This is a genomic window from Salinibacterium sp. NG22 (assembly GCF_015864925.1).
In the GTDB taxonomy this organism is placed as follows: Bacteria; Actinomycetota; Actinomycetes; order Actinomycetales; family Microbacteriaceae; genus Rhodoglobus.
The window spans coordinates 742,385-968,425 of the sequence record NZ_JADYWG010000001.1 but is presented as its reverse complement, the minus strand read 5'-3'; the positions used below and the strand labels follow the sequence as shown (position 1 = coordinate 968,425).

The 226,041-nt window shown below is 61.3% G+C and carries 215 protein-coding genes and 3 tRNA genes (2 of these 218 only partly in view); 137 read left to right on the top strand and 81 right to left on the bottom strand.

Translation table 11 applies throughout. The features are described from left to right. The 3 genes in view from I6E81_RS04720 to I6E81_RS04710 are tightly spaced (each overlapping or abutting the next) and all read left to right on the top strand, a layout consistent with a single transcriptional unit that may run on beyond the window. A protein-coding gene (locus I6E81_RS04720) for a response regulator (RefSeq protein WP_197106218.1) crosses the window boundary here: on the top strand, window positions 1-272 show its 3' portion. The gene continues 439 nt to the left of window position 1, outside the view; the window shows 272 of its 711 coding nt (coding positions 440-711); the start codon falls outside the window, past its left edge; the stop codon is at window positions 270-272. After that, a complete protein-coding gene (locus I6E81_RS04715) occupies window positions 262-1,551 on the top strand; it encodes a sensor histidine kinase (protein ID WP_197106217.1) in 1,290 nt (429 codons plus the stop codon). Before I6E81_RS04720 ends, I6E81_RS04715 begins: the two co-directional genes overlap by 11 nt. Further along, window positions 1,548-2,597, top strand: a complete 1,050-nt coding sequence (locus I6E81_RS04710) for a hypothetical protein (protein ID WP_307783816.1) — start codon at window positions 1,548-1,550, stop codon at window positions 2,595-2,597. Before I6E81_RS04715 ends, I6E81_RS04710 begins: the two co-directional genes overlap by 4 nt. A 488-nt stretch (window positions 2,598-3,085) precedes the next feature. Here the strand turns inward: I6E81_RS04710 and I6E81_RS14300 are convergent, their stop codons facing one another. Together I6E81_RS14300 and I6E81_RS04700 are read right to left on the bottom strand one after the other, a co-directional pair. Continuing rightward, window positions 3,086-3,322, bottom strand: coding sequence for an acyl-CoA carboxylase subunit epsilon (locus tag I6E81_RS14300; RefSeq protein WP_197106216.1), 237 nt, complete (start codon window positions 3,320-3,322; stop codon window positions 3,086-3,088). Next, on the bottom strand, window positions 3,319-4,890 hold the full coding sequence (locus I6E81_RS04700) for an acyl-CoA carboxylase subunit beta (RefSeq protein WP_197107163.1): 1,572 nt from the start codon (window positions 4,888-4,890) through the stop codon (window positions 3,319-3,321). The genes I6E81_RS14300 and I6E81_RS04700 overlap by 4 nt, the downstream gene beginning before the upstream one ends. A 59-nt stretch (window positions 4,891-4,949) precedes the next feature. On the opposite strand from I6E81_RS04700, the gene I6E81_RS04695 reads away from it, so the two are divergent. From I6E81_RS04695 to I6E81_RS04685, 3 genes are all read left to right on the top strand, one after another. Further along, a complete protein-coding gene (locus I6E81_RS04695; protein ID WP_197106215.1) occupies window positions 4,950-5,819 on the top strand; it encodes a biotin--[acetyl-CoA-carboxylase] ligase in 870 nt (289 codons plus the stop codon). A 3-nt stretch (window positions 5,820-5,822) separates the two neighbouring features. Next, window positions 5,823-6,362 carry a PH domain-containing protein gene (locus I6E81_RS04690; protein WP_197106214.1) on the top strand — a complete coding sequence of 180 codons (540 nt, stop codon included), beginning with the start codon at window positions 5,823-5,825 and terminating at the stop codon, window positions 6,360-6,362. 84 nt (window positions 6,363-6,446) lie between these two features. Then, complete coding sequence (locus tag I6E81_RS04685) at window positions 6,447-7,748, top strand: UDP-glucose/GDP-mannose dehydrogenase family protein (RefSeq protein ID WP_197106213.1); 1,302 nt, start codon at window positions 6,447-6,449, stop codon at window positions 7,746-7,748. Here the strand turns inward: I6E81_RS04685 and I6E81_RS04680 are convergent. Next, entirely contained in the window at window positions 7,647-8,264 is a 618-nt protein-coding gene (locus I6E81_RS04680; protein WP_197106212.1) for a GtrA family protein, read from the bottom strand. The genes I6E81_RS04685 and I6E81_RS04680 overlap by 102 nt on opposite strands. Before the next feature lie 103 nt (window positions 8,265-8,367). Here I6E81_RS04680 and I6E81_RS04675 point away from each other — a divergent pair, with 103 nt between their 5' ends. Genes I6E81_RS04675 through I6E81_RS04665 form a run of 3 tightly spaced genes read left to right on the top strand, consistent with a single transcriptional unit; the run spans window position 8,368 to window position 11,353 of the window. Next, on the top strand, window positions 8,368-9,486 hold the full coding sequence (locus I6E81_RS04675; protein WP_197106211.1) for a 5-(carboxyamino)imidazole ribonucleotide synthase: 1,119 nt from the start codon (window positions 8,368-8,370) through the stop codon (window positions 9,484-9,486). Between the two features lie 8 nt (window positions 9,487-9,494). Beyond that, window positions 9,495-9,998: a 5-(carboxyamino)imidazole ribonucleotide mutase gene (gene purE, locus I6E81_RS04670; RefSeq protein ID WP_197106210.1), complete on the top strand. Its 504-nt coding sequence runs from the start codon at window positions 9,495-9,497 to the stop codon at window positions 9,996-9,998. Then, a complete protein-coding gene (locus tag I6E81_RS04665) occupies window positions 9,995-11,353 on the top strand; it encodes an LCP family protein (RefSeq protein WP_307783817.1) in 1,359 nt (452 codons plus the stop codon). Before purE ends, I6E81_RS04665 begins: the two co-directional genes overlap by 4 nt. 35 nt (window positions 11,354-11,388) lie before the next feature. Here I6E81_RS04665 and I6E81_RS04660 read toward each other — a convergent pair whose 3' ends face one another. The 5 genes from I6E81_RS04660 to I6E81_RS04640 are packed head-to-tail and all read right to left on the bottom strand — an operon-like array spanning window position 11,389 to window position 16,343. Beyond that, a complete protein-coding gene (locus I6E81_RS04660) occupies window positions 11,389-12,519 on the bottom strand; it encodes a glycosyltransferase family 1 protein (protein ID WP_197106209.1) in 1,131 nt (376 codons plus the stop codon). Further along, window positions 12,516-13,370 carry a dTDP-4-dehydrorhamnose reductase gene (gene rfbD, locus I6E81_RS04655; protein ID WP_197106208.1) on the bottom strand — a complete coding sequence of 285 codons (855 nt, stop codon included), beginning with the start codon at window positions 13,368-13,370 and terminating at the stop codon, window positions 12,516-12,518. Before rfbD ends, I6E81_RS04660 begins: the two co-directional genes overlap by 4 nt. Then, the gene (rfbB, locus tag I6E81_RS04650; protein ID WP_197106207.1) at window positions 13,367-14,350 is read right to left on the bottom strand and encodes a dTDP-glucose 4,6-dehydratase; all 984 of its coding nucleotides are present in this window, start codon (window positions 14,348-14,350) and stop codon (window positions 13,367-13,369) included. The genes rfbD and rfbB overlap by 4 nt, the downstream gene beginning before the upstream one ends. After that, window positions 14,347-15,360 (bottom strand): NAD(P)-dependent oxidoreductase, encoded by a 1,014-nt coding sequence (locus I6E81_RS04645; RefSeq protein ID WP_197106206.1) that lies wholly within the window; start codon window positions 15,358-15,360, stop codon window positions 14,347-14,349. The genes rfbB and I6E81_RS04645 overlap by 4 nt, the downstream gene beginning before the upstream one ends. Before the next feature lie 35 nt (window positions 15,361-15,395). Beyond that, window positions 15,396-16,343 (bottom strand): glycosyltransferase family 2 protein, encoded by a 948-nt coding sequence (locus tag I6E81_RS04640; protein WP_197106205.1) that lies wholly within the window; start codon window positions 16,341-16,343, stop codon window positions 15,396-15,398. Window positions 16,344-16,409: 66 nt separating this feature from the next. On the opposite strand from I6E81_RS04640, the gene I6E81_RS04635 reads away from it, so the two are divergent. From I6E81_RS04635 to I6E81_RS04600, 8 genes are all read left to right on the top strand, one after another. Next, window positions 16,410-17,402, top strand: coding sequence for a glycosyltransferase family 2 protein (locus I6E81_RS04635; protein ID WP_197106204.1), 993 nt, complete (start codon window positions 16,410-16,412; stop codon window positions 17,400-17,402). 53 nt (window positions 17,403-17,455) lie between these two features. Next, a complete protein-coding gene (locus I6E81_RS04630; RefSeq protein ID WP_197106203.1) occupies window positions 17,456-18,067 on the top strand; it encodes a dTDP-4-dehydrorhamnose 3,5-epimerase family protein in 612 nt (203 codons plus the stop codon). After that, entirely contained in the window at window positions 18,067-18,936 is an 870-nt protein-coding gene (gene rfbA / locus I6E81_RS04625) for a glucose-1-phosphate thymidylyltransferase RfbA (protein ID WP_197106202.1), read from the top strand. Before I6E81_RS04630 ends, rfbA begins: the two co-directional genes overlap by 1 nt. Next, window positions 18,933-20,288, top strand: a complete 1,356-nt coding sequence (locus I6E81_RS04620; protein ID WP_197106201.1) for a glycosyltransferase family 4 protein — start codon at window positions 18,933-18,935, stop codon at window positions 20,286-20,288. The genes rfbA and I6E81_RS04620 overlap by 4 nt, the downstream gene beginning before the upstream one ends. A gap of 47 nt (window positions 20,289-20,335) precedes the next feature. Then, complete coding sequence (locus I6E81_RS04615) at window positions 20,336-21,856, top strand: DUF2142 domain-containing protein (RefSeq protein WP_231603863.1); 1,521 nt, start codon at window positions 20,336-20,338, stop codon at window positions 21,854-21,856. Between the two features lie 14 nt (window positions 21,857-21,870). Beyond that, complete coding sequence (locus I6E81_RS04610) at window positions 21,871-23,535, top strand: DUF2142 domain-containing protein (protein ID WP_197106200.1); 1,665 nt, start codon at window positions 21,871-21,873, stop codon at window positions 23,533-23,535. After that, window positions 23,532-24,716 carry a glycosyltransferase gene (locus I6E81_RS04605; protein WP_197106199.1) on the top strand — a complete coding sequence of 395 codons (1,185 nt, stop codon included), beginning with the start codon at window positions 23,532-23,534 and terminating at the stop codon, window positions 24,714-24,716. The genes I6E81_RS04610 and I6E81_RS04605 overlap by 4 nt, the downstream gene beginning before the upstream one ends. 94 nt (window positions 24,717-24,810) lie before the next feature. After that, a complete protein-coding gene (locus I6E81_RS04600; RefSeq protein WP_197106198.1) occupies window positions 24,811-26,079 on the top strand; it encodes a nucleotide sugar dehydrogenase in 1,269 nt (422 codons plus the stop codon). 30 nt (window positions 26,080-26,109) lie between these two features. Here I6E81_RS04600 and I6E81_RS04595 read toward each other — a convergent pair whose 3' ends face one another. Next, window positions 26,110-27,888, bottom strand: a complete 1,779-nt coding sequence (locus tag I6E81_RS04595) for an ABC transporter ATP-binding protein (protein WP_197106197.1) — start codon at window positions 27,886-27,888, stop codon at window positions 26,110-26,112. A gap of 210 nt (window positions 27,889-28,098) precedes the next feature. On the opposite strand from I6E81_RS04595, the gene I6E81_RS04590 reads away from it, so the two are divergent. From I6E81_RS04590 to I6E81_RS04580, 3 genes are all read left to right on the top strand, one after another. Then, entirely contained in the window at window positions 28,099-28,764 is a 666-nt protein-coding gene (locus I6E81_RS04590; protein ID WP_197106196.1) for a glycosyltransferase family 2 protein, read from the top strand. A gap of 4 nt (window positions 28,765-28,768) precedes the next feature. Next, on the top strand, window positions 28,769-29,134 hold the full coding sequence (locus I6E81_RS04585; RefSeq protein ID WP_197106195.1) for a DUF2304 domain-containing protein: 366 nt from the start codon (window positions 28,769-28,771) through the stop codon (window positions 29,132-29,134). Window positions 29,135-29,524: 390 nt separating this feature from the next. Continuing rightward, on the top strand, window positions 29,525-31,747 hold the full coding sequence (locus I6E81_RS04580; RefSeq protein ID WP_197106194.1) for an LGFP repeat-containing protein: 2,223 nt from the start codon (window positions 29,525-29,527) through the stop codon (window positions 31,745-31,747). A gap of 80 nt (window positions 31,748-31,827) precedes the next feature. Here the strand turns inward: I6E81_RS04580 and I6E81_RS04575 are convergent, their stop codons facing one another. Together I6E81_RS04575 and I6E81_RS04570 are read right to left on the bottom strand one after the other, a co-directional pair. Beyond that, the gene (locus I6E81_RS04575; protein ID WP_197106193.1) at window positions 31,828-33,315 is read right to left on the bottom strand and encodes a hypothetical protein; all 1,488 of its coding nucleotides are present in this window, start codon (window positions 33,313-33,315) and stop codon (window positions 31,828-31,830) included. Then, window positions 33,312-33,869 carry a hypothetical protein gene (locus I6E81_RS04570; RefSeq protein WP_197106192.1) on the bottom strand — a complete coding sequence of 186 codons (558 nt, stop codon included), beginning with the start codon at window positions 33,867-33,869 and terminating at the stop codon, window positions 33,312-33,314. Before I6E81_RS04570 ends, I6E81_RS04575 begins: the two co-directional genes overlap by 4 nt. Window positions 33,870-34,096: 227 nt before the next feature. Between I6E81_RS04570 and I6E81_RS04565 the strand changes: the two genes are divergently transcribed. Then, a complete protein-coding gene (locus I6E81_RS04565) occupies window positions 34,097-35,161 on the top strand; it encodes a glycosyltransferase family 1 protein (RefSeq protein ID WP_307783819.1) in 1,065 nt (354 codons plus the stop codon). Window positions 35,162-35,168: 7 nt separating this feature from the next. On the opposite strand, the gene I6E81_RS04560 is transcribed toward I6E81_RS04565, so the two are convergent. Next, on the bottom strand, window positions 35,169-36,251 hold the full coding sequence (locus I6E81_RS04560) for a glycosyltransferase family A protein (protein WP_197106190.1): 1,083 nt from the start codon (window positions 36,249-36,251) through the stop codon (window positions 35,169-35,171). A 119-nt stretch (window positions 36,252-36,370) separates the two neighbouring features. Here I6E81_RS04560 and I6E81_RS04555 point away from each other — a divergent pair, with 119 nt between their 5' ends. The 3 genes from I6E81_RS04555 to I6E81_RS14595 all read left to right on the top strand — a co-directional run bounded on the left by I6E81_RS04555 (window position 36,371) and on the right by I6E81_RS14595 (window position 40,802). Beyond that, window positions 36,371-37,498, top strand: coding sequence for a glycosyltransferase (locus I6E81_RS04555; protein ID WP_197106189.1), 1,128 nt, complete (start codon window positions 36,371-36,373; stop codon window positions 37,496-37,498). A gap of 78 nt (window positions 37,499-37,576) precedes the next feature. After that, window positions 37,577-38,557 (top strand): UDP-glucose 4-epimerase GalE, encoded by a 981-nt coding sequence (galE, locus tag I6E81_RS04550; protein WP_197106188.1) that lies wholly within the window; start codon window positions 37,577-37,579, stop codon window positions 38,555-38,557. A 214-nt stretch (window positions 38,558-38,771) separates the two neighbouring features. Continuing rightward, entirely contained in the window at window positions 38,772-40,802 is a 2,031-nt protein-coding gene (locus I6E81_RS14595) for an acyltransferase family protein (protein WP_197106187.1), read from the top strand. 45 nt (window positions 40,803-40,847) lie between these two features. Here the strand turns inward: I6E81_RS14595 and I6E81_RS04540 are convergent, their stop codons facing one another. Genes I6E81_RS04540 through I6E81_RS04530 form a run of 3 tightly spaced genes read right to left on the bottom strand, consistent with a single transcriptional unit; the run spans window position 40,848 to window position 44,668 of the window. Beyond that, window positions 40,848-42,149, bottom strand: coding sequence for an O-antigen ligase family protein (locus I6E81_RS04540; protein WP_197106186.1), 1,302 nt, complete (start codon window positions 42,147-42,149; stop codon window positions 40,848-40,850). Then, window positions 42,146-43,474, bottom strand: a complete 1,329-nt coding sequence (locus I6E81_RS04535; RefSeq protein ID WP_197106185.1) for an O-antigen ligase — start codon at window positions 43,472-43,474, stop codon at window positions 42,146-42,148. Before I6E81_RS04535 ends, I6E81_RS04540 begins: the two co-directional genes overlap by 4 nt. A 9-nt stretch (window positions 43,475-43,483) precedes the next feature. Next, window positions 43,484-44,668: an acyl-CoA dehydrogenase family protein gene (locus I6E81_RS04530; RefSeq protein ID WP_197106184.1), complete on the bottom strand. Its 1,185-nt coding sequence runs from the start codon at window positions 44,666-44,668 to the stop codon at window positions 43,484-43,486. 108 nt (window positions 44,669-44,776) lie between these two features. On the opposite strand from I6E81_RS04530, the gene manA reads away from it, so the two are divergent. The 7 genes from manA to I6E81_RS04495 all read left to right on the top strand — a co-directional run bounded on the left by manA (window position 44,777) and on the right by I6E81_RS04495 (window position 54,250). Then, window positions 44,777-45,961 (top strand): mannose-6-phosphate isomerase, class I, encoded by a 1,185-nt coding sequence (manA, locus tag I6E81_RS04525; protein ID WP_197106183.1) that lies wholly within the window; start codon window positions 44,777-44,779, stop codon window positions 45,959-45,961. Window positions 45,962-45,971: 10 nt separating this feature from the next. Continuing rightward, window positions 45,972-47,240: a polysaccharide biosynthesis protein gene (locus I6E81_RS04520; RefSeq protein ID WP_197106182.1), complete on the top strand. Its 1,269-nt coding sequence runs from the start codon at window positions 45,972-45,974 to the stop codon at window positions 47,238-47,240. 114 nt (window positions 47,241-47,354) lie between these two features. Further along, window positions 47,355-48,344, top strand: a complete 990-nt coding sequence (locus tag I6E81_RS04515; protein ID WP_197106181.1) for a GDP-mannose 4,6-dehydratase — start codon at window positions 47,355-47,357, stop codon at window positions 48,342-48,344. Then, on the top strand, window positions 48,341-49,288 hold the full coding sequence (locus I6E81_RS04510) for a GDP-mannose 4,6-dehydratase (protein ID WP_197106180.1): 948 nt from the start codon (window positions 48,341-48,343) through the stop codon (window positions 49,286-49,288). The genes I6E81_RS04515 and I6E81_RS04510 overlap by 4 nt, the downstream gene beginning before the upstream one ends. Before the next feature lie 140 nt (window positions 49,289-49,428). Then, window positions 49,429-49,755 (top strand): WhiB family transcriptional regulator, encoded by a 327-nt coding sequence (locus I6E81_RS04505; RefSeq protein WP_197107160.1) that lies wholly within the window; start codon window positions 49,429-49,431, stop codon window positions 49,753-49,755. Window positions 49,756-49,859: 104 nt separating this feature from the next. Continuing rightward, entirely contained in the window at window positions 49,860-52,670 is a 2,811-nt protein-coding gene (locus I6E81_RS04500) for a glycosyltransferase family 2 protein (RefSeq protein ID WP_197106179.1), read from the top strand. Continuing rightward, window positions 52,667-54,250 (top strand): DUF5719 family protein, encoded by a 1,584-nt coding sequence (locus I6E81_RS04495; protein ID WP_197106178.1) that lies wholly within the window; start codon window positions 52,667-52,669, stop codon window positions 54,248-54,250. The genes I6E81_RS04500 and I6E81_RS04495 overlap by 4 nt, the downstream gene beginning before the upstream one ends. A gap of 3 nt (window positions 54,251-54,253) precedes the next feature. Here the strand turns inward: I6E81_RS04495 and I6E81_RS04490 are convergent, their stop codons facing one another. Further along, window positions 54,254-54,697, bottom strand: coding sequence for a metallopeptidase family protein (locus tag I6E81_RS04490; RefSeq protein WP_197106177.1), 444 nt, complete (start codon window positions 54,695-54,697; stop codon window positions 54,254-54,256). A gap of 63 nt (window positions 54,698-54,760) precedes the next feature. Here I6E81_RS04490 and I6E81_RS04485 point away from each other — a divergent pair, with 63 nt between their 5' ends. Both I6E81_RS04485 and I6E81_RS04480 read left to right on the top strand, forming a co-directional pair. Further along, window positions 54,761-54,976: a DUF3499 family protein gene (locus tag I6E81_RS04485; protein ID WP_197106176.1), complete on the top strand. Its 216-nt coding sequence runs from the start codon at window positions 54,761-54,763 to the stop codon at window positions 54,974-54,976. Continuing rightward, window positions 54,963-56,387 carry a phosphomannomutase/phosphoglucomutase gene (locus tag I6E81_RS04480; protein ID WP_197106175.1) on the top strand — a complete coding sequence of 475 codons (1,425 nt, stop codon included), beginning with the start codon at window positions 54,963-54,965 and terminating at the stop codon, window positions 56,385-56,387. Before I6E81_RS04485 ends, I6E81_RS04480 begins: the two co-directional genes overlap by 14 nt. On the opposite strand, the gene I6E81_RS04475 is transcribed toward I6E81_RS04480, so the two are convergent. Further along, window positions 56,384-57,244 carry an RDD family protein gene (locus I6E81_RS04475; RefSeq protein ID WP_197106174.1) on the bottom strand — a complete coding sequence of 287 codons (861 nt, stop codon included), beginning with the start codon at window positions 57,242-57,244 and terminating at the stop codon, window positions 56,384-56,386. The genes I6E81_RS04480 and I6E81_RS04475 overlap by 4 nt on opposite strands. 16 nt (window positions 57,245-57,260) lie before the next feature. Between I6E81_RS04475 and I6E81_RS04470 the strand changes: the two genes are divergently transcribed. Next, window positions 57,261-58,256, top strand: a complete 996-nt coding sequence (locus tag I6E81_RS04470) for a stage II sporulation protein M (RefSeq protein WP_197107159.1) — start codon at window positions 57,261-57,263, stop codon at window positions 58,254-58,256. Window positions 58,257-58,379: 123 nt separating this feature from the next. Here the strand turns inward: I6E81_RS04470 and I6E81_RS04465 are convergent, their stop codons facing one another. From I6E81_RS04465 to I6E81_RS04445, 5 genes are read right to left on the bottom strand one after another with little or no spacing between them, the layout of a single operon-like run. Then, complete coding sequence (locus I6E81_RS04465) at window positions 58,380-59,672, bottom strand: DUF58 domain-containing protein (protein ID WP_197106173.1); 1,293 nt, start codon at window positions 59,670-59,672, stop codon at window positions 58,380-58,382. A gap of 2 nt (window positions 59,673-59,674) precedes the next feature. Further along, window positions 59,675-60,631: a MoxR family ATPase gene (locus I6E81_RS04460; RefSeq protein ID WP_197106172.1), complete on the bottom strand. Its 957-nt coding sequence runs from the start codon at window positions 60,629-60,631 to the stop codon at window positions 59,675-59,677. Between the two features lie 43 nt (window positions 60,632-60,674). Next, window positions 60,675-61,874: a DUF4350 domain-containing protein gene (locus I6E81_RS04455; protein WP_231603861.1), complete on the bottom strand. Its 1,200-nt coding sequence runs from the start codon at window positions 61,872-61,874 to the stop codon at window positions 60,675-60,677. Further along, the gene (locus I6E81_RS04450) at window positions 61,871-62,569 is read right to left on the bottom strand and encodes a DUF4129 domain-containing protein (RefSeq protein WP_197106171.1); all 699 of its coding nucleotides are present in this window, start codon (window positions 62,567-62,569) and stop codon (window positions 61,871-61,873) included. Before I6E81_RS04450 ends, I6E81_RS04455 begins: the two co-directional genes overlap by 4 nt. Then, window positions 62,566-63,792, bottom strand: a complete 1,227-nt coding sequence (locus tag I6E81_RS04445) for a hypothetical protein (protein WP_307784100.1) — start codon at window positions 63,790-63,792, stop codon at window positions 62,566-62,568. Before I6E81_RS04445 ends, I6E81_RS04450 begins: the two co-directional genes overlap by 4 nt. Window positions 63,793-63,912: 120 nt before the next feature. On the opposite strand from I6E81_RS04445, the gene mtrA reads away from it, so the two are divergent. The 6 genes from mtrA (at window position 63,913) to secA (ending at window position 72,422) form a co-directional block, all read left to right on the top strand. Next, window positions 63,913-64,593, top strand: coding sequence for an MtrAB system response regulator MtrA (gene mtrA, locus I6E81_RS04440; RefSeq protein ID WP_197106170.1), 681 nt, complete (start codon window positions 63,913-63,915; stop codon window positions 64,591-64,593). Between the two features lie 5 nt (window positions 64,594-64,598). Then, on the top strand, window positions 64,599-66,212 hold the full coding sequence (gene mtrB, locus I6E81_RS04435) for an MtrAB system histidine kinase MtrB (protein ID WP_197106169.1): 1,614 nt from the start codon (window positions 64,599-64,601) through the stop codon (window positions 66,210-66,212). Beyond that, window positions 66,205-67,881, top strand: a complete 1,677-nt coding sequence (locus tag I6E81_RS04430) for an LpqB family beta-propeller domain-containing protein (protein WP_197106168.1) — start codon at window positions 66,205-66,207, stop codon at window positions 67,879-67,881. Before mtrB ends, I6E81_RS04430 begins: the two co-directional genes overlap by 8 nt. A 63-nt stretch (window positions 67,882-67,944) precedes the next feature. After that, the gene (locus I6E81_RS04425) at window positions 67,945-68,715 is read left to right on the top strand and encodes a ComF family protein (RefSeq protein ID WP_197106167.1); all 771 of its coding nucleotides are present in this window, start codon (window positions 67,945-67,947) and stop codon (window positions 68,713-68,715) included. A 45-nt stretch (window positions 68,716-68,760) separates the two neighbouring features. Further along, window positions 68,761-69,459, top strand: coding sequence for a ribosome-associated translation inhibitor RaiA (gene raiA, locus I6E81_RS04420; protein ID WP_197106166.1), 699 nt, complete (start codon window positions 68,761-68,763; stop codon window positions 69,457-69,459). 161 nt (window positions 69,460-69,620) lie between these two features. After that, on the top strand, window positions 69,621-72,422 hold the full coding sequence (gene secA, locus I6E81_RS04415) for a preprotein translocase subunit SecA (protein ID WP_197106165.1): 2,802 nt from the start codon (window positions 69,621-69,623) through the stop codon (window positions 72,420-72,422). A 100-nt stretch (window positions 72,423-72,522) separates the two neighbouring features. Here secA and I6E81_RS04410 read toward each other — a convergent pair whose 3' ends face one another. Further along, a complete protein-coding gene (locus tag I6E81_RS04410; protein ID WP_197106164.1) occupies window positions 72,523-73,011 on the bottom strand; it encodes an Rv3235 family protein in 489 nt (162 codons plus the stop codon). A 150-nt stretch (window positions 73,012-73,161) separates the two neighbouring features. Between I6E81_RS04410 and I6E81_RS04405 the strand changes: the two genes are divergently transcribed. Beyond that, window positions 73,162-73,761: a hypothetical protein gene (locus I6E81_RS04405; protein WP_197106163.1), complete on the top strand. Its 600-nt coding sequence runs from the start codon at window positions 73,162-73,164 to the stop codon at window positions 73,759-73,761. A gap of 6 nt (window positions 73,762-73,767) precedes the next feature. On the opposite strand, the gene I6E81_RS04400 is transcribed toward I6E81_RS04405, so the two are convergent. After that, window positions 73,768-74,049 carry a helix-turn-helix domain-containing protein gene (locus I6E81_RS04400; RefSeq protein ID WP_100388489.1) on the bottom strand — a complete coding sequence of 94 codons (282 nt, stop codon included), beginning with the start codon at window positions 74,047-74,049 and terminating at the stop codon, window positions 73,768-73,770. Between the two features lie 119 nt (window positions 74,050-74,168). On the opposite strand from I6E81_RS04400, the gene I6E81_RS04395 reads away from it, so the two are divergent. From I6E81_RS04395 to I6E81_RS04385, 3 genes are read left to right on the top strand one after another with little or no spacing between them, the layout of a single operon-like run. Then, window positions 74,169-74,816 (top strand): SAF domain-containing protein, encoded by a 648-nt coding sequence (locus I6E81_RS04395; protein WP_231603860.1) that lies wholly within the window; start codon window positions 74,169-74,171, stop codon window positions 74,814-74,816. Window position 74,817: 1 nt separating this feature from the next. Beyond that, the gene (locus tag I6E81_RS04390; protein ID WP_197106162.1) at window positions 74,818-76,050 is read left to right on the top strand and encodes a regulator; all 1,233 of its coding nucleotides are present in this window, start codon (window positions 74,818-74,820) and stop codon (window positions 76,048-76,050) included. 9 nt (window positions 76,051-76,059) lie between these two features. Further along, window positions 76,060-77,559, top strand: a complete 1,500-nt coding sequence (locus tag I6E81_RS04385) for a sensor histidine kinase (protein ID WP_197106161.1) — start codon at window positions 76,060-76,062, stop codon at window positions 77,557-77,559. 136 nt (window positions 77,560-77,695) lie between these two features. On the opposite strand, the gene I6E81_RS04380 is transcribed toward I6E81_RS04385, so the two are convergent. Continuing rightward, window positions 77,696-77,944: a WhiB family transcriptional regulator gene (locus tag I6E81_RS04380; RefSeq protein WP_009772809.1), complete on the bottom strand. Its 249-nt coding sequence runs from the start codon at window positions 77,942-77,944 to the stop codon at window positions 77,696-77,698. A 184-nt stretch (window positions 77,945-78,128) separates the two neighbouring features. On the opposite strand from I6E81_RS04380, the gene I6E81_RS04375 reads away from it, so the two are divergent. Continuing rightward, window positions 78,129-78,548 carry a DUF3087 family protein gene (locus tag I6E81_RS04375; protein WP_197106160.1) on the top strand — a complete coding sequence of 140 codons (420 nt, stop codon included), beginning with the start codon at window positions 78,129-78,131 and terminating at the stop codon, window positions 78,546-78,548. On the opposite strand, the gene bcp is transcribed toward I6E81_RS04375, so the two are convergent. Further along, window positions 78,545-79,024: a thioredoxin-dependent thiol peroxidase gene (bcp, locus tag I6E81_RS04370; RefSeq protein WP_197106159.1), complete on the bottom strand. Its 480-nt coding sequence runs from the start codon at window positions 79,022-79,024 to the stop codon at window positions 78,545-78,547. The two genes, I6E81_RS04375 and bcp, sit on opposite strands and share 4 nt — an antisense overlap. Before the next feature lie 71 nt (window positions 79,025-79,095). On the opposite strand from bcp, the gene I6E81_RS04365 reads away from it, so the two are divergent. Next, window positions 79,096-79,168 (top strand) — tRNA-Lys (locus I6E81_RS04365). Between the two features lie 597 nt (window positions 79,169-79,765). Beyond that, a complete protein-coding gene (locus I6E81_RS04360) occupies window positions 79,766-81,547 on the top strand; it encodes an acid shock protein (protein WP_197106158.1) in 1,782 nt (593 codons plus the stop codon). A gap of 38 nt (window positions 81,548-81,585) precedes the next feature. Here the strand turns inward: I6E81_RS04360 and I6E81_RS04355 are convergent, their stop codons facing one another. Then, on the bottom strand, window positions 81,586-82,236 hold the full coding sequence (locus I6E81_RS04355; protein WP_231603859.1) for a M23 family metallopeptidase: 651 nt from the start codon (window positions 82,234-82,236) through the stop codon (window positions 81,586-81,588). Window positions 82,237-82,524: 288 nt separating this feature from the next. On the opposite strand from I6E81_RS04355, the gene I6E81_RS04350 reads away from it, so the two are divergent. Then, window positions 82,525-83,274: a gamma-glutamyl-gamma-aminobutyrate hydrolase family protein gene (locus I6E81_RS04350; protein ID WP_197106157.1), complete on the top strand. Its 750-nt coding sequence runs from the start codon at window positions 82,525-82,527 to the stop codon at window positions 83,272-83,274. A gap of 83 nt (window positions 83,275-83,357) precedes the next feature. On the opposite strand, the gene I6E81_RS04345 is transcribed toward I6E81_RS04350, so the two are convergent. After that, window positions 83,358-83,549, bottom strand: a complete 192-nt coding sequence (locus I6E81_RS04345) for a hypothetical protein (protein ID WP_197106156.1) — start codon at window positions 83,547-83,549, stop codon at window positions 83,358-83,360. 160 nt (window positions 83,550-83,709) lie between these two features. Between I6E81_RS04345 and I6E81_RS04340 the strand changes: the two genes are divergently transcribed. The 3 genes from I6E81_RS04340 to I6E81_RS04330 all read left to right on the top strand — a co-directional run bounded on the left by I6E81_RS04340 (window position 83,710) and on the right by I6E81_RS04330 (window position 88,977). Continuing rightward, window positions 83,710-84,264 carry a TetR/AcrR family transcriptional regulator gene (locus tag I6E81_RS04340; RefSeq protein WP_197106155.1) on the top strand — a complete coding sequence of 185 codons (555 nt, stop codon included), beginning with the start codon at window positions 83,710-83,712 and terminating at the stop codon, window positions 84,262-84,264. 73 nt (window positions 84,265-84,337) lie between these two features. After that, window positions 84,338-87,241 carry an MMPL family transporter gene (locus tag I6E81_RS04335; RefSeq protein WP_197106154.1) on the top strand — a complete coding sequence of 968 codons (2,904 nt, stop codon included), beginning with the start codon at window positions 84,338-84,340 and terminating at the stop codon, window positions 87,239-87,241. Between the two features lie 20 nt (window positions 87,242-87,261). Next, window positions 87,262-88,977, top strand: a complete 1,716-nt coding sequence (locus tag I6E81_RS04330; RefSeq protein WP_231603858.1) for a YhgE/Pip family protein — start codon at window positions 87,262-87,264, stop codon at window positions 88,975-88,977. Between the two features lie 31 nt (window positions 88,978-89,008). Here I6E81_RS04330 and I6E81_RS04325 read toward each other — a convergent pair whose 3' ends face one another. Continuing rightward, complete coding sequence (locus I6E81_RS04325) at window positions 89,009-89,170, bottom strand: hypothetical protein (RefSeq protein ID WP_197106152.1); 162 nt, start codon at window positions 89,168-89,170, stop codon at window positions 89,009-89,011. 148 nt (window positions 89,171-89,318) lie between these two features. Between I6E81_RS04325 and otsA the strand changes: the two genes are divergently transcribed. From otsA to ilvC, 6 genes are read left to right on the top strand one after another with little or no spacing between them, the layout of a single operon-like run. After that, window positions 89,319-90,833 (top strand): alpha,alpha-trehalose-phosphate synthase (UDP-forming), encoded by a 1,515-nt coding sequence (gene otsA, locus I6E81_RS04320; RefSeq protein WP_197106151.1) that lies wholly within the window; start codon window positions 89,319-89,321, stop codon window positions 90,831-90,833. Further along, entirely contained in the window at window positions 90,830-91,627 is a 798-nt protein-coding gene (gene otsB / locus I6E81_RS04315) for a trehalose-phosphatase (RefSeq protein WP_307783823.1), read from the top strand. Before otsA ends, otsB begins: the two co-directional genes overlap by 4 nt. A 27-nt stretch (window positions 91,628-91,654) precedes the next feature. Beyond that, on the top strand, window positions 91,655-93,358 hold the full coding sequence (ilvD, locus tag I6E81_RS04310; protein ID WP_197106149.1) for a dihydroxy-acid dehydratase: 1,704 nt from the start codon (window positions 91,655-91,657) through the stop codon (window positions 93,356-93,358). Window positions 93,359-93,392: 34 nt separating this feature from the next. Then, the gene (locus I6E81_RS04305) at window positions 93,393-95,177 is read left to right on the top strand and encodes an acetolactate synthase large subunit (RefSeq protein ID WP_197106148.1); all 1,785 of its coding nucleotides are present in this window, start codon (window positions 93,393-93,395) and stop codon (window positions 95,175-95,177) included. A 4-nt stretch (window positions 95,178-95,181) separates the two neighbouring features. After that, the gene (gene ilvN / locus I6E81_RS04300; protein ID WP_197106147.1) at window positions 95,182-95,688 is read left to right on the top strand and encodes an acetolactate synthase small subunit; all 507 of its coding nucleotides are present in this window, start codon (window positions 95,182-95,184) and stop codon (window positions 95,686-95,688) included. A 29-nt stretch (window positions 95,689-95,717) separates the two neighbouring features. Beyond that, the gene (gene ilvC, locus I6E81_RS04295; protein WP_197106146.1) at window positions 95,718-96,743 is read left to right on the top strand and encodes a ketol-acid reductoisomerase; all 1,026 of its coding nucleotides are present in this window, start codon (window positions 95,718-95,720) and stop codon (window positions 96,741-96,743) included. Window positions 96,744-96,850: 107 nt separating this feature from the next. On the opposite strand, the gene I6E81_RS04290 is transcribed toward ilvC, so the two are convergent. After that, a complete protein-coding gene (locus tag I6E81_RS04290; protein ID WP_197106145.1) occupies window positions 96,851-97,615 on the bottom strand; it encodes a DUF1353 domain-containing protein in 765 nt (254 codons plus the stop codon). 46 nt (window positions 97,616-97,661) lie between these two features. Here I6E81_RS04290 and I6E81_RS04285 point away from each other — a divergent pair, with 46 nt between their 5' ends. Further along, window positions 97,662-98,384, top strand: coding sequence for a Pr6Pr family membrane protein (locus I6E81_RS04285; protein ID WP_197106144.1), 723 nt, complete (start codon window positions 97,662-97,664; stop codon window positions 98,382-98,384). Window positions 98,385-98,393: 9 nt separating this feature from the next. Here I6E81_RS04285 and I6E81_RS04280 read toward each other — a convergent pair whose 3' ends face one another. The 3 genes from I6E81_RS04280 to I6E81_RS04270 form a co-directional block, all read right to left on the bottom strand. Then, window positions 98,394-99,182 (bottom strand): HesA/MoeB/ThiF family protein, encoded by a 789-nt coding sequence (locus I6E81_RS04280; protein WP_197106143.1) that lies wholly within the window; start codon window positions 99,180-99,182, stop codon window positions 98,394-98,396. 178 nt (window positions 99,183-99,360) lie between these two features. Next, the gene (locus tag I6E81_RS04275; RefSeq protein ID WP_197106142.1) at window positions 99,361-99,882 is read right to left on the bottom strand and encodes an META domain-containing protein; all 522 of its coding nucleotides are present in this window, start codon (window positions 99,880-99,882) and stop codon (window positions 99,361-99,363) included. 62 nt (window positions 99,883-99,944) lie between these two features. Beyond that, window positions 99,945-100,334, bottom strand: a complete 390-nt coding sequence (locus I6E81_RS04270; RefSeq protein WP_197106141.1) for a DoxX family membrane protein — start codon at window positions 100,332-100,334, stop codon at window positions 99,945-99,947. A 135-nt stretch (window positions 100,335-100,469) separates the two neighbouring features. Here I6E81_RS04270 and serA point away from each other — a divergent pair, with 135 nt between their 5' ends. Then, window positions 100,470-102,062, top strand: a complete 1,593-nt coding sequence (serA, locus tag I6E81_RS04265) for a phosphoglycerate dehydrogenase (protein WP_197106140.1) — start codon at window positions 100,470-100,472, stop codon at window positions 102,060-102,062. Between the two features lie 93 nt (window positions 102,063-102,155). Here the strand turns inward: serA and I6E81_RS04260 are convergent, their stop codons facing one another. After that, the gene (locus I6E81_RS04260) at window positions 102,156-102,413 is read right to left on the bottom strand and encodes a DUF6458 family protein (protein WP_197106139.1); all 258 of its coding nucleotides are present in this window, start codon (window positions 102,411-102,413) and stop codon (window positions 102,156-102,158) included. 133 nt (window positions 102,414-102,546) lie between these two features. Here I6E81_RS04260 and I6E81_RS04255 point away from each other — a divergent pair, with 133 nt between their 5' ends. From I6E81_RS04255 to I6E81_RS04235, 5 genes are read left to right on the top strand one after another with little or no spacing between them, the layout of a single operon-like run. Further along, window positions 102,547-103,593, top strand: coding sequence for a 3-isopropylmalate dehydrogenase (locus I6E81_RS04255; RefSeq protein ID WP_197106138.1), 1,047 nt, complete (start codon window positions 102,547-102,549; stop codon window positions 103,591-103,593). Between the two features lie 39 nt (window positions 103,594-103,632). Next, the gene (locus tag I6E81_RS04250; protein WP_197106137.1) at window positions 103,633-104,739 is read left to right on the top strand and encodes a branched-chain amino acid aminotransferase; all 1,107 of its coding nucleotides are present in this window, start codon (window positions 103,633-103,635) and stop codon (window positions 104,737-104,739) included. Beyond that, complete coding sequence (locus I6E81_RS04245; protein WP_197106136.1) at window positions 104,736-105,506, top strand: fumarylacetoacetate hydrolase family protein; 771 nt, start codon at window positions 104,736-104,738, stop codon at window positions 105,504-105,506. The genes I6E81_RS04250 and I6E81_RS04245 overlap by 4 nt, the downstream gene beginning before the upstream one ends. 45 nt (window positions 105,507-105,551) lie before the next feature. Then, on the top strand, window positions 105,552-107,051 hold the full coding sequence (gene gltX, locus I6E81_RS04240) for a glutamate--tRNA ligase (RefSeq protein WP_197106135.1): 1,500 nt from the start codon (window positions 105,552-105,554) through the stop codon (window positions 107,049-107,051). Next, window positions 107,048-108,001: an NAD(P)/FAD-dependent oxidoreductase gene (locus I6E81_RS04235; RefSeq protein WP_197106134.1), complete on the top strand. Its 954-nt coding sequence runs from the start codon at window positions 107,048-107,050 to the stop codon at window positions 107,999-108,001. Before gltX ends, I6E81_RS04235 begins: the two co-directional genes overlap by 4 nt. Before the next feature lie 3 nt (window positions 108,002-108,004). Here I6E81_RS04235 and I6E81_RS04230 read toward each other — a convergent pair whose 3' ends face one another. Both I6E81_RS04230 and I6E81_RS04225 read right to left on the bottom strand, forming a co-directional pair. Further along, a complete protein-coding gene (locus I6E81_RS04230) occupies window positions 108,005-108,442 on the bottom strand; it encodes a hypothetical protein (protein ID WP_197106133.1) in 438 nt (145 codons plus the stop codon). Continuing rightward, entirely contained in the window at window positions 108,439-108,990 is a 552-nt protein-coding gene (locus I6E81_RS04225) for a PadR family transcriptional regulator (protein WP_197106132.1), read from the bottom strand. Before I6E81_RS04225 ends, I6E81_RS04230 begins: the two co-directional genes overlap by 4 nt. Window positions 108,991-109,092: 102 nt before the next feature. Here I6E81_RS04225 and I6E81_RS04220 point away from each other — a divergent pair. The 3 genes from I6E81_RS04220 (at window position 109,093) to I6E81_RS04210 (ending at window position 112,141) form a co-directional block, all read left to right on the top strand. Beyond that, window positions 109,093-109,164, top strand: a tRNA-Gln gene (locus I6E81_RS04220). Window positions 109,165-109,473: 309 nt separating this feature from the next. After that, window positions 109,474-111,081, top strand: coding sequence for an ATP-dependent endonuclease (locus I6E81_RS04215; RefSeq protein WP_197106131.1), 1,608 nt, complete (start codon window positions 109,474-109,476; stop codon window positions 111,079-111,081). Then, window positions 111,059-112,141: a UvrD-helicase domain-containing protein gene (locus I6E81_RS04210; RefSeq protein WP_197106130.1), complete on the top strand. Its 1,083-nt coding sequence runs from the start codon at window positions 111,059-111,061 to the stop codon at window positions 112,139-112,141. Before I6E81_RS04215 ends, I6E81_RS04210 begins: the two co-directional genes overlap by 23 nt. A 44-nt stretch (window positions 112,142-112,185) precedes the next feature. On the opposite strand, the gene I6E81_RS04205 is transcribed toward I6E81_RS04210, so the two are convergent. After that, window positions 112,186-112,641 carry an SRPBCC family protein gene (locus I6E81_RS04205; protein ID WP_197106129.1) on the bottom strand — a complete coding sequence of 152 codons (456 nt, stop codon included), beginning with the start codon at window positions 112,639-112,641 and terminating at the stop codon, window positions 112,186-112,188. 296 nt (window positions 112,642-112,937) lie between these two features. Here I6E81_RS04205 and I6E81_RS04200 point away from each other — a divergent pair, with 296 nt between their 5' ends. From I6E81_RS04200 to I6E81_RS04190, 3 genes are all read left to right on the top strand, one after another. Next, window positions 112,938-113,246, top strand: a complete 309-nt coding sequence (locus tag I6E81_RS04200; protein WP_197106128.1) for a hypothetical protein — start codon at window positions 112,938-112,940, stop codon at window positions 113,244-113,246. Between the two features lie 77 nt (window positions 113,247-113,323). Next, a complete protein-coding gene (locus I6E81_RS04195) occupies window positions 113,324-113,800 on the top strand; it encodes a MarR family winged helix-turn-helix transcriptional regulator (RefSeq protein WP_197106127.1) in 477 nt (158 codons plus the stop codon). Beyond that, window positions 113,797-115,086, top strand: coding sequence for an MFS transporter (locus tag I6E81_RS04190; protein WP_231603857.1), 1,290 nt, complete (start codon window positions 113,797-113,799; stop codon window positions 115,084-115,086). The genes I6E81_RS04195 and I6E81_RS04190 overlap by 4 nt, the downstream gene beginning before the upstream one ends. Before the next feature lie 143 nt (window positions 115,087-115,229). On the opposite strand, the gene I6E81_RS04185 is transcribed toward I6E81_RS04190, so the two are convergent. Genes I6E81_RS04185 through I6E81_RS04175 form a run of 3 tightly spaced genes read right to left on the bottom strand, consistent with a single transcriptional unit; the run spans window position 115,230 to window position 118,321 of the window. Beyond that, window positions 115,230-116,738 carry a tripartite tricarboxylate transporter permease gene (locus tag I6E81_RS04185; RefSeq protein WP_197106126.1) on the bottom strand — a complete coding sequence of 503 codons (1,509 nt, stop codon included), beginning with the start codon at window positions 116,736-116,738 and terminating at the stop codon, window positions 115,230-115,232. 3 nt (window positions 116,739-116,741) lie between these two features. Beyond that, window positions 116,742-117,251 carry a tripartite tricarboxylate transporter TctB family protein gene (locus tag I6E81_RS04180; protein WP_197106125.1) on the bottom strand — a complete coding sequence of 170 codons (510 nt, stop codon included), beginning with the start codon at window positions 117,249-117,251 and terminating at the stop codon, window positions 116,742-116,744. Then, window positions 117,248-118,321, bottom strand: a complete 1,074-nt coding sequence (locus I6E81_RS04175; protein ID WP_197106124.1) for a tripartite tricarboxylate transporter substrate binding protein — start codon at window positions 118,319-118,321, stop codon at window positions 117,248-117,250. The genes I6E81_RS04180 and I6E81_RS04175 overlap by 4 nt, the downstream gene beginning before the upstream one ends. A 147-nt stretch (window positions 118,322-118,468) precedes the next feature. Between I6E81_RS04175 and I6E81_RS04170 the strand changes: the two genes are divergently transcribed. Both I6E81_RS04170 and I6E81_RS04165 read left to right on the top strand, forming a co-directional pair. Further along, window positions 118,469-119,281, top strand: a complete 813-nt coding sequence (locus tag I6E81_RS04170; RefSeq protein WP_197106123.1) for an IclR family transcriptional regulator — start codon at window positions 118,469-118,471, stop codon at window positions 119,279-119,281. Between the two features lie 89 nt (window positions 119,282-119,370). Next, window positions 119,371-120,132: a ribonuclease activity regulator RraA gene (locus tag I6E81_RS04165; RefSeq protein WP_197106122.1), complete on the top strand. Its 762-nt coding sequence runs from the start codon at window positions 119,371-119,373 to the stop codon at window positions 120,130-120,132. Between the two features lie 11 nt (window positions 120,133-120,143). On the opposite strand, the gene I6E81_RS04160 is transcribed toward I6E81_RS04165, so the two are convergent. Beyond that, window positions 120,144-120,830, bottom strand: a complete 687-nt coding sequence (locus tag I6E81_RS04160; RefSeq protein WP_197106121.1) for a GntR family transcriptional regulator — start codon at window positions 120,828-120,830, stop codon at window positions 120,144-120,146. Between the two features lie 98 nt (window positions 120,831-120,928). On the opposite strand from I6E81_RS04160, the gene I6E81_RS04155 reads away from it, so the two are divergent. Together I6E81_RS04155 and I6E81_RS04150 are read left to right on the top strand one after the other, a co-directional pair. After that, window positions 120,929-122,464 (top strand): aldehyde dehydrogenase (NADP(+)), encoded by a 1,536-nt coding sequence (locus I6E81_RS04155; RefSeq protein ID WP_197106120.1) that lies wholly within the window; start codon window positions 120,929-120,931, stop codon window positions 122,462-122,464. A gap of 81 nt (window positions 122,465-122,545) precedes the next feature. Further along, a complete protein-coding gene (locus I6E81_RS04150; protein ID WP_197106119.1) occupies window positions 122,546-123,310 on the top strand; it encodes an SDR family NAD(P)-dependent oxidoreductase in 765 nt (254 codons plus the stop codon). A 30-nt stretch (window positions 123,311-123,340) separates the two neighbouring features. Here the strand turns inward: I6E81_RS04150 and I6E81_RS04145 are convergent, their stop codons facing one another. From I6E81_RS04145 to I6E81_RS04135, 3 genes are all read right to left on the bottom strand, one after another. Continuing rightward, a complete protein-coding gene (locus I6E81_RS04145) occupies window positions 123,341-124,993 on the bottom strand; it encodes a DUF5671 domain-containing protein (protein ID WP_197106118.1) in 1,653 nt (550 codons plus the stop codon). After that, window positions 124,990-125,448: a hypothetical protein gene (locus I6E81_RS04140; protein ID WP_197106117.1), complete on the bottom strand. Its 459-nt coding sequence runs from the start codon at window positions 125,446-125,448 to the stop codon at window positions 124,990-124,992. Before I6E81_RS04140 ends, I6E81_RS04145 begins: the two co-directional genes overlap by 4 nt. A gap of 109 nt (window positions 125,449-125,557) precedes the next feature. Next, window positions 125,558-127,252 (bottom strand): sodium:proton antiporter, encoded by a 1,695-nt coding sequence (locus I6E81_RS04135; protein ID WP_197106116.1) that lies wholly within the window; start codon window positions 127,250-127,252, stop codon window positions 125,558-125,560. Between the two features lie 150 nt (window positions 127,253-127,402). Here I6E81_RS04135 and I6E81_RS04130 point away from each other — a divergent pair, with 150 nt between their 5' ends. From I6E81_RS04130 to I6E81_RS04115, 4 genes are all read left to right on the top strand, one after another. Next, window positions 127,403-128,578, top strand: a complete 1,176-nt coding sequence (locus I6E81_RS04130; protein ID WP_197106115.1) for an ABC transporter substrate-binding protein — start codon at window positions 127,403-127,405, stop codon at window positions 128,576-128,578. Window positions 128,579-128,661: 83 nt separating this feature from the next. Next, window positions 128,662-129,537 carry a branched-chain amino acid ABC transporter permease gene (locus I6E81_RS04125; protein WP_197106114.1) on the top strand — a complete coding sequence of 292 codons (876 nt, stop codon included), beginning with the start codon at window positions 128,662-128,664 and terminating at the stop codon, window positions 129,535-129,537. 2 nt (window positions 129,538-129,539) lie between these two features. After that, window positions 129,540-131,345, top strand: a complete 1,806-nt coding sequence (locus I6E81_RS04120) for a branched-chain amino acid ABC transporter ATP-binding protein/permease (RefSeq protein ID WP_307784099.1) — start codon at window positions 129,540-129,542, stop codon at window positions 131,343-131,345. Then, on the top strand, window positions 131,342-132,058 hold the full coding sequence (locus I6E81_RS04115; RefSeq protein WP_197106113.1) for an ABC transporter ATP-binding protein: 717 nt from the start codon (window positions 131,342-131,344) through the stop codon (window positions 132,056-132,058). The genes I6E81_RS04120 and I6E81_RS04115 overlap by 4 nt, the downstream gene beginning before the upstream one ends. A gap of 102 nt (window positions 132,059-132,160) precedes the next feature. On the opposite strand, the gene I6E81_RS04110 is transcribed toward I6E81_RS04115, so the two are convergent. The 3 genes from I6E81_RS04110 to I6E81_RS04100 form a co-directional block, all read right to left on the bottom strand. After that, window positions 132,161-133,855, bottom strand: coding sequence for an MDR family MFS transporter (locus tag I6E81_RS04110; protein ID WP_197106112.1), 1,695 nt, complete (start codon window positions 133,853-133,855; stop codon window positions 132,161-132,163). Further along, a complete protein-coding gene (locus I6E81_RS04105; protein WP_197106111.1) occupies window positions 133,852-134,478 on the bottom strand; it encodes a TetR/AcrR family transcriptional regulator in 627 nt (208 codons plus the stop codon). The genes I6E81_RS04110 and I6E81_RS04105 overlap by 4 nt, the downstream gene beginning before the upstream one ends. A gap of 74 nt (window positions 134,479-134,552) precedes the next feature. Continuing rightward, window positions 134,553-135,188: an MBL fold metallo-hydrolase gene (locus I6E81_RS04100; RefSeq protein WP_197106110.1), complete on the bottom strand. Its 636-nt coding sequence runs from the start codon at window positions 135,186-135,188 to the stop codon at window positions 134,553-134,555. 56 nt (window positions 135,189-135,244) lie between these two features. Between I6E81_RS04100 and I6E81_RS04095 the strand changes: the two genes are divergently transcribed. Further along, the gene (locus I6E81_RS04095; protein ID WP_197106109.1) at window positions 135,245-136,177 is read left to right on the top strand and encodes a diacylglycerol kinase family protein; all 933 of its coding nucleotides are present in this window, start codon (window positions 135,245-135,247) and stop codon (window positions 136,175-136,177) included. A 21-nt stretch (window positions 136,178-136,198) separates the two neighbouring features. Here the strand turns inward: I6E81_RS04095 and I6E81_RS04090 are convergent, their stop codons facing one another. After that, window positions 136,199-136,666: a hypothetical protein gene (locus I6E81_RS04090; RefSeq protein WP_197106108.1), complete on the bottom strand. Its 468-nt coding sequence runs from the start codon at window positions 136,664-136,666 to the stop codon at window positions 136,199-136,201. A gap of 79 nt (window positions 136,667-136,745) precedes the next feature. Between I6E81_RS04090 and I6E81_RS04085 the strand changes: the two genes are divergently transcribed. Continuing rightward, a tRNA-Glu gene (locus tag I6E81_RS04085) sits at window positions 136,746-136,818 on the top strand. A gap of 434 nt (window positions 136,819-137,252) precedes the next feature. Here I6E81_RS04085 and I6E81_RS04080 read toward each other — a convergent pair. Continuing rightward, the gene (locus I6E81_RS04080) at window positions 137,253-138,074 is read right to left on the bottom strand and encodes an alpha/beta fold hydrolase (protein ID WP_197106107.1); all 822 of its coding nucleotides are present in this window, start codon (window positions 138,072-138,074) and stop codon (window positions 137,253-137,255) included. Window positions 138,075-138,224: 150 nt separating this feature from the next. Here I6E81_RS04080 and I6E81_RS04075 point away from each other — a divergent pair, with 150 nt between their 5' ends. Both I6E81_RS04075 and I6E81_RS04070 read left to right on the top strand, forming a co-directional pair. Then, the gene (locus I6E81_RS04075) at window positions 138,225-139,085 is read left to right on the top strand and encodes a helix-turn-helix domain-containing protein (protein WP_197106106.1); all 861 of its coding nucleotides are present in this window, start codon (window positions 138,225-138,227) and stop codon (window positions 139,083-139,085) included. 65 nt (window positions 139,086-139,150) lie between these two features. Beyond that, on the top strand, window positions 139,151-139,714 hold the full coding sequence (locus tag I6E81_RS04070) for a hypothetical protein (RefSeq protein WP_197106105.1): 564 nt from the start codon (window positions 139,151-139,153) through the stop codon (window positions 139,712-139,714). Window positions 139,715-139,736: 22 nt separating this feature from the next. Here I6E81_RS04070 and I6E81_RS04065 read toward each other — a convergent pair whose 3' ends face one another. Beyond that, window positions 139,737-140,606, bottom strand: coding sequence for a helix-turn-helix transcriptional regulator (locus I6E81_RS04065; RefSeq protein WP_197106104.1), 870 nt, complete (start codon window positions 140,604-140,606; stop codon window positions 139,737-139,739). 160 nt (window positions 140,607-140,766) lie between these two features. Here I6E81_RS04065 and I6E81_RS04060 point away from each other — a divergent pair, with 160 nt between their 5' ends. Continuing rightward, window positions 140,767-142,011, top strand: a complete 1,245-nt coding sequence (locus tag I6E81_RS04060) for an acyl-CoA dehydrogenase family protein (RefSeq protein WP_231603856.1) — start codon at window positions 140,767-140,769, stop codon at window positions 142,009-142,011. Window positions 142,012-142,034: 23 nt separating this feature from the next. Here I6E81_RS04060 and I6E81_RS04055 read toward each other — a convergent pair whose 3' ends face one another. The 3 genes from I6E81_RS04055 to I6E81_RS04045 all read right to left on the bottom strand — a co-directional run bounded on the left by I6E81_RS04055 (window position 142,035) and on the right by I6E81_RS04045 (window position 145,113). After that, window positions 142,035-142,700 carry a thioredoxin domain-containing protein gene (locus I6E81_RS04055; RefSeq protein ID WP_197106103.1) on the bottom strand — a complete coding sequence of 222 codons (666 nt, stop codon included), beginning with the start codon at window positions 142,698-142,700 and terminating at the stop codon, window positions 142,035-142,037. Continuing rightward, window positions 142,697-144,484, bottom strand: a complete 1,788-nt coding sequence (locus I6E81_RS04050) for a cation-translocating P-type ATPase (RefSeq protein ID WP_231603963.1) — start codon at window positions 144,482-144,484, stop codon at window positions 142,697-142,699. Before I6E81_RS04050 ends, I6E81_RS04055 begins: the two co-directional genes overlap by 4 nt. A gap of 245 nt (window positions 144,485-144,729) precedes the next feature. After that, entirely contained in the window at window positions 144,730-145,113 is a 384-nt protein-coding gene (locus tag I6E81_RS04045; protein ID WP_197106101.1) for a helix-turn-helix transcriptional regulator, read from the bottom strand. Between the two features lie 183 nt (window positions 145,114-145,296). Between I6E81_RS04045 and I6E81_RS04040 the strand changes: the two genes are divergently transcribed. After that, window positions 145,297-146,352 carry a TerC family protein gene (locus I6E81_RS04040; RefSeq protein WP_197106100.1) on the top strand — a complete coding sequence of 352 codons (1,056 nt, stop codon included), beginning with the start codon at window positions 145,297-145,299 and terminating at the stop codon, window positions 146,350-146,352. Window positions 146,353-146,442: 90 nt separating this feature from the next. On the opposite strand, the gene I6E81_RS04035 is transcribed toward I6E81_RS04040, so the two are convergent. Beyond that, window positions 146,443-147,531 (bottom strand): Glu/Leu/Phe/Val dehydrogenase family protein, encoded by a 1,089-nt coding sequence (locus tag I6E81_RS04035; protein WP_197106099.1) that lies wholly within the window; start codon window positions 147,529-147,531, stop codon window positions 146,443-146,445. 210 nt (window positions 147,532-147,741) lie between these two features. On the opposite strand from I6E81_RS04035, the gene I6E81_RS04030 reads away from it, so the two are divergent. From I6E81_RS04030 to I6E81_RS04000, 7 genes are all read left to right on the top strand, one after another. Beyond that, complete coding sequence (locus I6E81_RS04030) at window positions 147,742-148,170, top strand: DUF3592 domain-containing protein (RefSeq protein ID WP_197106098.1); 429 nt, start codon at window positions 147,742-147,744, stop codon at window positions 148,168-148,170. Window positions 148,171-148,271: 101 nt separating this feature from the next. Then, window positions 148,272-149,732, top strand: coding sequence for a 3-isopropylmalate dehydratase large subunit (gene leuC, locus I6E81_RS04025; protein WP_197106097.1), 1,461 nt, complete (start codon window positions 148,272-148,274; stop codon window positions 149,730-149,732). Further along, window positions 149,732-150,328, top strand: coding sequence for a 3-isopropylmalate dehydratase small subunit (leuD, locus tag I6E81_RS04020; RefSeq protein ID WP_197106096.1), 597 nt, complete (start codon window positions 149,732-149,734; stop codon window positions 150,326-150,328). Before leuC ends, leuD begins: the two co-directional genes overlap by 1 nt. 8 nt (window positions 150,329-150,336) lie before the next feature. Beyond that, window positions 150,337-151,704 carry a UDP-N-acetylglucosamine 1-carboxyvinyltransferase gene (gene murA / locus I6E81_RS04015; RefSeq protein ID WP_197107152.1) on the top strand — a complete coding sequence of 456 codons (1,368 nt, stop codon included), beginning with the start codon at window positions 150,337-150,339 and terminating at the stop codon, window positions 151,702-151,704. 7 nt (window positions 151,705-151,711) lie between these two features. Beyond that, a complete protein-coding gene (locus I6E81_RS04010; RefSeq protein WP_307783828.1) occupies window positions 151,712-152,482 on the top strand; it encodes a lysophospholipid acyltransferase family protein in 771 nt (256 codons plus the stop codon). A gap of 1 nt (window position 152,483) precedes the next feature. Beyond that, window positions 152,484-153,515 (top strand): NAD(P)H-dependent glycerol-3-phosphate dehydrogenase, encoded by a 1,032-nt coding sequence (locus I6E81_RS04005; RefSeq protein WP_197106094.1) that lies wholly within the window; start codon window positions 152,484-152,486, stop codon window positions 153,513-153,515. 3 nt (window positions 153,516-153,518) lie between these two features. Then, on the top strand, window positions 153,519-154,619 hold the full coding sequence (locus tag I6E81_RS04000; RefSeq protein ID WP_197106093.1) for a D-alanine--D-alanine ligase family protein: 1,101 nt from the start codon (window positions 153,519-153,521) through the stop codon (window positions 154,617-154,619). A 6-nt stretch (window positions 154,620-154,625) separates the two neighbouring features. Here I6E81_RS04000 and I6E81_RS03995 read toward each other — a convergent pair whose 3' ends face one another. After that, complete coding sequence (locus I6E81_RS03995; protein WP_197106092.1) at window positions 154,626-155,177, bottom strand: DUF3515 family protein; 552 nt, start codon at window positions 155,175-155,177, stop codon at window positions 154,626-154,628. Window positions 155,178-155,200: 23 nt separating this feature from the next. On the opposite strand from I6E81_RS03995, the gene thiL reads away from it, so the two are divergent. Further along, entirely contained in the window at window positions 155,201-156,193 is a 993-nt protein-coding gene (gene thiL / locus I6E81_RS03990; RefSeq protein ID WP_197106091.1) for a thiamine-phosphate kinase, read from the top strand. A gap of 19 nt (window positions 156,194-156,212) precedes the next feature. On the opposite strand, the gene rsmD is transcribed toward thiL, so the two are convergent. Next, a complete protein-coding gene (rsmD, locus tag I6E81_RS03985) occupies window positions 156,213-156,785 on the bottom strand; it encodes a 16S rRNA (guanine(966)-N(2))-methyltransferase RsmD (RefSeq protein ID WP_197106090.1) in 573 nt (190 codons plus the stop codon). 172 nt (window positions 156,786-156,957) lie between these two features. Here rsmD and I6E81_RS03980 point away from each other — a divergent pair, with 172 nt between their 5' ends. The 3 genes from I6E81_RS03980 to fgd all read left to right on the top strand — a co-directional run bounded on the left by I6E81_RS03980 (window position 156,958) and on the right by fgd (window position 160,694). After that, window positions 156,958-159,072 carry an ATP-dependent DNA helicase RecG gene (locus tag I6E81_RS03980; RefSeq protein ID WP_231603961.1) on the top strand — a complete coding sequence of 705 codons (2,115 nt, stop codon included), beginning with the start codon at window positions 156,958-156,960 and terminating at the stop codon, window positions 159,070-159,072. A 98-nt stretch (window positions 159,073-159,170) separates the two neighbouring features. Next, complete coding sequence (gene coaD, locus I6E81_RS03975; RefSeq protein WP_197106088.1) at window positions 159,171-159,659, top strand: pantetheine-phosphate adenylyltransferase; 489 nt, start codon at window positions 159,171-159,173, stop codon at window positions 159,657-159,659. Between the two features lie 18 nt (window positions 159,660-159,677). After that, entirely contained in the window at window positions 159,678-160,694 is a 1,017-nt protein-coding gene (gene fgd, locus I6E81_RS03970) for a glucose-6-phosphate dehydrogenase (coenzyme-F420) (RefSeq protein ID WP_197106087.1), read from the top strand. A gap of 79 nt (window positions 160,695-160,773) precedes the next feature. Here the strand turns inward: fgd and I6E81_RS03965 are convergent, their stop codons facing one another. Together I6E81_RS03965 and I6E81_RS03960 are read right to left on the bottom strand one after the other, a co-directional pair. Continuing rightward, window positions 160,774-161,052, bottom strand: a complete 279-nt coding sequence (locus I6E81_RS03965) for a hypothetical protein (protein WP_197106086.1) — start codon at window positions 161,050-161,052, stop codon at window positions 160,774-160,776. Window positions 161,053-161,441: 389 nt separating this feature from the next. After that, window positions 161,442-162,230 carry an alpha/beta fold hydrolase gene (locus tag I6E81_RS03960; protein WP_306790138.1) on the bottom strand — a complete coding sequence of 263 codons (789 nt, stop codon included), beginning with the start codon at window positions 162,228-162,230 and terminating at the stop codon, window positions 161,442-161,444. A gap of 109 nt (window positions 162,231-162,339) precedes the next feature. On the opposite strand from I6E81_RS03960, the gene I6E81_RS03955 reads away from it, so the two are divergent. Genes I6E81_RS03955 through I6E81_RS03930 form a run of 6 tightly spaced genes read left to right on the top strand, consistent with a single transcriptional unit; the run spans window position 162,340 to window position 169,229 of the window. After that, window positions 162,340-163,353 (top strand): TIGR03557 family F420-dependent LLM class oxidoreductase, encoded by a 1,014-nt coding sequence (locus I6E81_RS03955; protein ID WP_197106085.1) that lies wholly within the window; start codon window positions 162,340-162,342, stop codon window positions 163,351-163,353. A gap of 38 nt (window positions 163,354-163,391) precedes the next feature. Continuing rightward, complete coding sequence (gene cofE / locus I6E81_RS03950; protein ID WP_197106084.1) at window positions 163,392-164,180, top strand: coenzyme F420-0:L-glutamate ligase; 789 nt, start codon at window positions 163,392-163,394, stop codon at window positions 164,178-164,180. A gap of 39 nt (window positions 164,181-164,219) precedes the next feature. After that, the gene (locus I6E81_RS03945) at window positions 164,220-164,579 is read left to right on the top strand and encodes a PLDc N-terminal domain-containing protein (RefSeq protein WP_197106083.1); all 360 of its coding nucleotides are present in this window, start codon (window positions 164,220-164,222) and stop codon (window positions 164,577-164,579) included. Between the two features lie 26 nt (window positions 164,580-164,605). Further along, window positions 164,606-165,601 carry a MoxR family ATPase gene (locus tag I6E81_RS03940; protein WP_197106082.1) on the top strand — a complete coding sequence of 332 codons (996 nt, stop codon included), beginning with the start codon at window positions 164,606-164,608 and terminating at the stop codon, window positions 165,599-165,601. Between the two features lie 9 nt (window positions 165,602-165,610). Continuing rightward, window positions 165,611-166,981 (top strand): DUF58 domain-containing protein, encoded by a 1,371-nt coding sequence (locus tag I6E81_RS03935; RefSeq protein WP_197106081.1) that lies wholly within the window; start codon window positions 165,611-165,613, stop codon window positions 166,979-166,981. Then, a complete protein-coding gene (locus I6E81_RS03930) occupies window positions 166,968-169,229 on the top strand; it encodes a DUF3488 and transglutaminase-like domain-containing protein (protein ID WP_197106080.1) in 2,262 nt (753 codons plus the stop codon). Before I6E81_RS03935 ends, I6E81_RS03930 begins: the two co-directional genes overlap by 14 nt. Before the next feature lie 52 nt (window positions 169,230-169,281). On the opposite strand, the gene I6E81_RS03925 is transcribed toward I6E81_RS03930, so the two are convergent. From I6E81_RS03925 to I6E81_RS03915, 3 genes are read right to left on the bottom strand one after another with little or no spacing between them, the layout of a single operon-like run. After that, entirely contained in the window at window positions 169,282-170,067 is a 786-nt protein-coding gene (locus I6E81_RS03925; protein WP_197106079.1) for an ABC transporter ATP-binding protein, read from the bottom strand. Continuing rightward, on the bottom strand, window positions 170,064-171,074 hold the full coding sequence (locus tag I6E81_RS03920; protein ID WP_197106078.1) for a putative F420-0 ABC transporter permease subunit: 1,011 nt from the start codon (window positions 171,072-171,074) through the stop codon (window positions 170,064-170,066). Before I6E81_RS03920 ends, I6E81_RS03925 begins: the two co-directional genes overlap by 4 nt. Further along, window positions 171,067-172,071 carry a putative F420-0 ABC transporter substrate-binding protein gene (locus I6E81_RS03915; RefSeq protein ID WP_197106077.1) on the bottom strand — a complete coding sequence of 335 codons (1,005 nt, stop codon included), beginning with the start codon at window positions 172,069-172,071 and terminating at the stop codon, window positions 171,067-171,069. Before I6E81_RS03915 ends, I6E81_RS03920 begins: the two co-directional genes overlap by 8 nt. Window positions 172,072-172,335: 264 nt before the next feature. On the opposite strand from I6E81_RS03915, the gene I6E81_RS03910 reads away from it, so the two are divergent. Genes I6E81_RS03910 through mutM form a run of 4 tightly spaced genes read left to right on the top strand, consistent with a single transcriptional unit; the run spans window position 172,336 to window position 174,761 of the window. Then, on the top strand, window positions 172,336-172,923 hold the full coding sequence (locus I6E81_RS03910) for a YceD family protein (protein ID WP_307783833.1): 588 nt from the start codon (window positions 172,336-172,338) through the stop codon (window positions 172,921-172,923). Between the two features lie 2 nt (window positions 172,924-172,925). Then, entirely contained in the window at window positions 172,926-173,129 is a 204-nt protein-coding gene (gene rpmF / locus I6E81_RS03905) for a 50S ribosomal protein L32 (RefSeq protein WP_009772721.1), read from the top strand. Between the two features lie 25 nt (window positions 173,130-173,154). After that, on the top strand, window positions 173,155-173,856 hold the full coding sequence (gene rnc / locus I6E81_RS03900) for a ribonuclease III (protein ID WP_197106075.1): 702 nt from the start codon (window positions 173,155-173,157) through the stop codon (window positions 173,854-173,856). 5 nt (window positions 173,857-173,861) lie between these two features. Continuing rightward, window positions 173,862-174,761, top strand: a complete 900-nt coding sequence (gene mutM, locus I6E81_RS03895; protein WP_197106074.1) for a bifunctional DNA-formamidopyrimidine glycosylase/DNA-(apurinic or apyrimidinic site) lyase — start codon at window positions 173,862-173,864, stop codon at window positions 174,759-174,761. Here the strand turns inward: mutM and I6E81_RS03890 are convergent. Continuing rightward, window positions 174,758-175,828, bottom strand: coding sequence for a GNAT family N-acetyltransferase (locus I6E81_RS03890; protein WP_197106073.1), 1,071 nt, complete (start codon window positions 175,826-175,828; stop codon window positions 174,758-174,760). The two genes, mutM and I6E81_RS03890, sit on opposite strands and share 4 nt — an antisense overlap. A gap of 242 nt (window positions 175,829-176,070) precedes the next feature. Here I6E81_RS03890 and smc point away from each other — a divergent pair, with 242 nt between their 5' ends. Next, window positions 176,071-179,703, top strand: coding sequence for a chromosome segregation protein SMC (gene smc, locus I6E81_RS03885; RefSeq protein ID WP_197106072.1), 3,633 nt, complete (start codon window positions 176,071-176,073; stop codon window positions 179,701-179,703). A 36-nt stretch (window positions 179,704-179,739) separates the two neighbouring features. On the opposite strand, the gene I6E81_RS03880 is transcribed toward smc, so the two are convergent. The 7 genes from I6E81_RS03880 to I6E81_RS03850 all read right to left on the bottom strand — a co-directional run bounded on the left by I6E81_RS03880 (window position 179,740) and on the right by I6E81_RS03850 (window position 186,648). Then, window positions 179,740-180,306, bottom strand: coding sequence for a histidine phosphatase family protein (locus I6E81_RS03880; protein ID WP_197106071.1), 567 nt, complete (start codon window positions 180,304-180,306; stop codon window positions 179,740-179,742). Window positions 180,307-180,348: 42 nt separating this feature from the next. Then, complete coding sequence (locus tag I6E81_RS03875; RefSeq protein ID WP_197106070.1) at window positions 180,349-181,455, bottom strand: ABC transporter ATP-binding protein; 1,107 nt, start codon at window positions 181,453-181,455, stop codon at window positions 180,349-180,351. An 11-nt stretch (window positions 181,456-181,466) separates the two neighbouring features. After that, window positions 181,467-183,182 carry an iron ABC transporter permease gene (locus I6E81_RS03870; protein WP_197106069.1) on the bottom strand — a complete coding sequence of 572 codons (1,716 nt, stop codon included), beginning with the start codon at window positions 183,180-183,182 and terminating at the stop codon, window positions 181,467-181,469. Further along, a complete protein-coding gene (locus tag I6E81_RS03865) occupies window positions 183,166-184,188 on the bottom strand; it encodes an ABC transporter substrate-binding protein (protein ID WP_197106068.1) in 1,023 nt (340 codons plus the stop codon). Before I6E81_RS03865 ends, I6E81_RS03870 begins: the two co-directional genes overlap by 17 nt. A 10-nt stretch (window positions 184,189-184,198) precedes the next feature. Beyond that, entirely contained in the window at window positions 184,199-184,999 is an 801-nt protein-coding gene (locus I6E81_RS03860) for a metallophosphoesterase (protein ID WP_197106067.1), read from the bottom strand. Further along, window positions 184,992-185,672 carry a tyrosine-protein phosphatase gene (locus I6E81_RS03855; RefSeq protein WP_197106066.1) on the bottom strand — a complete coding sequence of 227 codons (681 nt, stop codon included), beginning with the start codon at window positions 185,670-185,672 and terminating at the stop codon, window positions 184,992-184,994. Before I6E81_RS03855 ends, I6E81_RS03860 begins: the two co-directional genes overlap by 8 nt. A 124-nt stretch (window positions 185,673-185,796) precedes the next feature. After that, window positions 185,797-186,648, bottom strand: coding sequence for a MurR/RpiR family transcriptional regulator (locus tag I6E81_RS03850; protein WP_197106065.1), 852 nt, complete (start codon window positions 186,646-186,648; stop codon window positions 185,797-185,799). Window positions 186,649-186,749: 101 nt separating this feature from the next. On the opposite strand from I6E81_RS03850, the gene ftsY reads away from it, so the two are divergent. Beyond that, the gene (gene ftsY / locus I6E81_RS03845; RefSeq protein ID WP_197106064.1) at window positions 186,750-187,619 is read left to right on the top strand and encodes a signal recognition particle-docking protein FtsY; all 870 of its coding nucleotides are present in this window, start codon (window positions 186,750-186,752) and stop codon (window positions 187,617-187,619) included. Window positions 187,620-187,678: 59 nt separating this feature from the next. Here ftsY and I6E81_RS03840 read toward each other — a convergent pair whose 3' ends face one another. Continuing rightward, window positions 187,679-188,200, bottom strand: coding sequence for a gamma carbonic anhydrase family protein (locus tag I6E81_RS03840; protein WP_197106063.1), 522 nt, complete (start codon window positions 188,198-188,200; stop codon window positions 187,679-187,681). A gap of 50 nt (window positions 188,201-188,250) precedes the next feature. Further along, window positions 188,251-189,132 (bottom strand): LLM class flavin-dependent oxidoreductase, encoded by an 882-nt coding sequence (locus I6E81_RS03835; RefSeq protein ID WP_197106062.1) that lies wholly within the window; start codon window positions 189,130-189,132, stop codon window positions 188,251-188,253. A gap of 77 nt (window positions 189,133-189,209) precedes the next feature. Between I6E81_RS03835 and ffh the strand changes: the two genes are divergently transcribed. The 7 genes from ffh (at window position 189,210) to I6E81_RS03800 (ending at window position 194,541) form a co-directional block, all read left to right on the top strand. Next, a complete protein-coding gene (ffh, locus tag I6E81_RS03830) occupies window positions 189,210-190,778 on the top strand; it encodes a signal recognition particle protein (protein ID WP_197106061.1) in 1,569 nt (522 codons plus the stop codon). 80 nt (window positions 190,779-190,858) lie between these two features. Continuing rightward, entirely contained in the window at window positions 190,859-191,641 is a 783-nt protein-coding gene (locus I6E81_RS03825; protein WP_197106060.1) for an LLM class F420-dependent oxidoreductase, read from the top strand. Between the two features lie 194 nt (window positions 191,642-191,835). Continuing rightward, window positions 191,836-192,285 (top strand): 30S ribosomal protein S16, encoded by a 450-nt coding sequence (gene rpsP, locus I6E81_RS03820; RefSeq protein WP_197106059.1) that lies wholly within the window; start codon window positions 191,836-191,838, stop codon window positions 192,283-192,285. 3 nt (window positions 192,286-192,288) lie between these two features. Then, window positions 192,289-192,525: an RNA-binding protein gene (locus I6E81_RS03815; RefSeq protein WP_010203243.1), complete on the top strand. Its 237-nt coding sequence runs from the start codon at window positions 192,289-192,291 to the stop codon at window positions 192,523-192,525. A gap of 48 nt (window positions 192,526-192,573) precedes the next feature. Beyond that, window positions 192,574-193,182, top strand: coding sequence for a ribosome maturation factor RimM (gene rimM / locus I6E81_RS03810; protein WP_197106058.1), 609 nt, complete (start codon window positions 192,574-192,576; stop codon window positions 193,180-193,182). Between the two features lie 16 nt (window positions 193,183-193,198). Beyond that, window positions 193,199-193,885: a tRNA (guanosine(37)-N1)-methyltransferase TrmD gene (gene trmD / locus I6E81_RS03805; RefSeq protein ID WP_197107150.1), complete on the top strand. Its 687-nt coding sequence runs from the start codon at window positions 193,199-193,201 to the stop codon at window positions 193,883-193,885. A 44-nt stretch (window positions 193,886-193,929) separates the two neighbouring features. Beyond that, window positions 193,930-194,541, top strand: coding sequence for a hypothetical protein (locus tag I6E81_RS03800; protein ID WP_197106057.1), 612 nt, complete (start codon window positions 193,930-193,932; stop codon window positions 194,539-194,541). Between the two features lie 69 nt (window positions 194,542-194,610). On the opposite strand, the gene map is transcribed toward I6E81_RS03800, so the two are convergent. Next, the gene (map, locus tag I6E81_RS03795) at window positions 194,611-195,378 is read right to left on the bottom strand and encodes a type I methionyl aminopeptidase (RefSeq protein ID WP_197106056.1); all 768 of its coding nucleotides are present in this window, start codon (window positions 195,376-195,378) and stop codon (window positions 194,611-194,613) included. Next, the gene (locus tag I6E81_RS03790) at window positions 195,375-196,040 is read right to left on the bottom strand and encodes a TetR/AcrR family transcriptional regulator (RefSeq protein ID WP_231599661.1); all 666 of its coding nucleotides are present in this window, start codon (window positions 196,038-196,040) and stop codon (window positions 195,375-195,377) included. The genes map and I6E81_RS03790 overlap by 4 nt, the downstream gene beginning before the upstream one ends. Before the next feature lie 31 nt (window positions 196,041-196,071). On the opposite strand from I6E81_RS03790, the gene I6E81_RS03785 reads away from it, so the two are divergent. The 5 genes from I6E81_RS03785 to I6E81_RS03765 all read left to right on the top strand — a co-directional run bounded on the left by I6E81_RS03785 (window position 196,072) and on the right by I6E81_RS03765 (window position 198,842). Further along, complete coding sequence (locus I6E81_RS03785) at window positions 196,072-196,557, top strand: MFS transporter (protein ID WP_197106055.1); 486 nt, start codon at window positions 196,072-196,074, stop codon at window positions 196,555-196,557. A gap of 130 nt (window positions 196,558-196,687) precedes the next feature. Further along, window positions 196,688-197,035 carry a 50S ribosomal protein L19 gene (gene rplS / locus I6E81_RS03780; RefSeq protein WP_129071803.1) on the top strand — a complete coding sequence of 116 codons (348 nt, stop codon included), beginning with the start codon at window positions 196,688-196,690 and terminating at the stop codon, window positions 197,033-197,035. A gap of 66 nt (window positions 197,036-197,101) precedes the next feature. After that, the gene (lepB, locus tag I6E81_RS03775; RefSeq protein ID WP_197106054.1) at window positions 197,102-197,857 is read left to right on the top strand and encodes a signal peptidase I; all 756 of its coding nucleotides are present in this window, start codon (window positions 197,102-197,104) and stop codon (window positions 197,855-197,857) included. Window positions 197,858-197,860: 3 nt separating this feature from the next. Further along, on the top strand, window positions 197,861-198,496 hold the full coding sequence (locus I6E81_RS03770) for a ribonuclease HII (RefSeq protein WP_197106053.1): 636 nt from the start codon (window positions 197,861-197,863) through the stop codon (window positions 198,494-198,496). A 22-nt stretch (window positions 198,497-198,518) separates the two neighbouring features. Further along, window positions 198,519-198,842, top strand: a complete 324-nt coding sequence (locus I6E81_RS03765) for a DUF2469 domain-containing protein (protein WP_009772690.1) — start codon at window positions 198,519-198,521, stop codon at window positions 198,840-198,842. 72 nt (window positions 198,843-198,914) lie between these two features. Here I6E81_RS03765 and I6E81_RS03760 read toward each other — a convergent pair whose 3' ends face one another. Then, window positions 198,915-201,827 carry an FAD-binding and (Fe-S)-binding domain-containing protein gene (locus I6E81_RS03760; protein ID WP_197106052.1) on the bottom strand — a complete coding sequence of 971 codons (2,913 nt, stop codon included), beginning with the start codon at window positions 201,825-201,827 and terminating at the stop codon, window positions 198,915-198,917. Between the two features lie 28 nt (window positions 201,828-201,855). On the opposite strand from I6E81_RS03760, the gene I6E81_RS03755 reads away from it, so the two are divergent. From I6E81_RS03755 to dprA, 5 genes are all read left to right on the top strand, one after another. After that, window positions 201,856-202,476: a LysE/ArgO family amino acid transporter gene (locus I6E81_RS03755; RefSeq protein WP_197106051.1), complete on the top strand. Its 621-nt coding sequence runs from the start codon at window positions 201,856-201,858 to the stop codon at window positions 202,474-202,476. 106 nt (window positions 202,477-202,582) lie between these two features. Then, a complete protein-coding gene (locus I6E81_RS03750) occupies window positions 202,583-203,071 on the top strand; it encodes a hypothetical protein (RefSeq protein WP_197106050.1) in 489 nt (162 codons plus the stop codon). 95 nt (window positions 203,072-203,166) lie between these two features. Next, window positions 203,167-203,523 carry a YraN family protein gene (locus tag I6E81_RS03745; protein ID WP_197106049.1) on the top strand — a complete coding sequence of 119 codons (357 nt, stop codon included), beginning with the start codon at window positions 203,167-203,169 and terminating at the stop codon, window positions 203,521-203,523. After that, window positions 203,520-205,052, top strand: a complete 1,533-nt coding sequence (locus I6E81_RS03740; RefSeq protein ID WP_197106048.1) for a YifB family Mg chelatase-like AAA ATPase — start codon at window positions 203,520-203,522, stop codon at window positions 205,050-205,052. The genes I6E81_RS03745 and I6E81_RS03740 overlap by 4 nt, the downstream gene beginning before the upstream one ends. Before the next feature lie 2 nt (window positions 205,053-205,054). Then, window positions 205,055-206,335 carry a DNA-processing protein DprA gene (gene dprA / locus I6E81_RS03735; protein ID WP_231603956.1) on the top strand — a complete coding sequence of 427 codons (1,281 nt, stop codon included), beginning with the start codon at window positions 205,055-205,057 and terminating at the stop codon, window positions 206,333-206,335. Window positions 206,336-206,375: 40 nt separating this feature from the next. Here dprA and I6E81_RS03730 read toward each other — a convergent pair whose 3' ends face one another. The 4 genes from I6E81_RS03730 to I6E81_RS03715 form a co-directional block, all read right to left on the bottom strand. Then, on the bottom strand, window positions 206,376-206,960 hold the full coding sequence (locus I6E81_RS03730; RefSeq protein WP_197106046.1) for a uridine kinase: 585 nt from the start codon (window positions 206,958-206,960) through the stop codon (window positions 206,376-206,378). 130 nt (window positions 206,961-207,090) lie between these two features. Continuing rightward, entirely contained in the window at window positions 207,091-207,927 is an 837-nt protein-coding gene (locus I6E81_RS03725; protein WP_197106045.1) for an alpha/beta fold hydrolase, read from the bottom strand. A gap of 14 nt (window positions 207,928-207,941) precedes the next feature. Continuing rightward, window positions 207,942-208,754, bottom strand: coding sequence for an alpha/beta fold hydrolase (locus I6E81_RS03720; protein ID WP_197106044.1), 813 nt, complete (start codon window positions 208,752-208,754; stop codon window positions 207,942-207,944). 2 nt (window positions 208,755-208,756) lie between these two features. Next, window positions 208,757-209,875: an alcohol dehydrogenase catalytic domain-containing protein gene (locus tag I6E81_RS03715; RefSeq protein ID WP_197106043.1), complete on the bottom strand. Its 1,119-nt coding sequence runs from the start codon at window positions 209,873-209,875 to the stop codon at window positions 208,757-208,759. A 95-nt stretch (window positions 209,876-209,970) separates the two neighbouring features. Here I6E81_RS03715 and I6E81_RS03710 point away from each other — a divergent pair, with 95 nt between their 5' ends. The 4 genes from I6E81_RS03710 to I6E81_RS03695 all read left to right on the top strand — a co-directional run bounded on the left by I6E81_RS03710 (window position 209,971) and on the right by I6E81_RS03695 (window position 215,640). Then, window positions 209,971-211,545, top strand: coding sequence for a helix-turn-helix domain-containing protein (locus tag I6E81_RS03710; RefSeq protein WP_197106042.1), 1,575 nt, complete (start codon window positions 209,971-209,973; stop codon window positions 211,543-211,545). A gap of 311 nt (window positions 211,546-211,856) precedes the next feature. Beyond that, the gene (gene putP, locus I6E81_RS03705) at window positions 211,857-213,377 is read left to right on the top strand and encodes a sodium/proline symporter PutP (RefSeq protein ID WP_197106041.1); all 1,521 of its coding nucleotides are present in this window, start codon (window positions 211,857-211,859) and stop codon (window positions 213,375-213,377) included. A 385-nt stretch (window positions 213,378-213,762) separates the two neighbouring features. Further along, entirely contained in the window at window positions 213,763-214,692 is a 930-nt protein-coding gene (locus I6E81_RS03700) for a phosphodiesterase (RefSeq protein ID WP_197106040.1), read from the top strand. A 75-nt stretch (window positions 214,693-214,767) separates the two neighbouring features. Then, window positions 214,768-215,640 carry an NADPH-dependent oxidoreductase gene (locus I6E81_RS03695; RefSeq protein ID WP_197106039.1) on the top strand — a complete coding sequence of 291 codons (873 nt, stop codon included), beginning with the start codon at window positions 214,768-214,770 and terminating at the stop codon, window positions 215,638-215,640. Here I6E81_RS03695 and I6E81_RS03690 read toward each other — a convergent pair. Further along, window positions 215,637-216,449, bottom strand: a complete 813-nt coding sequence (locus I6E81_RS03690; protein ID WP_197106038.1) for an SDR family oxidoreductase — start codon at window positions 216,447-216,449, stop codon at window positions 215,637-215,639. The genes I6E81_RS03695 and I6E81_RS03690 overlap by 4 nt on opposite strands. A gap of 38 nt (window positions 216,450-216,487) precedes the next feature. On the opposite strand from I6E81_RS03690, the gene I6E81_RS03685 reads away from it, so the two are divergent. Beyond that, window positions 216,488-217,414, top strand: a complete 927-nt coding sequence (locus I6E81_RS03685) for a tyrosine recombinase XerC (protein ID WP_197106037.1) — start codon at window positions 216,488-216,490, stop codon at window positions 217,412-217,414. A 62-nt stretch (window positions 217,415-217,476) separates the two neighbouring features. On the opposite strand, the gene I6E81_RS03680 is transcribed toward I6E81_RS03685, so the two are convergent. Continuing rightward, complete coding sequence (locus tag I6E81_RS03680; protein ID WP_197106036.1) at window positions 217,477-218,055, bottom strand: MarR family winged helix-turn-helix transcriptional regulator; 579 nt, start codon at window positions 218,053-218,055, stop codon at window positions 217,477-217,479. A gap of 77 nt (window positions 218,056-218,132) precedes the next feature. On the opposite strand from I6E81_RS03680, the gene I6E81_RS03675 reads away from it, so the two are divergent. Further along, on the top strand, window positions 218,133-220,304 hold the full coding sequence (locus tag I6E81_RS03675; protein ID WP_231603854.1) for an MMPL family transporter: 2,172 nt from the start codon (window positions 218,133-218,135) through the stop codon (window positions 220,302-220,304). Window positions 220,305-220,366: 62 nt separating this feature from the next. Here the strand turns inward: I6E81_RS03675 and I6E81_RS03670 are convergent, their stop codons facing one another. Beyond that, window positions 220,367-220,858 carry a M23 family metallopeptidase gene (locus I6E81_RS03670; RefSeq protein ID WP_197106035.1) on the bottom strand — a complete coding sequence of 164 codons (492 nt, stop codon included), beginning with the start codon at window positions 220,856-220,858 and terminating at the stop codon, window positions 220,367-220,369. Window positions 220,859-221,179: 321 nt separating this feature from the next. Here I6E81_RS03670 and rpsB point away from each other — a divergent pair, with 321 nt between their 5' ends. From rpsB to I6E81_RS03635, 7 genes are all read left to right on the top strand, one after another. Then, window positions 221,180-222,142, top strand: a complete 963-nt coding sequence (gene rpsB, locus I6E81_RS03665) for a 30S ribosomal protein S2 (RefSeq protein ID WP_197106034.1) — start codon at window positions 221,180-221,182, stop codon at window positions 222,140-222,142. An 11-nt stretch (window positions 222,143-222,153) separates the two neighbouring features. Continuing rightward, entirely contained in the window at window positions 222,154-222,981 is an 828-nt protein-coding gene (gene tsf / locus I6E81_RS03660) for a translation elongation factor Ts (protein WP_197106033.1), read from the top strand. A 167-nt stretch (window positions 222,982-223,148) separates the two neighbouring features. Beyond that, complete coding sequence (pyrH, locus tag I6E81_RS03655; protein WP_197106032.1) at window positions 223,149-223,862, top strand: UMP kinase; 714 nt, start codon at window positions 223,149-223,151, stop codon at window positions 223,860-223,862. A gap of 108 nt (window positions 223,863-223,970) precedes the next feature. Continuing rightward, window positions 223,971-224,522: a ribosome recycling factor gene (frr, locus tag I6E81_RS03650; RefSeq protein WP_197106031.1), complete on the top strand. Its 552-nt coding sequence runs from the start codon at window positions 223,971-223,973 to the stop codon at window positions 224,520-224,522. Window positions 224,523-224,596: 74 nt separating this feature from the next. Further along, complete coding sequence (locus tag I6E81_RS03645; RefSeq protein WP_231603853.1) at window positions 224,597-225,400, top strand: phosphatidate cytidylyltransferase; 804 nt, start codon at window positions 224,597-224,599, stop codon at window positions 225,398-225,400. A 14-nt stretch (window positions 225,401-225,414) separates the two neighbouring features. After that, window positions 225,415-225,966 (top strand): DivIVA domain-containing protein, encoded by a 552-nt coding sequence (locus I6E81_RS03640; protein ID WP_197106029.1) that lies wholly within the window; start codon window positions 225,415-225,417, stop codon window positions 225,964-225,966. A 43-nt stretch (window positions 225,967-226,009) separates the two neighbouring features. Then, window positions 226,010-226,041: the 5' end (the start) of a lytic transglycosylase domain-containing protein gene (locus I6E81_RS03635; RefSeq protein ID WP_231599665.1), read on the top strand. It continues 616 nt past the right edge of the window; only the first 32 of its 648 coding nucleotides appear in the window; its start codon is at window positions 226,010-226,012; its stop codon lies off the right edge, out of view.

Below are 226,041 nucleotides of genomic sequence, written 5' to 3'. Positions count from 1 at the left end.
CCGCTATTGACGCCGACCGCGACTTCTCCAAAGCACAACTCGGTCGCCGCGAGCGTGAAATCCTGCACCTCTACGCCTCGGGACTGCCGCTCAAGCTCGCAGCCCAGCAGCTCGGCATCGGTTACTCAACCGCTCGCGAATACCTTGACCGCATTCGTGTCAAGTACGTCGAGGTCGGACGCCCAGCGCCCACCAAGGTAGACCTATTGCGCCGCGCAGTCGAAGACGGCATCCTGCCGGGACTCGATTCTGAAGGCGGCGATGGCCACTAGCCTGGCGGTGGCGCGACCCGCGCCGACGGCAAAGCAGCCGCGAAACCCGATCAGCCGCAAACAGGTTGAGCGGGTTATTTCGCGTTCCGTGGCCGTTATTGGTCTGGTCTTTGGCGCCCAAACGCTGCCGTGGCTACTGGCCCAAGCGAGCGAAGCCCAGCCGTGGTGGTTGCTGATTTTTGTTCCGGCGTTGTTCGGAATGCTCATCGTGGTTGTCATTGCCTCGTTTGCCAACAAAGCAGTGCGTGCGGCGCACGGTACGTTCGCCGTGATCTACTTTCTTGCTCTGCTGAGTTGGCCGTTCACGGTGATCCCTGGCGTGGAAGTCTTCAGCGGAATCCATTGGCTCAACTACCTCATCACGGTAGCGACGGCCATGGCAGCAATTTCGTTCAGCCGAGTGCTCGCTACGATCTACCTCTTTGCTGCGCCGTTGGTGTACCTCATCGTGCGCATTCTCCCAGTGGGCGGTGGGGCGCCGTGGCAACTTGCAGTGCTCGAAACGTTCTACGCCCTCATTCTCGGCAGCGCGATCATGATCATCGTCACGATGCTTCGGCAGGCAGCATCCAACGTCGATAGTGCGCAAGCGACGGCGCTATCGCGGTACGGCAATGCTGTGCGCCAGCACGCTACTGAAGTGGAACGCGTGCAGGTGGACTCAATCGTTCACGACAGTGTGCTCACGACGCTCATCTCAGCGGCTCGCGCCTACACGCCCGAAGCTGAGCGGCTCGCGGCAGTCATGGCCGGCAATGCAATTGGCCATTTGCGTGAAGCCGCGGCAACGTCGCCCGACGACATCTCAACCGTGCAGGCCACTGATCTTGCACAACGGGTCGTCACCTCGGCAGAGTTGCTCGCCTCTAATTTCACGTGCGCCGTTCGCAGCGTTGGCGCTCGCTCGCTCCCTGTGGTCGCGGCAGAAGCGGTTCACTCCGCTGCCGTGCAGGCAATGATGAACAGCATCCAGCACGCGGGCGGCTCTGACATTCAGCGCAGTGTCGAGGTGCGCGGTCTTGAAGGTAACGGCATCGAAGTTCTTGTCACCGATACCGGGGCGGGCTTCGATCTGGACTACGTGCCCCAAGAACGTCTCGGGGTGCGGGTATCGATTGTGGAACGAGTGGCGAACGCCGGTGGTCGAACGGCTATTGCCTCGGTTCCCGGCGCGGGAACACAAATCTGCATCCAGTGGCCGCACGGCAATCGCAGTGACGAAGTGAACACTGAAAGCGTGCGCACGATCGAGAACGACGCCCAGGGGGATGAGCTGTGAACATCGGAGTTCCTCGCTACCTGATCGTCGGCATGGCGGCGCTCTTCTCGGCGTACCACATCGTTTTGGCGAACTACACGATCGATATCCCTGACACACCCGGTCCGATCTACGTTGCCATGGTTCTTTACGGTGTGGCTACGATCGTCAGCCTGTTGCCGTGGGGCCCCGTGCGGATGCCGATCTGGATGGCGACCTTCAACTTCGCCACCGTCGTCGCGATCTCGCTGCTCGTCGCTAATGAGCTCGACTTCACTCGCGAGGGTGGCACCGGTTACGCAACGTGGTACGTCGCCGCGAGCGGAACCCTGTTGACGATCACGTCGACCCGTGGGCGCCACACCTTTGCCTGGTTAGGCATCGGGTTCCTCGTGGCACACACGTTTAGCCTTGGCCCCGTTGGGCCAGCTGGTCTCTTCAGCTTGGGCATCATTGGAAGCGCGTCCTGGGTTGCTGTCTCGCACGTGCTCTCGAGTGGACTGGCGAAGGCATCCAAGGATGCTCAGCGGTTCGTTCTCGCTGAGCAGGAAGCGACCGACTGGCAAGCGGCGCAAGATGCCCACGTGCACGAACGGCAATTCCGGCTCGAGCAGACCGGAATGATGGCGCTCGACATGCTCGAACGAATTCGGGAAACCGACGGTGATTTGTCGGAAGCCGAACGCCGCGAGTGCCTCAACCTTGAGGGAGCCATCCGCGATGAGATTCGCGGTCGCAAACTCCTGAACGATGCCGTTCGTGACCAAGTCATGATCGCTCGTCGCCGTGGAGCCACGGTGACCCTGCTCGATGAGGGCGGTATCGACGACCTGTCAGATGAGGACCTCGATCGGGTGCTCAACCGCCTCGCGCAAGCGATCCAATCGACGAGCGCAGACAAGGTGATTGCGCGCACCGTTCCTGAGGGATCGGATGTCGCGATTACGGTGGTGGGGCTGCACAGCGCCGGCGATGGCGAATCAAGCGCTCTCGGTCTGGATTCACTCGAAGAGGATGTCGTCGACATCTGGCTCGAGATCCCGCGCGTCGACAGCATCAGCGTCTAGCGGCACTGGTCGCGCCCTCTGCGGGTGGCGGGCTGAGCGCGTTGTCGTGTGTTCAAACGCGGTTCTAACGCCGGAGAGCCCCGCTGAAGGCTGTGCGTGGTGCGTGGTGCTGGCGGTGGGCCGACTGGTTAAAGGCGGAAGGACCGGAGTGGCTATAAGAAGCACTTCTCCGGTCCTTCGCTAGAACCCGGATCAGGACGATAACCCGAATACCGTCCTGATCCGCCCCCAAAGAATTGGCCCGCTTACCCTAGTCGGCCAATCTTTGGCGGTGTAACTCCTATGGAGATCCACCTAGCAGTTAATATTCTGCATCATGCAAACAACTAACAAAGTCGGTTTTTAGGGGGACTCTCGGGGGACAATTCGTCAATTCAGGTGACAAAGTGGCCCTAATTTACAGTTTTCGACGAAATCCGCACCCCGCGAACGGGGTACGACTACGAAACCACATGTTTTCGTCAAAAGGCGGTGCAAAAGCGCCGTCGCTAGCGGCGAGCGCTCGCCTTCCATGCCCCAGGACCGGGAGTGAGCGGTTGCCGAATCGGCCGTTGGCTGCGGGCCCATGCCGTGATCGGGGCCGTCTCATCGGCTCCTGCAAGCTCCGCGGATTCGAGCAGGGCGGCACGAACGACCGCCGTAACCGCTGCGGCCTCCTCTGGCGTGACGTTGCGCGAGACGATGCGGATGTCGGCCGGCTCGTCCTGCGTGTGCTTGCCGGTCACAGCGGAATGTTTCCGTGCTTCTTGGGCGGCATGCTCGCGCGTTTGGTGCGCAGTGCGCGTAGTGCCTTGACGACCTGCACGCGAGTGGCAGCGGGTTCGATGACTCCATCGAGCTCTCCGCGCTCGGCCGCGAGGAACGGGCTAGCAACGTTGTAGGTGTATTCGTTGGCCAAGCGAGTGCGCACGGCTGCGACATCCTCACCAGCAGCCTCCGCAGCCTTGATCTCACCGCGGTACAGGATGTTGACGGCGCCCTGGCCGCCCATGACGGCGATCTCAGCGGTCGGCCATGCGTAGTTGAGGTCGGCGCCCAATTGCTTGGAGCCCATGACGATGTAGGCCCCGCCGTACGCCTTGCGAGTGATGACGGTGACGAGAGGCACTGTTGCTTCGGCGTAGGCGTAGAGGAGCTTGGCGCCACGGCGAATAACGCCGGTCCACTCCTGGTCGGTGCCCGGCAGGTAGCCGGGAACGTCGACGAGCGTGAGGATCGGGATGCTGAACGCGTCGCAGAAACGCACGAAGCGCGAAGCCTTCTCGCCAGCCTCGATATTGAGGGTTCCGGCCATCGCCTGCGGCTGGTTGGCAACGATGCCCACCGAGCGACCTTCAACGCGACCGAAACCGACCACGATGTTGGGGGCGAACAGCGGCTGGGTTTCCAGGAAGTCCCCGTTATCGACAATGTGCTCAATGATCGTCTTCACGTCATAGGGCTGGTTGGGGCTGTCGGGAATGATCGAGTTGAGTTTGCGGTCCTCATCTGTGATCTCGAGCTCAACTTCACTCTCGTAGATGGGAGCATCCGACATGTTGTTGTCGGGCAGGAAGCCGACGAGGGTGCGGGCGTAGTCGAGGGCATCCTCTTCATCGCTCGCCAGGTAGTGGGCAACGCCCGACACCTTGTTGTGGGTGAGCGCGCCGCCGAGCTCTTCCATGCCGACGTCTTCACCCGTAACGGTCTTGATGACGTCGGGGCCGGTCACAAACATTTGGCTGGTCTTGTCGACCATGATCACAAAGTCGGTGAGCGCGGGGGAATACACGGCGCCACCGGCGGCCGGGCCCATGATGATCGAGATCTGGGGGATGACACCCGAAGCCTGAGTGTTGCGGCGGAAAATCTCGCCGTACTTGCCGAGAGCAACAACACCCTCCTGGATGCGAGCTCCACCGGAGTCGAGCATGCCGATGATCGGAACGCCGGTCTTCATGGCGTGATCCATGACCTTGATGATCTTTTCGCCGGCAACCTCACCGAGCGAACCACCGAAGATCGTGAAGTCTTGGGCATACACGGCAACTTGGCGGCCGTGAATGGTGCCGACACCCGTGACGACAGCGTCACCGTATGGACGCTTCTTTTCCATGCCGAACGCGTGGGTGCGGTGGCGAACGAACTCGTCGAGTTCCACGAACGAGCCGTGATCGAGCAACTGCTCGATGCGCTCGCGGGCGGTCATCTTGCCCTTAGCGTGCTGCTTTTCGATGGCCGCATCACCGCTGGCGGTCACGGCCTCGTGATAGCGGTTCTTAAGATCGGCGATCCGGCCGGCGGTCGTGAACATGTCTGGAGTCGAGTTGTCTTCGGTCACTGTGTCACTTTACCCACCCATCCACCGCTTGTGTGGTTGGCGGAACCCACAAGTTTCAGGCCGGTTTCATTGAGGAAACACTAGAGACGGCATCCGCAGGGGCTTCGGCGCTCTACGCTGAAGCGATGCACTTGCCATTGAGTACCGCCGTTCTGCCGCTGCTTGAGCATGTTGATGAAATCGGCTCGACCAACCAAGAACTCTTGGCGCGCGCCACCCGGGGCGAGACTGAACACCTTTCGGCTCTCGTGACCACCAATCAGACGGCCGGTCGCGGACGCCTGGGGCGAGAATGGGTGGCCCCTCCGGGGAAAACATTCGCCGTTTCAGTGCTGGTGGCGCCCGAGAATGCGCCCATTGAAGCACTGTCCTGGATGCCCCTCATCGGCGGGCTGGCGATGGCCCGCGCCGTGCGCAGCTTCGTCACCGACCGCGAGGTGACCCTCAAATGGCCCAATGACGTGCAGATCGAGGGTCTGAAAGTGTCGGGGTTGCTCTCGGAACTCGTGGCGGGCGGCACCGGAGTGATCGTGGGAGCGGGACTGAATCTCACCATCGAGCGCGACGAGCTGCCGACATCCGTCTCCACTTCTCTTGTGTTGGAAGGCGCCGAGCCCAGCCTCGATGAGGCGCTGAGTCGCTACTTGGCCGAACTCGCCCAACTTGTCGAACAATTTATTACTGCTGGACTCGATCCGGTACGAAGCGGTGTCGCGGATGCCGTGCGGGCCGAGTGCGGAACTATCGGTCGTAGAGTGCGTGTGGAGTTGCCCGGCGGCGCCCGAATCTTTGGAACGGCCGAAACCGTCGACGATCAGGGCCGACTCGTGGTTAAGGATGATGCGAACGGGCTGCTGCAGCACGTCGCGGCAGGTGACGTCACTCACCTGCGGTATGAATGATCTATGCCGAATGAGATGAGCGTTCAGCGCGAGGCTATTGTTGCCCGCGTTCGCTCTCACGCGCGTGCACTGACGTTCCCCGGCATCATTTTTGTGGCGACGGCGGGTACTCTCGGCTATTTCTTCGGCAGTTTCCCGGAGGATTGGCAGAATCTGGCCCTGCTCACCGCTGGGCTGCTCCTCATTGTCGTGGCGTGGTTCTTGCCCTTCTTCGGCTGGCTTGCCCGCAACTACACGATCACGACGCGGCGCGTGGTGCTCTCGAGCGGAGTCTTTGTGCGCATCCGGCAAGAGCTCTTGCACAGTCGTGGCTACGACGTCACCGTGCGTCAGTCCTGGATTCAGCGGATGTTCGGCAGCGGTGATCTGCTCATCAACGCCGGTCACGATCACCCCGTCGTGCTGCGCGACATTCCCTCTGTCGCGCTCACGCAAGCAGCCCTGCACGACCTTATGGAGAACAACCAAAACGTGGTTTCGCTGCGTCGGCAACGGGAAGAATCGCAGCCGTCTGACGAGACCGCCGTGTGGGGAACCCGCTAAAACGCAGCCTTTGCGGCGACGTTAGCGCGGCATCCTCGTGAGCAAGTTACTCGGCGTCAACTCTCATCAGATAGGCTGCCCGGCGTGAAGATTTCTGTAATCGGTTGTGGGTATTTGGGCGCCGTTCACGCGGCATCGATGGCAAAGCTTGGTCATGAGGTTGTCGGTATCGACATTGATGCGGCAAAAGTCGCGTCGCTGTCGCAAGGACTAGCTCCTTTCTATGAACCCGGATTGCCGGAGTTGCTGAGCGAGACCGTTGCTGCTGGCTCGCTCGAGTTCTCAACGGAGATGTCTCGCGCTGGTGATGCGCTCGTACATTTTATTGCGGTGGGAACGCCACAGAAGGCTGACTCCAACGCGGCCGATCTACGTTTCGTCGATGCAGCCTTTGAAGCATTGCTGCCGTTCATCGGTCCGGGTCACGTTGTTGTGGGCAAATCGACTGTTCCCGTGGGCACCGCCCAGCGACTGGCCGATCTGGTTGAAGCCACCGGCGCACGCCTCGCCTGGAATCCAGAGTTCTTGCGTGAAGGCTTCGCCGTCCAAGACACGATTGCACCCGATCGACTCGTTTACGGCGTTCGTGACGGCGACGAAGCGACGGCGAATGTTCTTGATGAGGCATATTCCTCCATTCTGGAACGCGACACTCCCCGAATCGTGACCGACTTTGCAACAGCGGAACTCGTCAAAGTGGCCGCCAATGCATTCCTCGCCACCAAGATTTCGTTCATCAACGCGATGGCTGAAGTGGCCGAAGTCGTGGGCGCCGATGTCACTCAGCTCGCTGACGCCATCGGGCACGACCAGCGCATCGGCCGTCGTTTCTTGAACGCCGGCCTCGGTTTCGGCGGTGGCTGCCTGCCTAAGGACATCCGTGCTTTCATGGCGCGTGCGTCAGAGCTCGGTGCTGGCGAGGCCCTCAGCTTTTTGGGCGAGGTCGACGCGATCAATCTTCGCCGCCGCGAACGCATGGTCGATCTGTGCCGCGAAGTGCTCGGCGGAACCATCAAGGGCGCACGAGTCGCCGTCTTGGGGCTCGCCTTCAAACCGGATTCCGATGACGTGCGTGATTCGCCCGCGCTCGATGTTGCAGCCAAGCTCGCGGAGCTGGGTGCTCACGTGCGGGCCACTGACCCTCAAGCAATCGAAACCTCGCGTCGAGTACGTCCCGGTCTTGACTACGTCGAGACCGTGGAAGAAGCGGCGAAGGATGCCGATGTCGTTCTCGTACTCACCGAATGGCCCGAGTACCGTGCCATTGATCCGAGCACGCTTGACTCAATCGTTTCGGTGCGCGCGATCCTCGATGGGCGAAACTGCCTGGACCCGGTGCAGTGGCGAGCGGCCGGCTGGACCTACCGCGCGCTCGGTCGTCCCTAGCGCGGCGTCTGCCGCGGCATCCACTGCGATGTGAGCGGCATGGGTTGCGGCTCGTGCTGACTGCGCGGCGGCGTGCTCGGCAGCAAGAACACCGCGGCTGGGGCTGAATACCCACCAGCGGTAGAGCGCAAAACGGAATACCGCACCGAGAGCGAGACCGACGACGTTGGTCGCGATGTTGTCGGCGAGCAACGATGTGAAGCCGAGCACGTAGTGCGACACCCACAGGCACAGCAGGCCGATTCCCATTCCGGCGACGCTCACTACCGCGAACTCAGCACCTTCGCGCGTGGCGCCGGTGCGGCCGGTCGTGGCGAATGTCCAGCGACGGTTACCGATCCAGTTCGCGCCGATGGCGAGAGTGGTGGAAATCACTTTGGCGACCACAGGGCCTTCGTGCAGCACATCAGGTGAGAGAATTGTGAGCCGCAACAGATTGAATACTGCGACATCGATCACAAGCCCACCGAGGCCCACTACGCCGAAACGTAGAAACTGGCCGAGCAGCTTTCGCATGTGATCTCTCCAGTAGACAAGAATGGGGCAGGGCGGTTGGAAGTCTAACGCGCCAACCTAAGCCCGAAACTGGGCATCATCTTAGATAGTGCAGGAGTCTTGAATGCGACCTATCGTCGGCGTCATTGGCGGAGGCCAGTTGGCCAGAATGATGATCCCGCGTGCCATCGAGCTCGGTTTCGAGCTGCGCGTACTGGCAGAGACCGAAGGAATGTCGGCCTCCCTCGCCGCCACAGCGGTCGGCGATTACACGGATGCCGCCACGGTTCTTGAGTTTGCCCGCGACGTTGATGTGATCACCTTCGACCACGAGCACGTGCCTCAGGATGTGCTTGCTGCTCTCGTGGAGGCTGGCGTTGCCGTGCACCCGGGGCCCGCTCCGCTCGCTGTCGCTCAAGACAAGATTCTGATGCGCCAGGAGCTGACGCGCTTGGGGTTGCCGGTTCCGGTCTGGGCCAGTGTCTCGAACGCTGCCGAGCTCGACACTTTTATTGCCGATAACGGTGGTCGCGTCATCGTGAAGACACCGCGTGGCGGATACGACGGCAAGGGCGTCCGCATCGTGGCCGCAGCCTCCGAGGTGGCTGACTGGTTCGAGGCGGGCAACCCGCTGCTGGCCGAAGAACTTGTCTCGTTCACTCGCGAGCTTGCCCAACTGGCTGCTCGAAGCCCCAGCGGAGAAGTAGCGCTCTGGCCTCTCGTGGAGTCGATCCAACTCGATGGCGTCTGTGCCGAAGTGATTGCACCGGCTCCCCGAGCACAAGCGTCCCTCTCCGAAGCCGCCGCCGCCATTGCTCGCGCGGTCGCTGAGAAACTTGGCGTCACGGGTGTGCTTGCCGTGGAGCTCTTCGAAACGACCGACGGTGAATTGCTCATCAACGAACTCGCAATGCGCCCGCATAACAGTGGACACTGGACGATGGATGGCGCGATCACGAGCCAATTCGAACAGCACGTGCGTGCCGTGCTCGATCTTCCTCTCGGCGCGACAGCCGCGCGCTCACCGTGGACGGTCATGATCAACGTTCTCGGCGGCCCCACTTCGGGCACTATCGCCGAGCGTTACCCGCTCGCTCTCGCCAACCAACCGACAGCAAAGTTCCACGAATACGGCAAAGCGCCGCGCCCCGGCCGCAAGGTGGGGCACGTAAATGTGAGCGGCGACGACCTCGACGACGTCATGTACCGAGCGCGTGCCGCAGCAGCATTTCTGAAGGATTGAGACCTAGCATGGGTTCCGTGACTCAACCGCAAGTAGCTGTCGTAATGGGATCAGACTCCGACTGGAAGGTCATGGTCGACGCTTCGGCGGCGCTCAAAGACTTCGGGATCGAGCACGAGGTCAGTGTCGTTTCGGCGCACCGCAGTGCTGAGAAGATGATTGCGTTCGGCAAAGAGGCTGCTAGTCGCGGCATCCGGGTGATTATTGCCGGTGCTGGTGGGGCAGCTCATCTTCCGGGCATGCTCGCTTCGGTCACGACGTTGCCGGTGATTGGTGTTCCTGTTCCGCTGTCGCGTCTCGATGGCATGGATTCGCTGTTGTCGATTGTGCAAATGCCTGCCGGTATTCCGGTGGCCACGGTGTCCATTGGTGGAGCGCGCAATGCGGGCATCCTCGCCGCTCGCATTCTTGGTTCAGGCGATGCCGAACTCACGACGAAGCTTGCGGACTACGCTGCCGGGCTTGAAGCCATGGTGGCTGAGAAAAACGCTGCATTGAACGCGAGCCTGTGAGCGCAACAAGTTCCCTTCGTCAGCCCGCCGATCGCTCAGCGGCCACGATGACGAAGCGCGCGTGGTGGTTGCTCGGGCTCAACATTCTCATTCCCGGTTCGGCCCAATTGTTGGCCGGAAACCGCAAACTTGGGCGCTTTGGTGTCGTCGCCAGCTTGATCTTTGTGTTGCTGGTAGTGGTGGGGCTTGTGCTCTCGGTAGCGTCACCGGGCACGCTTTTCACGATCGGCAGCAGCACGATCGGTCTCTGGGCGATTGCTCTGGTCCTCGTCTTTTATGCCGTGTTGTGGATCGTGCTGACTCTCAACGCGTGGAGTATTTCTGGACTTGGTCGCGCGACGCCGAGTGGTCGCGCGATCGTTGCCGCCTTCAGCGCGCTCGTGCTCGTCGCCATCGCCGGGACCGCAGGCTACGGCGCCTATGTTGCGACCACGGCGAGCACTTTCTTGAGTGATGTCTTCGTCGCAGCGCCGACCAAAGAACCCATCGATGGGCGCTACAACATTCTCTTGCTCGGCGGAGACGCCGGAGCAGACCGCGACGGGCTTCGACCTGACAGCATCACCCTCGCGAGCATCGACGCCGAAACCGGCGAAGCGGTACTGATCGGTTTGCCCCGCAACATGGAACGCACCCCGTTCGTTGAGGGGTCGCCGCTGGCGGCTAAGTATCCAGACGGCTACGGAGTCTACGGCTGCGACGTCGACGTGTGTCTGTTGAATTCGGTCTACACCGAGGTTGAACTCAACACCCCTGAGTTATATCCGGATGCCGTAGCGAACGGCAGCACGCCCGGAATCGAAGCAATGCGAGACGCTGTCGAAGGCATCACCGGTCTCAGCATCCAGTACTACGCCCTCATCGATATGCAGGGCTTCTCAGACCTCATCGATTCACTTGGCGGAGTCACGATCAATGTCGAAGAGGCCGTGCCGATTCATGCGGATGCGGAATTCACGATCGTTGCCGAATGGATCCCCGCTGGCGTGCAAGTCATGGACGGCTATCACGCCCTCTGGTACGCCCGCTCGCGCCACGACACCACCGATTACGACCGGATGGAACGCCAGCGTCAGTTGCAGCAGGCAGTCGTCGAGCAGTTCACGCCGTCGAATGTGCTCACCAAGTTCCAGGCCATCGCGTCGGCGAGTTCGCAGGTCGTCACGACCGATATCCCGCAGGGAAGTCTGGGCTACTTTGTGAACCTGGCCTCTAAGACGCGCTCGCTGCCGATCGGTTCGCTCGAGTTGGTTCCTGCCAACGACATCGACCCCGAATACCCCGACTTCGAGTACGTGCGCGAACTCGTTGCCGGTGTCACCACCTCGAGCGTGCCTGAGGAAGGCACCGAGTAGCGAGCGCTACTCAGCGGCGTCGTGTTGTGCGGCCCTTAGAGGTCAGCGTGGAGCTGCCAGACCTTCTCGGCTGACATGCGCCAGCTGAAGGCCCGCGCGCGGTCCTGGCCGGCGTAGAACAAGCGCTCAGCGAAGGGGGCATCGTTGAGCACTCGGTTGATTCCCTCGGCGAGAGCTTCGGGGTATCCCTCGGCTGGTTCGCGCTCGATAACCACTCCCGCATCGGCGGCGAGTTCGAGCAGAGCGGGCGCATCGGAATGTACGACAGGGATGCCGAACGAGAGTGCTTCAAGCACGGGCATGCCGAAGCCGACATCGAGATTGGGGTAAACGAAGGCCGCGGCGTGGTCGAAAATCACCGAAAGATCGTCGTTGCTCACGGTTCCCATGCCACGAACACGTTCGGGGCTGATCTTTTCGGCGGCGAGAAACTCGGCGATGCTTTCGTCATCGGGCTCAGGGCCCACCAGGAGCAGCACAACGTCTTCATCGATTTCTCGGAGGCCCCGGATGAGGTGGTCGATTCCGCGGTGCGGGTCGAGGCCACCGATCGCCAGCAAGAATCGCTGCGGGAGGTCGAGTTCGTTGGCGCGTTCGTCGATGTTCTCGGGAATGCGCAGGCTTGCGCTTGCTGCACCGCTGATGACGCGCACGCGGTCACCAAAGTTGGCAATTCCTTCGAGTTGCTGCGCGACGGTGTGGCTGGGCACCACGATCGCGTCGGCATACTTTTCTGCGCGCTTGAGCATCGCGCGGGCCCACCCGGCTTGCCTGCTGCCGAGAGATTCGGGACGCGTCCAGGCGACAACGTCATGCACGGTGACGGCGATTTGTTCGCCACGGTTAAGGCGGTCGTGGCGGCGTAACGGAGCCATCAGGCTGGGGGCATGCAGCATCCCGTGGCCGGGAATCTTCGTGAAACCGTGATGCCACGACGCGCGCAGCTCTCGGCGACTGAGGGCACTCTTGTGCAGTTTCGCCAGATTGGGGAGGCGGTCAGCGATGAGGTCATACTCGGTCTCGGTCGACGCTGAGACGAACGCTTCAACCGTGCAGTTGGCGGGGGCGACGTTGATGAGTTCTCGAGTCAACTCTTCGGTGTACCGGGCAACACTGCCGGGGGTCGGCGAGAGCATCTCATCGATGATGACGCGGAGAGTGGTCATTCGGCAGTCAACGCTCCTGATTCAAAGGCGGCTTTAAGGGCCTGCTTCCAATCACGCATCGGCTCGATCCCCGCATCGAGCCATGCATGGTGACTCAAAACAGAGAAGCCCGGTCGCGGAGCAGGCCGCGTGAAAGCTGAACTGTCGGTCGGCTTGACCCTATCAGGATCGAGCCCAGCACAGACGAATACGGCTTGAGCAAGATCGAACCAGCTAGCGCGGCCCGAGTTGGTGCCGTGGAAGATGCCAGCGGGCGTGCCAGCGTCGACGAGAGTAACAAGTTGAGCGGCGAGATCGCCCGTCCACGTGGGTTGGCCGTGCTGATCGTTGACTACCTCAAGAGTGTCGCGGTCAGCGGCCAGCTTCAGCATGGTGCGCGGAAAGCTGGAGCCGTTCTTGCCATACAGCCATGCCGTGCGCACGATTGCCGTGCGACCAGGGTTGTGCTCGAGTGCGAGCAACTCGCCGGCCGCCTTCGTGCGACCGTACGCCGATACCGGATGCCTAACCGCGTCTTCGGCGTAGGGCTCAGTAGCCGTGCCGTCGAACACGTAATCCGTGGAGAGCTGCACGAGGCGTGCTCCGTGCGTTGCCGCGGCGAGGGCAAGATTGTGGGGGCCGACAGCGTTGACGAGGTGAGCGTTCTCTTCGTCAGTTTCAGCGTCATCCACCCGGGTGTATGCGGACGCGTTGATGATGACATCGAAACCGCCCAGTACATCGAGGGCTGCGGCAGCATCGGTGATGTCGAGTTCGGCTCGCGTGAATCCGGTTGCATCGTGCTGCGCGAGAGCGAGCATGAGGTCGGTGCCGAGCATTCCGCCCGCACCGACAACAGCAACTCGGGTCACAACGCAGCCTTTTCCTTGAGGGGTTCCCACCACTGGCGGTTATCCCGGTACCACTGCACAACGTCAGCGAGGCCCTGTTCGAACGGCACTTGGGGTGCGTAGCCGAGCTCTGACTGGATCTTGGAAATATCGACGCTGTAGCGCAGATCGTGGCCGAGGCGGTCCTCAACGCGATCAACCGACGACCAGTCAGTGCCGGTGTGGTCGAGCATCATCTGAGTGAGCTCCTTATTGGTGAGCTCAGTGCCGCCGCCAATGTTGTAAATTTCACCTGCGCGGCCGCCAGTGACGACGAGCGCGATGCCGCGGCAGTGGTCGTCGACGTGCAGCCAGTCACGGATGTTGTTGCCCTCACCGTAGAGAGGCACGTGCTTGCCGTCGATCAAGTTTGTGACGAACAGCGGGATCAACTTTTCAGGGAAGTGATACGGGCCGTAGTTGTTCGAGCACCGTGTGATCGACACGTTGAGACCGTGCGTGCGGTAGTAGCTGCGCGCCAACAAATCGCTGCCCGCTTTCGACGCGGAATACGGGGAGTTGGGCTCGAGCGGCTGGAGTTCATCCCAGGAACCTTCGGCAATCGAGCCGTAGACCTCATCCGTCGACACATGAACGAATCGAGGCGTCTTCGCGCGGAGTGCAGCGTCGAGCAGGCGTTGGGTGCCGAGAACGTTGGTCTCGACGAATGCGCTCGCATCGCGCACCGAGCGGTCAACGTGAGACTCGGCAGCGAAGTGAACGATCGCGTCGATGTCGCCGAGAAGAGTGTCAAGAAGGTCGGCATCACGGATGTCGCCCTCGACGAAGCTGAAGCGAGGGGAATCGGCGACAGGAGCAAGATTTTCTAGGTTGCCGGAATAGGTGAGGGCATCGAGCACCACAACATCGGCGCCAGCGAGCCCGGGGTACTCATCCTGAAGGGTGCGGCGAACAAAGTTCGAGCCAATGAATCCGGCGCCGCCGGTCACGAGAAGCTTCATGAAGGGTTCCTGTCGTTTGAGGGCGTGGAGCCAGTGGTGGATGCCGAAGCGCCCCTGTGGGGAAACTCCGACGCGAGCGTGCGCTTGAGCGCATCTTGCAAGGAGTACGTCGCCGTATAGCCAGAGCTGCGCAACCGATCGGTGTTCACCGTGGTGTCGGCCGCAAACTTACGAATACGCACCGCACTGATCGGAAATGTGCGTCGGGTGATCTTAGCCGCAGCATCGAAGACATAGCCTGCAGCTATCCCCAAGGGCAGTGGCAAGCGCAGACCGCTCGCGGCGTGAACGTCCATTTCGTCGCGCAGGATCGAGATGAGTTCCTTGGTCGAGAGGTCGGGCTTGTCAGCAAAGTTGCGGATCTCGATGCCGGTCGGCGCCTCAAGGCGGCTCGCGATGTACCCAACGATGTTGCCGACATACGACATCGACTTCTTGTTGTCGCCCTTGCCGACCATGATGAAACGGCCAGACGAAACCTGCTTAGCGAGGTTGTACACGTTGCCACGGTTGCCTTCGCCGAAAACAACGGAGGGGCGCACGATCGCCAAGGAGCGTGCGGCATCCGCGTTCGCCCAAGTGCTGAACACACCTTCGGCGGCCAACTTGGAACGGCCGTATTCGTTGAACGGTTCCGGCACAGAATCTTCGGCTGCATCATTCTTATCGAGGCCATATAGCGCAACGGTGCTCGTGAAAACGATGCGCTGGATGCCATTAGCTTCCGCGGCAGCGACGAGGGCGTGCGCGCCTCCGACGTTCACCTCGGTGTAGAGGCTCAGCGGGGAGACATCGTCACGGTGTTCGGCGGCGAGGTTGATGATTGCATCGTGACCGACACTGGCTGCCGTGAGTTCATCCGCCGAGCGAACGTCGCCCGTGACGGACTGTTCAGGAAAACGCGCAGATACCAGGCGGTCGAAGTTCGTGAATTGGTGCCCTTGCTCGTGCAAGGTTTCGAGCAGGCGAGTGCCGATAAAGCCACTACCGCCGACGACGAGAATCTTCATATTGTTGCTTTCTCTCTTTGCGACAGATTGTTTGTTCACCAGACACCCGAGCTGATCAACAGCGCAATTATCCACTGATCTCTTGGGCGTCGCCTGAGTTGGGACGCGCGGCGTGCCAGAGCATAGCGGGCTCGCAGGTTTGTTTTTTCGACCAGCTCACTCATCCGTTCGAGTTCTGGGCGATGAGCGTCGTCAGCTACGCGGAGGGCGATGCTCGCCAAAAGCCGCGCTTGACCGCGGTGCCACTGCTCGCGCACGAGTGCTAGACGAGAGAATGCGGAACGCGCACCGACGTTGGCGCCCATGACGTTGGCGTCGTGCTGGCGATACTCCACGGTTGGCACCGCATCGATGTGCCAGATCCAGCCCTTGGCTCGGGCCACAACGTAGAGCAACCAGTCGTGATACTGCGGCAGCGGGCCCGCGCCAGCAATGTCGGCAGCATCGAGCAGCTCACGCGTCACGGTAATGAGGCGGTTCGACATCAGAAATGTGGAGCCGGGGCCGGGGCTTTCGAGGAGGTAGTCGAAACGGCGCTGCGGAAAGTCCTTCTTAACAAGGCTACGTTCGCCCTCGGCCGTAAACGACGTGACGTTCGACGAGACTCCATCGGCACCCAACTCTTGGCTCAGGCGCACGTGGGTCGCAAGCTTCGTAGGAACCCAAATGTCATCTTGATCGCAGAATGCGTAGAACTCGCGGTCGGCGGGGGCCAGCTGTACGAGGCGGTAGAAGTTCGCGGCGGCACTGCCCGACGCGCCGTCACTCGGGATGACGGTCAGGCGCGGATCGGACGCGGCGCGTTCAGCGAGCCACTCGGCGGTGCCATCCGTTGAGGCGTCATCGCGGGCGAATACTTCGACCTCGACACCCTGTTGTGCGAGCACACTATCGAGCTGCTCGGGAAGCCAGCGACGACCATTGTGGGTCGCCAGCAGTACTGCGACGCGGGGGAGCACCCCTGGGGTGAGATCGGCAGGCATAACTCACCAATGATAGTTGGCTTGGCGCTGCGCGCTACTGCAGGCGGCGCACCTTAAGCTGGAGCAATGAGCGCGCCTGAGCCAACCCCCAGCATCTCGGTGGCCCTGTGCACCCACAACGGCGCCGCTTATATCGAAGAACAACTCGTCAGCATCCTGGAACAACAGCCAGCGCCGAAGCAACTTGTTGTGTCGGATGACGCCTCAAGCGACGACACAATTGCTCGTGTTCGACACACTGCAGCCCGCTATCCCGCTGTGCAGCTCGTGGTCTTCGAGAACACTCCGCCGCTGGGAGTGACTAAGAACTTTGAGCAGGCGATTCGGGCGTGCACCGGGGATCTCATTGCGTTGAGTGATCAGGATGATGCTTGGCACACTGGTCGGCTTGCGCTCTTTGCCGCTGAGTTTGCGGCGCATCCGGCCGTGTCTCTGATCCACAGTGATGCACGTCTCGTCGATGGGGGGCGAGCCCCGCTCGGGCACACACTGTCGGGAGCGCTCGGAGTGAGCGGTGGCGAAGTGGCGAGCATCCATTCTGGTGACGCATTTTCGGTCTTGCTGCGGCGAAATCTCGTGACGGGCGCCTGCACCGTTTTTCGTCGAAGTCTCGTGGAATTTGCAGCACCCTTCCCGCCGTCGTGGGTGCACGACGAATGGCTCGGCATTATTGCGGCAGCCGTCGCCTCGACAGACTTCATTGAGCAGCCCACTATCGACTACCGGCAACACGGCGCTAACCAAATTGGCGCGACCAAGTTGACGCTGTCGGGAAAGTTCGGGCGCATGATGGAGCCCCGTCGCGACCGCAATGCTCGTCTCGAGACCAACATGACTGTTCTCGTCGATCGCTTACAACGCCTTGGAACGCGGGTGAGCGACGACAAAGTCAATCAGGCGATAGCCAAGCTCAAGCACGAGCGGATGCGCAATTCGCTGCCCGAGGGCCGCCTGCGCCGCATTCCTTCCGTGGCCCGAGCCTTCGCTGCTGGTCAGTATGGCCGCTATTCGCGTGGCCCGCTCGACGCCGTGCGTGACATTCTTCAACCCGTCGACTAACTCTCTGAGCATCCTGAACCGCTCGCCAAGCCTCGCCGGGTAGGATTCTTGGTGTGCAAATACGTGAACTCTCGGTGCCTGATTCCTACGAAATCACCCCTAAGCAATTCGCTGACGATCGCGGCGTTTTCTTGGAGTGGTACCGCTTCGACAAGCTTGAAGAGGTAGTGGGGCACCCGCTCGACCTTCGACAGGCCAATACTTCAGTCTCTCAGCGCGGCGTTGTGCGGGGCATCCACTATGCGGATGTACCTCCCGGGCAAGGCAAGTACGTCACGGTCACGCACGGCCGCGGCATCGATTTCGTCGTCGATATCCGCGAAGGATCGCCCACCTTTGGTCAGTGGGACTCGGTCATTCTTGACACCGTCGACCGTCGTGCCGTTTATGTCGCTGAGGGTCTTGGCCACGCGTTTATTGCGCTCACTGACGATGCCACTCTCACCTACCTCGTGAGCGACGTGTACAAGCCAGGAGCCGAACACGACATCAACGTGCTCGATCCGGAGATCGGCTTGGTCTTCCCTCCCGAGCTCGGTGACCTCGTTCTCTCACCCAAAGACAAAACTGCGCCCACCCTTGCCGAACGCCTCGCCGATGGCTCGCTGCCGTCGTACGCTGCCGTCAAGGAGTACTACGAGGCGAACCGAAAGGAACGCAACTAATGCGCGGAATCATTCTGGCCGGTGGCAGCGGAACGCGCCTCTGGCCCATTACCAAGGGCATCTCCAAGCAGCTCATGCCCATTTACGACAAGCCAATGGTTTACTACCCCTTGTCGACCTTGATGAGTGCGGGCATCCGCGAAATCTTGATCATTACGACTCCGGATGACCAAGCCCAGTTCCAGCGCCTCTTGGGCGATGGCAGTGAGCTCGGCATCGAATTATCCTACGCCGTGCAGCCGTCGCCAGACGGGCTCGCGCAGGCATTCATCATTGGTGAAGAGTTCATCGGCGACGAAAAAGTTGCCCTCGTTCTTGGCGACAACATCTTCCACGGCATGGGGCTCGGTTCGAACCTTCGCCAGCACAACGACATCGACGGTTCGCTGATCTTCGCGTACCACGTGCGTAATCCGCGGGCCTATGGCGTTGTCGAGTTCGACGAGAACTTCATCGCGCAGTCAATTGAAGAGAAGCCGCTTGAGCCCAAGAGCAACTACGCGGTTCCTGGCCTGTATTTCTACGACAATTCGGTTATTGAGATCGCCAAGTCGATCACGCCGAGCGCGCGTGGAGAACTCGAAATCTCGACCATCAACGAGCACTACCTCAACCGCGGTCAGCTGCAGGTCAACGTTCTCGACCGTGGTACCGCGTGGCTCGATACGGGAACGTTCGAGTCGATGGTTCAGGCCACCGAGTTCGTGCGCGTGATTGAAGACCGTCAGGGTTACAAGATCGGCTGCATCGAAGAGATCGCGTGGCGCGCCGGCTGGATTTCGGATGACCAGCTCGCCGCCCTCGCTGCGCCCCTCGTTAAGAGCGGCTACGGCGTCTACCTCGAAGGACTGTTGGCGGCGGCGAAGTGACTCGTGTTCTGATCATCACGGGCGACCCGATTGGTCCCCGGATGGCCGGCCCCGCAATTCGCTCGTGGAATATGGCGCTCGCGCTCGCCGACGCCGGCAACCAGGTCACGCTCATGACCACGACCAAGCTGCAGCCGGTGGATGCTCCCTTCGAGCTCACGCTCGTCACGCCGGGGGAGAACGACGCCTTTGCGAAGCTCGAGCAGTGGTGCGACGTAGTGGTCTTCCAAGGCCACGCCATGCGCCAGTTCGAAGTGCTGCGCACGACAGACAAGATCACGGTCGTCGATATCTACGACCCGATGCACCTTGAGATGCTGGAGCAAGGCCGCGAACTTGCGCGGGCCACGTGGGAGCTTCGCGTCACGACCGCTACCGAGGTGCTCAACGAGCAGCTCGCCCTCGGCGACTTCTTCATGTGTGCCTCGGAACGGCAGCGACTGTTCTACTTTGGCCAGATGGCAGCGCTCGGTCGTCTCAGTCCCACCACGTACGAAAACGACCCGCACCTCGAGGGGCTCCTCAGCGTTGTGCCATTCGGGCTCGAAGGCACGCCTCCCGCCCACGAGCGCGACACCCTCAAGGGTGTTCTGCCGGGCATCAACCCCGACGACAAGCTCATGATCTGGGGCGGCGGCGTCTACAGCTGGTTCGACCCCAAGACTCTGATCCGCGCCGTGGCGAAGCTGGCCGAAACGCGCAACACAGCCAAGCTCTACTTTCTCGGCACCCGGCATCCGGGAGTCGACCAGATGGGCATCGTGCGCGAATCACACAATCTGGCGAGCGAACTCGGCGCACTCGACACCTCGGTGTTCTTCAACGAGGAGTGGGTCGACTATGCCGACCGCCAGAATTATCTGACCGAAGCGGATGCCGGCGTCAGTACCCACATGTCGCATATTGAGACCACGTTCTCGTTCCGCACCCGCATCCTGGACTATCTCTGGGCTGGCCTGCCTATGGTGGTTACCGAGGGCGACAGCTTTGCTGACCTCATCGAGACCGAGGGCCTTGGCCTTACCGTTCCCGCCCGGGACGTGGATGCTCTCGCCGCAGCCCTCGACCGGGTGCTGTACGACGACGCCTTCATCGCCGAGTGCAAGCGCAACGTCGCGCGCGTTCGTGAAGACTTCTACTGGAAGCGCACCCTTGAGCCTTTGGTGAATTTTGTGGCGAACCCGCAGCACGCCGCAGACCACGCCGAAACGCGTCGTCGTGGGGTTGCACTCGGGGGCAAGGTTCGCAAGCCCTACGGCCTGCGGCACGACCTCCGGATGGCGTGGCATCACTTGCGCCATACCGGCGTGAAAGCGACGGTAGACAAAGCTGTCGCACGATTGCGACGCTAATTGCCGTTCACAGCAGACTCCGGGTTTTCACGCGTTAGCTTTGTGCCATGTTGACTGGTCTGCGTTCCGTGTTCTCGCGCCCAGAACGTCGTCTCGGGATGATCATTGCGCCGCTATTGGTGTTCGCCGCACTCGCGGCATGGGCGTTGTCATCGCCGGTCGGCGCAAGCCCCGACGACGATTTTCATCTGACGAGCATTTGGTGCGCAACAGGAGATTCGCAGTATTGCGCGGAGACTGATGACGCTGGCGCGCGACTAGTCCCGCCCGCTGTCGCGAGGCCCGCGTGCTTCGCGTATGACCCCGAAAAGAGTGCTGGCTGCCAGAACAGCATCGACTTCACGGAGGGGCCGACCACCGAAACTGTCCGCGGAAATTTTGCCGGTGGCTACCCAGTTGTCTACTACGGCGCCATGAGCTTGTTTGTCGGGCCCGATGTGCACGCCTCTGTATTCGTGATGCGAGTCGTCAACATCGCGCTGTTCGTCGGTATTGGGGTCATCCTTTATTTAGCGTTGCCTACCAACCGTCGGCAGATTCTTGTCTGGCAGTGGGCGCTCACCACCGTGCCTCTTGGACTCTTTGTACTTTCCTCTAACAACCCGAGTTCATGGGCGCTCATGGGTGTGGGCTATGGGTGGTTAGCGCTGCTCGGTTTCTACGAGTCGTGGGGGGTCAAGCGGATCGTGCTTGGTGCGCTGTTCCTGCTTGGTGCGGTGATGGCGTCCGGCTCACGCAGCGATGCCACTGTTCTTTTCTGCCTCGCGGTCTTTGCAGCAGTACTTCTCGCGATGAACAAAACGCGACGATTCTTGTGGTCCTCGTTCCTTCCCGTCGCGGGTTTCATCATTTGTGCGCTGTTGTTCCGGGCATCTCGATCGTCCGAAGCGGTGACCAGCGGTGTGCAAGATCAGCTCAGTTTTGGCGTTATCGTTCGCCGCGTCGCTCTAAATCTCACGGAAGTCCCCTCGATCTGGACTGGCATTTATGGGCAGTCGTGGGGGCTCGGATGGCTAGATACCTCAATGCCCGCCGTGGTGTGGGTCAGTTCGCTCTCTGCCGTCATCGGTGTCGGTTTCGTCGCGGCGCGCGCTAATTCAGTGCGAAAGAGCTTCGTGCTCGTGATTGGCGCTACAGCCCTCGCGATGATCCCGGTCACTTTGCTCGTTCTTGCGGGTAAAGATGTGGGCGACGACTACCAGCCGCGCTATTTGCTCCCCCTTGTCATTGTCTTTGTCGGCGCGCTCTTCTTCACCTCGGGCACCCAGCTCCTGCGCCTGTCACGAGCGCAGACGTGGATGGTCGTTGTCGCTCTTTCTGGAGCGCAATTCGTTTCGTTGTACCTCAACACCCGCCGCTACGTGACCGGTATTGATGCGCTCAGCCCTGACCTCGATGCAGGCAGGGAATGGTGGTGGAACCTCATCATCACCCCCAATGTCGTGTGGATCGTGGGATCGCTGTGCTTTGCAGCAGCGCTGGCGATTCTCCTCCCGGCGCATCGCGCCACCGCAGAGGTGGGGGAGCGAGACCTCTCGCCTGATACCACCACTGCTCGCGCACTCTGAGATAGCCTGTACGGATGGCACCCGGACGCTTCGAACCTATTGTCGCGTCCGCGCGTACCAATCCGCTGCGGCGGTTCCGGCTTATTGCCTTAGCACCCGTGTTGGCTCTCCTCGCGCTTTCGGCGTGGGCTTTTGCATCGCCGATGGGCGCAGCTCCCGATGACGATTACCATCTGGTGAGCATTTGGTGTTCAACGGATAACCCGGCGTACTGCCAGCCGGGGGCGACTGAGTCAGCCCGACTCGTGCCACAAGCGCTCCTGAGCTCGCCGTGCTACGCCTTTTTTAGTGAGGAAAGCGCCGCCTGTCAGGACCGGATCGACTTCGGCTCAACCTCGTTAGTGGAGACGGACCGCGGAAACTTTGAGGGTGAATATCCGCCGCTTTACTATTCCGTCATGAGCGTATTCGTGGGCGATGACACCATGTTCTCGGTTATGGCGATGCGTCTTTTCAATGTTTTCTTGTTCGTTGCCTTGACCGCGGCGCTTTATATGCTGCTCCCCGTCAGGCGTCGGCCTGTGCTGGTGTGGGGCTGGCTCGTGACAACGATGCCGCTTGGCGTCTTTCTGCTCGCATCGAATAACCCAAGCGGTTGGGCTGTCGCCGGCGTCGGATCAGCGTGGTTGGCACTGCTCAGTTATTACGAGGCAGAGAGCCGCGTGGCTCGTGCCGCTTCTGCGGTACTCGTGGTCATCTCGGTTCTTATGGCGGCAGGTTCCCGCGGTGATTCTGCTTTGTACGTGGTTGGTGCGCTCGGCGTTGCAATCATCCTTGTATTTGAGAACACTCGTCGTTTTTGGCTGCTCTCGCTACTTCCCGTTGCAATGGGCGTTGTTGCTGGAGTGTTTTTCTTGTCTGCCAGGCAGACTTCAGCCGGAATCAACGGTTTTGCCGGAGCAGAAGCTGGGCCAGCGGCGGCACAAGCGGCAACGGCGGCAGACAGCTTGGCGGGTTTCGGATTGCTAGCGTACAACCTTCTCAACGTGCCTTCTTTATGGATCGGCGCTTTCGGCGGGTGGGATCTCGGCTGGCTAGATACTCCGATTCCCGCTTCGGTGGTGTTTTTCGGGATTGCTGCCTTCGTGGCGGTGGGCTTTGCCGGCCTCGGGGTGCTGAACTGGCGTAAAGCATTCGTGGTTGCGAGCGTCGGCTTCGTGCTCTGGATTCTTCCGACTTACGTGCTCACTCAGGGCGGGGACAAAGTGGGGGAACAGGTGCAGCCTCGCTACATCCTGCCGCTCATCGTGTTGATGGGTGGTCTGCTTGTGGTGCAAGCTGGCCGAAAGAGCGTCGCGCTCGGACGGGTGCAGACCGTCGCAGTCGTCGTTGCGCTAAGTGCCGCCAACCTCGTCGCGCTTCACATGAACATGCGGCGCTACGTCACGGGCAACGATGTTCCCGGATGGAACCTTGACGCTGGCGCCGAGTGGTTCTGGCCAGGAGCTCCAGCGCCCATGGTGGTGTGGGTGGTGGGATCATTAGCATTTGCGGGCATGGTTGTCATTCTGGCAAGGGAAATCTATATCGCACCGTTGGTGGCAAATAAGAATGCCACCGGCGCAACTGCAGCTACAGACGCGGGTGCGGGTGCGGGTGCGGATTCCGGTGCACCTAGAGATGCAGAAGCAAGCGCAGCCCTGCTTGCTGCTTCCGGCGTTACTCACGTACCCGCGTGAGTCCTCAGACAATGGACTCTCTTGCCGGCAAACGCGTCGCGGTCGTCAGCCGGATTTACGTTCCTGAACCCGCCGCGGCCTCGTACCGTTTACGCGCGCTGGTTGCTGAATTGGTGGCCAATGGCGCTGCCGTAGATGTGCTGACCACGAACCCTCCCGCAGGGTTCGATGATGCTGACACGCCAGCACGGGGCGCGCGAGTGCGACGTATGTGGGTGCTAAGAGACCGGGCAGGGTACGTGCGTGGCTACCTGCAGTACTTGAGCTTTGACCTGCCCGTGTTCTTTCGTTTGCTGTTTATCGAGAAGCCACACCTTGTCATCGTTGAACCGCCGCCAACTACAGGATGGTTCACCCGAATTGTGTGTGGGATCCGAGGCATTCCATATCTGTACTACGCGGCGGATATTTGGTCAGATGCTGTGGGGAGCGCGGGCTATCCGCGTCATATTGCAGCGATTCTTCGCAACGTGGAACGTTGGGCGATGAGCGGCGCTGCCGCAGTCGTGTCTGTTTCGGTCGAGTTCACAGCGCGCATCCGAGAACAATTTCCTCGGGCGACAGTAACCACGGTTGGCAATGGCGTAGACACAACGATGTTCAGCCCGGTGGGGGAGAAGATCACCCTCGACGTTCCCTATCTGCTGTACGCGGGTACGGCCTCTGAAGTCCATGGTGCGCAGATCTTCTTTGACGCCTTCGAAGAGGTTCTCAAGACCCGGCCGGATTCAAAGCTCGTCTTTATCGGCCAAGGGTCAGATTTCGCATCGCTTGCTGAGCGCAGCAAGTCCTTGCCCGTCGGGGCTGTGGAGCTCCGACCCCGGATGAGCCCCGAAGAAGTCGCAGCTTGGATTCGGGGCGCTGTCGCGACGCTCGCGAGCGTTCATCCAGAGGGCTACGCTCGCGCTTTCGCCACCAAAATGTACGCCTCAGTAGCGTGCGGTGCGCCCGTAATCTACGCGGGAACAGGCCCTGGGGCCGACTTCGCGGCTCAAGAGGGGATTGGGCATGCTGTCGCGTATGACAAAGATGCGATCGCAGCAGTAATGCTCTCGGTCCTCAACGTCGAGGAGCCACAGACGAATCGTGCTGCCCGCTCGGAGTGGGCTGCTAACAACATCTCTCTGCGTGCGGTCGCTTCGCGGATCGTCAGTGAAGCCTGGCGAATCTTGACCCGATAAGTGCGGCTCCGGGTGAACTCGAAACCGGCACAAGGGGAGGTAGTGTTGTAGGGATTCAGATGAGTCACCTGATTGAAAAGAGAGTTGCGCGCGGATGCCAGACATCGTCAAAACAGTCGCAGTAGTCGGTCAAGGCTATGTCGGTCTACCAGTCGCGATGCGGGCTGTTGAGCAGGGCTATCGCGTTATCGGAATCGACCTTGACGAACGTCGGGTCGAAGGTTTGCGATCCGGTATATCTTTCGTCGAAGACGTCTCTGACGCTGACCTCGCCCGCGCGATCGCTTCCGGCAGCTACACACCGACGACGGACTACGCTGACGTCGTCGGATTCGATTTCGCTGTTATTGCGGTGCCGACTCCTCTGCGTGAAAGCGTGCCGGACCTGAGCTTCATTGAGAGCTCCGGCGTTGCGTTGGCAGAGCGCATGAAGCCCGGAGCGACAGTCATTCTCGAGTCGACAACCTACCCAGGAACCACTGAAGAGCTTCTCGTGCCGATCTTGGAGTCCGGGTCGGGCCTCACTGCCGGTAGCGATTTCTACGTAGGGTACAGCCCGGAACGTATTGACCCGGGTAACCAGCAGTGGGGCTTCGTTACCACTCCCAAAATCGTGTCGGGAATCAACCCCGAGTCACTTGAGAAGGTTCAAGCGTTCTACGATTCGCTCGTCGACACGACTGTTCCTGTCCCCACTCCTAAAGAGGCAGAACTTGCGAAGCTTTTGGAGAACACCTTCCGCCACGTGAATATCGCATTGGTCAACGAACTCGCGATTTTCGCTCATCAGCTCGGCGTCAACGTGTGGGAGTCGATTGATGCAGCGAACACTAAGCCTTTCGGCTTTATGAAGTTCACGCCGGGCCCCGGCGTCGGCGGACATTGCTTGCCCGTAGACCCCAGCTACCTCTCGTGGCAGGTCAGAAGGAAGCTTGGTCAGAATTTCCGATTCGTTGAGCTGGCTAACGACGTTAACGACAACATGCCGCAGTACGTGACGCAGCGTGTCATGCACCTCCTCAACGCGTCTAGCCGCGCGTTGCGAGGCTCCAAGATCTTGCTTGTCGGAATGGCGTACAAGAAGAACTCCGGCGACATTCGTGAGTCCCCGTCGCTGCGACTTCTTGAGCTCCTCCACGACGAGGGCGCAGAAGTCTTTGCCGTCGACGATCACGTCGAAGCCCACCGCTGGCCTGCAAACGTAACGAAGGTATCTCTCACCGCAGAGACGATAGCCGGGATGGACATCGCGGTCTTGCTGACTGACCACGACACTCTAGAGCTCGAGCTATTGAACACTGCAGATGTTCCGGTGTTGGACACCCGTAATCGACTCAACGGACCGAAGGTCGAGATCCTCTAGTCTTTCCCTCGGAGAACGGCGAGCAGACTGCTAAGCGAGACCAGCCAAGCCTGCTTGCCGTGCGAACTCGGGCACTTTAGCCACGAGTTCGGAGAAGGTTCCCTGGGCGACAACTTTGCCATTCGACATGAAGAGGATCTGGTCTGCATGTTGGATCGTGGACAGTCTGTGCGCGACGGTGATGACGGTTTTCTCGCCGTGGAGGGCTTTGATCGCGTCGGTCACTGCGGCTTCTGTCGCAGTATCGAGGGCGCTTGTCGCTTCGTCGAGAACCAAAACGCGGGGATCCGCGTAGAGTGCGCGAGCAATTCCTAGGCGCTGCCGCTGTCCGCCCGAGAGCGCAAGGCCCCGTTCACCGATAACACCATTAATGCCGTCTTCGCGCTTATCCACGATGTCCAAGAGTTGCGCTTGTGCGAGTGCGGATCGCACGCGTTCCTCGTCGAAGTCATCGCCCCACGTGAGTGCAACGTTCTGCGCAATGCTGGAATCGAATAGGGCGACCTCCTGCGGCACGTAGCTGACTTGCTGTCGCCACGATTCCGTCAGCTTGTTCAGGTCCACCTGATCGATGGCCAGCCGTCCGCCAGTAGGTTCGATGAGGCCCAAAATCAGGTCGACGACGGTTGATTTCCCGGCTCCCGACGAACCGACCAACGCAACCGTGCTACCAAACGGAATGGTGAATGACACATCACTTATCGCATCGCCCTGATCGGCGGCATACCTAAAGCTCACGTTCTCAAAGCTCAGCGCACTCGATGGCTCGGGAAGCGTTAAGGTTTCGCGCCCGACGCGGTATTTGACCGAACTTTCAGCGCTCCGAATTTCGGCGAGCACGGCGCTTGCGTGGGGCATGTTCGCCGTGACTTGAGACACGACCGCTTGGAACCTGACGACCGAAGGCGCCATGCGGAAGCCAGCGAGTCCGAAAAGCGCTACCGCGGTTATTGCTTCTGTGACTCCGCCTGTGGCATATCCCGCAATCCCCACGAGCACGAAACCGCCCACGATCCCGGATTCGAGTACATAGCGAGGCACCTGGCCGAGGAACTGAATGTTGGAACGCGCGCGCGTCGAATGCACTCGATTGGAGCGGACGACGTCTGCGACTTCGTGTGACTTCCCGCGAAGCGTGACTTCCTTGAGCGCGCCGATCATCTCGGTAATGAGCCGAGAGCTTCGGAGCGTGTACTTAAGGTTGACGCGGCCAGCCTCACGCGCACGTTTCGCGACCCAGAAGTACAGGATCGCTCCTAGGAGACCGAGGTACCCCAGTGCGATGGCAGCAACCAGCGGCTGAACTACGGCGAGCACTACGACAATAGTGAGGAAGCTAAGAGCTTCTCCGAAAAGTGTGGAAAAGGGGAGCAGGAAGCCCGACACCGTCACGCCAACGCTGCCGTCAGTCAGCCGGACCACGTCTGCGGAGTTTCGCTTGAGTCGCTCGACCCACGGGGCGTCGATGTAGCTCGCGAAGAGTCGCGAACCAATGTCAAGTTCGTATTTTGCGAACCGCCGAGTGGCCCCCCACAAAAGGGCGACAGCAAGAATGCCCTTCGCAACGATCATGAGACACACGAGCCCCAGCATGAGCAGAAGGCCCAGCTCTCCGACCTCGCCAAGCACAGGAAGCGAAAGTGTGGTTCCAGACAGGATGGGGGAGATGACGAGAGCAAGCAATCCGAGTGCCAACGCATCGAGGATCGAGAGCAAGCCCAGAGTTACCGAATACACGATGAGGTAGCGCCGCGCTCCGGCGGGCAAAATGGAGAGCACCTCGTTGACGAGGGCAATTGCAGACTTCATCTATTTCTCCAGGTCGAGGCCGAATCCTACCGAAGTCTACGTGGTCTTTGATGGGGCCCGATTGAGCGGGAACCACGACAGAGACTTCTCGGTGCCGGGGTGATTCAACGCCCGGCGGGATCCACCCACCGGCGTCAGAGCCGTATTGTGAAAGCTCTATATCAGCGCGACTGATCATCGGAAAGTTCATGCGTATGGGAGACTGAGCATATGGGAAGAACTTGGGTCATTATCCCTATGTATAACGAGGGTGCGGTCATCGGCGAGGTGGTCGCCGAAGTGCGGAGAACGTTTCCGTACGTGGTGTGCGTAGACGACGGGTCGAGCGACGACTCTGCGGAGTTCGCGCGCGCTGCCGGAGCTATTGTGGTCGAGCATCCGATCAACCTCGGCCAGGGCGCCTCGTTGCAAACAGGCTTTGACTACGCCCTCTCCGACCCGGCCATGACCGAAGTCGTTACGTTCGACGCAGACGGTCAACATCAAGTGGCGGATGCCGCGGGCATGGTGGAGAAGCTCCATGCGAATAACTTGGATGCCGTCATCGGCTCACGATTCCTTGATGACCGTACAAAGGTCAGCCGCTCTAAACGCATCGTGTTACGCACTGCGGCGTGGTACACGCGAGTGACAACGAATATGGCTCTTACTGATGCGCATAATGGCCTCCGGGTGCTTAGCCGCACTGTGCTGGAGAATATTCACATCACTCAGAACCGGATGGCCCATGCCTCCGAGCTTGTAGATCTCATCGGCGGTCTCAAAATTCAGTGGTCTGAGTATCCCACTCATATTGTCTACACCGACTACTCAAAAGCCAAAGGCCAGTCCCTTCTCAACTCTGTCAACATTCTCGTTGAACTGATCTTTAGGTGAGCTCATGACCGTTATTTTTCAGACCATCGTCGTTTCGATTGTCATCGTCATCGCGGTAGTGATGATGCGCAATGGGGGAGCGCGGCATCAAGCGGTTCGTCGCATCCTCATGATGCTCTTCGTCGTCGCTGCCGCTTCGTCAGTATTCTTCCCTCAGATTTGGACGACGATGGCGAAATTGGTGGGGATCGGCCGGGGTGCTGACCTGCTGCTTTACCTCACGGTTCTTTTCTTCTTGGGGCTCGTGATGAGCACCTACCGGCGTTTTCGCCAGATGGATACTCAGATCACTGAGCTGGCTCGACAGCTGGCATTGAGTCAACAGCCGAAACCCGAGGAACTAGATTCGGGAGCCAATCACTCCGCTTAGGACCTTGCGGAATCGAGAATTGCACTCTTTCTGGGGGTGCGCCGTCGCGCATTTAAATGTTGTTCTGCTGCGGTTTTTGGGGGGAGTGAATTACCCTTGGTGCAGTACGTGCAAATTTAGGGGGCTCGAATGCGCTACAGGAGCATAAGAACGTCGGTTTCAGTCTTTCGTGGATTGGCCGTCACGGTCTTGGCGTCGCTGCTGTTCACTGTTGGCGCTACGAATGCAGTACCGGCCTCAGCACAAGCCCCTGTCGAGTCAGCACAATCTGCCGTGTCGCAACTGGCTGATTCTTCAGTGGTGCAATCGAGCCTATTTCAAGCTAATTCTGGAAGTAACTTTGACCCGGGTTACATCATTAGCGATGCCTATTTCTATAAATCGGGTGACATGTCTCAGTCTCAAATCCAGGCCTTCCTCGATTCGATGCTGGACTCCTGTGACAACTCAAACTGCCTGACGATTAAGCGCACCACCACTTTTTCGCGCGATGCGGATCGCACGGTGTGCGGGCCTTACGCGGGGGCGAGCAACGAGCGGACCTCGGCCATTATCTATAAGGTGCAACAAGCCTGTGGCATTAGTGCCAAAGTTCTGCTCGTGATGCTGCAGAAAGAACAAGGGTTGCTCACGAACGATGAACCGAGTGATTCGCGCCTGGCTCGTGCGATGGGCTACGGCTGCCCCGACAACGTTGGCGGAGTATGCGACGCCGAGTACTACGGCTTGTACAACCAGCTGTACAACGCGGCGTGGCAGCTCAAGCGCTACAGCACTCCGACTGCGTGGGGCTACTACCAGCCCGGAGTGAAGTCGATTCTCTATCACCCCAATACCGCGTGCGGTTCAAAGTCAGTAAACATTCAGAACAACGCGACTGCGGCGTTGTACAACTACACCCCGTACGTCCCCAACGCGGCCGCTCTGGCTAATCTTGGCGGCTATGGTGACTCGTGCTCGTCCTATGGGAATCGCAACTTCTGGGACTACTTCACGGCATGGTTCGGTTCTACCACTGGGGCTCCCGTCTACACGGTCGACGACCCAGACATCGCTGCGTATTACGAGACTCGAACCACCGCGTTGGGTTCGCCCACTTCGACAACCAGCACGTACGAGACTGTAAATGGCGATGGCGCTGTCCAGCACTTCGCTAAGGCCCACGTCTATTCCAGTGACGCCGGTGTATTTACGGTTAACCTCGCGTTCCGAGATGAATCCGTCGCGCAAGGTGGCATCAGGGGAATTCTCGGCTGGCCTATCGGGGAACAATTGTGTGTTTCCGGTAGCTGTTCGCAGCAATTCCAAAACGGCGCCTTGTATCAGGCCTCGTCGAGCACAGCGGTCTACTCGATTCTGGACTCAGCGATCGTCGATTACTACGATGCGCAGCCCACTGCGCTCGGGTGGCCGGCCGCGGACACTGTGTTCTATGACACCGTCAATGGCAGTGGTCTTGTGCAGCGGTTCAACTACGCCCAGGTTTACTCAAGTGATGCGGGCGTGTTCGCGCTGAGTAAGGCCTTCCGTGACGCTTCGGTTGCTCAGGGTGGCATTAACGGAGTCATGGGCTGGCCCGCGGCTGAAATGGTCTGCGTTTCGGGTAGCTGTTCTCAACAGTTCCAACACGGTGCCTTGTACCAAGCCTCATCGAGTTCGGCTGTCTACGCGATCACGGATTCCGCGATCTCGGCGTACTACAGCACACGTATCGCCACTCTGGGCAAACCCACTCTCGATACCCGCTCCTACGAGACGGTGAACGGTAGCGGAACTGTCCAGCGGTTCGAGAATGCTCAGGTGTATTCGACTGATGCAGGGGTGTTCTCGCTGAGCAAGGCCTTCCGCGATGGATCGGTTGCTCAGGGTGGCATCAATGGTGCTCTTGGGTGGCCTGTTGCTGAGATGGTCTGTGAATCGGGTAGCTGCTCGCAGGAGTTCCAACACGGCGCCCTGTATCAGGGCTCGTCGAATTCGGCTGTCTATGCGATTTCAGATTCGACTATCGCTGACTACTACGGTGCTCGCATTTCAGAACTGGGGCTGCCGACGCTTGATACTCGTTTCTATGAGACGGTGAATGGCAGTGGAGCTGTTCAGCGCTTTGAGGATGCTCAGGTGTACTCGAGCTCCGCTGGCACGTTTGCTCTTAATTGGGATTTCCGCGGGGGATCGGTTGCTCAAGGTGGCATCAATGGTGCTCTTGGGTGGCCTGTTGCTGAGATGGTCTGTGAATCGGGTAGCTGCTCGCAGGAGTTCCAACACGGCGCCCTGTATCAGGGCTCGTCGAATTCGGCTGTCTATGCGATTTCAGATTCGACTATCGCTGACTACTACGGTGCTCGCATTTCAGAACTGGGGCTGCCGACGCTTGATACTCGTTTCTATGAGACGGTGAATGGCAGTGGAGCTGTTCAGCGCTTTGAGGATGCTCAGGTGTACTCGAGCTCCGCTGGAGTATTTACGCTCAACTGGGATTTCCGGGCGGAGTCAGTTGCTCAGGGTGGCATCAATGGTGCTCTTGGGTGGCCTGTTGCTGAGATGGTCTGTGAATCGGGTACCTGCTCGCAGGTATTCCAACACGGCACAATCTCACTGCCCGCGGCACCGTAGTGGAGTTCTGCTGAGTCCTCAGTCGGAGAACCCCGCCGCGAAAGCTGTCGCGAAGACTGTGCGATTTCTGTGACGAAGTACTAAATGACTGATGGGTTTGCCTGCGCGGAAATGTCGGGGGCGACGCGGCGCTCATCGAGTGAATCGCTCGCCACCAAGCGTCGACGCCCCATTCCGATCGCGATGATCAGGTAGAAAACTGCAAGGGGAAGCAACTGGATCCACATTCGGTTGAGCGAATCTCCCGCGCCGACGCGATACGCAGCCTCGCGCAGGTAAGCGAGCAGGAACGCCACGGGAATGAAAGTGACGATCGGGAATCGCATCATCTCGCCCCTGGGCAGTTTTGCGAAGAGTGCAACCGCGACGACGATCCCCAGCAGGAGTAGAGAGTATCCCCACGAGCCTGCTCCGAGCACCGCGTTGTCCACGGTCGCACGCAGGCTGTCGATCAGCACATCGGGCTGCCTCATTGCGAGGATGGCGAGTGCAACCCAGAGCAGAGCCTGTGCGGAGACGAGGAAGATGCTGCGCTTGCGGGTGAGGAGCTTCAACCGCAAAAGTGGGACTCCGCCAAGCGCTGCGATGCCTAAGGCGAGCAGCCCGAGAACAGACACCGGCACTCGCGAATCTCCGGCCACGTACATTATCGCTACGAATGACTGCCAAGCAATCGTCGAGATCCCGAACAAGCCCAAGAGTAGCGAGCGTTCACGCACCGAGAACTCTTGATTCAGAAGCACGGGGAGAAGAGCGAGCGCAACTGCTATCGGCGCTTCAGCACGAATCACCGATAGCGCGACTATGGACAGCGCCATGAGCGTAATGAGAGCAGCGCGGTTTACCTCAGTCTTCGTCGCAATGAGCCATCCGCAGCCGACTAGGACCACTATTAGCATCCCGAACAAGAGATGTCCGTTGACATAGAACGCGTTGAACACGTAGCGATTTACCGTCACGAGCGCCAACAAACACGACACGATGACGACTGCGGCAATCCGGTGATCGATCCGCGGTGCGAGTGCCACCCAGGCCAGCCACACGATAACGGCAATAGTGAGGCCAGCGATCAACGGCGTGATGGCGGGAAGGTAGTGTTCGCCGCCGAGGTTCGCAGCGGCATGCAACAGGGGAACCCCAATAAGTCTTTTGGGGAGTAGGTCAAGGGAGGCGGCATCCAGATGATGGTTTGCAATGAGCGATGCATTCACCAGATACTCAAAGCTATCTTTTGACCACGCGACGAGTCTGGCCTGACGAAAGAGAGCGACTGCCGCAACGACGCCGAGAACTGTTGCCACGCTTGGGATGATCCGCACGCCAACATCCGCGCCGCGAAGCGCTTGCCACGCCACCGCTGCGAGGGGGAGCCCGGCGGTAAGCGAGATCGTCACTACGGGGCTTGTCGTAATGGGAGTAAACACTTGCAGCATTCCGACAACGAGATACAGCGAGATTCCGGCCACTGACCCCACAATGGGCAGTGCCCAACCGCGGATTCCAGTGATGCGCATGAGGGCGCTGCCCCCCACCACCATGGAGAGTACTGTCACAACCTCGATAATCATCCGACCTCCTCCATAGACGGCAGTATGCAGGTTTCAGTCGCCGAGAGGAGCGGCGTGAACGCTTCCTGGTCGAAGGCCACCACAAATACTCGAGGCGCGTCGGGATCTGTAGTCTCATCGCACTCCCGAGTAATGATCTGCCACGGGATGTTGTAGGTGTCTCCAAAGCTTCCGTTGCCGCTTGCCGCGACGAGAGTGCTTTCGAGCGTTTCGTCGGCGAACGGGTTCGCGTTGCTCAGTTCTGCGGCTTCCACGCGGGAGGCCTCTCCAAGGCTCAAGGCGTAGTTGCGCATCTCTGGAAGTGTGAAACCGTTCGACTCCTCCAGCAGGAGATGAGCCCCCGGTGCGATTCCTGACAGTTCCAGATAGAACTGGTACTCCCGCGCAATTTCTCCGGTGCCCACTCCGAGCTGCATGATGTCGGAGGTGGCCTTCCGGTCGAGCGCACGGTAGCGTCCCGACGTTTCACTGTCGATCGCGGAAAACTGCACAATGTTCACCACTGCGATGATCAGAACGATGCTGATGAGCGCCAAGCGCGACTTGTGAACCACTCGAACAGTGTAGACGCAACGGTGTCATTGAGACGGGCGCGCGACGGGCGGATGCGCTTGCCTCTCGAGGGCGGCGCTGAGACGTGATGACAACCCCGCCCGTATACTTGCCTCGGAAACCACTCGGCTGTCGTACACACAGCCACGGCCCGTAACGAAGAGAGCACATGAGTTCGCGTCCCAGCCTTTTGATCATCTCGTTTTCCACGCTAATTTCAGATCCGCGGGTGACGAAGCAGATCGAGATCTTCAAGGACCGCTACGATCTGTACACCTGCGGCATGGGTCCGGCGCCAGAAGGTGTCGTCGAACACTTCGAAATTCCGTTCGGAATCCGTGCCTGGGTTAACGATCGATTCGCCATGATCGCCCGAAGCTACAAGCGGGCCTACTGGAATCTGCCTGCAGTGCGGCTCGTTAGCGAAATCCTGCCCGTCGGTAAGTTCGACGCTGTCTTTGCCAACGATATTGAGGCAGTCCCAGTCGCCCTTTCGCTCGGAGCGAAGAAGGGCGTGCACGCCGATCTTCACGAGTACTTCCCTGAACTCAAAACTAACAACTGGCAGTGGCGAATCTTTGTGGCTCCGTACATGATGTGGCTGTGCAAGACCTACGTGCCCCAGACCACCTCTCGAACGGCGGCGTCGTCAGGTTTTGCGCGCCGCTACCAAGAGGACCTCGGAATTGACTTCGGCACGGTGACCAATGCCGCTCCCTTTGCCGATCTGCAGCCCACCCCAGTTGGCGACGTCATCCGCATCATCTGCACGACTGCCGGTGCTCGTGCACGCCGCATCGAGCTCATCGTCGAAGCGATGCGTGACGCGCCGCCGCATATTGAGTTGGACCTGATCGTCATGCCCAATGAGCCTGATTATGTTGCGAGCTTGAAAAAACTTGGCGCAGACATTCCGCAGCTAAAATTCCGTGAACCGGTTGCGTACACCGAGCTCGTCAACACCGTGGCCGAGTACGACGTTGCGCTGTCCTTCATTCCTCCCACGAACGCTAGCAAGGCCCTCGCGCTTCCCAATAAGTTCTTTGAGGCGATTCAAGCTCGCGTGGGTGTCATCATCGGCCCAGGCCCCGAAATGACACCTCTTATCGAGCGCTACGGCGTAGGCGAAAGCACTGATGACTATTCAGTGGAGTCGCTGCGGAAGACGCTTCATGGGCTCGACAAGCAGCGAGTTGAAGCATGGAAACAAGCGGCGCACCGCGCGGCTCCTGAACTGTCCTCAGAAGAACAAGTGAAAATCTGGTTCGACGCCGTTCACGACATTCTGGGCTGAACGCGCGTCAGTGGAGCACTGTTGCGATCATGTAGCGCAACGGTGCGTCGGGCGCGAAGAAGCTCCGCAAGTCATGGGTCAGCACCGTCGCGGGGCGTCCAAATGCTCGTCTTTTTGCCATGAGCGTTGATAGTTCTGGAGCATCGGACGACGTGCTAACGATGGACCGACATAGTTGAACATCGGCAATGGATAGCGACTTCAGGTATCCGGGGGCGACGTTGTGGAGTAGGCGGATAAATTCTGCTGCAGCTTCCTTCGACTCGGCAGACCACAAGCGAGTATGGAGCCGTCGGTCGACGCCGCCGAAGAGCTGCAGGCGAACGAACTTAACTGCGATTGCGCGACGCGAAGTCACAGGAAGCGCTGCAAACCACGGCGAGGCTAGCAGATCACGGGTAGCTTTAAGTTCGCCGGCGAGTGGTTGCATTTGTGTGGTGACGCGTGTTTCGGCGTCGCCTCCCACGATGTAGCCGGGGCCTCCACGGGCGAACCGTACCGCGTTGCTTCCAAACCACAGCATGAGCGCAAAGATTTGATCTGACCCGTTTCGCACGCCGCTCCCAAACTCAATGCCTAGCCGTTCGATCGCCGCTCGGCGAATGAGGCCAAGCGGTGCCGTGCGATAGCTCACGCGATCACGAACAGCATCGAGATTGCCCCTCCGGAATCGTCGAACGGGCGGGGTGCGAATGGTCTTTCCCGTGTCGTGGCGTTCTGGAGGGATGACGGCATCAAGAGCATGTTTGTCTGCGAGGGCTACCCACGCCGCTAGGGCGTGAGGGTCCAGCGTGTCATCCGAGTCGACGAACGAGATGTATCGGGCTGTGGATTGCGATAGTGCAAGCGCTCGAGGGCCGGCGGGGCTGGGGAGGTTGTCGTGGCACTCAATCAGGCGCACAATCTCGCGCAATTCTGGAGTCAGATTGGCGGCAATATCAGCTGCGGAGATGTTGTGACACGCAACCGTGATCTGAAGTTCTGTCCCGGGTGTAAGTCCCGATGCCAGCAGTGATTCGAGAGTGCGTTCAAGCGGCCGTTTCGAATCGTGGATGGGAATAATGACATCGACGATCGGGGCAGAATTCACTTCGTCACTTTAGCAGCAGGCTCGCGTGACTCGAAGAAGCACGTGCTGCGGGACTGGTTCGAATGACCCGGCTACTATGTGGAAGGTTGAGTACTGGCAAGGGATGGGAGGACGGACGAATGAGAGTTGCACTGACTACAAACGTCCTAGCTGTCCCGCCGACGTATTTCGTCGTCAGCCATGCTCAGTTGCTTGCTGATCGACACCACTTCGAAGCCTTCTCATTGCTGGCGGATGTGCGCGACCCGTCCGTCACTCTGCCCGTTCACGATTTTGCCCCGTTTGCGCAACTGGATCCCACGCGACGCCTATACCTCGCACCGTTCGCTGGATCTGCGATGGCGAAAGGGCTCATTCAGTACCGGCCTGACCTCATCCATCAGCACTTTGCGACGTGGTCTGGGCCCGCAATCCGTGCAGCTGGCACTCTCGATGTGCCATTGCTCACGACGCTCCACGGGTACGACGTGAGGGCCCTAGCTCGTCCGACACGCAGTGCAATGAATGTGTGGCATCGCCGAAATGTGCGCGCGATTCAGAAGGTGAGCGATCGCGTTCTGAGCGTGAGCAAGTATCTCGCGGATGAAGCCATCGCGGTCGGCTTCGCTCCTGAACGCCTAGAAGTTCACTACCAGGGCATCGATACCGCGTTTTTTACGCCCGCTAGCGACGACGCTCCCGCGATCGAGGCGCCGCTGATTAGCTTTGTAGGGGCGCTGAGCTCGCACAAAGGCCCGCTCGATCTCGTCAGGGCGTCAATTTCCCTCATCGCTACCCATGATCACCGACTGCGCCTGATCGGGGCAGGACCGCAGGAAGGCATCCTCCGGGAGCTAGCCGACCAGCACCCGCACATAGAACTTCTAGGGCGCGTGCCTAAGGCTGTGGTTCGTGACACTCTGCGGGCTTCTCGGGCAATGGTGCTGCCGTCGCAAGAATCTCAGGGGGGACGCGAAGCTGCCGGCCTTGTTCTTTTGGAATCTCAAGCGTGCGGCACGCCGGTCATCGCCTACAACAGCGGTGGAATCTCCGAGATGATGGATGCTGGAACGACGGGAACGCTAGTGCCGGAGCGTGACGTTGAGGGGCTCACCATCGCGGTACGCGAAATGCTGCAGATGAGCAACGGCGAGCGCGCTCGGCTAGGGGCTGCTGCGCGGGATTTCGTCGTAAAAAAACGCAGCCTGACCCATAGTGCTGCCGAGCTCGAGCAGCACTATTCAGAGGCGCTGCGAACCCGATTGTGACGTGACGACGCTGTCGTGCAGTCTCCGTGAGGCAAAGCACACGACAGCGATCGCGAATCGCTCTCCTAGACTGTCATTATGAGAGTTTTGGTCACCGGCGGTGCAGGCTACATCGGGGCACACACGTCCCGACTATTGGCTCAACGGGGTGACTTTGTTCTCGTGATCGACGATCTTGTTACCGGAAATCGAGAGCGAATCCCTGGGCTTCCCGTGGTGCAATTCGATATTGCCAGCGGTTCTGCCTCACAGCTCGCGGATCTCATGCGTGAGCACCGTATCGAAGCCGTTATTCACTTCGCTGGGCAAAAGCAGGTTGCCGAATCTGTGGCGAAACCGGCGTGGTATTACGAACAGAACGTGGGGAGCGTTGCGCAACTGCTGTTGGCGATGGAGTCTGCCGGCGTCGCGAAACTTGTGTTTTCTTCGTCTGCTGCCGTCTATGGAGACGCTTCGGGGGCAATCGGCGAAAGCGCGCCCACGACGCCCATCAATCCGTATGGCGCCACGAAACTTGTCGGTGAGCAATTGATTACCGCCTCGGCGCAGGCGTGGCCTCTGCGGGCTGCAAGCCTGAGGTATTTCAACGTCGGCGGGGCAGGGGCGCCGGAGTTGGGCGACACCCAAGCTCTCAACCTGATTCCGATCTGTTTTGAGCAGATAGCTGCGGGCAAGCCGCCACCTATATTCGGTAATGATTACGACACTGCGGACGGCACGTGCATTCGAGATTACGTTCATGTGAGTGATGTGGCAGATGCACACCTCGCGGTGCTTGACGCGTTGCCGCAGGCCCCAGGGAACACTGTGCTCAATATCGGTACCGGTGTTGGCACGTCCGTGCGTGCAATAGTTGACGCGATTCTGGCTGTGAGCGGTAGCGATTTGCCCGTCGAGGTTCTTGATCGTCGTGCCGGCGACCCCGCCGCAGTTGTAGGAGTCGTCGATGGCATTCACCAGCTGACTGGCTGGCGCGCACGCTACGGGGTAACTGACATTGTGGAATCAGCGTGGCAGTCACGGCAGTACTTTTCCGCGCAGTCCCATGAGGAAAGCTAAGCCGCTACGGACCCCATGCTGTGAATCTGTCTTCACCGACAGTGGCATGCAGAAACCAAAGTTCGCAAATGACTACACTTTAGGTGCGGGCTCGGTCCCTATCGGCGGCGAAGTTAACGTGGCGTGTGGGCTGTCGCTTCGCGCGACCTGAGGCGCGGCCTCATTCCCACGCGGGCCGCTGTCTTGAGTCCCCACGTGTTAACCGGAGGCGAAAGTGGCACGAACGGATTCAGTCAAACGGGCGACGCCTCCGTTTGTGCGCGCAGGGTTCCGAGCGGATATTCACGGATTGCGCGCGCTCGCCGTTCTTGTTGTTCTGGTCTATCACGCAGGTTTGCCGCTCTCGGGAGGGTTCGTCGGAGTCGACGTCTTCTTCGTCATTTCCGGATTTTTGATTACGAATCATTTATTGAGCGAGCTCGCCAGGTCGTCGAGGGTGCGCTTCGCTGACTTTTACGTGCGTCGTGCCCGGAGAATCCTTCCCGCCTCGCTAACGGTCGCAGCGGCGACTGTTGTACTAGCTTTCATCGTTCTCCCTTCGGAACTCGTCAAGTCCGCAGCAAAAGACGCAGTCGCAACGGTCTTCTATGTGCCGAACTTTCTGTTTGCGGTGCGGGGGACCGACTACTTGGCCGAGACTGCAGCGTCGCCTTTTCAGCATTACTGGTCGCTCGGCGTCGAGGAACAGTTTTACTTGCTGTGGCCGCTTGTCTTGCTTGGCTTATGGAAGCTCGCCAAGTCAGCCTCGGCGCGAGTCGCGCTTGTGGCAAGCATCGTCGTCGCATCATTGCTGACGAGTGCCTTCTTAGTCGAAACGAGTGGCCCCTGGGCGTATTTTTCCCCGGCATCGCGCGCCTGGGAACTGGGGGTCGGTGCGCTAGTCGCGCTCGCGTTCAGTCGCATCACGCTTCTTCCCCGCGCCATCTCCGCGGTCATCGCGTGGCTCGGCATTGTAGCGATCGTGCTTGCCGCGATTCTCTACGGGGATACGACGCCGTTTCCGGGCTTCGCCGCGTTATTGCCTGTGCTCGGCGCCGCTGGAGTGATCGCTTTCGGTGGTAAGGCAGGCGATGCCGGACCGCTTCGGCTTTTGCGGTTGAAACCGTTCCAGTTCCTCGGAACTATCTCATATTCGTTGTATCTGGTGCACTGGCCACTCATCGTTTTTGTCGATTACTTAGGCTGGGTGCCTTCCGAGGCGAACGCCATGGCTAAGGTGTTGGTTGCTCTCGTGTCCGTCCCGATCGCGTGGCTGATTTATCGCTTTGTAGAGCGACCGTTTATTCGTTCGGACTCGCGACGAGCACGGACACCGCGGCGCACGGTTACGTGGGGTATCGCGGCGTCAACCACCGTTGCAGTCATGGCGCTGTCTGCTTTTGTGCTCGTCGATTCAAGGCCAACGGATGCCGGACGTGAAGCAGCTGCGATAGTGGAACCTAGCCTGTATCCAAGTTTCACTAGCTACGTACCATCTAACCTCGAACCCTCGTTGGCTAATGCGAGTGAGAGCATTCCGGTGCTCTATGTGGACGGCTGTCACCTCAGGTCAGCCGAGCAAACTGAGAATCCTGAATGCAAGTTCGGAGATTTATCAGCGACCCGCACGATTGCGCTCTTCGGCGACTCGCATGCTGCCCAGTGGTTTCCAGCTCTGGAGCAAGAGGCGAGCGAGCAGTCGTTCGCTTTGTATTCTTTCACCAAGTCCTCGTGCCCTTCCGTTGCGGTGAAAGTGACACGCTACAACGTGCGAGATGACGCATGCGAACAGTGGCGCACGAACATGACCGACAGGCTCAATGAAATCAAGCCTGAACTCGTTGTGATCTCAAACCTCTCTAACTACACCGCGCTGGACGGCGACCCGGTAACTACCGCCGCGTGGAAAAGGGGCTATTCAGAGCTACGTGCCGCGCTGGATCCGTCGATCGAGCTCGCGGTTATTGCGGACACACCCCATTTTGACGAAACGCCGACGCTGTGTCTCGAGGTCCATCTCGAAAGTGCAGAGGAATGTGCTTCTCCCCGGACTCAGGCAATTTACGGACCCTTTGCCGCGGCAGACGCGGAGGCGAGCGCCGCATTGGGCGCAACATTCGTCGACCTGACGGACTACTTCTGCGACGCCGATTCGTGCGGAGTCATTATTGGCTCAACTCTCGTCTACCGCGATTCACACCACGTCACTGTCGAATATTCGACCACGCTGTCAGCAGCGTTGTGGGAGTCGCTCCCGTTGTCGTGAGTGCGCTGCGATAGTTGGCAGCGCACAAGCGCTCGCGCAGCGCTCCTAGACCCCCGACTGAGGCTTGGTGTCGAGGGCGTTTCGCCAGCTGAGCTCACGGGCTGCTTTGACACAGCACACGACGAAGGTGAGCCAACCGAACTCGATCAGCAGCGAGCTCTCTGCGAAGGCGCTCACGATCAGCGCAAGCAGTACAAGAGCCGGCCAAGCAAAGACAATGCTGCGCCGGCGCGAGGCAAGCAACCACGAGCGCATAAAAGCCAGACCGAGGAGTCCTAAGAAGATCAGGAATCCCACGAGGCCGAGCTGGAACCACACGTCGAGATACGCGTTGTGGGCAGAGTCGGGAACACGCCCACCGAAGTTGCCGAACGCGGTGAACGGCGCAAGCTCGTCATTCCACGGACCGATCCAACCCCAGCCTTCGAGGCGGTGGACTTCTCCGAGATCCCAGAGCTGTCGCCAGACCCGCAGTCGGTAGGTCAGGTCGCCACTGGCATCGAAGGACGCGACGATGGCAACTCGCGAGACCCAGCTGATAATCGCAACGGTCGCCACGAATCCGATGAGCACAATTTGCCAGTAGCGGCGACGCCCGGATGGAACGCGACGGAGGGCGTAGAGCGCTGCGCTCGCCGCGAGGATGACGAGGGCGACCCCGAAAGCGAGGGGCGATTGTGAGAGCAACAAAACGACGCTCGCGAGAACGAGGGAGCCGATCGCGAAGCCGCGTTGCAAGGATTTGGTTCGCAATTCTGTCGCGAACGTAATGAGAGCAATCACGGCAATGATGCCGAGTTGGTTACGCGCTCCAAAGATTCCTTGGATGGGGTCGGTAGTCCCCAGATTTCCGGCAATCGAGAGAGCGTTGAGGGAGGTGTCAAATACGAGCCCGGTCAGGATCTCAAGCCCGATGGAGACCACGAGGACAAACCTCAGGACATCGCCAAACGCCCGAACGATCTGGATCGTGTCCCGTACCAAGGCGATGTAGATGCCGAGCACAGTGAAGATGAGCATGTAACTCACCGCACCGACCGACTCAAGTGTGTACTGACTCCAGAAGACAGACAGCCAGGCCCAGACGGTGAACGCCATGAGCGAGATAGGAACGAGCGCGCGCCAACCGATATTGCGCCATTGGGCGGCAAGAGACGTGGCAACAAGGACAACGAGGCTCAGCACGATAGCGAGGAGCCCCGCATTTCCAGCGGTCTGGCGAAGAGCGAAGGCACACAGGGCGGTTCCCACGCTCGCGGTGGCGAGTACTGAGGAGACGCGGGGGGATCCGAGGATGGCGGCACCGGTGTCGATGGCCACTCGATAGCGCGGGGGAGGCTGAATCATGATGAGCGCACCATCCAATCGGGCCGTTTGGTCTTGACCGCAATAATCACCAGCAGTGCGAGAGCATACTCGCCGATGAGCCTGCTTTCGGGGATGCTCTGCACGACAAGCGCCACCATCACGAGAATGGGCAAAAGCGATAGCGGCGAGTAAGGCTCAACGCCAGCGGCCACCTTCTGGGGCGGGTCGATCGCGGTGAACCACGCCCGCACCAGGGTTGAGGCCACAAATACGGCGAACACAACGACTCCGACGATCCCGAGTTGTAGCCACACATCAAGCCAGGTGTCGTGCGCTTGAAGCTGCACGACTCCGTTGCGGATGACGCGGTCCTTGAACGGTTCGACCCACGGCATCCAGAAACTGATCCAGCCCCACCCGAAGGCCGGACGCTGCTGGGCGAGCCCAATGACGGTCTGCCAAATTTCGGCACGCCCAGTGAGGTCGCTGCTCTTGCCGAGCAACCCGAAAATAGTGTCACGGAGGGCGAATGCGGTTGCCGCTGCGGCAACGGCGAGCGCAACGAAGCCAACCGCGGTGCGGTGTCGGGCGCGTTCGGTGCGGCGACGGCGGATGATGAGAAGTCCGAGAGCGGTGAGGGTGACGGCTGCCAGCGCCACGGTTACGGTCGCCGAGCGGGTGAAGAACAGGGTGAGCGCCGCGAGGGCGATCCACGTTATCGACCAGCGTTTGCTGACACTGCCGGTTGCCCATTGGATCGAGAAGGCAATAACGCCGAGCAGTGCCAAGAATCCCAGATGGTTGGCGTTGCCGACGATGCCTTGGATGCGCCCAGAGTCGAAGGTCTCAAACAGTTCGTTGCGCGACCAGTAGAGCATCTTGGGGATGGTGTCGTAGCCGGGCACTGCCACCGCTGGCTGGGCTGTCCACGGCAGGATAGGGCCTCGGACGATCGTCGCAATGATGAGCTCGAACAGCAGCGAGAGTGCAATCAGGATGCGCAGCACGCGGGCGAGCCCGTCGAGCAGTTCTTGCCAGCTGAAACTGATGGCGAGCGTGAGTGCCCCCAGCACGGTCATCCAGGTCGTTGCGAGGCCGAGTGCTGTCGCTGCCGGGTATTGCGACCACGCCAGTGACACTGTGGCGAGCGCCATGAAGACGACGAAGGGGTAGGGCAGTCCGCCGATGCTCCAGCGGTGCCGAGACTGAACCAGAATCACGACAGACGTGACAACGATTCCGGCCGCGGCAGCGCCCCAGACAACCCAACCCACCGAGTATCGCCAGGCGTCTCCACCAAAGAGAATCAGTAGCGACAGCGTGAGAAACCAGGTGCGCGCCCGTGGGTGCTCAATCAGTCGCATGACGCAAGATTAGACGAATGCTGCCTTACCTGTGATGGCGCGACCCACGATGAGCGTGTTCATCTCGCGAGTTCCCTCGTACGAGTAGATCGCTTCTGCGTCCGCAAAGTGGCGCATAACTCCGTAGTCGAGAACGATTCCGTTGCCGCCGAGCACTTCGCGGCACCACGCGACGGTCTCGCGCATGCGGCTTGCTGTGTATTCCTTGGCAAGGGCGGCGTGCTCATCCTTCTGGGTGCCCTCATCGAGCATTTCGGAGACGCGAGTAACCATGCCAATGGATGCGGTGATGTTGCCGAGGCTCTTGGCGAGGTGTTCTTGAACGAGTTGGTGGCTGCTGATGGTCTTGCCGAATTGGATGCGCTCGCCCGTGTATTTGACGGCGGCTTCGTAGGCGCCGATGGAGTTTCCGACCGCAGCCCACGCCACTTCGGCGCGAGTGAGGCGCAGCACGGCTGCGGTGTCGCGGAACGAGGTGGAATTCTGCAGACGGTTGCTCTCCGGCACGATGACGTCTTCGAGCACGATGTCGGCATTCTGTACGATGCGCAGTGCTTGCTTGTTTTCGATGCGGGTGGCCGAATAGCCAGGGGTGCTCGTGGGAACGATGAAGCCCTTGACCTGATTGTCGGCTTCGTCGCGTGCCCAGATGATGGTGACGTCGCTGATGGAGCCGTTGCCGATCCAGCGCTTGGCGCCGTTGATGATCCAATTGTCGCCTTCGCGCTTGGCGACGGTCTGGAGGCCCTGGGCGGTGTCAGAACCCGAGAGGGGCTCGGTCAGGCCGAAAGCACCAAGCAGTTCGCCTGAAGCAAACTTGGGCAGCCACTCATCGCGCTGTTCTTGCGAACCAGCAACACCAATGGATCCCATGACGAGACCGTTTTGCATGCCAACGAGGGTGGCGGCGCTGGCGTCGACACGAGCGAGCTCTAGCGCCACCCAGCCACGGAAGACGGCTGAGTTGGGGAACTGCTGGGTTTCGGCCCAGGGGAGTCCGAAGAGTCCGAGGTCAGCGAGTCCCTTGACGACAACGTCGCGGTCGAAGAACTCCGCTTTAGCCCACAGGTCGTTGGCAATCGGGCGCACCTCTTTGTCGAGAAATGCGCGCAACTTCAGGATGGTGTCTTTCTCCTGATCGGTCAGCGCATTCTCGTAGCCGTAGAAGTCGCTGCTGAGGGTCTCAAATGACATAGTCGTCGCTCCATTGCTTATCGAAATCACTGCGATCCTAAAGCGTGAGTACACGTCGCTTCTAGACGGTTGGTACTTTGGGCTAAGGCTTCGAGAAGAGTGGACTGAATGTTTGTAGGCATCACTAATACGCCCCGTGATTACGCGTGGGGCTCCGCTGGCGAAATCTCTGCGCTTCTGGGCACGGAACCGACGGGAAAGCCTGAAGCTGAGCTCTGGCTTGGTGCGCATCCGGGGAGTCCCAGCGTCATCCTCGACCCGACTCTTGCCGGCGGCGCCCGTGATCTGAACGAGTGGATCCAGTGCGATGGTGCGCGAGTTGTGGGCGCGGGAGTCGAACGGCTTCCCTTCCTGTTGAAGGTGCTTGCCGCCGGTGCGCCCCTCTCCCTTCAAGCTCACCCCACTCCCGAGCAGGCTGCGGAGGGCTTCGCGCGTGAAAACGCAGCGGGCATTCCGTTGACCGCGCCGTACCGCAACTACAAAGACGCGTCCGCTAAGCCTGAACTCATCGTTGCGGTGAGCGACACGTTTGAGGCGCTGTGCGGTTTTCGATCCATGGGCGACACCCGAGCATCCATCGAGCGCCTTGCTGAATTGGATGCCGCCAGCAGCGCCCCGCGCCCGGCCCTGTTCGCCGAGTGGTTGGCTTTCGCTCGCACCGACGCCGACCTGCGTGCGATGTTCGAGTGGCTCATTTCGGCCGCAGCCCCAGTGCCGGAGCTCGTGCAGTGCGTCACGGCGCTCGCCGAAGCCGACCATGCCAGTGATGAGTTCGCCCTCGTGCGCACGCTTGCCGGCTACTACGCTGGCGACCCCGGCGTGCTCATTTCGCTGATGCTCAACCATGTGACGCTCGCCAAGGGTGAGGCGCTGTTTTTGCCTGCGGGCAACATCCATGCCTATTTGCGCGGCCTGGGCATTGAGCTCATGGCATCGTCAGACAACGTGATGCGTGGAGGGCTCACTCCGAAGCACGTAGACGTTCCTGAGCTGTTGCGCGTTCTGGATTTCTCGGCGAGCCCTGTGCCGTATCTCGCGCCCGAACCCGTCGGGGCAACAGCTCGAGTGTTCCGGCCACCCGTGCGAGACTTCCAACTGCTCGAAGTGACTGAAGATGCGTCGCTCGAGCTGCACAGCGCGGCGATCGTGTTGTGCACGGCGGGGCAATTCGTTGTCGGCGGCAGCGATCACTCGACGTCGCTCTCACGCGGCGAATCAATTTTTGTGTCCGGCGACGAGAGCACGCTCACAGTGCGGGGCGCCGGTCAGTTGTTTGTGGCGGCAACGCAATAGTGTTGCTCTCATGACCGCACGAGGAGGCTTCGCTAAACGCATCCTCGGTTTTGCTGGCCTGCCGTTTCTGTCGCTGATCACGCCCTTCCTGTTTCTGCCGATCTTGGCGAGGGTTGCGGGTGCTGATGCGTGGCTCGCCATCGCGGTGGGGCAATCGAGCGGTGGATTCTTTGCGCTCATTGTTGCGCTGGGCTTCAACACGGTTGGCCCGCCGCTGATTGCGTTGGCTGCTCCGAGCATCCGTCCCCGCATTTTGGTGACGAGTTTGCATGCCCGCGTGCTGGTGTGGCTGCCGAGTGCGGTGCTGGCTGCGGTAATCGCCGCGCTGGTGTCGCCGAGTGACTACCGGGTGGATGCCGCGGTGATGGCGATCGCGATGACCCTCACGGGGCTCTCGAGCGCGTGGTTCATGATCGGTCTTGGCCGCGCGAGCCTGATTGCGATTTACGAGATCTCTCCGCGCATTGTCGCGACAATCATTGCCGCCGTCGTGGTGCTGAATGCGGGGGATGTGCTCTGGTATCCGGTGCTGCTCGTGGCAGCCTCTCTGGTGAGCGTCGTCTTGTTTGCCCTGCGCACAGCCGGGGTGGCCGAACTCGTTCGCCGCGATGGACACGAGGTGCGCGAAGTGTTTCGCGCGAACCGTTCGGCGGTGACCACCGAGGTTGCCGGTGGCGCCTACAACTCGCTGGCCGTGACCTTTGTCGGAGCGACAGCGGCGAGTGCTCAAGCAGCCGCGTACGTCTCGGGAGACAAGCTTTATCGCATCGGCCAATACTCGGTATCTGCGCTGGGTAATGCACTTCAAGGCTGGGTCGTCGAGGAAGGCAATGCCGAATTCGGGCAGCGCATCCGCCGCTCCTTCGTCGTGCACGCCAGCCTCGGCCTGACCGGACTTGTCATGTTCTCCCTGCTCGGTCCGTGGCTGTCTGAGCTGCTCTTTGGCGCCGAAGTGGCGATCAACGAAGCGACGGCGTTCGGGCTCGGTGTTGCCACCCTCGGAATTGCGCTCGGCACAACGCTTGGTCGCATCACCCTCGTGGGAATGGGCGCGCGGCGCCAGTTCATGCTCAGCGTGCTGCTGGCTGCCACCGTGGGTGTCCCGTCCATTCTGTTGCTCAGTGCCGCCTACGGGGCTGCTGGAGGCGCGTGGGGGCTCGCAATTGGCGAGACTGTCTCGGTGTGCACGCAAGCGCTGTTCGTCTGGCGGTTGCGCGTCAAGGCCGGCGCGTTCATTGTGGCGACGACGAAGCCGGATGCTGCGCCCACCGAGCTCTAGGCCACACGGTCATCCCCGACCTCTGCACGACCGTTCAAGTTCCAGTAGCGTTACTTCGGCCGACGTGTTGGTTCGGAACCTAGGCAGAACCGACCGCAAGCAAGAGAGATCACTATGAAGCGCGCATTCATTACCGGAATCACCGGCCAAGACGGGCTGTACCTTGCCGAGCTATTGCTCTCGAAGGGCTACACAGTTTTCGGCCTCATGAGAGGCCAGAACAACCCGAAACGCGAAATGCTCGAGCGAGTGATTCCGGATGTCGAAATTCTTACGGGAGACCTCACCGACCTGTCGAGCCTCATGCGCGCCATGAGCGTTGCACAGCCCGACGAGTTCTACAATCTCGGCGCGATTTCCTTCGTCGCCTACTCGTGGGAAAACGCGCACCTCACCAGCGAAGTCACCGGCATGGGCGTGCTGAACGCCCTCGAAGCGGTGCGACTGCACACTGCCGCTACCGGCCAAGAGGTTCGGTTCTACCAGGCATCCAGCTCTGAAATGTTCGGCAAGGTGCAAACCGTTCCGCAAGACGAAGACACGCTGCTCTGGCCGCGCTCGCCGTATGGCGTTGCCAAGGTCTACGGCCACTACATGACCATCAACTATCGCGAGTCGTACGGCATGCACGCCTCGTCTGGCGTGCTGTTCAACCACGAATCCCCGCGCCGCGGCCCGGAGTTTGTGACCCGCAAAGTTACCCGCGCCGTAGCGCGAATCTCGCTCGGGCTCCAAGACACTCTCACTCTCGGCAATATCGATGCTCAGCGCGACTGGGGTTTTGCCGGTGACTACGTCGAAGCAATGTGGCTGATGCTGCAGCAGGATGAAGCAGACGACTACGTCATCTCGACGGGGGAGACCCAGAGCATCCGCGTGCTCCTCGATTTCGCGTTCGCCGCGGTGGGAATCGACGACTGGACAAACTACGTCACCTTCGACGAGCGCTTCATGCGCCCCGCAGAAGTTGACTTGCTGGTGGGAGACTCCTCGAAGGCGAAGGAGAAGCTCGGGTGGGAACCGCGAGTCAAATTCCCCGAGCTCGTCGCGATGATGGTCGAAGCCGACCTCGCTGAACAGAAAGCGCTCGCCGGTCTCGCATGACTCGTGCACTGATCACCGGAGTCACAGGCCAAGACGGTTCGTATCTGGCTGAGCTTCTGCTCGCGCAGGGCTATGAGGTGCACGGTGTCACCCGCGATGCCGGTGAACTGGTGACACCGGGAGTCGTCGCCCACGAGCTCGACCTCGCCGCGGATAGTGCAATCGGTGAACTCATCGAAGAACTGCAGCCGAACGAGATTTACAATCTGGCGGCGCTGAGCTCCGTGTACCAGTCGTGGCAAAATCCGACCCTCACCGCGCGGCTGAACGGCGCGGTCGTGGCAGAAATGCTCGCAGCGGTCAAGAAGATTCACGACCGCGGCGACGCCGACATCCGCTTCGTTCAAGCCTCGAGCGCAGAGATCTTTGGCGCGCCAACCGTCTCTCCCCAGAACGAGAGCACCCCAGTGCGCCCCACAAGCCCCTACGGCGCCGCTAAGGCCTATGCTCACGGACTCGTCGGCGCGTACCGCACAGCGGGCGTTGCAGCCTCTTCTGTGATTCTCTACAACCACGAGTCGCCGCGTCGCCCCGAAACGTTCGTGACCCGCAAGATCACCGCGGCCGCTGCGCGGATTTCTCGGGGGCTGCAAGACACTCTCGAACTCGGAAATCTGGATGCCCGCCGCGATTGGGGCTGGGCACCCGACTACGCGGATGCGCTCGTTCGAGCAGCGCAGCATCCACAAGCCGACGATTTTGTGATTGCGACGGGAGTTTCTCACTCCGTGCGGGATTTCGTGGCCGCTGCATTTGGACGGGCGGGCGTCGACGACTGGTCTGAGCGCCTCACGGTCTCCGATTCTTTGCTGCGCACGGGGGATGCCGCCCTACAACTGGGGGATGCGAGCAAGGCTCAGCAGATTCTAGGTTGGTCTCCGCAGGTTAAGTTTGATGAAATTGTAGGAGCGATGGTCGATCACGATCTCGCTTTGCTGAGTTAATTTAAGTCACGGCGCGCCATAACCCTTAACTCGTAGTCGAGGCAATTATGATCTGCGACTTGACTCTCGCGAACTACACCGGTGTAATTATGTAACGCGATTTGATGCGAAGCATTAAAGGCGGAGGGGAGAAAGACCAGATGGGCAACAGCGGATACCGCGCGGGAGTTCCGGACGACTGGTTTGTTGACCCCGTACGACTTGGGGTTCCCGGAGTTCGTCAACCTCTCGCCGATGAAGACGGCAATGCGCTGTCCTGGCAAACAGACTCCCTCTGCGCACAAACAGACCCCGAAGCGTTCTTCCCCGAAAAGGGCGGGTCAACTCGTGACGCAAAGAAGATTTGTTCCTCGTGTGAAGTTCGCAGCCAGTGCCTCGAATACGCTCTCGAAAACGATGAGCGTTTCGGAATCTGGGGCGGTCTCTCTGAGCGCGAGCGTCGCAAGCTCCGCAAGCGCGCGAGCTAGTTGTCCGAGCGGAGCCATAACCCCGAATTGGGGCGGCTCTCAGACTCGCGGCTCTGCAGCGCGTCGAGTGCAAAACTGCGCTAGCGGCACATAGTCTCAAACAAATGCAGCCGAGAGTCACCGCAGTACTAGTCGCCCGAAACGGTGCGAAGTATTTGCCACGAACACTTGCCGCGATCGCGGCCCAATCTCGACGACCCGATTCGGTCATCGTGGTTGATGCTGAGTCCAGTGATGAGTCGCTGGCTCTCATGGCAGACTCCGCCCCGGCGCAGATCGCGGACGCTCACGCGCACAAGACTTTTGGTGGCGCGATCGGCGCTGCGCTCTACACTGCTGCTCCTCAGGCCACAGAAAACGAGTGGTTGTGGTTGCTCGCGCACGACAGTGCGCCAGATCCGAATGCGTTGCGTGCACTGTTGGGAGCGGTCGAAATTGCGCCATCGGTTGCAGTCGCTGGCCCCAAATTGGTGCGCTGGGATGATCCCGCCGTTATCTCGAACTTCGGCGAAACGCTGACGCCTCTTGGGCGATCTGTCGGTCTTGTCAATGACGAACTCGACCAGGCCCAACATGATGTGCAAACGGACGCGATGGGCGTGGCCGGCGCTGGCATGCTTGTGCGTCGCCAAGTGTGGACGGCGCTCGGCGGCTTTGACCCGAAACTTACCTCGGTGGATGCGGCACTCGACTTCTGTATTCGTGCCCGTTTGGCTGGCCACCGTGTCGTTGCTGTCGCGGATGCTCGCGTCGCAAGCTCTGGTGGCCCGGAACTATTCGGCAAGCGCACGATCTCGGCGGCGGCTCATAACCGCGTGCAACGTTTTGCGCAGCTTCACCGTCGACTCGTATACGCGCCCGCTGTCGCGGTGCCGTTGCACTGGCTGACGCTCTTGCCCCTCGCGATCTTGCGGTCGCTCGGTCATCTCATCGCAAAACGTCCCACGGCAATCGCGGGTGAATATGCCGCAGCCTTCGCCGCGATCTTCGACGGCGGCGTTGTTGCAGCCCGCCGCAACCTCCGACGCAACAAAAAGGTGGGGTTTGCGGCCGTTGACCCGCTACGGATGTCGTGGGCAGAGTTGCGCGAAATGCGGGCCCATGAACGTCACGGAGCGGCGCCCGATGCCGCGTTCGAAGTTGAGCGACCCAAGTTCTTTGGAAATGGCGGCGCCTGGGTCGTGTTGCTGGCTGGCATCCTCGGCATGATCAGCTTTTCCCGCTTTGTGGATGCTCACGCCCTCATCGGTGGCGGACTCCTGCCACTCTCGACAACCGTTTCTGAACTCTGGGCTCATGTCGGCTACGGCTGGAACGATCTTGCCCAGCAGGTAGTAGCGGCGGATCCGTTCGCCGCCGTTCTCGCAGCCGTGGGGTCGCTCACGTTCTGGAATCCCTCGTTCAGCATCGTGATGCTGTATCTCTTGGCCTTGCCGCTGGCGGCGCTGGCGGCGTGGTTGTGTGCGGCAGCCATTTCGGAACGCACCTGGGCGCCAACCCTCGCTGCCGTTGCGTGGACGGTCGCTCCGAGCTTCTTGGTCGCTCTCGGCGAGGGGCAACTAGGCGCTGTTCTTGCTCACATTCTGCTGCCGTGGCTGATTCTCACCGCGTTGCGCGCTGCCCATAACTGGGCGATGGCCGCACTGGCCGCTCTGCTCTTTGCCGTAATCACGGCCTCGGCGCCGAGCCTGATTCCCGCTCTCGTGATCGGGCTCGTAGCGTGGATTGTGCTTCGCCCCAAGTCGACTCATCGTCTGATCTGGATTGTTCTTCCCGCCGCTGCGCTGTTTGCGCCGCTCGTGATTCAACAGTGGGGTCGCGGCGCCCTTCTCGCCATTTTTGCCGACCCCGGACTGCCGGTAGCCCGCGTTGCCTCAAGCGGCTGGCAGTTGGCGATCGGCAGCGTCGTTCCCGGAACCAACGGGTGGAGCGAACTCCTTGCGACCCTCGGTCTCAACGATCGCTATGGCCCGCTCCTCGTAGCGCTACTGCTGGCACCATTCGCGGCCCTCGCCCTCATGAGCCTCTTTGTTCCCGGCACACGCCGCGCTGTTCCCGCTCTCGCACTCGCTCTGTTGGGCTTCGCAACCGCCGTCGCCGCGACGCACCTGACGGTGAGTGCTTCCGGCGAATCCGAAGTCACCGTGTGGGCCGGTGCCGGTCTTAGCCTGTACTGGCTCGGTCTCAGCGGCGCCGTGATCGTCGCGATCGATAGTCTTGGCCGTCATGCCGCCCTGCCAGCAGTGGTCGCCCTCGTCGGCATCCTCGGAATTTCTGCCGCACCGCTGTGGTCGCTCGCCTCGGGCAACGTGCCCGTCACGACGAGCAATGGGCGACTGCTTCCCGCATTTGTCGCAGCAGAGTCAACACAGCGCGACGGACTCGGCACCCTGCAACTCACGGTGACCTCAGACTCCACTATCGCGGTCGATCTGCACCGCGGCCGCGGCTCAGGACTCGACGAGCAATCGACGCTCGCCGCAACAAGCACCGATCTTTCGGACGCCGAACTCGTCAACGCAACGCTCGCCGGCAACATTGCCTCACGCAGCGGCTACGCGATTGCGAACGAACTGAACGACCTTCAGGTCGCGTTTATCGTACTTACACCGGCAACTGATCCGGAGACCTCCGAAACACGTCAGCGCATCATCGAAGCCCTCGATGGCAACAGCCTCTTGAACCCCATTGGCGATACTGCCCAGGGCTACCTCTGGCACTACCCCGAACTGCGCGAAGCCGAAATTCCCGTCGGCGCAAGCAACACGGAAACTCGCTGGGGACAGATTGTGCTCGCCGGGCAGGCCACTGTCTTCGGTCTGACGCTTCTGCTCGCCATTCCGACAACTCGTCGCCGCCGTCTCAAAGCGGCCAAAGCGGAGAGCGCCGTCACCGTGATTGAGGCGAACCAATGATCGACAACGAACTCACCCCCGACGAAGCCGCCGCGCTGCCCGACCAGCCCACTGGCGAAGAATTTGATGATGACCACGAACTCACGGGAGCTCCTGAGCCAGAATCGAGCGCAAAACGGCCGGTCTCGGCGAAAGCCGCTGCTGCCGTCGGCGCGCGAGTCGTCGTCGGAGTACTCGGTATCGGAATTGCCGCCGCTGCGGTGCTCGGTTCGAGCTTTCTCGATCTTCCCTCGTACACAGCGACACCGCCAAGCGAGCTCGTTGTTCCGGTGCCCACAGCGCAGCAGCTGACGTGCCCCGGGCCACTCTTGCGGCTCTCGGACGAATCAGGAGCAGCGGCATCCGCCGTATTCACTCTCGGGCAAGCCCTCACACGTTTCTCGTCGAGCACGGGAACTGTTGAACAGTCCAGCATTTCCGCCTCGGATGCCCAAGCCGGTGAAGCCGTCGCGGAACCGTTGGTGTTGAGTGCTGCCCCTGACTCGCAATCTCCCGACTCGCTCGTGCGACTGAGCGGCGCGCAATCGCAATACGTGAACATCGGTGACTACGTTGGCTTCGCGGCTGCTGGCTGCCGTGCTGTCGGCGGCGATAGTTGGCTCGTTGGCGGTTCGACAACCACGGGGCGCACGACACTGATTTCGCTGACGAACCCCACCGAAGTTGCCTCGACAGTCACCCTCGATATCTTCGACGAGCGGGGGATCGTGTCAGCGGCCGGAACCACCGGAATCGTGGTCCCGCCCAATGGACAACGCGTCTTGTCGCTTGCCGGGTTTGCGCCGGGCATTTCTTCTCCCGTCGTGCACGTGACGAGCACTGGTGGCCAGATCACGGCAGAACTGCAGCAGTCAATCGTGCGCGGGCTCGATGCTGGCGGTGTCGAGATCGTGGGCGCAAGCCAACCGTCATCTCGCTCGGTCGTAATTCCCGCGATGGTAGTGACCAGCCTCGAAGCCATTCAGGCTTTGCGCGGCACCGCAACCGAAACGGATGACGTGATTGCGGCGATCCGGGTGTTCGTGCCCGGTGAGGCACCGGCGACCATCACCACAACGCTGACACCGACGGATGCCGAGCGTGACCCTATTGAGTTCACTCTCGACCTGAGCGCTGGTGTTGTCACCGACATCCCGATCGAAGAACTCGCCACCGGAACCTACGCAGTTCAGATCGAATCGGACGAGCCCATCGTTGCCGCCGCCCGCACGACCTCCGCCGTAATCAGCGCGAGCGAAAAGATTTCGGCGACAGACTTTGCCTGGTTTACCTCGAGCCCGGCGCTCAGCGGTGACACCCAGTTCACGGTTGCTCCGGGGCTGGATGCCACCGTCAACGTGACTAATGCCGGCGAGACTGCAGTTGATGTTGCTCTCACCGCCGACGCGGGTTTCAACGAGGAGTACACGATCGAGGCGGGCACCAGCGTAAGCGTGCCGGTGTCGAGCGGACGAACGTTCACGCTCACCCAGAGTGGGCCGGTCTATGTGAGTGTTACGCAGGCGGAGAACGGCTTCATCGCGGCGTATTCGATTGACCCGCAGACGCCAGGTTCTTCACCGCTGACGGTCTTTCCCTAGCGGTTAGAAATTGCGGAACCGCTCCGGAGCGAGTTCCCACGGTTCTTTGCCAATGTATTCGGCGACGGCCTGAAAAACACAACTTTCGATGAGCATCCGCTTATGGAGTTCGTCATCGCGGTGCAGCCTGGCCATGCGTTCGATGGGCAAGCGGTAGAGGATGATGCGCTTCTCATCGGGCAGGGCAGTCCAGCGCACGATCTTGCTGCCTTCGGGGCTGCTGCCGGGCATGAGCCCGAGCTCGAAGCGGGCATTAGCTAGCTCGTCTGGCCACATTTCTTTCAAGTACTGTGCGGCAGAAGCAACCGTGAGTTCAAAGTTGCCGTTGCGGCTGCTCAGCAGCGGAAGGTGCGGACCAGTAACGGCGGAGCGGATGCCGCGACCATGACGGTCGCGCCAGTTGCCCCGCACAGAGCGCGTCGACGCTCGCTTCGATGATCTAGCCACGTGCTCATTGTACGACCGCCAGTTGCCCATCTGTGGGCGCAGAGTCGTAGGCTAGGGCTCACAATGATCCAGCGCCCGTGCAGCAAGGTCGCCTGCAACTCCGAAGCAGTCGCCACTCTCACCTATGTCTATGCCGACTCGATGGCCGTTTTAGGGCCGCTGAGCTACAGCGCAGAACCGCACACCTACGATTTGTGCGACCGCCATGCTGAACGACTGTCCGTGCCTCAGGGTTGGCAGGTCGTTCGCCATGTAGTTTTGGGGCATGAGCAAAGCTAACCCCATCGATCTTGCACCGTTTATCAAGGCGTACGACGTTCGTGGCTTGGTAGGTTCGCAGCTCACCGACGACGTTGTTGAAGCGCTCGGCGCTGCTTTCGCTGACGAAGTGGATGCCGCCGGCCACGAGATCATCGTCGGCCACGATATGCGCGACTCCTCTCCGGGATTCGCTGCAGCCTTTTCGGCGGGCGCGCGCGCTCGCGGCGCCAACGTTGTTCTCATCGGGCTTTGCTCGACAGATGAAACCTATTTCGCTTCCGGTTCGCTCAATGCTCCGGCCGCCATGTTTACGGCCAGCCACAATCCGGCGACGTACAACGGCATTAAGTTCAGCAGAGCCGGTGCACAAGGAATCAGTTTCGCGACCGGTCTGAAGTCGATTCGTGACCGTGCCCAGCAGTACCTCGCAACGGGGATCGACGCGGTTTCCGCGGTCGGCGCCCAGCGAGAGCTCGATGTGCTTGGCGACTACGCCAGCTACTTGCGTGAACTCGTTGATCTCAACGGCATCCGCCCCATTCGCGTCGTAGTAGATGCCGGTAACGGCATGGGAGGCATGACAGTTCCGGCTGTGCTCTCGACCGCTGCCGGTTTGCCGGCGCTGCCCATCGAGATCATCCCGATGTATTTCGAACTCGACGGCACCTTCCCGAACCATGAAGCCAACCCGCTTGAGCCCGCCAACATCGTTGACCTGCAAAAAGCGGTGCTCGAACACGGTGCGGATCTCGGGCTCGCGTTCGATGGCGACGCCGACCGTTGCTTCGTGGTCGACGAGCGCGGAAATCCCATGAGCCCCAGTGCTGTTGCCGCGGTCGTGGCCCTGCGGGAAATTCAACGGGTGCGCGCACTGCAGCCGGAGGGCGACATCCGGGTTATCCACAATCTGATCACTTCGCGCATCGTCGCAGAAACGATCGAAGCCGCTGGGGCGATCCCGGTGCGCACCCATGTTGGCCATTCGCTCATCAAGGACCAGATGGCGGCGACCGGCGCGATCTTTGGCGGCGAACACTCGGCGCACTACTACTTCCGCGATTTTTGGGGCGCCGATAACGGGATGCTCGCCGCGATGCACTTGCTTGCCGAGTTCGGTTCGCAGCAGGAGCCCCTCTCGGTGCTCTCCGATCGCTATTCGCCCTATGCGGCGAGCGGCGAAATCAATTCGGTGGTGGACGACGTTCCGGCAGCCACTGCTCGCATCCGTGAGGCCTTCGAGGGCGAGGCAGAGTTCGACGATCTTGATGGCCTCACCGTCACCGGCACCACGGTGGCGGGCGAACCCTTCTGGTGGTTCAACGTGCGTCCTTCGAACACTGAGCCATTGCTGCGACTCAACGCCGAAGCCGGCGATCAGGCAACGCTAGAGATCGTTCGCGATCGCGCGCTTGCGTTGATTCGCGCTTAGCCGCGGTCGCTTGGAAAGCCGCGCGGAACACCCGTCAGCGCGGGGGAGAGGGCGGCAAGCCGTGCCTTCTCGCTGGCAAGCGCGACAGTCTCGCGCTCTCGCCGCACAGCGCTAACGGCGCTGAGCAGCACTTCTGGCTCCACGGCGGGTAGCGGCGACACGTAGGCGGAGGCCTCGTGCGCAAGGTTCAGGGCGTGCTGGTGGCGCGTCATCGGCGTATAGCCGGGCGCGGCGACCAGAAAGTGCGAGATGCGCCGGGCCAGAGCATCCGGCATCTTGGCAACATCGGCGGTGCGAGCCCAATCAGCCAACTGGCCGGGCAGCTGCACCACGGGGTTCGAGAACTTCGATACGCGTTCGTACTGGGCGTAGGTGCCCGCGACAAGGTCGCCGAGGCGCTGTGCGCGAGTGTTGAGCAGCGCCACGATGGCGGCCAAGCCACCCGCGGTCATGAAGATTTCGAGCACACCGATCAGGGCGCGGATGAAGGCATGGCGAAAGCCGATCGCGCCGCCATCGTTGCGAACGATGCGGGCTCCGATCGCAAGCTTGCCGAGGGACTTGCCGCGGCTGAGTGTTTCGACGGCGGTGGGGATGACCACGAGGCAGATCACGGTCGCGCTGACGGTAAGCGCCGTGGCGATTGCTTGGTCGAGACCGGCAGCGGTCGCGAAGGCGAATGCGCCGATCAGGAGGCCAATGAGAGCGGCCGCGTAGACCAGAAAATCGATCATGGTGCCGGCCGCACGCAAGACAAAACTGGTCGAATGCAGCTCCAACGCAACAGCTTCACCGGTGATGAGCTCATCGGGTTCGTCACCATACGCAAATGTGTTGGTCGTTTGTGGGCTCGGCATGACATCATTTAAGCAGATGGATCTCGACTCTTACTCAGCCGCGCACCGCGAAGAATGGGATCGCCTTGCCGATTTGGGCAAGCAACGACGACTTTCCGGCACTGATGTCGACGAATTGATCGATCTTTACCAGTCCGGCGCCACTCAGCTGTCAGCGATGAAGACGAGTTCGGGCCAGTCTGCGCAGGCTGATCGACTCTCGCTCACCCTCAGTCGGGCGCGTCTGCGATTCACCGGGGCCTCGGCAAACCTGCTCAGTCAGCTCCCACAATTCTTTGTTGTTCAACTTCCGGCGGCGCTCTACCGGGTGCGCTGGATGTCGCTCATCCTCGCCGCCGCAACCTTCCTTGTTGGTTTCCTTTTCGCGTGGTGGGCAATTTCAAACCCGCAGGTTCTTGCGAACTTCGGAACGTCGGCAGAGCGTGAAGCTCTCGCTCAAGATGACTTCGTCGGGTACTACTCCGAATACTCCGGCGGATCGTTCACCGGGTTCGTCTGGACCAACAACGCGTGGATTGCCGCACAATCTGTCGCGTTTGGAATCATCGGCCTCTACGTTCCCTACCTGCTGTTCAACACGGCCCAGCAGCTGGGATTCACCGCGGCAATCATGAACGAGTTCGATCGCCTCGACGTGTTCTTTCTCTACATCGCTCCGCACGGCCAGCTTGAGCTCTACGCCATCTTCGTGGCAGGCGCGACCGGAATGATGATCTTCTGGTCGTGGGTCGCCCCAGGGGCACGCACGCGGGCTCAGTCGCTTGCTCACGCTGGTCGCTCGCTCTTCACGATCGTCGTCGGGCTCATCCTTGCGCTGCTCGTGTCCGGAGTGATCGAGGGCTATGTCACGCGCCAGGACTGGCCGTGGCCCATCAAGATCGGCATCGGCACTGTCGCGCTCGCCGGATTCTTGGCATACCAGTGGATCCTCGGTGGGCGCAGCGCTCGCGCCGGCAACACGGGAGACCTCAGCGAGTTCGACGCGGGGGCTACCCACATCGTCGCCAACTAACGCCCAGCCGCACTGACGCCCAGCAGCACTAACGCCTAGCCGCGCTGACGCCCAGCCGCGCTGTGGCAGCACTGGCGCAGCACAGAGGAGCTCGTAGAGAGGCTCTGCCGTGGTCTCGTGCCGCTACAGCTTTCCGGCGGCCTTGAGCGCGATGTAGTGGTCGGCAAGAGCCAGTGGCAGTTCACTGGGGCGTCTCGAGACGACGGATGCTCCGAGCTGGTTGATCGCGGCGGCAACTCGCGACTGATCGAGGAGAGCGCGCTCGGCAGCCCCGGCGAGATAGACGGCGTCGCGCGTGGACCGGTCGAGCGTGGCATCCGCAATGGATGGATCGGTGACGGAAGCCACCACAACAGTGTGTTTCGCGGTGAGCTGGGGGAGCATGGCGAGCAGCCCGAGGCTTCCGCCCGGCGATTCGGCTGTTGTGGCGAGAACGACGAGCGCGCGTTGGGTGGTGGCCTGACGCACGAGGCCCGGCACCGAGTTCCAATCCATCTCAATGAGTTCCGGCTGCACCGGCGCCATGCTGTTGACCATTTTCGAGAGCAGGTCGGGGCCGCTTGCGCCCTGCACTCGTGCGCGAACGCGGCGGTCGTAGATCATGAAGTCGACGTGATCGCCGGCACTCGAAGCGAGAGCGGCGAGCAGCAACGCTGATTCGAACGCGGTGTCGATGCGGGGCTCGTCTTCGATTCGTGCGGCTGAGGTGCGACCGCTGTCGACGACGATGACAACGCGGCGATCACGTTCGGGGCGCCACGTGCGCACCACAAGTTCAGAACGGCGGGCGGTGGCACGCCAATCGATGGAGCGAACGTCGTCGCCGCGCACGTAGTCGCGCAGGCTGTCGAATTCGGTGCCTTGACCACGGATCATGACGCTCGTTGCGCCATCGAGTTCTCGCAAGCGAGCGAGCCGTGATGGCAAGTGCTTGCGAGAGTTAAACGGGGGAAGCACGGTGAAAGAACTCGGCACGCTCACCGTAGTTTGACGCGCAATCAGTCGCAGCGGGCCGTACGACCGCACCGTGACGTGCACGGCTTCGCGGGTTCCTCGCCGCACGGGCGTGAGCACGGTGCTGAGTTCCCGACGTTCGCGCGACGGCACCGTCAGAGGTACCCGGTTGGTGTGAGCACCGGCGGACGGTTGCCAGCCGTCGCGCACGACGGCGCGCAGTCGGCGGCGGGTCGGGTTGGTGATGCGCAGGGTTGAGCTCGTGGTTTCGCCGAGGCGCACCCGGTCGGGCGCGATGCGTTCGAAACGCAGCGACCGCACCGACACCGCCAGCAGCAAATCGATGGCACCGACGACGATGACGAAAAGCAGCCACAGCGTGAGTACAAAGGGCTCGCCAGTCAGGACGATCGGCACAATGCCGAGCGCCAGTAGAGCGACGAACCATCCAGAAAGCGCCATCGTTAGATCGGAACCTGCACTTGCTGCACGATCGATCGCAAAATCACGTCAGACGAAACGCCTTCAAGCTCGGCCTCTGGACGGAGCTGGATGCGGTGGCGAAGCACCGGCAACACCATGCTCTGGATGTGGTCGGGCGTGATCGCGTCGGCGCCGGTGAGCCACGCCCAGGCCTTGGCTGCCGAGATGAGCGCGATTGCACCACGAGGGCTGACCCCGAGCTTCACGGAGGGGCTCTGGCGAGTGGCGCGAGCGAGGTCGACGGCGTAGGCAATCACGTCGGGGCTTGCGCCGACTTTTGCTACGGCATCCTGAGCGGCGGCGAGCATGGTCGCATCGAGCACGGGGGTTACTCCGGCGGCGGCGAGATCGCGCGGGTTGAAGCCGGCAGCGTGGCGCGTGAGCACTTCGATTTCAGTGTCACGTTCCGGCAGATCGAGCACGAGCTTCAGCAGAAAGCGGTCGAGCTGAGCTTCGGGCAGCGTGTAGGTGCCTTCGTATTCGATGGGGTTCATCGTGGCCGCGACCATGAAAGGTACGGGCAACTTGAGTGTCTTTCCATCGACCGAGACTTGGCGTTCTTCCATCGCTTCAAGCAACGATGACTGAGTCTTCGGGGGTGTGCGGTTGATCTCATCCGCGAGCAAAATGTTGGTGAAGACGGGGCCTTCGCGAAACTCGAACTCGCCAGCCTTGGCGTCGTAGACGAGCGAACCGGTGACGTCACCTGGCATGAGGTCTGGGGTGAACTGCACGCGCTTGGTGTCGAGCTGCAGTGCGCGGCTGAGGGTGCGCACGAGAAGGGTCTTGGCAACGCCGGGAACACCTTCGAGCAGCACGTGGCCGCCCGTGAGCAGCGCAATGGTGAGGCCGGTGACGGCCGCATCCTGACCAACGACGGCCTTGCCTACTTCAGTGCGGAGTTGAGTGAATGCGTGCCGCAGTTGCTCGTCAGTCATATCTCGATTCTTCTCTATCTCTGGCTCGGTGGGGCTGAGGTTGTTAGGCGGGGCGGATGACGGCGTGCACTCGATCTTCGAGAGCAAGCAATTCATCGGAAAGCGTGATCAGTTCGTGGTCGGAGGTCGGCTCGCGATCGATGAGCAACTGTCGCAACGGCTCAATCGGCTGACCGACCAGTGGCGAAATCCGGTTGATGACATCGTCGATGGATGCTGTGGTCGGCATACCGCACAGTACGGCGATGCGGCGAATGGTTCCAATGCGCAGCGAATCGAGGGTGTGGAGTCTCGCTGTGGAGCGCTCATAGAGCCGCGCCCGCCCCTGCATCGTTTCGCTTGAGCGCACGGTCACGGGCAGTTTTTCGATCACGAGCGGGCCGAATCTGCGACCACGCCAGAGTGCGCCAGCCAGAAGTGTCAGCATCGTAAGCCAGACACCGGGCAAGACCCACCCGGGGGCGAGTTCAGCGGGCGTCTTGGCGTCACCGGAGTTGGCGAGGTCGAGGAAGCTTGGCGTGTACCAGACGAGCGTTTCGTGCTCGCCGAGGAGCCGCAGAGCGAAGGCCGCGTTGTCGGCTGCCGTGATATCGCCATTGCTGAGCGCATCAGTGGCGCCAAGAATCCGAAGTTCAGTATCGCCACGGTCGAGCACGATCAGCCCGTAGCCATCGTCGTCGTTTCCGTAGCAGGCCGTGATATCGGCGCTCGGCTCGATCACGCGGTAATTGCTGGGGCCGGCGGTGATATCGGGGGCCTTCGCGACGAGAGGTGCTGAACAGGATGCCGAAACAGCATCCGAATTTTGGCCGGCGTGGGCGACTTCTGGTGCCACTCGCAGAAGTTCGGTGAGGGTCGGATCGGCGAACACGACGGTCGCCGCGAGTCCGGTTGCCGCGGCAACCTGGTCTTCGCTGAGGTACGCCTCAAAGTTAGTGAAGAACAGCGAGCTGTCGTCGGAGGTGTCGAGCGCCGCGCGAGTGTCATCGAGCGTCGTCGTAACCACGACGTCGACGCCCTGATCGCGCAATACTTCGGCGAGCGCCTGCGTTCCTGCTTCATAGGCACTGGTGGGGTCGAGCGGTGGGCCTTCGACTGCTGTCCCGGCGAGATTGAGACTCGCGATCGCGACGAGAACCACGAGAATCGAGCCGGCAACCCAGTAGAGGGCGCGCTTGGCTGTGGTGCCGACGCGGGGGGTGAGCACCGTTGTTTCTATCGCGGTTGCTTGTGTGGCGCTCACAGGGTTGCCTCGGCAAGATCAGGTTTGGCCGCACGCACGCGTGCTTCCAGCGTGCGCAGTTCGTCGTACTGTTCTCGCGTTGCTGGTTTGCGCATGTAGCGCACGAGGTCGAAGACGTCGGCACTGTGGCCTAGCTCGCGGGCGAGCTCGGGCAGCGCGCGACTAGCGCGGCTGGCGAAGCCGTGACCGGTGGTGCCTGGCGTCATGCTCACGAGAGTGCGTTCCGAGAGCCCGCGGGCGATCGAACGGAACATGTCAGCGATCGCTTCAGCAAAGTCTTCGCGCGCAGCAGCTTGCTCTGCGGATGCCCGCAATTGGGCCGCCGTGCGGTAGTCGGCCTCACCGAAGATGCCCTCTTCGTGGCGGCTCTTGCGGTTGAGTCGGGGGAGTCCGTAGACCACGATCGCAGCAATAATGGCGATCGCGACAAGAGCCAGCAGCACGATCAACACGATGGTCGGGATGCCCGTTCCTTCACCGATGGTGAGGCTCGCTAGCCAATCGCTAAACGCCTTCGAAACTCGGTCGAAGAGTGTGGGGCGGGCTGCCTGATACGGAGCTTTCGAAAGCTCGTCGATCAACCAATTCGTGGCCTGCTCCGAGTCGGGATCGACCGGAACCTCGCCAGAAACCGCGCGCGCCGAGCTGGATGACAGCAAGGCGGGCACGGTGACCGAGAGCGTCGCTAGCGTCATGAAGCCGTGTAAGGAGACGCGTCAGGTGCGCGTCGAGGCGAGCTGTCGAGGGTGAGGTACGGGTCGGGCACCGAGAAGTCACCAGCGTTCCGAGCCTCGACGAAACGAGTGAGTTCCAGGTCGAACCCTTCTTTTCGCATCCGCATGTCGATGTACAACAGGGCGGGGGCTGCTGATTGGATGACGATCGTGACGGCGCTGATCACGATTGAAACGACGATCGTCACGATGTAGAGCGCGATGAAAGCGACAACGCCGGCATCTTCGTCGCCGGTTGGATTGAGGAGGCCAACGCCGAGACCGCCGATGAAGCTCAGCGGGGCGGTAACCACACTCGACACCGTGTTCACGATGACCATGATGAGCAGCAAGATGCCGAAGGTGCGCCAGAAGCTTCCCTTGACAAGCGACCATGAGCGACGAATCGCTTGGCCGAGCGGCAAGCGCTCGATCATGAGCGCACTCGGAACGAACGCGAAGAAGGTACCGAGCCAGGCTGCGAGGAAGACACTCGCGGCGATGCCGAACAGCGTCACGAGCACTCCAATGACGATGCCAGCCGTGTCACCCCACGTGAACAGCAGCACGGCAATGCCAGCGATGAGAGCGATTCCGATAATGGCGGCGGCAGCAACAAGGGCTGACCAGCCAACGAGAGCCCAAATTCGGCCCTTCGCGGCTGCCCACAGCCCGCGCAGGCGCAGTCGTTCACCGACAGCGCCGCGTGCCACCTCGAGCGAGACGATTCCCTGAAGGAGTGCGCCGCCGATCAGGGAGAGTACGACGGCAAAGAGTGCCGACAAAATTGTTCCGGCGGTGGCGCCAGCTTCGATGGCAGCGGCATCCGCATCGCTCGCGCTGAGCGTGCGTTCGACGCCGGCAAAGGTCACGACGCCCACGAGTACGAGCGAAGCGATCATGACGATGCTCATGATCAGCAGGGCGAACCCAAATGTGGGGCGGGGGTTGCGGCGCAGCACCATGAGCGATGCCGAAAGAATGGCGCCGAGTCCCAGGGGGGCCAAGGGGATAAGCCCGGGCTTGGGTGGTGGGGTCCACGAGGGAGCTGGAGCACCATACTGGGGCGCTCCCGGCGCGCCGTGAGGGGCCCCGGATGTCGTTCCCGGTGCGTACGCCGCAGACGGGGCAGGGGGTGCAAGCGGCTGGGAACCGTCGACAGGGTTACTGCTATCTGGCGATTGCCACGGACTGTTATCGCTCACGTCTCATCCTCGAATGTTGAACTGCATCTATTCAATCTCACTCATGTTTTCACACTCGACTACTCTTATGCGAAAGCTTCTCACTCTGTTAGCCCGAGAGCTAGAAAGTATCGAGGACACGTGAACCCGCGAATTCTTGTAGTCGATGACGACACTGCCCTGGCAGAAATGATCGGAATCGTTCTACGCACTGAAGGTTATGAACCATTTTTCTGCCAAGACGGCGCCCTAGCGTACGACGCCTTCAAGTCAGCAGCGCCCGATTTAGTGCTGCTTGACCTGATGCTGCCCGGAATGGACGGCATCGAAATTTGTGCCCGCATCCGTGAAGAATCTGGCGTGCCGATCATCATGCTCACGGCCAAGAGCGACACGGCGGATGTCGTGAAGGGGCTCGAGAGCGGTGCCGACGACTATGTCGTCAAACCTTTCAACCCCAAAGAGCTCGTTGCGCGGGTGCGCACCCGGTTGCGCCCAGCCAGCGACGCTGCCACCGGCACGCTGACCGTCGGCGACCTTGAGCTGGATGTCACGGGCCACGAGGTTCGCCGCGGCGACACCAAGATCAACCTGACGCCGCTCGAATTTGAGCTCCTGTTGGCGCTTGCGATGAAGCCTGAGCAGGTCTTCACTCGCGAGATGCTGTTGGAGCAAGTGTGGGGCTACCACTACAAGGCAGACACCCGGCTCGTGAATGTTCACGTGCAGCGGTTGCGCGCCAAGGTTGAAGAAGATCCTGACAACCCGAAGATCGTGATGACGGTTCGCGGGGTTGGCTACCGCGCCGGCGCCAGCGCCTAACTTTCATGCTCGAATTCGACTGGCGCGGCTGGATGCAGCGTATTGCTGCTCTGTGGCGCTCGTCGCTTCAAGTGCGCACTGTGGCGATCACAGTGTTGCTGTCGTCGGTCGTTGTCGCGGTGATCGCGGGCTATATGTCGCTCAGCGTTGGCGCGAATCTTTTTGATGCGAGTCGGGATCAGCTGACGCGCACGTCTTCGAATGCGACGCTTGCGGGTCAGCAGGTGTTCGATGCCGCTGATGAAGACCTGGGCCTTGAAGATCTCGATGACATGATGCGGGATGTTGCTGGCGTGATTGAGAGCGTCGCCTCGAGCACGGGTGGCACGAGTTACGCGATCTTGCGCACGCCTGGTCAAGACGGCCCGCGGGTTCCCGCTGACGTGCAGACTCAGGGGTTGTCGTCGGAGTCACTTATTTCTCAAGAGCTCCGCGACGTGGTGGCGGAATCCACCGAGCAGCGCACCTACTGGCAGTCGGTGGCACTCGAGCAGTCCGAAGATGGGGCCGTGCATCCTGGCCTCATCGTGGGGTCGACCCTCGACATTCGGGGCACGCAGTACGAGCTCTATCTGGTGTACGACATCCAAGACACTCAAGACACTCTCGTTGTGGTGCAGCAAACGCTTGGGCTTGGTGGCTTTGCCCTCTTGGCGCTCATCGGCATTGTCACGTTCGTCGTGGTGCGCCTTGTAGTCGGGCCAGTGAAGCTGGCGGCTGAGACCAGCCAACGCCTTGCCGCCGGTGAACTTGAAGTGCGCATTCCGGTTCAGGGCAACGATGTCATCGCAACGTTGGCGCGTTCGTTCAACGGAATGGCCACGAGCATGCAGCAGCAGATCACCCGGCTGGCTGCTCTCTCGCAGGTGCAGCAACGCTTTGTGTCGGATGTCTCGCACGAGCTTCGTACGCCGCTCACGACTATCCGGCTCGCCGGCGACGTTCTTTACGACCAGCGTGAGTCGTTCCCACCCGCAACGGCCCGCACGGCTGAACTGCTTCACACTCAAGTGGAACGATTCGAGTTGCTGCTCGCCGACCTGCTCGAAATGAGTCGTTACGACGCAGGTGCCGTCGATATGGAAACCGAGCCGACCAACCTCGTGCGTCTCGTCGAAGACGCCATCGAGAGCCTCACGTCGCTGGCGGCAAGCAAGGGTTCCGAACTGCGACTTGTGGCACCCGGTGGCTACTTTGAAGCGGATGTCGACCCGCGTCGCATCCGTCGTATCCTTCAGAATCTGCTCAGTAACGCCATCGACCACGGCGATGGATTGCCGATTGTGGTGTGGATTGACAGCGACCAAGACGCGGTCGCTATTGCGGTGCGTGATTATGGCGTCGGCATGAGTCAGGGAGCGCTTGAGCGAGTGTTCGACCGCTTTTGGCGCGCCGACCCTTCGCGCCAGCGCACCACAGGCGGCACCGGTCTCGGCCTTGCCATTGCCCTTGAAGATGCTGCACTTCACGGTGGCTGGTTGGAAGTGTGGTCGGATGGGGACAACGGCTCGTGCTTCCGCTTGACCATTCCGAGAGCTCGCGGTTCTGAGTTGCGCTCGTCGCCTCTTGAACTGCCGCCGAATGATGACGTACCGAGTTTGGAGGGACCACATGCCTAAGGTCTCTCTCGCCTACCTCGCCCTTCTGGCTGCCGTTTCGGTGGCGCTCACGGGCTGTGTGGGCGTTCCGCTCTCGAGCGACGTCCAGTCGGGGCCGCTCATCGATGAACAAGACGATACTCAGTACGAAATTGTGGCATCGGGCCCCGTTGCGGGCTCCACCCAAGAACAAATTCTTACCGACTTCATGAGCGCCGTGCGGTCGCCATCGCGTGACTATTCGGTGGCTCGCGAGTTCCTCACGAGTTCGATGAACGAGACGTGGGCTCCCGCGGCAAGCGCAACTGTCCGCGAGCGTGACAAGCTGCCGACAATCGCTCCGGCGCTCGAGGGTGATTCGCTCACCTACTCGTTCTCCGCGCAAGCAGTGATCGATGAGCGGGGGGTGTATTCCGAGCTGCGGTCTCCCGTCTCGCAAACCCTCGCGTTCGAGTTCGAGCAGGTGGCTGGCGAGTGGCGGATTTCTAGCGCTCCACCGGGCATCGTGCTCTCCGACCGTGGTTTCGAAGTGAGTTTCGAAGAACAGGTTTTGTACTATTTCGATCCCAGTTTCGCCTACTTGATTCCGGATGTTCGTTGGTTCGCTGTGCGGCAGTCCTCCCAATCGCGTGCCATCCAGGCGCTGTTGGCTGCAGATTCTGCCTGGGTGCAGCAGGGCGTGCTGCTGACGGCGTTCCCGCCATCCACAACGCTCGGCGCTACCAGCAGCCTGACCTCGGGGCGGGCCGTCGTCGACCTGAGTTCCGAAGCGCTCGCCGCGAACACTGTTGCTCGCGAGCGTATGCAGCAGCAATTGTCGGCCACGCTGCACACGCCCATTGTGGTGTTGACGGTCGACGGTCGCGATCTCCAGAGCACCAGCTCAGGGCAGAGTGCTGCTGTGATTGAGCCGGGTTCTGCAGGGCCGCTCGTGGTGGGAACCGGCAGCGAGTTCGGGTTCAGCACGAGCGATGGACTCAGCGAAATCAACGAACTGAGCGCATTTGTGGTCGAGGCAGGCGCGACAACCGCGGCGCTGTCGGCCGACCGGCTTTCTGTGACCTATCGGGCTGCCGACGGAGGTGCCTACTTTGCAACGGTGGGAGTCGCTCCGCGACTGATTGACGAACGGCCCGGCTTGGTTGCGCCGTCGCTTGATCCGTTCCGATTCGTGTGGTCAGCGCAAGAGGCCAGTGCGACGTCGCTCTCCACGTTCGAGGTCGACGGCACCGAGCATCCGCTGCAAACGACGCTGCCTGCGGATTCCACAATCGTGTCGCTGGATGTCTCGCGTGACGGTGCGCGACTGCTCGTGTATCTCTCCACGCCGTCTGGGCCGCAGTTGCTGGTGTACGGAATCGTGCGCCAGCAGGGCAATGTGCCCGTGCAACTCGTGGAGCCGGTATCGCTGCCGGTTCGCGCCGGGGAAGCCGTTGACGCCGCCTGGGTCGGTTCCAGCACGGTCGCGACGCTCTCGGGAACCGCTGACTCGACCGAGGTGACTGCCTACGAAATTGGTGGTCCTTCTCGTGAACTCGGCGATGTTGACGGGGCGACGCAGCTGGTCAGCACGGGAGCGAACACTGATGGGCTGCGAGTGCTGGCCGACGGCGAAGTATGGCGGCCGCAAGGCAGCCAGGCGTGGGTGCTCGCGGGGCTCGACGCCTCCTTCATGGCGTCGCAGCAGTAACAGCTATCCACTGATCACCCGCGATCGTCGTCGTGGGGTGACGCCTCCGGGCACGCTCGACTCATGACGCCTTCCGAGCAGCCTCCCGACCAACCTTCCGGCGGTCGTGAGCCCATCGGGTGGAGTGTGCTGGTGCGCGAGGCACTGCGCGACGCTCTCGCACTCATCCTTCCCGTGGAGTGTGCCGGATGCCAACGCCCCGACCGAGCGCTGTGCGACGAATGCGCGCGCAGTCTCGTCTCGCACACGAGCATCCACTCGACACCGCAGCACCTGCGCGTGTACGCCGCGCTGAGGTACGAGGATCGTGTTCGGCGGGTTCTCCTCGCCTTCAAGAACCATCACCGCACCGACCTTGCGCGACCGCTCTCCGTTGCCCTTCTCTCGGCCCTCAGGCGCGCGCTCAGCGAGTCAACGGCGCCCGGGGGAGCATCGGGCCCTATCGAGATCATTGCGGTCCCCAGCAGCAAGACGGCGATGCGCACGCGGGGCTACCATCCCGTCGGGCTCGTGCTGAAAACCGCCGGCGTCCGCCACGCCCGGGCGCTTCGCGTCGCTCAAAAAACTCGAAGCCAGAAAATGCTGAGCGCCGAGGAGCGCGCCGTCAACGTGAAAGGGGCGTTCATTTCGGTGCGTTCGCTCGCCGGCAGCCGCGTAATCATTGTGGATGACGTGCTCACCACAGGAGCGACCCTCGACGAAGCCGCGAGAGCGATTTCAGCCGCGGGCGGAACAGTTATCGCGGCCGCAACCATGGGGTTCACTCCAAGAACTCTGGCGGTTCGTGACATTGCCAGCGGCGAGGGCTACGGTATGGAAAAGGGCGCGAAATAGAAGCTGCCTCACGGGGCAGCCGCGCATTATGGCTAGGAGGTCGCCGTGGAAATCACCGTCAACGGACGAAATGTAGGAGTCACGGATCGTTTCCGTGAGTACGCGATCGAAAAGTCTGAGAAGGTTTCTCACTTGGCCGAGAAGGCAATCGCCTTCGAAGTCAAGGTAACCCGACACCACGAAACCAAAGGTTCCAGTGGAGACGACCGCGTTGAGTTGACGTTGATTGGACCAGGTCCGCTTGTTCGAGCGGAAGCTGCTGGTTCAGATAAGTATGTTGCTTTCGATTTGGCTATGGCCAAGCTCGTCGAGCGAATCCGCCAGTCGAAGGATCGCAAAAAGATTCACCGCGGAAACCACCGCCCCACTTCACTTCGTGAAGCGAGTGCTGGCGGTTTTGCGGTTGTTGATATCACCCCCGCAAGTCCCGACGTGATCGAGAAGGTCGCTACCGGAGCGATTCCTATTCAGGGGGAAGAGGCGGAACCAGGGGACGAGGACTACTCGCCCGTAGTTATTCGCCGCAAGGTGTTCCCGTCCAGCCACATGACGGTGGAGGAAGCTCTCGATCACATGGAATTGGTCGGCCACGACTTCTTCCTGTTCGTCGATAGCCAGACCGATCGTCCGAGTGTGGTCTACCGCCGCAAGGGCTGGGATTACGGCGTTATTGCTCTCGAAGAAGAGGCAGAAGACGCAGTTCCCAGCGGCCGCTCGCGCAAGCGCAAGGTCGCTAACGGCTAAGTACACCAAGTTTTTGGCTTGGAGTTGATACGATTACGAACCGGTAACGCGGCTGTGCGCTGATCGCACACACCGCGTTACCGTGACGTAAGCGTCTAAAAGACTGCGCTTCGTCGAGCAGTGCCAGCGTCGGACCCGTCCGACAAGAATGGGAGTATTCGGTGGCGAATGTTTTAGAACGCGCTCTTCGCGTAGGTGAGGGTCGACTTCTTCGACGCTTGAAAGGCTACGCGGCGGCCGTTAACCATCTCGAGGATGACTTCAACACCCTCACTGATGATGAGTTGAAGAACGAGACTGTAGAACTGCGCGAACGCTATGCCGGTGGAGAGTCGCTCGACGACTTGCTCCCCGAGGCTTTCGCTGCGGTCCGCGAAGCGGCAAAGCGCACTCTGGGCATGCGTCACTTCGACGTTCAGCTCATGGGTGGTGCAGCACTGCACTTGGGCAACATTGCTGAGATGAAGACCGGTGAGGGCAAGACCCTCGTGGCAACGCTCGCTGCCTACCTCAACGCCATCGCGGCGCAGGGTGTGCACGTCATCACGGTCAACGACTACTTGGCCAGCTACCAATCTGAACTTATGGGCCGCGTTTTCCGCGCCCTCGGCATGACAACTGGATGTATCGTCTCCGGTCAAGCGCCTCCTGAGCGTCGCGAACAGTACGCGGCTGACATCACGTATGGAACCAACAATGAGTTTGGCTTCGACTACCTGCGCGACAACATGGCGTGGCAGGCGAGCGACATGGTTCAGCGCGGGCACTATTTCGCTGTCGTTGACGAGGTCGACTCGATCCTCATCGACGAGGCACGTACCCCGCTCATCATCTCGGGTCCGTCGTCGGGGGAGGCGAACCGGTGGTTCACCGAGTTTGCGAACCTCTCCAAGAAGCTCATCCCTGAAGTTGACTTTGAGGTCGACGAGAAGAAGCGCACCGTTGGTGTGCTCGAGCCCGGTATCGAAAAGGTCGAGGACTACCTCGGCATCGACAACCTGTACGAATCGGCGAACACTCCGCTGATTTCGTTCTTGAACAACTCGATCAAGGCTCGTGCGCTGTTCAAGAAAGACAAGGACTACGTCGTCATGAACGGCGAAGTGCTGATCGTTGATGAGCACACCGGCCGTATTCTTCAGGGCCGTCGGTACAACGAAGGTATTCACCAGGCGATTGAGGCCAAAGAGGGCGTTGCGGTTAAGGCCGAGAACCAGACTCTTGCGACCGTCACTCTGCAGAACTACTTCCGTTTGTATAACAAGCTGTCGGGCATGACCGGTACCGCCGAGACTGAGGCGGCAGAGTTCATGTCGACCTACAAGCTTGGCGTGGTCGCTATCCCCACTAACCGTCCGATGCAGCGCATCGACCAGTCCGACCTGATTTACAAGAACGAGCAGTCCAAGTTCGAGCAGGTTGTCGCTGATATCGCTAAGCGCCACGAGCAGGGTCAGCCGGTTCTGGTGGGTACGACAAGTGTTGAGAAGAGCGAACTGCTCTCGCGCATGCTCGCCAAGAAGGGCGTCAAGCACGAGGTGCTGAACGCTAAGAACCACGCTCGCGAAGCAGCAATCGTTGCTCAAGCGGGTCGTCTCGGCTCTGTCACCGTCGCCACAAACATGGCTGGTCGAGGCACCGACGTCATGCTCGGCGGAAACGCCGAGTTCTTGGCCGTCGCTGAGATGAATGCTCGTGGCCTTAACCCCTCGGAAACTCCTGACGAGTACGAAGCCGCCTGGGATGACGTCTTCGCTGAGGTCAAGTCGGGTGTCGAAAAGGAAGCTAAGAAGGTCATCGATGTTGGTGGGCTTTACGTGCTTGGCACCGAGCGCCACGAATCTCGTCGTATCGACAACCAGCTGCGCGGTCGTTCCGGTCGTCAGGGCGACCCGGGCGAGAGCCGTTTCTACCTGTCGTTGCAAGACGACCTCATGCGCTTGTTCAACAGTGGTGCCGCTGAGGCGCTCATGGGGCGTTCGTCGGTTCCCGACGATCTCGCTATTGAGTCCAAGGTCGTCAGCCGCGCCATCCGCAGCGCGCAGTCGCAGGTTGAATCTCGTAACGCGGAGATCCGCAAGAACGTTCTCAAGTACGACGATGTTCTCAACCGTCAGCGTGAAGCAATTTACAGCGACCGCCGTCACATCCTCGAGGGCGATGATCTGAAGGACCGCGTTCAGCGCTTCCTGAAAGACGTCGTGACTGAGGTTGTTGACGTTCACACTGCCGAGGGCCACTCCGAGGAGTGGGACTTCGATGCGCTGTGGGTCGAGCTCAAGACGATGTACCCGGTCGGTATCACTGTCGACGAGGTGCTCACCGAGGGCGGTGCGCGCGGCAAACTGACGAGCGCGTTCGTCGCCAAGGAAGTTCACTCGGATGCCGTTATCGCTTACGAGCGTCGCGAACAGCAACTGGGCGAGACCGCCATGCGCGAGCTTGAGCGTCGTGTTGTCCTCAGCGTGATTGACCGCCGCTGGCGCGATCACCTCTACGAGATGGACTACCTGAAAGACGGTATTGGTCTGCGGGCTATGGCTCAGCGTGACCCGCTCGTCGAGTACCAGCGTGAAGGTTTCGCTCTCTTCCAGAGCATGATGGGTCAGATTCGCGAAGAAACCGTTGGCTTCCTCTTCAACCTTGATGTCGAAGTCAATGGCGGCGGCGAAGCGACTACGGTTCAGGCGCGTGGTTTGGATGCCCCGGCTGCACCGGCAACTCAACTCAGCTATTCGGCGCCAAGCGCTGATGCGTCGGGTGAGGTTGAGGTTCGCAACGATCGCGGCCAGGTTGAGCGCGCGGCAACGGCTCAGGCGCAGCAGTCGAAGGTTGCTCCTCAGCAGCAGGCGCAGCCCCAAGGCAACGATCGTGGCGCGTTCGGTCAGCGTCCCGAGGGCGCTGCCCCGGAGGCTCCGTTGAACCGTTCCCAGCGCCGAGCGCAGGAGAAGCGTAAGAAGTAGTGAGATCTCACGCCGGCGATTGAACGCCGGCTGCACACAACGAATGCCCCACTCGAGTTTCGAGTGGGGCATTCGTTGTGTGCGCTGTAGGGGTGTGAAACTACAGCACGTTGATGGCGGTCGCTCGCCAGCGCTTGTCGAGGCCTTCGAGGCGCACGGCGACAGCGCGGGTGCGGGCGCGACCGCGCACGATAACGACGGCTTCGATAGCGCCATCGCGGGGCTCACACAGCCTGATTGAGCCCATGCTGAAGCTGGGGCGAGTGACGGGCTGGCCTTTGGCTCGACGGGCGCGTGCGGAGAGCACGGTGCGCTTGAGCAGATGGCGGTAGACGTCGTCGGTGACCCACCGAGCAATCTGTTCTAGGTCGCGTGCGCCGGCGAGTACTTCGATCACGCAGCGAGTGAGGTTCTCGACGAGGGGAGCGGGGTCAGGCAGCTCGGCGCTCAGAGTGGGCTGGTGGCCAAAGAACTCGTCGGGAACGAAGCGAGGCCGGATGACCTTCGACGGAAGGGTTCCAGTGCGCTGGCGCGCCTGTCGGGGTATTTCCACACTCGGTAAGGAGGCGGGAAGGGGCTCGGTACTCATGATCTCCCGGGTAAAAGGTCAAGACGGCGATGTTTACCCCCATAAGGGGGTAGACCACACTTAAGCAGGAAGTAGACCAGTTGTCTATGACCAATCTTCAATTGTGGATAACAATTTGGAGCCGAGAGCCACCGTCAGTACCGTCAACGCATGCGCTGGGACAACCTCTTTGACGACCTCGAGAGCCAGCTCGAGCGCGAAATCACCGCCGATGACCTTGAGATCGATGCAGAAGAGGAACGGTTGCGGTTGGGCCGGCTCAGCATCCGCGACCGCATTGTGGCGCTGCACACCCGCAGCACTTCCGAGTCCCCGCTGACTCTTTCGGTGCTTTTGATCACCGGCACGCGCGTGATCCTTCGCCCCGTCATCATTGGTCGAGATTGGATGTCGGCTGACCTCGTCGACGACAGCGGCCGTCCTGGTCAGTGCATCGTTCCTTTCGCGGCGTTAGCCGGCATTTCGATGGGGGCGGCTCACATCACGCCGAGCCTCGCGACCACGCCTTCCAACGGACATCCGAGTCTCTCGCAGCGGTTGAGCCTCAGCTATGTATTGCGGGATCTGTGTCGGAGACGCCGGGCTGTTTCGCTTGTACTGGTTGCGGGGGAAGTGCACGGCACGATTGACCGCGTTGGCCGTGACCATCTGGATGTTGCGGTGCACGAGCGTGGGGCGGTGCGCCGCGAGACTGCGGTATCGGAGTACCGCTTGGTGCCGTTCACGAGCGTCGTACTCGTTCGGCCGTAACTTTCGTTAGCGCGTGCGTTGCTCGCCGAAGTTGACTTCGGTGACCGTGGCGATGTCGGACTGGTTCCACAGACTCATGCGACGAGTCTCTTCGTAGAGGGCTTCAATGTATGACTCAAGAACGGAGTTCTCGATGCGCCATTGCCCCTTGCTGCCCACTTTGATCGCGGGTAGTTCGCCGGAACGCACGAGTTCAAGAACCTCATGCGGAGAGACGCTGAGCACTTCGGCAGTGTCGGCCAGGGTGAGAAATCGCCCGAGGCCCTCTGCTGGGTTGATCGCGTTCATGCATCGATTATGCGGCCATGAAGCTGGGAATGGGGTTGATGTGGATAACTATCGCGCCACTTCCGGGCGGTAACGAACCATGGTGCCATGATCAAGACCCGACGTGGAGAGTGCGCGCTATGAGCCGTCGCTCCGGCAGAACTCAGTCCCAAGCGCGTGCGCGAGCGTTCGCTCTCGACCCGCGGTTAGCGATCGGTGTCGTGCTCGTCGTGGCCTCCGTGGCTGGTGTCGTTGCGATCGTTGCGGCGGCTGACGATTCCACTGAGGTCTACGCCGCAGCGTCGTCGTTGACGCCGGGTGATCGAGTCATGAGCTCCGATCTGGTGATCCGCAGCGTCAAGCTCAACGAAGCGACCAGCCACTACATCGCTCGGGGAGAGCTGCCGGCTGAAGGCTTTATTGCGACCAGGCCAATTGAGGCAGGGGAGCTGGTGCCCACATCCTCGCTTGGCAGTCATGATGGGCTCTCGCTGACCTCGGTTGTGGTGTCCCCTCAGGGAGGCTTAGCCACCTCGGTGACCACGGGAGCGGCGGTCGACGTCTGGGCCAGCGCTGAGGCGGAAGAGGGCGGCTATGGTGCCCCAGGCGTCATTATCGCGGGAGCCGTCGTCGTGCGCTTGGTCGAGGATGATTCGCTCGTGTCGTCGGCTCAGGGGAGTGCCATTGAGTTGCTGGTGCCGCGCTCGCGTGTAGCCCGCTTGCTTGAGGCGATGGCCAACGGCGATGTTCTGTCGGTCATCCCGGCGAACTTGCCCGCGGAGGGCTGAGATGACCGCGTTCGCTCTCGCAATGCCCGTGAATCTTGAGGATCAGTTCGCGTTCGAGGTCGGGCATCATGGTCACGAGATTGTGCTGCGCGCGGTGAGTGCGCCCGAGCTCGCCTCACGAGTGGCCGGCGCCCACGCTGATATCGCGCTTGTCGCGGCAGAAGCGCGGTACCTCACCGATCGACTTATTGCGTCCTGCGATCAGAGCGGGGTGCGCCTCGTCGCGATCGCCAGTAGCGAGCGTGAACAGCGCTACGCGAGCGACCTCGGGCTCTACGACATCGTGGATGCTGCCGAGGGGTGGGCGGGGCTCGATGCTCTGCTCTCTCAGTCCCCATGGGGTTCAGAGTCTCCGCCTCGCGAGCGCAGCGCGCTCGGGCAAGTGATCGCGGTGTGGGGCCCCGGCGGGGCTCCCGGCCGAACATCCATTGCTATTTCCGTTGCAGCCGAGCTGGCAGCGCTCGGGTACAGCGTGGCGCTCGCCGATGTGGACACTCACGGGGCATCGGTGGCTCCGGCGCTCGGCATGCTCGATGAAGCCCCGGGCTTTGCGGCAGCTTGTCGGTTGGCAGGCACCGAGACTCTCACCACCGAAGAGCTGGGGCGTATCGGGCAGCGGTATGAGTCGCCGCTCGGGGCTTTTTGGGTACTCACGGGCATCGGGCGACCGAGCCGTTGGCCCGAGCTCTCCTCGGAGCGGGTGGGAACCACGATCGCCCAGTGCCGCCAATGGGTCGATTACACCGTGCTCGATACGAGTTCCAGTTTGGAGAATGACGAAGAAATTACCAGCGACCTTTTCGCCCCGCGTCGCAATGCTGCGGCGGTCACGGCGGTGCGTGCGGCAGATCACGTCATTGCGGTCGGCTCAGCAGATCCCGTGGGCCTGTCGCGGTTTTTGCGCGCCCATGTCGATCTTCTTGAGACCGTGACTACCCGCAGCGTGAGCGTCGTCATGAACAAGGTTCGCGTGAGCGCCAGTGGCATGAATCCGCACGGCCAGGTCACCCAAACCCTCTCGCGATTCGGAGGTATCGAGCATCCAATACTGGTTCCTCACGACCTCTCGGGCTTCGATGGGGCCGTGCTCAGCGGCAAGACTCTGGTGGATGCGGCACCGCGATCGCCAGCGCGTGCCGCGATCCGTGACCTCGTGACATCGAGACTCGTGCCCGAGGAGACGGAGTCAGTTCCCCCACGGTCATTGTTCAGCAGGATGGTGGCGCGCAGGTAACCTGTAGGAGTGTCGACTCTCAGTGATCTAGTCCAAGAGCAGGGCCATTCGAGCGAAGCAGATATCGAATGGCTGCACATGCTTGTCGGCGACTGGCAGCTTCTTGCCGATCTTGCGTTCGCGGATATCGTGCTCTGGGTGCCCAGCGACGATGACCAGTTCGTCGCTGTTGCCCACGCTCGCCCCAGCAGTTCAGCCACGCTTTTCTACCGTGACTTCGTTGGTCAGAAGATCAAACCGGAGTGGCATGCGCAGGTCACCGAGGCCTTCGAGACCGCTCGCATCGTCGATACCGCAGCCCCCGCGTGGTACGAAGAGACCCCAACCCGCGTGCGCGCGGTGCCCGTCATGCGTCGGCTCACGGCCACGGGCAACGAGACAACGGCAACGCCGATTGCTGTCATCACGCGGCACACAAATTTGGGCGACGCTCGCACGCCCTCACGTCAAGAGCTCACCTTCAACGGATGTGCGAACGACCTTTTTGCGATGATTGCGGCAGGTGACTTTCCCGATATGGGCGCTCCGGCGGCACCGCGTCGAGGCGCTCCCCGCGCATCCGATGGTCTGATCCGTTTGGATGTCGACGGTCTCGTGACATTTGCAAGCCCCAATGCGCTCTCAGCGTTCAACCGCATCGGTTTCTCTGGGGAGCTTGAGGCGGAATCGCTCGCCGAAGTAACGACCACTTTGATCGCAGGCCAGCCCGAAGTGGATGAGTCGCTTCCGCTGGTCGTGACCGGTCGAGCTCCGTGGCGTACCGACATCGAAGCGCGAGGAGTCACGGTGTCGTTGCGGACGATCCCGATTCGCGACCGCGGTGAACGCGTTGGCGCCATCGTGTTGTGCCGCGATGTGACAGAGGTTCGTCACCAAGAGCGTGAACTCATCACGAAGGATGCGACGATCCGGGAGATTCACCACCGGGTGAAGAACAACCTGCAGACGGTCGCATCCCTGCTGCGCATTCAGGCGCGTCGAACCCACAGCGAAGTTGCGCGCGAAGCGCTTGGCCAAGCTATGCGCCGGGTAGCGGCAATCGCCGTGGTACACGACACCCTGTCGGAGGGGCTCAACCAGAACGTTGACTTCGACGTCGTGTTCCACCGGGTATTGAAGCTCATCGCCGAAGTCGCATCGAGTCACAACACGACAGTGCACCCAACATCCGTGGGAAGTTTCGGAGCTCTCCCGAGCGAGTACGCGACACCGTTGGCGCTCGCGCTTACCGAGCTCGTCACCAATGCCGTCGAACATGGTCTAGCCGGTCGGGCTGATGGAACGGTCGAAATTGATGCTCGACGCACGGCAGACAAGCTCACCGTGCAGGTGCGCGACAACGGTGTGGGGCTGGCCGAAGGGCGCGTCGGTGAAGGCCTCGGCACCCAGATTGTGCGCACGCTCATTCAGGGAGAGCTCAGCGGAACCATCGACTGGCACACGATCGTGGGCAGTGGCACGGAAGTGACGATCGACATCCCGCTGACCTGGCTGACGCGCGCCAAGTAGGGCAGAAAATCGCCGACTAAAGCGGTGCCCAGCCGAGCGAGGCGGCGGCCTACTCAGGCGCGACGAATAGCGCAGATCATAATCTGCAGAGTTGGTCGCGTCGGTAGGCCTCACGGCCTGCGGCGAAGAGTGTTGCTTAGGAAGCGCGGCGTGCGCGTGCGGCGCGACGCTTGAGAGCGCGACGCTCGTCTTCGCTGAGTCCGCCCCAGACGCCTGAGTCTTGGTTGGTTTCGAGTGCGTACTGGAGGCACATTTCAGTTACTGAGCAGCGACCGCAGACGGCTTTTGCTTTTTCAATCTGATCAACGGCCGGACCAGTGTTTCCGACCGGGAAGAATAGCTCCGGGTCAGCAGTGAGGCATGCAGCGTTATCGCGCCAGTCCATGTGTAGCTCCTTACAGTGTGTTGCGATGCTCGAGCGCACAAAAAAATTACGCCCTGATCGGCGTCGAGCTTGAGAAATTATGTGGGTCTCGCTCGCAACACTGGGAGCCAGAAATCAACCTCAACTAGAATCGCATATCGTCAAAGGCAAAGCAATGGTCTTTCAGCGATTTAACGGGGAGCGAATGGTAGACGAACTTGTCCCAGAAGAGAAAACGTCACGTCATCATCCGTATTTGATAGCGCTGGCCGTAGTCATCTTCCTTGAGAGCGCCGTACTGTTTGCCGCTCTGGCGTACTTGCTCTTCGAGCTGGGAGCAGAAACTCCGCAGTCGTATCCGAGTGCAATTGCGCTGACTGTTCTGACCGCAATCGCGGCAGTGTGGGTAGCGATAATTGGTATCAATGCCCTGCGGCAACAGCCCTGGATCCGCGGCGCCGCCGTCGTCTGGCAGGTACTACAGATCTCGGTGGCGATCGGCAGTTTCCAAGGGGTGTTTGCGCGGCAAGATATCGGATGGTTGCTGCTGACTCCGGCAATCGTGGTGTTGGTGCTGCTCTTCACGAAACCGGTGCTTGCGGCAACCACCCGCCACGAGGGTTAGTCGAGCCCGAGCTTCTTGCGCAACGACGCAACGTGACCGGTCGCCTTCACGGCGTAGAGGGGGAGTGTGATGGCTCCCTGCTCATCGAGCACAAAAGTGGATCGGATGACGCCAACAACCTGCTTGCCGTACAGGTTCTTTTCGCCCCAGGCTCCATACGCCTCGTGCACCGCGTGGTCGGGGTCGCTGAGGAGGGGAAAAGTGAGTGCTTCCTGCTCGCGAAACTTCGTGAGCTTCTCGGGAGTATCGCGAGAAACGCCCAGCACGACATAGCCCTCCGACTGCAGCGAGCCGAGCTGATCACGGAAGTCACAGGCTTGCTTCGTGCATCCGGGAGTCATGGCCGCAGGATAAAAATAAAGAATCACTTTCTTGCCAGAAAAGTCGCTCAAAGACACCGAATTTCCGTCCTGATCAGGCAGTGTGAAGCTCGGTGCGGGGGTGCCGGCGGCAAGTCGTGAGGATTCAGTGGTCATTGTGCTCCTTAGTCGCTTTAACTCATGGTAACGTTGTTCCTCGGTTGCCCTGAGAGGGAAAACCAAGCCACGCACCTCTAGCTCAATTGGCAGAGCAACTGACTCTTAATCAGTGGGTTCCCGGTTCAAGTCCGGGGGGGTGCACAGCAAGAGAAGCCCCGTGATCCTTACGATCACGGGGTTTTTCGTTTAATACTCGCGTGAGCTCCCGCACACTTATTGCTCGCCGATTTCTGTCTGTAGTGCGCCGCTCCCAAGCCCACTCGACATCGCCCGCGGCATGCTCGCTCAGAGCCCGCAGGCGAGCGTGTGCAGCGCTATCGTGGGCCGTTCGCGGGAGAGTAACGGCGCGGTCATTTTCGTCGACATAGACGGCATCCAGCGGTTCGGATCTCGTGGCGGCACGCACGTGGGCGGCGGCGAGCGATTCGGGGGTCGGAGATTCTCGAGGCTAAGGAGGGATTGGCTCACCCTGCGAAGTGGTATCGCACAATTTTGGCCAACAAACACGTCTACTGTCCACCGAATGGGGGGCGTGCTAACTTGTTGGGCACACCAGACCGGCCCGCTCCGGTCACCCCCGATGGTGACGAAGAAGGTGATACCCGAATCACTCCCCAGCGGCGCAGCTCACCCCCGTGAATGCGCTCGCACTCCCTGTCGTGAGCCAATGGCGGCTCCGATTCTGCAGTTGCGTGCGGATGCGCCGAAACGCATTCCCCCTGCAGAAAGCTGCCACACATGTTCATCAAGAAACTGCTGGCGACAGTTGCCAGCATTACCCTCATGACTGGTGCACTTCTCGGTGTATCCTCACCCGCATTTGCTGACGATGCAGTACCCGCCCACGACCCAACGGTGACCGAAACCATCACCGACACCCCTGCGGCCGCCCAAGAATCTCCGGCCCCCGCATCCTCTCCCGAACCCGCCGTGGCCGCCCAACCTCAGCCTGTGGTGGCGGTTGTGCCAGAAACGCCTGCTCCCGAGCCCTCGGCCGCCGCACCCGTCGAGAACCCTGCTGCCGCGGAACCAGCGGCAGCAGCGGCTCGTTCCTCTCAGCCCGAACAGCAGTCCCGACCGCAGAACAACGCAAAGGTCTGGGTGTGCAAGTTTGTGTCGAGCGACAACTCGCCGTCGGGCTACCAACTCAAATCAGGCAAACAGCCCATTCAAATGAGCATCAATGCGCTCGGCGATGACGTCAACGACACGGGCAGTTTCAATGATCGCCACCCCTCATTCGTTGTTGCAAGCGACGATGTGAGTCTGTGCTCGCGCACAGAGGTAATCGTTGATGAGGAGGTCACGTGCCCGACGTACCAGTACGGCGGAATCGTGAACGTCACGACCTCAACGAAGTTCTTCTATGGCAGCGCTCAGGTGGACTTCACTCAGACGCAGTCCACACGCCCTCTCACCGCGGGCGAATTGCGCGCCTGCGACCCTCCGTCCACTGAGGTGTACGTGTGCCAGTTCGTGCCGAGCGAGAGTCATCCAAGCGGTTGGGTCGTGCAGGAAGGGGCACAACCTGTACTCCTAGCGGAGGGCGATCTCGGGCCGGACGTCAACGATACGGGCGACTTTGACCCGCAGGCTCCCTCGTTTATCGTGGCCAGCGACGATAGTTCGTTGTGCGCATCGAAGACGGTTGAGCGCTCCACGGAGATCATGTGTCCCACGGTGAGTTCTGACGGCTATGCGACGATCACGACCGTGCGCTCGTTCTTCTATGGCTCGATCAAGGTCAAAGAACGCACTACCGAGAACATTCGTGCGCTGACGGCACAAGAGAGCTCTCAGTGCCCACCAGTGGTTGAACCGCTCGTGGCGACCGCGCAAGCGGACTTCGCTGCGGCAACGTGCAATGCTCCGGAACGGTTGGTTCTTGGGCCAATCGTGAATGCCACCTGGGGTGAGATCACCGACCCCGAGGGCCCGAACGATTACAGCGTGACAGCAACGGCACATGCGGGGGCGCTCTTTGCTCCACCAGCAGGTCCAGGGCTGCGTGCGGTTGGAGGACTGACGACGCTCACCTTCAGCGGAATACTCAACCCACAACTCGATCCGTTCGACCCTGAGTGTGACCTCGTGACGCTGGGCCTCGTAATGCCGGCAGTGACGTTCTCGCAAGCAAGTTGTGACGTCGGGGGCAGCTACACGCTTGGTGTGGCCGCAGGGTATGACCCCGCATTGGTGACGTTCACGGTGAACGGTGTCTCTGGCATCGTGGCCGGAACGTACCCGGTAGCAGCATCCGGTTCGGTCCTCGTGACTGTCCAAGTTGTCGAGCCGAACGGTCTTGAATTCGACTGGAGTGACCCCCCTGCTTTCGAGTTCCAGACCCCGAGCAGTGACGACTGCGTGGCTCCCGAAGTTGTTACCGCACAGCTACCCACTCTTGCCTACACCGGCGGAAGCGGTAGTGCTGGCGCCTGGTGGCTGTTGCCTCTGAGCATGATTGTGCTCGGTGGCGCCGCCATCGTCGTCAGACGCCGAATGGATGCTGAGCTCCACTAATCAGCGCAGTCCTGCCCCGGCGCGAATTCGCGTCGGGGTTAGGGCAACCACGGTGTCGGATCGACGCGGGTGTCGAACACGTAGACCTCGAAGTGGAGGTGGGGGAACGTCGAGTAGCCGGTGTTTCCGACTGACCCCAGAACGGTGCCCGCTGCTACCCACTGGCCGGCAGTGACAGCCTGCGAACCTTCGATCATGTGAGCGTAGAGAGTCTTGATTCCGTTGCCGTGATCGATGATGACATGTCGACCCCAGCCGCCACCGTCGGTGACGCTTTCCACGGTGCCAGGGGATGCGGCGATGATGTCGGATCCTTCGGGCGCCATGATGTCGATACCGCCATGGAATTCGTTGCCATCCCGGTAGCCGAAGCCGTCGTTGACATCACCGTTGGCGGGGAAAAGTTCGAGGGTGCCGGTAAGGCCGGCGGCCGTGACGACGACTTGCTGCTGCACTTGTTCGACGTCGTAGCTGTCGCGCACGACAGGGGCAGGAAGCCCGGTTGCGGGCGAGGCGAAGGTTTGCACGTCGTCAACGGTTGTTGTGCTCGTCGCGGAGGCGGGCGGGGCGGCGAGAGTTGCGGCGTCCGCAAGGAACACGTCGTTGTCGTGCGTCGGGAAGACTGCCGCGGGAACTGTGCCGCCGACGAGGATCGCCCCTACGGCGAGCATGGTAATTGTTCGTTTCAACAGCGTTCCTTAGTTGGGTTCAGAAAGGTGTGGCTGCGTCGGGGAAGGCACAATCTGATTGAGCCTGCCGCTCTCGTTGGTGAGACGTGAGTTAGAGCGAGACAGAGGCTCGATTGGTGCGAACTGCAGCACACTCGCCGAAAGCGCTTCGATGCGGTTAGACAGGCGAGTAAGTCAGCAAAAATACGGGACGAACCTGAGAACGACACTCAGGGAGCAACAATTCATTGCGATCGCCCTATATCCTTTGGGTGCAAACGTTCTATTTCTTCGATGGGGAGGAGCCGCATGGGCATCAGTTCGCGACCGATTATTGGTCTCACGTCGTACCTTGAACAGGCCCAGACCGGTGTCTGGGATCTCCCCGCATCCTTCCTTCCGAAGATCTACTTTGAAGCGGTGACGGATGCCGGTGGCATCGCAGTCCTGCTCCCTCCTCAGCCTGTCGACGACGACATCGCCGCATCCATCGTGCAGGGGCTCGATGGTTTGATCCTCACCGGCGGCAAAGACGTCGACCCGGCGCGCTATGGCCAGGAACCGCATCCGACAACGGACGTTCCCCGCAAGGACCGCGACGCCTTTGAAGACGCGCTCGTACGCGCCGCTATTGACCAGAACGTGCCATTTCTCGGAATCTGCCGCGGGGCGCAAATTCTGAATGTTGCGCTGGGCGGCACGATCATCCAGCATCTGCCCGACGTTATTGGCTCGACGCGCTACAGCGCAGGCGGGGGAGTGTTCTTGGTCAACGATGTGGCTGTTGAACCTGACACAACTCTCGCGGCTCTACTGGGTGGCGATGAGTCGGTAGCGGTGAAGTCGTACCATCACCAAGCGATCGACACCCTCGCTGACGGCCTCGTCGTCACCGGGCGAGGTGACGACGGCGTGATTCAGGCAGTCGAATTGCCGAGTGTTGACTTTTGTGTCGCTGTGCAGTGGCATCCCGAAGAGGATGCCAAAGAAGACGCCCGCTTGTTCCGTGGCATTGTCGAAGCGGCAGCCCGGCATCGCGATAAGCGTTCACGGGCTTAGCACTAGCCTGACGGGCTGATGCGCGAGGCCGACGAGCTGATGCCCGACGCCTTTGCCGACGCTCAGGCGCCGCTGCGACGTCGTTAGTTTTCGAGCTCGTAGGAGTCGCTGGCTTCTTTGGCGATCGTTCCGACGGCGATGGCGACGGTGATTCCCCAGCTGATCCACATAAGGATGAGGCGCCAGTCGCGCGGGCCCTGCTTGGTGGTCTGGTAGATGCTCCAGCCGCCGGCGACTGCACTGAGGAGACTGCCGTTGAACAGGTACTTGCGCATGTTTTCCTCCGCGGGTTGGTGTTCTCCCACGCTAGCGCGTGAATCTGGTGGAGGCTACTCGGCAGCCTGTGCAGCACAGAAGATCGCCCTGGCGCTGAATTTTCACTGAGAAAGCACCCCAGATGTGACTCCTGACCGATCGGTCAGTTAGGCTCTTCGGGTGTCCAGTCAAGAACAGCTTCAACGCATCGCGCTCGCCGAGTTCTCTATTGCCGGCTATACCGGCACGTCGATCAATCGTATCGCCGAGCTCGCCGGCCTCTCCAAGTCGAGCGTTCTCTACCACTTCACCTCCAAAGAGGCGCTCCTCGAAGCGGCCGTCTCGCCCGCCATCGACCGACTCGAATCTCTCGTCTCTGACCTTGAAAAGAGCGGGATGGAGCCAGAAAAAAGGCAAGCTTTTCTTGCTCAATTCGTCGATTTTCTCTTTGACTGTCGCCAAGAAGTGCACATGTTCATCAACCAAGGGCCATCGCTCGTGGGAGTTCCGGTGCTCGATCGTGCGAACGACATTGTGCGTCGGCTCGCCCAAGTCTTCGCCGCGACCGCGTCGAACCCGCACGACGCCATGCGCTTTGGGATCGCGCTCGGTGGCTCTGCGTACATGCTCTGCACGTCAGCGAACCTCTCCCTGCCCATCGAATCTGACGACGACACCCGCCAAGCCCTCATCGCGATCATGAGCGATTTACTCGCTCCCGTTCGCAACAACTAACTCAGTCGCGCCGAGCCTCACCACTCAGCGCCCCTAGACCTCACTCGCGCAGTCCACAAGAACCGGAGCACCCGTGGCCACTCTTCTCTACCGACTCGGTCGATTCTCGTATCGGCATCCGTGGCGTGTGCTCGTGGTGTGGTTTCTTCTCGTAGTGGGCACTCTGGGCGGCGGAATCGCTCTCGGCGGGCAAACCGAGGAGTCGTTCGAGATTCCGGGAACTGAGTCGCAAGTTGCGCTCGACCGGCTGGAAGCCGTCTTCCCCTCGGTGGCCGGGGCATCCGCCACCGCCGTGGTTGTCGCCGAAGAGGGATCGCGCATCGAGAGTTCCGAAGCCGTCATCGAACGCATTACAGCCGCCATCGATCGCATCGACGGCATAGATTCGGCCGTGAGCCCTTTCGATGAGTACGCCGGAAAAGCCATCTCGGACGACCACAGCATGGCGATCATCCGGGTGCAATTTGATGGGCCAGTTACCGACGTCACCGAAGCAACAGTTGAGGCGCTCGTGGATACCGCCGACATCGGTGAAGATTCCGGGCTGCGCGTCGAATATGGCGGGCTCGTGTTTCAAGACACCACCTTTGGCATCACCGTTACTGAAGTGGTCGGTGTCGTGTTCGCGGCTCTCGTGCTCGTGATTACCTTTGGGTCGTTGCTGGCGGCGGGGATGCCGCTGCTGAGCGCCCTGATCGGCGTTGGCATCGTGATGGGCCTCATCACGACTCTCTCCGCGTTCACGACGGTGTCGAGTTCTGCACCCCTGCTTGCCCTCATGATTGGGCTCGCCGTCGGCATCGACTACGCCCTCTTCATCGTGTCGCGCCATCGAGCCCAACTGGCGCACGGAGAAGAACCAGAGGAATCGGCCGCGATGGCCGTTGGCACCGCCGGAAGTGCGGTCGTATTTGCCGGCGTCACCGTGATTATTGCCCTGCTTGGCCTGCTCGTGGTCGGCATCCCCTTCTTGAGCGTGATGGGTATCGGTGCGGCGGTCGCGGTGTTCATCGCTATGGGAGTGGCCACAACGTTGCTGCCCGCGCTGCTGGGCTTTGCGGGCCCGCGGATGATCCCCAAGAGCGGATCGCGAGCGCAGCGTCGATTCACAGCATCCGCCGACGAGAGCAAGAGCATGGGCGCCCGCTGGGTGCGCGGCGTCACGAAATACCCATGGTTGGCGGCGATTGCCGTCGTGGCCATTTTGGGTACCCTTGCGATTCCCGCCGCCAGCCTGCAGCTGAGCCTGCCAGACGGCGGTTCGGAGCCGACCGGCTCGACTCAGCGCGAAGCCTTCGACCTTGTCACCGAAGGCTTCGGCCCCGGCTATAACGGGCCGCTCGTTGTTGCCCTCGACATCACTCAGACCATCGATATTCAGGATGACCTCGAATCGATCGCAGCAGACCTCGAGAAGCTCGACGATGTCGACTTCGTATCGCAAGGTTTTCCCGATGAGGGGCTCGACACCGCGATCATCCAAGTGACGCCATCAAGCGCGCCGGACTCCGCGGAGACCAAAGCGTTGGTGCAGACCATTCGGGATCTAGCTCCGGAGCTTGAACGTCAGTACGACATTCAGAGCTTCGTGACGGGAACCACCGCAATCGGTATCGACATCTCGAACCGACTGAGTAATGCGCTGGTCCCGTTTGGGCTCATTGTGGTCGGACTCTCGGTTGTGCTTCTCATGATGGTCTTCCGCTCCGTGTTGGTGCCGCTCAAGGCCGCCGCCGGATTCTTGCTCTCTGTCGTGGCCTCGTTCGGTGTCGTCGTCGCGGTGTTCCAGTGGGGCTGGTTCGCCGACGTGATCGGTGTTGAGAATCCCGGCCCCATCCTGAGCTTCATGCCCATCCTGCTCATGGCGGTCCTGTTCGGGCTCGCGATGGACTACGAAGTGTTCCTCGTGTCGGGAATGCGCGAGGAGTACGTGAAAACTCGCGACGCGATGGGCTCAGTTCGTCACGGTTTTGCGAGCAGCGCCCGCGTGGTCACCGCCGCCGCGCTCATCATGTTCTTCGTCTTCTTCGCCTTCGTGCCGGAAGGCAGCGGAACCATCAAGCCCATCGCCCTCGGGCTCGCTGTGGGAATCGCCTTCGATGCCTTCCTCGTGCGCATGACCCTTGTGCCCGCCCTGATGGCGCTGTTCGGCAACGCCGCGTGGTGGCTGCCCGCCTGGCTCAACAAGCTCCTTCCCGACGTGGATATCGAAGGGGAGCAGCTGCGTGAGCACCGCCACGAGCTCGAATGGGCATCCACTCAAACTGAACTCGGTATGAGCGCCGAGTACCTCGTCGCCGGTGACGACCGCCAGCGGCTCGGCCCTATCTCGCTTGCTGTGCCACGCGGTTCTCTCGTCATCGCGTCAGGAGACCGCCACGACCGGCGCATCATGGGTGCAACCCTTTCTGGCATCCTGCCGCCCCTCTCCGGAATGGTGCAGGTTGCCGGTTATCCGCTTCCCTCTCATGCCGACCAGGTGAATAAGAGGGTTGCGCTCGCCGAGGTGGCAGGGACGCCCTATAGCGAAGACGCCGCCTCTCTGGGGGCAACTCTGCGCGAGCGTCTCGAAATGACACAACGCTGGCAGGATACCCCTCGCACTGCGGCGAAAGTGCGCGACTGGATCGCGCGTGTAAACGACGTTCTTGGTGACGTCACCGCTCGTCGCACCGTTCGGGTAACTGCTGAGACCAACGTCAACGCCTTACCGCAACTCGAGCGATCAGTAGCGCTCGCGGCAGTGGGGCTCTCCGAGGGCACCGAGATTGTGTTCTTCGACCGCTTCGATCAATTTGCGGAAGCAGAAGATGAAGCGGCGTTCTTGACCGCGGTAACGCGCCTTGCTGACGCGAGCACCACCCTCCTCTTCGGAACCGGCAGACCCGTTACCCTCGCCAGCTCGATTGACCGCGGAGAACGCAACGTGATCGTTGTCGACCTTTATCTGCTTGCACCGGAAGGACTCCTTCGATGAGCACCTCACAGACTCCAACAATGCCCCGCCAGCGGTGGTTGACCGTCATCGGTTTCGCCGCCGTCGCCCTGCTACCACTCGCCTTCACTGGGCTGTTCGTGGCCGCGGCGGGAGACGGAGACAACGCGATCGACAACATCCCTGTCGCTCTCGTGAACAATGACGAACTGCAAACAACGACGACCACCGATGGCGACGAACAGATTGTCTTTGCCGGTCGCCAACTGGTCACCGAGCTCACCGGTGCCGACGGTTTCGAGTGGACAATTACGAACTCTGACGACGCAAAGGATGCTCTTGCCCGTGGAGACGTCTACGCGATCCTCACCGTGCCCGCCGAGTTCTCTGAATCGATCCTGTCGCTGTCGACAGAGGACCCCACTCAGGCACAGATATCGATCCACACCGACGACTCCCACAGTTATCTCACCGGATCTGTGGCCCAGGTCGTTGGCCAATCCATGACAGATACCTTCGGTCGCGCGATTACATCGCAATACATCGATGGCATTTATGCCAGCGTCGGCGAGCTGGGGGGAGCACTTGCCGAGGCTGCTGACGGAGCAACCGAACTTTCGGATGGTGCCAGCGACTTCTCACGCGGCCTCGGCAGCTATACGGCAGGGGTCGACTCGCTCTCGTCGGGTCTCGCAGACCTCAACTATGGGGCGGGCAATCTCTCGGGTCTGACCACCGGCGTTAGCGACTACACCTCGGGGGTCTCGCAGCTCGCCTCCACCCTCGCGGCGATCAACCCCGCTATTCAGGCGCAACTCACCGACCCACAACTCAAGGGCACGCTTCAAGCCGTTGTCGACGGGCTCAACGAGGCGGCCGCAGGCGGGGGAACCCTGAGAACCCAGACCGCGGATGCCGTTGGCGGCATCCAATACGGAATCTCTCAGAGCGCTGCGGGGGCTTCCGATCTCTCCGACGGATCTGGCACACTCACCGAGGGAGCCGAAGGCCTAGCTTCGGGTGCCGGCGACCTCGCAACCGGGTTGAGCGAGGGTGCAGCTCTCGTTCCGAGCGCCGATGAGACTACTGACACGACGACCAATGCTGATATCGCTGCCGAGCCGATCACGCTCTCTGTCACCACCGACAACGAGGTAACCGAACCGGCCCAGGCAATCGCGACCTTCTTCATCCCCTTGGGTCTGTGGTTGGGAGCGCTTGCGGTGTTCCTGGTGTTGAGCCTGCCCTCGTATCGCTCGCTGTCGTCGACGGCCCGCGACGGCCGAATCGTTGCTTCAACGCTGATTCGGGCATCCATCGTGACGGTTATTCAGGCGGTACTGCTCGTGTTGCTTCTGCATGTGGTGGTGGGAGTCGATTGGGCTTTGGCGCCGGCAACGGCTGGCTTCGCACTTCTGATGGCGCTCTCGTTCGCTGCTTTCCACTACTTCTTGATCGCGGCGCTCGGCAAGGGAGGGCTCGTGATCTCTCTGTTCCTGCTGGCGATTCAATTGGTATCGACGGGTGGGGTGTATCCGATTGAGGCCCTGGCCGCGCCGTTCCAGGCGGTGAGCCCGTTCCTGCCGCTGACTTATGCGGTTGAGGGAATGTACTCGATTCTTTCGGGGGGAAGCGCGCAATCTGCGGTAGCGGCGGCGTTCGCGTTACTCGCTTTGGGGGTGGTCAGCGTTGCGCTGTCAGTGCTCTCGGTGAAGCGGATACGAAAATCGACCGCGACAGGAGCGATCCTGTCGGCGGCCGATTCTCGAGCGCTCTAGCGAGAGAGCAAAGGCTGCATTCGCGTGGTGACTAGCTGAAGAGACCCTCACGAATGGTGTCGCGTAGCTCAACGAGCTCGGGGTAGTCCTCGAAGAAGCGAAGCTTCTGCTCGACGATGCTGTCGCCGGCAGGAAGGTCGTCAGCGAGTACCCACTCGGCGAATACCTCGGCAGCTTCCTGGTGTGGGCGCACGCACCCGCGGAGCCGTGGGCAAGAAGGAGCCTAGCGGGGGCCGACATCCGGTCCGCGGCGGAACATGTCTCGGTTTTGTCACAAGAAAGAATTGGTTCGGAAACGTCATCTCCAGCCACTCTCCAAGCCTCGCTGGTAACGTAACTACATGATGGAAGCCAAGAATGATACTTCCCCGTCCGAGTACGACTTCGTTGTCGTTTCGAACCGACTTCCAGTGGATTGCACTGTTGAAGAGGATGGGTCACTGAGCTGGAAGCGTTCTCCAGGTGGTCTCGTTACGGCTCTCGAGCCGATGATGCAGAAGGCCGACGGCGCCTGGGTGGGGTGGGCTGGTCGCCCCGATCTTGAGATCGAACCGTTCCATCAAGACGGCATCCAGATCATTCCCGTGCCTCTGAGCTCCCAAGATATTGAGGAGTATTACGAGGGCTTTAGCAACGACACTCTGTGGCCGCTTTACCACGACGTGATTGCGCCACCGGCCTACCACCGCGAGTGGTGGGATGACTACGTAACGGTCAATAAGCGATTTGCGGATGCCGCAGCAGCCATCAGCGCCGAGGGTGCTGTCGTGTGGGTGCAGGACTACCAACTCCAACTCGTGCCGCGCATGCTGCGCGAGATGCGCCCCGATCTGACCATTGGTTTCTTCAATCACATCCCGTTCCCGCCCTACGGGATCTTTGCGCAGCTTCCGTGGCGTACTCAGATCATTGAGGGCATGCTCGGAGCCGACGTCGTCGGTTTTCAGCGCTCCGCTGACGCTTCGAATTTCTCGTCAGCCGTTCGCCGTCTCACGAATCATCCGACCAAGAATCCGGCGATTGAGGTCACGATTGAGGGGCAGCCGACTCGTCGGGTCGTAGCGAAAGCCTTCCCGATTTCGATCGACTCTCGCAGTTTTGAACAACTGGCGCGCGACCCCGCGATTCAGCAACGTGCTCGCGACATTCGCAAGGGGCTCGGTAACCCGAAGACGGTGATGTTCGGTGTTGACCGTCTCGACTACACCAAGGGCATCCGTCACCGTCTGAAGGCCTATGGCGAACTGTTGCGCGATGGCTCGATCGAGGTGGGCGATGTTGCGCTCATTCAAGTCGCGAGCCCGAGTCGTGAACGCGTTGAGGCCTACATGCACCTGCGCGACGAGATTGAGCTGACCGTTGGCCGCATCAACGGTGAATTCAGCACGCTGAGCCATGCACCCATCAACTATTTGCATCAGGGTTTCCCTCGCGAAGAGATGGTTGCGCTGTATCTCGCCGCAGACGTGCTGCTCGTGACGGCGCTTCGTGATGGCATGAACCTGGTGGCCAAGGAGTACGTGGCAGCCAGGTTTGATAACGATGGTGTGCTCATTCTGAGCGAATTTGCGGGAGCGTCAGAGGAGCTTCGCAAGGCACTCCTTGTTAATCCGCACGACATCGACGGTTTGAAAGACGCGATGATGAAGGCCATCACTATGCCCAAGGCTGATCGAGCACTGCGGATGCGTTCCATGCGCAAGCGTGTGCTTGAACACGATGTGGAGCGCTGGTCGAATGCGTTCTTGAAGAACTTGGCGGCGACGCGCTCTGATCGTCACCGCCGCATTGCCCCACTCGAAATGGCCGAAGAGGTCGAGTGGACCATCGAACGAAAGCGAGTGAAACGCCCGTGAACTACTCGACTGCCTCCGAAATAGAGGCGGCCATTGACCAACTCGTTTCGGCGCAAACGCTCCTGATTGCTCTCGACTTTGACGGCACTTTGGCACCAGAAGTCGATGACCCGCTGGATTCACGCGCCATCCCGGCTGCCCAAGAGCAGCTGGTGCGGATGCTCGACCTCGCCGACACCCGCTTGGCTCTCGTGTCTGGTCGCGCGCTCGACAGCCTCGAGCACGTCGCGCATCTGGGCGATCGCGTGCTGTTCGGTGGCTCGCACGGGTTGGAGTACCGCCTCGACGAGGGCGACTCGCACTTGCCGATGAGCGCAGAGAACACGGCCGCTCTTGAGCGCCTTGATGCGCTTACGCACGAGTTGGCCGATAGCGCTGAGGGTGCGTGGGTGGAAATCAAACCAGCCGGGCGGGCTCTACACGTTCGGATGACGTCGGCAGAAGACGCGGAACGGCTCACGGCCGAGTCGGTGGCGCGGGTCGAAGCAGAGATCCCGGGCCTCACCACGCGCTTCGGCAAGAACATCATCGAGTTTGCTATCCACGATGCCAACAAGGGCGATGCCATTACGCGCCTGCGGGACTACGTGGGGGCGGATGCCGTCTTCTTTGCCGGTGATGACACGACTGACGAGGATGCGCTGGTGGTTCTCGGGCCAGATGACCTCGGAGTGCGCGTCGGCGATGCGCCATCCGTTGCCAGGCTGCGGGTGGCCGGAACAGCCGAAATCGCACAACTTTTGGCTGTATTGGCCGACAAGCGTCACGCCGTGGTATCGGCGCGCGCAAACTGATGTAGCGGTACGCCCTAAACTCGAAGCATGTCTGAGAGTGATTCGATCGATATCAAACCACGTTCCCGCACAGTCACCGACGGGATTGAAGCCACTACATCGCGCGGAATGCTTCGCGCTGTCGGCATGGGTGATGCCGACTGGGATAAGCCCCAAATTGGTATTGCAAGCTCGTGGAACGAGATCACGCCGTGCAACCTCTCGCTCGACCGTCTTGCTCAGGGTGCCAAGGAAGGCGTTCATGCTGCAGGGGGATACCCACTGCAGTTCGGCACGATCAGTGTCTCTGACGGCATCTCGATGGGCCACGAGGGAATGCACTTCTCGCTCGTGAGCCGCGAGGTCATTGCTGACTCCGTTGAGGTAGTCATGGAGGCCGAGCGCCTGGATGGCTCTGTCACGCTCGCGGGTTGCGATAAGTCGCTGCCCGGAATGCTGATGGCTGCGGCACGCCTCAACCTCGCGTCCGTCTTCCTGTACGCCGGCTCGATCGCTCCGGGCTGGGTCAAGCTCAGCGACGGCACCGAAAAAGACATCACGATCATTGACTCCTTTGAGGCCGTCGGCGCCGTGAAAGCGGGCCGGATGAGCGAGGCTGACGCCAAGCGCATCGAGTGTGCCTTCGCTCCTGGCGAGGGTGCTTGTGGCGGTATGTACACCGCCAACACGATGGCGAGCGTCGCGGAAGCGCTGGGAATGAGCCTTCCCGGCTCGGCAAGCCCCGCATCCGCCGACCGTCGTCGCGACTACTTTGCGCACCGTTCGGGCGAAGCCGTCGTCAACCTGCTGCGCAAGGGCATCACCTCGCGCGACATCATGACGAAGAAGGCTTTCGAGAACGCGATCACCGTGGCGATGGCTCTCGGTGGCTCGACCAACGTTGTGCTGCACATTCTGGCGATCGCCAGCGAAGCTGAAGTTGAGCTCACGCTCGACGACTTCAACCGCATCGGCGACAAGGTTCCGCACCTTGCTGACCTCAAGCCATTCGGCCAGTACGTCATGAACGATGTCGACCGTCACGGCGGACTCCCCGTTCTCATGAAGGCGCTGCTCGAAGCAGGCCTCATCCACGGTGATGCGCTCACCGTGACGGGCAAGACCGTTGCCGAGAACCTCGCCGAGATGGATATTGACCCTCTAGATGGCAAGGTTTTGCGCACTCTGGACAACCCCATCCACCCCACCGGTGGCCTCACGATCCTCAAGGGTTCGTTGGCTCCCGAGGGCGCTGTTGTGAAGACCGCCGGCTTCGACCTCTCTGAGTTTGAGGGCCCTGCACGGGTCTTCGAACGCGAGCGTGAAGCTCTGGATGCTCTCACCGCCGGCACGATCGAGGCTGGCTCGGTAGTCGTCATCCGCTATGAAGGTCCCAAGGGTGGACCGGGTATGCGCGAGATGCTCGCGATCACTGCGGCCATTAAGGGCGCTGGACTCGGCAAAGATGTACTACTCTTGACGGACGGGCGATTCTCAGGCGGCACAACCGGGCTGTGCATCGGCCACATAGCTCCCGAAGCAGTAGACGCAGGTCCTATTGCCTTCGTGCGCGATGGTGATCTGATACGGGTCAATATCGCAGCTCGCTCGCTCGACTTACTTGTTGACTCAGCTGAGCTCGAAGCCCGCCGAAAAGGCTGGGCCCCACTCCCTCCGCGTTACACGCGAGGCGTTCTCGCCAAGTATTCGAAACTTGTGCAGTCCGCCGCTCGCGGTGCGGTCACCAGTTAGCGCCAGCTCACCATTCACATAAAAGGATTCACACATGTCCTCTGAACCCGCACCGCGGCCGAAGAGCACGACACCGGACATCTTGACCGGTTCAGGTGCCATTCTGCGCAGTCTGGAAAAGCTGGGCGTGAAAGACGTTTTCGGCTTGCCCGGCGGCGCCATCATGCCCTTCTACGACGAACTCATGGCATCAACCGCCATTCGTCACATCTTGGTTCGCCACGAGCAGGGTGCTGGTCACGCTGCTGAGGGCTACGCCTCGTCATCCGGAAAGCTCGGCGTCTGCATTGCGACGTCGGGTCCGGGAGCGACGAACCTCGTGACGGCGATTGCGGATGCCCACATGGACTCCGTGCCAATGCTCGCGATCACCGGTCAGGTGTTTTCGACCTCGATGGGAACCGACGCTTTTCAAGAGGTCGACATCTCGGGAATCACGATGCCGATCACGAAGCACTCGTTCCTCGTCACGAAGCCGGAAGACATTCCGGCAACCATCGCGGCGGCGTACCACATTGCGACAACGGGCCGCCCTGGTCCGGTGCTCGTTGATGTTACGAAAGACTGCCAGCAGGCATCCGCCCCCTTCATTTGGCCGCCGAAGGTTGACCTGCCCGGCTACCGCCCGGTTATGAAGGCGCACGGCAAGCAGGTTCAGGCCGCAGCGCAGATGCTGGCCGAGGCCGAGCGCCCCGTGTTCTATGTCGGTGGCGGCGTTGTTCGCTCCGGCGCTTCTGCAGAGCTGCTCGAGCTGGCAACCCTCGTGGGGGCGCCCATCGTGACCACTTTGATGGCTCGCGGTGCGTTCCCCGACTCCAACGAATTGAACCTCGGGATGCCGGGAATGCACGGCTCTGTGCCCGCTGTTCTCGCCATCCAAGAGTCCGATCTCCTTATCTCGCTCGGCGCTCGTTTCGACGACCGCGTCACGGGCAAGCCGAGTGAGTTCGCGCCTCTCGCGAAGGTTATTCACGTTGATATCGACCCGGCGGAGATCGGCAAGATTCGCGCGGCCGAGGTTCCTATCGTTGGCGATGCAAAAGACGTCATCATCGACCTCACGGCAGCGTTTACTGACGCGAGCGTGTCGACGAAGCCTGACTACACCGCGTGGTGGGAGCGACTCAACTCGCTTCGCAACCAGTTCCCGCTTGGGTTCACCGAACCTGATGACGGTCTGCTGTCGCCGCAATATGTGATCCAGCGCATCGGTGAAATCACCGGGCCGGAAGGCATTTTTGCGGCTGGCGTTGGCCAGCACCAGATGTGGTCTGCACAGTTCATCAAGCATGAACGCCCCAACTCGTGGCTCAACTCTGGTGGTGCCGGAACGATGGGTTACGGCGTGCCCGCTGCCATGGGCGCGAAGGTAGCGAACCCCGGTCGTCCCGTGTGGGCCATTGATGGCGATGGATGCTTCCAGATGACCAACCAGGAGCTTGCTACCTGCACGATCAATAAGATTCCGATCAAGGTCGCGATCATCAACAACTCGAGCCTCGGCATGGTTCGTCAGTGGCAGACGCTGTTCTATGACGGACGCCACTCGTTCACCGACCTCAATACCGGGCACGACACGGTGATGATTCCGGACTTCGTGAAGCTGGCGGATGCCTACGGGTGCCTCGCTATCCGTGTCACGAAGAAGGAAGAAATCGACGCAGCCATCCAACTCGCGCTCGACACGAACGATCGCCCCGTGGTGATCGACTTCGTCGTCAGTCGTGACGCGATGGTGTGGCCGATGGTGCCGCAGGGCGTTGGAAACTCAAGCGTGCAATATGCCCGCGATCATGCCCCCGAGTGGGAAGAGGAGTAGAGCGATGGGTCACGTACTTTCCCTGCTGGTAGAAGACAAACCAGGTCTGCTCACTCGCGTCGCTGGGCTTTTTGCCCGTCGCGGGTTCAACATCCAGTCGCTGGCTGTTGGCTCGAGCGAAATCGAAGGACTCTCGCGCATCACCGTTGTGGTGGATGTCGACGAGCTTCCCCTCGAGCAAGTCACGAAGCAGCTCAACAAGCTCATCAACGTGATCAAGATCGTGGAACTCGACCCTGACCAGTCGGTTACCCGCGAGCACTTGCTCATCAAGGTGCGTGTAGACAACACGACGCGCTCACAAATTCTCGAAGCGGTAAACCTGTTCCGTGCCCGTGTGGTCGATGTCGCATCCGATGCGCTCATCATCGAAACCACGGGGGACTCGGGCAAAATTCAAGCATTCCTCCGAGTGCTCGAGCCCTACGGGATCAAAGAAATTGCTCAGAGTGGACTGCTGGCCATGGGCCGCGGTTCGAAGAGCATCACCGACCGAGTTTTCAAGAACTAACAGAACAACAACAAAGGAGAATCACTACTGTGACCGAGATCTTTTACGACAAAGACGCTGACCTCGCCCTCATCCAGAGCAAGAAGGTCGCCGTTATTGGTTATGGCTCGCAGGGCCACGCCCACGCGCTGAACCTGCGCGACTCAGGCGTTCAGGTCAAGATTGGCCTCAAGGAGGGCTCGAAGAGCATCCAGAAGGCAACCGACGCCGGCTTTGACGTGCTCACCAGCGCCGAAGCAGCCAAGTGGGCTGACGTTGTTGTCATCCTCGCTCCCGACCAGCACCAGCGTGGCCTCTACGCCGCCGACATCAAGGACAACCTTGTTGCGGGCGACACCCTCGTCTTCGGACACGGCTTCAACATCCGTTTCGGTTACATCGACGCTCCTGCTGACGTCGACGTCATCCTCGTAGCTCCCAAGGGACCGGGTCACACCGTTCGCCGCGAGTACGAAGCAGGCCGTGGCGTTCCCGTCATCGTTGCTGTGGAGAACGACGCCACCGGTACCGCGTGGGACATGGCCTGGTCGTACTCCAAGGCAATCGGTGGACTTCGCGCCGGTGGCATCAAGACCACATTCACCGAAGAGACTGAGACCGACCTGTTCGGTGAGCAGGCTGTTCTTTGTGGTGGAACCTCGCAGCTCGTTCAGTACGGCTTCGAAACCCTCATCGAGGCTGGCTACCAGCCGCAAATCGCCTACTTCGAGGTACTTCACGAGCTCAAGCTCATCGTTGACCTCATGTGGGAGGGCGGCATCGCTAAGCAGCGTTGGAGCGTTTCTGACACCGCTGAATACGGCGACTACGTTTCGGGCCCCCGCGTCATCGACGAGTCGGTCAAGGAAAACATGAAGGCTGTTCTCGCAGATATTCAGTCGGGTGCCTTCGCAGACCGCTTCATCAAGGACCAGGATGCTGGCGGAGCCGAGTTCCTCGCCCTGCGTGAAAAGGGCCAGAACCACCCCATCGAAGCAACCGGCAAGGAGCTTCGTGCTCTCTTCGCTTGGAAGCAGCAAGACTCCGACTACACCGACGGTTCAGCTGCACGCTAACTTTCGCTAGTCACACCACCGGCCGTTCCGCATTCGCGGGGCGGCCGTTGGCCGTTAACGCTGCGAACTGCCGATGGCGGAGTTTGTCGCCGGGACCAGCAGCGTAACTAAGCGGGTGGCAGCGTCGTGCCGTGGTCGGGCCAGCGCAGGGTCGGCTCGGCCTTGGGGGCGGGGCCGGGAGTGCCTGTTCCGACCCAGATGACGGTCGCGAGCAGTTGTTCCAAGCGGGAACCAATGAACGCGGCCGCAACGAGGGGCGCGTACAGCGCACCCAAATAGGTCGACGCAAGAACGAGATCCGCGTTCTTGCCCCACACCAACGCCAGTGCAGCGGGGGCAGCTGCGAGCAGCAACCAGAGCGGCTGAAAGAGAACGCCAAGAGCTACCGCCGCGATGAGCGCCAGAATGCCCAGCGCGAGTTGCGCGACGATGAGCCAGCCGAGCACACCGCCATGGTGAACGTAGCGTTCGATGCCGACTGCAGCCCACATGACGCGGGCACGCAATTGGTGAACCCCGCTATCAGCGAGGGCTACCCTGAACGTTTCATCAGCTACCCGACGGAGCGCGAGACGGTCGTCGGTGGGAGCGAGCCGGGTTTGGTGCGTGAGGTGGTCGTGCAGAATCGCGGCGAGGGTTTGCTTGCCGTAGCTAGCAATAAGCCCCCAGAGAAACGGCGGCACGGAGGCGAAGTCTGTGCTGTTGCCTTCCGTGGGTGGCAGAGCGGGGTCGTGTGCAGGCACTTCGATAACGCCGCCGCCGGGGCGAGGGTCTTGCCAACAAAACGGCTCCGCGACCTGAAAATCGCGATCCAGTCGGTAGATCAGAGGCAGGCTGCGCAGTTCATTCCCGTGGCAATCGGTGAACGGCATGCTGAACTCCTCTGTCGGACTGGCGTCTGCAGACTAGTCTGTCGGAGTGACGACGAATGTGCAGCGCAAGTTCCCCCGATCCCGCGACTTCGCCTTCGTTGGCGGCCCGCCGAAAGTGCTGCGGCTTGTCGGCGCGCTGCGGCTCATTGCGGCGGCGCTGGTTCTCGCAAGTATCGCCACCCAGGTGATCGACGAGTCGATTCACAATGACTTCGTGGCGGTGGAGTACTTCAGCTACTTCACGATCCAGTCGAGCCTGATCAACGTCGTGATTCTTGCGCTGAGCGGGCTGGTGGCTGTGCGCCGCCAAAGCGAGTCGAACCTGTTGGGCGTGCTTCGGGCATCCGTCGTCTCGTATGCGGTCGTCACCGCCGTTGTCTACAACGTGCTGCTGCGCGGGCTACCCGACGAAGGCTATGTGGGCATTCAGTGGCCCAACGAAGTCATTCACGTGTGGGTGCCGCTGTTCTTACTGCTCGACTGGTTGTTCTCGCCGTCACGACCAGTGTTGCGGATGCGCGACGTGCGCATTGTGGTCATCTACCCGATTGCGTGGTTGGCCTTCACGATCGTGCGCGGGTTGCTCGATGGCTGGTTTCCGTACCCCTTCTTGGAGCCCAATGGCCCCGACGGCTGGGGTGGAGTGCTCGTCTACGTGCTCGGAATCGCCGCGTTTATCATCGCGATCGCGGTGGGGCTGATTGCGATCAGTCGGGCTCGGTGGGCGCACTGGGCGATCAGTGATCGCGTCACTGCGTCAAACCGGTAGCCCAGAGCGTTAGCTAGTGGGCCACTCGTCAACCGGGGAGTAGGCGAAGAGGTGGCGGTAGTCCGCGAGTTCAGTAATAGGTGCCGCGTCGGGGGCGCGCTCGAACGGCACTTCGCAAAATTCGCCAGAGAGAGCATCGTAGTTCGTGGCCCGGTTGAGTAGCGTCGTGCCAACCTGAGCCGCAATCTTGATCGCTTCGCTCGTGACGATTGATGCGACGACGCTCACGGCGCCAGGGAAGATGCCATGCATCACGTTGGTGTCCACCGTCGCGGTCTCGGGCGGCAGCGGGTAGAGGTCGCGGAAGCCCGCGCCTCGAGCCGGCCACGAGACTCCGGCCTGGGCCCAGAATTCGCAGGCGACACCCCACACCAGCGGAATTCCGGTGATCTCGGCGGCATCCGCTGCAAGGTAGTGGGTCGCGTAGTTGTCGCTGCCGTCGACCACGAGGTCGTACTCGGCAAAAAGCTCGAGAGCGTTGTGCGGAGTCAACTTGGCATCGATCGCAATAACGGTTGTCGCAGGGCTGAGATCAGCCACCCGCTCAACAGCAGACACAACTTTTTTGTAGCCGACATCCAAGAGCCGGTGGATGTGTTGGCGGTGCAAATTGCTGAGCTCAACACGGTCATCATCAATGACGCCAACGGTGCCGACGCCGGCCGCAGCGAGCGACGGAATGACCGTGCTGCCGACGCCACCCGCGCCAATCACGAGCACGCGAGAGCGCGCCAAATTCTTTTGCGCCGTCTCGCCAAAGTGGGTTAGCGCGAGCTGGCGGCTAAACCGCTGATCCATAGTGTGATTGTTCCACCGGGAGGGTGAGATTCGGATGAGAAACCGTCGTGGGCGACTTGTTTAGCCGCGAACTGGGGGTTCTGGGAGCGTGCACTCTGCCCTGTTCGGGGTGGTTATGGGCCCGGTGCTAACCCGGATTCCGCTCGGTGCAGGTGCAGGTGCAGGTGCGAGGGCAGCGCTAGCCGAGTGGCAGCGACGACGACGGCAAGAAGTTGAGATTCACGCCGTTGCCCTGCAACACGAGGCTGCCACCGGTGGGGATGGCTGTTGTCGTAGCGGCGAGCGCAGCGAAGTAGCGCGACTCGAAGTCCATGAGCGCAGTGTCGGTGCAGGCACGTTTAGTCGAAGCGATGGGGCCAACGGTGAGGTCACTCGGTTCGCCGGTGAACGTGGCGTTGTAGTTGTTGCAGGCCGATTCGCCGGCGATTTCGATGCCGGCGATGGTGAGGGTCACTGTCACCGCCTCGTCGAGGGTCAGGGCGCCCGAGGGGTCGCTGCCGTCTGCATAGATCCAGGTGCCGTCGATGCCTTCGATGGGAATCGCGTCTCCCGGAGTTTCTTCGACTCCGAGCCCGGGACTGCTGTCGATCGGCGGTTCGTCAGAGCCGACCGGCGTCGCGGGGCCGGCGCACGCGGTGAGAGCGAGCAGGCCAGCAGCGAGCAGCGGGGTGAGCTTTGCGAGAGCTGATTGTGTGGGCATTATTTCCTCCTACCTAGGTAGACGAAGGGCTGTGCGGTTTCGTTGGGGCAGACCCAAAACTTTTACAGCGCAGCCAGCACGACTAACACGATCAGCACCAGTTGACCGGCGAATCGTGGCCAGAACGGTAGGGCTGCTTTTCCAAAGCGATCAGGGTCTTTGGCCGCGTACGCATTGGCCGGGAACACGGCAACCAGAAACAGTACAAGCGCGATCCCGGCGATGAATCGCACCGGTTCCCACAAAAGCCCCAGACCGCCAGCGATCTCACAGAGTCCGGTGATGGTCACGAGCGCGCTGGGGGAGGGCATCCATTTCTGGCGCAGAGCTGGTGGGATCATGGCCCGCATCGTGCGCGCCGGGGCGGCCACAAAGTGGCTAACGCCCATCGCGATAAAAGCCAGCGCGAGGACAATTCGCAACGCCCACTGGGCGATCTCAACGGCATCCATGATGGCTCTATCGTCGCACTGAGTTGTCACATGGCAACGGGGGCTTCCCGTCGCCGCTAAAGTTGCAGTAGTTGTCTACTCAAGCAGCCTTCGTTGTGTTAGCGCGAAGTCCCCGCGAATTGAAGGATCAGATCTGTGGCTAAGCCGATCGTTGTGATCGCCGAAGAACTTTCCCCCGCAACAGTTGACGCCCTCGGGCCCGACTTTGAGATTCGAAACGTTGACGGCACTGACCGTGACGCGTTGAAGTCTGCGCTCTCTGACGCGCAGGCCGTTCTCATCCGTTCAGCAACCCAAATGGATGCCGATGCTCTCGCTGCCGCGCCTGGCCTGAAGGTCATCGCGCGCGCCGGTGTTGGCCTCGACAACGTGGACATCAAGGCGGCTACCGCTGCTGGTGTCATGGTTGTGAACGCCCCTACTTCCAACATCATCTCGGCTGCCGAGCTGACCGTCGGGCACATTCTGAGCCTCGCGCGTCACATTCCGGCTGCCTCCAGCGCTCTCGCGCAGGGGCAGTGGAAGCGCTCGCAGTACTCGGGTACCGAACTCTTTGAGAAGACGATCGGCATCATCGGCCTCGGCCGTATCGGTGGTCTCATCACCGAGCGAATGCAGGCCTTCGGCACCAGCATCATCGCGTATGACCCCTACGTCACGGCCGCTCGCGCGCAGCAGATGGGCGTCACGCTCGTCTCGCTCGACGAGCTGCTTGAGCGTTCGGACTTCATCACCATCCACATGCCCAAGACTCCTGAGACCACGGGCATGATCTCGACTGAGCAGTTTGCTCGCATGAAGTCGAGCGCGTACATCGTGAACGTGGCCCGTGGTGGCCTCATCGACGAAGACGCTCTCTACACGGCACTCAAGTCGCGTCGCATTGCCGGCGCCGGTCTTGACGTGTTCGTCAGCGAGCCGCCCACAGGGTCGCCGCTGTTGTCGCTCGAGAACGTCATTGTCACCCCTCACCTGGGTGCTTCGACTTCTGAAGCGCAAGAGAAAGCTGGCGTTTCGGTAGCCAAGTCGGTTCGACTCGCCCTCGGTGGCGAGCTGGTGCCTGACGCAGTGAACGTTGCTGGTGGCGTTATCGACCAGAGCGTGCGCCCCGGCATCCCGCTCATGGAAAAGCTTGGCCAGGTCTTCTCTGGTCTTTCCGACAGCCCGCTCACCAGTGTCGATATTGAGGTTCGCGGCGAGATCGTCGAGTTCGATGTCAACGTACTCAAGCTTGCTGCTCTCAAGGGCATCTTCACGAACGTTGTCTCCGAGACGGTCAGCTACGTCAACGCTCCGGTTCTTGCCGAGCAGCGTGGCCTCACGGTTCGTTTGATTACGGATGTCGTGAGCTCCGAATACCGCAACCTGCTGACCATTCGTGGTTCGCTTGCTGACGGCTCGCAGGTTTCTGTTTCGGGAACCCTGGTCGGAAACAAGCAGCTCGAGAAGATCGTCGAGATCAATGGCTACGACATCGAAGTTCCGCTCGCGGATCACCTCATCGTCATGATGTACGAAGACCGCACCGGAATCGTTGCTGTCTTCGGTAAGGAATTCGGCGAGGCCAACATCAACATCGCGGGCATGCAGATTGCGCGCGAAAGCGAAGGCGGCAACGCCCTCTCCGTGCTCACCGTTGACTCGCAGGCATCCGCTGATGTTCTCGCTACCGTGGCCGAGCGCATTGACGCTCGCTACGTGCACGCGATCGACATCGTCGACGCTTAGTCACTTCGTTCGCGCCCTCGTGGCGTGAGCACAACAAAAGGCGCGCCCCGACTTTAGGGACGCGCCTTTTGTGTGTGTTGAACGTGGTGGTCGTTAGATGGTTTCGTCGGGGGTTGTGGTGGTGCGGCGCTCGCTGACCGAGCCATTCGCGCCGTCTGTTCCGTTGTGCACGGTGGTAACAGAGGTGCGCTTACGCATCATTAGTACAAGCCCGATGATGAAAGTTACAGCTCCCGCTGCCATCAGGATGTAGCCGATGAGGTCAATGTTGACGCCTTCGACTTGGAAATCGAGCGCGAAAGTAAGAATCGCGCCGATCACGACAAGGACAATTCCGGTTCCAATACTCATGAGCCCAATTTTAGCGCGCCTGATCCAGCGCGCAATCAGGCTACGTTCAGGAAAGGCATAGCGAGCCCGCATCCGGCCCTCCAAAGCTGCTGCCTCGACGCCGCGAGTAGCCCCGCAGCGGTACTGTATTTACATGCCTTCTCAGATCAAGCTTGCAGTCATTCCCGGTGATGGTATTGGGCCAGAAGTTGTGGCCGAGGCCCTCAAGGTTCTGAAGGCAACCGGTGTGGATGTCGCACCCACCGAGTTTCCCTTTGGCGCCGCTCATTACCTTGAGTCGGGCACCATTCTTGAAGACTCCGACATTGCTGAGCTTGCGAAGCACGACGCGATTCTCCTGGGCGCTGTTGGGGGAGACCCGCGCGATCCTCGCCTCACGGGCGGCATCATCGAGCGCGGCCTGTTGCTGAAGCTGCGTTTTGCGCTTGATCACCACGTGAACCTCCGCCCAACCAAGATTTTCCCTGGCGTGACGTCACCGCTGGCTAACCCCGGCGAGGTTGACTTTGTTGTCGTGCGGGAGGGCACCGAGGGCCCCTACGTGGGCAATGGTGGGCGCATCCGCACCGGCACACCGCACGAGATTGCCACTGAGGTGTCGATCAATACGACGTTCGGTGTTGAGCGCGTTGTTCGGTTCGCTTTCGCGCAGGCGATGGGTCGCGACCGCAAGAAGGTCACGCTCGTGCACAAGACCAATGTGCTCGTGCACGCGGGTGGTTTGTGGCAGACAACGGTTGACCGGGTGGCGGCCGAGTTCCCCGAGGTTGAGGTCGATTACATGCATGTCGACGCGGCGACGATTTACCTGGTCACAAATCCGAGTAGATTTGACGTTATCGTCACCGACAACCTTTTCGGCGACATCCTCACAGACCTCGCAGCAGCCATCAGCGGCGGCATTGGTTTGGCCGCCTCCGGCAATCTAAACCCGAGCGGGGAATTCCCCTCCATGTTCGAGCCGGTTCATGGCTCAGCGCCCGACATTGCGGGCAAACAACTCGCTGATCCGACGGCGGCAATCCTGTCGATTGCATTGCTGCTGTCACAGTTCGGCGAATCGGATGCCGCGGCCCGCGTCACTGCGGCCGTTGAAGCCGATCTCAGCACCCGTGGCGACACCGCACGGTCCACTTCTGAGATTGGCAGTGCAATTGCCGACGCTGTAGCGCAGAATTAACCCACCGCCATTATGGCTGTACGTCATTAAGGACATTTGATGAAGAATCTGCTGGCTGATCGCCCCCTCACTTTCATGGTGAAGAAGAACCAAGAACCTCGCTCGGTCGAAGAGCGCGACGCGATTCTGGCTAACCCCGGCTTCGGCGTGAACTTCACCGACCACATGGTCGACGTGTGTTGGTCAGAGATGGGCGGGTGGCACCGTCCGCGCGTGCAGCCGTATGGCCCCATCCAGCTCGACCCTTCTGCAGCGGTGTTGCACTACGGTCAAGAGATTTTCGAAGGCCTTAAGGCATTCCGGCACGAAGACGGTTCCATTTGGTCGTTCCGCCCCGAGGCGAACGGTGCTCGCTTGCAGCGTTCCGCGCGCCGCATGGCGCTGCCCGAACTGCCTATTCCCGCCTTCATCGACTCGCTCAAGCAGCTCATCGCGGTTGATGCTGACTGGGTGCCGAGCGCTCCAGAGACGAGCCTTTACTTGCGCCCCTTCATGTTCGCGAAAGAGGCATTCCTCGGAGTGCGCGCGGCCAAGAAGGTCAACTACTACGTGATCGCGAGCCCAGCTGGCGCCTACTTCACCGGTGGCGTCGCTCCGGTGTCGATCTGGATTTCCACGAACTTCACGCGCGCAGGCAAAGGCGGTACGGGGGCGGCCAAGACGGGCGGCAACTACGCCTCGTCGCTCATCGCGCAGCAAGAAGCTGCAGATCAGGGCTGCGCCCAGGTTTTGTTCTTGGATGCCGAAGAGGGCAAGTACATCGAAGAGCTCGGTGGCATGAACGTTGTTCTCGTCAAGAAAGACGGAACCCTCGTTACGCCGCACTCCGAGTCAATTCTTGAGGGCATCACGCGTGACTCGGTGCTTCAGCTTGCCGAAGACCGCGGTCACAAGGTTGAGCGTCGCCGCGTCACTCTCGAAGAGTGGCGTGAGGGTGTGGCCTCGGGTGACATCACCGAGGTGTTCGCGTGTGGCACCGCCGCAGTGATCACCCCTATTGCTCTGCTCAAGGGTGACGGTATTGAGATTGGGTCGGCGGATGCTCCTGCCGGCGAACTGACGATGTCGCTGCGCGAAGAGCTCACCGATATCCAATATGGCCGTCGCGAAGACAAGCACGGCTGGATGATGAGGCTTGACGCATGAAGGTAGCTCGGTTCAGTGCTGGCACGGGAGCCCGCTACGGGATCATCGATGGCGACGACATTGTGGTGCTGACGGGTGACCCGATGTTCAACGGTTTCGAGACCACCGATGAGCGTTTGCCGCTCGCGGACATCAAGCTGCTGGCACCGGTCATCCCGCGCTCGAAGGTGGTGGCGTTCGGTCGCAACTATGCCGAGCACGCGAAGGAACTCGGCAACGAGGTTCCGGATGCTCCCATGATGTTCATCAAGCCGAACACGTCTGTTGTCGGCCCCGGCGATGCGATCATGTTGCCGCCGCAGTCGGACGAGGTCGCGTTCGAGGGAGAGCTTGCCGTCATCATCGGCAGCATTGCCAAGAACGTTGCTGAAGCCGATGTCGACAGTGTGATCTTCGGCTACACGATTGCCAACGACGTCACGGCTCGCGACCTGCAGAAGTCTGATGGCCAGTGGTCACGCGCCAAGGGCTTCGACACGTTTTGCCCGCTTGGGCCGGTAGTTGAGACTGAGTTCGAGGTGGGCTCGCAGAGCATCCGCACCACGGTGAATGGTGACCTCAAGCAAGACGGCACCGTCGACCAGATGATTCATTCTGTTGCTGCGCAGATCGTCTACGCTTCGGCCGCATTCACGCTGTTGCCCGGTGACATTATTCTCACGGGCACGCCTGCCGGTGTTGGCCCGCTCGTGCACGGCGACACTGTCGACATCACGATCGAGGGCATCGGCACGCTAAGCAACCCGGTTCGTTCTATCGCCAAGTAGGCGCAGCCGCAGAACCGCCTGCAGAGGGCGGTTCTGCGGCTTAGAATGGTGGCAATGTCTGCGCCATTTTCTACTGCAACCGCTTCCGACGTTCGCGTTCGGTTTTGTCCGTCACCTACCGGTACGCCCCACGTTGGGCTGATCCGCACTGCCCTGTTCAACTGGGCTTATGCGCGTCACACCGGCGGCAAGATGGTGTTCCGTATTGAAGATACGGATGCCGCTCGCGACAGCGAAGAGAGCTATCTGCAGCTTCTCGACGCCATGCGCTGGTTGGGTCTTGACTGGGATGAAGGCGTCGAGACGGGTGGGCCGAATGAGCCGTACCGTCAGTCGCAGCGCACCGACATTTACCTTGAGGTCATCGAGAAGTTGAAGGCTTCTGGTCACCTCTACGAGTCTTTCGCGACGGGTGAAGAGATCGAGGCCCGCAACGTGGCCAACGGTCGCGACCCCAAGCAGGGCTACGACAACTTCGAGCGCGACCTCACTGCTGAGCAGATCGCGGCATTCAAAGAAGAGGGTCGCAAGCCGGCTTTGCGTTTGCGCGTGCCCGACTCTGACCTCAGCTTTGATGACCTGGTTCGTGGCGACATCACGTTCCCCGCTGGTTCGTTCTCTGACTTCGTTGTGGTGCGCCCGAACGGTGCTCCGCTGTACACGTTCGTGAACCCGGTGGATGACGCGCTCATGGGCATCACGCACGTGCTGCGCGGTGAAGACCTGCTCTCGAGCACACCTCGCCAGATCGCCCTCTACACGGCACTCATCGAGATCGGGCTCACCGACGCCATCCCGCGCTTCGGTCACCTTCCTTACGTGATGGGTGAGGGCAACAAGAAGCTCTCCAAGCGCGACCCCGAGTCGAACCTGTTCTTGCACCGCGACCGCGGTTTCATCCCCGAGGGGCTCATCAACTACCTCTCGCTGCTGGGCTGGTCGCTTGCTCCTGACCGCGACGTGTTCTCGATCGACGAGCTCATCGCCGCCTTCGACGTGGAGAACGTGAACCCGAACCCGGCCCGTTTCGACGTGAAGAAGGCAGAGTCGCTGAATGGCGACCACATCCGTCTGCTTTCGGCGGAAGAGTTCGCCGGCCGTCTCGTGCCGTACCTCGTTGCCGCTGACGTCATTTCGGCTGAGCCGACCGAGGCTGAGCTCGCGACACTAGCTGCTGCCGCACCTCTCGTGCAGGAGCGCATGCAGCTGCTGGGCGATGCTCCCGCACTGTTGCAGTTCTTGTTCACGGCGGATGCCGATCTCACCGTCGACGCCGATGCGATGCCGAAGGCCGAAGGCCCCGAAGTTCTGGATGCCGCGATCGCCGTGCTGACTGATCTTGAGACGTGGACGCACGATGCCATCGAGGCCGCCCTGCGCGCCGAACTCATCGAGGTGAAAGAGATGAAGCCGCGCCTGGCTTTCGGACCCTTGCGTAGTGCGATCGCTGGTCGCCGCATCAGCCCGCCGCTCTTCGAGTCGATGGAACTGTTGGGCAAGGAATCGTCACTGGTTCGCCTGAAGGCGTTGCGCGCCCAGCTATGAGTGAGCAGTTCGACTGGGATGTTGTCATTGTCGGCGGCGGACCGGCCGGACTGAGTGCTGCCCTGAATCTGGCGCGGGCACGTCGTCGCACTCTCGTGCTCGACAGCAATCGCCCCCGCAATTCGGCGACGTTCCACTCTCACGGCTTTTTGAGCCGCGATGGTATTTCTCCTCTCGAGCTTCGCAAGATGGGCCGTGAGGAGCTTGAGCAGTATCCGAACGTGTCGTTCGAGCGCACGATTGTGGAGGGCATCGAGCCTCTGGTCGCTGCTGACCGTGCGGATGCCGCTAGCGCTCCTGAGGGCGCATCGGCGACCGTCGGCGCGGGCTTCACCGTGACGCATCGCGGGGGAGCGGTTACTACCCGCACCGTGCTGATCGCGACCGGGTTGCGCGAGGTGCTGCCGAAGTTGCCGACGCTGCGCGCGTTCTATGGCACAAGCATCCACTCGTGCATGGAGTGTGACGGCTACGAGTATGCGGATAAGCCGATAGCGCTAATCGGGCACACGGATGACCTGGCGGAGCGGGCGCTGCTGCTTTCGCAGTGGAGCCGCGACCTGATTGTCTTCACGCAGGGCGTTGGCCACGTCAGCGATGCTGATGAGGTGATGCTCGCCGAGCGTGGTGTTCGCGTGGATCGTCGTGAGGTGGCGGATGTCGCGGGCGACCGTGATGGCCTGAACGGCGTTGTGCTTGCCGACGGCGAGACGGTCGCGCGCGAGGCCGCGTTTGTGCGACCCGACTATGAGACGGCGCTCGACTTTGCGGCGGGCCTGCAGCTCGCACTCGACGCGGAGGGTCTGATTGTCGTGGACGCTGCCGGCCGCACCAGCACGGCGGGAGCCTATGCGATTGGTGACGCCACCCCGCCCGGCCCCCAGCAACTCATCGTTGCCGCGGGTGACGGCGCTGAGGTTGCCGCGGTTATCAACCGCGACTTGCTCTAAGGGTCACTTCGCCGCGCGGCCGCGCGTCAGCAACATGGTGACGAGGCACGCCGCGAACATCACGGCGGTGACGGGGGCCCAGACGGCTCGTTCGACGGCGCTTGGCGTGATGAGGTTCAGGATGACGCCCACACCCGCGTAGGCGGTGGTGATCCAGGCGAGCACGGCAATGAGCCGGCGTGGAGCGAATCTCAGGGGACCGCGTTCGGTGCGAGCCAGCATTGCTGCCGCCATGACGAGAACGAGGGCGGCAGAGACGCCCGCAAAGATGCGGCTCTGAACGGGGAGCGTGCCTTTGTTCGCCCCGCCTTGGGTGTATTCGCCGAGGGGTGCTCCGAGCACGACGGCGAGTTGGAAGAGCGCGACGAGGGTGAAGAGCACGGCAGCGATGGCGGCGCCGATGCGCGCAGCGCGGTGGATGGGGTTGGTGATCTTATTCATCGGGCGGGCTCCTTGTGGTCGGCGAGTTGGGCGCGAAGTTCATCGAGCCACGTGATCTCGGCGCGCGCGTGGGCTCGTCCTGATTCGAGCGTGGCGTATTGCAGCTGGATGGCGAGAGTGGTTTTCGAGGGTTTGTGGGGTGCGCTCGAGGCGAGAGCGTCGAGGGTGGTGAGGAGTTCTGCGGCAGCAGAGCGACGTTGGTCGAGCAGTTCGATAACGCCAGCGGTGCCGAGCGACGCGGCGAAGAACAGCCGCAGAAGAAAGGGTTCGCGGGAGTTGTCTGGTTCGAGGGGTGAGGCCAGCCACGTCTCCAGTGCTTCGCGGCCAGGTTCGAGCAGTGTGTACAAGCGGCGGTCGGGTCGGGTTGCCTGCTCGACGGTGGTGCTTTCAACGAGGCCGTCGGCTTCGGCGCGATGGAGGGTGCGGTAGAGCTGCGACTGATCGGCCGGCCAGAAGTGTGCGGCGGTTGTCGAGAATGCTTTGCCGAGTTCATAGCCCGTCATGGGCTGAATCGCGACGAAACCGAGCACAGCGTGGAGGAGGGACATGCTCCGAATATAGGACAAGTCCTATATGGCGTCAAGGAGTGAACCACAACCCGCTCAGGATGCGCTAAAGTAGTAAATCGGTTCGGCTGCGGCTGAATCCTGTGGGGTATGGTGTAATTGGCAACACGGAAGATTCTGATTCTTTTGTTCTTGGTTCGAGTCCAGGTACCCCAGCAAAACAACTAGGGAGCAACTCCCGCCCAGCCCGGCTCACGCCGGGCTTTTTCTTTGCCCAAATGACCTGCTGCGGCGAGTACGAGCTTGTAAAGGCGAATTCGAACACGAGATCGCTGGCGATCCTGTCGCGCTCTGAAATCTCAGAGCCGGCTTAGGAAGCAGCGTTTCGTCCGCCAAGTCTGCATGCGAAATGGCGTCGTGTTCGTCGAATTGTGTTTCACAGCGAGTCAAATGCCCGATGGCCGTTCGACAGCGCTAAGAATGAGTGCTGATCGTAAAAATCGAATATTTATCGGAGGCTGGAAGATGATTGAACGACTTCTTATTCAGAATTTTCTACGCTTCGAGCATCTTGAGATCGAATTCGATTCTGAAATGAACATTCTGGTGGGCGATAACGACACTGGAAAGTCTACGATCATGTCCGCGCTAGAGATGGCGTTGACGGGGAGACTTGGCGGCCGCACTCTTGATGGTGAGCGCTCTCCTCATTGGTTCACGAAGTCGGTCTCCGAAGCTTGGATCATGGCCATTCAGAAGCGTTCTGACACGCCTCCACCTGTGATCCTGATCGAAGCGTACTTTCGGGACTCTGGGATGTTGGTCGCACTGAAAGGGAAGAATAATTCACTTCACCTAGATGTCCCCGGCATTCGCTTGGAGGTGCAGCTGGATCCAGCTTTCGCCGTGGAGTACGCCGCCTACGTCACGGAACCCGAAAAGGTTACGTCGATTCCAATCGAATTCTTCAGAGTCGACCGTCATGATTTCGCTGGCGAAGATGTGTCGAGAGCGCGACCGGTAGTCACGGCGGCGCTTATCGACGCATCAACGCTGCGGCTGCAAAGTGGCACCGACTACTATTTGCGCAAATCGATTAGTGATCATCTTGATTTAGAGGCACGCGCCAAGCTCTCGCTCGCTTTCCGAAACCATAAGGAGGCGCTTGTTCAAGACCCTGCCTTCGTGGCCGCGAACGATTCGATAAAGGTCGAACGGACGACCTTGAGTAAGAAGAGTTTGACACTATCAAGTGATGCTTCGGCAAAATCTTCATGGGAATCCGGACTTGTCCCGCACTTGGACAGCATCCCTTTTGACCTCGTCGGGCAGGGCGAACAATCTGCCTTCAAAATTCTGCTTGCATTAGAAAAGGACGGCACCGATCGTCACGTTGTAATGGTGGAAGAGCCGGAGAACCACCTGTCCCATTCCAACCTGAGCAAGCTGATCTCTAGAATCCGTGAGCGTAGTTCTGGCCAACAGGTTTTCCTCACCACTCATAGTTCGTTCGTGCTGAATAAACTCGGTATTGACAAGCTCCGGCTGCTGTCCGAGAGCGGTCAACTTACGTTAGGTTCACTCCCAAACGATACGAAGAAGTATTTTGCGAAATTGGCAGGGTATGACACGCTGCGCATGGTGCTCGCCAAGTCTGTAGTTTTGGTGGAAGGCCCTTCCGACGAGTTGATTGTTCAGAAGGCATACCACCAAAAGCACGGTCGGCTGCCGATCGAAGATGGCATAGACGTTCTCAGCGTCCAGGCCTTAGCATTCAAAAGGTTCCTTGAATTGGGGAAAGCGCTCTCGTTGAAGATAGCGGTTGTTACGGACTTGGACGATGATGTCAGCGACGCTAAAGCGCGGAAGAGATTCGAGCAATTCGAAGTCAGTCAGCGCGTTAAAGGATTCGTCGGAAATGTCGCTGACGGGCGGACGCTAGAGCCACAGCTGGTCTCATCTGCGGGCCGTGCAGCTCTAAATACAGTGTTCGGATGGAACACCATTACAGATGACGAGCTGGTCGACAAAATGACTGCCTCGAAGACTGAAGCCGCTTTGCGCATTTTTGAGCACGCCAGCGACATAACGATGCCTGAATATATAAACGATGCCATCAAGTTCGTTGAATAACGCAATTGTCGCAGCCGCGGGCTCGGGGAAAACCGAGGAAATCGTGACGCGCGCGCTAGCTCTCCCTCCCGAGGAGGGAATTCTAATTACCACTTACACGAGCAATGGCGCGGCTGAAATACGCAACCGAATAATCAGCAAAACAGGGGTTGTGCCTCCAAACATTCGAGTCATCCCTTGGCTTACCTTTTTGATAAGACACGGGATAAAGCCCTATCAATCTGAGGCAGTTGACATCAACCAAGTGAGCGGACTTCATTTCGATAGGAGGCTCGGATATCCCCGCAAAACCGATGTTCGACGTTACTACCTGGATTCCGCGTCCAAGGTCTATAGGGACTATCTAGCGGAATTTGCCTGCCTGCTTAACGACAAATCCAATGGGGCAGTTGTCAAACGGATAGCCGCGATTTTCCCTCATATATTTTACGATGAGATTCAAGATATTTCAGGACGTGATTTCGAATTTATTGAGCTGTTGATGGACTCGACCTCGTCGGTAACTGTCGTCGGCGATCCAAGACAGGGAACGTTTTCGACCACACAGTCGCGCACGAATAAGGGAATGACGAAGTCTGACGTCGTGAATTGGGTGGAAAAACTTGAGGCGAGCAACAAGATCAAGGTTTACCTGATGACGCATTCATATCGCTGCCGTCCAGAGATTTGTGATCTCGCCGATGCGCTTTACCCGGACTTAGCGAAAACTGAATCTAGGAATCCGAGCTCGACGATTCACGATGGAGTTTTCTTGGTCCGGACCGAGGACGTATCTACGTATCTGAGGAAACATGATCCGCAGGTATTGGTTTGGGACAAAAGAAGCGAGACCTTCGGGGCCAATGCGAGAAACATGGGAGAGGTGAAAGGGCTCACTTTCGAACGGGTTTTGATCAATCCGACTGCACCTATTTCTAAGTATCTTCAGAAAGGTTCCGACCTTGCCGCGGGTAGCCGAGCTAAGTTTTACGTTGGGGTTACTAGGGCGCGCCAAAGTGTGGGAATAATTCTTGATCTTCCCGGGCGCTCTGATCTCCCGGTGTGGAATTCGGAGAATTGACGCGTTGCGTTCGCGGGCCAATAGTCGTTATCCCGCTCGTGCAATTAGTTCACTTGGAGCGAGCCGAAAAGCGCAGCATTGCGCTCCTCGAGCAGCGTCTGCATGTAGCGCCGCAAGAACAGCTTCTCTACGAGGCGCCCGAGTGGCCCGAAGGGGGCCGCGAAGGTGAGACGATCCTGCATGTGGGTGCGGCCGTCGATCTCTTCGAAGAGATGCTCGTGGTGGTAGGCGGCGAAAGGGCCGCGGACTTGTTCATCCGCAAACCGGTGCGGAGCATCCACGTCAAAAATTCGGATCGTCAACCGCAGCGGCAGGCCGAAGTGGCGTGCCGACCAGGTGACGACATCGCCCTCGACGAACTGGCCAGTCGTGCGACCCGCGATGACCTTTTCGCGGTGGTGCGTCATCGAATCGAGGTGCAGATTCACGCTCAGCGATAGTGCGCACACCTCAGCGATCGGGGCATCGAATACGGTATCGAGCACGATCAACTGGGTCATAAGTTGAGCATACGTTCACCAACGCGAGTCTGGAGGGTGCGGTTCGTATCGCTGACACCGATTCAGCAGATCTCGCAGGTCGCCGCGTTCTGGGGAAGAAAACTATCGCGCAGCGACGTGGGGCCGAGTACGATCAGCGCAGTGATTCAGCACCACCAAGGGAGTTGAAGTGAGCAGTACGTCCCGCCTTCGTTCACCGGTCTCAACGCCAATCGGCGTCCCTGTTGTTGTCTAGAAGAGAGGCTCGCCGCAGGGGAGTGCGGAAAGTAGGCTTCGGGGTCGCCAGTATTTCTCTAGTGATTGGCCTGAGCGCCTGTGCTGGGGTGCCCCCGCGGTACGACAGCGTTATCGGGATGACGCTCCTCGATGCCACGCCATTGCTCCCGGGTGACCTCTCCATCTACGACCTATCGACACCGCTTCTCGATGTCGAGCCCAGCTACGACGGTGGTGAGCCTGCGGGGCGCTGGGTGATCGTGGCACAGTGCCCTGACATCAACGCCGGGGCAATCGGCATAGTCCCGATCGACGACTACGCGGGTGTTATCAAAGCCACCGCCGAGGATCAGGGGTGGAACTACACGCTGCTGGAGTGTGCTGAATAGGCAGTGCGGGGGAGGCGTCGACTCACGGCCTAATCGCGGCGGTTAATTTATATAGCCGGGCTATGTATAGTGGAGGCATGCCAACTTCGCTTCCCTCCCTGCTGGGCGACCTCGTCTCGGTCAACCAGCGCCTCACGCGGTTAGCCGCGCGCGCCACCGGCAGCTCCGAATCGCCCGCAGTGTGGCGCACCCTCAGCGTGCTCAACTCCGGCGGGCCCATGCGCCTCGGCGAACTTGCCGAACTCAGCCGCGTCGCCCAGCCGACCGCCACGAAGCTCGTCAGCAACCTCACCGAACGCGGTTGGGTCAATCGCCTCGCCGATCCGGATGACGCCCGCGCCTCCCAAATCGCCGTCACCACCGCCGGTGCAGATGCCCTCATCGCCTGGCGCGATGAACTCGCCGGAGCCATGCTCCCGCTCTTCGCCGACCTCGACACCGACGACGTGGCCGTGCTGCGCCGCGCCGTCGAAATCATTGGGCAACGAGCGGATGCCGCAGCCGACCTCGCGCCGGGCGCCCCCGTCACCGCACCCCCAGAAGGACAATCATGACCCGCACCACCGCATCCGACACCGGCGCTCCAACGTCCGAAACCGTGAACCCCAACGCGAGCACCACCAGCAGCATCCTGCACCAACCGCGTGCCGTCTGGGCCGTCGCCTTCGCCTCCGTGATCGCCTTCATGGGCATCGGGCTCGTTGACCCGATCCTGCCCGCCATCGCCCAAGACCTGCAGGCAACAGCCACCGAAACCGAGATGCTCTTCACGAGCTACCTGCTCATCACGGGTCTCGCCATGTTCTTCACGAGCTGGATCTCGAGCCGCATTGGCGCCAAACGCACCCTCCTCATCGGACTCGCCCTCGTCGTGCTATTCGCCTTCGCCGCAGGGCTGTCGGGCAACGTCGAATGGGTCATCGGCTTCCGCGCCGGCTGGGGGCTCGGTAATGCCCTCTTCATTTCGACGGCTCTCGCGACCATCGTGGGTGCGGCATCCGGAGGCACGAGCTCGGCGATCATCCTCTACGAAGCAGCCCTCGGCCTGGGCATCGCGATCGGGCCACTCCTCGGCGGGCTCCTCGGCGGCATCAGCTGGCGCGGCCCGTTCTTCGGCACCGCCACCCTCATGGCCATCGGCTTCATCGGCATCGTGACCGTCATGAAAACGGATGCGGTGCGCCCCACCCCGACGCCGCTCTCAGCGCCCTTCCGCGCTCTGGCCAACCCGGCCCTCGGAGTTCTCGCCGCCGCAGCGCTGTTCTACAACATCGCATTCTTCGTGCTGCTCGCCTACACGCCGTTCGCCCTGGTTCCGCTCGGCTTTGGCAGCGCCATGACCCTCGGCTTTATCTTCTTCGGCTGGGGGCTCTCGCTCGCCGTCACCTCCGTGTGGGTCGCGCCGCTGCTCACGCACCGCCTGCCGCGCACCCTCGTACTGCGACTCGTGCTGCCCCTGCTCGCGCTCGACCTCGTGGCGGCCGCGCTCTTCATCGGCTCCGGCCCCGGCCTCATCGTGTGTGTCGTCGTCGGCGGAATGCTGCTCGGCGTGCTCAACACCGTGCTCACCGAATGCGTCATGGAAGCCACCGACCTGCCACGCTCGGTGGCGTCATCCGCCTACTCGGGCGTGCGCTTCCTTGGGGGAGCCATCGCCCCACCCGCCGCCAGCATTCTCGCCGCCGCGATCTCACCGGCAACCCCGTTCTACGCCGCAGCGGGCTCCGTGCTCGTTGCGACCCTCATCGTGATCTTGGGTCGCAAACGCCTACGGAAAGCGGATGGCGCAGAAATCAGCATCACCGAAGAAGCCGAAGTCATCGCGGCTGGCGACCGCTAGCGGTGCCAGCCATTTAGCGCGTGACCTAAAGAGCGCAACGAAAAGCCGCCCACTCCCAGTAACCAGCTGGAGGGTGGGCGGCTTCTTTTCGCTCGCGAGTGTGTCGGCGACTGTTCGGGTCTAGCGTCGCCGGCTGCTCAGGTCTAAAGGGGCTTGCGGTAACGCAGCAGCTTGCCGATGAGCTTCTGCAGCACGGGGTAGAGCAACACGATGATCGTGAGAATCATCAGCGCGGCGCTCATCGGGCGGGTCAAGAACTGCGTAAGGTCCCACTCTGTCTTGATGACGCTCTGCATGAAGTTCTTTTCCACAATCGGCCCAAGAACCAACCCGAGCACTACCGGGGCGAGCGGGAACTTCGCCTGTTCCAGCAGATAGCCGAGGATGCCGAAGATCAGCATGATTCCCACTTCGAGCAGGCCGTTGTTGATTGAGAACGAACCCACAACACAGAACGCCACGATGATGGGCATGAGCACCGAGTTAGGCACCCGCAGTAGCATTCCGCTGCCACGGATGGCGAGGTAGCCGAGCGGGATCATCAAGATATTCGCCGCGATGAATACGATGAAAATCGAGTACAACAAGGGCGCTTGACTATCGAATAGTGACGGCCCCGGCTGTACGCCCTTGACGAGCAGCACACCGAGCAGAATGGCGGTGATCGTGTCTCCCGGGATGCCGAATACGAGTGTCGGAATATAGGCAGAGCCGACTCCGGCATTGTTGGCAGAACTCGCACCAACAATCGGTTGGATGTGCCCCTTGCCTCTACCGAAGTTCTTGCCCTCTTTCGAGCCGTTCTTGGTAACCGCGTAGGCCACCCACGCCGCGATGTCTCCGCCAGCGCCCGGCAACGTGCCAATCGCGCTGCCGATGACATTGCCGCCGACTGCTGTCTTCTTGTAGCTCCACAGAGTGCTTGCGGCATTGCGCAGCAGACCCTTCGACTCGATACGAATCGGGAGCGCTGCTGGGGGAGGGCTGATGACATTGCGCAGCACCTGCGACAAGCCGAACAGACCGATCATTGCCGGGATGAAGTTGATGCCACCCAGCAAGTCGCTGCTGCCGAACGTGAAGCGGGGGAAGCCCACCGAGATGTCCAGACCAATGGTCGACACGAAGAGCCCGATGAGCAGCGCGATGGTGCCCTTGACTTGAGAACCGCGAGAAATAATAACCGCGGCGGTCAGGCCAAGAATTGCGACCCAGAAGTACTCGTACGACGTAAAGAGCAGCGCCACCTTGGCAAGCTGTGGTGCAGCGAAAATCAGCACCAACCCACCGAAAATTCCGCCGGTCGCCGACGCCAGTAGGCCGACTCCGAGCGCGAGAGCGCCCCGGCCGTTCTGGGTCAAGCGGTAGGAATCTTCGACGTAGGCCGCACTCGCCGGTGTGCCTGGCATCCGCACCAAGGCCGACGGGATGTCACCCGCGAAGATCGCCATCACCGACATCGTGATGATCGACGCAATGGCGGGAAGCGGGTCGAGGAAGAATGCGAAGGGCACGAGAAGCGCGGCGGCCAGCGTGGCGGTGAGGCCAGGAATGGATCCAATGAAGATGCCGTAAACGCCTGCGGCGAGCACGACGAGGAGCAGTTCCCAACTCGCCACCATGCTGAGCGCTTGGGAGAGATTGTCGACCATGTTCTAACCCCAGAATCCAAGAGGAAGCGGCACAAGGAGCACCTTATTGAAGATCAGCCAGACCACGAGCGTGGTGAGCACGCCGGCCGTGATGGCGACCCACCACTTCGTGCCGAGTCGGAAGATCAGACCGACCGTCATCACACTGACGGTCGTGAGAAAGCCGAGGAAGTCGACGGCGAGAAGATAGAAGATGACCGCACCGATGATGAGCCCGGCATTGATCCACCTGCTCCAGACGACAGCTTCGCCCTTTTCCTTCGCCGGTCGAACAGTCTTGCGATCTTTGAACCATCGCCCCAGAAGCAGGACACCCATGAGAATCATGAGCCCGCCAATAATGCCGGGGAAGAGCGAGGGGCCGAGCTCTCCGCTCGGCAGGGTGGGGTAATCGCGGACGGCGAGAAGGATGGCCGAGCCGAAAACAACTACGACCACGCCACTGGCGAGGTCGTAGCTGTTTTCGGGCTTGCCCACCGACTCCTCTACCTCCGGAGCGGTGTCGAAAGTCATCCGGTCAGTCCTGCTGCTTCCATGATGGTTCCCTTTGCCTTGTCTTCGTTGACGATGAACTCAGTAAACGCGGCTGTGTCCTTGCCGTCAACGCCGAAGCCGGCGGTCGTCATGAATTCGACGTACTCGTCGCTCGCCACAATGTCAGCAACCTGGCATTCGAGTTCAGCAACGATGTCTTCGTCCATTCCAGCGGGGCCAGAAACGCCGCGCCAGGAACCCATCGAGAAGTCGATTCCGACCTCCTTGAGGGTCGGAACGTCGGGGTAGTTCGGGTCGCGCTCTTCGCCCATAATGGCGAGCGGGCGAGCTTCGCCGGCACCGATCATCGTGGCGTTCTCAGCGAGGCTGGCGAACGTGACATCAATACCGCCAGCAGCGAGCTCTTGAAGGGCGGGGGCGGAACCAGCGCTCGGTACCCAACGGATGTCGTTGACATCCATGCCGGCCTCGAGCAACATTCCGGCGCGAGCCAGGTCCCAAATTCCACCAATTGCTGTGCCAGAGCCGACGATGTCGCCGGGGTTAGCGCGGGCATCATCCAGAAGGTCTTCGATCGTGTCCCACGGGGCGTCAGCGGCAACCGTGATGCCCGAGGGGTCAGAGTTGACCTGAGCGATCGGAGTGATGTCTTCATAGCTGAGGTCGGTGAGACCCTGCCAGTGCATCATGGTGATTTCCACCGTGGTCATACCGATAACGGAGCCGTCGGCGTTGCCGTTAGCGATGGCCGTGTGACCGATAACGCCACCACCGCCGTCACGGTTGACGACGTTGACCGGAACTCCCAAACGGTCAGACAACTGAATTCCGACGAAGCGAGAGACGCTGTCGGTGCCTCCGCCGGCAGCCCACGGCACGATGAATTCGATCGCACCACTCGGGTACGTCGACGAAATGTCACACGCATCACCCGAACTGCCCGCAGCAGAATCAGTAGAAGTTTCGCCGGACTGCGCACAGCCACTGACGAGAAGTCCCGCGGAGACGGCTATGGCGAGTCCCGAAACCCTGACGCGACGCGAAGGCTTGTGCAAGAGCCCGCTAGAGGCGATTTTTGACATCGACATTGATATCCAACCAATCATTGTTGTTAATTCACGTTCATGCTTGTGAACGCCGAAGATACCACAGTTGGCAGGGTGCTGTCTTTAGTGCTGCAAAAACTCATCGTCAGAGAAGTGCCACAACGAGTTCACATCTGTAAACTCCGGACTATGCAACACCAGACAGCGGCGTCACCAGCCCATTCCGTCAAGTCGGCCGATCGCGCATTGGCGATCGTCGACTTGGTCGCAGCCAAGGGCTACGTGAGCTTCACCGAGATCGTTACCGCGCTCGCGCTGCCGCGATCTAGCGCCCACGGCCTGCTCAACACGCTGCACTCTGCGGGCTGGCTTGAGCACGACACCTCAACCCGGCAGTATTCGTTGGGGCTGCGTGCCTGGCATGTCGGCCAGATGTACACCGGTCACAACCAGATCGCTAACGCGGCACGGCCGGTGCTCGATGACCTAGCATCCGATCTCGGCGAAACCGTTCAGCTGCTTCGACTCGATGGTGCAGAAAGCGCATATTTCGCTATCAGCCAGCATTCCAGTGAGGGAATGCGGTTCGGTTCGTCGGTCGGGATGAAGCTCCCAGCCCATGCAACAGCGCCAGGCACGGCGCTGTTGAGCAGCCTCGATCCCACAGAAGTGAAGCGCCGGCTTGTTGCCGCTCCTGCGCCGTTGTTAGTCAACAAAGTGGCCGTCGAGGTGCCCGTTCTTCTTGCCCGCATTGCCGAAGTGAAAGCGCGGGGCTACGCCCTAGACGATGAGACTTACCTCGCAGGCTCCCGCAGTGTTGCTGTGCCGCTCACGAGCGCGACCGGCGGAATCACTACGGCGATCTCCATCACGATGTCGGCGACGCGCACGAGCGATCTCTGGCCGACGGATGTGCTGCGGGCTCTGGTGGCAGCAGCGCACGAAGTGCGGGTGCAGCTCGGCGCTCGCGAGCCCGAGATTGTGGTTCCAGCGCTGGGGTAGTCACGGCGCTCTCGCCCCACGACCGCACTTGAGATCTTGGTATACCAGTATACTAACTCCGGATGTCGGCCTAATGGAGGGTTTTGAGAATGCACACCAATTCAGCGAATCGCAGTGAGATCGATGAGCAAGCGGCGGCGCACCTCGCCCCGTTAAGCCCCGAAGCGACCCTCGCACTCAGTCGAGTGAGCACCGCAACGATCACCACTCAGTTGATGTCTCGTGGGCTGCGCAACACCTACCTCGAGGGGCTCGAATTCTCGAACCCCGAGCGCCAGCGTCTGCTCGGAGAAGCATTCACGATGCGGTGCATCCCCGCCAGAGAAGACATCGATGTGCCGTCGATCTTTCAGGACTACGACCATCCGCAACGGATCGGTGTCGAGTCGGTCGAACCGGGGCAAGTGCTCGTCATTGACGCTCGCGGCAAGAAGCGGGCGGCATCCATTGGGCACATTCTCGCGACACGCTTGAAGATGCGGGGAGCAAGCGGAATCGTCAGCGACGGCTCGTTCCGCGACATGGTCGGTTTCGAAGAACTAGACCTGCCGACGTTTTCTGCCGGCGCATCGCCGACAACCAACCTGGCGCAGCACCACGTTGTGGACTTTCAGATCCCGATCGCGTGCGCCGAAGTCGCAATCTATCCGGGTGACATCATGGTCGGCGATCGCGATGGAGTGGTCTGCATCCCACGTCACCTCGCCGAGTCTGTGGCGCACGACGCTCTCGAACAGGAAGAGCTCGAAGAATTCATCCTGTCGAAAGTCGAAGCGGGAAGCCCCCTGCGCGGAACGTATCCGCCCAACGAAGAACTGCTGAAGAGCTACAGCGAACTGCTGCCCAACTAATCGTGAGTCCGCTACAGCCCGAGCTCACGCTTGGTTACACGCTCGATGGAGGCACCAATGTGTTCTTTCATCAGACGCGCTGCCGTCGTGGCATCCCCGCTGCTCGCTGCAGCGTAGATCGCCTCGTGCTCGCTCGCTTCAATCTCGCGTCGCGGCCAGTTCTCCCAGAGCACTCCAGCAACGGCCAACGCCGTGAGATCCTGCAAACGGTCGAGCGAATTGACGATGAACTCGTTCTCGCTATTGGCATACATTCCGCGATGAAAGCGACGGTTGGCGAGCGCGGTCGCCGCGTTGTCGTTGGCGGCGGCGAAAATACGAGCGTCAGCCAGCGCCTGGCCAGCGACAGTGAACTCACGACCGCTTCGCGCAGCATCCATAATGGCCCACGGTTCGAGCAAGACACGCTCTTCATAGATGTGGCGGATGTCGGTGAACCCCAGTCGTCGAACCGAAATGCGGCGGGCCTGAACATCCAGCAGTCCCGATCGCTCGAGCACAATCAGCGCTTCACGCACGGGAGTTTTCGAGACCCCCAACTGCTCGGCAATCTTTCGCTCGACAAGAACCTGACCCGGTTCCAAGGCTCCAGAAACGATCGCCGACCGCAGTGCATCGATGATCTGATCCGTGCGCGTGGGAGTGTCCGCCTGCGGCGGCAGCGGGGACGGAAAAGTGGCGTCGAGCGACTGGGTCATGGAGGTCAGCCTAAACGACCACACGCTCTGCCTCGCAAATGCGACACCAGAACGGCCGCGCACTTCACACCCCACCGCCCCTCATCCTTGGGAGAATCATGCTGACAACGACCAACCCCGCAACCGGGATTACGAACGAAACCGACATTGAACAGACGTCACCGGCAGAGACTGCCGCGCGGGCCGCATCCGCGCAGCTAGCGTTTGACACAGTGCGGGGGAGCACTCGTGACTGGCGGGCCGGGCTGTTGGAGGCCCTCGCCGACGGTTTAGAACATCACCGCCCAGCGCTCGTCGCCACGGCCAATGACGAAACCGGTCTCGGCGAGGCGCGATTGAATGGCGAACTCAGTCGCTCGCAATTTCAGTTTCGACTGTTTGCTGAAGCGCTTCGTGAAGGTAGCTACCTTGAGGCCACGATTGACCACGCCGGGGAAACCCCGCTAGGGGCTGCGCCAGAGCTGCGCCGGATGCTGCTGCCCATTGGGCCAGTAGCGGTCTTCGGATCGAGCAACTTTCCGTTCGCGTTCTCTGTTGTGGGCGGTGACACTGCATCGGCGCTCGCGGCGGGCAACAGCGTCGTCATCAAGGCGCACAGTTCGCATCCGCTCACCTCGCGGTTGTCGTTCAGCACGCTCGCTGACGCGGCTTCGGCCTACGGTGCTCCGGAGGGCATCCTTGGCATTGTGTATGGCACCGAGTCGGGGCGTGTTCTCGTGGCCGACCCGCACATCGCTGCCGTCGGATTCACCGGATCGCTCGGAGCAGGAGAAGCGCTGCTGGCAATCATCAGCAAGCGCCCCAACCCGATTCCGTTCTACGGAGAACTCAGCAGCCTGAACCCGCTAATTGTGACGCCGGCGGCAGCAGCCGAACGCACGACGCAGATCGCCGAAGGGCTGTTCGGATCCTTCACCCTAGGGGCCGGTCAGTTCTGCACCAAGCCGGGCGTCGCCTTCGTGCCGCGGGGGGAGAGCGGAGACGCGCTCCTCGAAGATCTGCGAGCGCGCACCGCCGCGGCTGGTGGAATGGTGCTGCTCAACGAACGCATTTCGCATTCGCTGACCGACATCCTCGGAAGAATCACGAATGATGGTGGCGCGAACGTACTCGCGGTCGGCTCGTTGGCTGGCGCGGGCATCCTCGCGGCGCCCACGCTGCTGGAGATCGATGCTGCAGACTTCACTGAAGCAACCGCCGAGGAAGCCTTCGGGCCCGTGCTCGTTGTCGCTCGCTTCGACTCGCTTGAGCAGATCTTCCACGCCGTCGATGCCATTCCCGGTTCGCTCACCGCCACTATTCACCACGGCGATGATGAACCGGATGTCGTACGCCAACTTTCTGAGCGGATTGCGCCGACAGTCGGTCGACTCGTTTTCAACGGCTTTCCTACCGGAGTGCGAGTGTCGTGGGCGCAACACCACGGCGGAAACTGGCCGTCCACAAACTCCCAACACAGCTCGGTCGGTGTCAGCGCCATCCGTCGTTTTCTCCGCCCGATCGCTTTTCAGGATGCGCCGGCAGCGGTGCTCCCCGAGGAATTGCGGGAGGAGTTCTCCTCAATCCCGCGTCGTATTGACGGTGTGCTCGTTCTTCCGGCCCGTGCCGCGACCAGCAAAAAGGTGATCGTGTAGCCTCGACTCGTTGGTATACCAAGCCTGACCATCCCCGATTTTTAGTACCTGTTTTTCATCGCTCAACCAGAAAGAGGCACCATGCAGCTCAACCTCACCGGCCGCAAAGCCCTAGTCACCGGCGCAGGACAAGGAATTGGCGCGGCGATCGCGCTTGGTCTCGCCCAAGCCGGCGCAGATGTCGTCGTCCACTACGCCAAGAGCAAGGATGCCGCTGCCGACGTCGTGGCCCAGATCGTGGCCCTCGGCCGCACTTCGGTCGCGGTGCAGGGTGACCTCACCGACTCTGCCCAAGCAACATCCGTCGTGGATGCCGCTGCGCAAGCGCTTGGTGGTCTCGACATCATCGTGAACAACGCAGGAAACCTCGTCGGGCGTCACACGATCGCCGAGATGAGCGACGAGCACTGGCACCAGGTGATGGATGTCAACGCCACGAGCGGGTTCTTCGTCTCTCGCGCGGCGATCCCGTACCTGACGCAGTCGAGCGCCGGCCGCGTCATCATGATGTCGTCGCTCGCCTCCGAAAATGGTGGTGGCGCCGGTGCTGTTGCCTACGCGACGGCAAAGTCCGCCATCGTCGGCTTCACGCGAGGTCTCGCCAAGGAGCTTGCCGCGTCGAACATCACCGTCAATGCTCTCGCGCCCGGGTTCATCGGTGACACTCCGTTCCACAACAACTTCACGCCAAGCAGCGCGCAGCCCGGAATCATCGCCGGTGTGCCGTTGGGGCGCGCTGGAACTGTGGAAGACGTCGCTGGCGTCACTGCCTTCTTGGCCTCTGACCTGTCGTCGTACGTGACGGGGCAGGTTCTCGACATTAACGGCGGGTTGAACTTCCGCTAGCCAGCAATTCCGCGTCCGCTCACGAGAGCGCTACCCCTTGAGGGGGATGACCGCGATCTTGCCCTTAGCGCCCGCCACCACGAGAACGTTGCTGGCCTCGATACCGTCGAGGGCGGCAACGATTTCGGCGATGCCCGGTTCAAGCGGCGAAGCAGTCGCGCGCTGAAGAACCGTCACGCGGGCTCCGGTTGCAGCGCGCACGGCATCCACGAGTTCGGCGTTGTCGTGGGAGGCTACGAGTGTGACGCGACCGATGCGACGAACGACTTCTTCAGTGACGTTGGAGGCGCGGTCTCGTTGCCAAATCGCGAAATGGTAGGCGGCAACGAGGAGGGTGGCCGTGAGCAGCCCGAGGGCTTGACGCGAACGCTCCACGAAGCTTTCACCACTGCCACCATCGAGCAAGAACGAGAACAGCTGAAAGCCGATCACGAGCAACGTGATGAGTGCCACGAGTGCGCTGAGGCCGAAAATGATCACGAGATAGATGCGCCGACCGGGAGTCGCCACGCGCTCAGGAGCTGACGCGTGCAGCGGGCGCCAGGCTCTCCACCAGAAGACTCCACCCACGAGCAGGCCACTGAGACCACCCAATAGCAGGCTGCGGATGTTGCCCTCAATAATCGAATTGCTGGATGTTGCGAGCAACGCATTTACCGTCACGCCGACGCCAGTCGCGGCCACCGCAAGGGACACACCAGAGCTAGCGAACCCGACCGCGGAGCGGACTCCCCGAGAGCGTGCTCCGAAAATGCGAGCGTGATAAGTGAAGACAACGATGCCAACCGCGGCAGCCGAAAACGCGCTGCCGAGAGGACTCAGAGTGACCGAGAGTGGTTCTGGCACGCGCGCGAGCAGCGAGAGAATCACCCACAGCACAACGGCGGTGCCCACAACGTAGGCCGCAATCGAGGCGATGCCCGAAATGAACACCAGCAAGACGTTGGCGAAGCCGTGCGATTGCGAACGCACTCCGGCGCGGAACCAATGCCACCACCACAACAGCGCGCCGCCGGCTGCCCAGACGAGCGCTTGCAACACCAGCTGCCACAGCGGGTCTGTCACGAAAACGCTTCCCACGAACGCATCAATCGCGGCATCAATGATGCGGGCGACAGCCACCGCTAGTCCGCCAGCAAGATAAATGAGGCCCAACAGCGATGCGATTGCCGGTGCAGCACCGGCTAGGCGGGTGGGCGCTTTGAGCGGATGCCGCCACATCCAGTAGTGCCAGGCCCACACCAAACCCCACACGATCCCCACGGCAAGGCCGGAGGGTCGCCAGCCGTTGACGATCGCATCGGACGCCCAGGAGAACAACGAGATGGTTGCGACCAGGAGCGCGACCGTTGACATCACGACGAGATATACCGGCCAGAGAATGGATGCTCGATCTCGCGCCATTGCCGAATCGCGCCACGTCAACCACCACAGCCCCGCCGCGAGAGGTCCAGCGACGAGGGCGGAGGCGAGTGATGTCGCCAAGCCGTAGTTATCGAAACTCACCTCGACACGGCCAGCACTGAACAGTCGGTCGAGCAGGCCGCTGAGGCCGCTCGCCGCAATAATGACGGTCGCCGCTAGCAACCCGTAGGTGATGACTCGGCGCACAGTTTGCACGCCACCGACCGCTGGCGTCGCTGCCACTGAGGGTGGGGGAGTTGTTGTGCGTGAGGTGGTCATTCGCCGAGTCCTTGGTTGTAGCAGAGGGTGAGGTCCCACGGGGCTGACTCAATCCGCCATGAGCGGTCTTCGAGAACGAGGGTGAACACTTCTTCTGACACGTAGCCGGAGCCACCGAAATCGCCACTGCCGCGTTCCATCGACACCCGCACCACGGCGGTGTCGTCGTTGATGGTTGACGAGATGACGGTCATCCTCAGGCCTTGAAAGGTGCTCGGATCGGCCGGGTCGCAATTCTCACGCAGCTCGGCGGACAACAGGTCGCGCGCCGTCGCGAAGTCGCTATCCACAATCGCGAGCGAATAAGACTGCACAACGCCTTCGGGCGTTGCCGGATCGAGTACCGCTGGGCCGCCGCGGGTGAACACCACAACGAGCGCAATCACCACGATGGCGGCGATGACGGAAAGGATCGCGATGAGCGTGCGATCGGGGCGTGCGGCGGTTGGTTCCATGACGCCATCTTCGTCCATCTCGGCCTGCAAGGCTAGCCATCACTTCACCAGCGCTCGCTGGGGACGCTCGGCATCCCTCAACCGCTGCGTGTGGATGCCATTGCCCCTGTCAGGCGGGCTTGCCGCGCATCTCGAGCGCGATCTGTGAGGCGTCGAGATTCGCCAAGGCATTCTCCAGCAGGTCGGCATCGAAGATGCCGTTATCGCGCGCGTCAAGCAGAGCCGTGCGCTGAGCATCAATGACCGCCAGTCGGTGGCGTTTCTCGTCATCGAAATCAGCGTCCAGCGGAGCGTAGGCGTTATCGCTATCAACGACAGCACCATTGACATCCAGCCGCGGAGGGATGGTGCTCGCGCTTGCTTTCAAGAGGGCAAAGAGGCGGGTTCGTTCTTCCCGTTCTCGCTCAGCGACCGCGACCTTATCGGCCTTCGGTGAGATCCGTCGTACGACGGTGCCGATCGTTCCACCCTGGACGAGCAGTGACATCGCCGCCACCGCAAACGCAATCAAAATGAGGGTCGAACGCTGAGGAGTGTCAGCGGGCAACGTCTGGGCTGCAGCCACCGTGATCGCGCCTCGCATGCCAGCCCACACCACAGTGGTGCCCTCGCGCCAACCCAAAGGCTCACGCCGAAAATACTCGATATCGGCCAACGACCGAGTGACCAGACCGGTCACGCGTTGAAGATAGCGCTCCGATCGGGCCGGATTGTGTTTACTGCCGCGCTCCGCCGCATCCTGAATGTCCTTCGGTGCATTCAGCCGCTCTTGCACCACCTGCATTCGCGACTTCATAGACTCATGCCGCTTCGAACGGCGGGCCAAGAACGCGAGAAGGGGAGCGACATACGCTGCACGCACCACGACTGTGATCACGAGAGCCCCGGCCGCGATCAGCACCGCATTCCTTATTCCTGCATCATCGTTTTCGACATCCGTCAGAATGGCCGAAATCTGAAGGCCCATCATCAAGAAAATCGCGCCCTCAAGAACGAGCTCGATCATGCGCCAGTTCTGGGTGTCCGAAAGCCGATTCTGGGGCGAGAACAATCGTGGTGCCCGGATGCCGGTCACAATTCCTGCAACAACAGCGGCGACCAGCCCCGAGGCACCCAATAACTCGGCAGGAACCGACGCAATAAAGGGGACCGTGAACGAGATCGCCGTGTTGACGGTGGGATCGGTGATGCGTTTGCGAACAACAAGGTTCAGCCAACCAACCGCACCACCAATGACGAGGGCGATCAGGACCGAATAGGAGAAGGAGCCAACCGCACCCCAAAACGAGAACGTTGCTGCTGTCGCCACAATCGCGGCCCGCAGCAGCGCGAGGGCAGTCGCATCGTTCAGCAAGCTTTCGCCATCGAGCATGGCAACAACCCGCTTTGAGACTGGTGTCTTCTTGATGATGGATGCTGCAACGGCATCCGTGGGGCTCACGATGGCGCCCAACGCAACACCCCACGCGAACCCGAGCCCCGGAATTACGAGCATGAAGAACACGCCAAGGATGAGCGCAGTGCCCACAACTAGCACCACCGACAGTCCGCCGATGGCCCCAAACTCCCGCCGGAAGTTCATGGTCGGCAAGGACACCGCCGCCGAATACAGCAGCGGCGGAAGGATGCCTTGAAGAATCAACTCAGGATCGATCTGCACCGAGTCGAATGCCGGCACGAGACTTGCTGCAACGCCAATGGCAACGAGAACGAGGGGTGAAGCAACTCCGAAGCGGGGGCCGAGCAGCGTCGCAGAGGCAATCACAATGAGCGCGACCACGATCACGATAAGCAGTTCGGTCATGTGCTGAGCCTTTCAGGGAAATTTATCGAAAAGCTGATAGCCGGAGAGGACTGATGCTGTCTCAGCGCGAGGGCGAGAATGGATAGACTCGCACCGACGAGTTTGCCTAGGCGTTAGGTGGCTCTTGCACCTTGGCCAAGGAGGTCCACTATGAGAAGAAAACTACTCTCCGCCGCTGTTTGCGGTTCCACCCTATTGCTTGCACTCACCGCCTGCAGCGCTCCTGCAGATTCGGGATCGACCGCCGGTGGCGAGTTGACCGGAACCGGTACTGGCGCAGAATGCGTCATCGATTCTGAGATCCCCATTGGTGCTTCCTTTAGCCTCACCGGTGCTGCTGCACAGTACGGTGCTGGGCAGAAGAATGCACTCGAACTTGCGGTCAAGACTCTCAACGAGGTTGGCGGCGTCACGTACGACCTCACTGTCGAGGACGACGCGACCGACCCGAAGGAAGCCATCCAGGTCTTCGATAGCTTCATTAGCGCTGGCGCTAGTGTCATCATCGGCCCGACGCTGTCGAACACGGCAAAGCAAACAGACCCGATCGCGCAGGACGCTGGCGTTCCCGTGCTCGGTGTGTCTAACACTGCAGCGGGCATCACCGAAATCGGTGACTACATTTTCCGCGACTCCCTCACTGAAGATGCCGTCATCCCGCAGACCGTCAAGGCTGCTGTTGACAGTCTCGGTGTGCAGAAGGTCGTTGTCATGTACGCCAACGACGATGCGTTCACCGAATCTGGCTACCAAGCGTTCGCTGCCGCTCTCGAGGACCAAAACGTTGAGGTCGCTGAAACGCTCACCTTCTCCAAGGCTGACACTGACTTCCGCGCCCTGCTCAACAAGGCAAAGCAATCTGACGCCGACGCGATCATCGTTTCTGGTCTCATCGACGCCGCAGTGCCGCTCGTGACCCAGGCCCGTGAAATCGGCATCGACACCCCGATCATTGGTGGAAACGGCTTCAACTCGCCCGCACTCATCGAAGGTGCTGGCGATGCTGCAGAAGGCGTCATCGTGGGAGCCGCGTGGAACTCCGCGTCAGACAATGAGCAGAACGTGAAGTTCATTGATGACTACACCGCCGCCTACAGCTCAGCTCCCGACCAGTTCGCCGCTCAGGCGTACGCCGGAATGCAGATCATCGACCAGGCAGTCCGTTCAGAATGCTCGGGCGAGCGTGACGGAATCAAGGCTGGCCTTGGCACAATCACGGATGTTCCTACCGTTCTCGGTAATGTGACTCTGAACGCGAACCGCGATGCTGAACATGACGCTCTCGTGCAGATCGTTCAGGACGGCCAGTTCGTCATCCTGAACTAGCGTCACCGCACCGCACCGCCAAATACATGCAGACTGCGTGCCGCCTTCGGGCGGCACGCAGTCACAGAGCAGGGACACCACCAATGCAACTCTTTCTGGACGGGATATTTCTCGGCTCGATCTACGCGTTATTCGCGATCGGGTTCACCCTGGTATTCGGCATTCTTGACCGGCTGAACCTGGCCCATGCGGCGGTGTTCACCGCCGGCGCCTTGGTCGGTATCGAGATCGTCACGGTCTTCGGGGTCCCGATCTGGCTGCTCATCCCCATCGTGCTGGTGGTTGGCGCGATCCTGGGCATTGCTATCGAGCGCATCGCTTTCAGGCCGCTCGCCGGTCGCCACGATGCGCACTTCGCGGGGCTCATCTCTTCGATTGCGTTCGGCGCGATTATCCTCTCTCTCTTGCAGGCGCTGTACGGGGCCGATACCCGTCGTTTTCCCGCGGATGCCTTTCCCACTACGCGCGTGGAAATCTTCGGCGCGACAGTGTCCCTGCTTCAAGTCGTCATCCTCATCATCAGCGTCTCGCTCATGGTCGTTCTCACTTGGCTCGTGGCCAAATCCAAGCTGGGTCGAGGAATGCGCACGATCGCCGAGAACCCGCACGCCGCCGCCGTCCTCGGCCTTAACGTGGGTCGCATCAGCAGCACAACCTTCGCGCTCTCGTCTGCACTCGGTGCGGTTGCCGGTGTGTTGTTCACCCTGAACGTGAATGCTGCATCCCTCGGCATCGGCCATGCCGTTGAACTCAAGGCCCTCGCGGTGATCATTGTCGGCGGAATGGGATCCCTGCCGGGAGCACTCGTTGGTGGTCTGATCCTCGGTCTGGCCGAAGTGCTCGCCGTCAACTACATCGGCAGCTCGTGGCGAGACATGGTGGCGTTCGGTCTTCTGTTCCTCATCCTCATACTTCGACCGCAGGGCCTCTTCGGCGCTCGCAAGACGCGGGAGGTCTAATCGTGATCGCGGAATACTCGTCACTCATCACCCTGATCGCCCTCACGGCGATTCTCGCCTATAGCTTCTACGCCGTGCTCATCGCCGGCCAGTTGAGCTTGGCGCAGGTAGGGCTCGCCTCGTTGGCGGCCTTTACCTCGGCGCTTGTCGTACCCTCCGAGCCACTATTCGGCTTTATCCCGCCGCTCGTCATTGGCATCATCTTCGGCATGATTGTCGGCGCCTTCGCCGCGTTTATCTTGGGACTGCCCGTCATTCGCCTTCGTGGCGTGTTTCTTGCCATCGCCACTCTCGCCTTCGGTGAAATGGTGCGGATCTTTCTGATCAACCAGACATGGACGAATGGTGCGCAAGGGCTTAGCTTCGCCAAGCTCGTTGGCCCCGGCGTCGCCTGGATCGCGTTGATCGTCGTGGCGTACTGGTTCTGGCGCCTGTCTGGTTCCCGCCTCGGGCGAGCGTTCGCCGCAATTCGCGAAGATGAACTGGCCGCGACCACCATGGGCATCGACGTTCCTCGGTACCGGATGGCGTCGTTCGTGATCGCCGGAGCAGTTGCGGGCCTCTATGGCGTGCTTCTCGCGCACTTCTCCCGGTTCGCGGATCCGAACGAGTTCTCCTTCACTGCTGCAGTCGATGGACTTGTCACCGCAGTCGTCGGCGGTGTCACGCTCTTCATCGGCCCCGTTCTTGGCTCCGCTTTCCTCAGTTTGCTTCCTGAAGTGCAGCGCGCGATCGGAATCGATGCCGGGTGGATTCGCCCCACGATTTCGGGTGTGCTTCTTCTTGTCGTGATTCTCTTTCTTCCCGGTGGCCTCTCGGGGCTCATCCCGGTGCGAAAATCGGCCAAGCGACTGAACGTCGATCCGTCATTCCAGCCCACGCTGCCTGCTCTGCCAGCTGTTGGTTCCGAGCTTGTCAACCTCAGTGGCCTTGGCAAGTCGTACGGCGGAGTTCACGCCGTGCAATCTGTTGACCTCACGGTGAATGCTGGAGAGGTGCTCGGACTGATCGGGCCCAACGGCGCGGGAAAGACCACCCTCGTCAACATGGTGACCGGCCTGACGCCGCCAACGACGGGAACCGGCAGTGTTCTCGGCGTTCCTCTCACCGCCAGCACAAAAGCTCACCGCCTGGCGCAAGCCGGAGTGGCGCGCACCTTCCAGCAGATCAAGCTCTTCAACCGCCTCTCGGCGCTCGAAAACGTGCTCGTCGGCGGCTACCGCATCACGCAGGACACCCTGTTGCGTCGGCTGTTCTTCTTGCCCTCAGCTCGACGTCTCGAGCGTGAAGCCGTCGCGATGGCCTCGGCCCAGCTGGTCCGCGTGGGCCTCGGTGAGAAAGCCGCGAACGCCGCCGGTGACCTCTCCTATGGCGACCAACGTCGACTGGAGATCGCCCGCGCGCTCGCCTCGCATCCGTCTCTCCTCGTGCTCGATGAGCCCGCAGCGGGAATGAACCATGTCGAAGCAGCAAGCCTGTCGGAGCTCATTCGTTCGCTGGCCGCCGACGGCATCGCCGTGCTCGTCATTGAGCACAATGTGCGGATGATGCTGGCCACGTGTGACCGCATCATGGTGCTGAACTTTGGTGAGATCATCGCCTTCGGAGAGCCGAGCGAGATCGCTCGGGACCCGCGCGTGCTCGAGGCCTACCTCGGATCAGCAGGCTCCGATGAGGATGTCGAGGCGGCATCCGTGCTCGCCTCCGAAACCCTCGCCCACGTCGTTGATGACCGTGTAGCCGAGCACCCCGAGCATGACGGTGCTGCTGCGGCTGACGACGCGACTACCCCGGAGGAGAACCGATGAGCGACCCGATTCTGAGTGTCACGGGCCTGCAGGTCAACTACGGGCGCGTGGAGGCCGTGCGCGACGTGTCCTTCGAGGTGCCGGTCGGCTCGCTTGTCACGCTCGTCGGCGCCAACGGTGCAGGCAAGACTTCGGTGCTCAACGCCGTATCGGGGCTCTTGCGCCCGCGCCAAGGTGTCATCACTTTCGAGGGCACAGACGTCACCAAGTGGCCGGCACACCGCCTAGTGAAGGCGGGGCTCGTGCAGGTGCCGGAAGGTCGCGAGATCTTGGGCACCCTCACTGTTGCCGAGAACCTCACTCTGGGTGGCTGGCACCGCAGCAACAGTGCGATGCACGCAAAGGTTGCCGAAGTCTACGAGCGATTCCCCGTGTTGTTTGAGCGTCGCAAACTGCATGCTGGCGCGCTATCCGGTGGAGAGCAGCAGATGCTGGCGATTGCCCGCGCTCTGATTGCCGAACCGAAGATTCTGCTGCTCGATGAACCGTCGATGGGGCTGGCTCCGAAGATCGTCGACGAAGTGTTTACCGTGATCGAGGAGATCCGGCAGACCGGCACCACTGTCGTCCTTGTCGAACAGAACGCCCGCCGTGCCCTCGCCGCCGCCGACTACGGTTACGTCTTGGAGACCGGCGAAGTGTCGCACTCTGGCCCCGCCCATGAACTGCTCGCTGACGAGAAGGTCATCGAGGCCTACCTCGGCCTCGACTAGGGCAGACAGCGAAAGACCCGCAACACTCTCGTCGTTGAGTGACGAGGATGCTGCGGGTCTAGCCACGCAGTGCGGCGACCTGTGTGGTCGCCGTCACCGCAACTACGGCTGACTGCGGATGATCGAAACAGGCCCCGACTGATCGCTCGCTGTCGTCAGTTGGGGCGAAGCGGCACCCGTTGCCTTCGCTTCGGCATCGTCGCTGTCATCGTCGTCCCCGAGCACGTTGAGCGATTCCGTGGCTTCTCCGCGGTCGATGCTGGTGGCCAACGGAACCTCTTTGAGGAACATCAGCAGCACGGCCGAGAGCAGAACCAGCGGCACCATGTAGAGGAACACCGGTGCCAGCGAATCGTTGTAGGAGCTGACGATGATCTCGCGGAGCGCATCCGGAAGATCGCGCACAGCAGCTGGTGTCAATGAGTTGGTGTCGCCGGTGGTGCCAGCGGCAGTAGCCGGAAGGCGGGTGCTCAGCAGATCGGTGAGACGAGCAACGAACAGGCTGCCGACCACTGCGGTGCCGATTGAGGCACCAATCTGGCGGAAGTAGTTGTTGGATGCCGTAGCGGTGCCGACCTGCGAGTTGGGGAACGTGTTCTGCACGATAAGCACCAGAATTTGCATGCTCATGCCGATACCGAGGCCCATCACGGCGAGGTACGAGCAGAGAATCCAGAGGGGGAGGTCGGGCGTCATAGTGGAGAGCAACGCCAAACCGGTAGCGAGAACAAAGGCGCCCGTGATCGGTAGCCACTTGTAACGGCCGGTGCGACTAACCAGTTGGCCCGCCGTTACCGAACTCAGAAGAAGCGCACCCATCATCGGAATCATCAAGAATCCGGCCTGGGTCGCATTCACACCCGTCACCATCTGCAAGTACGTCGGCATGTAGGCGAGGGCACCGAACATGGCGATACCGGTAATCAGGCCGGATGCCGTCGTGAGAACAAAGTTGCGTTCCTTGAACATGCCCATGGGCATGATCGGCTCGGCGGCGGAGCGTTCCACCATCACGAAGGAGAAGGCGGCGACAACGGCGATGATGATTAGCGAGATGATGAGCAGCGAATCCCAGTCGTACTGTGTGCCACCCCACGTTGTCGTGAGAACAACCGCTGCCGAAGCAATGGCGAGCAACACCATGCCGGCGACATCGATACTCGGCTTGCGCTTGTTGTGTGGGGGGAGTTTGAGCAGGGTGACAGCAGCGAGGATCGCTAGGGCACCGAGCGGGAGGTTCATCCAGAACGCCCAACGCCATCCGATCGACTCAGTGAACCAGCCACCGAGTAGTGGCCCGGCGACGCTCGCGAGAGCAAATACGCCGCCGATCGCTCCCATGTAGCGGCCACGCTCGCGTGCGGGAATCACATCGGCAATGATCGCCTGCGACAAAATCATGAGGCCACCGCCACCGAGTCCCTGAACGGCACGGCCGACGATCAGCCAGGTCATGTCGGGGGCGAGCCCGCCGACAACAGAGCCAATCATGAAGATGGAAATTGCTCCGATGAACAGACCCTTGCGACCAATGAGGTCACCGAGTTTTCCGTAGACGGGCATCATGATGGTCGCAGCCAGAATGTAGGCCGTCGTGACCCACAGCATGTGGTTCACGCCATCGAGCTCTCCCACAATGGTGGGGAGCGCAGTGCTGAAGATGGTTTGGTCGAGAGCTGACAGCAGCATCGTCACCATGAGACCCACGAACAGCAACAGGATGCTGCGCTTCGTAGCGGGATCGTTGAAGGTTTCGGGAGTGACGTCGGCGACGGGTGGTTCGTTGGTGGTTGTCATTGAAGTGTGTTCAGTGTTTCTCGTGTAAGTCCGATCGCGCGAAGGTACATGGAGTCGATGTCGGCGGTAGCGCCGGCAGCAATCCATTCCTTGACCGCGATTCGAACGGATGCGACGCAAGTGGCTACGGCAATTTCGGCGACGTGTTCGGGGTCGCGGGGGAGCGTAGTTTCTCGCTTATTAAGGAATTCGACAACGGCAGCAGCCATCGTGCTGTTCAGTTGCGTGAATTGGTGAATCTGTCGGCTCAACAAACGCGGGTGTTCTTGAACAAGAGCCATCCGCTGTGTTTTGAGCTGAGTTCGTGCGGCCATCGGGCCAAAGATGTGGAACATGGTGGAGACGATCGCAACGACCAAGTCATCGGTTTCTGCGCCGGCGACTCCAGCATCAATCGCGCGCTGAACTTCTCCCATGTCTTGAGTGCCGAGGATGGCATCCTCTTTGCTCTCGAAATAGTTGAAGAAGGTGCGCGGCGAGATGTCGGCGCGGTCGCTGATCATGTCGACCGTGGCGCCATCAAGCCCTTCAGCCGTGACGATTTCAACCGCGGCAGTTTCGATGCGCAGTCGCGTTTCGATTCGTTTGCGGTCGCGGAGACCGAGGGCAGGAGTATCAGGCACTCAGCAATAATTGCAGAGACTGCAAAAATGCACAACTGCAAAAAGCTGGGAGAGTGCTTAGAGCTCCGCGCCGGCTAGAGCGTGATGGATTCGCCCGGCTGCAGAACCGTCAGTTCGCCACCGTAGCCAGCCATGGCATCCGTAATTCTGGCGGCCGAGAGGGCAAGTCCCTTGTCGGAGAGCACGGCATCGTGGGTTTGAATCGCGCGTTTCGGGGCCAGCTCGGTCACGTAATCCATGACCTCGCTGATCTTGAGCCACGGAGCGCCGGCGGGGATCGCGGCGGCCGCCACGGGCTTCGGCGGCACCGTGAAGGAGTCGCCGCCGTACCAAAACTCGCCATTCACGAGCACGCCGAGGTTGTCGATCATCGGGATCGAGGGATGGATGATGGCATGCTCGCCGCCAAAGAATTCAAGTGTCCAGGCCCCCACGGTTTCGCTCGCGCCGTCAACGACTGTGGTGATGTTCCAGTTCGTGGCAGCGGCCGTGACACCGGCAGGGCCGAAGATGGGCGCGTCGGGATTGTTGTCGCGAATGCGCTGCAGTTGCTCGTCGGTCCAGTGGTCGGGGTGTTGGTGGGTGATCACGATGGCAGTCACGTTGTCGAGCGCGGGAAGCGGCGCGGTGAACCCGCCGGGGTCAATGACGAGGCGCTCATTCTGGTGTTCGAGAACGAGGCAGGCATGCTCATACTTGGTGACCTTCATAGTTCGAGCCTAAGCCTGTGGTGCGCTGGATGCGAGACAGTGCGACATACTGAAGTGTGGAGTCGATCAAACCCCTGCGTCTCGTTGTCGCGATCAATCCCACAGCATCGTTTGGCCGCGGCAAGAACGTGGGCCCTCGTGCTGTTGAGGCCTTGCGCGCACTCGGGCATGACGTGACCGCGCTTGAGCAACCCAATTTCGCTTTGCTGTTGAAGCGCGGGCGAAAAGCGGTCGCGAAGAAGCCGGATGCCCTACTTGTTGTTGGCGGCGACGGCATGGTCAATTTGGGCACCAATCTGGTGGCGAAAACCAAGGTTCCTTTGGGCATCATTCCGTCGGGCACCGGCAATGACATGGCTCGGGGTCTTGGCATCCCCCTGTCTGATGTGGATGCCGCTGTTGCGAGTGTTGTTCGCGGCCTTGCGAGGCCGCCGCGGGCTATTGACGCCGGCAGCGTTACCTATGTCGACGACGCCACTGGTTCGGCCGCGACCCGCTGGTTTGCGTGTGTGCTCTCCGCCGGTTTTGATGCGATCGTCAACGAGCGTGCGAACCTCATGTCGTGGCCGCGCGGTGCCAGCCGCTACACGGTCGCGCTTCTCATCGAACTGTTGCGCTTGCGCCCGATCCACTACAAGCTCACCCTCGACGACGTGGTGATTGAAACTACGGCTGCGCTTGTCAGCGTGGGCAATAATGTGTCGCTCGGTGGCGGCATGAAGGTAACGCCCGATGCGATTCTGGATGACGGCCTCGCCGATGTTCTCGTCGTTGAAGCTCTGTCGCGGTTGGCTTTCTTGCGCGTCTTCCCGCGCGTCTTCAGTGGCAGGCATCTCAGCGACCCTCGCGTGACGGTCTATCGGGCTAAGCGAATCCGTATCGAGTCCGAGGACATCATGGCGTACGCCGACGGGGAGCGCTTTGCGGCGCTGCCGATCGATATCAAGATGGTCGCCGGCGTGCTGAACGTTCTGGACCAGCGGCCGTAGCCAGTGCTTGCTGGTGTCCCGCTAGGCGGCGGGGGAGGCGGCATCGGTAGCGATGCACGCGTAATCAGTCATGAGCGTGCCATCGTCGGTGGAGTGCTCGGAGATGATGAATTCCTGATCGGGGCGTGCTGCGCCATCTGCCACTGTCTCTTTGAACGCGCTGAAGGTGTCAGAGCACGCTGAGGAGACCGCGTTCTGCAAGCCGCCGGCGTCAGTGATGGCACTCTTCTCGAGTTCGCCCTTGCCAATCACAATGTGGCTGTGATCTGTGGTGCACGGGGTCACTTCTGCTTCGCTGAGGTTGCTGCCGTCAACGAAGGTAAAGCAGTCATCGACGAGTAGTTCGGTGGAGCCGATGATGGTCGGCTCGAGCACTTGGCCGCTGTCATCGCGGGGAATTTCAGGGGAGAGGAGTGAGCACCCCGTGAGTGCGGCGACAGCCGCAACGGCAATAAAAGTGGCAGTGGTGGCGCGCGTGAAGGCAGTCAAAAATGATCCTGTGATTATAAATTGGCAGAAGTGGGAAAAGTAGTGCAAAAGGTGTGGCATACTTTTCTAGTTGTTGTGAGGCCCCATCGTATAGAGGCCTAGTACGCCGCCCTCTCACGGCGGTAACGCGGGTTCGAATCCCGCTGGGGTCACAGTAGCAAAATCCCGGTCTCGTTCGTGTGAACAAGACCGGGATTTTATCGTTAACGGGACACCCAGTTCAGGGGGTCAATTCCGCCTTCATGGCGCGGTGCCCGCGGCAGTGCGGACGTCAGCGTTGAGCTGGCTTCGGAGAACCGTCCTGCCGCCGCGGCCCTTGCTTCGTGATGAATTCTCGTTACGGTGGAGGGGCGCCTAACTCCAGCGCAGTCGGGATGTGATGCAGATGTTTATGGGTGGGAACGGCCAGTGGGTTCGCGCCCGCAATGAAGCCGGAGCCAAACTTTTTCTTCAAGAGAAACAGTTGGAGGCCGAACGTCATGCAGCCTCTCGGGCTCGCTCCCGAGCATTCTGGAAGCGAACCCGTCGACGGGTGCGTGAATCGTGGCAACGCTGGCGAGCTAAGCGCCAATCACACTGAGCGTGCTTACTCCGCGATGAACTCGAGAATGTCGCGGCCGAGTTGCTCCTGGTAGTCGCCGTAGATGCCGTGGGGCGCTCCCGCATACACCTTGAGCGTTCCGTGCTTCACGAGCGCTGCGGCCTTGTGGGCGGCATCGTCGATGGGCACAATCTGATCGTCATCGCCGTGCGCGAGCAGGATGGGAACATCCAGAGCCTTCAGGTCTTCGGTGAAGTCGGTTTCGGAGAATGCCTTCACGCAGTCGTAGGCAGCGGCCAGATTGACGTTCATGCCCTGGCGCCAAAACTCGCGTTTAGCACCCTCTGACACGGCGGAGCCGTCGCGGTTGGCACCGAAGAATGCTTCGGTCAGGTCAATGTAGAACTGCGACGCATCCTTCAATACACCCGCACGGATGCCATCAAAGGTTTCCATGGGCAAGCCATCGGGGTTGGTGTCGCTGGCCACCATCTGCGGCGGAACAGCGCCGGCAGTGATGACCTTCGCGACGCGGCCGTTGGCGTGCTGAGCGGCATAACGCACCACTTCACCGCCACCCGTTGAGTGGCCAATGACGACGAGGTTGCTGAGGTCGAGGTGCTCGACGAGCTCAGCGAGGTCGCGGGCATAGGTATCCATGTCATTGCCGGTGTAAGTCTTGGAGGAGCGACCGTGTCCGCGGCGATCGTGCGCGATAGCGCGGTAGCCGTTGTCGGCGAGCAGTTTGATTTCGACTTGCCAGGCATCCGAGGAGAGAGGCCAGCCGTGGCTCAGTAGTACCGGCTGACCGGCACCCTGATCGGTGTAGTAAATCTCGGTTCCGTCGGAGGTGGTGAAGTAGGGCATTACGGGTTCCTTTCAAGTGGTGGGGAGAACTCTGTCTCAGGCTAGAAAGGCAATCGCTGGTGCGCGTGCCCCCACGAGTCCTAGGCAGGTACCCTCAGAGGCCCGCACCGGACTAGATTTACTAGTGCGGGAATTGGGAAAGGACCCCTCGTGGCCGATCAACAGGGTGCGCTCGGTGAGTACTTGTGCGCTCGCCGCGGGGTGCTCACGCCTGAGCAAGTAGGCTTGCCGGCCGATCCTCAGCGCCGTGTCGCCGGGCTGCGTCGTGACGAAGTCGCCGCGCTCGCGGGCATCAGCCGCGAATACTACGTTCGGCTCGAACAGGGCCGAGATAATCGCCCGTCGATGCAAGTGATCAGTGCGCTCGCGCGAGCGCTTCAACTCGACGAATTTGCTGTCCGCTACCTCGTTCGGTTGGCAACGCCTCAAGCGCCTCGACCGCAAGCAGCAGGGCCGTTGCCGGATGCCATCACGGGCCGTCTACTCGAGCAGTGGCCAGATAGCCCCGCCCTCGTTCTCGACCCTAACCGCGACATTGTCGCCAGCAATTCGCTGGCCCGGGCTCTTGTTCCCGAAAGTTTTCAGGTCGGCATGAACCTCATGCTCAATACCTTCTTGCCTGGCGCTCGCACGCGGCATCCTGACTGGCGAGGTCTCGTCTCTGATCACGTTGCAGCGCTTCGCTTCTACAGCGATCCGACAGATCCACGTCGGCAGGAGATCGTCGCTCAGCTGCTGCGTGAACAGCCCGAGTTTGCTCGTTGTTGGGCGCGCCATGATGCTCGCCCGTTTAGCGAGCGGATGTTTCGTGTGCCGATTGCGGGGGTCGGGGAAGTGGAGCTCAACATCCAACTCTTCTCACTGCCGGTGCATTTTGGCTATGAGCTGATGGTGATATTTCCGACTCCCGGATCGCCCGCCGCCGCCGCTCTCGCGTACCTCGCCGCTCGCGGTACTGGGTCCGGCATGACCCCCACACGCTTCAGCGAGCCAGACGCACCAACGCGCTAGATCGCGGTGGTGGGTGGCCCCACCGGGGCTAGGCTGCCGCGACGGTCGCGCCCTACGGTGAGCACATGAACGAAGATGTCGATCCCGTCGTTGCGCGCCAACGTGCTCTGGCGAGCGCGCACCTCAGGAACTGGCGTGAAGTGCCCGCTGTGCTGCTGGACCGGCATCTTGAGGTGCTCGCCTCGAATCCGCTCGCTCGAGCGCTCTCCGCCAGTTTCGAGAGGGGCGTGAACCTCGCTCGTTTCACCTTTCTCGAGCCCACTGTCGAGCGCAGTGGGGCATCCTTCACCGCGGCGGCAACCCAGGTCGCCGGGATGCTCAACGACTCGCTCGCGCTTCATGAGGGCGATAGCGAATTTCGGGAGATAGTGGGTGAGCTCTCGGCCAAGAGCCACACATTTTCCGAAGTGTGGGCGAAGGAGTCGCTCGGAGCGCAGGTGACCGGCAATGTTGGCTTTACTGATACCCGCGTTGGCACGCTCAATCTGGGCTATAGCCTCGTGAGAATCCCCGAAGACCCCGACGACTATCTACTCGTGTTCTGCACCACCGATGATGGCGCGCAGTCGCAACTCGATGCACTGATAGCGCTCATTGCAGACGATCCTCCGTCTCTCATTGAGAGCTGATGGGGCTCCACGCGAGGAGAGGTTAGGCGTCGGGTGATGGCTGGTCGGAACGGAAGTCGGATGCCCCGGGCCGGCGTATCGACACTAGGTACGCGATGGCGGCTGCAGCGTGAGTGTCGGGCTCGACAAGGTACGTCACAAGATATTGGCCGGGAGCGTTCGATACTTCGAGGGCTTGCCAGCGAAATTCGACCCAGCCGATGGGGTCAACGTGCACGTGGAGTGTGCCGCCCGTATGGGGTCTGGCTTCGTGCCGTGCCCAGAGTGGTCGAAAGCTTCGGTAGGTCGTCGACAAATAGCCGACCACCTCGTGCAGCCGCGGATCATGGGGGTCGCTTGAGAAACGAAGGGCGGCGAGCATCTGGTTGAGAATGGACTCCCAGCCCTCCAGCACCGCGGCGGGCTGCTCCTCGTCGATCGCGCGGGCGTACCCGCCGAAAGCGTCAATGAGCTGATTGTGCCCCGGTTGCACTTCGGGACTGAGGGCGCGCATTAACTGATTGGCGGCGAGCACATCATGGTTGCGATCAAAGAGGTAGGCGGGGGTGTGCGACCAGTAGTCGAGCAATCGCAGCACCGACTCCGACAACGGATGCGAACGCATCGTTTGTGACCCCGGTCGCGCTAGTCGAAAGAAATAGTCGCGCGCATCGTCATCCAAGCGCAGCGCTCGCGCCAGCGCACTGAGCACCTGGTCGGAGGGGTGCTGATCGCGGCCCTGCTCGATACGCACGTAGTAATCGGCGCTGATGCCCGCGAGTTCGGCGACCTCTTCGCGACGAAGTCCAGACACTCGTCGGCCCGCGGTGGCGGGCAGCCCAACGTCGGCGGGCTGCAGCGAATCCCGACGCGTCCGTAGATACGTGGCGAGCGGATTCGGCTCGTGGGCCATCGGGTCTCCTCGTGCTCTCGGCAGCGTGCTCAGTGCTGAATCTAGTACACGATTCGTAACAGAAAGTAGCGAGAAGACACATGCTCGACGCGTGCCCTGATGAGGCTCAAGATAGGGCTCACACCCCATCCGGAACCCTGACTCACCAAGGAAAGCGACCATGCCACACCTCACTGCCACGCCCACTGCGATCGAGAATCGATGGGCGGATAGCGCCCGCCCCACCACACCAGAGGGCTGGCTTCAGCGCGCTCAAGAAGTGTCTGACATCCTGGCGGCAGATGCGGTTGAGCGGGATGTCGCCAACCAGCCGCCGCACGCCGAAGTGGCGCTTCTCAAGAACTCCGGGCTCGTCACGCTGCTCGGGCCGACCGAGCATGGCGGCGGTGGGCAGGCGTGGGAGACCACCTACACGGTCATCCGCACGATTGCGCGGGGTGACGGCTCGATCGGGCAACTGCTCGGCTACCACTACCTCTGGGCGTGGGCGGCGCGCCTCGTCGCCACCGACGAGCAGATCGTCGCCGTGGAGAAGCACTACACCGAGAACAACTACCTCTTCGGCGGTGCGGTGAATCCACGCGATTCCGATTTGCTCGTCACGGATGAGGGCGACGAGATCGTCTTCACCGGTAACAAGTCGTTCTCCACGGGCGGTGTCGTTTCGGATCTCACCGTGCTCGAGGGCATCCTCGAAGGAACCGACACTCATGTTTTCGCCATCGTGCCGACAGACCAGCCAGCAATCGTGTTCAACGGCGACTGGGACAATCTGGGCCAACGACTGACCGAATCCGGCTCCGTACAGATCAATGGCGTGCGCACCGGCTGGTCGTCAGCGCTGGGATTCGTAAACAAAGAGTTCCAGCCGCTCACCTACGGCACTCTCAATGTGCCCGCGATCCAATTAGTCTTTGCGAACTTCTATCTCGGCATCGCGCAGGGAGCGATCGAAGCCGCGTCGTCGTACACGCGCACCAAGAGCCGCGCCTGGCCCTATGGCGGTGACAACAAAGCGCACGCGAGCGAGGAGTGGTACATCCTCGAAGGCTATGGAGAACTGCAATCGAAGCTATGGGCGGATGAGGCCCTGCTCGACGCTGTCGGCGCCGAAATCAGTGCGGTGCTTCACGCGCCCCGCACCGAGCTCACCGAACGCCGTCGCGGCGAAATAGCGGTTCGGATTGCGGCAGGGAAACTGCGCATTAGCGACGACGGCTTGCAAGTCGCAACGAAGGTGTTCGAGCTGACGGGAGCTCGGGCATCCGCCAACTCAGTCGGCCTCGATATTTTCTGGCGCAACCTTCGCACCCACAGCCTGCACGACCCGGCGCCCTACAAGAAGCGCGAAGTCGGTCAGTACGTGCTGCTCAACGAAGTGCCAGAACCGAGTTGGTACACCTAAGCAGCGTTGGGCGCTGAGAGCAGTTAGCCCTTGACTGCGGCGTCAACAGCCTCCGGCAGATTCTCGAGACGACTCGTCTCGATGTATTCGTCATTCACGAAGAAGGTGGGAGTGCTGTTGACGCCCAGCTCAACGCCGGCATCGAAGTCAGCCTCGACGCGAGCCTGAGTTGCGGGGTCGGCGACGGCGGCATCGTAGGCATCGATATCCAGCCCGATTTCGACGGCGAGCGCGCGGAAGGCATCTGTTTGCGGGGGAGTTCCGCCGGCCCAGTCACCCTGAGTCTCGAAGAGGCGCTGATACATGGCCTCGAATTCTCCCTGCTGGGCAGCAGCCTCGGCCGCGAGGGCGGCATCCATCGAGTTGAGGTGGCTGGGCAGCGGGAAGTAGCGAACGACGTAGTTGATATCTCCGTCGTACACTTCGCGCAGGGCCTCAACATAGGGATAGAACTGGCCGCAGGCACCACATTCGAAGTCGAGGAATTCGACGACGGTGACCGCAGCGGCCCCGACGTTGTCGACATAATTCGAGTCGCTGGCTACAGCAGAGGCGAGTTCGGAGGACCCCGAGCTGGTGCTTGCTGTCTCGGTATCGGCGTTCTTCGCCGTCACGTACACAAAGACGAAGGCTGCGACGAGAGCGAGGATGCCCAGTGCAGCAAAGGTGGGCAGGAGGGCTTTCTTCACACGAGACTCCGAACAGGCTGGGATTGACGGCCAGCGCCCATTGCTGAGCGCGAATCAAGGCTATGCGAAAGTCGAGCCGCGCGGAGGCCGTTCACGATGACCACCAGTTCGGCGAGCTCATGCACGAGCACCACTCCGGCCAGGCCGAGAACGCCCGTGAGCGCCAGCGGGAAAAGACCCACGATGATCGCGAGCGACAACACGATGTTTCCGGTCATGATGCGACGCCCGCGCCGCGCATGAAGCAGCGCCACCGGAATGAGTCTCAGGTCGCTGCCGGTGAAGGCGACATCCGCAGACTCGACCGCCGCTGCCGAGCCTGTCGCACCCATTGCAATGCCCACGTCGGCGGTGGCGAGTGCTGGCGCATCATTGATGCCGTCGCCAATCATTGCCGTGGGGGACTCCTGGGAGAGTGCGGCGATCGCATCGGCCTTGTCGGCGGGAAGTAGTTCGGCGCGCACATCGCTGATCCCAGCTTCGGCCGCAATCGTTGCCGCCGTTCTGGAGTTGTCGCCGGTGAGCATGAGGGTGCGGATGCCCGCGCTCGCCAACTGCGAGACAGCCTCCGCAGCGTCGGGCCGCAGTTCGTCGCGGATGCCGAGTAGTCCGATCACGATGCCGGAGCGTTCGATGGCCATCACGGTCATGCCCTCGTCGGCGAGGCGCAGCGCTGCGGGAGAGAGCGCTGCTGGGTCCATCCACCGGGTGCTGCCGGCGCGCACGGGAACGCCGTTCAGGATGCCGGATATTCCGCGGCCGGCATCTTCCCGCACCTCGAGTGCCTCGGGGTGGTCGGGACATGCGGCCAGGACCGCGTGAGCGAGGGGGTGCGTGCTGTGCGTTTCGAGCGCAGCGGCGATGCTGAGCACCTCGTCGCGCGTCACCCCATCGACGGTTTCGACGGCAACAACGGTTGGCTGGTTTCGCGTGAGCGTGCCGGTTTTGTCGAAAGCAACGGTGCGGATGCTGCCCATGCGTTCGAAGGCGGCGCCCGATTTCACGATGATTCCGAGCTTGCTCGCGGAGCCGATCGCCGAGATGACCGTCACAGGAACGGCGATTGCGAGAGCGCAGGGAGACGCGGCAACGAGCACGACGAGCGCGCGCTCTGTCCACAGTTCGGGGTCGCCGACGAGGAAGCCGAAACCGACGATCGCGGCGGCCACTCCCAAGACGATCGGCACCAGGGGGCGCGCGATTCGATCGGCCAGTCGGGCGCGGTCGCCCTTGCGAGCATTCGCTTGCTCCACCAAGTGCACGATCGTGGTCAGGGAGTTGTCGGTGCCGTTCGCCGTGGTGCGGATGCGCAGCACACCTTCGCCATTGATGGATCCAGCCAGCACGGCGTCGCCAGTGTCGACCGCGGCGGGAAGCGACTCGCCGGTCACCGCTGACGTATCGACGCTGCCTCGACCACTCGCGACAACGCCATCCGTTGCCACGCGTTCGCCCGCGCGCACGACGAGAAGATCGCCAACGACGAGGTCGCGAGCCGCAAGAGTGAGAATGCTTCCCTCCCGTTCGACGAGAGCCATGTCGGGAATGAGCGCGAGCAGGGCGCGCAGACCATGGCGGGCACGGTCCATCGCGCGATCCTCGAGTGCCTCGGCAATGGAAAAGAGAAAGGCGAGCGCGGCCGCTTCGCCGACGTGATCAAGCAATACCGCCCCGATTGCCGCAATCGTCATGAGCAAGCCAACGCCGAGGGAACCACGCAAAAGGCGACGCACCGCACCCGGAACGAAAGTCGCGGCCCCCGCGAGCAGGCTGAGGCCGAACATCGTGCTAATCGGCCATCCGGTGACGCCTGCCCAGCCGGCAATGACAGCTGCAACGAGCAGAATGCCAGAGGTAGCGGGCAACGCGAGCCCCCGGTCCTTCCACCACGGCGCGAGCGCGTCGTCGGCTCCGTGCGGCGCGGGGGTGCCCGCCGAAGAGTCGGCGGAGGCGGAGGCGGGGCCAGCGGCGGCTAATGAGTCAGCAGCGCGCGACTTCTCTGGAGCATCCGCTCCACAGCATTCTTCGCTCACGACGCGGCCACAGTCGGGGTCGCGCTCGCCGCTGCACCGTCGCAGCACAGCGGCACATCGCAGTTCTCATCGGCGCAGGGCACCCCGTCGTCGACGGCCAGCACGACGTTCACGATGGCAGTGAGCGCACGCGTGAGGTGGGCATCCGCAATCTCGTAGCGGGTCGATCGCCCCTCGGGGGTTGCGGCCACTAGTCCGCATCCGCGCAAGCACGTGAGGTGGTTGGAGACGTTGCTGCGAGTGAGTTCGAGATCGTGTGCCAATTGCACGGGGTAGCCGGGTTTCTCGAGCAGCGAGAGCAGGATGCGGGCGCGAGTGGGGTCGGCCATCGCGCGACCTAAGCGGTTCATGACATCGACACGAGAAGCAATGGTCAGCATCCACTGACCATACAGTGATCGCTGACGTTAATTCCACACGCGAAACTGTGAGTTACCGGGCCTCGCTCGGGCCAGCGTCGGCTATCATGGGGCACGCGAAGGGGAGTATCCCACCTCGTTGTACTCGTCAGTACGAACCGCTCAGTAGCGGTTCCGGGGCAACGGCATCCACGTCTCTTCTGGATGCGGGAGAGACTTTCGAGTCTTGCTACGCCTCGAAACCCTGAACGGATTCTTTTGACTACTCTGCCTATTTGGTTTGAAGTGACGTCGATGTCAGTGCTGCTGATCATTTTGACGGCCGACCTGATCATGGCTTACAAGCGCCCCCACATTCCGAGCACTAGGGAATCGGCACTGTGGGTTGGCTTCTACGTGGCGCTCGCCCTCATCTTCGCCCTCCTGATGTTCCTCCTGGGCGATGTCGAACAGGCCGGCCAGTTCATCGCCGGTTGGGTTACGGAATACAGCCTTTCGATTGACAACCTCTTTGTCTTCGTGATCATCATGGGCCGCTTCTCGGTGCCGCGAAAGTATCAACAAGAGGTGTTGATGGTCGGCATCCTGATCGCCCTCGTTCTGCGCGGAATTTTCATTCTGCTCGGAGCGCAACTGATCGAAAACTTCAGCTTCATCTTCTACATCTTCGGTGCGTTCTTGCTCTACACGGCCATTCGCCAGGTCTTCGAGGACCATGACGATATGGAGCAAACCGAGAGCGGGATCATCCGCTACTTGCGCAAGCACATCAACATCTCGCCAACCTTCGACGGTGGCAAGGTGCGCACCGTTATCGACGGCAAGAAGGTCTTCACGCCGATCCTCGTGGTGTTTGTAGCGCTCGGTATCACTGACCTTGTGTTCGCGATCGATTCAATTCCGGCCATCTTTGGAATCACGACAGACCCGTTCATCGTGTTCACCGCCAACATCTTTGCTCTGATGGGGCTTCGACAGTTGTACTTCCTGCTCGGCGACCTCATCGACAAGCTGGAGTACCTCCACTACGGCATCGCTTTCGTGCTCGCGTTTATTGGTGTGAAGCTGTTCCTGCACGCCATGCACGTCAACGAGCTGCCGTTCATCAACGGGGGAGAGCCGCTGCTCTGGGCACCCGAGATCGGCACCTGGACCTCGCTCATCGTGATCCTTGCCGCGATGGCCGTTGCCGTCGTCGCGAGCCTTGCCAAGATGCGCCGCGACAAGAAGCGCGAGCTCGCAGAACTCTCGGTCGACTAAGCGGCCGTCCGCAACTGACAACGCGCGGTGGCGCCCCGTGAGCTGATGCTCGAAGGGCGCCACCGCGCGTTTCGTTTTTAGAGTGGTGCCTTAGCCGGCAGTAACGAGGCGCGACTGCGCGAGACGTTCTGCGGCGTCCAAGGTGGTGATGCTCTGGGCAGCGGCATCGCGGAAGATCGTGGTCACGGTGTCACCGATGGCTTCGACCCGCTTCGTAATGGCTTCGGCATCCGCATCCGGCTCCGAAGCCATGTCGAGGTAGATCACACCGCCACCGTTCACCACGAAGTCCGGCGCCCACAAAATGCCGCGCTCGGCAAGAGCCTCGGCGCCGTCGTGTTGGGCGAGCTGGTTGTTGGCAGCCCCGACAACCCCGCTGACGTTGAGTTCGCGGATGACGCGGGGGCTGAGCGCGCCGCCCATGCCGCACGGGATGTAGAGGTCGGCAACCACGCTGTGCGCTTCGTCAGCGTCAACCCAGTTGGCGTCGAGTTCTGCTGCGAGCAGTTTGCGGTCGAGGTTGACGTCGGTGACGGTGAGCACAGCGCCGGCTGCGGTGAGGGAGCGGGCCAAACGGCCGCCAACCTGGCCGAGGCCAGAAATGACGAGATGACGCCCGGCAAGATCGCGGGTGCCGAAAAGGGCTTCGCATGTGGCGAGGATGCTCGCGTGCACGCCTGCGGCGGTGGCATCCGCCGGTTCTCCAGCGCCGCCCTGATCGGCAGGGAGACCACACACATGTTCGGTGCGCTCGGCAACGATCGACATGAGCTCGGCGCTCGTGCCGACATCTTCGGCCGTCATATACGCGCCGTTGAGGCTCTCGATGGCGTCGCCGAGATCGAGCATGGCCTCACGCTTCTGATCCGCCGTGAGGGTGACGCCCATAGGGATATGGATGACCGACTTGCCGCCACCACGGTTGAGGCCGGCCGCAGAGTTCTTCAACGTCATTGCAGCAGAGAGGCGCAGAGCGTCAGCGACAGCATCGGTCCAGTGCGGATAGTTCCACATTCGCGCACCGCCGAGGGCTTGGCCGAGAACGGTGGAGTGGACGGCGACGGTGATGACAAGCCCGGATCGTTTTCCGGTAGAGATAAGAACGTTCTCGTGCGTGAAATCCGCATTCTCGAGAGCGGATACGGGGGCTTCTAGCGTCGTTGATGCGTGCGAAATCATGAACTTCTCCTGCGTGTGGGCCTTGTGGGCAAAACAACAAAATGGCAAGTGGTGGTAGCGCGAGGGTGGTGCGCTCTGGTCAGCATACCGCCGGGGTTCGGCGGTGTCGCCTATTCGTTGCTACCTTATGATTTGGCACATGCGTGAGCGATCGGAAACGGTCGCCACGGGCCGAGAACGTGCGCCCAGCAGCGACAGAGAGACCAGTTCATGAGCGACATTTCGTCAACGCCTCAGCCGAACGAACCAATACCTCAGTCGAGCAGACGCAGGCCCATCTGGAACCTCGTGAAGTTCTTTGTCATCCCGCTCGCGATCATCGCGATAATCGGTGTGCTGACGACGCAAAAGCATGATGGTCGGGCCGAGATCATCGAGAATGGTCTCGTGACGCAGGCCGTGCCGACCGGCAACACTGTTGATGAGTCGAGCCGCTCTGGCCGCCACACGGTGCAACTCGTCAGGCTGGAGTTCAGCTACGAGGTCGACGGCACAACCTATACCGCTCTGGGCGACCTCAGCTACGAAGAAGAATCCTTCGATAAGGATGCCGCGCTCGCCGCAAATCCCACGGCCGAGGTTCACTACGTCGAGGCCGACCCCGCCGCGGCCATCGTGCTCGACACCGACTACCGCTAGGTGACCGCTAGTTCGCAGAATGCGGTTTGTCGCTCGGCGTAGACTAGAGAGATTGAGCCGCGCTCTTTGCGGCACGATCGTCGATTCGAAAGAGGTGCGCTATGGGCAAGACCCTGGCTGAAAAAGTGTGGGATGACCATCTGGTCGTCAAGGGTGCCGATGGCACTCCCGACCTCATTTACATCGACCTTCACCTTGTGCACGAAGTCACGAGCCCTCAAGCTTTTGATGGACTTCGGATGGCCGGCCGCCCCGTTCGCCGCCCCGATCTCACGATCGCAACTGAAGACCACAACACCCCGACTCTCGCGATCCATAAGCCGATCGCCGACCTCACGAGTCGCACTCAAATTCAGACGCTGCGCAACAATGCCAAAGAGTTCGGCGTTCGACTGCACTCGCTCGGCGACATCGAGCAGGGCATTGTTCACGTTGTTGGCCCGCAGCTGGGTCTCACCATGCCCGGCATCACCGTGGTCTGTGGTGACTCTCACACGAGCACCCACGGCGCCTTCGGTGCGATGGCATTCGGTATCGGCACGAGTGAAGTCGAGCACGTGCTCGCGACTCAGACCTTGCCGCTCAAAGCTTTCAAGACGATGGCGATCACAGTGGAGGGCGAACTGCGCCCCGGCGTAACCGCGAAAGACATCATCCTTGCTGTCATCGCGCAGATCGGAACCGGCGGAGGCCAAGGCTACGTTCTCGAGTTCCGCGGCAGCGCCATCCGTTCCCTCTCCATGGAGGGTCGCATGACGATTTGCAACATGTCGATTGAGGCTGGCGCTCGCGCCGGCATGATCGCGCCAGACCAGGTCACCTACGACTACCTCAAGGGCCGCCCGCACGCTCCTGAAGGTGCCGACTGGGATGCCGCCGTTGAGTACTGGAACACGCTCGCCACCGATGACGACGCCGTCTTCGATGCCGAAGTCTTCCTCGACGCCAACACGCTCGAGCCCTTTGTCACCTGGGGAACCAACCCCGGTCAGGGTGTCTCGCTCAGCGACAACGTTCCTGTGCCCGCTGACATCGCCGACCCCAACGAGCGTGCCTCCGCTGAGCGTGCCATCGAATACATGGCAATTGACGCCGGTATGGCGATGAAAGACATTGCCGTGGATGCCGTCTTCATGGGCTCCTGCACCAACAGCCGTATCGAAGATCTGCGCGCATTCGCGTCGATCATCAAGGGTCGCAAGAAGTCTGATCACGTGCGCGTCATGGTCGTTCCCGGGTCTGCCCGCGTCCGCATCGAAGCCGAAGCCGAAGGCATCGACAAGATCGTGGAAGAGTTCGGCGGCGAATGGCGCTTTGCGGGATGCTCAATGTGCCTCGGCATGAACCCCGACCAGTTGGCTCCGGGAGAGCGTTGCGCTTCCACCAGTAATCGCAACTTCGAAGGCCGCCAAGGCAAGGGAGGGCGCACTCACCTCGTGTCACCCCTCGTCGCCGCCGCCACCGCCATCCGTGGCACGCTCTCGAGCCCGTGGGATCTAGAGAACAGCCCGCTGCCCGAACAACTCGTGTCAGCCAGCACCACCGCAGAGGAGTCGCGCTAATGGACAAGATCTCGACCATCCGCGGCAACGCTGTTCCGCTCAAGCGCAGCAACGTCGACACCGACCAGATCATCCCCGCTGAGTTTCTCAAGCGAGTCACCAAAACTGGCTTCGACGACGCACTCTTTTTTGGCTGGCGCCAGGACCCTGAATTCATTCTTAACCGCGAGCCATACAGCCACGGCAAGATTCTCATCGCAGGCTCAGACTTCGGCACCGGCTCTAGCCGGGAGCACGCCGTGTGGGCGCTTCGCGACTTTGGCTTCCAAGCCGTTCTCAGCTCGCGCTTTGGTGACATTTTCCGCGGAAACTCAGGCAAGCAGGGGCTTCTCGCCGCACAGCTCGCCGAAGAAGATATCGAGACCTTGTGGGCGCTCGTTGAAGCCGACCCCGAACTCGAAATCACCGTCGATCTTGAGACCCGTTCGGTGACAGCCGGTTCAGCACAGTTCTCTTTCGAGATTGATGATTACACTAGGTGGCGTTTGCTCGAAGGGCTCGATGACATCGGTCTCACTCTGAGAAACGAATCAGATATCACGGAGTTCGAAGGGCACCGAGAAGCATGGCGCCCGACAACCTTGCCAGCGAAGTAGAGGTAACGATGAATCCATTGGCTCAAGACGCAACAGCGGCAGCCAAGCGATCCGGACTGCATTCCAACCAAATCGTCATTAATGGTGGAAAGCCTCTTCGTGGACGCATTAACGTTCGCGGCGCGAAGAATCTTGCGACAAAAGCTATGGTGGCAGCCCTTCTCGCTGACACCCCGAGTGTGCTCAAAGATGTCCCGGCCATTAGCGACGTTGGCGTTGTTACCGGAATGCTCGAGGCCTACGGCGTCACTGTCACGGAGACGGGCGACGGCGAGCTGACCCTCGACCCCAAGAACGTGCTCAAGGCACACTTCGCCAAGATTGATGCGCTCGCGGGCTCTAGCCGCATCCCGATCCTCTTCTGTGGACCGCTGCTGCACCGCCTCGGCGAAGCATTGATTCCCGACCTCGGCGGTTGCCGCATCGGTGACCGCCCTATCGACTTCCACTTGGATGCGCTGCGTGCCTTCGGTGCCGTCGTCGACAAGAGCTATGAAGGCATCCGTCTCACCGCTCCCGATGGCCTCCACGGCGCTGACATCGATCTGCCCTACCCGAGCGTGGGCGCAACCGAACAAGTGTTACTCACCGCCGTTCTCGCCAAGGGCGTCACCGAGCTCAAGGGCGCGGCCATCGAGCCCGAGATCATGGATCTCATCGCTATCTTGCAAAAGATGGGCGCGATCATCAATGTCGAGCCCAACCGCGTCATCTTCATTGAGGGCGTCGAGAAGCTCAGCGGCTACAACCACCGCGCACTCTTCGACCGCAACGAGGCCGCAAGCTGGGCATCCGCTGCTCTGGCCACCGGCGGAGACATCTTCGTTGAGGGCGCCATGCAGCAAGAGCTCATGACCTTCTTGAACATCTTCCGCAAGGTGGGTGGCGCGTTCGATATTGCTGAAGACGGCATCCGTTTCTGGCATCCCGGTGGTGCCCTCAAGCCCGTTGTCATCGAAACTGATGTGCACCCTGGCTTTATGACGGACTGGCAGCAGCCCCTTATCGTTGCGCTCACTCAGGCTGAGGGCCGTTCCGTGGTTCACGAGACGGTGTACGAGAACCGTTTGGGCTTCACCGAGGCGCTCGTTGAGATGGGCGCGAATATCGAAGTTTTCGAAGCGGGAATTGAGTCGGTCAGCCGTCGCGTTCCTCGCCGCCCCTTGGAGCAGGCTGCCGTCATCATCGGCCCGACACCACTGCACGGTGCGGATGTTGAGATCCCTGACCTTCGCGGTGGTTTCAGCCACCTCATTGCAGCGTTGACCGCTGATGGTCAGTCGACAGTCAGCAACATCGGAATTATTGCGCGCGGCTATGAGCACTTCATCGATAAGCTTGAATCACTCGGTGCCGACTTCGTCTACGAAGGATAAGTCGCCGGTGTCATCTGGCTCTAATGGCCCCCGACGCGTGAAGTCAGAGAAGACTGCCGCGTTCCGCGTGCTCGCATTCTTGTTGCTTCCCACGATGACCGTCTTGGCGAAATTTAAGTTGCATGACTCGCACAATGTGCCCGCCGACGGCGCCTTTGTGATCTCACCCAATCACTACAGCAACATCGATCCTGTCGTGATCGGTGTTGCCATGTGGAAGGTGGGGCGGATGCCGCGCTACATGGCAAAAGCATCGCTGTTCAAAGTTCCCGTTGCTGGTTGGCTGTTGAGAAAGTCGGGCCAAGTGCCCGTCGAACGCTCCCCGCGCGGGCGCCAGAGTGGTGATCCGCTTAAGGCTGCCCGTCAGATTGCCGATCAGGGGCTTGCTGTTGTGGTGTATCCGGAAGGGTCGCTTACACGCGAGCCCGATATGTGGCCCATGCGCGGAAAGTATGGTGCTGTTCGCACGGCGCTCGAGGCTGGCATCCCGTTGATTCCGGCGGCGAGCTGGGGCGCCCAAGAAATTCTGCCGCGCTACTCGAAACGTATTAGTGTTTTTCCTCGAAAGACAGTTCACATTCGTTTCGGTGAACCTCTGGATTTGTCTGAGTACGAAGGCAGACATTTGGATTCGCGTTTGCTCGCTGAAGTAACGGAGAAACTCATGACCGCCATCACGTCGCTACTCGAAGAGATCCGGGGAGAAACTGCCCCTGCGGTGCGGTACAACCCGGCAGAGCACGGTCAGAGTGAGACCGGCCGATTCGAGAGCAAGTAACGTGCTGAGCGGAAGCGCTGGAGCGCCAGAAACCCCTCGTCGCGTCGCCGTTCTCGGCGCCGGTTCCTGGGGAACCACCTTTTCAAAGATCTTGGCCGATGGCGGCAACGATGTTGCGCTCTGGGCACGCCGCCCCGAGCTTGCCCGCGAGATCACGCAATCCAAACGCAATAGCGACTACCTTCCCGGTATCAACCTCCCGCGCTCGTTGTGGGCGAGCGACAAGCTGCATGAAGTTCTGGATGGCGCCGAGCAGGTGTACCTCTCGGTTCCGGCTCAGTCGTTGCGCGAGAACCTGCGCATCGTTCGCGAACTCATCCCTGAGAACGCCATCATCGTCTCGCTCATGAAGGGTGTCGAAAAGGGCACCGGAGCGCGAATGAGCGAAGTGATTCTGCAGGAACTCGGCGTCGATCCGAACAGGGTCGCCGTGGCATCCGGCCCCAACCTGGCGCTAGAAATTGCCAAAGAGCAGCCGACGGCAGCGGTAATGAGTAGCGCAAGTCTCGAGACCGCTACCGCCGTTGCGGTTACGGCGCGCAACCGCTATTTCCGTTCATTCGTGAACACCGATGTCATCGGTACCGAATTCGGCGGAGTGCTCAAGAACCTCATCGCCGTGGCGATCGGCATCGTGGACGGCGTTGGCTACGGTGAAAACACCAAGGCCTCGATCATCACGCGCGGCCTCGCTGAGATGACAGATTTCTCGGTCGCTTTCGGTGCCCGACCAGAAACGTTGGCGGGGCTTGCTGGTCTTGGCGACCTCATCGCGACGTGCGAGTCATCGCTCTCGCGCAATAACACCGCTGGTCGCCTTCTCGGCCAGGGCTACAGCTTCTCTGAAGTCATCAAGCAGATGAACCAGACCGCTGAAGGCCTCTCATCGGTGGCACCCATCCTTGAGCTTGCGCTCTCCAAAGGCGTTGACATGCCCATCGCAAGCCAGGTGGCTGAAGTGTTGGCGGGAACTCTCGCCCCGCGCGATATCGCCCCACATTTGACCACTGACGACCTTCCTCAGGGGGAGTAAACGATGACGGCCCAGCCCACAACAACCGTGGTTTTGCTGTTCGGTGGTCGTTCTTCGGAACACAGCATCAGCTGCGCAACCGCCGGCGGCGTTCTTTCGGCCATCGACCGCGACAAGTACACGGTCATCCCGGTCGGCATTACGCGCGAGGGTGCCTTCACGCTCCAACCTGACGATGCCGATACTTTCCGCCTCAACCCCGAGGCCATGCCGGAGGTTGTCGACAACGGCACGCGCGTGCACTGGCCGGAATCTGCCGCCTCTCGCCAGTTGACGGTCACGGATGCCGAAGGCACCACTCGTAGCCTCGGTGACGTTGATGTGGTGTTCCCTATCCTTCACGGCCCGTTCGGCGAAGACGGCACCGTGCAGGGGCTCATCGAGCTCACCGGTCTGCCGTATGTGGGCAACGGCGTGCTCGCGTCGGCGATGGGGATGAATAAGCACTTTACGAAGCTCGCGCTCGAAGCGGCTGGCGTTGCCGTGGCCCCGTGGGTGACGGTGTCGGCACAGCAGTGGCAGCGCACTCCGGATGTCTGGCGCAAGCGTGCATCCAGTCTCGGGTTTCCTGTCTTTGTGAAGCCTGCCCGCGCAGGGTCCTCGGTCGGAGTGACCAAGGTCTCGAGCACCGAAGAGTTGGATGCTGCTTTCGCGACAGCATTTGCCGAAGACTCGACAGCGCTTGTTGAACAGGCGATGACGGGCCGCGAGATTGAATGCGGCGTGCTGTCGGGCCGCGACGGTGGCGAAACTCGCGTGAGTGTCGCCGGTGAGATCGTGGTCACCGGTCGCGACTTCTACGACTTCGACGCCAAATATCTCGACGTTTCTGCCGCCGAACTGATTTGCCCAGCACCTCTGCGGGATGGCGAACTGTGGCAAATGCAGCGCACCGCTGCGCGCGCATTCGAGTCCATCGGGGGAGCAGGCCTTGCCCGGGTCGACTTCTTCTTTGACGGCACCGAATTTGTGGTCAACGAAATCAATACCCTGCCGGGCTTCACGCCGATCTCGATGTTCCCCAAGTGCTGGGCTGCGAGCGGCATGAGTTACCCCGAGCTGATCGACGAACTCATCGAACTCGGGCTAGAAACCGTTCGCTAGGGCGAGCTATTCGGATTCGTCGTCGCCGGAATCGGCGGTGTCGTCGGGAGCGGGAGTGTCAGACAGGCCGACGCAGAAGCGGTCGGCGGGCACCTGACTTACGGCGCCGGCGAGCTGACTGAGGGCGTCGAAGCCAGAGACCTCGTCGCCATCGATATCGGGGTCACCGTCGCTATCGATGATGACCTGCACAGCAGGATCGCGGCCGTACGACGTGAATACATAGTTGGGGGCGTCGCTGTCGTCTCGCAGCCAGTCGATTCCATCTTCTGGCGCAGTGACACACGCGAGTTCCGCAGTCGGATCAGGCACAGCCACGCCACAACGCAGCAGAATGTTTGCCGGTGTGCCCCACGCTCCAGTGCCCTGGGCGTTGGTTTCGCGCTTGTCGAGCCCCGCGACAGTGTCGGGGAGGCGCACAATCACGTCGGCACAGGTGGGGTTAGCGGCGTCATCCGCCGGTTCGAGTGGAACGATTGCCGCGCATCCGCCCAGCGTTGCTAGCAAAGGAATCATCGCGAGCATGGCGATTATGGGGGTGCGGGTCGTCGTTCTCATCGCCTTCAGGCTACCGTGAGAATATGACGATTGACCGCGCGAGCGAGACCCTTGACACTCTCGGCGGCGTGGGCGAGCTTGCCGCGCTCAAGCGCATCTTTCCGCGACTGCCTTCTGCTGCGGCAGAGCTTCTCGGCCCGGGCGATGACTCTGCCGTGTTGGCAACGCCAGACAAGCGTGTCGTGATCACGACGGACATGATGATTCATGGCCCAGACTTTCGGCTTGCGTGGTCCTCTCCGTACGATCTCGGCTGGAAAGCTGCTGCCACAAATTTGTCGGATGTCGCAGCGATGGGGGCGGTTCCCACCGGTCTCGTGGTCGCAATTGCGGCGCCCAACGACACCCCCGTCTCGGCGCTCGAAGCAATCGCTGACGGGCTGCGCGAGGGCTGCGAAACGCTCGCTCCTGGTAGCGGAGTGATCGGCGGCGACCTCTCGGTCTCGACAGTGCTCACGATTGTCATCACGGCTTTCGGTGATCTCGAAGGGCGCGCCCCGGTTCTGCGTTCCGGTGCACGCGTCGGCGACGTGATCGCCGTCTCAGGCACGCTCGGTCTCGCCGCTGAAGGCCTCCGCCTCCTCTTCACCGCGGGCGTCGTTGATGGCGAACCGGATGCCGCAGCGGCCGCCGCGCTCGCGACAACGCATCCCGACGCCATCGCCGCCCAGCTCAGGCCAGCACCGCCGATCGCGGACGGCAAAGCTGCCGCTCTCGGCGGAGCCACGGCCATGCTCGACCTGAGTGATGGGCTCGCGATCGATGCTCGCCGTGTTGCTACTGCCAGTGGCGTTGGGCTTGATCTGTCATCCGAAGCGGTGGGTGGTCGGGCGCAGCTCGATGGCGGCGAAGATCATTCGTTGCTCGCGACTTTTCCCGAGTCAGCGACCTTGCCAGCAGGATTCCGCGCGATTGGTCGCGTCGTAGAGGGCGAGGGCGTGCTCGTTGATGGCGTCGCGTACACCGAACGTGGTGGTTGGGACCCCTATGCGGGCTGGGACGGTGCCGTCGGCTGATCGTCGAAGTGCCGGCAGGCTATGGCGCGGTCGGCTGTACCCAGTAGAGCGTGGTGTCGCCGTAGTCTTTGCGACGGTCGAGTTCGAGCCCAGCAGGCCATTCCGGTTCGGGGTCGCGCGAGCTGCGTTCGACGATCACGAGGGCGTCGGGGCTGAGCTGGCTGGCGAGCAGTTCGAGCGCTACGCGAAGTTCGCCGTTGCCGAGTTCGTAGGGCGGGTCGATAAACACGAGATCCCACTGATCGCCGGATGTCTCCAAGAACGTGTGCACAGCGCGAGCGGCGGTGAGAATGATCGGCTTTGAGCCGCGCGGCGCTTTCGCCGCGATGAGCGTCGCGTTCTTGCGGCAGGTGGCGGCGGCGCGAGCGTTGTTCTCGACGAGCGTGACGTGGGGTGCGCCGCGCGAGGCTGATTCGAGCCCGAGCGCTCCGGTGCCGGCGTAGAGGTCGAGCACGCGGGCGCCCTCAATGGCGTCGCGGGCTTCGAGCGCGGAGAAGATCGCTTCGCGCAAGCGGTCGCTGGTGGGGCGAGTGCCCGCGCTCGGTACGGCGATGGTGAGGGAGCCGGCATACCCGGCGATTATGCGTGTCATAGCGTGTCGAGCCTAGCCGGGGTGAGCGGGCGGGCGCACGGGGCTCGCGTGGTGGCGGGTGGACGAGCCCGAGGGCGGGGCAAACGCCAGTGGTCCCCGGTACTCTTCTAGGGTGACCTCGCCCCTTGATCAGAAGCTCAGCGCCGTCTTGGGCGGGCGCACCGCTACCTCGATGCAGCGCGGTCTTGGCCTGCTCACGGTCGGCGATCTGATGACCCACTATCCGCGGCGGTACGCGCGGCGAGGCGAGCTGACTGCGCTGGCTCAATTGCCGTTGGATGAGGCGGTGACGATCGTCGCCGAAGTGCGCGAGGTGCGCAATCGTCCGATGCGCAACAAGCGCGGCTCGATTCTTGAGGTGTCGATCAGCGACGGCACGGGCATCCTGACTCTCACGTTCTTCAATCAGGCCTGGCGTGCCAATGAGTTGACGCCGGGGGTGCGCGGAATTTTTGCGGGCAAGGTTGGCCAATATCGCGGCACGCGCCAGCTCGCTCACCCCGACTACGAACTCTTTGACCGGGATGCTCTCGAGCTCAAGAAGCCCGAGCAGGCCAAGTCGTGGGCCGAGCAGCCGATCCCCATTTATCCGGCGACGTCCACGGTCGCGAGTTGGCAAATTCAGAAAGCCGTCGAGGTCGTGCTCGATACTCTTGGCCCGCTTGATGACCCGGTGCCGGATGCCGTGCGTCGCGAACGCGAGTTGCTTCCGTTTGCGAAAGCCCTTGAGCAGGTTCACCGTCCGAAGGTTGACTCGGACTGGCGGGCAGCTCGTGACACCCTGCGTTTTCAGGAAGCATTTGTTCTGCAATCGGCGCTTCTGCAACAGCGTCAGAAGCAGCGTGAGTCAGAGGCCATCGCGCGCACGGCCGGCCCGCTGCTCGAAGGGTTCGACGCAGCGCTACCGTTCACGCTTACGGGCGATCAGCAGACCGTGGGGGAGGAAATCTTCCACGACATGGCGCAGCCGGTGCCGATGAATCGTCTCGTGCAGGGTGAGGTGGGTTCCGGAAAAACTCTGGTCGCGCTGCGGGCGATGCTCGCGGTCGCGCAATCGGGTGGGCAATCAGCGTTGCTGGCTCCCACCGAGGTTCTGGCGCATCAGCACTTCCGTTCGATCATCCGCACGTTGGGCCCCGATCTCGCGGCCGAACTGCGCCCGACCCTCATCACTGGTCAGCTGCCGACAGCCGAGCGCAAGAAGGCGCTGCTGGCGACCGTGTCGGGGGCTTCTCGCATCGTGATCGGCACGCACGCCCTGCTCGGCGACGCGGTCACGTTTGTCGATCTCGGTCTCGTCGTCGTTGATGAGCAACATCGTTTCGGCGTCGACCAGCGTGAAGCGCTACGGCTCAAGGGCGCGAAGCCTCCGCACGTTCTCGTGCTCACGGCAACGCCCATCCCGCGCACGGTTGCGATGACAGTGTTCGGCGACCTCGATATCTCCTCGATTGCTGAGTTGCCGGCTGGCCGTCAGCCCATCAGCAGCCATGTGGTGCCCCTCGCCGAGAAACCCGGCTGGGTGTCGCGCGTCTGGCAGCGACTGGCAGAAGAACTCGCCATCGGTCGTCAAGGCTTCGTTGTGTGCCCCGCCATCGACGCCAAAACTGAAGAGCCCGGCAGCGAGCCGACGCCCGCTGTCTCCGATGACCCGGATGCCGGACCGCCGCGTCCGATTGCCAACGTGACCGAGGTGCTGGCGTCGCTCCGCAGCAACGAGGTTCTCGCGGGCAAGCGGATTGAGGCGCTCCACGGCAAGCTTTCGAGCGAGGAGAAAGACGAGCTCATGCGCGCCTTCGCTGCCGGCGACATCGATGTGCTGGTCGCGACAACGGTTATCGAGGTCGGCGTTGACGTGCCGAACGCATCGGTGATGGTGGTGCTCGACGCTGATCGTTTCGGCGTCTCCCAGTTGCACCAGCTGCGCGGCCGTGTTGGTCGTGGTGGGGTTCCGGGGTTGTGCCTGTTTGTCACGGCGGCCGAGGTGGAGTCGTTGGCGCGCGAACGCGTTGAGGCTGTGGCATCCACTCTCGATGGTTTCGAACTTGCCAACAAAGACCTTGAACTGCGCCGCGAAGGCGATGTGCTTGGTGGCGTGCAGTCGGGTGGGCGTTCGAGCCTCAAGCTGCTGCGAGTTGCCAACGATGGTCAACTCATCACCGAAGCGCGCGAGGCCGCTCAGGGGCTGTTGGTCGCAGATCCGACCTTGGCCGAGCATCCGGCGCTCGCCGAAGCACTCAAGCGTCGTCTTGATGAGAGTGCCGAAGCGTTCCTCGGCAAAAACTAGCGCCTCCGCTCGCAGGCACGCTTTGCTGTGTTGCGTCAGATTTCCCCGCACAGCGAACTCCCACGCGCCAATGAGCACCGAGCGGCTATCGTGGGAGCATGAGTCGGATCGCTGTTGTTCCTGGGTCGTTTGACCCTGTCACCCTTGGCCACCTCGATGTGATTGAGCGGGCAGCGAAAACCTTTGACGAAGTGCACGTTCTGGTCGTGCACAACCCGGGCAAGACCGCGCTTTTGCCGATTGCGCAACGCGTCTCCCTCATCGAACAAGCCGTTGCCGACGCTCACCTTCAGGGCAACATCGTTGTAACTAGCTGGAGTATGGGCCTCCTCGTTGACTACTGCACCGATGTGGGGGCGAGTGTCATCATCAAGGGCATCCGTTCTCAAGTGGATGTCGCGTACGAAACGCCTATGGCGATCGTCAACCGCGACCTCGCCGGCGTAGAGACGATTTTCATGCTGCCGAATCCCGCTCATGCGCACGTGTCCAGTTCGCTGGTGCGTCAGGTTGCTGCGCTTGGCGGAGACGTCGCGCCCTATGTTCCGCGTTCGGTTTCTGAGTTTTTGCAAGCGCCGCGCGACTAACACCGGCACAATGGGTTTATGACACTCACCCTCGGATACAAAGCGTCAGCAGAACAATTTGCCCCGCGTGAACTCGTAGAGATCGCGGTGGCCGCAGAAGCACACGGCATGGAGAGTGTTGCGGTTAGCGACCACTTCCAGCCGTGGCGTCACGAAGGCGGGCATGCTCCGTTCTCGCTGAGCTGGATGGCAGCGGTCGGTGAGCGCACGAGCACGATTCGTATCGGCACGAGCGTGATGACGCCGACCTTCCGTTACAACCCCGCTGTGCTCGCTCAGGCCTTCGCCACGATGGGCTGCCTCTACCCAGGGCGCATCATGCTGGGTGTGGGAACGGGCGAAGCCCTCAACGAGGTTGCCACCGGATTCCGCGGTGCTGGCGAGCAGGACTGGCCCGAGTTCAAGGAGCGCTTCGCTCGATTGCGTGAATCCGTTCGCCTCATGCGCGAACTGTGGACCTCAGACCGCGTGTCGTTCGAGGGGGAGTACTACTCCACTCACGGCGCGAGCATTTATGACCGCCCCGACCAGCCCATCCCGATCTATATCGCTGCCGGTGGGCCGATGGTCGCCCGCTATGCGGGTCGTGCCGGAGATGGCTTTATCTGCACATCGGGCAAGGGCATGGAGCTCTACAACGATGCGCTGATCCCCGGCGTGAAAGAGGGCGCAGCCAAGGTCGACCGCAAATTCGAAGACATCGACCGGATGATCGAAATCAAGCTCTCGTATGACACCGATGCCGACGTAGCCCTCGAGAACACACGTTTCTGGGCGCCACTTGCTCTCTCGAAGGAGCAGAAGCACGACATCACTGACCCCATCGAGATGGAACGCGCCGCCGATGCTCTGCCCATTGAGCAGATCGCTTCGCGGTGGATCGTCGGCAACGATCCCGACAAGATTGTTGAAGAGATTCGTCCCTATGTGGATGCCGGCCTCAACCACCTCGTCTTCCACGCGCCCGGCAACGACCAGCGCCGTTTCCTCGAGCTCTTCGAGCGCGACATTGCACCGCGATTGCGGGCGCTGTAACTCTGATTGTGCTTAACCGCGACCGCTGAGGTTCGCCATGATGCGGCCGTCACCTCCGAGGTGACGGCCGCATCATGCTTTAGCGGATGATGAACCGCGGATAGTTCTGCTCGGCGCGAGCTCTGGCGTGAGCCAGGCGCTCACGACGGAGCTGGTGTTCGGCCAGCAGCTCGGCCGAGGCGATCAGTCGCGCACGGTGGGGCCGTCGACTCCACGTGATGAGGGCGACGCCGAGATGCAAGGCAAGCCGGTCGATTACCCCCACGCGACGCACGGCAGCCTGTCGCGGCTGGTCATGGTGATGAGGTTCGGACGGATGGGCGCGGCGGTCTTTCGAGGCCGCCAGTAGTTCGTTCATGATGGAAAACTTTCGTGACAGAGAGAGGTTGCGGATGGCGCGTCAGAGCGCGCTGTTTCAGGTGGCGACCCAACAGCATCCTTCGGCAATCGCGAGTTGCCAGAGAAGGGAGTGGTCATCGCGGTGAGTGCTGCGCAGCCCCGTCGGGGTGCGCCGACTCGTCAGTCGAATGCAGTCTCGTGATGATCGAGTTGGGTCGTGTGCTCCGTGAGCGCCGCCACCGTCAGAACCGGTGAGCGGAGAACGCTAACCGGTTAGGCGGAGAGGGTGCCGACGGAGCCGGCAGTAATTGGGTTCTTCGTTGTTGCGAACATAAACACGGCTAGCTCCTTTCAATAGTTGGCGTTTGCTCAGTGTAGGACGGGGATCCTGTGAGGACAAGACCCGATTTAGCTGCGATGCACAGCCGTAATAATTGCGTCGGCAAGCTCGGCTGGCTTCGTGAACTGCGGCCAGTGCCCGGTGGGCAGGTCAACGAGTTCGAGATCGTCGAGGCGGGCAACTTCGGAGGCGAAGGGCTCATCGTCGCGCATCCATGCCCGCAATTGTTCGCTCGAAAATTCGCAACAGATCACCGTCGCCGGCACGCTGAACCGCGCTGGTGTCGACAGATTCTGGGGATCGCTGGCGACCCGAGCGGGCTGCGGAATGGCAATGCGGCGAAACGTGCTTCGCAGCTCATCGGTGAGATCAACGAGATCTTCGTCATCGAACACCGACCAGTCGGGTAAGGGGATTTCGCCATCGATCGTGGGCAGATCAGTGTTAATCGGCATCCCGTGGGGCAGCGGCACGGTGTCGACGTGCACGATCCGGGCGAGGCAGGTGGGGCGAGCATCCGCAACGGCGTGGGCGATGGGCCCGCCGCCGCTGTGCGCCACGAGAACGATGGGCGGTGCCACCTGGCCGTGCGCCGCGTCGTCTTCGCAGTCATAGTCGCGAGTGAGACTGTCGACCACGTCAACTACCGCAGCGACGTGATCGGCGAGTGTGATGGCGCCGCGATCAGTGTCGTCGCGGTGAAGACCGGGAAGCGTCAGCGGATGAACCGTGTGGCCAGCCTCGCGAAGCGACCGCGTAATGGGTGCCCACGAGGCTTCATCGAGCCAGAAACCTGGAATGAGAATGACGTGCATCAGCGGACTAGCGGTGCTGATGGAAAACGCGCCCAGATTCATGCCGACTCCTCAGTGAGTAGGGCGCCTATTATCCGCTCGTCGCGACCGCAATTCAATGCTCGGAAAGGTGCTGCAGCGCGACAGGGGCAATGCACGCCACAATAGACGGATGCCCGTGACAGTTTCTGCACCTCATATCGGCTACGCCGCCATGCTCGAACGGTTCGCTCCACGTGACGTCATGGAGAGTGCGCAGTACGCCGAATCGCAAGGATTTCGTGGGGTGATGGCCGCAGACCACTACCAGCCGTGGGTTCCCCAGCAGGGGCAGGCGTCCTTCGTGTGGAACGTGCTGAGCGCTCTGGGCGAAACCACTACCGGCGACCTTGGCACCGGAGTCACCGCGCCCACGTTTCGTTGGCATCCGGCAATGGTCGCCCAAGCATCCGCGACGCTGGCCGCGATGAATCCGGGGCGACACTGGCTCGGCCTCGGCAGCGGCGAAGCTATCAACGAACACATCGTCGGCCAGTACTGGCCAGAAGCTCCCGAACGCATCAACCGCATGTTCGAAGCCGTCGAGATCATCAAGAAACTGTTCGCTTCGGGGCTCGGCAACAAAGATGTGCGCCACGAGGGGCAGTTCTACCGGCTCGAATCGACACGACTCTGGACAATGCCCGAGGTGGCGCCCGAGATCTTGGTCGCTACCGCCGGGCCGGTCGCCGCGAAGCGTGCCGGTAAAACTGTCGACGGGCTCATCACCGAAGCGGCACCTCTCGACAAAGTCGACATGCTGCTCAAACGATTCGCCGAAGGCGCACGAGAAGCCGGCCGCGCACCCGAGAGCCAGAGCCGCGTGCTGCGGCTGCACTTGAGCTGGGCCGAAACAGACGAACAGGCCATGCGCAACGCGCTCACCGAATGGCCAAACGGTGGTCTGCGGTTCGCGAAGAACGACATCCGCTCGCCCTTCGAGCTTGAGCAACTGGCGCGCATGGTGCGCCCAGAAGACTTCGAGGGACGGATGCCCGTCAGCGCCGACCCTGACGTGCATCGCGCCTACATCCAGAGCTACCTCGATCTCGGATTCGACCGCATCTACCTCCACAATGTCGGACGCAATCAGCGCGAGTTTCTCACGGTCTTCGGGCGTGACGTGCTGCCGGCACTGCGCAAGTAGTGACTGCGCCACGAATGCCGCAGACTAGACGCGTGAGAATGAGCGCATGGGCCGTGCCCGGCATCCCCGAAATTCAGTCCGGTGACAGCCTTCTTGAGGCGATTACGACGGCTCTCGTTGCCGACTCCGATGACGTGAACTCGGGAGGCCTCGCCGACGGCGACATCCTCACCGTCACCTCCAAGATCGTGAGCAAGGCCGAAGGTCGTTCTGTCGAGGCTGCCGATCGCGAACAAGCCATCACCGACGAAACCGTGCGGATTGTGGCCTCGCGCGAGCACCCCAACGGTGTCACTCGCATTGTCGAAAACCGTTTGGGGCTCGTGATGGCGGCGGCGGGCGTTGACTCCAGTAACACCCCTGACGGCATCGTTCTCCTGCTCCCGCTCGACCCCGATGCGACCGCCCGCGAGCTCTGCGCCGGGCTCCGGGAGCGCTTTGGCGTGACCGTGGGCATTGTGATCACGGATACCGTGGGCAGGCCTTGGCGCAAGGGCCAAGCCGACATCGCGATTGGTGCGGCCGGCATCCATGTTCTCGATGATTTGCGCGGAACCGCGGATGCTTCGGGTCGTCCGCTTGCGGTCAGTGTCACGGCGCTCGCCGATGAAGTTGCCGCCGCGACAGATTTGGTCAAGGGGAAGGCCGGGGGATTGCCCGTTGCGGTCGTTCGCGGGCTAGGTCAGCACGTCGCTGATCTCGACGCTCCCGGTGCGCGATCCCTCGTGCGGTCGGGCCCCGAGGACATGTTTAGTCTGGGCACAAAAGAGGCGTGGATGGCGGGCTTCGATGAGGCCTACAACACCGTCGAAACTAAAGAAGACTAATACTCGACTGTCGGGGGAGTTTGCCTCTACGATGAGCGGATGGGGAGTCTCATTTCGCTCGCGTACTTCGCGTTGCTCATCTCAGTGTTGATCGACATCATCCTGATTGATGAATCGCGCATCAAGAATCTCGGCAAGGTCACCTGGATCTTTCTCGTGATCTTCATGCCCGTCATCGGCAGCATTCTCTGGTTTGCGATCGGCCGCGAGCACCAGTCCACCGCTCCGAGCTCTCTGCCCTTTGGTGCCCCCGAGCGTCGCGCACACCTGCCATCACTGGAGGTGAGCACGACCGAAGCCGAGATCGCGAAACTCGACGCTGAGATCGAGTACTTTCAGCGTCAAGAAAAAATCCGTGCCCTTGAAGATGAACTGCGCAAGCGTAAGCAATTGCCGTAGTGGAAGACCGGTGTAAGACTCGACCCATGGATGCCCCTACCTCCGGGTCACTACCCGACGACGTGTTCCACGATCACTGTGACGCCATTGTGCGCAGTATTTCGACCGTGATTGATGGCAAGACAGAGGCTGTGCGCTTGGCGCTTACGGTGCTTTTGGCGGAGGGCCATCTGCTCATCGAAGACGTTCCCGGTGTCGGCAAGACCATGCTCGCGCGGGCTCTCGCGCGAACGGTAGACAGCACCGTGTCGCGCGTGCAATTTACGCCAGACTTGCTGCCGGCCGACATCACGGGCGTCTCGGTCTATAACCAAAACACGCGTGAATTCGAGTTCAAGAAGGGGCCGGTATTCGCGAACATTCTCATCGGTGATGAGATCAACCGTGCCAGCCCGAAAACGCAGTCTGCGCTCCTTGAGTGCATGGCAGAGTCGAGTGTCACGGTCGACGGGACTACGTACGAACTGCAGAGCCCGTTCATTGTGGTGGCGACGCAAAATCCCATCGAAATGGAGGGCACCTATCCGCTGCCTGAAGCTCAGCGTGACCGGTTTATGGCCCGCATTTCGATGGGCTATCCGGATGCCGCAGCCGAGCTAGAGATGTTGCGCTCACGGGAGCTCAGCAGCCCTCTTGACGCGCTCACGGCCGTGGTCTCGGTTGAGCAGTTGCGCGAGCTCATCGCGACGGTGCGACGAGTATTTGTGAGCACCGCGGTCGAAGAGTATGCGGTTGCGATTGCTCAGGCGACGCGTCGTGACCCCGAGGTGCGGTTGGGTGCTAGCCCGCGGGCTACGCTCCATCTGGTGCGGGCGGCGAAGGCTCGGGCGGCGATTGATGGTCGTGACTTCGTGTTGCCCGATGACATCGATGCGCTTGCCGTGACAGTGCTGGCGCACCGCATGATTCCGGCGCGCCATGCGGCTCAGTCCTCCACGGTTCTGACGGGTCATTCGATCGCTGCTGTGATTGAGCGCATCGTTGCGGAGACGCCGGTTCCGGTCAATTCGGTCGCGTCCTAGCGGACTCTCATGTCTCGCCTTCGCCCTCTTCGAGCACTCTCTGTCGCGTTGCGTGTCGTGAGGCTCACCAACCGCGGGAGTACCTTTCTCGTGCTGGGCGGGGTCGCACTTGTGGCAGGTTATGCGGCTGGTATGCCGATTCTGTTATATGCCGGATGCTTCGCTCTCGCGTTACCCCTCATGGCTGCTGTGCTGGTGCGCTCGCGGGAATCTGCGCTGTCGGTGAGCCGACAGTGTGCGTTTCCCGTTGTGGAGGCGGGAACCACGAGCCTTGTCACGGTGCGCGTCGATAATCACGCGCGCACGGGACTTCGCGGAGTGCACTGGGCCGATGGCCTGCCGTGGTCTCCGTGGGCTACAGCCAGTGGTTGGATGCCGCCGCTCTCGGCTCGGGTGGGTGGCCTCAACCAGCGCAGTGCGGCTCAGCTCTCCTATTCGCTTACGCCGCGCGATCGTGGAATTTTTGAGATTGGTCCGCTCTTGCTGCAGAGCAGCGACCCGCTCTCGCTGGCGCTCGGCTCGTGGAGTGTCGGCGCTGTCACCGAGTTGACGGTCACGCCGCGGGTTGTCACACTGACGCAGTCGGCGTTGCTCGCCCAGTCGGGCGATGGGGAGGCTCGTGTGCTCCAACGTCGGTCGGCCGGTGACGATGACGATGCGATGACCAGGGAGTATCGCCGTGGCGATGCGATGCGACGGGTGCACTGGCGAGCATCCGCCCGGCACGGCAGCCTGATGGTGCGTCAAGAGGAGCAGCACAGTTATCCCGAAGCTCGCATCATTGTGGATACGAGAATTGCAGGGTATCCGGATGCCAGCCGCAACGATTCGGTGCGACTCTCGAGCGGAGCCGTTACGGCAGCCGCGCGCAGCCCTCGCTTCGAGTGGGTCGTCAGCATGCTCGCCTCTGCCGCCGTGCAACTGAAGCGCGAAGGCTTTCTGGTGGAGATCATTGAGACGGGTCCCTCGCAGCTGGCGGATGCCTCAATCGTGCATCGACGGGCCTCCGACGAGCACGAATTTCTGACCCGTCTCGCAACCTTCGGCCCCGTCGATAGTGCGCCGGGCTGGTGGGGTGAGCCAGTGCCCAGCACGAGCGCGGGCGGGCCGGTATTGGCTCTGGCCGCGCATCCTGAGCCGGAGACGGTGTCGTATTTGCGGCGGCAAGCCCTTCCGGGAGTTCTCGCCGTTGCGTTCGTGGTGGAATCCTCGTCGAGTTGTGGAGATTTCACGCGGTCGGGCGACCGTGCTCGCCAGCCTGCCGGTGACGAGCTGCGCGATGCCGGGTGGAAAGTAATTTCGGTGCAATCCTTCGATGACGTTGGCGATGCCTGGACCTCGTTTGTGGCGGAATCGAGGGCACACCGTGACAACAACTGAAGAGAGTCGGGCGCGCAGTGTGCGCGCTCACGAACAACGCGTGCGTACGTGGTCGCTCAGCGGCACTCTGGCTCTGGCACTGGGGGTCGCGGCGAGCAGCCTCGGCGAAGTGCTCACGGAGGGCGCGTGGTGGTTTCCTTACGTTGGAATTGTGCTTGTCGTTCTTGCGGCGGCCGCCGTGGGCCACACGCTGATTTCACGTGCCTGGATCGGGTCGCTCATCGGCGCCGCGGTCGGCTTGGCGACACTCACCTTGTTCTTCGCAGCCACCACAGCCTTGGTGGGCATCCTGCCAACGTTCACCACTTTCGCACGATTCGCAACCCTCATAGCGCAGGGGCAATCGTCTATGGAAGCTCAGCGCTTTCCCGCGGATGCCGATGTGAGCATCGTCTTTCTGATCTGCCTCGGCGCGCTCGCACTCTCGGTCGCAATGGACGTCATCGCGTTCGTGCTGCGTAAGCCGGCGTTCACGGCGCTCCCGCTGCTCATCCTGTTGGCGGTTCCGGCTTTTGTGCGAAGCGAACTGCACGATGCTCTCAGCTTTGCGGTGACCGCTCTTGCCTATGTGGGCATCCTTCTCGTGGCGGGGGAGCGCACGACGATGCGTGCCGCCTGGCCTGTTGTGGCAAGCGCGCTCGTGTTGGCTCTCGTCGTGCCCGTGGTGCTCCCGAGTGTTGAGCCGGCTGAGCCATCTCCTGGCACTCCGGGGATCATCGCTACCGGGGTGAACCCGATCCTCAATCTGAGTAACGATCTTCGACGCGATTCCCCACTGCTGGCGCTGACGTACACCTCGGAACGGGGAGATGAATACCTGCGGGTCGCTGCTCTGGATGAGTTCACCGACGAAACGTGGAGTCCGTCGGAGCGCGAGATTGACGACTCCAACACCGTTGAAGAGTTTGCGCCTTCGCCGGGGCTGTCGGCGGAGGTGCCTCGCACCGAGAGCGTCATGCAGATTCAGATTCAACGCCTGCGGGGAAAGCTGCTGCCCGTTCCTTACGCGACCACGAGCATTGCGGATGTCGGGCGCGGTTGGGCCTGGGAACCTGAGGGCTTAACGGTGTCGACGTCGTTCGCAAATTCCAAGGGTCAAAGCTACGAAGCCTCGTACATCACCGCTGCCCCCACGATCGAACAGTTGGAGGCAGCGCCGACGGAGTTGCCCGCTGGTTTTGAGAAGTATGTGGCGCTGCCGGAGTCGCTGCCGGCTGTGGTGGCTGAGACAGCGCAGCAAGTGGCCGGTGACAAAGTGACCAGGTTCGACCAGGCGCTGGCGCTTCAATCGTTCTTTCGCAATGGCGACTTTGTTTACTCCGAGGAGTCGCCGGTTGCCGACGACTATGACGGTTCGGGTGCCGAGGTGCTCGCCGCATTTCTTTCTGCCAAGAGCGGCTATTGCGTGCATTTTGCGTCGGCGATGGCCGCGATGGCGCGCACCCTCGACATCCCCTCTCGCGTGGTCGTCGGCTTCACGCCCGGCCAGCGGAAGGTGGATTCCGAGACCGACGAGGTGAGTTTCGCGGTCACGACAGACAACTTGCATTCGTGGCCTGAGCTCTACTTTCCGACCGTCGGTTGGGTTCGTTTCGAACCAACGACATCCGTGGGCAGCACGCCCCGCTTTGCGCAGAGTGTGAACGATGACCCGAGCACTCCCGACGTTGACGAGTCGAAGCCTGAGCCCACTGCCAGCCCCAGCTCGAGCGCGACTCCGGGTGCGCGTCCCGACCTGCCGCGTGACGAAGTGCCCGAGACGCCCGTTCCCGGTTACGGCGAGACTTCGCCATGGTGGTGGCTCTTGCTCGCCATTCCGTTCCTGCTGGCGATCCCGGCGCTGGTGCGCGTCATTCGTCGAGCGCTGCGATTGGCCGCCGTCGCGCGAGGCGATGTTGCGCTTTCCTGGCGAGAGATTTGCGACAGCGCCGCCGACTTGGGGATAGCCGTTTCCCGCACCGGGACGCCACGTCAACAGTATGAGCAGCTTGCGGCTCAACTCGGCGTCGTGCCTGTCGCGGCGAACTCCGCTGGGCCCCCGTCGGCGCCGAGTCCGGAGTCATCGACCGGACTGTCGTCGACCTTGGCGCTCGTGCTCGCGGCAGTTGAAGCGTCGGCTTTCAGTCCGCGCCCGCAACCGGTACGTCGGGCGGCGGTGTCGAGTGTGATCACCTCGCTGCGGTCATCCGTGGGCTGGCGGGCTCGCATCATGGCGGCACTTGCTCCGCGCACGGCCTTCGACCGCTAGCCAGCGGTGCTGCGTGAGGGTGGTGTGGTCTGGGTGAGGGGCGTCCGCGCCGCTACGCGGGGCTAAACCCGATGACAGGCTTGCCGGTGACCGGATTGCGCAGGATGGATGCCGTGACGCCATACACGTCAGCGATCAACTGTTCGGTCAGCACGGTTTCGGTCGCACCTGCCGCCACGACGCGGCCATGGGACAGCACGATGATGTGGTCGCAGTAGCTTGCCGCGAGGGAGAGGTCGTGCAGCGCGGCGAGTACGGTGACGCCGGTGGTGCGCAGGCTCGACAGCAGTTCGAGCACGGCGAGTTGGGCGGCGATGTCGAGGTGGTTGGTCGGTTCGTCGAGGGTCAGCAGCTGTGGTTCTTGGGCCAGCGCGCGGGCAAGCATGACGCGTTGCTTTTCGCCACCAGAGAGGCTCTGGAATTCGCGTTCGCGGAACGCGGTCATCTCCACGGTCTCGAGGCTCGCCGTCACGACGGCAGCGGATTCGGGGGAGTCGGCCTCCCACAGTGACTGGTGCGGCAGACGTCCCAGCTTCACGACCATGTCGACGGTGAGGGAGGAGTCGGTGGTGGCGTCTTGTTCCACGAACGCGGCGAGGCGCGCGCGTTGGCGGCGTGGCATCCCGAGCAGGTCGGCGTTGCCGAACGTGACGGTTCCGGATGCCGGAGCCTGCACGGCGGTCAGGGCCCGCAGCAGGGTGGATTTTCCGGCACCGTTTGGCCCGACGAGAGCGCTGAGGGAGCCCCGCGCTACCGTGCAGTCGACGTTGTCGATGAGCAGGGTGCCGTCGATAGTGACGCGGATTCGTTCGGCGACAAGGCCGGTGTCGTCACTCATGTTGAGCTCTTTCGCCGGGTGAGGAGGAACGCGAAGATGGGGGCACCGATCATGGCGGTGACGATGCCGACGGGAATCTCGCGCGGGTCGAAGAGTGTGCGCGCAAGGGTGTCGGCCCAGACGAGAAAGACGGCGCCGAGGAGGGCGCTCAGGGGGAGCAGGGCGCGGTTCCCTGGCCCTACGAGTAGTCGAACGGCATGCGGCAGGATGAGCCCCACGAAGCCGATCGATCCGCTCACCGAGACCATGGCGCCGGTGACGAGGGCGGATGCCGCCAGCAGTCCCCAGCGGGTCGCGCTGACGTTCACTCCGAGCGACGCTGCCTGCACGTCGCCGAAGGCAAAGGAATCGAGCAGCCGTCCCGTAAGCATCACGGGGACTCCGATCACGATGATGGCAACCATGGTGATGCCGACCGCAGGCCAGCGTGCTCCGCTAAGGGAGCCGAGCAGCCACGACAACACTTCCCGGTAGGAGTCGCCGTCGACACTCCAGAAGATGACAAAGCTTGTGACTGCCGAGGCAAGCGCCGAGACGGCGATGCCGGCGAGCACCGTGCGCGACGGGGTGATCGCACCGAGGGATCCCGCCAACAGCAGGGTGAGGGTCAACGCGAGTAACGCGCCTGCAAAGGCGGCAAACGGAAGTAACACGGCGGCGCCAAGCACAATCACTGACACCGCGCCCAGAGCCGCGCCCGATGACAGCCCGAGCAAATACGGGTCGGCGAGTGGGTTGCGCGTAATCGCCTGCATCACCGCACCGCTCAGCGCGAGCCCCGCACCCACCGCCGCAGCGGTGAGCACGCGAGGCAAACGCAACTGCCACACAATGCCATCCCGCAATTCTGTGAGCGGGCTCACTCCGATACCGAGGTGGCTCCCAATCGAGCGCCAGACCTCATCGAAGCGGATGTCGGCAGGGCCAATCGTCACCGCGATGGTGATCGACACGAGAAGTGCGATCCCCAGCGCGGTGCCGAAGGTGAGCGGAGAAACTTTAGCCATCGAACTCCGCAATTTGAGCCGACAGGCTTTCGGCAGCGTCAACGCTGCGTACGCCGGCCTCGCTCGCCGCGAACGGCACCACGAGGTAACGGCCAGCCTTCACGGCGCTGAGGTTCGCGGTGGCGGGGTTGGCCTCAAGCACGTCGATCTTGCTGTCTGCGGTGTTCCAGGCGGCATCCACGAGCACAATGAAGTCGGGGTCGGCGTCAACGACGGCTTCCCAGTTGAAGGGAGCCCACGTCGAGTCGATGTCTCCAGCGATGTTGGTGAGGCCAACTGTGTCGAGCAGCAGCTGCGGTGCTCCGATGCCGGCGCCGACGTAGGGAGTGTCGGAGCCCGAGGAGAACCAGAGAGCGGTACGGGAGTCGCCATTGGCATCGATCGCTGCCAGTTGTGCCCGCTGTTCATCGACGATCTCGGTGGCATCCACGCGGAAGATCGAGGCAACCGTCTCGATGTCACTGAAGACGTTGTCGAAGCTGAGCTGTTCAGGCTGTTCTGCGCTTTGGCAGGCCGAGGGAGCCACGAAGGTGTTGATGCCGAGAGAAGTGAGGTCGGCGCGCTCGCCGGCGCCGTCAGCGCTGAACGTTGATTCCCACCCGGCAAAGACAAGGTCGGGCTCGAGATCGAGAACGGCTTCTTCGCTCGGCACGCGCTCAGCAATCGAGGTCAGGCCCGCAGCGTCGGATGCCCACTGTTCGGGCACGGGACCATCCTGAAACGCGGTTCCAATGATGCGATCGCCGAGGCCGAGCGCCAGAAGCATCTCGGTTGTTGACGACTTGATCGTGATGACGCGCTCGGGGGCCGAGTCGAAGGTGACATCGAAGCCACAGTTGCTGAGTTCAACCGATTGCGCGGCGGCATCGGGCGAGGTGGTTTCCGTCTCGTCAGCGGCAGCAGTGCATCCGCTCAAGGCAAGAACGGACACCCCCGCCAGTAGTACGGTGCGAGAGAACGCGGAACGGGACAAAACGGAACGAGAACGTGCAGACATGGAGCCTTCCAAGAAACGGGTGGATGGGCGCGAGAATGCGCCACAAAGAACGAAAAGTGTTTCGAGAAGACCGGCAGCCCAATCCTGGGCAAACCAACCACGCCATACCAAGCGCACGGGTCTGTCGCACCAGTCTAGAGAGGTACAAAGCCTCCTGCCTACACCGACCCACACGGTCCGGCGTGCTCATCCGTGGGCTAGCTGACTGAGCGATTGCTGACCGGGGGCGACAGGGGAGCCGTTGCGGGGGTAGAATCGACGATCGTGTCTAGAATCAACGAGAGTCCGTATGCCGTGTTGGTGCGCGATCTCATTCACCGCCCAGGCGAGATGAGAGAGCACTCCATTCAGGTCGTCGTACCCGAAACCTTTGGTACCGCCGTTGTTGGGGTAGAAAAGGGTTCGAAACTGTCCGTCAAGGGCCGTTTTGAGTCACTCCACGACGGCATTCTTGTGGATGCTGTGGTGTCGGGCAAAGCGCAAGCAGAGTGTGTTCGTTGCCTCATTGACGTCACCCTGCCTGTCCGAGTCGAGTTTCAAGAACTTTTCGCGTATTCTGAGGACGAAGCTTTCGACTACACGGTTATCGACGAATACATCGATCTAGAACCTGTAGTGCGGGATTCGGTAGTGTTGTCACTGCCGTTCCAGCCGGTCTGTCAGAAGGATTGCCTTGGCCTGTGCCCCGAGTGTGGGGTTCGGTTGCTCGATAATCCAGGACACGAACACGAAGCGCCCATCGATGCTCGCTGGGCAGCGTTGGCCGGCCTCCAAGATTTCACGCAAGACTCGCATGACCAGAACTCGCACGACGCGAACGATTCACCTGAGACCCAAGAAGAAAAGAGTTAGCCATGGCAGTACCGAAGCGCAAGATGTCGCGGGCCAGCACCCGCATGCGCCGCGCCCAGTGGAAGGCAACCCCTCCCACCCTCGTCAAGACCGTCGAAAACGGCAAGACTGTTTACAGCCTGCCGCACCGCGCCAAGGTAGTCGAAGACTCCGCTGGCACGCCCCTGTACATGGAGTACAAGGGTCGCAAGGTCGCTGACGTTTAACTAGTCTTCACATTCTCGAGTCGAAATGGCGATGACGGGCTCTGCCTCACCGGTTGAGCTCTCTGCTGTGCTCGGGGTCGCTATTGACCCCGAGTTGCTCACGCTTGCGTTGACACACCGCTCTTTCGCGTACGAAAACGGCGGAATCGCGCACAACGAGCGACTCGAATTTCTTGGTGACTCAATTCTTGGCCAGGCAGTAACGGTCAAGCTGTATCGCGATAACCCGGAGCTTGACGAGGGAGACCTTGCCAAGCGTCGGGCTAGTCTCGTTTCTTCTGTCGCGCTCGCTGAAATTGCGCGCCTGATCGGCCTTGGCGCGTTCATTCGCCTCGGCAAGGGAGAAGAGCAGACGGGCGGCCGCGAAAAGCCGTCCATTTTGGCGGACACCGTTGAGGCAATCATCGGTGCCGCCTACCTCGACCTCGGCGAGGACGAAGCTACCGCGCTCGTCCTTCGCCTCGTCGCCCCGTTGCTTGCCGACCCGGAGCGGTTTGGCGCAGCAATGGATCCCAAGACGAGCCTTCAAGAGCTCGCCGCCCAACTAGGGCGTGGGGCTCCCGACTATCGCATCGAAGATAGCGGCCCCGATCACTCCAAGCGTTTTCACGCGAGCGTCGCTCTCGACGACGAGGTCATTGCGACCGGCATCGGCTCGAGCAAGAAGCAGGCCGAAATGGCCGCAGCGCTCGAGGCCTGGACTAGCCTCCAAGCCGCAGCGAAGTAACTGGCGTGCCCGAACTTCCCGAAGTCGAAGTTGTGCGCGCGGGGCTTGAACCGGCGGTTACCGGCGCGACGGCGGCATCCGTCACCGTCTTTGACGAGCGTTCACTGCGCCGCCATGAGGGCCCGAGCGAAGACTTCATTGACCGTCTGACCGGTCGCACGTTCCTGACGCCTCAGCGGCGGGGCAAGTTCATGTGGCTTCCGCTCGCTGACAGTGCTGAAAGCCAGGGCGAAGCTCTCGTCACGCATCTCGGTATGAGCGGGCAGGTGCTTTTGCGCGATCGGAGCACGGATGACCGGCTCACGCGCATCCGTATCGAACTTGATCATCCTGACCACGGCGCACTGCGCCTCAACTTTGTCGACCAACGTATTTTCGGCTCGATGGCGATCGACAGCATGTTGCCCACTGTTGATCAGCCCGCTTTCGCGGTGCCGAGCCAAGTGGCACACATTGCGCGTGACCCGCTCGACCCGTTCTTCGACGATGCGAAGTTCTTGCGATCGCTGAAAGCCAAGCGCACCACGGTGAAGCGGGCGCTGCTCGATCAAACCCTGATCAGCGGGGTCGGCAATATCTACGCCGACGAAGCGCTCTGGGCTGCCCGCGTGCACTACAACCAGCCCACCGAGACCCTCAGCCGCGCGAAAGCGGTGCAGTTGCTCGCGGAAGTGCGGGCGGTGTTCTCCAAGGCCTTGGCCGAGGGCGGCACGAGCTTCGACACCCAGTACCTCAACGTGAACGGCGAGTCGGGCTACTTCGCGCACTCGCTCAACGTCTACGGGCAGCAAGGTCGGGCGTGCCCGCGCTGCGGTCGCGAGGTCGTGCGCGAGCAGTTCATGAACCGTGGCTCGCATTTTTGTAAGTTCTGCCAGCGTATTCGCGTGAGTCGGTCTGCGAGCTAGCGCAACTCTTTCTTCCACGCGCCTTCAGAACCGATGGGAACAAAGCCGACCGCTTCGTTCACCGAGAGCATGGGGCGATTCTCCGCCGCGTTGTAGGTGATGACCGAGGGATGGCCGGGCGCGACTCGTTGGAGATGCGCCAGATTCAACACCTTGAGCAGGTTGCCGAGGCGGTGACCGCGGTGCTCGCTCAGGACGATCGTGTTGTCTTGGAGCACCGCGAGTTCCGGCTGCTCTGGCACGGTGAGCGCGGTGTATGCCACCAATTCTGCTGAGGCTACGTGCTCAATCGCGGCGTAGACGGTCGTAACTCCACTAGCGAGCTCGCGTTCGTCATGATCGACCACTCGTTCTGCGGTCCAGATATCTTCGGGAGGCTCGAGTCCCGCACTGGGTTCGTCGGTACTCATGCGCGTGTAGAGCAGCGCGAGGTCGTCGCGCCACTGTTCTGGGCACATCCCCACCCACTCGTGCACGGCATAGTCGCGGCTACACCGCGTGATGGCGTCGTCGACGAGGGAGTGCAGGCCAGGAACCGGGAGAGGGAGCCTGCTCACGCGCTCAACCTGCTCGAAGCTGTACTGCTGCGACTGCAGAAACTGAGTGCCGGCACCGTCACGAGGAACGGCGCCAAAGCCTGTGGGGGAGTCCAGTAGCGCGCCATCAGTGGGCACGCTTGAGACGTAGACGTGAACTTTGCGCTTGCCCGCATCCGCCGCAATCGTTTCAAGTTCGGTCAGCAGTCGGCTGCCGATACCGCGACGTCGATAAGCGGGATGCACGTACGCTTCGATCCACGCGGTATCCGCCTCTTCGCCGACGTTGGTGCTGTAGTCGCCACGGCCCACGATGCGGTCCTGATCGCGAGCGATGAGCATCCGCCGGTCTTCGAAGGCGCTGGGCTGCCAGGTCGCGAGAGAGACATGCGGGTCGTGCGCCAGCTCGGGGTAGTGCTGCATTATCTCGTCGGTCTCGTTGCGCAATGCGGTTGCCGCGGTGAAGTCGTCCGATCCATCGGCAGAGAGCGCGAGAGGAATCTCGAGGGTCGTGATCTCGATCTCTGACATGAGCGCACCAATCTGCGGGGGTAAGCGCTACGGAGGTAGCCGACCAGAATACGCCGCGAGTTCGCAGCGCGCTAGTGGTGCGGCCAGTGTGCCCCGAGTGTCACCGACGGCCGGGCGCGGCGCGATGCCTGCGCGGCAGAACGGCGGGACCCCGCGCATCCGGTACCGTATAGCAAGGTTCTGACCAGCAACTTGGTCAGGAATTTAGCTAACGCTGAGACCAGCAACGACCGGGCGGTGACGTGTACCTCAAAAGTTTGACCCTCAAGGGGTTCAAGTCGTTCGCTCAACCGACCACTTTTGCGTTCGAACAGGGCGTGACGTGTGTCGTCGGCCCCAATGGTTCGGGCAAGTCGAATGTGGTGGATGCTCTCGCCTGGGTCATGGGCGAGCAGGGTGCCAAAACTTTGCGCGGCGGCAAGATGGAAGACGTCATCTTTGCCGGAACCGCCACCAAGGGACCGCTGGGTCGTGCCGAGGTCATCCTCACGATCGATAATGCGGATGGCGCGCTGCCGATTGAGTACAGCGAAGTCACCATTAGCCGCACCCTGTTCCGCAACGGCGGCAGTGAGTACGCGATCAACGGCAGCTCGTGCCGACTGCTCGACGTTCAAGAGCTCCTCAGCGACTCCGGTCTCGGCCGCGAAATGCACGTCATTGTTGGTCAAGGCCAGCTGGATGCGGTGTTGCACGCCAGCCCCGAAGACCGTCGCGGCTTCATCGAAGAAGCGGCCGGCATCCTCAAGCACCGTCGTCGCAAAGAGAAAACGCTGCGCAAGCTCGACGCGATGCAGGCGAACCTCACGCGTCTCTCCGACTTGGCGGGGGAGATCCGTCGTCAGCTGAAGCCGCTCGGTCAGCAGGCCGAGATTGCCAAAGAAGCGGCCTCGATTGCTTCGATCGTTCGGGATGCTCGCGCCCGCCTCCTCGCCGACGAGGTCGTTGAACTGCGCTCGAGCATCAACGACTTCAGCCGCAGCGAGAGCGAACGCAAAACACAGCGCATCGTCTTGCAAGAGCAGCTCGACCAGAACAAACTGCGCGAAGCCCGCCTCGAGCAAGCTCAAGTCGGTGGCGAAGTAGACGAAGCCCGCCGCGTGGCTTTCGGCCTTGAGTCGGTGCAAGAACGCTTGCGTAGCCTCTACACGCTCGCGAACCAGCGACTGTCGTTGCTCGGGCAGCAGAGCGATGCGCCCGTTTCCAGCAACAGCGTCAGTCAGACCCTCGTCGACGAAGTTAAGGCCGGCGCCGATGAGCTCGCGACCGGCGTTGCGGATGCCGAGAAGGCCGTCGCCGCAGCCGCTGCGGCAACCGCGACAGCGAAGGCCGCGCTCGACTCCCTCGACGAAGAAATCGCCGCGCAGAGTGCGCTCGTATCGCGTCACGAGTTGGAGAGCGCCGGTCTCACCGCTCGCGTTGAAGTCGCCACCTCCACTCTGACTGCAGCGCAGGGTGAACTCGTGCGTCAGCAGCAGGCGCTCGCCGAAGCCCAGTCGCGTCGAGAGGCAGCCCAGGCCGAATTTGAGGCTCTCGAAACCCAGGCCAGCAACTCGACCGTCGAAAGTGATGGCTCGCTCGACACCGCCTACGAGGCCGCCGAAGCCACAGTTTCGAGCATTCAGGCCGAGATTGAAGCCCTCCGCGAAGCCCTCCACGCCTCCGAGCGCGAGCGCGATGCCTTGGCCGCCCGCAACTCGGCGCTATCCCTCGCGGTTGACCAGAAAGACGGCTCAAGCGCTCTCGTCGCTGCCAAGCTTTCGGGCATCCGCGGTCTCGTTGCTGAACACGTGAAGATCACGCCCGGCTACGAAGCGGCCATCGCTGCCGCTCTCGGCACGCTTGCGGATGCCGTGCTTGCCGATGATCGTGATTCAGCCATTGATGCGCTTGCCGAGTCTGCTTCGCGCGATTTCGGTCGCGTTGAAGTGGTTGTCGCGAACGCTGCCAAGCGGTCGGTCTCGCTCGGAACGGCGGCCGGAACCATTCCCGCCACCGACGTCGTCACGGCCCCCGACGGAGTGCACGGTCTCCTCACCCACGTTCTCATCGCCGACGACCTTGAGGTCGCCCGCGCCGCCTATGGCTCGCTCTCGAACGCCGCCGATCTCACTTTCGTGACCCGTGACGGAGACGTGCTCACGCAGTTCGTGCTGCGCGGCGGCTCCGGTGCGAAGCGCTCTCGCCTCGAACTTGTTGCTGAGCGGGATGCCGCCGCCGACAAACTCGGCGTTGTCACGACCCAGATCGAGCGCACGAGCTTCGAACTCGACGAGAAGCGCCGCGAGCTCACCTCCGCGAAGACGGATGCTGAACAAGCCCTCGTAACCTTGCGCGAATACGACGCCCAGCTTGCCGCGCAGTCCGAGTTGCTCGGTCGCCACCGGATTCAGGCTGAAGCCGCCCAAGCCGAGTGCGACCGTCTTGCTCGCGCGGTCGCTGTTGCCGAAGAAGCCGTGGCCGACGCCACCACCGAAGTGGCTCGCGCCCAGACTGCTGCCGACAAGTACCAGGCTGCTCCGCGCCCCATGCTCGACGTCTCCGAACGCGAACCGATGCTGGCCGAAGTGGATGCCGCTCGGGCCCACGAAGTCGAGTTGCGCATCCAAATGGAGACCATCCGCGAGCGAGTGCGCGCCGAGCGTGCCCGCGCTGAACAACTCGCCGCCCAGCTGGTGCGCGAGCGCGAAGCAGCCCAAGAGCAGGCGCGACTTGCCGTTATTCGTCAACGTCAGATCGCCTCCGCGACCAAGGTCGTAGATATGCTTCCCGCGGTGCTCGACTCGGTTGATCGTTCGCTCTCCGAAGCGCGCGTTGTTCTTGCCTCGAAGGAAGCGGCGCGCTCGGCCCAGAACGAAGAGCTCTCCACTCTGCGCCGCGAAGAATCGGCATTGCGTGAACGCCTTTCGGCGGTCAGCGAAAGCGTCCACGGCCTTGAAATGCAGATCTACGAAAAGAAACTGCACCTCTCCAGTCTCCTCGAACGCTCGGGCGAAGAACTCGGACTCGTCGAAGACGTACTTGTGGCGGAATATGGCCCTGAGGTGCCCGTTCCCGATGACCGGGTGAACGACGAAGCGGCCGAGAGCGCCGCCGTCGCGGAGCCCGACGAGAACTCCGCTGCCACGGAATCTGACGCGAGCCCCGCAACACCCGAGCCAGACGAGAACGCTGAGCCCGTGGCATCCGGCCGACCGTTTGTACGTGCCGAACAAGAGGTTCGCCTGCAGAAGGCCGAACGCAAACTTGCGCGCCTTGGCCGGGTCAACCCGCTCGCTCTCGAAGAGTTTGATGCGCTCGAGCAGCGCCACAAGTTCTTGACCGAGCAACTCACCGACCTCACGAACACGCGTAAGGACCTGCTGACAATCATCGACGAGCTCGATGAAAAGATGCAGGTCATCTTCGCGAGCGCATTCGAAGACACCAAGAACGCGTTCAACGATGTCTTCCCGGTGCTGTTCCCCGGTGGCACCGGAAGCATCTTCCTCACCAACCCCGACGAACTGTTGACCACAGGAATCGAAGTCACGGTGAAGCCGGCCGGCAAGAAGATCGAGCGCCTCTCACTGCTGAGCGGTGGTGAGCGGTCGTTGGCCGCCGTCGCGCTGCTGATCGCCATCTTCAAGGCGCGCCCCAGCCCGTTCTACATCATGGATGAGGTTGAAGCGGCGCTCGACGACGCCAACCTTGGCCGCCTGCTGGCGATCTTTGAAGACTTGCGCCAGACCAGCCAGCTCATCGTCATTACCCACCAAAAGCGCACGATGGAAATCGCGGATGCCCTCTACGGCGTCAGCATGCGTGCCGATGGCATCAGCGCCGTCGTGGGCCAGCGCGTCGCGAAAGAGACGGCGTCAGTCGACGCGAGCTAGATCGTGAGAGTGATCGCTCGTGATGAGCGATGACTGCTAGTCGACGCGCGAGAGCGGTTCGCCGTTGACGGTGTGCACGCACCAGCCCGTGTGCAGCTTTTCGACCGTCGATACCGAGCCATTGAGAATGTGGTCGAAGTCACGACCGGCCAGTTGCGAAAGCGTGTAGCGGATGATCGTGCCGTGGCACACGACGATCACCTTTTTGCCGGGGTAGTCCTGGGTCACCTCGTTGAGGGCGGCGATTCCGCGCTCGACGACGTCATGGAGCGATTCGAGTCCGGGGTAGCCGCTGTGGTTGGGCCAGCGTTCGTTGATCTCAGGGGTGGTGAGGCCCTCGCCTTCGCCATAGTTGCGCTCAATAAGCAGGTCGTAGCTGCGACCGAGCTCGAGACCCAAACCGTCGGCGATGATCTGGGCAGTTTCGCGGGCACGCTGTAGGGGAGAGCTGACGATGACGTCCCACTCGGAGCCCCGCAATACCTCTACGGCCTCCCGCGCCTGCTCGCGACCGGTGTCGTTGAGGGGAATGTCGCTGGAACCTTGCATGCGTCCGGCAGCGTTCCAGTCGGTTTGGCCGTGGCGAATCAATGAGATGGTCATGGAGCTCTTTTCTTCGGAAGTTCTTGAACGATTGTTTCAGAGTCAGCTGGCGGGATGTGACAACGCTAGTGCGGTTGGCTGTCGTTGAGGCGCGCCCGAAGGGTCGGCAGGGTAGTAGAGCGCGCGGCTGACGGCGATGCTGTAGCGCTCGCCTACGGTCGGCCGTGGTCCCGGCACAAGGCATCGAAAATCGATTCCATTCCAGGTAACCACGACGTCGCTTCCCTCGCGTCCGAATAGTGACGAGACGACGATTCCCTGAGGCCCATCTCCCGTCGCGGGGTGCAGTGTGATGTCTCCCGGGAGGATGGCGACAGATCCCGCGCCATCACTGTGGCCGCCCTCAATGCGGTCACGGGCGATCCGGAGCAGGTGATCATCGGCCGTGAAACCGTGATCCGTCATTCGGCCCGGAATCACCGTCGCGTCACTCAAAAAGCTGGCGATAAAGGCTGTGCGTGGCTCGTGGACCAGCTGCTCGGGTGTGCCGACCTGTTGTATGCGTCCCTGATCGAGCACCACAACGCGATCAGCGAGGGCCAACGCCTCGTCACGGTCGTGAGTGACGTGCACAACGGTGAGACCCATTGCCCGCGTGAGGCTGCGCAATTCGAGGCGAAGCCTATCGCGCAAAGGTTCGTCTAGCGCGGAGAGCGCCTCGTCAAGAAGCAATACCCGCGGCGTAGACGCCAATGCGCGAGCCAGCGCGACGCGCTGTCGTTGCCCGCCAGACAAAGTGGCCGGATTGCGTTTCTCCATCCCTGCGAGGCCAACGAGTTCAAGCACCTCAGACACCCGTGCAGCGCGTGCGGCCCGCGGTTGTCCTGCAAGCTTGAGTGAGTAGCCCACGTTCCGTGCGACATCCCAGTGGGGCCAAATTGCGTGCTGTTGGAAGACCATGCCGAGCTTGCGGTTTTCTGGTTGCACGAAAGTTTTCTCGCCCGCAACCACCTCGCCGCCGATGCGGATGTCGCCCCGGGTAGGAGCGATAAAGCCGGCGATGCTGCGGAGCAAGGTCGTTTTTCCTGAACCGCTCGGGCCTACCAACGCCACAAATTCTCCATCGGCGATCGTGAGGTCGATGGCGTCGAGGCCGCGGGTTCCGTCGGCAAATCGCAAGCTGACGTCGTTGAGGGCTATCGAAGACATGGATTTCCTTTCTAAGCACGGATGCCGCGAGCGGTGAGCCCGAGTCCGGCAAGTCCGATAATCGTGATGATGAGCGAGAGAGCGGATGCCGCGTTGTACGCACCCGCCTGTTGAAGATTGAAAATCAGCACCCCGATGGTTTGAGAACCGGGTGCTACGAGGAGTACAGAAATGGTGAGTTCGCGGACCGCGGTGAGCATCACGAGCACGCCGCCGGTTATTGCCGCCGGTGTCGCGAGGCGCCACGAGATATCGAAGAGCGCGCGAGCGCGGCTCGCTCCCGCCAAGCGAGCGGCTTCTTCCAGCGCGAGCGGGGTCGAACGTAGCGGCGCGTTGACGGACTGCACCACCATCGCGAGGAACGCCATGACATAGGCGCACAGGATGAGCCATGGAGTGTTGAACAAGCCCAACTGCGGAGCAATAATGAGCCAGCCGACGGCGAGCACGAGTCCGGGAATCGCTTGAGGAAGCAGCGCCACACCGTTGAGCAGAGCATTGTCTCGGCTGCGCAGGCGGGTGATGAGCGTTCCGATAGTGAGCCCGACAATCGCACAGATGACTCCTGCCGCGACGGAGAGCACTAAGGAATTGAGCGCTCCGGTCGTGGTGCTGGGGCTAGCCAGCGCCCGGCGGAAGCTATCGAGCGTGAGATTCTCCCAGGTCAAGGGAACTCCTGGAGCCGGAAGCAGCGCCTGCGTGGCCAAGGCGAAGATGGGCAGAGCGGTCAAGGACAGTCCCACAGTCCACGCGATCACAGTCGTGAGGAGCTTCGCTCGGCCTAACTGCACGGGAACGGCCACTGTTGCCCCCGCCTCGAGCTCAAGTTTGCGCCGCGAGACGAGATTGTCGGCGAACACGGCGAGCGCGGCCAGCACGAGTAGAAGGAGCCCGATGGTCGAAACGACCTCGAGCGGAGCATCCACGGTGCCGGATTGAATGTAGCGGTAGACGAGCGTTGAGAGGGTTACATAACGCTCGGGCAGCCCAATGATCGAGGGGATACCGAAGTCAGCCAGATTCGAGACAAGCGTCAGCGTAAACGCAGAAAGCAGCGCTGGTTTCAACAGTGGAATGGTTATATGGCGAACCGCAGTCCAGGCCCCAGCGCCGCCAATTCTCGCGAGTTGTTCAAGGTCGCTGGGTACGCGTCTCAACGCCGCGCCGATGATGAGGTAGGCGATCGGATATGAGTGAACGATGAGGAGAAACACCACGCCGTCGCCACCGTAAATGTTCCAGAGTGGTGAGCCGAACGTCGCCGACCAGAAACGGTTAACGGGGGCGGCCGGGCCGGCGATTCCGAGCCACGCGATCGCTCCGACAAATGGTGGTACCAGCAGTGGGGTCAGCATGAAGAGACGCAGCACGCGCGCTCCGGGAAGGTCAGTGCGGTCGAGCACCAGTGCTAACGCGAGACCGAGTGCGACTGCTCCTGCAGCCGACAGGCCTGCAGAAATGAGGCTATTGAGCCCTGCCTCAAGCACGTCGCCCTGCAGCAATAAGGGGAGATGATTGCCGGAAAATGCCTGAATGGCGATAGCGCTGAGTGGGGTGACGATGACACTCAGGCAGAACAGCCACGCTGCTACCCGGAGCCAGCTAACGCCATCCCAGCGGAATGCGCGCCCGTCTGGCCGGCGTGGAGTCCGGTGGAATGGCGCGCCGGAGGGGGCCCGGTCGCGAACGACCAGGCCCCGAACAGTGTTGCTAACCGATGAGGTCATTGAAGTACGCCACTGCTTCTGCGCGACTTTCGCTGATGATGTCGAGGTCGGGCGTCACGATAAGGATCTCGTCCATCGAGGGTGCTCCCTCGGGAGTACCGACGTCGTTGCGAACAGGCAGGTAGGACTGCGCTACCGCCATCGTCTGGCCCTCAACGCTCAGCAGAAAGTCGATGAACAGTTGCGCGGCTTCGGGCTCGTCGGTACTGGCGAAGATTCCCGCTGGCTGAGACACGTAAGGCACACCGTCACTCGGGTATGACACCGCGATGGGCGAGCCGGCTTCGGCTAGCTCGCGGACAAGGTAGTCCACGACCGCGCCAACGGGCTGGGTTCCCGTGGCGATGGCCTGCGACGTAGGCCCGTTACTGTCGACGATGACGGGATTGTTGGCTGCGAGCTTCTCGAGCCACTCCTTACCGAGTTTGTCGTCGTTGTACCAGACTGCAGCGTTGAACGCCGCGGCTCCGGAGACATCAGGGTTAGGCATCACGATCTTGTCGGCCCACTGCGGGTCGGCAAGCTCTTGCCACGATGACGGCGGAGTCTCGACGAGTTCGGTGTTGTAGGCGATCGCAGTCGGGATGATGCGCGTTCCGACGTAGAACCCCTCAGGATCGATGAGGTCTTGATTGATGTTCTGTGCTTCTGCCGATTCGAACTCAAGCAGAAGGTCTTCCGCGGCGTAAGCCTCGAAGGTGGGAGCGTCGGCCGCGAGCAAAATATCTGCCTGGATGTCGCCAGCGACGCGTTCTGCTTCAATGCGGGCGGTCAGATCGCCGGTACCAGCGCGGAATACTTCAACACTGATGTTGGGCTGTTGCTCCGCAAAAGCGGCGATGATCTCGTCGATCTTTTCTTGGGGTTCGGAGGTGTAGAGAGTGATGCTTGCTGCGTCAGCGCTTGAATTTGTGGACGACTCTGCGGCGGTCGCGCAGCCGGTCAGTGAAACACCGGCGAGCGCGGCGAACGCAACAAGCGTGAGGGGCTTTCGTGCTAGAAACATGATTCTTCTTTCAGGTGAGGGTGGATACTGCGGTGACATTGCGGGAGTGAGAAGTGAAGAGAATTTCGGAGGAGTGCAGGGGAATTGAGACGACGCTGTGGCCGCGTTCGTCGAGGCGGATGAGTGAATAGGCGGGCAAATCCACTCCGCACACTTGTTCTGCTGCTGCCGTCGGGTCTTGTTGGTACGACAGTGCGGGGCTCACGGAGACTGGAATGCCGGCGAGCTGAGCGCTCAGAGAGTGGTGAAAGTGGCCCGCGAGAATGAGTCGCACATCGGTTGCCGCGATGACAGCGGCCAATTCGTCGGCGTCGCTCAGCTCTCGGCCGGCGAGCGAGGGCAGCGGAGATGGCACGGGAGGGTGGTGCAACACGAGAACCGTGCCCCCAGCCGCCGGTTCGCTCAGTTGCTGTGCGAGCCAACGGAGTTGAGCTGTGCCGAGGCTGCCGGAACTTGAATCGAGTAGTGCGAAACGGGTCTGGCCGATATGAACAATGCGCCGGTTCACGCTCGCGGACTGCGGCAGAGTGAGAAAAGCCAGAGGGTGGTCATGGTTGCCCGGCACGACAAGCGCGGGCGCGCCCGTGCTTGCCTCGAGCCGAGTGAGCGCTGCGGCGACATCGCTGTAGGCCTCGGTGTGGCCGGACTGCACGAGATCTCCAGCGACGATAATGGCGTCGGGTCTCACCCCCATCGCAGCGAGCGAACCGGCAACGAGATCCAGACGGTCGACCCCGTTGACCGTTCCATAGAGGGGGCCGCCAACGCTTGCATGCGGATCGCTGACATGCGCCAACACGAGGCTATGCATGATGCGCCATCCGTCGATCAACAAGCATGGTGATCTCATCGGTGGTCACTCCGTGGGCGAGGAGATAGTTCGTGATGCTGCCGAAGCGAACGCGTACCTCTGCGAGCGCGGATTCGAGTGCTGTTGCCGGGCTGTCGAGGTGGAGTTCGAAGGCGTCGGAGAGTTCGTTGCCGCTGAGGTCTAACGAGGCAAGTGACTCGGCAACTAAAGCGTGTCTGCGGGGGCGAACATGGTGCCCGGATGCTGCGTAATCGTCAATGATCGCGGACTCATCGACCCCCGAGGCCAGCAGAGTCAGAGCGACGACGAGGCCCGTGCGGTCTTTGCCCGCTGTGCAGTGGACGAGCACTGGGGCGTCTGCCTGCGCAATTGTGGATACTGCAACAGCGAGCTTGTGGCCGCGATCAAACAGCATGAGCTCATAGATCGAGGTGATGCTGCCTAGCTGCGGTGGGCCATCGGGGAGGTCGTAGATCGGGATGTGGATTGTCGTGATGGAGGCGGCGTGTGACGGGCGTTCGCGCTCTTCGCGAAGATCTACCACCAGCCCGACATCGTTGGCGCGCAGAGTGTCAAAGTCAACGCTCTCCAGCTGATCAAGTGTGGCTGAGCGGTACAGCCAATCTTGATGGGCAGCGCGGCGAAGGTTGTATGTTCCGGACAGGGTCCACATCGCTCAGTCATCCATTCCGTCGTTTCACGAAGCGTGAAATTCGTTTCACATGACTTTCGCGAGCGGAAGTGAACGCGCAGTAAACGGGGTGCGATGCTCCGGTGTACCGACTGCGACAGTTGCGTTAGGGGGTGGAGAAACCGTCGGTGAGCGAGTCTGCGACGACATCGCGCATCGACGTGATGACGGAGTCACCTTCTGGCTGCGCAAATACCGCCCGCTGCAGGGCATGAAGCACCAGACCATGACTAATCCTGCTGAGGTGGGGGTCCACATCATGGTTGCGGGTCACGGGCCCGGTGATGAGCGAGATATCGGCAATTCTCGTCAACGGTGAGCGTGCAAAACTCGTGATCGCAATCACCGTCGCTCCGCCACCGTCTTTCGCTGCGCTGCACGCCTTGAGGGTGTTCGCGTTGGCGCCGGAGTAGCTGACGGCGAGGCACACATCGCCCTCCTTCAACAGTCGCGCCGCGAACTGTTGGGCCTGAACATCGAGGGGAGCATCAACCGGGCGGCCGGCGGTGAGAAACCGAAGTGCAGCATCCTGAATGGGCGGAGAGGAAAACCCCGTACCCACCATCAGCACTCGCGCGGCGCGGGAAAGCGCGGCGGTGGCGTGATCGAAATCGCTAGTGCTGAGGCTCTCCTGGCTCACGCTAATAGCGTCGGTGGCCTCAGCAAAAATCGTGGCGACAATATGGCGTGGTGACTCGTTGTCGTGATGGGGAGTGCGCGCCAGCTCGAGACGAAGATGCTGGTACCCCCGAAAGCCGAGGTTCTGGCAGGCTCGAATGACTGTCGCCGGAGACGTGCTCGCAATCGCTGCGAGCTCAGCGGTCGACCACTCCACAGAACTGTCGGGCGAGTCGATCAGTGCCTGCACCACTCGACCTTCGCTCGGGCCGAGCATGGGGAGCGCTGAGCGCAACCGAGTGAGCAGGGGAGACGACGCTCCAGAATCTAGGGAACTCATGCGCACTCCTTGGCTGAGTAATGTGGCGTGGCGCACAGCATACTGAGCTTCGGCGAACCGAAGGTGTCGATTCGGGCGCTCACGTGCCTTAACCTGTAGTCATGGCAGCATCCTGGTCGCTCTCGGGCGCACTCAAATCAATGTTCGCGCGCGACACGATCGACGCGGAGACCTGGAGTGACCTCGAAGACGCAATGATCTCGGCCGATTTCGGCCCCGACATCACTGAATCCGTTATCGACGAGCTACGGGCAAGCGTCGCGCGTTTCAAAACTGACGACCCTGCAGACCTGAAGCGGATGCTGCGCGAAACCCTCGAGGAACGTCTCGCCCGCCTCGACCCGACTCTCACCCTCAGCGCCCGCCCCGCAGTGGTGCTGGTCGTGGGTGTCAATGGCGTTGGAAAGACCACCACGATTGGCAAGTTCACCAAGTTCCTCGTTGGCCACGGCCGCACGGTGGTCGTGGGTGCGGCTGACACGTTCCGTGCTGCTGCCGTTGAGCAGTTGGCGACGTGGGCGGAGCGCGGGGGAGCCGAAATCGTGCGCCCCCAGCAGCAAGGTCAAGATCCGGCATCCGTCGCCTTTCAGACGGTGGAGCGCGCTCAGCGCGAGGGCATCGACATCGCGATCATCGACACCGCTGGTCGTTTGCAGACCAAGAGCGGTCTGATGGATGAGCTCGGCAAGATCCGTCGCGTTGTCGAAAAGCAGACGGAGATCGCTGAAGTGTTGCTCGTGCTTGACGCGACAACCGGCCAAAACGGTGTCGCTCAGGCAGAAGCGTTCATCCAGCACGCTGGGGTGACCGGCCTCGTCATTACGAAGCTTGACGGCTCAGCAAAGGGTGGCTTCGTGCTCGCCGTTCAGGAGCGCACGGGCATCCCGATCAAGCTCGTTGGGCAGGGCGAGGGCATCAACGACCTCACCGGTTTCACGCCCCACGTCTTCGTGCAGGGCCTCGTCGGCTAGCTGCTGGTTGCTGGTTGTCGGCCGCCCAGGTGCCGGTCGCGACGGGTAAGCGCCTTGCGCTAGTTGTTGACAGCCTTGTGGGCTGCAGACAGCTCGAGGTAGTGAGCGGCATTTTCGCGAACGCCAGCCTTCTCCTCGTCGCTGAGTTCGCGGCGAACCTTGGCGGGCACTCCGGCGACGAGTGATCCGGGCGGAATCACGGTGCCTTCGAGCACAACAGCGCCGGCGGCGACGAGTGATCCGGTTCCGATTACGGCTCCGTTGAGCACGGTGGCGCTCATGCCGATGAGGCAGTCGTCTTCGACGGTGCAGCCGTGGAGTACGGCGCCGTGACCGACGCTCACTCCGGAGCCGACGGTGGTGGGGATGCCTTCATCGCAGTGCACGGTGACGTTGTCTTGCAGGTTCGAGCCTTCGCCGATCGTGATGGCGTCGGTGTCGCCGCGCAGAACGGCGCCGTAGAAGATACCGACGCGCTCGGCCAGGGTGACATTGCCGATGAGCGTGGCGTTGGGCGCTACGAAGGCGCTGTCGGCGACGGAGGGGGTTTGTCCGGCGAGGGTCACGATGAGAGCTGTCATGTCTCTAAGCTATCGCGTGCTGCGTGCGGGCTTCGCGTCACTGTGGACCCTCAGCGGGAGAAGCGGGAGGCGATCTCGATCAGCACGCTTTCCTTGCCGACGTAGATGCCGTCGGCGCGGGGCCAGTGCCCAATCACATCGGTGAAGCCGAGGGCGTCGGCGCGACCGACAGCGTCTTCCCACGTGTCGACGCTTTCCAGACTGAACTGGGGTGCGCCATCCAAATTGAGGTAGCGATCAATGCTGCCGGATGCTCGGCCGGCCTTCTCGAGGGCGTCGTCCATGCGCGCGGAGGTGTCGGCGACAATCTGCCACCACTCGTCGAGGGTGTCGGCGGTGCGGCCGAGGGTGAGCCAGCCATCGGCCAGCTCGGCGGTAAGCCGTAGGCCGCGAGGGCCTTCGGCGGCAACCACGAAGGGCAGGCGCGGGCGCTGGGCTGGTGCCCCGACCATCCGCGCGTTCACTGCTGTAAACCAGTCACCGCTGAAGCTGATGCCGCCGCTGCCGGGGTCTTCGAAGCGCAGCAGCTCGTCGAGGCCGCGCACAAACTCTTCGAAGCGGGCGTGACGTTCGCGGGGGCTAAGTTCGGTTTGACCGAGCACTGTTGAGTCGAAACCGGTGCCGCCCGAGCCAACGCCGAGCAGAAAGCGGCCAGCGCTCACGTCGTCGAGGGTCGCCAATTCTTTGGCGAAGGGAACCGGATGTCGGTAGTTGGGCGAGGCGACAAAGGTGCCGAGCCCGATGCGGTTCGTGACGCTCGCGGCTGCCGTGAGGGTCGGAACGGTGGCGTACCACTGCTCGTCGGCGAGGGACCGCCACGAGAGGTGGTCGTAAATCCAGGCGTGATCGAAGCCCATTTCTTCGGCGTGAATCCAGCGATGTTGGGCTTCAGCCCAGGGCTGTTGGGGCAGTATGACGATTCCGTGTCTCACGTTCTCACCCTACTCGGAGCCTCTGTCGGCGTTGTGGAGTCGCAGCACAGCCAAAGACACCTTAAACTGGTGGCATCATGGCCACTTTTGGAAATCTCACCGACCGCCTCGCGGATACCTTCAAAAACCTGCGCGGCAAGGGCAAGCTCAGCGAGGCGGATGTCGATGGCACCGTTCGCGAGATTCGCCGTGCCCTGCTCGATGCTGACGTTGCGCTCGAGGTTGTTAAGGAGTTCACGGGTCGCGTTCGCGAACGTGCGCTTGGTCACGAAGTTTCTGGTGCGCTGAACCCGGCCCAGCAGGTGGTGCAGATCGTCAACGACGAGCTCGTCACGATTCTGGGTGGCGAGGCTCGCCGCATCGAGTTCGCGAAGAACCCGCCGACGGTCATCATGCTCGCGGGTCTGCAGGGTGCTGGTAAGACGACTCTCGCCGGAAAGCTCGCGAAGTGGCTCGCAGCTGACGGCCACACGCCGCTGTTGGTCGCGGCTGACCTCCAGCGTCCGAACGCTGTCACCCAACTGCAGGTTGTTGCCGAGCAGGCTGGTGTCGCCGTCTTCGCTCCCGAACCGGGTAACGGCAAGGGTGACCCGGTCAAGGTTTCCAAGCAGGCCATGAAGTTTGCCAAAGACAAGCAGCACGACGTTGTGATCATTGACACCGCTGGTCGTTTGGGTGTGGATGCCGAGCTCATGAAGCAGGCAGCGAACATCCGTAAGGCTGTCGACCCTGACGAAGTGCTCTTCGTTATTGACGCAATGATCGGTCAAGACGCCGTCAAGACCGCTCGAGCCTTCCAAGAGGCCGTGGACTTCACCGGTGTTGTGCTCACCAAGCTCGATGGTGACGCTCGCGGTGGTGCAGCGCTGTCGGTTGCTTCCATCACGGGTCGTCCGATCATGTTCGCGTCGACGGGTGAAGGTCTTGGCGACTTCGAGCCGTTCCACCCCGACCGCATGGCCAGCCGCATCCTCGACCTCGGTGACATCCTCACTCTCATCGAGACGGCGCAGAAAACCTTCGACGAAGAAGAGTCGCGCAAGGTTGCCGAAAAGTTTGCGACTGACTCGTTCACTCTTGATGACTTTCTGCAGCAGATGCAGCAGCTCAAGAACATGGGGTCGATCAAGAGCATGCTCGGCATGCTTCCCGGTGCGAAGGGCATGCGCGAGCAGCTCGACAACTTCGATGAGTCGGAGATCACGCGCACTGAGGCGATCATCCAGTCGATGACAAAGCAGGAGCGCACCACACCGAAGCTCCTCAATGGTTCGCGTCGTGTGCGTATTGCGCGCGGTTCGGGAACAACCGTCACTGAGGTGAACGCGCTCGTGAACCGCTTCGAGCAGGCCGCGAAGATGATGAAAACGGTCGCTAAGGGTGGCACGCCTCAGATTCCGGGAATGGGCCCGATCCCTGGTGGCCACGGCGGCAAGTCGGCTAACGCCAAGAAGAACCAGAAGAAGAAGGGTTCCAAGTCGGGCAACCCCGCCAAGCGCGCTGCAGAAGAGGCAGCTCGCGCTCAGGGTGCTGTCGAAACCTCGGCACCCGCCGGCTCTGGCTTTGGTCTTGGCGGTTCGAAGCCTGCCGCTGGCGGACCGTCACCAGAAGAACTCGAAAGCCTACAAAAGTTCCTCGGGCGCTAGCCGTTAGCACTTTTTGACCCTTCCGTCGCCGGTGCTGCACCACTCTTCGTGGTGTGTGCGGGAGGGGATATTGTGGAGCTATGACACAGAGCCGCCCCGTTCGTATCGCCGTTCAGCTTCAACCTCAGCACGCCGAGTATTCGGTCATTCGTGACCGCGTAAAAGAGCTTGAACAGCTGGGCGTTGACGTTCTCTTCAACTGGGATCACTTCTTCCCGCTCTACGGTGAGCCCGACGGGCTGCACTTTGAAGCGTGGACAGAGCTGGCATCGTGGGCAGAGATGACGAGCCGAGTTGAGTTCGGCACGCTCGTGAACTGCAACAGCTACCGCAACCCCGATCTGCAGGCCGACATGGCTCGCACCCTTGACCACATCAGTGGTGGCCGCTTCATCTTCGGCACCGGCTCTGGCTGGTTCGAGCGCGACTACCAGGAGTATGGCTACGACTTCGGAACGGCCGGCTCGCGGTTGGATGCTCTCGCCGAGGCGTTGCCGCGCATCGAGTCGCGCTGGCAGAAGCTCAACCCGCCGCCCACGCGCAAGATCCCTGTTCTTATCGGTGGTGGGGGAGTGAAGAAGACTCTCAAGCTTGTCGCCAAGCACGCCGACATCTGGCACAGCTTCGCCACGGGCGAGGAGCTCGTGCACAAGCTCGAGGTGCTTGCCGGTCACTGTGAGACCGTCGGCCGCGACATCAACGAGATTGAGCTCTCGAATGAGTTGCGCGACAAGAGCGTTGAAGACGCTGACAGTATGCGGGAGCAGGGCATCACCCTCTTCACGCTCGGTATTACCGGGCCTGATTACGACCTCACGACTACCAAGCAGTGGCTCGCGTGGCGGGACTCTCAGAACGGCTAACGGCACCTCTTTGGGGCTTTATTGGCGATCGGTTCCCCAAGCCGTCAAAACTCTGGCAGAATAGGCGGTTGAGTCCTCCGTAGCCCGACCCTCTAATCAGGCCCGGATGGAATCCACTAGAGCTTTTCTGCCGAGTGTGCCCCCACGCTCACGGCTAGCGGTTCGCCACCAATAACATTTAAATCAGGAGAATTGTGGCTGTAAAGATTCGTTTGAAGCGCATGGGCAAGATCCGTGCACCCTACTACCGCATCGTCGTTGCCGACTCGCGCAAGAAGCGCGATGGCCGTGTCATCGAAGAAATCGGAAAGTACCACCCCACCGAGGAGCCCTCGTTCATCGAGGTCGAGTCCGAGCGTGCACAGTACTGGTTGAGCGTTGGCGCGCAGCCTAGCCCGCAGGTTGAGGCAATCCTCAAGCTGACCGGCGACTGGGGCCAGTTCAAGGGTGACAAGAACGCTGTAAGCACCGTCAAGGTCAAGGAAGCTAAGGCAGAGTTCCAGGCTGACGAGAAGAAGAAGCCTGTTCTCAAGCCCAAGGCTGAGAAGGCAGAGCCTAAGGCTGAAGAAGCACCTGCTGCAGAAGCTCCCGTCGCTGACGAAGCTGCTGCTGAAGCACCTGCCGCCGACGCAGACAAGGCTTAGCAATTGCTCGCTCCCGCGCTCGAACACCTCGTTAAAGGCATCGTCGATCACCCCGAAGACGTTCAGGTCGTTGCAAAGAACACGCAACGCGGCGAACTCCTCGAGGTTCGCGTGCACCCAGAAGATCTTGGCCGCGTAATCGGCCGCTCTGGTCGCACCGCGAAAGCACTGCGAACGCTGATCACGGCTCTGGCCGATGGTCGCAAGGTTCGTGTCGACGTCGTCGACACTGACTTCTAAGCAGTGGGCGAAGTAAAGATTCCCCGAGAAGGTCGCACACAGCTGCGAGTGGGGCGTCTGACGAAGGCTCACGGGCTTAAGGGAGCCGTCAAAGTAGAGATGTACACGGATGCCCCGGAACGTCGTTTCGTTCCGGGCGCCGTGTTTTCTCTGCAAGTGCCGACAAGTTCGGCCTGGCATGGCAAGACACTAGAGCTCATTGAGCTCAAGTGGTTCAACGCACAACCGGTCGCGTTCTTTAAGGGCGTTCCTGACCGCAGTGCTGCCGAGAAGCTCGTCAAGGCAATTCTGTGGATCGATCACGATCCCAACGAAGCGCCAGAAGAAGACGCGTGGTTCAACCACCAGCTGATCGGCCTCACCGTTATCCGTGACGGCAAAAAGGTCGGCACTCTCGCTCAGGTAGATCATTTCCCCGGGCAAGACCTGCTGACGGTCACTACCGACAACGGTGACGTCCTGGTTCCTTTCGTGAAGTCCATCGTGGCTAGCGTCGACGTCGAAGCGGGCGAGATGGTGGTTACTCCACCTCCCGGACTCTTCGAGGAGATTGCGGAAGACGCATCCGAAGAGCCCACAGAAGCGGTCGCAGAAGCGGTCGAAAAAGAGACGCCGAGTGCAGCTTCTGACGAGGCTGACGCGCCCGAGTGCGACTAGTAGCGAAGGTCACCGCGTGCGCATCGACATCGTGACGATCTTCCCCGATTTCTTCGGGGTGCTCGATATTTCCCTCCTGGGCAAGGCTCGCGAGCGGGGAATCATCGAATTGGGCGTGCACGATCTGCGCGACTACACGCACGATCGTCATCGCACCGTCGACGACACTCCCTATGGTGGTGGTGCTGGCATGGTCATGCGCCCCGAACCGTGGGGAGAAGCGCTGGATGCCGTTCTCACGCCTGAAACGGTAGTGATCGTTCCCACGCCTGCCGGAGTTCCGTTCACGCAGGCTGCAGCCCGCGAACTGGCTCTCGAGAAGCATCTCGTCTTTACGTGCGGTCGCTATGAGGGCATCGATCAGCGCGTGATCGACTACGCGGCATCCACTGTTCGGGTTCGTGAGATCAGCCTCGGCGATTACGTGCTCAATGGTGGAGAAGTTGCCACGATGGCGATGATCGAGGCGATTGGTCGTCTCGTGCCCGGAGTAATTGGCAACCCCGAAAGCCTCACGGAGGAGAGCCACGAACAGGGCCTTCTCGAATACCCCAGCTACACCAAGCCATCGACGTGGCGTGAGCGTACTGTGCCTCCGGTGCTGCTCAGTGGCAACCACAAGGCAATTGCCGATTGGCGTTATGCGCAGCAGGTAGAGCGCACCAAGCGCGTTCGCCCCGATCTCTTGCCCGACGCGGAGTAGTACAACTTTCTTCGTGTCTCAGCCCCCTGTGTAAGCATGGAGCCATGACGATCAGAGTGACGCCCGGCTCCTTTTTCGCAGCGATTGCGGCAGTTGCTTTGCTGGCTGGCTGCACCGCGACTGATGCTGATTCTTCAGACTCGTCGTCGGCGGATGCCGCGACGCCAGCACCAGCATCAACGGCAAGCTCCGAAGGTGGCTCCGGTGAATCGAGCGACTCAACACTCACCACTCGACGGATGACGGTCGACGACGTCACGTTCGCCGATCTCACCGCGAGCCCGCTCCCGGATGGTTACGCGCAGTCTGCGGTGTCGGTGGATGCCTGGCCGTCGGTTGACGTGCTCGTCGACGCCACTGACGCCGAAGTTGTGCAGGCTCGGGGAGAGTTGGCGGCGACCCTCGGCGGAGCAGACATGGTCATCACGGCTGAGGTGGCGTCGTGCGAGCTCATCGCCGTCTGGGTGCTTCCGCAGCCCGATAGTCTGCGCGTCGGACACGAAACCAACCCGTCTGCGGTCGGATGCTCGGCGCCGACCACCTACGACGTGCTGTTTGCTATCCCGAAGGCAGGAACTAACAGCGAGGGCAGCTGGGACTACACCAGCACGGTTGCGCCGATTCAGCTCGAGCGTCGCGTCGGCACCCAAAGTTAGAGCTGACGGCTTTCGAGAACGCTGGCGTGCGGTCTCGATGCGTTGGAGTTAAGTGCGCGCGGACTGCTCCTACTTGCGAGCGGTAAGGACGAGCGGGCCGTCTGCAGTCACGGCAACCGTGTGCTCGAAGTGAGCCGCGCGAGATCCATCGACGCTGCGCAGGGTCCAGCCATCGTCATCCGTGTAAATGTCATCGGTGCCGATCATGAGCCACGGCTCAATCGCGAACACGAGGCCCGGCTTGAGCGGCATGCCGCGGCGAGCTTTTCCATCGTTAGGGATGTGCGGGTCGCCGTGCATTTCGCGGCCAACGCCGTGCCCGCCAAAGTCCAAGTTCACTTCGTAGCCAGCACCGTAGGCGACATCACCGATCGCGGCCGAAATGCCGCCGATGCGATTGCCAACGATAGCCGCGGCGATGCCAGCATCGAGGGCGCGAGAGGTGGCATCCATGAGTTTGAGGTCTTCGTCACGGGGAGTGCCCACGGCGAAGGTGATCGCAGAGTCGGCAACCCAACCATCGACCGCAACAGCGAAGTCGAGGCTCAGGAGGTCGCCATCTTTCAGCGTGTAGTCGTGGGGGAGGCCGTGCAGGGCCGCGTCGTTGACGGAGGTGCAGATGACCTTGCCGAAAGGCGAAGCACCAAACGAGGGGTGGTAGTTGATGTAGCAGCTCTCCGCGCCACGCTCGCGAATCATGCTGTGGGCAAGCGCATCGATTTCGAGCAGGTTCACGCCCACTTTGGATGCCGCTTCGGTTGCGGTAAGCACGCTGGCGACAAACTCGCCTGCCGCCTTCATCTCATTGATTTCGGCGGGGGTTCTCAACTCGATCATGCGGTAGCTGCCTCTTTCGTGTGCGGTGCCAAGAGTTGCGCAATGAACTCTCGGAGCTTGTCGATAAACGGTTCTTCACCGCGCGGGTCATACAAGAATGCACGCTCCAACAGCGAATCGGCGATTTCTACCGTCACTTCGATGTCAAACGCGAGGGCATCCGAGGCGGGAACTTCGTAAGTGGTGACAAGAAGGTCGGTCAAGATCTCTGCCAGCGCCGTGTTGTTGCTTTTGCGATCAACGTTGAAGCGGCGGTCGATGATATTGCCGAACGACAACACTCGAAAGCCTGGCTCGGTGCGGCAAAACTCGACATAGAGGTCGATGGCGGTGTTGAGAGCCTCAAGGCCCGTTGTCGCACGCTTCGCGAGGGTTGCCGAAAGCCCGGCGCGATATTTATCGAAGTTGCGTGACGCGAGGCCACGAAGAAGCGACTGGATGTTGGGGAAGTAGCGATAGATAACGCCAACCGAGGAGCGTGACCGCTTTGCGACTTCACTCGTGGTGAGGGCATCAATGCCTATTTCGTCGAGCAGTACAGCGGCCGCATCGAGGAGGACGTTGATTCGTTCTGCGCTTCGCTGCTGCACTGGTTCGGTGCGAACGATCGCGGTGTTGGGCACGGGGGACACCAAGTCTTTCGGTTCGATGCTTCTCAGCATTCCTGATCACATCGAAGATACCCTGAGAAGCATGATGATCAGGCGTGCGTTTTATTACTGGCAGTTCATCGCGGTACTTGTCTTGCCCGTGTGGGTACTGATTGCGCGCGGAATCTACGGGTCGAGCGTGGGCTGGGACTTCGTTCTGTTTCTCATCCTGTGCCCCATCTTGGCTTTCGCGCTGCTCGCTATTGCCGGTCTCACCGTCGCCCGCAAGAGCGTTCGTGATTCGAAGAGCGTCTCGTGGATCGATGCGGGGCTGCTTACTGTGTGGCATGCCGCGATCATCATTTACGGCTTTGTGGATGCGCCGTTCCCGGCCGCACTCATCGTGATCGTCGCCATTGCAGCGTTCTGGATCGCCCTCTGGCAGCTGGTTACCGAGACGCGCAACCGTTTCACGAGCCTCGTTGAGGGCTTCGAGCGCGATGCCCAACGGCCAACCCACCCGGGGGAGAAGCTCGACAATGGTCGTGTGATCATCCTCGAACCGGATGAGAATGGTAATTTCGACTAAATCTGTGGCAGAATTGTCGATTGTGCTCGCGCACGACTCTGCCATGAGGGCGTCGTAACCGCTTGAAGCACAAACTTTCTTATCTAACTAAGTGTGTTCGACTCATGGCGGGCGCAGAGAGCGATCACTAATGCATATTCTCGATGGCGTCGACAAGGCGTCTCTCAAAGACAACATTCCTGACTTCCGTGCCGGCGATAACGTCAAGGTTCACGTAAACATCATCGAAGGTACGCGCTCGCGTATTCAGGTGTTCCAGGGCGTAGTTATCGGTCGCTCGGGCCACGGCGTTCGCGAGACCTTCACGGTCCGCAAGGTCAGCTTCCAGGTCGGCGTAGAGCGTACCTTCCCGGTTCACTCGCCCGTCATCGACCACATTGAGGTCGTATCTCGCGGACTCGTCCGTCGCGCCAAGCTGTACTACTTGCGCGATCTTCGCGGTAAGAAGGCAAAGATCAAAGAGAAGCGCGACAACTAACACAACTCGCAATTCACAAACCAACGGCTCCCAGCGGCATATGCTTGCTGGGAGCTTTGGGGTTAAATGACAAACGAAACTGTTGAAAACACGCTGCCGGGCAGCCGTGGCGGTACTCGCCATGCAGCCAAGAAGACCGGCGGGTGGAAGCTTTTCCTTCGCGACTTAGTAATCATCTTTGTCGCGGCGATTCTGATCTCTTTCCTGATCAAGACTTATCTGGTGCGGTCGTTCTATATTCCGTCGTCGTCGATGGAAAACACTCTCCAGATTGATGACCGCATTCTGGTCAATCAGCTCGAACCTGACCTCTTTGCCATTGAGCACGGCGATGTTGTCGTCTTCACCGATCCGGGTGGCTGGCTCCCTGCGATCTCTAGCGAACCGCAGAACTGGTTCGTCGGCGCCGTAGACGGCGTGCTTGCTTTCGTCGGGCTCAGCGCTCCCGACAGCAGCAACCACCTCATCAAGCGCGTCATCGGCTTGCCGGGCGACACGGTGGAATGCTGCAACGAATTCGGGCAGATTATTGTCAATGGCATCCCGCTGGAAGAGCCGTATATCAAGCTTCCCGACGCGGTCACCAAGGCCACTCAAGAGGATTTCTCTGTCACAGTGCCCGACGACTCCATCTGGGTGATGGGTGACAACCGCTACAACTCCGCGGACTCCGCCTTTCACAAAGACGATCCCACCGGCGGTTTCGTGAAGATCGATTCTGTCGTCGGCCGCGCCATGCTCATCAGCTGGCCGACCGAGCGCTGGAGCATCCTCGATAACTACTCCACGACGTTCCAGCGGGTCACGCAGAACGCCGAGTAGACGGTGGCAGTAGCAGACCCGAATAGCGACGTTGAGCTCGAGCTTTTCAGAGCGGGTGCTCGGGCGGTCATCGGCTGCGACGAGGTAGGGCGCGGCGCGATTGCGGGCCCCGTCGGCGTCGGGATGACCGCCATGACGCCCGCACACGGCGTCTGGCCTGTGGGATTGCGCGATTCCAAGATGTTGAGTCAGAAACGTCGCGAACTCCTCGAGCCACTCACTCTCGAATGGGCACCGCTCTCCGCTGTTGGTTACGCGGATGCCACCGAAATCGACTCCATCGGAATCACCGCTGCCTTGGGGCTCGCCGGCAAGCGCGCGCTCATCCAATTGCACGAAGCGGGGCTCGACATCATGTCGTCCATAGTGCTGTTGGACGGCAGCACCGACTGGCTCAGCAGCGCCCTGACCGTTGCGCCGCGAGTGCACACCCGCGTCAAGGCCGACCGTGACTGCGTATCGGTGGCTGCGGCATCCGTGGTGGCCAAAGTGCAACGCGACAAGCTCATGATCGAAGCCGACGGGGAGTACCCGGGCTATGGCTGGCCGAGTAACAAAGGCTACGGTTCGGCAGCGCACTTCGAGGCTGTGCGCAGTCTTGGTGCCACCGAACTTCATCGGCACACATGGTTGCGGTAGTGCGGCCTACAATAAGGGCAGCATGGATGAAGACGAGTTTGAAGACTACGACCGTGAGGTCGAGCTTGCGCTGTATCGCGAATACCGCGATGTAGTGAGCCAGTTCCGTTTTGTAATTGAGACGGAACGGCGGTTTTACCTCGCCAACGAGGTCGATTTGGTGCGCCGCGATACGGAGCACGACTTCTACTTTGAGCTCTCGATGACCGATGTGTGGGTGTGGGATGTCTACCGTTCCGACCGCTTCGTGAAGAGCGTTCGCGTGCTCACGTTCAAAGACGTCAACATCGAAGAACTCAGCGCCAAGGATCTCGAGCTGCCGAAGGAACTCGCGCTCGACGAATAGCGCGTGTCGCTGGTTGGCCTGCTGCAGTTGTTGCGGGGTTGGGTCGGCGTCTGTTTCGTGCGGGCGTGCCGCTTAGCGCTCGGGCAGTGCTGCGGCAAGAACCTCCGCGAGATGCTTGCCCTCGGTGTTCGCGAGTTGTGATGCCTGGGTGCGGCACGAGAAGCCGTCGGCGATCAGAGTGCTGTCGGATGCCGCTTCACGCAGGGCAGGCAGGATGCCGTTCTCGGCGACCGCGACCGACACGTCGTAGTGCCCTTTCTCCATGCCGAAGTTTCCGGCGAGCCCGCAGCATCCGCTGATCTCGGTGACGGTTGCTCCCGTGGCAGCGAGCAGGGCGCGATCAGCGTCGAACCCCATGACCGCGTGCTGGTGGCAGTGGGGCTGAACGACAAAGGTCCGGTCGCTGAGCGCAGGTAGTTGCCAGTGGGCTGGCCCCAGCGGTGCCGGTGCGGTGAGTAATTCGGAGAGCGTGAAGGTCGAGCGCGCCACGGCCGCCGCTGCGGGGTCGTCGGGCAGCAATTCGGTGAGGTCTGAGCGCAGCACCGCCGTGCACGAGGGCTCGATGCCGATGATCGGGATGCCGCGGTCGGTGTACCGAGAGAACTCGCTCACCAGGTCGGAAAGTTTCTGGCGCGCGCCCGCCAACTGCCCTGTGGTGATCCAGGTGAGGCCGCAACACACATCGCGTTCCGGAAGCAGGATCTCGTAGCCGGCCGCATCCAGCACACGAATCGTGGCGCGGGCGATGTCGGGAGAAAAGTTGTCGGTGAACGAATCGGTCCAGAGGAGGACTTGGGGGCGCGGGGTTGAGTGGCGGTCCGCGGTTTCGGCGGCTGCGGTGGCGGGGGTTGCCCGTCCAGCGCTGGTTGCCGCGGCCGGGGGCGCCGCGCGCAGGGCACGAGCCTCGGAGCTCGAACGGAAGGGGTGATGGGCGAAGGCGGGGAACGTGCGCCGAGCATCCATTCCACCGGCCCAGAGGGCGATGCGGCGCACGAGCGGCACACGCAGCGCGGCGTTCGCTAGCGGGGCGATCGGCGAGATCAGACGCGCCCAGCGTGGCAGTTGGCCGAGGAGGTAATGGCTGCGCGGGCGGAGTTTGCCCTCGTAGCGGCGGTGCAACACTTCGGCTTTGAGCGTGGCCATGTCGACGCCGGCGGGGCAGTCGCTCGCGCAGGCTTTGCAGGAGAGGCAGAGGTCGAGGGCGTCGTGCACTTCTGGCGAGTTCACGCCGCCCGACACGAGAGAGCCATTGGCCATTTCTTGCAGCACGCGGGCGCGGCCGCGAGTGGAATCCTTCTCGTCGCCGGTCGCCAAGAACGACGGGCACATGACACCGTGGCTGGCCGAGTTATCGGCACGACACTTGCCGACTCCGACGCAACGGTGGCTGGCGGTCGTGAGATCGCCATCGTCGTCGCTGAACGCGAAACCGTTGACTTTGATGAGCGGCAGCGCGGTCGGGCGGCGCAACGCGGCATCGACCGGCGCCGGGTCGACAACGATGCCCGGGTTCATCAGATTGTTCGGATCGAAAAGTCTCTTGAACTGCCCGAACAGCTCGATTGCGGCCGGCGAATACATGCGCGGCAGCAGTTCGCTGCGTGCGCGACCGTCGCCGTGTTCGCCCGACAGCGACCCGCCATGGGACGCCACAAGGGTGGCGGCGTCATCCACGAAAGCTCGCAGAACTGCGCCATCCGTCGCGAGAGGAATATCGAGCCGAACATGAACGCAACCGTCGCCGAAATGGCCGTACGGCATCCCCTGGATGTTGTAGTCGGCCAGCAGGGCGTCGAAGTCGCGCAGGTACGCGCCCAGGCGTTCCGGCGGCACGGCGGCGTCTTCGAAACCGGGCCACGCTTGCGTACCGGATGCCGTGCGTCCGGCGAGCCCGGCCCCATCTTCGCGGATGCGCCACAGTTGTTTCGCGGCCACCGCATCGGTGATGACGCGGGACTCGATCGCCGCAGCATCGGCGGCGAGGTTGTTCGCGCGTTGGAGAGTCTCGGCGGGGTCGTCGCCCGTGACCTCGACGAGCAACCACCCGGCGCCGGCGGGCAGGGCGGCGACGGCGCGGGCTCCGCGGGCGCGACTGACGGCATCCACGATTCGGGCGTCGAGGCCCTCGATGGCGGTCGGGTGGTGAGCGAGTAGCGCGGGAACAGCGTCGGCGGCGGTCACCATGTCGGGGTAGCCAAGGGCGACGAGCAGCGGATGCTGGGGCTCCGCCACGAGATCGACGGTCGCCTCGAGCAGCGTCACGAGACTGCCTTCGGTGCCCACGAGACTGCGGGCCAAGTTGTTGCCGTGCTCGGGCAGGAGGTGTTCGAGGCTGTAGCCCGACACCTGACGGCCGAAGCGCCCCAGCTCAGTGCGGATCGTTGCGAGGTTACTGCTGACAAGGGCAGGGAGACCATCAACGATGGTCGGGTCATTAGCCGCGGTGAAGCGTCGCCCGAGGCCATCGATCACGTCAAGGCTCTTCACGTTGTCGGCCGTTTTGCCGAACTGCAGGGAATGAGCTCCGCAGGCGTTATTGCCGATCATGCCTCCGACGGTGCAGCGCGACCACGTCGAGGGATCGGGGCCGAAGCGCAGACCATGAGGCTGCGCGGCGGATTGGAGAGTGGCCAACACGGTGCCGGGCTGCACACGGGCGGTTCGGGCATCCGCGTCGATCTCAAGAACGTGGTTCAGATGGCGGGAGAAATCGAGCACGATGCCGCCGCCGATTGCGTTGCCCGCGACTGACGTGCCACCACCGCGCGAGGTAAGGGGAGTGCCGCTGTCGCGAGAGACGGAAAGCGCGGCCAGCACGTCGTCCGTGTCACGTGGGAACACGACCACTTGCGGCACAACCCGATAGTTCGAGGCATCGCTCGAGTATTCGGCACGGCGCCGCGTGGAGTCATCGACCTCACCGCGCACCTCGGAACTCAGCGTGTGAACGAGGTCACGGTGCTCCGGCGATGGCATAGTCGGCATGCACCCATTCTGCCCCTAGAGTCATCTCATGCTCTCGATCTTTGCCGTCGTCGTCGCCGGGCTCGGCTTTGGGCTCTCGCTGATTATTGCCATCGGCGCCCAAAACGCGTTCGTGCTGCGGCAAGGGCTGCGGCGGGAACACGTCACCGCAGTGGTGCTCGTGTGCATGCTCTCCGACGTTGTGTTGATTACCGCCGGTGTTGCTGGCCTCGGGGCGCTCATCGAGCAAGCGGGTTGGCTCTTGATCGTGGCCCGCGTCGGCGGCGCACTCTTTTTACTCGTCTACGCGTTCTTGTCGCTTCGCCGGGCGGCCCGACCGCAAGCACTCACCGCAACAGCATCCGGAACGGGGATGACGCTCGCCGCCGCCCTCTCCACAGCGCTCGCGCTCACCTGGCTCAACCCGCACGTGTACATCGACACCGTGCTGCTGCTCGGCTCCATCGGCGGAACCTATGGCGACGACCGCTGGTGGTTCGCGCTCGGAGCGTGCCTCGGCAGCGTGATCTGGTTCACGGCGATCGGCTACGGCAGTCGCTATCTGCGCCCCCTCTTCGCTAAGCCGATGGCGTGGCGGGTGCTCGACATCCTCATTGCGGCGGTCATGGTCGTGCTGGCGGGCAGCTTGATCGCCGGGTTGTTCGCGTAGCGGCGCCCCGCGGTCTGTGCTCTGCACCCTGTGCGCCCGAAAACGGTTTCGTGACAATTCGTTAGATTCGCTAGGCGGATGCTCGGCTGAGTGTTAGAAATCGACTATGCGTATGTGCGGAGTCGCTCTTGTCGGTGTCGCGGTTGTGCTCGGACTTTCCGGGTGCGTGTCGGCTGAGCCCCAAGTATCGGAGTCGTCGGAGTCGTCGGGTGATGCAGGCGAATCGAGGATGCCGTTGTTGAGCGCGGATCCCGGAATGCAGCGATCAGGTTTCAGCGAAGCAATTCTCTTTGAGCAGGTAGATGTGGGTGCCCACGAATACTCCCTCCCGCCGCTCAGCGACTCCGTTGATCAGCTCTTTCTTGCCATCGGCTGCGACCGGACATCGGAGTTCGAACTCTTCCTCGTCTCCGACGGAGAAGTTGTGGACGGAGTGCAGGCAAACGACTGTGCGAGCGAGCGCGGAACTGCGGCAATGACGAGCATTACGGAGCCGTTCGACGCTGACCCGTCCACTCTGAAGCTCAGGGTTACCGTCGACGACGGTGTGTGGTTCAGCGTCTCGGTGTTTGAAGCGGGCGGTACGACCGGCTAGATCACTAGTCCTCCCCACCGGGGTTCGTGGCGGAGTCTTCTCCCACATCGTGCCGCGCCACGTTCTCGGTTGTGCCCAGGCGCGACTCTTGAGCCATGGCAGCAAAAGACGAACTAGGCGCGCACGGCGAGACCCTCGCGGCCGACCACCTCATCAGTTCAGGGTTCGAGATCCTTGATCGCAATTGGCGGTGCTCACAGGGCGAACTCGACATTGTGGCGCGAGAGCGCGACGAGCTCGTGTTCGTCGAGGTCAAGACTCGTTCGAGCGTGCTGTTTGGGCATCCATTTGAGTCGATCACTGCCACGAAACTTGCACGTTTGCGACGGCTCGCTGCGGCTTGGTGTGACGATCACCCCGGATCTGGTTCTTCCGTGCGCATTGATGCCGTTGCGGTGATTGTGCCCTCGCGTGGAACTGTCGAGATCGAGCACTTGAAACGCATCTCGTGATCGGCAGAACCTATGCCGTCTCCCTACTCGGCCTCGAAGGTGCGATCGTCGAGATCGAAGCAGACCTCTCCAACAACCTTCCCGGCTTCGTGCTCATCGGCTTGCCCGATACTGCGCTGGGCGAAGCAAAAGACCGCGTGCGGGCCGCAGCAACGAACTCCGGATGCGGGCTGCCGAACCGCAAAATTACCGTCAACCTGTCGCCTGCCGCGCTACCCAAACACGGCTCCGGTTTCGACCTAGGGATTGCCGTCGCGGCGCTCGCCGCCTCCGGAACTATCTCTGCAGAATCGATCGACCGGGTGCTCCATATTGGAGAACTCGGGCTCGATGGGCGCTTGCGTCCGGTGAACGGTGTGCTGCCCGCAGTGCTCGCCGCATCGCGGGCCGGATTCACGACAGTGATGGTGCCGAGCGGAAACGCTGACGAAGCATCGCTCGTGCCCGACATGCGCGTGATCGCGGTGCCCTCACTGCGGGATGCCGCCATCTGGCATGGCGGAGAATTCGAGCCTGAACCCGTTGAAGTGATCACGCGCCCGGCCCCCGAGGCGGCCCCCGATACCGGTGGCGACCTTGCCGACATGATCGGCAGTAGCGATGCGATCGACGCAATGCTCGTCGCCGCAGCGGGTGGCCACCACGTGTTCTTGCTTGGCCCTCCCGGTGCGGGCAAAACAATGCTCGCGGCTCGACTTCCGGGGCTACTGCCCGACCTCGATCCCCAAGCAGCTCTCGAAGTCTCCTCCATTCGTTCGTTGGCCGGGTTGCCGGTGGGCAGCAGTCTCACCACCCGGCCACCCCTCGAAGCGCCCCATCACACGGCGACGGCCGCGGCGCTCGTGGGAGGCGGCAGCTCGCAGATACGTCCGGGTGCTGCCGCCCGAGCCTCCGACGGAGTGCTCTTTCTCGACGAAGCACCCGAGTTTGCGCCGGCAGCGCTGGACGCGCTTCGGCAACCGCTCGAATCGGGAGTCATCAGCATCCATCGGGCGAACGCGATTGCTCACTTTCCTGGCCGCTTTCAGCTCGTGATGGCGGCCAATCCTTGCCCCTGCGGGCAGTGGGGTGCGCGCGACAGCGAATGCACCTGCCCACCCAATAGTCGGCGGCGCTACCTTGCACGCCTGTCGGGTCCGTTGCTTGACCGCATCGACATTCAATTTCGCGTCGAGCGCATCACGAGCGCTCAGCTGCGGTTAGCGGGCGAGCGACCGTCTCTCTCGACGGCGGATGCCCGCGCCCGCGTCACAGCGGCCCGTCAGCGTGCGGCCGCTCGCCTCGAGACCACGCCGTGGCGGCTCAACTCTCACGTGCCGGGCTCGTATCTACGCGGGCGCGAGCTGCGGCTAGCGCCCAAGGTCACGGCGGGGCTTGACCGCGCTCTTGAACGTGGAGGCATCACGATGCGCGGGTATGACCGCGTGTTGCGGGTCGCCTGGTCGCTTGCCGATCTCGCCGACGATTCCCGACCCGACGACACCCACGTCGGGCAAGCGCTCTACCTTAGAAAGGCAATGTCACAGTGAGCATGTTTGGACTCAAAGAATCAGAAGTCGCCACCCTTGTGAAGGCAGTCAGCGTTGGCGGCGGTGATGATCTCGACCGCGACGCGATCGAAGAACGCTTCGCGCGTGCAACATGGAGTGGCCTTGCGGAACCCGGCGATCGTCTTGCTGGTTGCGCCATTCAGCAACTCGGTGCCGTGCGAGCACTCGCCGGCGTTGTCGAACGGTGGGAACCAGAACGCTTCGCTGCCGCTCTGTCAACGGGCGGTGACGCGGTGGCTGATGGCGACATGGCTCAAGCAATCGAGCGCTGGATGCCGCGGCTCAAGTCCAACACCGCGCTCATCGCTCTGCGGCAGGCCGCCCGTTTTGGCGCACGCCTGCTCACGCCCGACGACCCCCTGTGGCCGTCGCGCCTCAACGATCTCGACTGGCACGCACCCTCGGCGCTCTGGGTTCGCGGAACCGACGAAGCTCTTGCCGGAATCGATCGCGGCATCGCCCTCGTCGGTGCGCGCGCGGCGACCGGCTATGGCGAACACATCACGATGGAAGCTTCCGCCGGTCTCGTCGATCGTGGCTACACGATCGTGTCGGGCGCCGCCTACGGAATCGACGGCATGGCCCACCGCGCTGCTCTCGCCAGCCAAGGACTCACTGTCGCCTTTCTCGCCGGGGGAGTGGACCGTTTCTATCCGAGCGGCCACGACGCGCTCCTCGGTCGCATCGTCGAAAACGGCGTCGTGATCTCGGAGTTGCCGTGCGGCTCACCACCCACCAAGTGGAGATTCCTGCAGCGCAACAGGCTCATAGCTGCAGCGAGCATGGCGACGGTCGTTCTTGAGGCGGGCTGGCGTTCGGGGTCGCTCAACACGGCAGGTCACGCCGCTGCCCTCGGGCGCCCGCTCGGTGCAGTGCCCGGGCCGGTCACGAGCGCTGCCTCAGCAGGCTGCCACCGCCTCATCCGTGACTATGACGCCGTGTGCGTCACCAACCCCGACCAAATGGCCGAGCTCGCACCCCTCGAGCAAACGCTCCTATCGGTCGACGAGGCGACAGACTCCGGGGGCACTACACAAACGCCGAGTGAGCATCCGGATGTTGGCAGCCAAGCCAACACCGAGACCACACGCCTTCTCGACGCCCTCAGCGCTCGCAGCGCCCGCACCACCGATGACATTGCCGCGCGCAGCGGCCTCGCGATCTCCACGGTCCGCGCCCAGCTCGGGTTGCTCGAACTCGACGGTCGCGTCGCCGAAACGGAGCGCGGGTGGAAGCGCGCCGCGAAAACCGGTGGGCGCTAACGTCCGTCATTCATTCCCTCAACGAGTAGCAACTCGTGTTTCAATCAGTGAGGAGCTGCCCCTGCTGATACAGAACATCGGCAGAGGACCGCGGGTCGAAGCGCTCAACAAAGTCTTGCTCGTTAGGCACCCACACCTCGTTCCATAACCGTTCATGATCGCGCCCCAAACGGCGATCTCTGGCCTTGCCCTGTTCGGTTGCCTGCTCGAGTTCCACGTCAACCCACACGGTGAGGTCACAAGCTCCCGCGAGCTCAGGATGAAATAGCCCAATCAGATCCACGACGACAACTTCGGCTACCGGCAAGGGTTCCGCAGCGCCCAGAGCGCGCGCAGCCCAATCAAATTTTCTAAAGGAGCCCGAAATGCCTCTCCGCACGGGGTCAAGCACTTCGCTGCGAAGCCGCAGCCGCTCAACTCCCGACCAGTCAGAGGAACGTTCATGTGACTTCTCAGGGTTGAGGAAGTCATCTCCCCGAATACGCACGCATCCCGGAAGCTCCGCGGCGAGCTCCCGGGCAAGTGTTGATTTACCAGCACCGCCGAAGCCCGAAATGCCAATTACTTGCGTAAAAGGAACAGCCGGGACCGTCGCGAGACTGGCGAGAACTAGGGCAAGCGTCATAGTGGCGCTAGTCTACGAGACCTAAACACAGGTCTGGGCTCTGCTTCGTGAGCTGCTACCACGCAGACTTTTGCGGCTAGCGGTGCTGGGCTACGCGGTAACCGCGCAGCCCAGCACCGAGCCAGCTGTCTTACTCTGCCGGTGCGACGGCTCCGGTCGATTCGGCGGGCGCACGCCCCTCAAGGATGTCGACGAGCGTTGCATTCCATTCACTCCGGTTCTCGATGAATGCAACGTGTCCGCTGTTCTCGAAGAAGGTCAAAGTCGAGTTGGGGAGCAAACGGTGAGTTTCTTCGCTCCAACGCGGGTCCCAGATGGCGTCGTGCCGCCCCGAGAAAATGTGCACCGGAGTCTGTACCGACGGTAGAGCGCTGCTCAGATCGGTGTCGAGCAAAGCCTGGAAACTCGAGACGCCAACAAACGCCGGAACCTTCCAGCCAGTCTGAACGAACCAATCGCGGGTCGCCGTGAGATCAGTGCGATGGAAATTGTTTCCATACAGTCCAGCGATGGTCTCGATGGGCGCAATCTTGATCGCCTCGACAAGCCCCTGAACCTCTCCCTCGGGAGTGCCATAAGGCGCATTCTCAGTGCCAGAGAATCGGGGGCCACTTCCGGTGACAACCACACGCGCAAGCTTCTCGGGATGCTCATGAGCAAATTTGAGCGCAATATGGCCGCCCATCGACCATCCGACGAGGGTTACGCGCTCGAGGCCTAGTTCAGAAACGAGGACATGGAGATCGTGAACGAAGAGATCGTAGTTATAGTCTCCCCACGGTTTGTCAGAGGTGCCGTGTCCGCGGAGATCCACAGTGATGCAACGGTACGACGGGGCGAGGTCTAAGACCTGCAGGTCCCACGCATCTCCACTACCTCCCCAGCCGTGAACGAAAACGATTGCTTCACCGGTTCCACGGTCTTCGTAATGCATGGTGATTCCGGGCTCAACCTCGATGTCGGGCATGATTATTTCCTTTCTTAGTGCAGCTGATTGGTGATGAAAGTGGTGATCAGATCGGCGATGAGCTGTGGCTGCTCCAGCTGGAGCAAATGCCCCGCCTCCGAGATTTCGTGATACTCGGCGTGAGGCAGCTGACGGGCCAGGTGTCGTCCGTTGGCCACCGGCACAACGCGGTCGGCAGCGCCGTGAATAATCACCGTGGGAGAAACGAAGTCACACGGAGATCCGGTCGCCATGAACTGTTGCGCAGCATCGAACTGCCTCTGCCACACCGACGCACTGGTTGGGTACATGGCTCGCTCGCTCAGTATTTTCTCGAACTCGTCAGGATGCTGGTGTGGCCAGTCTTCGCTGAACGACAGCGGCATGGTGCGCCTGGCGTACTCGGCGGGCGTGAGTCCGCGGGCGCTAGCCCACGCATCCACCGTCGATTGAGGAACCGGATCAGCGCCAGGGCCCCCGCAACTGGTGCTGACGAGAACCAGCCCGCGGACGACATCCGGGCGAGACCGTGCAAGAGTCTGGGCGATATAGCCACCCATGGAATGGCCGACAATGATGAGCGGTCCGCCCAGAGACTCCACTGCCAGAGCAGCATCCGCCGCGAGGTCCGCGATCGATGACGACGCATCAGTGTCCCCGGAGAGGCCAGTGCCGCGATTGTCGAGACTCCAGAGCCCGAAGTCCTGGCCCAAAGCGGCCCGCAATCGCTGAGCTTCCCAGCTCGCGTACCCGAGCCCGTGGATCATGAGAATTCTCGGTGTCCCGGCGCCTTCGAGGTGAAGTTTCACATCACCGGCGGTCTGTAGCGAACGCGTGAGTAGGCTCACAATCACACGCTCACTTCGGGAAACTCGATTATCTGCCGCACAGCATCGCCGTTTGCCAGAGTCTCGAATCCCTCATTAATATCTTTCAACTCGATGCGAGCGGTGATGAGGTTCTCAATAGGCAGTAGGCCCTGACGCCACAAATTTTCGTAGAAGGGGATGTCGCGTGACGGAACCGCTGAACCGAGGTAGCTGCCGACGATCTCGCGAGCTTCCGCTACGAGTTGCAGTGGAGAGATGCGCACTTCCGCTTCGGGCCCGGGCAGGCCGACGCTCACCGTGCGCCCACCGGGTGCGGTGAGCGCGACAGCGGTTTCGAACGCTCGCGCGACGCCCGCGCACTCAATGACGACGTCTGCGGTGAAACCAGCATCGACAGCTTGCTCGGGGGTAAACGTTGCGGAAGCACCGAGTTCCAGGCCCAAGCCGAGTTTGCCCACATTCGCATCGATGCCAACGACCGTCACCCCGGGAACGGATGCGGCAACCAGCAGCGCAGCCATGCCGACGCCGCCAAGCCCGACGACAGCGACGGTCTGTCCGGCAGTCGGCCGACCAGCATTGAGCACAGCGCCGCCTCCCGTAAGCACGGCGCAGCCCAAGACGGCCGCAATATCCGGAGGCACATCCGCTCCGACGGCGACGAGAGATCGAGCATCCAGTACGGCATGAGTGGCGAATGCTGAGACGCCTAGGTGATGAGCGATGGACTCGTCACCCGAATGCAGTCGTCTGCTTCCGTCAAGAAGGGTTCCTTCGCCGTTCGCGTGTGACCCAGGCGTGCAGGGAAGGCGGCCGCCGGTCTGACAAGCCGCACACGTGCCGCAGCGGGGGAGGAACGCCGCAACAACACGTTGCCCGATGGAGAGGCCAGCGACATCGGAACCGATTTCTTCGACGATCCCTGCGGCTTCGTGCCCCAGCAGCATAGGCAACGGCCGAAGGCGGGAGCCATTGACGACGGAAAGGTCAGAGTGACAGATCCCTGCCGCCTCTATCCGGACCAGAACTTCGTGGGGCCCAGGCGGATCCAATTCGAGCTGCTCGATCGTGAGAGGGCTCGACGTTGAGTAGGGGCGAAGAGCATCGGATGTTCTCAACACTGCACCGAGGATTCTCATTTACCGGGTTCTCCCTTGAACATGTAGCAATTGTGCTGCTCTCCGCCGGTGACCTCCTATGTGCTCAGTACACAAGTTGGTGAAAGAATATGTCCATGGCTCCACAAATAGGCTCGGAAGCTCCCATACTGCGCGAAGTGGCAGAAGACATTTCTGCGCTTCATGACCCTGACTTGATCCTCACGGGACTCGTTCGACGAGTGCGTTCTGCGGTTGGTTGTGAACTCGCGTATCTCAGCTTGAACGAGAGCGCGACCCGCACTACTGAGATTCAGTTCTCCGACGGCATCCTGACGCCTGAATACGCTGCGATCCGCATGCCCATCGGCACGGGAGTGCTCGGGATGGCGGCGGCCGGCTTCATGACCGAGTCTGCCGATTACTTGCGCGATGTTTCGAGGCTGCACATCGAGTCGGTGGATGAGGCAGTGACATCCGAAGGCGTGCGGGCAATCTTGAGTACGCCGCTGCGTGCCGGCGGTGATGTGGTCGGTGCGCTCACCGTCGCGAATCGCACCGCTGGAGCTTTTACGCAACGTCAAAAAGAGACCCTTGTCGAGGCCGCACTGATCGGTTCGATTGCGGTCGACGTGTACAACCTTCGGAGGCGGCTGGAGACCCAAGCCGAAACATCGAAGCGCGAGATTGACAATCTCATGTCGAGCTCTGAAGTCGAGACCATCCAACTTCGGGCATCCGATCAGTTCTCGGCGGCGCTCGCTGCTGGCCAGGGCACGGTTGAGCTGCTCGAGATCGCGTCAACGGTGGTGAGGGGGCGCGTCACAATTGGCGACAGCGACGAAGGTTCCAGCCTGGCTGATAGTGCTACTTCGATCCCTCTTGATGCGGGAGGCGCAATCCAAGTGTCCGATGCTGACCCGCGTCTTATTCAGGCGCTCGCGCCGACCATGGCAACGTTTATCTCGATCTCACTGCTGTACGAACGAGCGATAGAGGATGCGCGGCATTTCAGGGAATCCGAAGTGGTCGAGCGTGTGATCGAACCAGCTCGTGACGGTTCCGGGCCGTCTGTGCGTTTAGGGCTCCCGGGAACAGGGAGCGTGGAGGTCACGGTCATCGCGATCGAAGACCCGAATGCGCGTCGCGCGGCGCTGGCATCGCTGCGCAAAGGGATGGGAAGGGATGCGATCGCGGCCGAGCGGCGGGGATCGATCATCGTCATCGTTCGCAGTTTTCCCTCGAGGGCGGAACGCCTGTCCGAATGCATCGGTTCGTTCACCTATTTCGGGGGAATAGCAGCTGCGGTATCCGAAGCTGATATTCCTACCGCGTACGCCGAGGCTGCGCGCCTAGCCAGGTCAATGCGCGCTTTGCATCGGCCACGAGAACTGGCGGCAAAAGCATCTCTTGGTGTGGTCGCGTTTGCAGTAGGAGGCTCAGGAGAATCTGCGGAACTCTACGTCGCTGATCAGCTGGGGCCGCTAATGGGCGGCACGTCCCGGGATGAGCGCTTGTTGGAAACTGCCTTGCGCTATCTCGACACTCAGGGTTCCGTATCCGGCGTTGCTTCGAGTCTTTCTATTCACGAAAACACCGTGCGCCAAAGGATGGAGAGACTCGATCAGTTGCTCCCCGGGTGGCGCGAAGGACCTCGGAGTCTGGACGTGCACATCGCGTTGCGCACGCATGCAGTGTTGGATGCCGGCTAAGAGGCTGTCTGTGAAAGAGAGCCGGGGTGCCGGCCGTCACGATCACACCTGCCGGCCAGCTAAAGGTGCTGTCCGGCGAAAAATTAGCGCGGTTTGCGCCGTATGGGCGCAAGGGGTGAAAGCTGTGAATGTCGCGCACGTCGCGCAAGACTCCTGTGCAAACGTGAGAATTCTGCCACATCACTGCGTTTGAGGCAGTAATCATTAGATTTCTTTACGTTTCATGTCGGGCTTTTTAGATTGTCACTAATCCTTATCTCTGCGAGGGTAGACAGGCTTAGCCCACGGATGTGTAAAGGAAAGGCGACAAAATGAACGATCAGTTCTTCCAAATTATCGCGATGGTCATTTATTTGGCCGCAATGCTTGGGATCGGTTGGTGGGCGTACAAGCGCACCAGCAACCTTGACGACTACATGCTCGCTGGCCGCAAGCTCAGCCCCGGAGTCGCGGCGCTGAGTGCTGGAGCATCCGACATGTCAGGTTGGCTCCTTCTCGGACTCCCCGGCGCCTTCTACCTTGGTGGCCTCTTCCAAGGCTGGATCGCCATCGGCCTCACCATCGGTGCCTGGCTCAACTGGAAATTTGTCGCACCGCGACTGCGTGCGTACACCGAGGTTTCCAAAAACTCGATCACACTGCCGAGCTTCTTCGAGAACCGTCTCCGCGACAAGTCACGCGTTCTGCGCGTCACTGCTGGAATCATCATCCTCGTCTTCTTCACCTTCTACGTATCCTCCGGAATGGTCGCCGGTGGCGTCTTCTTCCAGAGCGCATTCGGCTCTGAATACTGGATCGGAATGCTCGTTGTCGGTGGAGTAACCGTCCTCTACACCCTCTTCGGCGGATTCATCGGCGCAACCTACACCGACGTCGTCCAGGGCATCATGATCTTCCTCGCCCTCATCGCAGTGCCCATTGTTGGCATCACGCAGACCGGTGGAGTCGCCAACACGATCGAATCGATCCGTGCCGCGAACACCGAAATCGATATGTTCAGCCTCTTCACCGGCGGAACAGTACTCGCCGCGATCTCCGCAGCAGCGTGGGGCCTTGGTTACTTCGGCCAGCCGCACATCCTCGTACGCTTCATGGCGCTTCGCTCTCCTGGAGACGCCGTAGCCGGTCGCCGCATTGGTATCAGCTGGATGATCATCTCCGTTATCGGAGCCATGGCATCCGCCCTCATCGGTGTTGCGTACTTCCAGCAGCACCCTGAGCTCACGCTTGATAATCCTGAGCGCGTGTTCCTCGAACTTGCGCAGATCTTCTTCCACCCGCTGATCGCGGGCCTTGTCCTCGCAGCAGTACTCGCCGCCGTCATGAGCACGATCTCGTCGCAGCTCATCGTGTCGTCATCGGCACTGGTTGAGGACCTCTTCAAGATCGTCGCCAAGAAGGAAGCAACGCCTAAGGCTCAGGTCATCCTGGGTCGTATGGGCGTACTGATCGTCTCGGTCGTCGCGATCATTCTCGCGTGGGACCCCGACTCGTCGATCCTGAGCCTCGTCGCTTACGCGTGGGCTGGCTTCGGTGCCGCGTTCGGACCGATCGTTATCCTGTCGCTCTTCTGGCGCAAGCTGACCAGCGTCGGAGCGATTGCTGGAATGATCGCTGGCGCAGTCACCGTCGTTATCTGGGGCAACGTTCCCGTACTGACGGGCGCGATGTACGAGATCGTTCCTGGCTTCGCGCTTAACATCATCGTTGCTGTAGTAGTGAGCCTGCTCACCTTCAAGAACAGCGACAAGATCACTGAAGAGTTCGATACCACTCTCGAAAGCGTGCGTACCGGAACAGTTCAGCTGCCGATAATCCCTAAGAACAACTAGTTATCCACGTGCGCGCGTCTAGTTGAGCGCGACCGCGAAGAGATGCCCGCCCCACAGTTGTGGAGCGGGCATTTCTAGTTGAGCGACGCGGCTACTTCTCCGTCCTCGGCGCGGGGTGTTGGAAGCGCACGCTGCCCTCATTGAGCCCCACGCGGCGACAAATCGAGTACTTTTTGCACGGGTGCGGGTGCGGGTGCGGGTGCGGTGCGGGATCGCTGAAGGCTGCAGTAGCGAGATGCTCTGCACGATAGGCCAAGCGCTGGTGGCGTACCGCGCCTTCGTGATCTCCTCCATCGACTCGGTGATCTTGCCTGTTGCGGGAATGCGCCCCACCACAATCTAGAAATTCACGGTGGATGACAGCCGTGCGGCTTAGGCTTGCCGTGTGATTCAACTCGGCCAGTACCCAGCACCCAGCCACGTCATCGCGCATGTCAGTGATACTCATCTGCTCGCGGGCGGTCGACCGCTCTATGGTGCGGTCAACACGATTGATCACCTCGAGCAGGCGCTGGCCCAGCTTGAGCGTTCGACGGCGCACCCTCAAGCCATTGTGTTTACGGGAGACCTCGCCGACTTGGGCGAGCCCGATGCTTACGTGCGCTTGCGCGCCATCGTCGAACCCGCGGCCAAACGAATGAACGCCGAGATCATCTGGGTCATGGGCAACCACGACGAGCGCGCCCAGTACTCGTCACTCCTTTTTGACGAAGAGTCGGATGCCCCGCAAGACCGGGTGTACATGATCGACGGGTTGCGCATCATCTCGTTCGACACCACCGTGCCCGGCTACCACCACGGCAACATTAGCGACGAACAGCTGGAATGGCTGCGCGCGGAGCTCGCCACCCCGGCCCCGCATGGCACTCTTCTTGCGGTGCATCATCCACCCATCCCAACCCCGATGTTGGAGGCGATGGGGATGCTCGAATTGCAGCGCCAAGAACGGCTTGCAGAGGTCCTCGAGGGCAGCGACGTTCGCGCGATTCTGGCAGGCCACTTGCACTATTCGACGCATTCGACGTTCGCTGGCATCCCCGTTTCAGTCGCGTCCGCAACGTGTTACACCCTCGACCTCAGCGCCCACGAACGGCTGCTTTCCGGCGTCGACTATGGGCAGTCCGTTAACGTCGTTCATGTCTACGACAAGCAGACCGTGCACTCGATCATCCCGGTGGGTGACACCGCCGAGATTACCGGCCACTCGTCTGAAGCCTGGGCTCAGATCGAATCGATGACGCCCGAGCAGCGACTCGAAACTTTCTCGGCCAAGAACTCCACGTTCAATGCGGCTGAAGTGGCGGCATCCGACTAGCTCGGGCGTGATGCGCGCTTCTCGCCCGCGTCGCGCCTGCACGAAGCATCCAGTGCACCGTGAAATCATTGAGCTATGACTTTGGGCTCGACACACACCGCACCGGCATCTCGAATCGAACAAGAGCGGCGGGAGATTTCGCCCGAGTTCATTACGGACACGATCCGGGTGCTCACGAGCCACGAGTCCATCCGTAGCTTTGAAGCGACCCCGATTGCGGCGGAAGCCCTTGATGCCATTTTGGTGTCGGCCCGCAGTGCTCCTACGTCGTCCAACTTGCAGGCATTCAGCATCATCGTCGTCGAGGATGCGGAGCGTCGTGCCCGGCTAGCTCACCTGGTCGGCGACCAGCGTTACGTTGCCGAGGCGCCCGTCATGCTCATATTCTGCGCTGACGTATCGCGCTTCCATTACCTCGCCGAGCGTCAGGGGCACAGCTTTGACGCCGACAACCTCGAGATGTTCTTGACGGCATCCATCGATGCCACTCTCGCGTTAGAGAACGCACTGGTGGCGGCCGAGTCGCTCGGCCTGGGGGCTGTGCCGATTGGTTCTGTGCGCAACAACCCCACGGCCATTGCCGAAGAACTGGGCCTGCCGCTGGGAGTCTTTGCTGTTGCCGGTCTCACGCTCGGCTATCCGCGCGCGGGTGTGCGTCGGGGGAGCAAGCCCCGGTTGTCGAGTGACGCTGTCGTGCACCGTGAGCAGTATTCGGGTGCCGAAGTCGAGAAGCACGTCAGCGACTATGACGACGTCATGATTGCCAATGGCCTCTATGCCGGGCGTCAGGTCGCGAGTGGGGGCGTGCAGATTCCGGATGCGGAATACGGCTGGGCTGAGCACACTGCCCGCCGCACGAGCAAGCCCGAGGGTGTCACTGGGCCTTCAGTTGCCATGCGCGATCATCTTAAAGACGAGGTCGAAGCGCGCGGTTTTAGAATCCGTTAGCGCCCGAGGGTGCTGTCGTCGCCAGCGCGGCTTGCTCTCGCCACGAACACCATGATCACTGGTTGGGCCACTTTCATGAGGCCCCAGACCAGTTTGTAGCGCACGCTCGGCACCGACACGGCGCGACCGCGTGCTGCTGCACGCAGGGCGGAACGAACTACGAATCCAGCATCAAGCCACATCCATCGCGGCGCCATGTCGGCGCGCTCAATGCCAAGGCGAGCGTGGAATTCGGTGCGCACGAATCCGGGCGCGACTGCGCTGAATGTCACGCCACGGTGGCGGTAGTGGGCATTTGCCCAGCGGCTGAAGCTCAGCGGCCACGATTTAGCGGCGCTATAGAGACCGAGCGGTGCTCCGCCGGCAATGCTCGCGACGGTGAGCACGGTGCCGCTACCGCGACTCAGCATTCCACTGAGCACGGCATGGCTGAGGCGCAGCGGGACGGTCGCGAGAATCTCCAGCATGCGCTCTTCATCATCGATGGAGTTCGTTTCGAATTCTTGCGGCAGGCCATAGCCGGCGTTGTTCACCAGGTAGCTGATGGGAGCATCCGACGCTTGCAGTCGCTGTTCCACGAGGGCACGTTCGTCGACGTTAGTGAGGTCGGCTCTGAGCACTTCGGTCGTGACGCCGTAGCGCGAGTGCAACTCGGTCGCGACAGAGTCGAGCCTAGATCGATCGCGAGCGACTAAGACAATGTTGTACCCGGCTGCAGCTAGTTGGTGGGCAAACTCTGCCCCGAGGCCGGAGGTCGCTCCGGTGACGAGCGCAGTGCCAGCGTGGGGTTGTGGGGCCTGAGTGGTCATCCCGAAACGCTATCGTGCCGAGGCATATTGTTCGTAGCATGCAGCACGATAGAGGGGTGAGCCTGCCGCGCCGTGTTGATGAGTTCGTCGAGTACCTCTCGGCAGACCGCGGCTTCAGCGTGCACACGGTTCGGTCGTATCGCTCTGATCTCACCAACCTCGTCACATTCGCTGCCGAACGTCTGGCGACAGAGCCCGCTGACCTCGATCTCGAGCTCTTGCGAGAGTGGTTGTGGCAGTCATCCCAAGAGGGGCTCGCGAAAGCCACATTGGCGCGTCGGGCTGCTGCTTCGCGAGCCTTCAGCGCGTGGTTGGCTCAGAATAACGTTATCGAAGCGGATGTCGCGGCTCGCCTCAAGGCTCCCAAGGCCGAGCGGCACTTGCCCCGGGTTCTCAATCGCGATCAGATGTCCGAGATGTTGCAGAGTGTTGAGGCGCGGGCATCCACGGCGGATCCCGTCGCGTTGCGGGACAGGGCCATTGTCGAGCTCCTCTACGCGTCTGCGTTGCGGGTGAGCGAGCTTGTCGGGCTCAGTGCGAATGACGTGGATGATTCCCGACTAACGGTGCGCGTCATGGGTAAGGGCTCGAAGGAGCGGGTGGTGCCTTTCGGCATCCCAGCTCAGCACGCGATCGCTGACTATCTCAAGCGCGGGCGACCTCAGCTCACCGCTGAAAACGGGGGAGCTGCACCGCTATTCGTGGGTGCCCGCGGCAAGCGGGTCAGTGCGCGCACGGTGTATGAAGTGATCGCGCATTTGTTGGCGGACGTTCCTGGTTCGGGTGGGTCCGGTCCGCACACGCTGAGACATACGGCCGCAACCCACTTGTTGGATGGCGGCGCTGATTTGCGCGCTGTTCAAGAACTTTTGGGGCATGCGAGCCTCGGCACTACCCAGCTCTACACGCACGTGTCGACTGAGCGGTTGCGCGAAAGCTATCGCACGGCGCATCCGCGCGCTTAACCAACGCGCGCGCTCAACCATCACCAGCGAGCAGCGATCATCCGCGCGGTGTGCGCTGCTCGTTAGGGAAGAAGCGGCCCGTTGCTGATGTGAGTCTCTGGCTTCCACGAGGTGCGACGGGGGCCGGGCAGGTCGATCTTGGGTGGTGCAACGGCCGGCTTGGGGGCGGGAACGTCGGCGGGCTCGGGCAACTGTGCGCGATAGATGGCGACGACCTGGTCGAGGTAGCGCTCAATGACGTCTTTCTCGTCGTCATCGAAATTGTCGAGAACACTATCGATGCCCATGATCATCGGCATGAGGGTTGCCATCGCGGTTTCCACGGAGCGCGGGTTGGGGACCACAACGATGCTGCGGCGATCGGTCGGATGCTGGGCGCGCGTGACATGACCGACTCCGATAAGGCGGTCGATGACGGCGGTGACGGCAGGGGTTGAGATGTTGAGGCGCCGAGATAGTTCGGTGGGCGGCAGGGGGCCGCTCATGATCAGGTGTTCCATCGCTTCAAGGTCGGTGGCGTTCACCGAGAGTGTGCGGCCCACGTGTTGTTCGAACTCTTCACTCGTATCGAGGATGTCGCGCAACAGCTGGGTGGGGCGCCGCGCTTGAGGTCGCTCCATGGGGGGCTCGGTGGGTTGCATGGTCTTTACTTTACCGGTAGGTTTCTAACTTGTCTAATATCTAATTAATCGAAGTACTTTTCTTCAGAAGGAGAGCGATGTCTCGCCTCAGGACGTTCATCACCGCCCGCCGCACTTCGTGGATCGTATTGGTTGCCGCTTTTCTTGCGGCCGGAGCGATCTTCGCCGCGGGTTCGGGCAACGAGGAGGGCGCGCTTCCCGGCATCGGCCTGCCGGATTCCGCCGAATCTGCCCAGGCTGCGGCAGCGGCAGAAGATCTGCCCGGCGCGGATTCCACCGTGGCGCTGCTCGTCTACACCCGTGACGGCGCCGACCTCACCGACGACGACATCGCGGCGATCACGTCAGCGACAGCGTCGCTCAGCGACCTCTCTGCTGAAGGATTCGTTCCGCCAGCCTCGTTCTCCGACGACGGCACCACAGCGCTCGTCACCGTTCCGCTCGACACACTCTCCGAGGCCGGCGAACAAGCCGAGCGGGCAGACGAGATTCGCACCGAAGCCAACGCTGACCTTCCGAGCGGGCTTTCCGCTCTCCTGAGTGGGCCAGAAGGATTCGCAGTCGACATCGCCGCCGTCTTTGAAGGCGCAGACTTCACCCTTCTCATCACCACCGTGATTGTTGTCGCGGTGCTCCTGCTCGTGACGTACCGCAGCCCCTGGTTGTGGCTGGTGCCGCTCATCGTTGTTGGTACCGCTGACGGTCTTGCCGGAATCGTCGCGGCCCGGGTGGCCACGCTCGCCGGCATCCAGCTGGATGCCTCGGTCACTGGAATTCTCTCGGTACTGGTCTTCGGTGCCGGCACCAACTACGCGCTGCTCTTGATCGCTCGATACCGCGACGAATTGCGCTTGGAAGAAGACCGTCGCGAGGCGATGTCGCGGGCTCTGCGCGGAGCTGGCCCCGCCATCATCGCCAGTGGCAGCACAGTTGTGCTCGCCCTCCTCACTCTCGTATTCGCGGAGCTGCAGGGCAACCGTGCGCTCGGCATCGCGTGTGCCACGGGAGTCGTTATTGCCATGATCTTCGCGCTCGTTGTCTTGCCGGCCGCTCTCGTCTTGTTCGGTCGTGGTCTCTTCTGGCCGTACATCCCCAAGTTCGGCACGGAAGGCAGCGCCGAGCGCGGTGTCTGGCACAAGCTGGGCGTTCTCGTCTCCAAGAAGCCTGTTGCCGTCGCTATCTTGGGAGCAGTCGTACTGGGCGCCCTTTCCTTGGGCGTGCCGCAGATCAAGATTGGGCTGTCGCAGACCGAGAGCTTTACGCAGGTTCCCGAAGCGGTTCAAGGTCAGGAACTCATTGCTGATGCCTTCCCCGCTGGTAGTGGTTCGCCGGCATCCGTCATCGTGAATTCTGACTACACCGAGGAAGCGGCCCAGGCTGCAGAGAGTGTGGACGGCGTCGACGCTGTACGGATCGCTGAAAGCACCGACACCATCACGCAGATCAGCGTGGTGTTGGATGACGCGGCCGAAACTGAGGGCTCGTTCGCCGCTATTGAGGCTCTCCGCGCTGAACTCTCCACGATCGATGGTGCTGATGCGCTCGTCGGCGGGTTGGATGCGCAGGCTCTCGACGTGCAGCGTGCCCAGCAGCATGACCAAGATCTGGTGATCCCGCTTATCTTGGGTCTGGTCTTCATCGTGCTGGTACTGCTCTTGCGTTCGCTCGTGGCGCCCATCCTGTTGCTGCTCACGGTGCTTGCCTCCTTCTTTGCAAGCCTCGGTGCGAGCTGGTTGCTGTTCCAGTCGGTCTTCGGATTCCCGGCGATCGATACCAATGTGGTGCTGTTTAGCTTCCTCTTCCTCGTGGCCCTCGGTGTGGATTACAACATCTTCTTGGTCACGCGGGCTCGAGAAGAAGCGGTCGAGCACGGCACGCGCCAGGGAATGATTCGCGCGCTCTCCTCGACCGGTGGTGTCATCACGAGCGCGGGTATTTTGCTCGCCGCGGTGTTCGCTGTGTTGGGTGTTCTGCCGCTCATCACGCTCACGCAGATTGGGATCATCGTCTGCATTGGTGTGCTGCTCGACACGCTCCTTGTTCGCACGGTGATCGTGCCGTCGCTTGCATTCATGCTTGGCGAGAAGTTCTGGTGGCCGGGCCGCGTGATCTCGGTCGGTGCAGAAGTGCGCACGCCGAAGCGTGCCGCAGCAGAGCACGTTCGCGAACACGCTCCGTCTCACACCGAAGATCACGCTCCGAAGCACGCCGAGGGTGACCACTCGCCGAAACACAGCATCGACGCTTAGTCAACGCACAACTCGGATGCTCGCCCTAGTCGAGCCTGCAGGCGCTATGCGCTCGGGCTCGACTAGGGCTTTCGTGTCGGCAGCAGTATCGCGCGAGGGATTGCGCCGAGGTAATTCAGCGGCGACACGTATTCGCCATCGAGGCGCACGCCAAAGTGGATGCACGTGACCGAGCAGTGTCCGGGCTGCAGCTCGCCAATCACGTCTCCTTGCTGCACAGGATCGCCGCGCGAGAGCGTGGTGGTCACAGGCTCGTAGCTCGTGATGAGCCCGCCAGAGTGCCGCAATGACAGCACGGGGCGATCTACAACGACTCCCGCGAAGTGCACGACGCCCGCGGAGGGAGCTCGCACTTCAGTCGTGGTGCCAGCGCCAATGTCGATTCCACGATGTCCCGCCGAATACGCCGTGTCAGGGGCGATATAGGGGCGGATGATCGGATGCGGTTCCTCCACGGGCCAGTCCCAGCCGGTGGGCGTGGTGGCGTTCGCACCCGCGCCGGCAACGGCCACCACGAGAAACGCAAGAATCACTGCTGAAGGGGTTCGAAACATCCATTCAGCGTGCTGTTTCGGCACTCCCGATGGAGGTCGAAACGCACATCCGGGGAAACCTCTCCGCGGTGATGCTGTTGTGGGGGAGCGATGGTATGATTTTGGCAGCACCGCGTGTATTCGCGGTGACTACGCGTGCCCCGCTGCAGTACAACTACCGCAGCACACGGCCGCTATCTCCACTCAGTCCCCTCTCGTGCACCATTGCGCTGGGGGCGGAGGTATGCCCGGGCACTAGGATTCGCGCCAACCGGTCGCGAATATTAACTGAGAAGGCCATTGCCGCCACGCGCGCCAGTGAGCCAGAAAAGGAGAACGGCCATGGCCGTCGTAACCATCCGCCAGCTGCTCGACAGCGGCGTACACTTCGGACACCAGACTCGTCGTTGGAACCCGAAAATGAAGCGCTTTATTCTGACCGAGCGCTCGGGCAGCCACATCATTGACCTTCAGCAGTCGCTGGGTCACATCGACGCTGTTTATGACTACGTCAAGGAGACGGTCGCCCACGGCGGAACCATCCTCTTCGTCGGTACCAAGAAGCAGGCACAGGGAACCATCGCTGAGCAGGCACTGCGCGTAGGCCAGCCCTACGTCAACCAGCGCTGGCTCGGTGGACTCCTCACCAACTTCCAGACGGTTTCCAAGCGTCTTGCACGCATGAAGGAACTTGAAGAGGTCGACTTCGACGACACCACTCGTGGTTTCACCAAGAAGGAACTGCTCATTCAGAAGCGCGAGCTTGTGAAGCTGCAGAAGAGCCTCGGTGGTATCCGTAACCTCACGAAGACCCCTTCGGCGATCTGGATCGTTGACACCAAGAAGGAGCACCTCGCTATTGACGAGGCTCACAAGCTTGGTATCCCCGTTATCGCCATCCTCGACACCAACTGCGACCCCGACGACGTTGCGTACCCGATCCCGGGTAACGACGACGCCATCCGCTCGGTTGGTCTGCTCACGCGCATCGTTGCTGACGCTGCTGCTGAGGGCCTCATTCAGCGTCACCAGAAGCCAGAAGAGGGCAAAGAAGTAGAGCCCATGGCTGCATGGGAAGCTGAGCTTCTTGGTCAGGCTGACGCGGATGCCGCTGCAGCAAAGACCGAAGAGCCCAAGGCCGAAGAAGCCAAGGCTGAGGAAGCTAAGGCTGAAGAGCCCAAGGCTGAAGAAGCTAAGGCCGAAGAGCCCGCCAAGGCAGAGGAAAAGGCTGAAAAGGCCGCCGCTAAGCCCGCAGCAAAGAAGACCCCCGCGAAGGCTGCAGACGCAGCTGACGACAAGAAGTAAGGATTCGAACAATGGCAGACTTCAGCCTCGAAGACCTCAAGACCCTGCGCGAGCGCCTCGGCACCGGCATGGTTGAAACCAAGAACGCTCTCGTTGAGGCAGGCGGTGACCTCGAAAAGGCCACCGAACTCCTGCGTCTGCGCGGTGCCAAGAGCAACGCAAAGCGTTCTGACCGTTCCACCAGCGAAGGCCTCATCGCCGCGAAAGCCGCTGGCGGATCAACCACCATCATCGAGCTCGCCTGCGAGACCGACTTCGTTGCCAAGGGTGACAAGTTCGTTGCTCTCGGCGAGGCCGTTGCTACTGCAGTTGCTGAGTCCGGCGCGTCGACCGTAGAAGAGGGCCTCGCGGCCCCCGCTGGGTCGTCGACTGTCGAACAGCTCATCAACGATGAGGCTGCGATTCTCGGTGAGAAGTTCGAACTGCGTCGCCTGACCAAGGTCGAGGGTGACTCGTTCGAGGTCTACATGCACCGCACCAACAAGGACTTGCCTCCGCAGGTCGGCGTTGTTGTCGCATACACGGGTGACGATGCAGAGACCGCTCGCGGAATCGCGCAGCACATCTCGTTCGCTGCTCCGACCTACCTTTCGCGTGAAGACGTTCCGGCAGATGATGTCGAGAACGAGCGTCGTATCGTTGAAGAAATCAGCCGCGGAGAGGGCAAGCCTGACGCTGCTCTCCCCAAGATCGTTGAAGGTCGTCTCGGTGCGTTCTTCAAGCAGGTTGCCCTGCTTGACCAGGACTACGCTCGCGACAACAAGGTTTCGGTCGCCAAGGTTGCCGCTGACGCGGGCATCACCATCACTGGTTTTGCACGCTTCAAGGTAGGCGCCTAACACGCATATCGATGAAGGCCCGAGGCTCTATTGCCTCGGGCCTTTGTTGTGTGCCGCCGCGGATCAGGCGGCCCATCACGGTGTTTGCGGCGAATGTGCTGTGCGCCCGTGCTGAACTCTCCGCAACGCAATACCCTGTAATAGAGAACCGCTAGGGAAAGAAGACGATGACAATTCAACGCAAACGCCGAGTGCTGCTAAAACTGTCGGGAGAAGCATTCGGTGGCGGACAGTTGGGTGTTAACCCCGACGTTGTCTCGGCCCTGGCCAAAGAGATTGCTGCGGCTGCCGCTGACGTAGAGATCGCCATCGTCGTCGGTGGTGGCAACTTCTTCCGTGGTGCGGAGCTCAGCCAGCGAGGAATGGACCGCGGTCGCGCTGACTACATGGGCATGTTGGGCACCGTTATGAATGCCCTCGCCCTCCAAGACTTCCTCGAGCAAGCGGGTACCGCTACCCGCGTTCAGTCGGCCATCGCGATGACTCAGGTCGCCGAGCCGTACATTCCGTTGCGCGCCGAACGCCACCTTGAGAAGGGCCGCGTCGTCATTTTCGGTGCCGGTGCAGGCTTGCCGTACTTCTCCACCGATACTGTCGCCGCTCAACGCGCTCTCGAGATTGGTGCTGAAGAAGTGCTCGTTGCTAAGAACGGTGTCGACGGCGTCTACGATTCTGACCCCCGTAGCAACCCGGATGCCCGCAAGCTTGAATCAATCAGCTTCCAGGACGCTCTCGTGCAGGGCCTCAAGGTTGTCGACTCGACCGCCTTCAGCCTGTGCATGGACAATGCGATGCCTATGCTCGTATTCGGCATGGAGCCTGCCGGCAACCTCACGCGCGCCATTGTGGGAGAGCAAATCGGCACTCGCGTGCACGGATAGCGCTCAGCGCCCCCCCACACCACCCAAGCTAAACGATTTCCGAGTGCCGCACCGCAGTTGTTCACGCCTCTGCACGCTAAACTTGGATGAGACCCAGAGGAGTGCCCCGTGATCAGTGATGTTCTAGCCGAGGCTAGCGAAAAGATGAACAAGGCAGTAGAAGCTGCCAAAGATGACTTCGGCACGGTTCGTACCGGCCGCGCTAACCCGGCGTTGTTCCAGAAGGTCCTCGTGGACTACTACGGAACCCCCACACCGTTGCAGCAGCTTGCGTCCATGGTGAACCAAGAGGCTCGTACTCTCCTGATCACCCCGTTCGACAAGTCCGCGCTCAAAGACATTGAGAAGGCAATCGCAGGCGCTCACCACCTCGGTGCAAGCGTCGGAAACGATGGCAATGTCATCCGCGCCACTCTGCCGGAACTGACGGAAGACCGCCGTAAAGAGTTCGTCAAGGTAGTTCGCGACAAGGCTGAGCAGGCTCGTGTCTCGCTTCGCAACGTGCGCCGTAAGGCGAAAGACGACCTTGAGGCACTCACCGAGGTCGGCGAAGACGAGGTCGCGCGCGCCGAGAAAGAACTAGAAGCGAGCACGAAGGCTCACGTCGACACAATCGACGACGCTCTCAAGCGCAAAGAAGCTGAACTGCTCGAGGTCTAATGGTCTCCGAATTCGAAGCTCACGTTCGAGCTACAAACGACAAGATTAACGCCCGCACAGGGCGTCCTTTGGCGATGGCTCTCACCGTGGGGCTGGGGCTGGGTCTTGCGTTGTTGTTCAGCTTGATCTTTGTCAAAGAGCTGTACATGCTCTTTGCCGGCGTGCTGGTTGCCTTCACAGCATTCGAGCTCGCCAGTGCGCTTCGTTTTGCAGGCCTCAAGATTCCGCGAGTGGCAGCGGTCATCGCGGCAGTCGCGGTTGTTCCGGCGTCGTTCTATTGGCAGGCTGAAGGCCAGTGGTTTGTCACGCTCGGTGGCATTGTGTTCGTGTGGCTGTGGCGACTCGTTGAAGTAGTCGTGATGCCGAGTCACCGTGGCTCGGTGCGGTCGATCATGCGCGACCTTGGCGCCGGCGTCTTCGTGATGCTATATGTTGCTTTCTTGGCAAGCTTCACAGTGCTGCTCACTGCTCAAGACGGCGGTCAGTGGTGGACGCTTGCAATGTTGATCGTTGTCGTTGTCAGTGACATCGGGGCGTATGCGAGCGGGCTTTCGTTTGGCAAACATAAGATGGCTCCCAACATCAGCCCCGGCAAAACCTGGGAAGGGTTTGCGGGAGCAGCGCTTGCGGCGATCACTGCAGGCATTTTGCTTGCCCTCTTCATGATCGATCAGCCTTGGTGGGTTGGACTCATCTTTGGCCTCGTCATTTTGGGCACCGCAACCATGGGAGATCTAGCGGAGTCACTTATCAAACGAGACCTCGGGATCAAAGACATTAGTACGTGGCTTCCGGGCCACGGCGGCTTCTTGGATCGCGTAGATTCGTCGCTTTTGTCAGCCGCAGCGGGCTATGCACTCTTTCTTATCTTCTCGTAAGGCACAATAGAACCGTGAGCACCACATTTCCTCGTAGCCGAAAGTCAAAGCTCGGGTACAACGTCGACCAGGTCGAGGACTTCCTCGAGGAGGCGCGTCGTGCCTACACCGCCGATCGCGGCGACTCGTCAGTCGTGTCGTCTCGCACCATCCGCAAGCTGGCTTTTGCCATGCAGAAGGGTGGATATTCGCCGGTACACGTCGACTCCGCGTTGGAGCGCCTTGAAGACGCATTCGCCGCTCGCGAGCGTGATCGTGCGATTGCGGAACTGGGGGAGACTGCCTGGTACGCCAACGCTCGCTCCGAAGCGCAAGAAATTCTCAACCGTCTGGCACGACGCGATGGCAAGAAATTCGCGCGCACAAGTTCTTTCACCATCGGATACTCGATCAAAGACGTTGATGCGTTTGCTCAGGAGCTTTCCGACTACTTCCAGCACGGTGCCCCGCTCACGATCGATCGCGTGCGCACGGCGGCTTTCCGCAGCGCCAAGGGTGGCTATCGCGAAGCGCAGGTCGATTACCTCATCGACTCTGTCATCGACGTCATGCTCGCCGTTCGCTAATTCCCTCTGTTTTTTCAGGTCTGTCCGTTAGCATCGTCGTACTTTGTTTATTAAATCTCATGCGGCAATCCTCCG

What these genes read in the sequence shown, in the direction of transcription:
- I6E81_RS04230 (WP_197106133.1), bottom strand. Translation starts at nt 108,442, where the DNA reads ATGAATAAGATCACCAACCCCATCCACCGCGCTGCGCGCATCGGCGCC.
- I6E81_RS04125 (WP_197106114.1), top strand. Translation starts at nt 128,662, where the DNA reads ATGCAACTCTTTCTGGACGGGATATTTCTCGGCTCGATCTACGCGTTA.
- I6E81_RS04610 (WP_197106200.1), top strand. Translation starts at nt 21,871, where the DNA reads ATGGCACCCGGACGCTTCGAACCTATTGTCGCGTCCGCGCGTACCAAT.
- I6E81_RS04505 (WP_197107160.1), top strand. Translation starts at nt 49,429, where the DNA reads ATGGGCAACAGCGGATACCGCGCGGGAGTTCCGGACGACTGGTTTGTT.
- I6E81_RS04360 (WP_197106158.1), top strand. Translation starts at nt 79,766, where the DNA reads ATGTTCATCAAGAAACTGCTGGCGACAGTTGCCAGCATTACCCTCATG.
- I6E81_RS03750 (WP_197106050.1), top strand. Translation starts at nt 202,583, where the DNA reads ATGCGTATGTGCGGAGTCGCTCTTGTCGGTGTCGCGGTTGTGCTCGGA.
- I6E81_RS04255 (WP_197106138.1), top strand. Translation starts at nt 102,547, where the DNA reads ATGCCTTCTCAGATCAAGCTTGCAGTCATTCCCGGTGATGGTATTGGG.
- I6E81_RS04535 (WP_197106185.1), bottom strand. Translation starts at nt 43,474, where the DNA reads ATGCGACTGATTGAGCACCCACGGGCGCGCACCTGGTTTCTCACGCTG.
- I6E81_RS03710 (WP_197106042.1), top strand. Translation starts at nt 209,971, where the DNA reads ATGGCTCCACAAATAGGCTCGGAAGCTCCCATACTGCGCGAAGTGGCA.
- I6E81_RS03670 (WP_197106035.1), bottom strand. Translation starts at nt 220,858, where the DNA reads ATGTTTCGAACCCCTTCAGCAGTGATTCTTGCGTTTCTCGTGGTGGCC.
- I6E81_RS04475 (WP_197106174.1), bottom strand. Translation starts at nt 57,244, where the DNA reads ATGCCGAGCCCACAAACGACCAACACATTTGCGTATGGTGACGAACCC.
- I6E81_RS04600 (WP_197106198.1), top strand. Translation starts at nt 24,811, where the DNA reads ATGCCAGACATCGTCAAAACAGTCGCAGTAGTCGGTCAAGGCTATGTC.
- I6E81_RS04430 (WP_197106168.1), top strand. Translation starts at nt 66,205, where the DNA reads ATGCCTAAGGTCTCTCTCGCCTACCTCGCCCTTCTGGCTGCCGTTTCG.
- I6E81_RS04190 (WP_231603857.1), top strand. Translation starts at nt 113,797, where the DNA reads ATGACCCGCACCACCGCATCCGACACCGGCGCTCCAACGTCCGAAACC.
- I6E81_RS03865 (WP_197106068.1), bottom strand. Translation starts at nt 184,188, where the DNA reads ATGTTTCTAGCACGAAAGCCCCTCACGCTTGTTGCGTTCGCCGCGCTC.
- rnc (WP_197106075.1), top strand. Translation starts at nt 173,155, where the DNA reads ATGGCGATGACGGGCTCTGCCTCACCGGTTGAGCTCTCTGCTGTGCTC.
- I6E81_RS04640 (WP_197106205.1), bottom strand. Translation starts at nt 16,343, where the DNA reads ATGCCTGCCGATCTCACCCCAGGGGTGCTCCCCCGCGTCGCAGTACTG.
- I6E81_RS03890 (WP_197106073.1), bottom strand. Translation starts at nt 175,828, where the DNA reads ATGTCAGAGATCGAGATCACGACCCTCGAGATTCCTCTCGCGCTCTCT.
- I6E81_RS04270 (WP_197106141.1), bottom strand. Translation starts at nt 100,334, where the DNA reads ATGGATGCCGTTGAGATCGCCCAGTGGGCGTTGCGAATTGTCCTCGCG.
- map (WP_197106056.1), bottom strand. Translation starts at nt 195,378, where the DNA reads ATGATCGAGTTGAGAACCCCCGCCGAAATCAATGAGATGAAGGCGGCA.
- I6E81_RS04395 (WP_231603860.1), top strand. Translation starts at nt 74,169, where the DNA reads ATGAGCCGTCGCTCCGGCAGAACTCAGTCCCAAGCGCGTGCGCGAGCG.
- I6E81_RS03875 (WP_197106070.1), bottom strand. Translation starts at nt 181,455, where the DNA reads ATGTCTTCGATAGCCCTCAACGACGTCAGCTTGCGATTTGCCGACGGA.
- I6E81_RS04080 (WP_197106107.1), bottom strand. Translation starts at nt 138,074, where the DNA reads ATGCCCTACTTCACCACCTCCGACGGAACCGAGATTTACTACACCGAT.
- I6E81_RS04530 (WP_197106184.1), bottom strand. Translation starts at nt 44,668, where the DNA reads ATGTCATTTGAGACCCTCAGCAGCGACTTCTACGGCTACGAGAATGCG.
- I6E81_RS04235 (WP_197106134.1), top strand. Translation starts at nt 107,048, where the DNA reads ATGAGTGAGCAGTTCGACTGGGATGTTGTCATTGTCGGCGGCGGACCG.
- I6E81_RS04540 (WP_197106186.1), bottom strand. Translation starts at nt 42,149, where the DNA reads ATGATTCAGCCTCCCCCGCGCTATCGAGTGGCCATCGACACCGGTGCC.
- I6E81_RS04210 (WP_197106130.1), top strand. Translation starts at nt 111,059, where the DNA reads ATGCCATCAAGTTCGTTGAATAACGCAATTGTCGCAGCCGCGGGCTCG.
- I6E81_RS04180 (WP_197106125.1), bottom strand. Translation starts at nt 117,251, where the DNA reads ATGACTTTCGACACCGCTCCGGAGGTAGAGGAGTCGGTGGGCAAGCCC.
- I6E81_RS04425 (WP_197106167.1), top strand. Translation starts at nt 67,945, where the DNA reads ATGACGCCTTCCGAGCAGCCTCCCGACCAACCTTCCGGCGGTCGTGAG.
- I6E81_RS04470 (WP_197107159.1), top strand. Translation starts at nt 57,261, where the DNA reads ATGGATCTCGACTCTTACTCAGCCGCGCACCGCGAAGAATGGGATCGC.
- I6E81_RS04185 (WP_197106126.1), bottom strand. Translation starts at nt 116,738, where the DNA reads ATGGTCGACAATCTCTCCCAAGCGCTCAGCATGGTGGCGAGTTGGGAA.
- I6E81_RS04590 (WP_197106196.1), top strand. Translation starts at nt 28,099, where the DNA reads ATGGGAAGAACTTGGGTCATTATCCCTATGTATAACGAGGGTGCGGTC.
- I6E81_RS04400 (WP_100388489.1), bottom strand. Translation starts at nt 74,049, where the DNA reads ATGAACGCGATCAACCCAGCAGAGGGCCTCGGGCGATTTCTCACCCTG.
- I6E81_RS03695 (WP_197106039.1), top strand. Translation starts at nt 214,768, where the DNA reads ATGACTTTGGGCTCGACACACACCGCACCGGCATCTCGAATCGAACAA.
- I6E81_RS03715 (WP_197106043.1), bottom strand. Translation starts at nt 209,875, where the DNA reads ATGAGAATCCTCGGTGCAGTGTTGAGAACATCCGATGCTCTTCGCCCC.
- I6E81_RS04135 (WP_197106116.1), bottom strand. Translation starts at nt 127,252, where the DNA reads ATGACCGAACTGCTTATCGTGATCGTGGTCGCGCTCATTGTGATTGCC.
- I6E81_RS03725 (WP_197106045.1), bottom strand. Translation starts at nt 207,927, where the DNA reads ATGCCCGACATCGAGGTTGAGCCCGGAATCACCATGCATTACGAAGAC.
- I6E81_RS04575 (WP_197106193.1), bottom strand. Translation starts at nt 33,315, where the DNA reads ATGATTATCGAGGTTGTGACAGTACTCTCCATGGTGGTGGGGGGCAGC.
- manA (WP_197106183.1), top strand. Translation starts at nt 44,777, where the DNA reads ATGTTTGTAGGCATCACTAATACGCCCCGTGATTACGCGTGGGGCTCC.
- I6E81_RS03940 (WP_197106082.1), top strand. Translation starts at nt 164,606, where the DNA reads ATGGATGCCCCTACCTCCGGGTCACTACCCGACGACGTGTTCCACGAT.
- I6E81_RS04660 (WP_197106209.1), bottom strand. Translation starts at nt 12,519, where the DNA reads ATGACCACTCTCCGCGTCATCATCGATGAGATGCTCTCGCCGACCCCC.
- I6E81_RS04155 (WP_197106120.1), top strand. Translation starts at nt 120,929, where the DNA reads ATGCTGACAACGACCAACCCCGCAACCGGGATTACGAACGAAACCGAC.
- I6E81_RS04465 (WP_197106173.1), bottom strand. Translation starts at nt 59,672, where the DNA reads ATGGCGCTTTCTGGATGGTTCGTCGCTCTACTGGCGCTCGGCATTGTG.
- I6E81_RS04110 (WP_197106112.1), bottom strand. Translation starts at nt 133,855, where the DNA reads ATGACAACCACCAACGAACCACCCGTCGCCGACGTCACTCCCGAAACC.
- I6E81_RS04375 (WP_197106160.1), top strand. Translation starts at nt 78,129, where the DNA reads ATGGTAGACGAACTTGTCCCAGAAGAGAAAACGTCACGTCATCATCCG.
- leuD (WP_197106096.1), top strand. Translation starts at nt 149,732, where the DNA reads ATGGACAAGATCTCGACCATCCGCGGCAACGCTGTTCCGCTCAAGCGC.
- I6E81_RS04150 (WP_197106119.1), top strand. Translation starts at nt 122,546, where the DNA reads ATGCAGCTCAACCTCACCGGCCGCAAAGCCCTAGTCACCGGCGCAGGA.
- I6E81_RS04345 (WP_197106156.1), bottom strand. Translation starts at nt 83,549, where the DNA reads ATGCGCAAGTACCTGTTCAACGGCAGTCTCCTCAGTGCAGTCGCCGGC.
- I6E81_RS04170 (WP_197106123.1), top strand. Translation starts at nt 118,469, where the DNA reads ATGCAACACCAGACAGCGGCGTCACCAGCCCATTCCGTCAAGTCGGCC.
- I6E81_RS04480 (WP_197106175.1), top strand. Translation starts at nt 54,963, where the DNA reads ATGAGCAAAGCTAACCCCATCGATCTTGCACCGTTTATCAAGGCGTAC.
- I6E81_RS03880 (WP_197106071.1), bottom strand. Translation starts at nt 180,306, where the DNA reads ATGACCATCTCATTGATTCGCCACGGCCAAACCGACTGGAACGCTGCC.
- bcp (WP_197106159.1), bottom strand. Translation starts at nt 79,024, where the DNA reads ATGACCACTGAATCCTCACGACTTGCCGCCGGCACCCCCGCACCGAGC.
- I6E81_RS04260 (WP_197106139.1), bottom strand. Translation starts at nt 102,413, where the DNA reads ATGAGTATTGGAACCGGAATTGTCCTTGTCGTGATCGGCGCGATTCTT.
- I6E81_RS03960 (WP_306790138.1), bottom strand. Translation starts at nt 162,230, where the DNA reads ATGAATCTGGGCGCGTTTTCCATCAGCACCGCTAGTCCGCTGATGCAC.
- murA (WP_197107152.1), top strand. Translation starts at nt 150,337, where the DNA reads ATGAATCCATTGGCTCAAGACGCAACAGCGGCAGCCAAGCGATCCGGA.
- I6E81_RS04115 (WP_197106113.1), top strand. Translation starts at nt 131,342, where the DNA reads ATGAGCGACCCGATTCTGAGTGTCACGGGCCTGCAGGTCAACTACGGG.
- I6E81_RS04065 (WP_197106104.1), bottom strand. Translation starts at nt 140,606, where the DNA reads ATGGCCCACGAGCCGAATCCGCTCGCCACGTATCTACGGACGCGTCGG.
- purE (WP_197106210.1), top strand. Translation starts at nt 9,495, where the DNA reads ATGGGTTCCGTGACTCAACCGCAAGTAGCTGTCGTAATGGGATCAGAC.
- I6E81_RS03790 (WP_231599661.1), bottom strand. Translation starts at nt 196,040, where the DNA reads ATGCTGAGAAGCATCGAACCGAAAGACTTGGTGTCCCCCGTGCCCAAC.
- I6E81_RS04145 (WP_197106118.1), bottom strand. Translation starts at nt 124,993, where the DNA reads ATGACCACCTCACGCACAACAACTCCCCCACCCTCAGTGGCAGCGACG.
- I6E81_RS04225 (WP_197106132.1), bottom strand. Translation starts at nt 108,990, where the DNA reads ATGTCCCTCCTCCACGCTGTGCTCGGTTTCGTCGCGATTCAGCCCATG.
- I6E81_RS03855 (WP_197106066.1), bottom strand. Translation starts at nt 185,672, where the DNA reads ATGTGGACCCTGTCCGGAACATACAACCTTCGCCGCGCTGCCCATCAA.
- putP (WP_197106041.1), top strand. Translation starts at nt 211,857, where the DNA reads ATGAACGATCAGTTCTTCCAAATTATCGCGATGGTCATTTATTTGGCC.
- rsmD (WP_197106090.1), bottom strand. Translation starts at nt 156,785, where the DNA reads ATGACACGCATAATCGCCGGGTATGCCGGCTCCCTCACCATCGCCGTA.
- I6E81_RS03945 (WP_197106083.1), top strand. Translation starts at nt 164,220, where the DNA reads ATGGGGAGTCTCATTTCGCTCGCGTACTTCGCGTTGCTCATCTCAGTG.
- I6E81_RS03925 (WP_197106079.1), bottom strand. Translation starts at nt 170,067, where the DNA reads ATGAGTGACGACACCGGCCTTGTCGCCGAACGAATCCGCGTCACTATC.
- thiL (WP_197106091.1), top strand. Translation starts at nt 155,201, where the DNA reads ATGACGATTGACCGCGCGAGCGAGACCCTTGACACTCTCGGCGGCGTG.
- I6E81_RS04500 (WP_197106179.1), top strand. Translation starts at nt 49,860, where the DNA reads ATGCAGCCGAGAGTCACCGCAGTACTAGTCGCCCGAAACGGTGCGAAG.
- I6E81_RS04100 (WP_197106110.1), bottom strand. Translation starts at nt 135,188, where the DNA reads ATGAAGGTCACCAAGTATGAGCATGCCTGCCTCGTTCTCGAACACCAG.
- I6E81_RS03745 (WP_197106049.1), top strand. Translation starts at nt 203,167, where the DNA reads ATGGCAGCAAAAGACGAACTAGGCGCGCACGGCGAGACCCTCGCGGCC.
- I6E81_RS03760 (WP_197106052.1), bottom strand. Translation starts at nt 201,827, where the DNA reads ATGCCGACTATGCCATCGCCGGAGCACCGTGACCTCGTTCACACGCTG.
- cofE (WP_197106084.1), top strand. Translation starts at nt 163,392, where the DNA reads ATGAGCGCATGGGCCGTGCCCGGCATCCCCGAAATTCAGTCCGGTGAC.
- ftsY (WP_197106064.1), top strand. Translation starts at nt 186,750, where the DNA reads ATGGCAGCATCCTGGTCGCTCTCGGGCGCACTCAAATCAATGTTCGCG.
- I6E81_RS04215 (WP_197106131.1), top strand. Translation starts at nt 109,474, where the DNA reads ATGATTGAACGACTTCTTATTCAGAATTTTCTACGCTTCGAGCATCTT.
- I6E81_RS03995 (WP_197106092.1), bottom strand. Translation starts at nt 155,177, where the DNA reads ATGAGAACGACGACCCGCACCCCCATAATCGCCATGCTCGCGATGATT.
- I6E81_RS03850 (WP_197106065.1), bottom strand. Translation starts at nt 186,648, where the DNA reads ATGAGTTCCCTAGATTCTGGAGCGTCGTCTCCCCTGCTCACTCGGTTG.
- I6E81_RS03980 (WP_231603961.1), top strand. Translation starts at nt 156,958, where the DNA reads ATGCAGCGCGGTCTTGGCCTGCTCACGGTCGGCGATCTGATGACCCAC.
- I6E81_RS03730 (WP_197106046.1), bottom strand. Translation starts at nt 206,960, where the DNA reads ATGACGCTTGCCCTAGTTCTCGCCAGTCTCGCGACGGTCCCGGCTGTT.
- rplS (WP_129071803.1), top strand. Translation starts at nt 196,688, where the DNA reads ATGCATATTCTCGATGGCGTCGACAAGGCGTCTCTCAAAGACAACATT.
- I6E81_RS04045 (WP_197106101.1), bottom strand. Translation starts at nt 145,113, where the DNA reads ATGCTGACCATTGCTTCTCGTGTCGATGTCATGAACCGCTTAGGTCGC.
- I6E81_RS04050 (WP_231603963.1), bottom strand. Translation starts at nt 144,484, where the DNA reads ATGTTCGGCCTCAGCCTGCTCGCGGGGGCCGCGACTTTCGTTCCGGGT.
- I6E81_RS04485 (WP_197106176.1), top strand. Translation starts at nt 54,761, where the DNA reads ATGATCCAGCGCCCGTGCAGCAAGGTCGCCTGCAACTCCGAAGCAGTC.
- I6E81_RS04555 (WP_197106189.1), top strand. Translation starts at nt 36,371, where the DNA reads ATGAGAGTTGCACTGACTACAAACGTCCTAGCTGTCCCGCCGACGTAT.
- I6E81_RS04645 (WP_197106206.1), bottom strand. Translation starts at nt 15,360, where the DNA reads ATGAAGATTCTCGTCGTCGGCGGTAGTGGCTTTATCGGCACTCGCCTG.
- I6E81_RS03685 (WP_197106037.1), top strand. Translation starts at nt 216,488, where the DNA reads ATGCAGCACGATAGAGGGGTGAGCCTGCCGCGCCGTGTTGATGAGTTC.
- I6E81_RS04160 (WP_197106121.1), bottom strand. Translation starts at nt 120,830, where the DNA reads ATGACCCAGTCGCTCGACGCCACTTTTCCGTCCCCGCTGCCGCCGCAG.
- I6E81_RS03825 (WP_197106060.1), top strand. Translation starts at nt 190,859, where the DNA reads ATGACACAGAGCCGCCCCGTTCGTATCGCCGTTCAGCTTCAACCTCAG.
- I6E81_RS04175 (WP_197106124.1), bottom strand. Translation starts at nt 118,321, where the DNA reads ATGTCGATGTCAAAAATCGCCTCTAGCGGGCTCTTGCACAAGCCTTCG.
- I6E81_RS04390 (WP_197106162.1), top strand. Translation starts at nt 74,818, where the DNA reads ATGACCGCGTTCGCTCTCGCAATGCCCGTGAATCTTGAGGATCAGTTC.
- I6E81_RS04035 (WP_197106099.1), bottom strand. Translation starts at nt 147,531, where the DNA reads ATGATTTCGCACGCATCAACGACGCTAGAAGCCCCCGTATCCGCTCTC.
- I6E81_RS04245 (WP_197106136.1), top strand. Translation starts at nt 104,736, where the DNA reads ATGAAGGTAGCTCGGTTCAGTGCTGGCACGGGAGCCCGCTACGGGATC.
- I6E81_RS04060 (WP_231603856.1), top strand. Translation starts at nt 140,767, where the DNA reads ATGCCACACCTCACTGCCACGCCCACTGCGATCGAGAATCGATGGGCG.
- I6E81_RS03920 (WP_197106078.1), bottom strand. Translation starts at nt 171,074, where the DNA reads ATGGCTAAAGTTTCTCCGCTCACCTTCGGCACCGCGCTGGGGATCGCA.
- I6E81_RS04615 (WP_231603863.1), top strand. Translation starts at nt 20,336, where the DNA reads ATGTTGACTGGTCTGCGTTCCGTGTTCTCGCGCCCAGAACGTCGTCTC.
- I6E81_RS03755 (WP_197106051.1), top strand. Translation starts at nt 201,856, where the DNA reads ATGCTCTCGATCTTTGCCGTCGTCGTCGCCGGGCTCGGCTTTGGGCTC.
- I6E81_RS04030 (WP_197106098.1), top strand. Translation starts at nt 147,742, where the DNA reads ATGAGCGACATTTCGTCAACGCCTCAGCCGAACGAACCAATACCTCAG.
- I6E81_RS04675 (WP_197106211.1), top strand. Translation starts at nt 8,368, where the DNA reads ATGCGACCTATCGTCGGCGTCATTGGCGGAGGCCAGTTGGCCAGAATG.
- fgd (WP_197106087.1), top strand. Translation starts at nt 159,678, where the DNA reads ATGACACTCACCCTCGGATACAAAGCGTCAGCAGAACAATTTGCCCCG.
- I6E81_RS04195 (WP_197106127.1), top strand. Translation starts at nt 113,324, where the DNA reads ATGCCAACTTCGCTTCCCTCCCTGCTGGGCGACCTCGTCTCGGTCAAC.
- rfbB (WP_197106207.1), bottom strand. Translation starts at nt 14,350, where the DNA reads ATGAAGCTTCTCGTGACCGGCGGCGCCGGATTCATTGGCTCGAACTTT.
- I6E81_RS04495 (WP_197106178.1), top strand. Translation starts at nt 52,667, where the DNA reads ATGATCGACAACGAACTCACCCCCGACGAAGCCGCCGCGCTGCCCGAC.
- I6E81_RS04410 (WP_197106164.1), bottom strand. Translation starts at nt 73,011, where the DNA reads ATGAGTACCGAGCCCCTTCCCGCCTCCTTACCGAGTGTGGAAATACCC.
- I6E81_RS03860 (WP_197106067.1), bottom strand. Translation starts at nt 184,999, where the DNA reads ATGCATAGCCTCGTGTTGGCGCATGTCAGCGATCCGCATGCAAGCGTT.
- I6E81_RS04690 (WP_197106214.1), top strand. Translation starts at nt 5,823, where the DNA reads ATGCCGAATGAGATGAGCGTTCAGCGCGAGGCTATTGTTGCCCGCGTT.
- I6E81_RS04520 (WP_197106182.1), top strand. Translation starts at nt 45,972, where the DNA reads ATGACCGCACGAGGAGGCTTCGCTAAACGCATCCTCGGTTTTGCTGGC.
- I6E81_RS03645 (WP_231603853.1), top strand. Translation starts at nt 224,597, where the DNA reads ATGGCTCTCACCGTGGGGCTGGGGCTGGGTCTTGCGTTGTTGTTCAGC.
- I6E81_RS04350 (WP_197106157.1), top strand. Translation starts at nt 82,525, where the DNA reads ATGGGCATCAGTTCGCGACCGATTATTGGTCTCACGTCGTACCTTGAA.
- I6E81_RS04635 (WP_197106204.1), top strand. Translation starts at nt 16,410, where the DNA reads ATGAGCGCGCCTGAGCCAACCCCCAGCATCTCGGTGGCCCTGTGCACC.
- I6E81_RS04700 (WP_197107163.1), bottom strand. Translation starts at nt 4,890, where the DNA reads ATGTTCACGACCGCCGGCCGGATCGCCGATCTTAAGAACCGCTATCAC.
- I6E81_RS04305 (WP_197106148.1), top strand. Translation starts at nt 93,393, where the DNA reads ATGTCCTCTGAACCCGCACCGCGGCCGAAGAGCACGACACCGGACATC.
- rpmF (WP_009772721.1), top strand. Translation starts at nt 172,926, where the DNA reads ATGGCAGTACCGAAGCGCAAGATGTCGCGGGCCAGCACCCGCATGCGC.
- tsf (WP_197106033.1), top strand. Translation starts at nt 222,154, where the DNA reads ATGGCAGACTTCAGCCTCGAAGACCTCAAGACCCTGCGCGAGCGCCTC.
- coaD (WP_197106088.1), top strand. Translation starts at nt 159,171, where the DNA reads ATGAGTCGGATCGCTGTTGTTCCTGGGTCGTTTGACCCTGTCACCCTT.
- I6E81_RS04280 (WP_197106143.1), bottom strand. Translation starts at nt 99,182, where the DNA reads ATGGATCAGCGGTTTAGCCGCCAGCTCGCGCTAACCCACTTTGGCGAG.
- I6E81_RS04380 (WP_009772809.1), bottom strand. Translation starts at nt 77,944, where the DNA reads ATGGACTGGCGCGATAACGCTGCATGCCTCACTGCTGACCCGGAGCTA.
- I6E81_RS03785 (WP_197106055.1), top strand. Translation starts at nt 196,072, where the DNA reads ATGATGATCAGGCGTGCGTTTTATTACTGGCAGTTCATCGCGGTACTT.
- I6E81_RS04595 (WP_197106197.1), bottom strand. Translation starts at nt 27,888, where the DNA reads ATGAAGTCTGCAATTGCCCTCGTCAACGAGGTGCTCTCCATTTTGCCC.
- I6E81_RS04040 (WP_197106100.1), top strand. Translation starts at nt 145,297, where the DNA reads ATGCGGGAGAGACTTTCGAGTCTTGCTACGCCTCGAAACCCTGAACGG.
- I6E81_RS04275 (WP_197106142.1), bottom strand. Translation starts at nt 99,882, where the DNA reads ATGCCCACACAATCAGCTCTCGCAAAGCTCACCCCGCTGCTCGCTGCT.
- ilvD (WP_197106149.1), top strand. Translation starts at nt 91,655, where the DNA reads ATGTCTGAGAGTGATTCGATCGATATCAAACCACGTTCCCGCACAGTC.
- I6E81_RS04205 (WP_197106129.1), bottom strand. Translation starts at nt 112,641, where the DNA reads ATGACCCAGTTGATCGTGCTCGATACCGTATTCGATGCCCCGATCGCT.
- I6E81_RS04510 (WP_197106180.1), top strand. Translation starts at nt 48,341, where the DNA reads ATGACTCGTGCACTGATCACCGGAGTCACAGGCCAAGACGGTTCGTAT.
- mtrB (WP_197106169.1), top strand. Translation starts at nt 64,599, where the DNA reads ATGCTCGAATTCGACTGGCGCGGCTGGATGCAGCGTATTGCTGCTCTG.
- I6E81_RS04405 (WP_197106163.1), top strand. Translation starts at nt 73,162, where the DNA reads ATGCGCTGGGACAACCTCTTTGACGACCTCGAGAGCCAGCTCGAGCGC.
- I6E81_RS04140 (WP_197106117.1), bottom strand. Translation starts at nt 125,448, where the DNA reads ATGGAACCAACCGCCGCACGCCCCGATCGCACGCTCATCGCGATCCTT.
- I6E81_RS04450 (WP_197106171.1), bottom strand. Translation starts at nt 62,569, where the DNA reads ATGACGCTAGCGACGCTCTCGGTCACCGTGCCCGCCTTGCTGTCATCC.
- ffh (WP_197106061.1), top strand. Translation starts at nt 189,210, where the DNA reads ATGGCCACTTTTGGAAATCTCACCGACCGCCTCGCGGATACCTTCAAA.
- I6E81_RS04580 (WP_197106194.1), top strand. Translation starts at nt 29,525, where the DNA reads ATGTCTCAGTCTCAAATCCAGGCCTTCCTCGATTCGATGCTGGACTCC.
- I6E81_RS04680 (WP_197106212.1), bottom strand. Translation starts at nt 8,264, where the DNA reads ATGCGAAAGCTGCTCGGCCAGTTTCTACGTTTCGGCGTAGTGGGCCTC.
- rfbA (WP_197106202.1), top strand. Translation starts at nt 18,067, where the DNA reads ATGCGCGGAATCATTCTGGCCGGTGGCAGCGGAACGCGCCTCTGGCCC.
- I6E81_RS03915 (WP_197106077.1), bottom strand. Translation starts at nt 172,071, where the DNA reads ATGTCTGCACGTTCTCGTTCCGTTTTGTCCCGTTCCGCGTTCTCTCGC.
- I6E81_RS04130 (WP_197106115.1), top strand. Translation starts at nt 127,403, where the DNA reads ATGAGAAGAAAACTACTCTCCGCCGCTGTTTGCGGTTCCACCCTATTG.
- I6E81_RS03935 (WP_197106081.1), top strand. Translation starts at nt 165,611, where the DNA reads ATGTCTCGCCTTCGCCCTCTTCGAGCACTCTCTGTCGCGTTGCGTGTC.
- I6E81_RS03675 (WP_231603854.1), top strand. Translation starts at nt 218,133, where the DNA reads ATGTCTCGCCTCAGGACGTTCATCACCGCCCGCCGCACTTCGTGGATC.
- rpsB (WP_197106034.1), top strand. Translation starts at nt 221,180, where the DNA reads ATGGCCGTCGTAACCATCCGCCAGCTGCTCGACAGCGGCGTACACTTC.
- lepB (WP_197106054.1), top strand. Translation starts at nt 197,102, where the DNA reads ATGACAAACGAAACTGTTGAAAACACGCTGCCGGGCAGCCGTGGCGGT.
- I6E81_RS04000 (WP_197106093.1), top strand. Translation starts at nt 153,519, where the DNA reads ATGACGGCCCAGCCCACAACAACCGTGGTTTTGCTGTTCGGTGGTCGT.
- dprA (WP_231603956.1), top strand. Translation starts at nt 205,055, where the DNA reads ATGTTTGGACTCAAAGAATCAGAAGTCGCCACCCTTGTGAAGGCAGTC.
- I6E81_RS03955 (WP_197106085.1), top strand. Translation starts at nt 162,340, where the DNA reads ATGCCCGTGACAGTTTCTGCACCTCATATCGGCTACGCCGCCATGCTC.
- I6E81_RS04460 (WP_197106172.1), bottom strand. Translation starts at nt 60,631, where the DNA reads ATGACTGACGAGCAACTGCGGCACGCATTCACTCAACTCCGCACTGAA.
- I6E81_RS04070 (WP_197106105.1), top strand. Translation starts at nt 139,151, where the DNA reads ATGAACGAAGATGTCGATCCCGTCGTTGCGCGCCAACGTGCTCTGGCG.
- otsA (WP_197106151.1), top strand. Translation starts at nt 89,319, where the DNA reads ATGATGGAAGCCAAGAATGATACTTCCCCGTCCGAGTACGACTTCGTT.
- pyrH (WP_197106032.1), top strand. Translation starts at nt 223,149, where the DNA reads ATGACAATTCAACGCAAACGCCGAGTGCTGCTAAAACTGTCGGGAGAA.
- I6E81_RS03690 (WP_197106038.1), bottom strand. Translation starts at nt 216,449, where the DNA reads ATGACCACTCAGGCCCCACAACCCCACGCTGGCACTGCGCTCGTCACC.
- I6E81_RS04515 (WP_197106181.1), top strand. Translation starts at nt 47,355, where the DNA reads ATGAAGCGCGCATTCATTACCGGAATCACCGGCCAAGACGGGCTGTAC.
- I6E81_RS03765 (WP_009772690.1), top strand. Translation starts at nt 198,519, where the DNA reads ATGGATGAAGACGAGTTTGAAGACTACGACCGTGAGGTCGAGCTTGCG.
- I6E81_RS04585 (WP_197106195.1), top strand. Translation starts at nt 28,769, where the DNA reads ATGACCGTTATTTTTCAGACCATCGTCGTTTCGATTGTCATCGTCATC.
- ilvN (WP_197106147.1), top strand. Translation starts at nt 95,182, where the DNA reads ATGGGTCACGTACTTTCCCTGCTGGTAGAAGACAAACCAGGTCTGCTC.
- I6E81_RS04715 (WP_197106217.1), top strand. Translation starts at nt 262, where the DNA reads ATGGCCACTAGCCTGGCGGTGGCGCGACCCGCGCCGACGGCAAAGCAG.
- galE (WP_197106188.1), top strand. Translation starts at nt 37,577, where the DNA reads ATGAGAGTTTTGGTCACCGGCGGTGCAGGCTACATCGGGGCACACACG.
- I6E81_RS03965 (WP_197106086.1), bottom strand. Translation starts at nt 161,052, where the DNA reads ATGAACGAACTACTGGCGGCCTCGAAAGACCGCCGCGCCCATCCGTCC.
- leuC (WP_197106097.1), top strand. Translation starts at nt 148,272, where the DNA reads ATGGGCAAGACCCTGGCTGAAAAAGTGTGGGATGACCATCTGGTCGTC.
- I6E81_RS03680 (WP_197106036.1), bottom strand. Translation starts at nt 218,055, where the DNA reads ATGCAACCCACCGAGCCCCCCATGGAGCGACCTCAAGCGCGGCGCCCC.
- gltX (WP_197106135.1), top strand. Translation starts at nt 105,552, where the DNA reads ATGGTGGCAATGTCTGCGCCATTTTCTACTGCAACCGCTTCCGACGTT.
- I6E81_RS03870 (WP_197106069.1), bottom strand. Translation starts at nt 183,182, where the DNA reads ATGACCTCATCGGTTAGCAACACTGTTCGGGGCCTGGTCGTTCGCGAC.
- I6E81_RS03840 (WP_197106063.1), bottom strand. Translation starts at nt 188,200, where the DNA reads ATGACAGCTCTCATCGTGACCCTCGCCGGACAAACCCCCTCCGTCGCC.
- I6E81_RS03800 (WP_197106057.1), top strand. Translation starts at nt 193,930, where the DNA reads ATGACGATCAGAGTGACGCCCGGCTCCTTTTTCGCAGCGATTGCGGCA.
- I6E81_RS04330 (WP_231603858.1), top strand. Translation starts at nt 87,262, where the DNA reads ATGCCCCGCCAGCGGTGGTTGACCGTCATCGGTTTCGCCGCCGTCGCC.
- I6E81_RS04250 (WP_197106137.1), top strand. Translation starts at nt 103,633, where the DNA reads ATGAAGAATCTGCTGGCTGATCGCCCCCTCACTTTCATGGTGAAGAAG.
- I6E81_RS04165 (WP_197106122.1), top strand. Translation starts at nt 119,371, where the DNA reads ATGCACACCAATTCAGCGAATCGCAGTGAGATCGATGAGCAAGCGGCG.
- I6E81_RS04290 (WP_197106145.1), bottom strand. Translation starts at nt 97,615, where the DNA reads ATGCCGTTCACCGATTGCCACGGGAATGAACTGCGCAGCCTGCCTCTG.